This window comes from Acidisoma sibiricum (genome assembly GCF_057837225.1).
The window spans coordinates 286328-517013 of the sequence record NZ_JBYQFD010000002.1; the positions used below are offsets into that span (position 1 = coordinate 286328).

Sequence of the window (230686 nt, forward strand, 5' to 3'; positions counted from 1 at the left end):
CGGATGCCCGACAGACGATCGGTCATCAGCCCGCTTTCGGTGATCAAGACGGCGGTCGCGAATTGGTCACGGAGCGAGGAGCCGTAATCCCCATACCAGGGGTTGCGGCGCGGATCGCTCAGCACGGATGCGAAGATCGCCTTCGCCTGATCGGTCTGGCCGAGACGGGCGAGAGCGGCCGCGATTTGCGCGCGGGCCAGGGGCGTCGGTTCGGAATCAACCCCTGCGGCGGCGACGCGAATGGCGCCGGCCGGGGCGCGGCCGCCGAGCGACAGAACATAGAGGGCATAGGCCTGGGCGGCATAATCGTCCGGGCTGGAGGGGGGCGTGGCGACCTCTGTCGTCAGCCAGCCCATGGCCTGATCGACCATCGGCTGCGGCACGGCGGCCCCGGCCTTAGCTGCGCGCAGCAGCATGTCGGTCGCGTAAGCCGTCAGCCAGGGTTCGGCCTCGCCGCTGGAGGACCACAGGCCGAAGGCGCCGTCATAGCGCTGCCGGTCCGCCAGCGCCGAGATGACCTGCTGCAAGACCGCGGCCCGGTCTGGCCCCGCGGCTGTGCCCGTCAGCATGGCGAGCGGCAGGCCGCGGCTGGTCAGCTGCTCCAGACAGTCGAGCGGATAGTCTTCCAGCGCGCGCACCATGGCCGCCGGATCGTAGCGGACGCCGAGGCCGAAGGCCGCACTCGCGCGCCAGGTGCCGGGAATGAAGGCCGAGGCGTCGGGCGTCACGGTCTGGCTTGGGCCGCCCGGCGGCAGGTTCAGCGGCGTGACCTGCGCCACGGGGGCGCGGGCGGAATGGACGCTGATGCTGCTGTCGTGGGTGACATGGAAACCCTTCGGCCCATCCGCCGTGACGGTCAGATCGCCCATGCCGGCACCTTTGGCGGTGAGGCTGATCGGCACCAGCAGCCGCTGCTGGGCGGCAAGGGTGACGGGTGCGGGGTCCTTGCCTGCCAGCGCCAGCGCACCGGAGGCGCTGATATGCAGAGTAAATTGACCGGGGGGCAGTTCCAGATTTTGCAGCATGATGGCGATCTGGGCCTGATCACCGGGGGCGAGGAAGCGGGGCAGCAGCGGCTCCACAATAGCCGGGTCGCGCATGACGATATCGCGGCCCAGGCTGCCGCTTTGATTGCCGTTCCAGCCCACCGCCATCAGGCGCAGCGTGCCGTCGAAATCCGGCAGGTTGAGCGGGAAGGTCGCGATACCGTCAGGCCCTGCCTGCACCGGCCCGGCAAACAGCGAGACGATCTTTTGCGGAATGGGCGTGGTGGAGACGTCGATATCGCCGCCCGCCCCTTGCCGCAGGATGGTATTCGCCTCCCCCGCCGGCGCCAGGAGGCGGGCGAAATCATCATGAATGCCGACGCCCAGCATGCGCTTGCCGAAGAAATGGTCGAGCGGATCGGGCGTCTGGAAATCAGTGAGCGAGAGGATGCCCTCATCGACCGCAGCCAAAGTTACCCAGGCACCCGGTGTCGTCTTCACGGCGAAGCTGGCGGTGGTGCGGGGACGGTAGATCGACGCCGTCTCGATGCTGAGTGGCAGCGTGCGGGGTTTCGGATCGAGTGCCAGCCAGGTCAGGCCGATCGCACGCGCGGGGGCGACCTGCTTATCCGCATCCGCAGCGGTGCCGCCGGGGCGGAAGACATGCACGCCGATATAGGCGCCCGGCCCCCAGTCGGCCGTGACGGGAATATGCACGTCGAAGCTGGTGCCGGATGGGGAGAGATCGATCAGCCGCTTGACGCGGTCGGTCATCACCAGAACGGTGGCCGCGCCGGCATAAGGCGCCTCGACATGAATGTCGGCGGTGTCGCCCGGTTCATAGCTTTGCTTGTCGGCGCGGACGGAGACGCGGGCCGGAATGTCTGGATTATCGCCGACGGCCCAGCCTGAATAGAAAACGACGGAGCTGGCCGCCATGCCGCCGCTCGCTTGCAGCACCTGCAGGCGGTAGCGCCCGAAGGGCAGGGCGCGGCCGTAGGCGATAGGGGCGCCGCTGGCCGGGATGGTGATGTCCTGGCTGTCGACCGGCTCCTCGGTCCAAACAGTCTCGTACCGCGCCTGACCATTGGTCACGGAGAGGCGCCAATCCGGTGTCTGCCGTACGAGGCGGACTTGGACCGGCATGGCGACGCGGCGGCCGTCGGGGGCGACCGCGACGATGCGGAAGTCGGCCTTGGCATCGGCATTGACGGAACCGCCGGAAAAATCCTCGGCGATGCCGATCATCGGGCCCGCGGGACGGATGGGAATGGTTGTATTGGCGCCGACGCTGCGGCCCGCCGGGTCATTGACCGTCACTGCGATCTGGGCCTGCAGGGCGAGACTGGTATCGGGCAGTTTGGAGAGATCGATCGGCACGCTCGTTGTGCCATCATCCCCGGTGGTGGCGACATCCGGCTGCGACTGGTTGCCCTGAAACGCGTCGTCCGCGAGGCCGAAGCTGTAATCGCTGAAATCGGCGAAGGGGGTCGGGTTGGGGACGATATTCAGGGTCGCCGAGCCCGACAGATCATTGCCCGGCGCGCCATAGAGGAAGCGAACGCTCACCGGCAGGTCGGTCTCGCGTCCCGGTTCCAGGATGGTTGGTGCGGCTTTGCCGAATTCGACCGCGAGGCGCGGGGGCACGAAGGCGTCGACCGTGAAGCTCTGGTTGGCGATGGCGGGGCCGTTCGGATCGGTCTTGAGCGCAATCGTCCAGCTGCCGAACTGCGCCCCGCGTGAGAGCGTGACGGCCTGATGGATGGAACTGCCGGCGGCGCGGGCGGGCACCGTGTCCTGGAAAACGCGGCCATCGGGTCGGGTTATGATCACATGCAGCGGCAGGTCGGCCGGGGCGCCGCTGTCATCGCGCAGCAGCGCCATGACCTGCACCGTCTCACCTGGGCGGTAGATGCCGCGATCGGTCCAGATGAAGGGATCGACCGGACCGGGTTGCGGCAGGCCGGAGGCGCCGCGGTCAGAGAGATCGAAATCGGGTGCCGTCAGGTCCAGCCGGGTGAAGTCGCCATCGGCGCCGCGAATATGCAGGGCAGCGGGGGCCTGGCCGTTCTGGCCGGCGAGCAGCGGCTGACCGAAATGGACGATGCCGTCATGGTCGCTGGATGCTGTTGCCAGAATGTCATTGTCGGTCGCGATGAGATCGACCGTGGCATCCGGCACCGGCAGGCCGGAGGCATAGCTGCGGATCTGCACCGTGTCACCGTCGCTGCCATGCCAGACGGTGGGCGCGAGATCCGTGCGCAGGATCAGCTGCACGGCGGTGGGCGCGTTGCCATCGGCGAAGGGCGTGCCGTCACCCGGTGTCGCGATCAGCGCGTACAGGCCGGAAGACGACAGCGCGGCCGGCAAAGGCAGCACAGTATGGGTTAGCGCATTGCGCGTGAAATGGGCGATATCGGCCTGACCGGACCAGACGACGCGGCCCTGATTCTGCGACAGATCCTGCGCGCCATAGCTGTCGATGCCGCCGTTTCCCGGCGCATAGGTCTGCATCACATGGATGAGGTTGCGCTCGCTGATCTTCACCAGCGACAGCTTCACGGCGGAGAGATTGACGGCGTCGAGGGCGACGGTTGCCAGCGCGTCCTTCGGCTGTAGGAACCGCGCGCCGTCAAAGACCAAGCGCGGTGTGCGGTCCGGCATCGCGACGGGGATCGCGATGGTCTGACGGAGCGACAGGCCGCCGTCGCCCGGCATGCCCTGGCGGAAACTGACCTGGGTGGTGGCACCGGCCGGTAGGCCGGTGATGCAGATGTGATGGGATTCCAGCGTGACGGCGGCGTCTGGCACCGCAGGTTGCAGCGTCACCCAGTCGCCGGGGTGGAAATCGGGCGAGGTCGAGGGGTCACCCAGAAAGGTAAGGCAGGCGCGGGCAGGGAAGGCTTCGGCATCGGTCGTGAGGCCATTGAACAGCAGGCCGAGTTCCTGCCGGCGCTGTGCCACCTCCGCCTGGATTGCGGCGTCATGCGGCAGGCGGCGGGCAATGGCGCCCAGCACCTGGACTTCCGGGACCGGTTCCTTCAGCGCCGCAAGCGCCGCGCGCATCATGTAGAGCGCGCTCACCTGATCGGCCACCGCCGTATAGCTTTGCTGATCGACGCTGGTAAAAGAGAGCCAGGCGGCGTCGAGCGCATGCTGCGGTTGCGGGGGTGAGACCGCGAGTTCCGCCTGCGCCAGCACCAGCCAGATGGCGTTATCCGGCGTGCTATTCTGGCCAAGGCCACCGATCAGCATTTGCAGCGCCGGGAGGGCTTTGGTGTAGTCCTTGGCGGCGAGTGCCGCCTTGGCGGTGGCGGCCGCGGCTTTGAGTTTTGCGTCCGGTAGTCCGGCCGGATAGGGCGCGCGTAGCTTGGCAACGAAGCTTTCCGCGTCACTCTGCAGACCGGGGAGCGCCAGTTCATCAGCCGCGTCCTGCGCCCGTGCCATGGGCATGAAGGCAAGGCTGACACCCAGGCCCGCAGCCAGGGTGACCATCGCCAAGCGACGCAAAAGCGACATCATTCTCTCCCAGATCGTCCAGTCTTTACCCGGCTGTTTAGCCGGTCGGAAGACTCTTGGGTATCCTGTTTCGGGCGCGCTACAACGCGCGCTGCCACAGGTCGCGCGCTTTGTCCTTGAGCTGCAGAGCCTCTGTCCAGCGGTCCGTCAGGTCCTGTCCGTCCGATCCGGTAATGGCATAAGGGGCCGGGCCAAGTTCGCAGGTGAAGGCGAGCGTTGCCTTATCCTCTGCGCGCCGCTGCCAATTGGCGAAGCCCGCCTGCCACCACTGCTCAAATTGTGTGACCCACGGCTGGGCTTGCGGGAAACTAAGCGGCAGCTGCACTTGATGCGAGCCCGCAACACGACCGTGAAAGGCCCACGCGTGGTCAAGAATGCGGGCGATGGCGGCGTCTGTCTCCGCGGCCAAGGGCAGCTCCATCTCGCGCGCGGTGACGTAATGCGACAGATCGGCGGTGAAGCGCAGGTTGGGAAAGGCATCAAGCAACTGCAGCGTGAACAGCAGATCATTGGTCATGCGGCCGCGATGCGTTTCGATATAGACGGCGACGCCGGCCTTCTCGGCGAGGCGCTGCCAGCCGTCCAAAATCGGCAGGCACTCTGCCACGGTCGGCAGGCAGGCCCTGGGCTGGATGGTGATGTGATGGCAGCCGAATTCGGCTGCCATGGCAAGGGCCGGTTCAAGACCGGCGACGTCGCGCGGAAAGACCTGACCTTCGATCACAAGTCCGTGTTCGCGTAGCAAGGGCATAAGCGGCGCAAGATGGGCGCGGTCATAGAAATGATCGGTCACCCCGTCGAAGCCCGCGGCGGCGATGCGGGCGATGGTCTCGGCGAGCGGCGGTTCCGCGGATTGGCCGCGCAGACGCTGCATGCCCCAGAGGGATTGGAAGACGAGGAGTTTTTGCACCGTCAGGCGGCCGATGCGCGGGGTTGGAGCAACGCCTTGAGCTTCACGGCGGGGTCCGAGAGTGTTGCCGGGTCTGGATGGGCGCGGGCTTCGATCAGCATTTCCGCCAGCCTGATATCGCGGGCGACTTTGGCCAGAGGGCCGAAGGCACTGGCCCCCACCAGACGCCCGGCTTTAAGGTGGAACAGGAAGGGCATGCCGCCGATATCGCGCGTGATTGTCTGATCGCCCTCATCGGGCAGGCCGGCGATTTGCAACGTATCCCCATGCTGGTCCGACCAGAACCACGGGACAGTCGCGAATTCTGCCGTATCCCCAAGCATGGAGCCCGCAACGTGCCGGCCCTGATCCTGCGCATTGCGCCAGGCTTCCAGCCGCAGGCGGCGTCCGCCGAAGACTGGATGCGGAAAGGCGCAGCAGTCGCCGGCGGCGAAGATGGCAGGGTCGTCGGTGGCGAGCCGGCCATCGACCCTTATGCCGTTGTCAATGGCAAGTCCGGCTGCCTCCGCCAAGCTGGTTTCGGGGATGGCGCCGATGCCGGCGATGATGGCGTCCGCTGACAGCACCCGTCCATCGGCCAGCATGACGGCGCGGCCATCTGGCCCAGTCTCGATGGCCGTGAGGCCGACCCCTTCGATGATGGTGATGCCGGCCGCCCGATGGTGTGCTGCGACCCTGGCTGCGATCTCGGCCGGCACCGCGCGGCCCAGAATGCGGGGCGCCATCTCAACCACCGTGACGGCGCAACCGCGCTCCAAGGCGCTGGCCGCGACTTCCAGGCCGATGAACCCGCCGCCGATGATCACAAGCCGAATACCATGCGCCAGGTGGCGGCGGAGCGCCAGGGCATCCGCGAAGGTGCGCAGATAGAGCACCGTGTCCGCCGTGGCGCCGGGCAGGGCGAGGGTCCGTGGCCGTGCGCCTGTCGCGAGCAGCAGCTGCGCATAGGGCAGGTCCGAACCGTCCGCCAGCATGACCTTATGGGCCGCGCGATCGATCCCGGTCACGGCAATGCCTGAGCGGAAGTCGATATTCTGCCCGGCGAGCGTGTCCGCCCCGCCGATCACGGCAGGGGTTGGGTGGCCCAGTGCGGTCTGTGCGGATTTGGAGAGCGGCGGTCGTTCATACGGGAGATGCGTTTCCGCGCCGATCAGCGTGATGGGACCGGCATAGTGCCGTTCCCGCAATGTCAGCGCCGCGCGCGTGCCGGCCTCTCCCGCGCCGATGATGACGATACCGGGACCGGGTCGAGGCTGCATGGCGTGGCGTCCTCAGCCGAGATCGATGAAGACGCGGCCGTCCTCGACTTTGACGGGAAAGGTTTTGAGGTCGATGCAGGCGGGCGCCCCCTTGGCCTTGCCGGTCGGGATATCGAAGCGGCCGTTATGCTTCGGGCATTCGATGATACGGCCCATGACAAGCCCGTCTGCCAGATGAACATTCTCATGCGTGCAGAAGCCGCTGGTGGCGCAAAATTTGTCATCCTCCAGGCGATAGACGGCAAAGCTCTGCCCCGCATGGTCGAAACGAATGACATCTTCCTCGTCGATCGCGTCTTCCGCGCAGGCATCAACCCAAACGACCATGATCTTTCCTCCGGTCTTTTCTTATTGTCGTGTCGGATCAGGCGGGTTGGGCGACGGCTTCGGCCTGCGTCATCTCGGCCCGTTCCGGCAGTTCCCGCCGGACATAGAAATTCGGATCGCGGCGTTGCTTCAGCAAGGCCGGAATGATTTCGGCGTAAGCGGCGATGATGCTGGGATAGGGCTTGGGGCAATCCGCCTTGATCGCCTCATGCAGCGCCGGCAGCGCGTGATAGGGCACCATCGGAAACATGTGGTGTTCGACGTGATAGTTCATGTTCCAATACAGGAAGCGCGAGATCGGGTTCATATAGACGGTGCGGCTGTTGAGCCGGTGGTCGAGCACGTCTTCCGACAGTCCGGCATGCTGGGTGACCCCGTAGATGATCGTGAGAAAGCCGCCATAGAGCGTCGGCAGGCCGATCAGCATGGCCGGAATCCAGCTGTGCAGGGCAATCGACAGGATGGCGACGCCCGCCAGAATGCCGAGATAGAGGCGCGCGATGGCGGTGACCTTGCTCTGTTCCATCTCGGGGATGAAGGTCTTTTCCTCATCCGTCAGCCGGCCGGTGGCATGAAGAGCGAGTTTCTTCATCGCGAAAAAGGTCGATTTCAGCGCAAACAGATTGAGCAGAATGCCGGCGATATCGGGCGGCCGCTTCACCCCGATTTCCGGGTCGCGCCCGACGATGATGGTATCGGTGTGATGCCGGGTATGGCTCCAGCGCCAGACCGTCGGCTCACGCATGATCATGAAACAGGCGATGTGATAAACGGCATCGTTCATCCAGGCCGTCTTGAAGGCGGTGCCATGGCCGCATTCATGCCAGCGCGAGTCCGAGGCGGAGCCATAGAGCACGCCGTAGACGATGAAGAACGGCACCGCGAGCCAGCTGCCCCAGAAATAGATGCCGAAACCCGCACAGACCACCATCAGCCCAAGCCAGATGATGGTATCGCGGATCGCCGGCCCATTCTTGCGGCGCATCAGCTCTTTCATCTGTTTGCGGGGGATCGGATGGGCGTACCAATCGGCGGAGGCAAGGCCGCGCTCCGCGGCGCGGCGCGTCTCTGGTCCGGTCAGGCTGTAATCTCGGCGATCCATCGTCGTCGTCGGCATCAGCGTCCCCCGCCGTTTTTAGGCATTCCTTGGCTATAGCGCAGGCAGCGGAGCGTCACGGCAGCCGCTTTTGATGGTTTTCCATCAATCAGATACTATCGCGCAAAAGCACCTCAAAGGGGCCGTGATGGACCGACGCCGGAACCGCTATGGTCTGGAGGATGTGGCGCGGCGCGCCGGGGTAGGCATCGCCACAGTCGACCGCGTGCTGAACGAGCGTGGCAGCGTCTCCCCTGGTACCGAGCGGCGCGTTTTGGACGCGGCCCGTGAACTTGGGTTGCGGCGCATCCTGCCCGCGCCACATGCGCGGGCGCTGCGCATAGAAGTGATGCTGGCGCGATCCGCCACGCCCTTCATGCACCGCCTTTCCGCCGCCATGGGCCAGGTGGCTGCGACGCTTGACCGTTCCGTTACGGTCATTCGCAGCAGTATCGACATGAGCGATCCGGCCCGGGTCGCGCAGCGCATCACGCATTGCCGGGCCGACGGCATCATCGTCTATTGCGAGGAACATCCCGCCAATGTTGCGGCCATTGCGGCGGCAGAGGCGGCTGGCAGGCCGGTGATCTGCGTGGTGACGGATGTGCCGGATTCGCCGCGGGCCGCCTATGTCGGCATCGACCATACCAAGGCAGGGGGCACCGCGGCCTTCTTTGTGGCCGGCATGGCAAGCGGCCGGGGGACGGCGGCGATCCTGTCCACCAGCATTGGCTTTCGCGCCCATAAGCAGCGGATTGAGGGGTTTAGCCGCGGGCTGGCACGCCATGCGCCCGGCATCGCCCTGGCGCCGGTGATGACGACAGCTGACGACCCGGAACGCGCCTATCATCATGTCATGCAGGCGCTGCGGGAAAGGTCGGATCTGGTGGCGATCTACAATACCGGCGGCGGCAGTGCCGGTGTCGGCCAGGCTCTGCGCGACTGGGGACAGCGCGAGCCGGTGATTTTCGTGGGCCACGAGCTGACCGAGGAAAGTGCGGTGCTGCTGCGGGACGGGCTGATGACCGTGACCATCGATCAGGCCCCGGAATTGCAGGCGCGACGGTCGATCGATCTGATGCTGAGCCGTCTTGGCAGTGGCGCGGATCAGCCGATCGGCGGAGAAATCGCGTTCACGCTGCATACGGTGGAAAATTGCTAATTCGATCCCGGCGCGCCCACGCGCCTAGAGAATTGCGTTCAGAAGACCCGGGAAGAGCGTATCGAGTTCGGCGCGGCGCAGCTCGTTCAGATGCACGGTGCCATCCATTCGCGTTCTGATGACGCCAGCATCCCGCAAAACGCGAAAGTGATGGGACATGCTGGATTTGGGGCGGCCACCATCCAGCTCGCCGCAACTGGCGACGCCTGCCTTATGCAACTGGCGGGCGATGGCGAGGCGCAGCGGATCGCTGAGGGCATAGAGCACCCGCTCCAGCTCGATATCCGATGTCTGAGGATGCCTAAGTCCGCGCATTCGCTCTTGTAGGCCATGCGCCTCAGCTTGCCAATGTTCGATTAAAATGGAACAATAGAAATAATACGGTGGGCGTTCGGTCGCCCGCCTGCCCTATAGATGGAGTAGTTGATGGCCTCGCTGTTCGACCCCCTTACGATCAAGTCGGTGACCCTCAGGAACCGCATCGCGGTTTCTCCGATGTGTCAGTATTCGGCCGATGACGGTGTCATCACCGACTGGCATCACGTGCATCTCACGGGCCTCGCGCGCGGCGGATCGGGCCTTGTCATCGTCGAGGCGACCGCCGTTTCGCCGGAAGGGCGCATCACGCCCGGCTGCGCTGGCATCTGGAGCGACGCCCATGCCGCGGCCTTTGCGCCCACCGTGCGAGCGATGAAGGCAGCTGGCGCCGTGCCCGGCATCCAGATCGCGCATGCCGGCCGCAAGGCCAGCGCCAATCGCCCGTGGGAAGGCGACGACCATATTCTGGCCGGTCAGCCCGGCGCATGGGAGACGATCGCGCCGTCAGCGATCCCGTTCGGCGCCAACCTGCCCAAAGTCCCGCATGCCATGACGCGGGATGACATCGCCCGCGTGCAGGGCGATTTCGTGGCGGCAGCGGAGCGCGCCCGCGATGTCGGGTTCGAGTGGCTCGAACTGCATATGGCCCATGGCTATCTCGGCCAAAGCTTCTGGTCGGCCTATTCCAACCAGCGCGACGACGAATACGGCGGCAACGTCGAAAACCGCGGCCGTTTCATTCTTGAGACGCTGGAGGCGGTGCGCAAGGTCTGGCCGGAGAACCTGCCCTTGACCGCGCGGTTCGGGGTCACTGAGTTTGATGGCAATGACCAGACGCTGGAAGACAGTATCGCGCTGATCCGCCAGATGAAGACCCGCGGTCTGGATCTGATTGATGTCAGCATGGGCTTCTCGACGCCCACGGCCACGATCCCCTGGGGCCCGGCCTTCATGGCGCCGACGGCCGCGCGCATCAAGCATGAGCTGGGTATCGCGACATCGACCAGCTGGTTCATCTCCGATCCGGCCCAGGCGGATGGTCTGGTGCGGGATGACAAGCTGGACCTGGTGATGCTGGGCCGGCCGTTGCTGGAGGACCCGCATTGGCCCTATCGTGCTGCCCGTGCCCTGAATGTGGAGAAGGCGGCCTGGACGCTGCCCGCGCCCTATGCGCATTGGCTTGAGCGCTACCGGCCGGCCTGACAGCGCAGCCCTCGCGCGTGATGCGATCTCCGAGCGATCAGCAAGGTAAATATGGACAGCGACATTTCTAGCCTCTCCAAAACCGCATCGTTGCGCGCGCGCTACGGCGACGACGCGATACCGGCGGCGGGTCCCTGGAACGCCACCCTGGATCTGCTGCTGGCTCATCGGTCCGTGCGGTCCTATCTGGTAAATCCTTTGCCGGAGGGCACGCTGGAGACATTGGTGGCGGCCGCGCAATCGGCTGCGACCTCCTCCAATCTGCAGACGTGGTCAGTGGTGGCCGTGACGGACGTAGAGGCGAAAAGGCAGCTTGCCGCGGTCGCTGGGAACCAGCGCCACATTATGGAATGTCCGCTGTTTCTGGTCTGGCTCGCGGACCTTTCCCGCAACCAGCGCTTGGGAGACGCGGCCGGTGTCACGCTGGAGGCGATACCCTATCTGGAGACATTCTTCGTCGCCGGCGTCGATGCGGCGCTCGCCGCGCAGAATGCCGTGATCGCCGCCGAGTCACTCGGGCTTTCAACGGTCTATATCGGTGCCTTGCGCAATGACCCGGCGCGTGTCGCGGAGATTCTTGGCCTGCCGTCCGGTTCGGCCGGCGTCTTCGGCCTCTGTGTGGGCTATGCCAAACCCGAAAGCGGGGCCGCCGTCAAACCGCGCCTGCCGCAAGCGGTGGTTTTGCACAGGGAGCGGTATAACGCACGCGACGAGGCGCGCCTGATTGCGGATTACGATGCAACAATGACGGTGTTCAGCGCCCGGAACGAAACCGCCCGCACGACCTGGAGCGAGCGCGTGTTCGGACGGATGGCGAAGGTCGCCTCGATGGCCGGCAGAGATCGGCTGCGGACAGTCTTGAACAATCTCGGTTTTGAACTTCGGTAGCCGGCCCAGGTCACGTTGATTGCGCATAACACGTGCGCAATCCAAGTCCTTCACGCCACTTTTGAAAGAAAAGACATGTCAAAAATCGTTCGCTTCCACCGGACGGGTGGTCCTGAGGTTCTGCAGATCGACGACATCGACATCGGTGCGCCCGGACCTGGCGAGGTCCGGCTGCGCGTGCACGCCATCGGACTCAATCGTGCCGAAGCGATGTTCCGCCAGGGCGCCTATCTGGAGGCGCCGGAGCTTCCCTCCAAGCTCGGCTATGAGGCGGCCGGCGAGGTGGAGGCCATCGGCGAGGGTGTGACCGGCTTCGCCGTGGGTGACGTCGTCAGCACCATTCCGGCCTTCTCCATGACGCAATATGGCGTCTATGGCGATGCGGCCATCGTGCCGGTGCACGCGGTGGTAAAGCATCCGACGAACCTCAACTGGTCCGAAGCGGCGTCCATCTGGATGCAGTATCTGACGGCCTGGGGCGCATTGGTGCATAATGGGGCTCTGACCGCGGGAGACGCTGTCATCATCACGGCAGCCTCCAGCAGCGTCGGCATTGCCGCCATCCAGATTGCCAATAGTCTCGGCGCCACGCCGATCGCCACCACCCGGACGAGTGCGAAGCGCGATGCGCTGCTGCAGGCAGGGGCCGCGCATGTCATCGCGACCGAAGAGCAGGATGTGGCGGAAGAAGTGAAGCGCATCACCGGTGGCCGTGGTGCGCGCATTGCCTTTGACCCGGTGTGCGGGCCAGGCGTGGAGGCCTTGGCGGCCGCTCTGGCGGACCAGGGTACCCTGTTCCTGTACGGCGCGCTGGCAAGTGAGCCGACGCCCTTTCCGCTGTTTTCGGCTTTGTCGAAAAATCTCACGCTGCGTGGCTACACACTTTTTTCCGTGACGCGTGATCCCCACCTGCTTGACCTGGGCAAGCGCTTCGTCATCGACGGGATTGCGGCCGGTCACTTCAAGCCGATCATCGCCCGCAGCTTCCCCTTGGCTGAGATCCAGGACGCCCATCGCTATCTGGAATCAAACCAGCAGATTGGCAAAGTCGTCGTCACTATCTGACCCGTGCTGAGGGGCAGGCAGCTGCTCCTCAGTTCCTCGGCGCTCCGTAGAGCAGAGGTTGTCCGGCGACGCGATTTCTGCCCCCTAGTTTCGCCGTATAGAGAGCGCGGTCGGCCCGAACCATCAGCGTGGTAGCAGTGTCGCTGTCCGTGAGCGTCGCCACGCCGATGCTGATGGTGAAGGCTATCCGCTGCCCTTCAGGGGTTTCGACGATGCTGGCGGCCACAGCCTGCCGCAGCTGATCGCAATCCAGAAGCGCATCCTGCTGCCCGACGCCGGGCATCACCAGCCCGAATTCCTCACCCCCAAGGCGCGCGACCAGGTAGTGGGACGGGCAGAACTGCGCGCAAGTTTTGGCAAGGCGCCGCAGCACCTCGTCACCCATGGCGTGACCGTAGGTGTCGTTGACGCGCTTGAAATGGTCAGTATCGAAGATGGCGAAGCTTAGCCTTTGCCGCATCTTCTGAGACTGGGTGATCGCCATCTCAAATTCGGTCATGAAGCGCCGCCTGTTCGCCAAGCCGGTCAATTCGTCAAAATGAGCCAGCCGGAACAATTGGCGTTCAATAGATCGCATCTTGAGAAAATTGCGGACACGCGCAATGAGTTCGACCCTATCTGGCGGCTTGATCAGAAAATCCGTTGCCCCTGCTTCCAACGCTTCATAAAGCGTGTCACGCGCCTCAGTGGCTGTCACCATGATGATGGGGACGGAGGCGCAGTGCGGCAGACTCCGAAACTGCCGGATGAAGGCCGTGCCGTTCATTTCCGGCAATATATAATCCACCAGGACCAGGTCAGGCGGCCGATCAGCGATCAGGGGCAGAGCCCGTGCAGCCGAACTGCACCGCCGCACATCGACGCCTTCGATCTCTCTGACCATGGAGGACAACAGCACGAGCGTGGTGGGGCTGTCGTCTATGATCATAACATCGAAACGCTCCAAAGCGGCCGCCCCTTCAAACATGCGGCTCTTCTAGCGGCATCGCCAAGTCTGAGAAACCAAGATTTTGCCTCAGGTTCGCGGGGCTGGTGGTCTTTTTATGGGCACGGTGCTCGCGGCCGGTTGCACCCCAATACCGCTGCAAGTGCGTCGTAGAGGCAAACCGTTTCGATGATCCAAGTGGCATGGAATTTGACAAAGCAACAATCGCTTAGCTTTGGCTTGGCCTGATCCATTGTTGCTCCTGGACTATGCCTCGCCCCACCGCTATGAATTTCTCGACGGAATGTGGACCAGTTGCGCGCGGTCGGCATGGGTCGCGCCGGTATGCCGTCTCATGTCGCGGTTCGTGACGAAAGTGTCATTTGTAGTCAGCAGACGAAGCTCGCACATCTCGATCATGGTGAATGCTTATATCAATCGGATCGCGACCGCTGTGCCCCCGCATGACGTGCATGGGGCTTTTGTCCGCTTTACCCAGAACGGCTGGCCTGAGGGGAAAGCCAAGGCTGTTTTCAGCCGTCTGGCGCAAAGATCGGGGATCGACCACCGCTATTCGGTGCTCGCACCGGAGGGGTTGGTGGAAGCCGATGACACGGCGCCGGGCGTCTACCGCCGCGGCGCCTTCCCCAGCACGGCGGCCCGCATGCGGCTGTATGAGCAGCATGCGCCGGACCTGGCGCTGCAGGCCCTGGCAGACCTGGATATGGACGGCGAGGCCGACCGGGTGACGCATCTGGTCGTCGCCTCCTGCACCGGGTTCATGGCGCCTGGATTGGATCAGCTCATCGCCAAGCGTCTGGGATTGCCCGCCCATGTGCAACGCACGCTGGTGGGCTTCATGGGATGCTCGGCGGCGGTACCCGCCTTGCGTATCGCTCAGGCGGCGGTGCTGGCTGACCCGGCCGCCCGTGTCCTGGTGGTTAATCTCGAACTCTGCACGCTGCATATGCAGGAGACCCAGGATATCGAGGTCGCGCTGTCCTTCCTGATCTTTGGCGATGGCTGCGCCGCCTGCCTGGTGAGCGCCGACCCGCATGGCATTCAGCTCGGCGATTTCCGCACCACCGTGCTGCCGGACAGCGAAGATCTGATCACCTGGCATATCGGCGACCAGGGTTTCGTGATGCATCTGTCCGGCCAGGTGCCGGCGCGCATCACCCGCGCCTTACGGGAGAATACCGGCGATCTGCTGCGCGGCGAGGGGACACAGGCGATTGACCTTTGGGCTGTGCATGGCGGCGGACGGACCATTCTGGACGCTGTCCAGACCGGGCTGAACCTGCCGCCCGAAGCCTTGGAAACCTCTCGCGGTGTGCTGGCGGCACATGGCAATATGTCCTCTGCCACCATCATGTTCGTGATGAAGCAGATGCTAAGCACAGCGGCAGAGGGTCAGCGCGGCCTTGCCATGGCCTTCGGCCCCGGCATGGCGGTGGAGACGATCCGCTTTCAGAAGGCGGCCTGATGAGCCTGCGGCTGCGTTCGGATGCGGACGAAGTGATGGACGCGCCGGACCTGGATGCTGCGGTCTATGCCCGCTGCCTGACGGATCTGGCATCCGTCAACCGGGTAACCTCGGCGCATAAGGCAGCGCTCACCTGGCTGCGGCAACAGACTGCGCAGCTTCCGCCGGGATCTGTCTTCTCCGTGCTGGATGTGGCCTATGGGCAAGGCGATTTGCTGCGCGCCATTGCGCGCATGGCGGCGCAATCCGGCCTGAAAGCGGACCTGACGGGAATAGACCTCAATCCGCGCAGCGCCGAGGTGGCGCGCGCGACGCCCTCGCCGGGCGCCGACATCACCTATCTGACCGGCGATGTCTTTCTGTTTGACCCCCCAGCACCATTCGATTTCGTCGTCACCTCGCAATTCACCCATCACCTCTCGGATGACGTGGTTGTGCGGCTGATGACCTGGATGGAGGCGCATGCCCGCCGGGGCTGGTATATCGCCGACCTCCATCGCCATTGGTTCCCCTATTACGGGTTTCGCTGGCTGGCGCGGCTGGCCGGCTGGCATGAGATTGTGCGGCGTGACGGCACGGTCTCGATTGCACGCGGTTTCACGGGCGCGGAATGGCGGACATTGGCGGCGAGGGCGGATGTGCCGGCTGCGGTGCGCTGGCACTGGCTGTTCCGCCACGGCATCAGCCGGAGCAAGGGATGACCGAGCCGCCTATCCTGATCGCCGGCGGCGGCCTGGCGGGTGCGGCGGCGGCCGCTCTCCTCGCCCGCGCCGGGCGGGCCGTAACCCTGGTGGAGCGTAGCACCGGCCCCGCGGATAAGATCTGCGGCGAATTCCTCAGCAGCGAAGCCGTGTCCTTCCTGGCGGATCTGGGTCTCGATGTTCGCGCCCTGGGGGGACACCCGATCGACCATGTCCGGCTGGTGCGCGGATCGCAGGCGGTGACCGCGGCCTTGCCCTTTACCGGCATTGGCCTCTCTCGCCTGGTGCTGGACGAGGCGCTGCTGCGCCATGCCGAAGCCTGCGGCGCCCGGGTGCGGCGGGGGTCTAGCGTCCAGAGCGTGGAGGTGGGGGCAGATCATGTCCGCCTGACACTGGACGGCAGTGAGGCGCTGCAGGGGCGTGTTCTTCTTCTCGCGACCGGCAAGCATGAATTGCGCGGCATGCCGCGTGAGGAAGCGCCCGTGAACGGCCTGATCGGCCTCAAGATGTATTTTCAACTTCAGCCCGGACCCCGCGCCTCTTTGGCGGGGCATGTCGAACTGCTCCTGTTTCCCGGCGGCTATGCCGGGCTGCAGATGGTGGAAGGCGATCGGGCCAATCTATGCCTACTGGTGGAAAAGGCGCATTTTCGGCAGCTCGGCGGCTGGGATGGTGTGCTCGGCTTTCTGTGTGAGACCTCGCCGTATCTGGCGGCGCGGCTGGCGGGGGCGACGCCCCTGCTGGGCGCGCCGCTTGCCATTGCCCGCATCCCGTACGGCTTCGTGCATCGGGCAGCGGGGCCAGATCATGTCTACCGGATCGGCGATCAGGCCGGTGTCATTGCCTCCTTTACCGGAGACGGTATGGCGATCGCACTGCATAGTGCCGGCCGCGCGGCCGCGGCGGTGCTGCGGGGCGAGGGGGCCGGCGCCTATCACCAGGCCCTGGCGCGTGATCTGACCCGGCAGATCCGGCGCGCCGACCGGCTGTACCGGCTGGCTGCACGGCCGGCGACGCAGAGGGTTCTGCTGGCAGGCGCCCGGCTCTGGCCTGGGGGCTTGGCCCTGGCGGCGCGGGCGACCCGTGTGGCTGAGACGACCGCACCGCGTTAGTCGGCCCGCCGCCTAACGCGGTGGATCAGGTGGCGACCATGATTTTGAGATGCTCGCCGGATGGGTTGAGCAGCGCCTCAAACCCGTCGCGCACCACATCGGCGGCGTCGATGGTCGCGGTCACGACACGCTCCACGGGGAAGATGCCGGCGGCGATCATGCTGGCGATGCGCGGCCAGATTTGAACCGGATAGCACCAGGTCGCCTCGATGCTGATGTCCTTCAAAGCCCAGAGCATAGGCTCCACGGACGCTGACCGGACATGCAGCCCGGCCTGGACCACCACGCCTTGCCGGCGCACGGCTTTAACGCAGGCATTCAGCGATCCCTCATGGCCGACGCATTCGAGCGCCGTATCCACGCCGACGCCGCTTTCGGTGTGAGCCCGCACGATAGCGACGAGATCGTCGCTGCGCGGATCGATGGGAATGACGCCGGGCACAATCTCCTGCGCTTTGCGTAGGCGGTTTGGATTGGGCTCGGACACGAAGAGCGTGCTGGCACCCGCTGCTCTGGCCGCCAGAAGGGTGAGGGCGCCGATCGGTCCGGCGCCGGAGACGAGTACGGAGGAACCAGCCTGCACGCGGCCACGGTCCACCGCATAGACAGCGACGGCTGCCGGCTCGATCAAAGCGGCCTGGACGTCGGTCAGCGAGGCGGGCACGGGGACGACATTGGCCGCGTCCAGCACCGCCTTCTCGCCCATGCCGCCCCAGGGATGGGAGAGGCCGATGACGCCAAGCTTTTCGCTGAGATGCAGCAGGCCGCGACGGACATAGTAATCATCCGCGGGGGCAAGCAGCGGCTGGATGGATACGAGGTCACCTATCTTCACATGGGTGACCGCGGAGCCGGTTGCGAGAACACGGCCTGAGAATTCGTGGCCGAGGATTTGCGGCAGCGTGGCGCCCGTCAATGCGTTCCGCTCCACCGGTGTCACGATGGGGCCCGCGATAAACTCATGCAGATCCGTGCCGCAGATTCCACACAAAGCGGGTGCGACAAGAACCTGGCTATCGCCGAGCGCGTCTGAGGGTTCGGGGACATCTTCGACGCGAATATCGCGTTTGGTGTAGAAGCGGACGGCACGCATGGTTGGGTCTCCTGATTGGTGCGGCATCAACAGCGTTACTGAGCCGTGTAGCCGCCATCGCAGGCCAGGCTGGCGCCGGTCACGAACCGCGCTTCATCCGAGGCCAGAAACAGCACGCAATTGGCGACATCCACCGGCTCGCCCAGGGTGAGAGGATGCTTCGCCTTCATCATGTCCAGATAATGCTCAAGCCCGCCCGGATAGGTCTCCCCCGCCTTCATGAAAAGCGGCGTCTTGGTCGAACCGGGATGGACGCAATTCACCCGAATGCCATAGCGCGCATAGCAGATGGCATCGGTTTTGGTCATCAGCAGCACCGCGCCCTTGGTCGCGTGATAGGGCGGCAGATCATCATTGCCGATGAGGCCGTAGATTGAAGAGAAGTTGACGATGGCGCCGCTTTTGGCCGCCACCATATGCTTCAGCACATGTTTGGAGCAGAGGAAGACGCCGCGGACATTGACGGCAAAGACTGCCTCGAATTCATCGACGCTCAGCTCATGGGTGAATTTATTGGCCCCCGGAATGGCGGCGTTATTGACGAGCACATCGATGCGGCCCCACCGGTCGATGACCTTTTGCACGGCAGCCGACACGCTCTGCTCGTCCCGCACGTCGACGTGAAAAGCCTCCGCTTCCGCGCCCCGGGCGCGCAGGGCTTCGGCGGTTGTTTGGCCGTTCTGCTCACTGATTTCAAAGACGGCGACGCGCGCGCCCTCCTCAGCAAAGCGACGGCAGGTCGCTTCGCCAATGCCCGTTCCGCCGCCTGTGATGATGGCGATTTTGTCCTGCAAGCGGCCCATTCTATCCTCCCTCGTCTTTTTGCTTAGCTGCGGTTATCCATCCGCTTGAGGAAGGGGTGAATGGACACCCTTTCCCAGATTCCGGCCTTTTTGAAGGGGTCGGCGTCGTGGAAGGCCTGCACGTCCTGCTGCGTCTCGGCATCGACCAGGAATAGGCTGCCGATCATCGTCTCATGATCCGGCGCCAGCAAGGGGCCGGAGACGAGGATGCGGACCGGGGCGGCCCCGAGATAGGCCTTATGGGCCTCGTAATTCGCCAGGCGGTCCTGCACGGCGCCCGCCTTGTCCAGGCAATGGATGATGAAATGCATGTTTGGCTCCAGCCAATCAGGTGATGGAATAACCGGCATCGACCATCAGCAGATGGCCATTGATGCCGGACGCGGCATCCGAACTCAAAAACGCCACGGCGCTGGCAATCTCTTGCTTCCGCAACAGACGGCCACCGGGCATGTCTTCCAGCCATATTTTCATGACCTCTGGCCGCGTGCGCCCGACCTCGGCCAGCATATCGGTATCGGTATAGCCAGGGCCCACGGCATTCACGCGCACACCGTGTTTGCCCCATTCGATGCCGAGCACGCGGGCCATATGGGCGACGCCGGCCTTGGCCACGTCGTAGCCGACATGGTGTTCAGGCCGCACCACTTTGACGCCAGCGATGGAAGAGGTGAGGACGATCGATCCGCGACCCCGCGCCAGCATCGGCCGGGCGAAGGCGCGGGCGCTGTAGAAACTGCCGTCGAGATTGACCGACAGCGCCTGCCGCCACTGCGCGTCACTATGATCGATGGCGGCGCATTCGTAGCTCATACCGGCATTGGCGGCGAGGATATCGATCCAGCCATGGCGGCTGACAACGGTGTTTGCGGCGGCTTCGAGAGAGGCGGAATCCGTGACATCAAGGGTCAGCCAGGAACTGCGCTTGCCGCCGGGGTCGAGCTGCGCCGCCGTCTCAGCCACGGCGTCCGTCCGGTCGGCCAGCACCACCGTGGCGCCGAGGGCCAGAAAATATTCCGCAATGGTCGCGCCGATACCGCGCTGCGCGCCGGTGACGACCGCCACGCGGCCTTCCAGGCTATAGAGGCTTAGATCGCTCATCATCGTGACCCCGGTCTGGATTAGCGTCGCACATAGCAGGCGGCGGCAAGGACGATGACGACGCCTTTGAGGATGATCTGAAACTGGATCGGCAGGCCGATCAGCAAGACGACATTGGAGGCAAGCATCAGCACGGCGGCACCCGCCAGGGTGCCGGGAATGGTGCCGCGACCGCCCGACAGGGCGGCGCCCCCGATGACGGCGGCCACGATACTGTCAAGCTCGAAGCCGCGGCCGACCTGATTGTCGACGATTTCGGCATAGCCGCCGAGCACGATGCCGGCGATGGCGGCCAGAATGCCGGAGGCGACATAGGCCCCGATGACGATCGTATCAACGCGGTAGCCCAGCAGCTGCGCGGTGACGCGATTGCCCCCGACGATCATGAAGCGCCGGCCGAGCAGGGTGCGATGAACAATCAGGCCGACAATAATTGCCAGAACGACCAGAACGGCGAGATTGACGGGGATGCCATGCCAGGTCCCGGAGCCCACGATGCGGATGAGATGCGGCATGCCGCCGGAGGGCGCGCCCTTTGTCCAGGCGAAGCGCAGGCCTTGCAGCACGATCATGCTGGCGAGGGTGGCCAGAAAGGGCGAGACCTGCCGTTTCGTCACCAGCAAACCGTTCACCAGCCCGGTGGCGGCGCCAATGAGGATAGCGACGAGGACGATGGCCAGCACGTCGATAGGGCGGCCGCCGAAACTGGTGCCGACAACGGCGGCGGTCGCCATGACGGACGCGACCGAAAGGTCTAGCCCACCGGTCATGATGACCAGCGCCTGGCCGATGGTCACGATCGCGAGCGGCACGGCTTGAAGAACCAGATTCGAGAGGTTTTCGCCGCTCAGGAAGGACGGCGCGATGGCGCCGGAAATGAGGAGGAGCACCAGGAGAAAGACGAAGATACCGTATTGGCTGATAAACCGCATGGCGCGCCCTAGGCTGCGGCCGGATTTTGGCGTCACATCCATGCTGCCCGGAATGATCTCCGCTTTCATACGATCCTCCGGCGCTCGCGGTAGACCGAGACGGCGAGCATGATGATCAATCCCTGCACGACAAGCTGAACTTCCGACGAGACATGCAGGAAATTGAGAAAGTTGTTGAGCAGCGCGATGAGATAGGCGCCGAGCAGGGTGCCGATGACCCCACCGCGTCCGCCGCTCAGCATGGTGCCGCCGACAACGACCGGGGTGACCGAGGCGAGCGTGTATCCGGCGCCAGCATAGGGCTGGCCGGTGCCGAAACGGGCGACGAGGTAGATCGCCGTCACGGCACAGAACAGGCCTGAGAGGGCGTAGACCAGAATGACCGTGCGCCGCACGGGCAGGCCGAGCAGGATGGCCGCCGGCCGGTCATCGCCGATCGCGTAGATGTAGCGACCGGTCGTCGTGCGTCGCAGCAGCAGGCTGGCCAGCAGATATACAGCGACGACGATCGTGGCGCCGACGGAAATATCGTAGACGCGGCCATAGGCGAGGTAATCAAAGCCATCCGGCACGCCGCCCGCGGGCGCCAAAGTATAAAGCAGCGCCGCGCCTTGCAGGATGGCCCCCATGCCGAGGGTCACGATCAGCGGATGCACCCGCAGCACGACGATGCCGAGCCCGTTGATGACGCCGATGACAAGCCCGAGCAGAATGACCCCGGCACAGACGGGGATCACCATATCGCCATTGCTATTGATCAATCCTGAGGTCAGCACCGACAGCAGGCTGATCATGGACCCGACCGAGAGGTCGATGCCGCCTGTGAGGATGGCGAGGGTTTGGCCCAGTGATACCAGAGCCAGATCGGTCGACTGCTCATAGATGTTGAAAAAGTTGTTCGCCCGGCCGAAGCGGTTGGTGATGGCGCAGCCCAGCACGATGATCGCAAAAATGAGCACCACGACGATGCCGAGGCGGATGACCTCTTCCGGCACGCGGAAGCGGCGCTTGGGTGGGGCAGAGGGAAGGGTGGTTGCACTCATGCCGATCTTCCTCAGGCCGCCTGGCGGTCGTGTGTTGCAAGATCCATCACGGCTTCTTCCGAAATAGCCTCGCTTTCGATCACCCCGGTGATGGCACCTTCGCGCATGACATAGACACGGTCGGACATGCCGACAATTTCCGGGAGTTCCGAACTGATCATCAGGATTGCGATGCCCTGTGCCGTCAGGCTGCGCATGATGCGATAGATTTCCGTGCGGGCGCCGACATCGACGCCGCGCGTCGGCTCATCCAGGATGAGCACGCGGCGGCAGGCGCGCGCCCATCGCGCCAGCAATACCTTCTGCTGATTGCCGCCGGACATGGTGGCGACCGGTGTGCCCGGGCCGCGGCAGGCGATCTGATAGGAGGCGATATCCTCAAGTGCGAGATCCCGCTCGCGCTCCGTATCCAGGAAGCCGCCTTTGTTGAGGCTGCCGAGGCTGGCTGCGGTGATATTGGCACCGACAGTCTGCAGCATCGCAAGACCCTGGCCTTTGCGGTCTTCGGTCACGAAACCAATGCCGAGGTCGATCGACCGCGCGGGCGTCATGCTGCGGAAGGTCTGGCCGGCAATGGTGACGCTGCCCGAGTCCATCGGCAAACCACCGAAGATCGCCATAGCGAGTTCGGACCGGCCGGACCCCACCATGCCCGCGAGGCCGGTGATGAGTCCTGCCCGCAGTTCGAGGCTGCAGCCGCGCACACGGTTGCCCAGGCGAATGTCGCTTGCCGTCAGCACCACTTCGGGCGCAGCCGTCACCGCCGTCGCGTCCCGGGCTGGAAAAAGATGGCTGAGATCGCGCCCGACCATCAGCGTGATCAAGGCATCGCGGGTGACCTCGCCGATGGTGCGGGTGGCGATCCATCGCCCGTCCTTGATGACCGTCAGGCGATCACAGAGCTGGAAGATCTCCTCAAGACGATGCGAAATATAGATGATGGCAACGCCTTCGTCGCGCAAGGTGCGGAGCCGGTCGAACAGCAGTTCGACTTCGCGGCCTGCAATAACCGCGGTCGGCTCATCCAGGATAAGGACTTTGGGCCTGTCGATCATGGCCTTGGCGATTTCGACCATCTGCTGATCGGCGACCGTGAGGCCACTGACCGGCTGGCGCACATCCATGGTGACGCCAAGCCGGGCCAGAATTTCTGCCGCGCGCCGTTCCGCCCCGCGATGATCGATCAGGCCAAGCCGGGTGCGCGGCATGCGCCCGAGAAAAACGTTCTCCGCCACTGACATATGCGGAAAGAGAACGAATTCCTGGTAGATGACATGGATGCCCGCGGCCTTGGCCTGCGCCGGGCCCTGCCAGTGTACGGTTTGGCCGTTGAGCTGGATTTCGCCACTATCCGCCGCCTGCACCCCCGCGATGATCTTCGTGAGAGTCGATTTGCCGGCGCCGTTTTCACCCACGAGCGCGTGGATTTCACCCGCGCGCACGTCCAGATCAACCCCGGCGAGCGCTTGCACGCCGGGGAAGGCCTTATGGATGCCCGTAACCGAGAGCATGATCGGTCTCAGTGCGGATATTGGATATGCGCCGTCGTCGGGTCGTAATCCGCTCCCAGATCATTCGAGATGAGGTAGTTGGACGGCTTGTTGGGCAGCGCCAGGGAGGCGAAGGGCACATCGCCTTTGATGGATGCCGTTTCATCGCCTTCGGTCACGGCGATCTGCGAGTTCACTGTGTAGGTGGCAGGAACCGCGGCGCCGTTGAGGATATTCACGGCAACGCCGATGGCCGTCCGGTATTGTGCCGGCGGATCGCTGATCTCGAGCATCGGGATCTTGTATTTCAGTGCCAGCACAAGCGGACCGTTCACGTCGGCTGTCGTATGCATCGGGATTTCTCCCGCCTTGAAGCCGGCTTCGACAAACGCTTCGATGGAACCCGGGACCTGCAGGCCGTGGGCCGACCAGACCGCATCGATCTTGCGGCCATATTTGGCAATAACGGCCTGCATCACCTGCTTGCCCTTCACGGGGCTCCAATCCGAATAGACCGTGTCGAGAATATTGATGTCAGGATGTTGGGCGAAGATTTCTTTCGCCGGACCCATGCGGTTCTCGCTGGGGCTGGAACCCGCCTGACCACCGAGAAGCACGATATTGCCCTTGCCGTTCAGCTTCTCCACGATCCACTGCGCCCAAAGGCGACCCATCATCGGATCGGAGGCATTCACGAAGGTGACGAAATGATCGGAGGTAATACGGCGATCCAGCATCATGACGGGAATGCCCTGCCGCATGACGCGGGTAACCACCGGATCGAGCGCCTTTTCGGTATTGGCGCTGACGATCAGCAGATCGACGCCCTGGGAGGCGAGATCCTGAACGTCCGACACCTGCTTTGCGTCATCATGTCCGGCATCAGTGATGATCAGCTTGCTGATGACATTCTTGTGGTCTTCCGCGCCCTGCTTCAGCTCGTCCAGGGCAACGACGCGCCAGCTGTCACCCAGGCCGGCATTGGAGAAGCCGATGACATAGGGGGGCGCTTTTTTATATTTGCTCGTATCATTGATTTTCGTGACGAGCGCGGGATTGAAAAGCTCCGTGCGCGGCGCGCCCTGATAGCCCGCGGGACTGGGGGCTGCTGCTGCGCGCGCCGGCTTCGCTTCGCCAGTGATGAGGGCAGCACCGCCCGCGGCCACGGCGCCTGCGATGGCCATGCGACGGCCGAGCTTAACCTTGGTCAGCTTGTTATCCATTGTCGCTCCCTTTTCACGGCCTTTGTTGGCCGATGTATTCTTTTTGATCCAGAAAGGCTCTGAAAAAAGGCTCCGTCGAACCTTACTGATCTTAACCTACGGGCCAGGATCGATTTGGCTAGCCAGAATTTGTTCAAAATGGACATTTTTGGCCTCGCCTCGGTCTCAGCAACGGACCTATCCTCGGTTCAAGAAAAAGCCGCATCGCCGAAGTATTGTGCAATGCAAAACCAGCGGTGCAGGGTGGAGGAGGCTCAGTGCTCGAGAATTTTACTTTCGACGGTCTGCCCATGCGGGTCGTGTTTGGCGATGGCACGCTTGACCGCCTTCCGTCTGAAATCGATCTGCTCGGGGCCAAACGGGTTCTCGTTCTCTGCACGCCGGAGCAGGTGGGACAGGCGGCGGATGTCGCGGCCCGCCTGGGGGCACGCGCGGTCGGCATTTTTGATCAGGCGACGATGCATACGCCGGTCTCAGTAACGGAAACCGCGCTTGCCGTGGTACACGAAAAATCTGTCGATGGCGTGGTCTCCGTCGGTGGCGGATCGACCATCGGTCTGGGCAAGGCCATAGCGCTGCGCACCGATCTGCCGCAACTCGCCATTCCTACGACCTATGCCGGCTCTGAAATGACGCCGATCCTGGGTGAAACGCAGAACGGCGAGAAGACCACGCAACGGACCCGGCGCGTTTTGCCGGAAACGACGATCTATGATGTGTCGCTGACGCTGACTTTGCCCCCCCAGGTGAGTGCCACCAGCGGAATGAATGCCATCGCCCATGCGGTGGAGGCGCTGTATGCGGAGGAGCGCAACCCGATCATTTCGCTGATGGCGGAAGAAGCGATCGGCGCCTTGGCGCGCGCATTGCCGGCCATCATAAGCGATCCGCAGGATCGCGCCGCGCGGGGCCAAGCGCTGTACGGCGCCTGGCTGTGCGGGGTGGCCCTGGGCTCGGTCGGCATGGCGCTGCATCACAAGCTTTGCCATGTCCTGGGTGGCACGTTTGATTTGCCCCATGCACCCACCCATACGGTGATTCTGCCGCATGCCGTCGCCTATAACGCGTCCGGCGCGCCGGACGCGATGGCCCGCATCGCCCGTGCGCTCGGCACAGAGGATGCCGCGACCGGCCTTTATGACCTTGCCCGCAGGCTAGGCGCCCCCCTGGCGCTCAGCGCCATCGGCATGAAAGAGGCCGATCTCGATCGGGCTGTGACACTGGCAGCCGCCCGGCCCTATCCTAATCCAAGGCCGCTGGAAGCTGAACCGCTGCGCCGCTTGCTGACGGACGCCTTCCACGGCCGCCCGCCCTACAGGGAGGCTGCGTAATGGTCGCTGTGACCCGCAATTTTACCGAAGCCAATGCAACGGACGCAGTTTTGCAGCGGAACGATGGGTGTTCCGACGCCCGGCTGCGCGAAATCATGGCGGTGCTGGTGCCGCATCTGCATTCAGTGGTGCGCGAGCTGCGGCTGACACCCGATGAATGGCTGGCGGCTATCCAATTCCTCACCAGAACGGGCCAGATTTGCAGCGACCGGCGCCAGGAATTCATCCTCCTGTCCGATACGCTCGGCATCTCGATGCTGGTCGATGCGATCAATCATCGCAAAATCGATGACGTGACGCCGTCGACCGTGCTCGGGCCTTTCTATGTCGGCGGGGCGCCGAAGCTGGCAATGGGCGAGACCATCGCCCATCATGGCCGTGGCGCGCCGCTTTTCGTCAGTGGCCAGGTTTGTGACGAGGCGGGCAAGCCGCTGGAGGGGGCCGAGCTGGATGTCTGGCAGACCTCGGAAGACGGATTCTACGATACGCAGGATGCAACGCAGCCCGATATGAATTTGCGGGGTGTGTTTCGCACAGGCGCGGATGGCCGGTTCTGGTTCCGCAGCATCGTGCCTGCCTCCTATCCCATTCCGGGCGACGGACCGGTCGGCGATATGCTGAAGGCCCTGGGGCGTCATCCCATGCGGCCCGCGCACATCCACTTCATCCTCCGCGCCATCGGCTATGACACATTGACGACGCATATTTTTATTGAAGGCGATCCCTATCTCGATAGCGATGCGGTCTTTGGTGTGAAGGATGCGCTTATTGCGCCGATGACGGAGACCACGCCCGAGCAGCGTGCCCAGCACGGACTGCCCGAAGGCTGCCAGGCCCTGTCGCTTGATTTCCGCCTACAATCTGAAGCTTTGACCAGTCTTTCCGGCGCGCCTCAGGCGGCCCATGTCGCAGGAGCGTCCGTATGAAGAATGTCATGACCGTGGGCTGGATCGGTCTCGGCAAGATGGGTTCGCCGATGAGCCGGCATATCGCCGCGGCCGGCCATAACCTGCATGTCTATGACCCGGTGTCGGACGCGCGGTCGGCGCTGGCGGACGCGGGCGCGATCATCGAGGCGGATGCCGCCGCCGTTGCCGTCGCCGCGCCGATCGTATTCCTCTCCATCCCCAATGACGCGGTGCTGACGAAACTCGTCCTGGGCTCCTCCGGCTTGGCGGCGAGCATGAAACCCGGCACCATTCTGGTGGAGACCAGCACGGTTTCGCCACGCGCCAGCGCCGAAGTCGCCGAAGCCCTGGCAGCTGCCGGCGTGCTCTATCTGCGGGCGCCGCTGTCAGGCAGCACGGCGACGGCAGAGGCCGGGAAACTGACGGTTCTGGCATCAGGGGATGAGGGCGCGTACCATCGCGTCGAGCCACTGCTGAGCACATTTTCGACGCGGCAATTCTATCTCGGCGGGGGCGAGGAGGCGCGCTATCTGAAGCTCGCCATCAATATGCTGGTCGGCGCCACCTCGGCCTTGCTGGCCGAAGCGCTCACCTTTGGCGAGAAAGGCAATCTCTCGATCGATCAGATGATGGAGGTGATCTGTGAAAGCGCCGTCGCCTCTCCCCTGATCGGCTACAAGCGGGACATGCTGTCAAAGCGCGACTTTGCCCCGGCCTTTACGGTGGAACAGATGATCAAGGATTTTGATCTGGTCATCGATGCCGCCCGCGACAGCCACGTTCCTGTCTTTCTGATCAGCCTCATTCGCCAGCAATATGAGGCGGCGCGCGCCCAAGGGCGGGGTGGGCAGGACTTCTTTGTCCTGCTGGAGCAGTATGAAGAGATGGCCGGGAAGGAGCATGCCCGCGCGGCGGGATAGAATGGCGGCACAAGCCAGATGAAAGACCTGGAGTTTCTTCGGATTCTGGATTTTCTGCAGCAGCTTCGGCTGCCCTGGGCGCAGACCTTTCCCAAGGCTGACAACGACCTCGTCTGGCATTTGCTGCATCATCTGGTCGGCAGTGTCACCAAGGGCGAGGTCGTCACGACCTCAAGCCTGGCGCAGGCGGGTTATGCACCCTACACGACGTCGCTCAGGAAGATCGAGGAATTGGTGGCCGAAGGTCTGATTCTGCGCGTGCCACGCAGCAAGACCGGCAAATCCTTCGCCCTGCAGCCGAGCCCGCAGCTCAAAAAAGATTTTGAGGACTATTTGCTTCAGGTGAAGCGGATCGTGGCGCAGACCATCGGCGGCCGCGAGCCGGGGGAAGCGAGCGACGACTACTATTTCGGGGCCTCGGCCGTTGGCAGTCTGGCTTTGCCGCCGTCAATGCGCCGGCCGCAGCAGGCCAAGCGCTTCGATCTGCGTTTTCTCCTCGCCGATGACAATTACTTCGTTGCCATGCAGAATATGTGGGCAGATTTGCGCACCAGCTTCGGCTCGCGACGGGATTTTACCCTGGCGCGTCTGCCGCAACTGTATCAACTGGCGATGGAGAATGCGACGCGGCCGGTGTCGCAATATGACATCGTCGCACTCAATATTCCTTGGATGGGAGAATTTGCCGCCAAGGGCTATATCCGCCCGGTGGGGGACGTGGTGCGCGCCGCGGGGCTGGACTCCACCCAATTTCAGGCGGATTTCTGGGCAACCGGCCAATGGCGGGGTGCGCAATATGGTGTGCCGATCTATTGCACGATTGAGACATTGGCGGTTCGCCGGGACCTGTTTCAGGAGGCTGGGCTCAGCTTTCCCACGAGTTTCGACCAAGTGTTGTCCGTCGGCCGCGCGCTGCATGCCCCCGCCCATGGTCGCTATGGCATCACCTGGAACGGCGCACGCGGCATGCCGATTGCCGCCATGTTTCTGTTTCTTCTCGGCGATTGCGGCAGTTTTCTGCTGGAGCGGTCGGCCGCCTGCGGCAAGGGCCTGACCCGTCCAGTGATCGACATGACCACGGGTCTGCGTGTGCTCGACTATATGCACCAGCTGATTGAAATATCACCGCCGGGTGTGACGGAATTCGATTGGGAAACCAGCCTCGATACCTTCCTCACCGGCCATGCGGCGATGACCTATTGCTGGAGCATGCGGGCGGCGCGGTTTGAATATGACACGCGGTCCAAAGTCAGCCGCAAGGTCGAATATCTGCCGCATCCGGCGGGCCCGCATGGCCGCGTCACCGCCCCGATCGGGGGTTTCGTTCTCTGCGTGCCGGCCAATCTGCCCGAGGCACGGATGCGCCTGGCGGTGGATGCCATTGCCTGGATCACCTCTCCTGATACGGTGCGCGATCATCTGAAGAGCGGATTGCCGGTGCGGCCGCGGTTCAGCGTGGTGTCTGACCCCGAGGTGATGCTGAGTTCGCCGATCGTCAATTTTGTCGAACGCGTCGCACGGCGCGATCTTCTCGATGGGTGGCAGAGGCCTCCTATCCCCGAATATGTCGCGATCGAGGCCATTCTGGGTGATGAGATCCATGATGCTTTGACCGGCCGCACGACGGATCGCGCGGCTCTGGTCGGGGCGCAGCGACGGATTGATGCCTTGTTCAAAAGCAAGTCGGAAACGCGCGTGGCCTGAGGCAGAAATGCCGATCTGCCGGGTGCGACAAAGGAGAGGAAATCAATGAAGCCGGTAAAAGTGGCTCTGGTAGGTCTGGGCTGGTGGGGCCGCAAGATTGCGACCACGCTGGATGGCAATACGGTGATCCAGATTGCCCGCGCGGTTGAGGTCAATCCCGAGGCAGCGGCGAGTTTCAAGACTGCGCATGACATTCCTGTCAGTGGTTCATTTGCGGACGCCCTGGGCGATCCGGCTATTGACGCAGTTCTGCTGGTGACCCCGCATTCCTTGCACGAAGAGCAGATTGCGGCTGCGGTTCGGGCCGGCAAGCATGTCTTCTGTGAGAAGCCGCTGGCGCTAACCCGCGCCGGAGCGGAGCGCGCTGTCACGCTGTGCCGCGAGGCGGGTCTGGTTTTGGGCATGGGGCATGAGCGGCGGTTCGAGCCGCCGATTGCGGAGATGCTGGCCGCTGCCGCCGAAGGGCGGCTTGGGCGCCTGCTGCAGATCGAGGCGAATTTCAGTCACGATAAATTCCTCACGCTCGATCGCAGCAATTGGCGGTTGAAGCCCGAGCAGGCGCCCGCCGGTGGCATGACGGCGACAGGCATTCATCTGACCGATCTCGCTGTGAAATTGATGGGTCCGGCGCAGGACGTCACGGTGAGTTGTGAACGTCTTGCATCCGATCTGCCGTCGGGCGACACGATGAGCGCCTATATCCGCTTCGCCTCGGGTGGAACCGCTTATGTGTCTGCGACCTTGGCAACGCCCTTCTTTTCGCGCTTTGCCCTATTCGGCACTGAGGGCTGGATCGATATCCGTGACCGCGCCCATGTCGAGGCGCCGGATGGCTGGGTCGTCACCAAGGGCATGAAAGGCCAGGCCATCACGGTTGAGGAAATCGGCAAGGCTGAGCCGGTCATGGCCAATTTCGAGGCGTTTGCCCGCGCCGTGCGCGGTGAGGCGCCATATCCCGTGACGGGCGAGGAGATGATCAACAATATCGCGCTGCTGGAAGCGATCGTGCGCGGTGCGGCCTCAGGCAATGCCGAGCAGGTGCAGCCAGCGGACAGGAGAGCGGCATGAAAGCGCTCATCTTTGAAAAACCGGATCAGCCGGTGATGCGCGATGTCGATGTCCCGCGCATCACTGACAATGAAATTCTGGTGCGCCTGCGGGCGGTGGGCATTTGCCATTCGGATTACGAACTCCTCGGCGGCCGCTACATCATTCCGATCAGCTATCCGGTGACGCCGGGCCATGAATGGTGCGGCGAGATTGTCGAGGTCGGGCGCAATGTGCGCAATTTCGCCCCCGGCGAGCGTGTGGTGGGCGAATGCGTTGTGCGCCTGCCGGATCGGCTGCATCATTTCGGCTTCTCGCTGGATGGTGCGGATCGCGAGTATTTCGTTGTACGGCCGGAATGGCTGCATAAGCTGCCGGATTCGATCGATGACGGCACAGCCTCGTTGATAGAGCCGTTCACCTGCGGCTTCTATGCGGTGCGGCGTTCGGGCGGTACGGATGCAAGCGAAACCGTCGTCGTCTCCGGCGGTGGCACCATCGGCCTTGTCTCCGCGGCGTCCGCCATCGGCATGGGCGCACGGGTGATCGTGATCGACCCGATCGCCCATCGGCGGGATGCCGCGCTGAAGCTCGGCGCCGCCGAGGTCATCGATCCCCAGGCCAGTGATGCGGTCGAGACCGTTTTGCAGATGACCGGGGGCAGAGGGGCAGACCTCGTCATCGAAGCCTCCGGCCATGATGCGTCCCTCGGCATCGTCTTCGATCTGGTGCGCGAGGAGGGCCGGATTTCGATGGTCGGCATCAATATCGGGCGTCAAGTCTCCTCGCATCTCGGCAATATCCAGATGCGCAATCTCACCGTGCGTGGCTGCATCGGATCGCCTGGCGTCTGGCCGGATGCGATCACGTTTCTGGAACGCACCAAGCTCGATCTGTCACCGATCCGCACGCATGAATTCCCCTTGGCGGACAGTGTGGAAGCCTTTGCGCTCGGCGCACAGGCGGACAAATGCATCAAGGTTACGCTGCGCAATAGCTAGCGCGATCAAGGAGAGGAAAAGTGCGATGACAGGACGGTTAGCGGGCCGCGTCATCATCGTCACCGGGGGGGCCTCCGGTCTCGGTGAAGGGATTGTGCGCCGGGCGGCCGCGGAAGGCGGCAAGCTGGTGGTGGCGGATCGAGATGGAGCGAAGGCTGAGGCTTTAGCAGCGGCCTTGCGGGATGAGGGTCTGGAAGCGATGGGTGTCGGCGTGGATGTGGCCGAACGCGCTCAGGTGCGCGCCATGGTGGAGGCCGTGACTGCGCATTTCGGTGGCATCGATGTGCTGTTCAACAATGCCGGCTTCAACAAGCCTTTGCCGTTCCTGGAAGTTGATGGGGACAATTTCAACAGTATCATGCGGGTCAATGCGTTTGGCGTCATGATCGGGATGCAGGAAGTCGGGCGTCACATGATTGCGCGCGGGCAGGGCGGTAAGATCATCAATACCGCCTCCATCGCCGGGCGTCAGGGCTATCCCGAATTCGCGCCCTATTGCGCCAGCAAGGCCGCGGTCATTTCGCTGACCCAGGCGGCAGCAAGGGAATTCGCCCCACATAAGATCACGGTCAACGGCATCGCCCCTGGTGTTGTCGTGACGCCGCTTTGGGACGGACTGGAGCGCGACATGATCGAGAAAGGGGTGATCAAGGAGAGGGGCGAATTCATCAATTCCTTCTCGGCCGGCATTCTGGCCGGCCGTCCCGCGACCCCGGAAGATCTCACGGGGCTCACGACATTTCTGGCCTCCGGCGAGTCCGACTATATGACCGGCCAAATCATCATGTGCGACGGCGGCATGGTGCTCGTTTGAGAAGGAGACCCGCCGTATGATCGATAAGATCGTGGATAGCGTCGCGGCTGCGCTGGAGGGCGTGCAGGACGGATCGACCGTCATGGTCGGCGGCTTCGGCGCTGTCGGGCAGCCCGATGCATTGATCGAGGGATTGATCGAGCAGGGGGCCACGGACCTCACCATCGTCGCCAATAATGCCGGTGCGGGTCGCGTCGGGCTGGCGAAGCTGATGGAAGCGGGCCGTGTGCGGAAGATCATCTGCTCCTTCCCGCGCTCCGCCGGCTCAGTCGTTTTCGAGGAATTGTTCAAGGCGGGGAAGCTGGAGCTGGAGATCGTCCCGCAGGGGACCTTGGCGGAGCGCATTCGCGCCGCCGGTGCCGGTATCGGCGCCTTTTTTACGCCCACCGCTTTCGGCACCAAGCTTGCGGAAAACAAGGAGACGCGCGAGATCGGCGGCCGCTCCTTTGTGCTGGAACATGCACTGCCGGCGGATGTCGCTCTGGTGGAAGCCTGGCGAGCGGACCGGTGGGGCAATTGCACCTATCGGGGCAGCGGCCGCAACTTCAATCCCGTCATGGCGATGGCGGCGAAGCGCAGCATCGTGCAGACGCAGCATGTCGTGGCGCTCGGCGCGCTTGATCCTGAAGCGATCGTAACGCCCGGCATCTTCGTCGATCGCGTTCTGCATCTTCCCTATCTCGATCAGCGTAGCTGACAGGAGAGGCTCATGGCGGATTTCACACCGCTCTCTCGCCAGGACATGGCGCGTCGCGTGGCGCAGGACATTCCAGAAGGATGGTATGTCAATCTCGGCATCGGCATTCCGACCCTGGTCGCGGATTACATCCCCGCGGGGCGGGAAGTGGTGCTGCATTCCGAGAACGGCATCCTCGGCATGGGGCCTGCGCCTGCGCCTGACCAGATCGATCCTTGGCTCATCAATGCCGGCAAGCAGCATGTGACCTTGCTGGAGGGTGGATCATTCTTCCATCATGCCGATAGTTTTGCGATGATTCGCGGCGGCCACATCGATCTTTGCGTTTTGGGTGCCTTTGAGGTAGCGCAGAACGGCGATCTCGCCAATTGGGCGACCTCGGCCGCCGATGCGGCGCCGGCGGTCGGTGGCGCGATGGATCTGGCGGTCGGGGCCAAGCGCATCTGGGTGGTGACGGAACATACGACCAAGGAGGGCGCACCGAAGCTGGTGGAACGCTGCGCCTATCCGCTCACGGCCCTGGGCGCGGTCAGCCGCATCTATACCAATCTGGCGGTGATCGATGTGACGGAAGCCGGATTTGTGGTGCGGGAGATGGCGCCGGGCCTGACCCTGGAGGCGCTGCAGGCGCGCACGGGCGCGCCCCTGCGGATAGCGGAGACGATCGATGGCTGAGGCTTACATCTGCGATTTCACCCGCACGCCGATCGGCCGCTATGGCGGCGCCCTGAAAGACATGCGGGCGGATGATCTCGCGGCCCATCCTTTGCGCGTGCTGCGGGAGCGGAACCCCAGTGTCGATTGGGATGCGGTGGACGACTGCTATCTTGGCTGCGCCAATCAGGCGGGAGAAGACAACCGCGACGTGGCCCGCATGGCCGTGCTGCTTGCGGGCTACCCCGTGGGCACGCCGGGCGGCACGATCAACCGGCTTTGCGGATCGGGGCTCGATGCTGTCGGCACAGCAGCGCGGATGATCCGCTTGGGTGAGGCGGATCTGGTGCTGGCCGGGGGCGTGGAAAGCATGACGCGCGCGCCCTTCGTCATGGGCAAGGCGACGGAGGCCTTTTCGCGTCAGGCGGAGCTTCAGGACACCACCATCGGCTGGCGTTTCGTCAACCCGGCGCTGAAGGCGATCTATGGCGTCGATACCATGCCCGAGACTGGCGAGAATGTGGCCGCGCGTTTCGGCATCTCGCGCGCCGATCAGGATGCCTTTGCCGTCCGCTCGCAGCAAAGGGTGAAGGCCGCGCAGGAGGCCCATTTTTTCGACCGCGAGATTACGCCAGTCACAATCAAGGGCCGCAAGGGCGATGTCATTTTCGACCAGGATGAGCATCCCCGGCCCGAGACGACGCTGGAGGGATTGGCAAAGCTGAAAACGCCCTTCCGGCGGGAGGGTGGCACCGTCACCGCCGGCAATGCTTCCGGCGTCAATGATGGGGCGGCGGCCCTTATCCTGGCAAGTGAGGCTGGCGTGCGGAGGCATGGCTTGACGCCGCGCGCCCGCGTCCTTGGCATGGCGACGGCTGGCGTCGAGCCTGCCATCATGGGCATCGGGCCGGCGCCGGCTACGGAGAAGCTGCTGGCGCGCCTGGGCCTTGCGATCGGTGCCATCGATCTCATCGAGCTGAACGAGGCTTTCGCGAGCCAGGCGCTGGCGGTTTTGCGTCGTCTTGGACTTCCAGACGATGCGGCGCATGTCAATCCGCAGGGCGGCGCCATCGCGCTCGGCCATCCGCTCGGCATGTCCGGTGCGCGACTGGCCATGACGGCGGTCAATGCGCTGGAGAGGATGGCGCTCAGGACGGCCATTGCGACCATGTGCATCGGCGTGGGCCAGGGCATCGCCGTTCTGATCGAGCGGGTGTGAGTCTCTCGTCATCCATGGGCGGTTCCGGGCCGTAAGGTAACCGTAGCCGGTCTGTCCGCGTAACCAGGGCAGACCTTGCTCGGGAGTCGCAGCCCATGATGAAACGACGTGCCACCATCGGTGGCGGAATTCTGGCCGCGCTGACGCTGGCCGTCTGGTGGCCAAGGCCCAAGGCCGCCCAAAGTGCTGCCTTCGCGGTGACGCTGACGGATACCGAATGGCGGGCGAAGCTTAGCCCTGCGGCCTATCAGGTCTTGCGCCAGCAAGGAACGGAAGCGCCCTTCTCCAGCCCGCTCGACGTCGAGACGCGGCGCGGCACTTATTTCTGTGCCGGCTGCGCCTTGCCCGTTTATGCCTCGGCCACGAAATTTGACAGCCATACCGGCTGGCCCAGCTTCTGGCAGCCGCTGCCCAATGCCGTGGTGGAAACAGCGGACGGCAGTTTCGGCATGCAGCGGACAGAAGTGCATTGCAGCCGCTGCGGCGGTCATCTGGGTCATGTCTTCCCGGACGGGCCACCGCCGACCGGGCTGCGCTATTGCATGAACGGCGTCGCGCTCACCTTCACCGCAACCGCATAAGGACAAGAAGCGATGGTAACCAAATCCCGCCGCCCCTGGACGGCCATCCTCTCGGGCACGGCCCTGCTCGCGGCCCTGGCGGCGGGCGGCCTGTCCTTTCATTTCACGCGCAGCCAGGCAGCAGAACTGGATCGCGCGGTGCCGCCGCCGGCGCTGGATGAGCGGGCGGGCGCGGGCGGGCACGCAACTCTTATTCTGGCCGGTGGCTGTTTCTGGGGCGTTCAGGGTGTCTTCCAGCATGTGCGCGGCGTCGAACAGGCCGTCTCCGGCTATGACGGTGGTGCGGCGAGCACCGCGCAATATGAAACGGTGAGCACGGGCAGCACCGGCCATGCCGAATCCGTGCGCATCACGTACGACCCGCATGTCATTACCTATGGGCAACTGCTGCAGATCTACTTTTCGGTGGCGACCGACCCGACCCAGCTCAACCAGCAATATCCTGACAGCGGCACGCAGTATCGCGGTGAAATCTTCGCCACGACGCCGGATCAGTCGAAGATCGCGCGCGCCTATATTGCGCAGCTCGACCAGGCAAAGGTCTGGAACCAGCCCATTGCGACCATCGTCGGCCGTGATACGGGCTTCTATCAGGCGGAGGATTATCACCAGAACTACCTGACGCTGCACCCGGACAGCGACTATATCGCGACCTTCGATCTGCCCAAGGTTTCCGCCCTGCAAAAGACCTTCCCGGCTGAGTTCTCGGCGCAGCCAGTACTTGTGCCCGGCATGAAGGGGTCGTGAGGCAATCATCAATGATGCCTCTGAGACGGTATCCTGGGTTTGCGACATTGATTTCGCTAGGCAAACTTAAACGTTTCGGCTAGGTGTTCGCCCGAACAGAAAGGGGCAACACCATGGCGGCCATCGTCAGCAGTGGCTCACCCCTATCCAAGAGTAGTTTTAGCGCCAGACAGTCGGTGATCGTCGATTGGGGCGCCGAAACGATCAGCGCTATCGACAGCGGCCGCACTGTCAGCGACAACGGCTTTCAATTCGTTGATCTGGGTGGAACGCCACTTGAGGCTGTCATCAGCGGCGCGGCACAAATGACGCAGGCGGCCGGCTATGCCAGCTTGGCGGCCACCATCGCCCGCCATCATCACGCTTGACCTCGGACGCCGGAAGATCACGCCATGACGACCATTACCATCAGTGGCGGAACGACCGTCCTGTCCGCGACCGCCCAGGCCGGGGACCAGGTGGTGGTCCTTTCTGGGGGCACAGCGGTGGCCGCGCTTATCAGCGGCGGAGCCGAACGGGTCGTGGGCGTGGACAGTGGCAGCACCGTTCTGGGTGGCGGCTTCCAGCTCATCACCTCGGGCGGAACGGCGATCGGCACGCTTGTGGAACATGGCGCGGTGCAGAGCATCACGGCGGCCGGCAGCACGCTCTCCGCCCAGATCGCGGACGGGGGCACTGCCATCGTCACCAGCGGCGCGGCCCTTGGGGCAAGAATTCTGGCTGGCGGCACGGAAATTGTCTCCGCCACGGGCATCGCCAGCAGCGGAGAGATCGCCTCGGGAGCCTTGCTGCTGGTCGGTAGCGGCGGCACGGTAGCGGCGATAACGCTGCACGCGGGCGCGGAAGCCACGCTGAGCAGCGGCGGTCTGCTGGAGGATGTAACGGTCGACAGCGGCGGCCTTTTGCTTCTGCAGAGCGGCGGCCGGGTGGACAATCTGACAGTCGATAGCGGCGGCCATGTGATTGTCACACCTGGCGTGGTCGGCACTATCGGCAGCGGCGACGGTATCATCGACCAAGGCATCGCACTTGTGGCGGCTGATAGCAGCCTCACCACCTATGCCAGCAGCGCGGCTGATCTGAACATTGCCAGTGGCACTCGTGCCTTCGTGCTGTCCGGCGGCGTGATCAGCGGCGGCACGCTGCTGTCGGGCAGTGCCGAGACCATCTACGCCGGCGGTACGAGCCTTGACCAGCATCTGTCGGCCAGCACCGAGGTCGTGCAGTCCGGCGGACAGGCGACGGGCACGATCGTCAAGGCGGGCGGGGTGCAATATGTCTTCGCGGGTGCCGAAGTCAGCGCGACGCAGCTCGACAGCGGCTATGCCTTCGTCAATTCCGGCGGCACCGCGAGCGATCTGCGCATCTCGGCGGGCGGCATCGCAGCGGTGGACGGAACGGTCAGCGGCACGCAGGTGGAAAGCGGCGGTGGCCTCTACGTGGTCGAAACCGGCACCGCGATCGACACCCATATCGACAGCGGCGGTTTTGCTTATCTCGACGACCACGCCATATCCACCACGATCAGCGCCGGCGGCTATGCTGTTGTATCGGGCCCGATGTCCCTGACCTCGGGGACGAGCGGCATAAGTGCAACACGTGGCACAAGCGGCACCACCGCGACGACCACGACGGTACTGAGCGGCGGCAGCCTGATCCAGTCCGGTATTGTCATGCTGAGCGGTCTGCATGTCGCGAGCGGCGGCCTTGTTCTGCTCGGCAGCGGCGGCACGGGAAGCGATGTCACCGTCGATGCGGGTGGCACGCTCATCCTGCTGCCCGGCAGCGATCCGGGCATTGTGGTGTCCGGGTCGGGCGCAACCGTCTTCTCGGGCGGCGATGTCACGATCAGCGGCGGTACGGCCGTCTCGGCGAGTATCGATCTGGTGTCGGGTCTGACCCTGGGCAGCGGCGCCAGCGGCACCGTCTATGCGGGTGGCGCGGAAAGCGGCACCACGATCGGGCTCAATGCCACCGACACGGTGGGTTCGGGCGGCACCGCGACCGATGAGACAATCGGCGCGGGCGGGACGCTGGTGGTGGATGCCGGGGGTGTCACCGCCGGCACAATCACCTTCGGGGGCGCGGACGGCAGTCTTATCATCACCTCAGGGGCGGCGCTTGGCGACACCGTGGTCAGCGGCCTGAACACGACCGACAGCATCAATTTCGCCGGTTTCAACCCGAACGGCACGCTCTCCGTGTCCCTCGGCGGGAGCAACCTGCTGACCGCGAGCGACGGTACCACCAGTGCCACGGTGCATCTCGATCCAACACAAAAGTTCGCGGGTGAGAGTTTCGCGATATCAGTCTCAAGCTCCGGCGGCGCCAACGTGACCTTGGTGCATGACAGCACAAGCGCGTCCGCCGCCGGCAGTACCGGCGCCTCCGTCACACCGATTGATGTTCCGATCTACGCGCTGCCGTTCAACGGGTCCTACAAGCTCGGCATCGAGGTCAGTCTCGACGGCGGCCATACCTATAAGATGGTGGAACTGGATACGGGCGCCTCGGGATTTTTCGCGGCCTATACGCCCGATTGGTGGGGCGGCAGCTACACGCCTGTGAGCCAAGCGCCCGACGTGATGACCTATGTCAGCGGCAACGACTATGCCGCGCAAGTTGTGAATACGGCGGTCACCCTGCAGACGTCATCAGGCACCGGCCTGACGGTCGGCAATGTGAATGTCGGGCTCATCACCACCGCGTCGAACAGCACCGCCTTTACGACTGAGGGCTGGAACACAGGCCTGACGAGCGATCCGACATCCGCGCCGCTGGAGGATTATTTCTATGGCGATTTCGGCCTCGGGCTGAATGACAATAGCGGTATCGAGGCGGTGCTGGGCCAGCTAACGGGGGGCCTGTCCGATGGTTTCATCATCAATATCGGCACCTATCCCGAAGGTGCGGGCGGTCAGGTCGGGACATTGCAGATCGGGCTAACCGAGGAAAATATCGCCTCCTATCACACCATCATCGCGCTTGATGGACAGAGCACGACGGATACGTTCGCCAATTCGGGTCTGCCAACTTATGCGAAGGCTCAGGCGGATGGCGCCATCTCCATCGACGGCACCGTGACCGACACGCATTTCGTCTTCGATACCGGCGCCACCCAGACTGACATCTTTTCGGGCACCACGCTCAGCGCCGATGGGCATACGGATGAAAGCGGCAATGCGCTGACCAGCGGCTCCTCCGTCGTGCTCTCAGCCCCTGGGGCGACCGATGGTGACATGGGCTGGGCTTTGTCCATTGCCAGTACCGGCACGGTGGCGGGCGTGGACTCCGTGCATGTGTCGCCCAGTGCGGGCACCGTCAATCCAGGGGCCGTCAATACCGGCATCGGCGCCTATTGGAACAATAGCGTGATGTTCGACATTGCCGACGGCATCATGGGTTTCAGCAGCGTCGCCTGTTTTGCCGCCGGCACCCGCATCGCGACCGTGAGCGGCGAGAGGGTTGTGGAAAGCCTGGCCATCGGCGACGAAATCCGTGTGCTGACGGGTGAGACGCTGCCCATCGTCTGGGTCGGGCATCGCACCGTCGATTGCCTCCGCCATCCCGATCCGGCCTCGGTCCAGCCGGTTCGCATCGCGGCGCAGGCTTTCGGTCCCGGAGAGCCGTTACGCGATCTTATCCTTTCTCCCGACCACGCGCTGTACCGGAGCGGCGTGCTCATCCCTGTGAAGCATCTCATCAACGGCACCAGCATCCGCCAGGAAAGCTGGCCGCGCGTGACCTATTACCATGTCGAATTGCCGCATCACGACATCCTGCTGGCCGAGGGACTGGCTGCAGAAAGCTATCTCGACACGGGATTGCGCGCTGTCTTCAGCGGTGGGCCAGTAGAGCAGGCGCATCCTCGCTTCGCACTCCCATCTTGCGAGGCTCAGCTGATTTGGTCGGTGCTGGGCTATGCGCCGCTGGTCGTGTCGGGCCCCGTTGTCGCCGCTGAGCGCGCGCGGCTTGCGGCCGGCCTGGTGCCGGTTGCCTGCGCCGCGGCCACGAATGAGCCCATGCGCGAGGTGGGTTGAGAGGAACGATAGCGTCTGCCCCTATGGCTTGGCCGGCATGTCCATCTTCATCCCGCCGCCCATGTTCATTCCCCCATCCATCGCCATCGGCGCTTGCGGGCCATAGGTCGGCAGTGCCGCCGGATGAACCACCACGACAGCACCGTAAAGGATCAGAAGGGCGCCGGCAGCGATGGCGCCGCGCTTTCCCCAAGGCAGCACCTTCTCGGCAAGGATCAGCAGCGTGATGGCGGCCATAGCGATGATATTCATCATGCCGAGCGGGAACAGGATCACGAACAAAAGCCAGCAGCAGCCGAAACAATAGAGGCCATGCAACCATCCCATCCGAAAGGCACCGACGAGACCGGGGCGCCAGGAGGTCATGATGAAGTTGACGGGTGTGCGGCAGGTTGACAGGCACACGTCTTTCAGCGGCGTCATTTGGTAAATGCCGGCGCAGATGAGAAGAACACCGCCCAGACGCGCGGCGATGCTGGGCGCGATCATCCAATAGGTTTCAGCGGCCTCAGCGCTGCGCGCCACAGCATAGCCCGCGATGCCGCTCAACGCCCACAGCAGCAGATATCCCGCGACGAACAGCCAGGTGGCGAGGAACGCGCCGCGCCCGGTGCGGCGGGATTGCAGGCTTTGAAAGGTGAGCACCATGGGTGCCGCTGTAGGCGCCATCATGGCGACCATCATCACGACCCAGATCGTCAGAAAGGGAAGAATGGAGAGGCCCATGGTCGCGGTCATATCCATCCGCGCCCCGCCAGGGTACCATATGAGCCAGGCCCATGACAGGGCTGCCGCTGCGATCAGAAGAACGAGGGTTATCACGGCGCCGGCCGAGGCGGCGGTCAGTCGTGCAGGGGGCATCGCCACGTCCTTGGCAACCGGGCGCGCGTTCGACGCTACTTATCGCTTGCCGTCACGCACGAAACCGCTTTCGGAAATCCGAAACCGGTTGAACTGACCATAGCTATCCGTCAGATCCAGCGTCATGACGGTCGATGCCTTGCTCGACGCGCTGCCGATTTCGGCCTGATCGAATTCCATGCCGTCCGGCAGGTCGATCCGCACCCGGTGCGGCGCGCCATCAACGGGGCTCAGAATCGGCCGGCCCGACGCTTCCAGGATGCCGGGAATGCTCGCCCGCGCGTGCCGCGCCGCGATATCGATCTCGAAGGTGATCGGCTCAAACAGCGGCTCATGCACGGTGTCTGACATGGCATGGAAGACCCACCAATGGGTCGCCGCTTCCTTCGTTTCCCGGCCATGCAGGATGGTGGTGAGCGCCGCGCGCTGCGCGGGCGTGGCGCGCGCGTCAATGATCGCCTGCATCTCACCCTTGCCCTCATAGACGGGGCCTGGCCACTGATACTGGACGACCGTGCAAAGACCATCCAAACTCACATCACCGAAATGACCCTTCTCGATGCGGATCACCTCGATGCCGTGGCAATTGCCATGCGTGGGCAGAGACTCAAACTGGCATGGGCAGGCATAGTCGCAATTGCAGTTCCCGAACTTGATGCCTTCGACATACCAGCTGATCATCGTCCTGCGCTCCCTCAACCGGCCGCCATCTTCCGGGCATGCCATTCATTCGGTGGATCATGTGGCCTCATGACCCACCGCAAAGCAAGGCGATATGGCTAGAGCCAGGGGTGGCGGGCCGGTTTGATGCCGTTCAGATGATAGTTGCCGATGACGAAATACTTCCAGCGCACCGGGTCGTGCAGCGTATGGGTGCGCGCATTGCGCCAGTGGCGGTCAAGGTTGTAGACGCCCAAGGTAGAGCGTGTGCCGGCCAGCTCGAACAGCTTGTTAGTGGCGAGAATAGCGGCTTCCGTCGTCAGGACCTTCGATTCCGCCACTGCGAGCGCGGCGGTCGCGACGGTCTCCTCATTGGGGTCAGCCGCCGCGGCATCCACGGCCCGTCCCGCGCGCTCCAAAATCGCCTCGGCAGCATGGAGGCGGATTTCCAGATCGCCAATGGCCGCGATGGTGAAGGGGTCCTCAGCTGCCTGATCCTTGCCGCTGTCGATCCAGGGCCGGGACTTTGTGCGCACGAACTCGATCGTCGCCTCGACGGCACCCTTGGCGATGCCGGCATCGACGGCAGCCTGAATGATTTGCGAGATCGGCCCTGCCGGTGTTGCGCGTTCAAACGCCTTGTAGGCGGGAATGATGCGATCGGCCGGAACGCGCACATTGGTCACGATGACCGTTCCAGACGCGGTCGTCCGCTGGCCAAAGCTGGACCAGTCGTTGATAATCTCAAGTCCTGGCGACGCGCGATCCGCGAAAGCGAGATGCGGCCGCCCTTCCTCATCCACCCCGACGATGGGTACGATATGCGCGAGCAAGGCGCCGGTTGAATAGAATTTCCGGCCATTGACGATATAGTCGTCGCCATCGCGCGTTATTTTGGTTTCGAAGGCAGCGACATTCTTACTGCCGCTTTCCGAAAACGCATTGCCGAAGCGCACGCCTTTGAGAACTTCGCCGAACAGAAATTGCTTCTGCTCTTCGGTGCCGTCGGCCGCGATATGGTCGATGATGGCAATATGGTTCTGCGGGATCTGCCCGAGTGCGGGGTCCGCGGCCGCGATGATCTTGATGACCTCGGTCAGCGTCACCCAGGAGACGCCGGCCCCACCATAGGCTTTCGGCACCGTAATGCCCCAAAGCCCGCTTTGGGAAAACCGGTCAAGCTCGGCGATGGGAAGCAGACCTTCCCTATCACGCAGGGCTGCCTGTTCCGCGAAGTCGGCCGCCAGTCGATGCGCGACTGCAATCGCTTCCGCATCGCTCGTGATGACATGCGCGGGCTCTGTGGGATAGGGGCGGGGGGCGAAGGGCTCCCGCGCATTGACGCGCGGGCCTGCCAGAGTGTCGGCGATATTGGTGTCCATGGCCACAGAAACTCCCCATCGGTTATAATTGACTGCTGTCCGGCCCTTGGCGGGGGAGAGCCGGCATCTGCATTCACAGGCGCGATCAGCGAAGCCAACCGAACCATTCAGGCTGCCGATAATGCATGATTTAGCGACCAATGCCAGTCTGTTATTTTTATTAACGGTATAGAAAAGTGATATAAGGTGCTGCCTATGGGACATCCCTCTTCGCCCAGGACACGCATTAGCCCTTCAGGGTCAGGTCAGCGCTCTCCAGAAAATCAGCACTCGGCAGAGAGGAACCGGCGAATGATCTTGCCGGAGCGCGTGCGCGGCAGGTGGTCTACGAAGATCACCTGACGAAACCCTGCGAGGCCGCCGATCTGGGCGCGCACCGCGGCGATGAGTTCCGTGCGGATGTCGCTGTCGGGACGAAGGCCGGGACGTCGGACGACGAAGCCGACCGGTACTTGGCCGCGCGTGGCATCCGCCTTGCCCGCGACCGCACATTCCGCGACTTCCGGGTGCTCGGACAAGACCTCTTCAATCCGACCGCCGGCGATGCGGCGGCCGGCGACCTTCAACACGTCATCGGTGCGGGCGAGCACCCGCACCTCGCCCCTCGGATCGATCACGCCCTGATCGAAGCTGCGGTAATAGCCCGGAAAGCGAGCGAGATAGGTCTCATGCATCCGCGCCTCCGCCTGCCAGAGCGTCGTGAGGCAGCCGGGCGGCAGCGGTAGCTTGAGCACGAGTTCGCCTTCAGCCCCTCTCGGCGCTTCACGGCCAGATTCATCCAGGACGCGGAGGTCGAACCCCACGGCCGCACGGCCGATGCCGCTTTCGGCGGTTACCTCCAGTCCGAGCAGGGAGCCGGCAATGGCAGAGCCCGTTTCCGTTTGCCACCAATGATCGCAGACGCGCGTGTCCGTGGCCGACCTGGCCCAGCTGAGTGTCGCGGCATCGGCCCTTTCTCCCGCCACGAAGATGGCCCGCAGGCAGCCGAGATCGGTGCTGCGCGCGTGGCGACCGTCCGGGTCTTCGCTCCGCATGGCGCGCAGCGCGCTCGGCGAGGTGAACAGGACGCTGACCTGATGGCGGGTACAGAGCCGCCAGATTGCGCCGGCATCGGGCGTGCCCGTGGCCCCGCCTTCGTAGAGCACCGTCGTGCAGCCCGCGAGGAGCGGCGCATAGACGGTGTAGGAATGGCCAACGACCCAGCCGAGATCCGCGGTACAGCAGAAGACCTCACCCGGCATGACGCCATAGACCTGCTGCATGGACTGGCGGAGTGCCACGGCGTGGCCGCCATTGTCGCGCAGGATGCCCTTGGGCCGGCCGGTGGTGCCGGAGGTATGCAGGATATAGAGCGGGTCGGTGGCGGCGACCGGCACCGGCGGCACCGGGGCGGCAGCTGTCTCGACGGTTGCAAAGTCATGTGTGTCGCCGGGCAGCGCGCTCAGCCGCCCGCCGGGGCGATGCAGCAGGATATTCGCCGCAGGCTTGTGTGCGGCGGTCACCAGGGCTTCCGCCATGGCGGGGAGAAGCGAGACCGCCCGATTGCCGACATAGCCGCAGCTGGCGGTCACCACCACGCGCGGCGTCGTATCATCGATGCGGGCGGCCAGTTCCGGCCCCGCAAAACCCGCAAAAACGAAGACATGCACGGCGCCCAGGCGCGCGGTCGCCAGCATGGCGATCATCGCTTCCGGCACGGGCGGCATGCAGATCAGCACACGGTCCCCTGCCAGGACGCCGCGTGCGCGCAGGGCGCCGGCGAAACGCGCCACGCGGTCCGTCAGCGCGGCATAGGTGAAGCGCTCAGTCTGGCCGGTGACGGGGCTATCCCAGATCAACGCCATGTGCTCGCCATGGCCGGCCGCGACGTGACGGTCCAGCGCATTGGCGGCTGTGTTCAGCGTGCCATCCGGGAACCAGTCGGCGAGGCCGTCCGGCCGCAGGCGGAAGGCGGTGCCTGGTGCGGTCCCCCAATCGATCGCGCGGGACGCGCGGAGCCAATAGGCGGCCGGGTCCGCCTGCCAGGCATTGCGCTCGACCTGATAAGCGTCACGCATCGACGGACAGATGCTCCCTGACGCGCTCGGCGAGATAGCCGGCATCGCGGGACACGCCGGAAAAGCGGCCGGAGCCCCAGCTGTGCTGCCAGGGCAGGCCCAGAAAATAGAGGCCGGGCACGGCGGTCACGCCGCGGTAATGGCTGGGCATGCCGCGGCCCGTGAAGACCGGCACCTCGATCCAGCGGAAATTGCTGCGGAAGCCGATACACCAGACGATGCCGGTAATGCCGGCCGCCTGCAGATCCAGGCTGCGATGCTCCTGCTGCGGATGCCATGGCGGCTGGTAGGCGGGCTCTTCCGGTGCGGCGATGCCGCTTTTGGCGATGAACCCGTCGATGCTGCGCTTGATGCTTTCGGAGACGGCATCGGCGGAATCGAGATGCCGGGCCAGACCCTCGCGGATCAGCAAGCGGCCGTTTTCAAAACCGTCGGCCCGGCCATAGAGCTGCATGCCTTCCAGCGCACGCAGGCGCAGATCGATATCGCGGCCGCCGTCACGGCCCGTCACATAGTGGTTGGTATTGTCGCGCACGCCCTCTTTCAGCGGGTGCTTTTCGACCGGCATATCGTAATAGCCCATCAGGTCGAGCCAGGCGACGACATCGCGCCCCCGGTAGCGCCGCGCGACACGGGGTGCATCGCCGACGCAGAGATGGACCTTACGACCCGCGATATGCAGATCCTCGGCGATCTGGCAGCCCGACTGGCCGGTGCCGACGACGAGCACGGCACCCTCCGGCATCTGCGCAGGCCGCAGATAATCCGCCGAGTGGATTTGCGCTATCGCAGGGTCTATCGCATAGGACCAGTCCGGGCGGATCGGGTCATGATAGCCACCGGTTGCCACGACAACCTGCTCGGCCCGAATTGTGCCCTTGTTCGTCTCCACAAGGAACCCGCCAGACTCCGCTTGCGTGACGCGGTCGACCGCGACGCCGCATTGCACCGGCGGATCGAATGAGGCGACGAAGCCTTCGATATAGCGGACGATATCATCCCGCCCCATGAAACCGTCGGGATCATCACCCGCATAGGGAAAACCGGGCAGCTGGCATTGCCAGTTCGGCGTGACCAAGCAGAACGTATCCCACCGCTGCGCGCGCCAGGCATGGCCGACAGCGGCACGCTCCAGCACGACATGGTCAATGCCGGTTTGGCGGAGATGCCAGCTCATGGAAAGTCCGGCCTGGCCGCCGCCGATGATGGCGACGGAAATTTCCTGCGGCAGCTTGGATGAAACCGCGCTCATGATTGCTGTACTCCATCCAACCGGCGAAAGCCGGTGACCGTGATTGTCGTCTGCGGATCGAAGACCTTGGCCTGCCGCTCGATGGCGGCGAGCGTTCCCTGCGCGCGGCTGCAAGGAAAACCATATTTGGCCTGAACCCGGTCGCTGGCGATGGTCATGGCCAGGCGGGCGCGCACAACAAGATCCGGCAGCGTGTAGTCCTCCCCGACCGTCAGATGATCTTCGACGACCAGGGACGGCGAATAGAAACTGCTCTCGGTGCCGTCCGGCCAGCGCAGGCGGAATTCCATTTCAGGCATGGGCGAAACTTTCCATTGCGGCATAGGCCGGGCGATGGGCTGCCGCGACGTCGCGCCACGAGAAGCGGGCGGCCGTCTGCGGGCCCGAGATGCGCAGCGCGCGCGCGCGATCAGGTTGCAGCCCCTCCGCCAAGGCAGCGGCGATGGAGCCCACGTCCTGCGGGTCCGCCCAGAGGCACTCGGCTTCGCGGAAATGCTCGGTGAAGGGCGCGATGGCGGAGACGATGACGGGGCAGCCGCAGGCCATGGCTTCCAACGCGACCAGCCCGAAACCCTCGGCGAGGGAGGGCGAGACCAGCGCATCGGCGCGGCGATAGAGCGCCGGCATATCGGCATCCGCAATGACGCCCAGCACCTGGATATTGTCCCGGCCCGCGCTTTCCGCTGCGAAGGCGGCCTGGATGGCGTGATGCTCCAGCAGGCTGGCGCCCCCGGCAATGAGAAGCTGCGCGTGCGGCTCGGTCACCTTCAGCTGAACAAAGGCGCGCAGAATGGCGAGCGTGTTCTTGCGTGCCTCGATCCCGCCCATGGCGAGAAAGACAGGTCCGGGCGGCAGGGCCAAACGCGCCGCGAGCGCGGCATCGGTATCGTCGGGCTGCGGTGTGAAGCGCGCGGTATCGACGCCATTGCCGACCATGATCGGGCGCCGGCCGATCAGCTCCGTAATGCGATCCTGCCAGACATGGCTGACGCAAAAGAGCTGTTGAGCCGCATGCATGCCGCGATCCTGCCAGGCGGCGAGACGGGGATCTGAAAACGCATCCAGGTGATGCACCGTGCGCAGGAAGCCCGGTATGGCGCGGCGATCCTTCAACTGGGCGAGCGCATTGGCGCTGATCGGGTCCTGTGCATGAAAGACGTCGAAGGCAGCACCATCGAGGAAAGCCGCAATCTCACCGATTCGCTGCGCGACCATGGCGGCGGTGTCGCGCTCGGCCCGTGCAGGTATCAGGCGGTAAGCGCAGCGTGGCGGGCGGAAGAAATCTGTACCCGGCAAAGCGGGAGCGATAAGCGTTGCATCCTCGCCTATGTCGCACAGTGCCTCGGCGAGCTGCATGGCATGCACCACGCCGCCGCGCGGATTGGTGGAATGGGTGAGAATGGCGATGCGCCGGGTCATGCGGCACCTCCGCCCGTCAGCGGCGCTTCTGCCAGATCCCAGAAGGTCTCGGTGCTCGTGCCGTCCCACAGATCAACGCGTGTGCCGGCATCGCACCGGCCGATGACGGCGCAGGCGATATTCCGCGCTGCGAAGCGGTCAATGATCGCGGGTGCTTCATCCGGCGTGGCGGTTAGCAGAAAGCCGTAGCTCGGAAAACTGGTCAGCCAGCGCTGCAGCTCAACGCCCTCCGGCCGCGGCACGGCATGAACATCGATGGTCAGGCCGATATGGGAGCATTCGGCGAGCATCAGCGCCGTGCCGACCAGCCCGGCCATGGAAATGTCCTTAGCCGCGCGGCTCAGCCCGGCCTCGGCAATCGCGGGCAGGATATCAAGATCCGCGCGCAGCCGGCCGGTCTCGGCATGGGCTGAGGCAGCATCCCAATAGGGGTATGGCTCATGGTAGCGCCCGCGCAGATCGATGGCTGCCAGCAAGACCTCGCCCGGCCGGGCATCGAAGCTGGTCAGCAGGCGGGAAGCCCGGCCGAGGATCGCGACCGAAAGCTGCTCACCGGCGCTCCGCGTATTGGTATGGCCGCCGACGACCGGAATGCCATAGGCCTTGGCTGCCGCGACCAGCCCTTCAAGGACTGGGGTTGCATGCTCATGATCACGGCTCCATATGGCATCGACCACGGCCATCGGCCTGCCGCCCATGCTGGCAATGTCGCTGGCATTGACCATGATGCCGCACCAGCCTGAGAACCAGGGCTCGGCTGCGACAAAATCGGCGACGAAGCCTTCAATCGCGAAGAGCAGCCAGCCATCGCCGTCTGGGATGGCGGCGCAGTCATCCCCCAGCCGGATGCCGAGCGGCGAGAGGCCGAGGCGACCCAGCACCGGCGCGATATCCGTCTTATGGGCGAGGCCGCGCTGGCTGCGCAGCGCCTGGGCAAGGGATTGCGTGAGCATCATGCCGCGCGCGCCAAGGCCTGGCGCCCGATCAGCTGCGTCGTGTCCCGCCCATGCGGCTGATAGTGGTCAAGGTCGGCGCGCATGACGTGATGTGGGCGCCCGTGCAGGTCGACCTCGCGCAGAATCTCCCAATGCAGCCGGCGGAACAGCGGCACGTTCTGGCTCTGCACATGGGCCAGGAAGCGGCGGCAGCCGCGCCCATGGGCGGTACAGACCGCCATGCGGATGAGTTCCGCGCCCAGTGGCCCGACCCGCCGATGCGCCGCGTCCACGCCGAGGCGCGATCCCCACCAGAGGCCGGGCTCCGCCTCATGAATGCGCACGACACCGACCACTTCCTGCGGTGCGCCGGCAATGCAGGTGACGGCGACGATGGGTGTGGCAATCGCATCCGTCGTATCATGATCATCACCCGCGAAAATCTGCTGCTCGGTGCAAAAAATCTGGCGGCGCAACCGGAAATGGCCCGCACGCTCCCAAGGCTCGGAGGCCAGGCGGATGCGATATTCGCCGGGAATGAAGGGGCGGATCGGCGCGTCATACAGCATGGCGCTCAGCCTCCATAGGCGGAGAGGGAGGAGCAGGCGCCGCATTTCGCGCAGCCCGCCTTGCTATCCGCCGCGCGTAGCCCGGCATCCGTCAGCATGCGGCCAAGCGGGGTGAGGACGCTGCGCATGAAATCCGGCGTCGGCGGTGCATGGTGTTCCAGCGGCGTGCCGGTGATCGGCACGAAGGGCACGACGAAGGGATAGACGCCGAGTGCCACAAGCTTTCCGCAGAGCGCGAGAATCTCGGCCGCCGTGTCACCCAGACCGGCCAGGAGATAGGTGCTGACCTGTCCGCGTCCGAACACGGGCACCGCCTCGGCAAAGGCCTGCAAGTAGCGATCGACCGAGACGGTCGCCTTGCCAGGCATGATGCGCGCACGCACGGCCTGGGTCGCGGCTTCCAGATGCATGCCGAGCGTATCGATGCCGGCCGCGCGCATATGCCCGAACCAGGCAGAGTCGCGCGGCGGCTCGCATTGGCCCTGAATGGCGAGGTTTACGGCCCCTTTGACGGCGGCAGCGCTGTCGCACAGCAAGGCCGCGCCGCGGTCGATGACATTCGGCGTGCCGGTGGTCATCACCATATGCTTGACGCCGTCGAGCAGCACGGCTGCGCGTGCGACCTCGGCGAGTTGCGCGGGCGTCTTATGGGCGATGGTGCGGCCGGCTGCCAGCGACTGTCCGATGGCGCAAAACTGGCACGCGGTGCGCCGATCGGTATAGCGGATGCAGGTCTGCATCACGGTCGTTGCCAGGACATCCGCGCCGTGCAGAACCGCGATCTTCCAGTAAGGCACGCCGTCCAGCGTCTGCAGACCGTAGAAGCGCGGCTGCTTGGGAAAGGTGATACGGCCGACATTGGCGCCGTCCCGCAGCAGGATGCTGCTGCCGGAAAGGTCCGGCAGGCTGGCCTCGAAGGGGGAGGTGCGCGCGGTGCCGGTGTAGATCGGCACCATGACCGTCTGCCCGGCGATGGTGATGGCCTTGTGGTCGGACGGGCCGGCGCCGCCCCGGCGCCCCGCGGCGCCGGTATCGGGGTCAGCCAGCCGCAGCCCGAGGGATTGGAGATCCGTGATCAGGCTGCGGCTCGTCGGCGGGACGTATCTCACGTCTGTCAGGGTCTGCATGCGCATCGCTCCGGCTTTGGGTGGGGGCGGTGGATCGGGTCATCGGGGTTGCCGCATCATCACGCAGGACGAGGCTGAGCAGTTCGGGCCGCGCGTAATGGCCGACGCTATCCATCATCCGCTTGCGCTTGGTGATCAGGCTCATGTCGAGATCAGCGACGACAAGGCCTTCGCCTTCGCGCAGCGGGGTTGCGAGATGGACGCCTTCCGGGGAGATGATGGCGGTATTGCTGCCGCCGCGCAGCGCGCGCTGCAAGCCTGGATCGGGGGTGATCGCCTGCACCTGCGCATCTGTCAGCCAGCCGGTGGCATTGACCACGAAACAGCCGCTTTCCAACGCGTGATGGCGGATCGTCACTTCGATCTGATCCGCGAAGATCGGCCCGACCATGGAGCCCGGAAACTGCGCCGCGTGGATTTCCTCGTGCTGCGCCATCAGGGCGTAGCGGGCGAGCGGGTTGTAATGCTCCCAGCAGGCCAGCGCGCCGATGCGTCCCACGTGGCTATCGACGACGGTCAGCCCACTGCCGTCGCCCTGGCCCCAGACCATCCGCTCATGGAAGGTCGGCGTGATCTTGCGGCGCTTGAGCAGGATCGTGCCATCGGCATCGAAGATTACCTGGGTATTGTAGAGAGAGCCGTGGTCCCGCTCATTCACGCCGAGCACCACGACCATGCCGGCCTGCCGGGCGGCGCTGGCAACGGCCTCCGTCGCGGGACCGGGCACGGTCGGCGCATTGTCATAGAGGCGCATATGCTCCCGCCCCATCATCACGGCGGGCTGCACGAAGGAGAAATAGGGGTAGTAGGGCACGAAAGTTTCGGGAAAGACGAGGAAGCGCACGCCATCGCGCGCCGCTTCCTCGATCGTACGAACGACCTTTTCAATGGTACCGTCGGCATTCTCCAGAACGGGAGAGAGCTGGGCCGCGGCGGCGCGGATCGTTCGCGGCACCGTCAGACCGTCCAGGAATCGATGACGAAGGCGTTGTCGCGCTTGTGCAGTAGCATGCAGTCAAGCACGTCTAGCGGGTTGATCGGGCGGATGCCCGGCATCAGCGAGGCTTCGCCATGGCCGTACAAGGCCTGGAGCGAGAAGCGGCAGGCATAGACCTTGCCGCCTTCCTCGATGAACTTCTTAATTTGGTTGTTGAAATTCTGATGGCCCGGAAAGGCGTCGTCGCCGAGGCGCGGGAAGCCGCGCAGCACGCCGAGGGTCACGCCGGGACCATAGAGAAGAACGGTGGTTTCAAAGCCTTTGCGCTGCAGCCGCGTCGCCTGCAGCAGGTTGACGAGGCCGATGGAGCCTTCAAAGGCGACGGTATGGAAGCTGACGAGCGCCTTTTGGCCCGGTTCCGCCTTGACATCTTCAAAAACCTTCTCCTCGTAGTCAACGAGGAAGTCTCCAACTTCGTGTTTCGGCTTATCGACTTTTGGCATCGTGCTGTTCCTTCTTGCCGCGCTGCGGGTGCGGGCAGAAGAGAGCAGAGGTCCTGATGACCCGGCAACGGTGACAATAGGCGGCGATTGATGCGGAGAAAAAGCCGACAATGCCGTACAATGTGGTGGGTGTACCTACAATTGTGCGGCGATGGCTCGGCGGCGAACGCGACCTGCGCAGTTCATGGTCACAGGATGCACGAAAAGAGGGCGGATTGGGTAAGAATTCAGCTTCGACCTGCCCGCATATTCGTCATGATGGGGTTCAAGTTTTTGTGATCAGCAAAAATTGGCGCAAAATGAGTCGGGTCAGACGATATCTGCATAGCCTTGAGGCACCGGACGTTTGATGGCGGCGGCCACCGCATCCAGGGCCGTGGCCAAGGCAGCACGGTCCTCGGCGGCGCCGAGGGCGATGCGGACATGGCCAGTGGTGGCGCGCGCGCCCTCCACGCTGAAGGCGGTTTCAGGCACCAGCGCCAGACCCTGCCGGCGCGCATAGGCAGCGAATTCCGCTGATTGCCAGTGCGGCGGCAGGGACAGCCAGAGATGCAGCCCGTTGGGGTGAGTCTGGGCCTGTTCTTCGGTCAGAATGCTCGCCGCCAGCTGCTGCCGTGCGCTGGCCTCGCGGCGAATGGCGTCGAACAGAGCCTGCGCTTCGCCATTGCGCACCCAGCCGGTGACGATGGCGGTGACGAGGGCTGAGCCTGTCTGCACGGTGCCCCGCAACGCCGCGGTGAGCCGCTCCACCTGGGCCGCGGCCGGGGCGACGAGATAGGCGATACGCAGACCGGGCGTCAGTGTCTTGGCCAGTGTCGCGACATGGAAGACCAGGTCCGGCGCGAAAACGGCCAGGGCCGGCAGGCGCTCGGCGGGGAACAAACCATAGGCATCATCCTCGAGGATGGGCACGCCATGGGCGCGGGCGATGTCCGTCACCGCCTGGCGACGCTGCACTGACATGGTGGCAGTTGTGGGGTTTTGGATCGTCGGAGTACAGACAATCAGCCGGGGCCGGCTTTCATGGCAGACCCGGTCGAGATCCTCGGGCAGCATGCCCTCCGCATCCATCGCCACGCCGACCAGGGTTATGCCGAGCTGAGCGGCGATCGCGCGCAGCCCCGGATAGGCGAAATGCTCGGTCGCGACGATATCGCCGGCACGGGCGAGCGAGGTCAGCACGACCAGAATGGCGCTTTGCGCGCCGGGGCAGATCAGCACGCGCTGCGGATCGATGCGCGCCAGGGTGGGGCTTAGCCATAAGGCGCCCGCTTCGCGGTCCTCGGCGCTGCCGGTGTCCCAGTGATAGGTCATCAGCGCCGCCAGATCATGCCGGCGCAGCATGCGCGCCAGCCCCTCCTGCAGCATGGTGCGGAGCGAGGGGTCAGCCGGCAGCGGCGGCAGGTTCATCGTCATGTCGACAAGCGGATGGGTGCGGTTGCGCTGCCGGAGCAGTGGTGCGTCCGGCCGGATGAAGGTGCCACGGCCGACGGTGGCGGCGACCAAGCCCTGGCGATGCGCTTCCGCATAGCCGCGCGTTACGGTTGCCAGATCGACATCCAGATGCTGGGCGACGAAACGGTGGGTCGGCAACCGGTCGCCCGGCAGCAGGCGGCCGTCGCCCACCGCCGCCGCAATGGCATTGGCGATCTCGCGGTAGATCGGGCCTGTCCGCGCGCGCAAATCCGGCAGCCAGCGGGGTGCGGGGCTTGCCCGGTCGGCTTTCAATGCGGCCACGCGCCTGCCGCCCAGGGGTGGCAGGACGTCATCTCTGGCTTGCTGCCCATAGGCCCCGACAATCCTTGCGTTACAGGCAAGCATAAGCAGAAACCGTACCAGCAAGCGCAGGCCCGCCCGCTTTACGCGATCCTACTGCTGCGCTCGTCCCGCAGCCTGGTGCATCCGCGGCGCGGTCGCTCCCGCTATCTCGGCGGGCGGTCATGACGGCGGCAATGCGGTGCTGCGGACGGGCCGGGGCGGCGTAGCACGACAGCGCTCGGAGCAATATTTCACGCTCTCCCACTCTCGCGCCCATTTCCGGCGCCAGGCGAAGGGCCGGCCGCACGCAATGCAGGTTTTGGTCGGCAGGTCGGCTTTGCGGCGCATCCGGGCCATAGAACTACCCGCGCCCCGCTCCGCCGCCAACCGCCCTGCGCTTGAGACGGCGTCCAAAAAGGCGGGAGATGACCGGCCGCACCGGTAGGAACAGCCGGTAGCCGAGTTCCAGCGCGGGCAGCGCCCCGGGCAGCGAGGCCGCGCGAGCAGCCCATCGCCATCTCGGTAACCGCTTCCAGACCTCGACGAAGGCCGCCGCACCCGAAAGCACACGGCCGTCGCTGGCACGGACATGGAACCGCGCCATGGCGCGCTGCCGGCTGATCCCCTCAGGCGTGACAGCGCCGGTTTTCGAGACATCGACGAAGCACAGCGCACCGGCGTGGTCTTTGCTGCGATAGTACCCGATCTCTGCCTGGCAGAGCGGGCAGGACCCATCAAAATAGATGGTGGATTGGGAGGGGTCTGGCGCCACGCGAAGCTCCTGAATATGCAATCGTCCCTTGACCTGAACGGGCGCTTGACGACCCTATCACACCCATCTCGCGGCGGGGCCTGGGTCCTCCGGGCATTCACACCCGACAGCATGCACTATACGGTCGGGCTCGCTGTCTGGATGAGCCGCGGCGAGCCGGCGGATTGAGGGGCACAGGAATGCTGGTGACGCCCGCTATCATCGATGATCTGAGCCATGAGACGGCCATAGCTGCGGCCGGAAGCGAATGGCATCTCTTCACCGACCAGGTGATGGGTGGTGTGTCCACAGGGACGATGGTCCGCGAGGTCATCGCCGGCCGGCCCGCCATCCGCATGCGGGGTGACGTCAGCCTGGAAAACAATGGCGGTTTTGTGCAGATTGCCCGCGATCTATCGCCCGATGGCGGGGTCGTCGATGCCAGTCTCTGGAGCGGGATCGAACTCGACGTTTTCGGCAATGGTGAAACCTATGGCGTCCATCTGCGGACGCAGGCAACGACCAGACCCTGGCAATCCTACCGCCAGATCTTCACGGCCACTCCAGAGTGGCGGACGGTTCAGCTGTGGTTCGACGGCTTCGTGCCCCATCGGCTGGATGCGGCGCTCGATATCCGTCACTTGCGGCGTATCGGCCTGGTGGCCATCGGCCGTGCCTTTGCGGCCGATCTTGCTGTGGCTGGGATCAGGTTCACGTCATCGCCGCTTTTGGCCGAGGAGCCGTCTTGATGACCGTTACCCCCGATCCTACCGGTCCCGGCCAGGAAAGCGTCTGGTCCTATCCTCGGCCGGCGGTGGCGGAACCCAGCCATCGTCATTTGCAGATCGTGCATCGCAATACCATCATCGCCGAGACCCGCCACAGCATCCGTACGCTGGAGACAAGTCATCCACCCAGCTATTACTTTCCTCCGGGCGATATCGCCCCCTTCGTTCTCAAACAGTCGCAGCGGCGCAGTATCTGCGAATGGAAAGGCGAAGCGATCTACTTCGATGTTCTGGTGAACGGCGAGACGCTGCGGGATATGGCCTGGAGCTATCCCGATCCGACCCCGCCCTTCAGAATTCTGCGTGACCATGTGGCTTTTTACGCCTGGCCTTTCGACGGGTGCTTTGCGGATGGCGCGCGGGTAACGCCGCAGCCAGGGCATTTCTATGGCGGCTGGATTACCTCTGATGTTGCGGGACCGTTCAAGGGCGCACCGGGCACCCAGCTCTGGTGACGGGCCGTGACCCATCCGCACGTCGCGCAAAGCAAAGGTCAGTCATGATACAGGACTGACCGTCCGCCGTCGATCGCGATGCTGGTAGCGTTAATGAAGGGTGCCTCATCGGACGCCAGGAACACGGCCGTCATGGCGACCTCCTCCGGGCGGCCAATGCGTTTCGGCGGGTGCAGGTCATAGGCCTTCTGCCGCTCGGCCTTCGGATCGGGAAAGGTGTTCCAGTAATCCTGCGCAATATCGGTCTCGACATAGCCCGGCGCGATGGCGTTCACCCGCACGCCTCGCGCCGCATATTGAATGCCAAGCGCGCGCGTCAGACCCAGAAGCCCATGCTTCGCCACCGGATACGGAAAGGTATTCGGGATGATGGTCGTGGAATGGCTGGAGGCGATATTGATGATACTACCCGCCTGTTGCGCCAGCATGACGGGCAGGACCGCCTTGCACATATGCCAGACACCATCGAGATCGACAGCGAAACAGCGCTTCCATTCCGCCTCTGTTGTTTCCAGCGGCTCATGGAAGACGTTGATTCCGGCATTGTTCACCAGCACGTCGATGCGTCCGAATGCCGCGAGCGTCGCCTGGGCTGCGCTTTCCGCCGCCCCGATATCGGCCACGTCGGTTTCGACGAAAAGACTGGTGGCGCCCAAGGCTTTCAGCGCGGCGGCCATGGCAGGGCCCGTCACCGGATCGCGTTCCGCGATGACGACCGTCGCCCCCGCTTCGGCAAAAGCGCGTGCGGTGGCAGCACCGATGCCGCGGCCCGCACCCGTGACGATCGCGATCTTGCCCTGAAGTCTATGAGCCATGGTCTTCACCAATCAACCACTGTGCCGTCCGGCAGAACCGCCTCGGTCGCGGCCATGATTTCCTGCTTGAAGGGATGCTTCGCCGCCACCGCCTCGTCGATTTCGACACCAAGGCCGGGCGCGTCCGGGATTTGCCAGTATCCGTCCACCATGCGGATCGGCCCGTGTAATACGTCACCATACCAGGGGACGGCACCGACCATCTCCTCCTGAATGACGAAGTTCGGGGTCGCGATGTCGAAATGCAGGGCAGCGACACCCGCCAAAGGCCCAAGGGGATTATGTGGCGCGATGCCGGCGCCGGCGAGTTCGGCCATGGCCGCGATCTTGCGCGCTTCCGTGAAGCCGCCGACATGGCAGAGATCAGGCTGTGCGATGTCGATGACGCGGGCCTGAAAGAAGGGCTCGAACTCCCATCGGTCAACCAGCCGCTCACCGGCCGCAAGCGGGACATGGCTGCGCGCCGCGATCGATTTGAGGCCAGCGATATCTTGCGGCGGCAATGGCTCTTCCACGAAAAGCGGGCGGCCGGCAGCCAGGGCGTCGATATATTGCAGGGCCGAGCCGGCCGAGGCGCAGCGGCCGTGAAAATCGACCATGAGTTCGACATCCTCGCCCACCGCACTGCGCAGATCCTGCATCATGCGCGCCACCTGGTCGATTGCGCGGACCGGGGCGGTGTAATGGGTATAGGGGATGAAGACGACCTTCATGGCGCTATAGCCAAGCGCCAGCACTTCATGGGCGCGATCGATCAGTGGCCCTGCTTCCATCGTATTATAGACAGCGTTGATCTCGCCGAGTCCGAGATGGGTATAGACCCGCACCCGATCGCGCGTCTTGCCGCCCAGCAAGCGCCAGACCGGCAGGCCGACGCTTTTACCCAGAATATCCCAAAGCGCCACTTCGATGCCGGCTATAGCGCTGCTGCCAATGACGCCAATGCGCCAAAAGCCATGCTTGTGCATGATGCGCACAAGATTTTCGATGTCGCGCGGATCACGACCGATGATGAGCGGTGCCAGATCCTCCACAGCGCCGGTGACGGCGCGGGTCTTCCATTCAAGGGTCGCTTCGCCCCAGCCGTAGAGGCCCGGCTGGTCGGTATCGACGCGCACAAAAATCCAGTTGCGCATCTCGGCATTGACGACGAGCGTGCGAATACCGGTGATTTTCATGCGATCAACCTCTTGGGCATAAAGGAGACGCGGCCATTCATAGCCGCGCCGGGTGCAAGCAGCCTGAGGCCGCCGAGATCAGGCGCGTGGTGGGCATCAGCCTGATGGGTCATCGCTTCAAAGCAGAAGTGATCACCGGCAAAATTCGGCTCGAAGATCTTATGGGGCATGAATACGAAATAATCCTGAAAGCCAGCATCCGCTTCGATATGCAAGCCGAGGGCATGCTCCGGCCAGATGATCTCTGCCGTGCCGTTCCAGCCCTTGAAACCGTTGTTGATCCAGCGCCGTGGCAGGGGACTGGCTGCGGAGAAATTCAGATCGGCCGGGATGGCGGTCATCGCCCCTGGCAGGAACTCCGCCTCTTCGGGAAAGAAGCCGGTTGCGTCTGCACGCAACGTGGTCTGCGGCGTCAGCGGAAAATAGGGGTGCAGGCCTAGTCCAAACGGCATGCTTTCTGCCGAGCGATTGCGGACCGACAATGTGACGGTCAGCCTTGGCTGAGGATGTGTCGTTAACTCATAGGCGATCTCCGCCTCATAATCATAGGGGCTTTGTGCGTCCGCTGTCCGCCGCAGCCCGAAGCGGATGCTGGCCTCGCATTGTGCCAGAACCTGCCAAACGCTGAGCCACCCGTCGCCATGGAGGGAATGACGGTCCCAGGGCTGATTGGGCAAAAGCCGGTAGCCGCGCTCCGCGACCTGAAAGTGGTTGCCCCGCACGCGATTGCAGTAAGGCACAAGCGGAAAGCAGCTTGCGGTGAGCGGATCGCCATCATGCCCGCTGCCGTCTCGCATCAGGAGGTGGGGAACGCCACCGGCGTCACACCAGCGAAAGCCACAGATCACCGCCCCGCGACGGTCAAGATCGACCGTCAACGGACCGTATGACAGCACAAACCGATTACCGCCCATTCGTCTTCAAACCGGATGATGACCTTGCTGGCTCGCCCAGGGGGCACACATTTTTTCTCCCGTTTCCCTGTCTTTCGCTTCCCTTACAGGTGGGAAACAGTATGATTGATGACGACAATAGTAGGATGAATAAGATATGCAAGTCGGAAATAACGCACGGCCGCGGGTTCACCAGAATGTTGTGATGGACCTCGCCCGGCGCATTCTTTCCGGGGAGATTGCGGCCGGCGCGCTGATGCCGAGCATGCAGGACTTGAGTGACGAGCTGGGCGTCAGCCGATCTGCAATGCGCGAAGCCATCAAAGTTCTGAGTGCCAAGGGCATGGTGGAGGTGCGACCGCGGACAGGCACGCGCATCCGCCCGCGCGCGAGCTGGAACCTGATGGACCCGGAATTGCTGTCCTGGTGCGGGCCGGAACTCGACCAGCGATTTCTTGCCAGCCTGTTGCAATGCCGTTTGCTGATCGAGCCTGGCGCGGCGGCGCTGGCGGCGTCCAACGCCACGGCCGCGCAGCTTGCGGTGATGGAGGATGCCTTCCATCGCATGCGGGACGCCGCCACGCTCGGCGAGCGCGTTGAAGCCGATCTCGATTTTCATGTCGCCGTGCTGAGTGCGAGCGGGAACATTTTTCTGGAGCAATGGGGCAGCACGATCTCGTCGGTCTTGCTGGCGGCTTTTCGCATATCGACAGAAACGGCGATGTCTGACGATGAAGCTTTCGATGTTCATGCCGAGGTGCTGGAGGCGATCAGGCTGCGCAGCGAGCAGAGGGCGGACCGGGCCATGCGCCGGCTTTTGACGGTGGCGGCCAAGGATCTGCATCTCGGTGCCAAGGCGGTGAAAAAGGTCTCGTGATATAAGTGCGACGGGCATAAGACGGACTTGACTATTTTAATCATCCGACATTTGATGACCCGAGACTTCAGCCGTCGTGGAAAATTCCAGGAAGGGCAAGGATAGGCGCCTGCCGTGTTTGAAAAGAGAATATCGGTGGTATTCTTCGATCGGTTCTTAGTAAGAACAAATAAAAAAGTAATAGTGGGGGATGAGTTCATGAATCGGATCAAGTCGGCTGCGACAATTGCTGCCATGTCTGCCATTGGATTAGGTGTCATCGGCCCTCTGTCGGCGGCTTATGCCGCGGATACGTCTTTGACGATCGCCTATATCCAGAAACAGGGCGATCAGCAGTATTTCGTCGATGAGGCGCAAGGCGCGCGGGATGAGGCTAAGGCGCTCGGCAATGTCCACGTCAATGTCATCAACGTGCAGATGGATTCCAATGCGGCGATCAGTGCGATGAACGTGATGATCGGTCAGCAGGTGGGTGGGATTGCGATCGTCGTGCCGGACCAGCAGATCGGCCCGCAGGTGATCGATATGGCCGGTCAGGCCAAGATCCCGCTTGTCTCCTCCGATGATCCGATCAAGAGCGGCACGGGGACGGTTGCCCCCTTCGTCGGTTTCGATGGCTATCAGATGGGCTTCAAAGTGGGTGAAGCCGCCGGTCAGCTCTACAAGAAGGCAGGCTGGGATACGAAGGGGACGAAGATTGCCGCCGCTTTCGAGCAACAGCTTTCCGTCTGCCAGGATCGTGAGCATGGCGAGGAGGATGGCTTCAAATCGGCGGCCGGCGCCGATCTTCCGGCTGTCATCAAGATTGGCACGGATAATTCCGTGGTCGATGCCCAGAACCGCACCGGCGCGGTGCTCACGGCCAATCCGCAGATCAAGCACTGGATTGTCTGGGGCTGCAATGATGAGAACGAAACCGGCGCCGTTACGGCGCTGGCCAATGCCGGCATGACGCCGGACAATATCATCGGCGTCGGCCTTGGTGCCTACTTGACCTGTAAAGACTGGCAGGCTGGGCAGGCGTCCGGCAACAAGGCCGCGCTGTTCATCAGCGGTCATGACGTCGGCAGCGCCGCAGTGCAGGTATTGGTTGATAGCATCCGCAATCACACGCCGCTGCCGCCCAAGACGATTGCAAAGACAACAATTGTGACGCCCGAGACCTGGAAGGGTGTCATGGGCAGCTGCAGCTAGAGGCGCGATCCGATACGGGATCGGCTGACACGCGTGCGAGGCAAGAGACCATGACCGGTACGGTTCTGCTGCATATGGACAATGTCGCGAAGCGCTTTGGCGTGGTCCAGGCGCTGCGCGGCGTGTCGCTGAATGCCCGTGCCGGGGAAGTGCTGGCCCTGTTGGGAGAGAACGGGGCCGGCAAATCCACCCTCTTGCGGCTGATGAGCGGTGTTCATCAGCCGGACAGCGGCAGCATTGCCGTGGATGGCAAAAGCATGGTCTTCGCCACGCCGCATGCCGCCCGTGGTGCCGGCGTGCGCGTGGTGGTGCAGGAACCCGAGATCATCCCCGATGTTTCGGTTGCTGAGAATGTCTATGCCGGTGACCTGCCGCGCCGGGGCCGCATCTTCGATCGCGGCGCGCTGCACCGACAGTTGGAGCAGGATTTGGCGCGCTACGGTTTCACGGGTGTTTTGCGCGCTGAGCAAATGGGCCGGACGCTGTCACCGGCGCAGCGTCAGGTGGTGGAGATCTTGCGCGCGCTGACTGGCGGTGCGCGCGTCATCGCCTTCGACGAACCGACGTCTTCACTTTCGGATCATGAGGTGGAAAGCCTGTTCCGCCTGATTGCGCAACTCAAGACCGAAGGCATCGCCATCATCTATGTCTCTCATCGCATGAAGGAGATCTTCCGTATCGCCGACCGCATCCTTGTCTTGCGCGACGGCACGTCCGTGGGCGAACGCGCCGCCGCCGAGACCAGCGAGCCGGAGCTGGTACGTATGATGGTGGGGCGTGATCTGTCGGCACTCTTCGCGCGTAGCCCGCGCAGCATCGGCCGCAGCGTGCTGCGCGTGCATGAAGTCACCACGACAGACGTGCGTGACATCAGCTTTGAGGTGAGGGCCGGGGAGGTGGTGGCGTTGGCCGGCTTGGTGGGCGCCGGCCGCACCGAGCTTGCCCATGCCATCATCGGCGATACGCCGATCCTGTCCGGCCATGTGGAGGTTGAGGGCAAGCGCTTGGTCTTGCGCTCGCCCCGCGATGCAGTGCGCGCGGGGCTTGCCTTGGCACCGGAGGAGCGGAAGCAGCAGGCGCTGCTGATGAAGCGGTCGGTACGGGATAATATCTGTCTCGCCGTGCTGGGGAGGCTGCAGAAATGGCACTTCGTCAGCCGGCGCGAAGAAAGCCGTATCGCGCAGCGCTATGTTCAGGAATTGCGCGTGCGCACACCCACCATCAATCAGGACGTATCGACGCTCTCGGGTGGCAATCAACAGAAGACCGTGCTCGCCCGCTGGCTGGCGCGCGATGCAAAACTATTGATCCTGGATGAGCCGACCCGCGGCGTTGATGTCGGTGCCAAAGCGGATATCTACGCCATCATCGACAAGCTCGCGGCGCAGGGCAGCGCCATCCTCGTCATTTCCTCCGAATTGCCGGAGGTATTGGGCCTCGCGGACCGCATCATCGTCATGCAGGGCGGGCGGGTGCGGGGTGAGTTGAACCGGGCGGAGGCAACGGAAGAAAAGATTCTCAGCCTCGCCATTCTGGAGGATGCGGCATGACGACCTCTGCCCAAGAGCCGGTCAAGATGGCAACCGCCGCGCACAGCGCATTGCCGCGCCGGGTGCTGGCGGCTGTCGGCGTGCAGAATGTGAGCCTGCTGTTGGCGCTTGTCGTGCTGGTCATTTTCATCGGCGCCCAGAACAGTAATTTTTTCTATACCAGCAATATCGCGACGATCGGCACGACCATCGCGATTGTGGGCGTCCTGGCTGTCGTGCAGACCGTCGTCATGCTGCTCGGCGGGCTTGATATTTCGGTCGGAAGCCAGGCGGGGCTGACCTCCGTGCTCTCGGCCATGGTCTTCACGGCGACAGGCAGTGCGCTCGCGGGTATTGCGGCGGCGCTGGCGCTCGGGCTTTGCCTCGGCCTGCTCAATGGCATCATCATCATCTACGGCCGTGTCAATGCGGTCATCGCGACGCTGGCAACTTTCGCGGCCTTTCGTGGCATGGCCAATCTTATTTCAGATGGCCGTGCGCAGGGTTATACGGGGATGGATCACCTTTTCGTCTTCCTGGCGCGCGGGGACATTATCGGCATACCGGTGCTGATCTGGATACTCGTCGTGGTTGCAGCCCTCATTCAGGTGATGCTGCATTTCACTGATATCGGGCGCAACATCTACGCCGTGGGCGGCAATGCCACGGCCGCGCGCCTGGCCGGCATTCCGCTCAACCGCTATATCGTCGGCTGCTATATGCTGGTGGGACTGGTCGCGGGTCTGGCAGGTATCCTTCTGACCGCGCGCACGGGGTCCGGCCAGCCGACATCCGGCAGCCAGGGGCTGGAATTGCAGTCGATCACCGCCGCCGCACTGGGCGGCGTCGCCCTGCAAGGCGGCCGCGGCACCATCGTCGGCACGATCCTGGCTGTTATTCTGCTGGGCGTGCTGGAGAACGGGCTGATTATCCTGAACGTGAACAGCTTTTGGCAGGACATCGCGCAAGGTGCCTTGCTTATCATTGCCGTCGTCATCCAGCAGCGACGCGCCAATACCCGGGGCGTCGGCCTGCCCTGACCATGACGCCTTGTCCGCGAGCGGCGGCGCGCGAGGATTATAGAATGGGCTCGCTGGTTTTTGTGGGAACTCTCACGCGCCCCGTTCCACATTTCGAGGCAAAGGGTGGCGCGGGCATTCATGTTCTGCGGCTGGATGAGACAAACGGCCACCTCAGCACGCTCTCTGTCACAGCAGATGCTGTCAATCCGCACTACCTCGCCTTTGACGAAACCAGTTCAACCCTCTACGCGGCAAGCGAGGTGATGGACTGGCCGCAAGGCCGTCTCACGGCCTATCGGTTTGAGCCCGCTACGGCCAGGCTGGCCATGACGAATACGCAGCCAACCCTCGGCCATTTGACCTGTTTCGTATCCCTTGATCAGGCACGCCAGCATGTCGTCGTGGCAAACTACAGCATGCGCCCAGAAGGTGCAGGGCCGGACAGCGCCTTCGCCGTGTTTCCGGTCGCAGGCGGGACGATCAAGCCTGCGAGCAGCGCGGTCAGCCGGCGCGGCGGCGGCCCCGATGCCGTCCGGCAGGAGCGCAGCCATGCGCATTGCATTCAGCAATTGCCCGATGGCCGCCTCGCTGCCACCGATCTCGGCAGCGACGCGGTTCTGATCTATGCCTTCGATGCTGCTTCGGGACGGATAGGACAGGAGCCGGATTGCATCATCGCCATGCCACCGGGCGCCGGGCCGCGGCATTTCGTTTATGATCGCGGAGGCACGCGCCTTTTTGTCGTCAATGAAATGGCATCGACCGTCTCGGTTCTGGTGAAGGACGGCGACGGGTTCACCTTGGGTCAAACGGTGTCGGTCCTGCCGCCGGACGTAGAGGCGCCTGATCGCTATGCCGCTGGCATTGTCATGGGCCGTGCCGGGGACCACGTCTATGTCAGCAACCGTCGGCCGGATACGATCAGCCTGCTGCGCGTCAATGCATCAAGCGGTGAATTGCAGCTGGCCGGCTGCTGGCCGTCTGAAGGCCGGACACCACGCAGCATGGCGATGAGCGCCGATGGCCGCTACCTGCTGGTCGGCAACCAGGACAGCGGTGCGATTGCGGTCTTTGCGATCGACGCCACAACCGGTGCTCTATCCTTCGCCAGCAGTTTCCCGATCAAGGCGCCCATGTGCGTCGTGACCGTGGCCAACCCATAGCTGCTGCTACTGCTACTGCTACTGCTGCTGCTGCAATTCCCTGATATGTCGCGACGCCAAACCCGCACTAGCCGCGCGGGAAGGGCATCAGCGTTGTCAAAAATATACGCCTGAATTGCGATTTTATATTAGACGCACCCAACACAATAGTACAATTATAGGGTTATGTTTGAAAGACCGATACTTATTCGTATTATCGACCTTGCGTCATGCTGACCCTCCACTGCCGCCAGGGTGGCCTGCCCTCCTCGGCCATCACGCGTAGCATCCGGCATGCCGGCATAGTGCGCTGCCGCCACGACGCCCTGTACCAGGCTATGACGTCGATCGATCATCGGCGCATCGCCCCCCGACCGCGTCATCACAATGTCCTGAGGCACAGAGAATGACACGTCGCCTCCATCTCGGGCTGAACGTGCTGTCGGACGGTATGCATCCCGCCGCCTGGCGTGCACCCTTTGCTGATCCCTTGGGCTTCATCAAGCTGGAGCAATGGACGCATCTGGCCCGCGTCGCCGAGCGCGGCACGCTGGATGCAATCTTTCTGGCCGATATCCCGTCTCTTACCGCAAAGGGTGACGGTCCTCTCGCGGGGCCGCCGCTGGCGCTCGACCCGATCGTCTTGCTGTCTGCGCTCGCCTCGGTGACCTCCCATATCGGGCTGATCGGCACCGTCTCGACCTCGTTTGAGGAGCCTTACAACGTTGCGCGCCGTTTCTCTTCGCTCGACCATCTGAGCCACGGCCGCGCCGCCTGGAATATTGTCACCACGGCGGATGCCGCAGCAGCTCAGAATTTTGGCGCACAACCTCATCTTCCTCGTGCCGAGCGCTATGCGCGGGCAGAGGAGTTCGTTGATGTTGTCAAAGCGCTGTGGGATAGCTGGGATGATGACGCATTGATTGTCGAGCAGGATACCGGGCGATTTACGGCGCCCGGTTCGGTGCGCCGGATCGATCATCGCGGCACGCATTATCATGTGGCGGGGCCGCTCAATGTACCGCGCTCGCCGCAGGGGCGGCCGGTTTTGGTGCAGGCCGGCGGATCGCCCGCCGGTCTACTGCTGGCTGCGCGTCACGCCGACATGGTCTTTGCGGCCCAGGCCTCGCTGCAGGACGCAGGCGCCTATGCGCGCGAGTTGCGGCGGCTGACCGCGGCGCAGGGCCGCCCCGCCGACGCCGTGCGCATTCTGCCTGGACTGTCCTTCATTCTGGGTGGTACCGAGGCGGAAGCGCGGGCGCGGTCCGATGCCCTGAATGAATTGGCGGGTGACCGCAGGCTGCACAATTTCGCCTGGCAACTGGGGGTTGATGCCGACGCCCTGTCCTGGGACAAGCCGCTGCCCGATTGGCTGCTGCAGACCACGGAACTGTCCCGCGTGTCACAGGGTGCGCGTGATGTCGTGCTCAATTTGGCGCGGCGCGAGCGGCTGACCGTGCGGCAGCTTCTGGATCGTGTGATCACCTGGCATCGCCTGGTGATCGGCACGCCGGAACAGCTGGCCGATGCGATCAGCGAGTGGTTCCTGGCCGGCGCTGTCGATGGCTTCAATCTCATGCCCGATGTGCAGCCGTCCGGGCTTGAGGCCTTCGTCGATCATGTCGTCCCGATCCTGCGCCGCAGGGGTTTGTTCCGTCAGAGCTATGAAGGCAATACGCTGCGCGATCATCTCGGCCTTGCCCGGCACTCGAACCGTTTCCTTCCTCGCCAGCTGGCCGGATGACGGCGCATCGCCTTGGCTGCCATCCTCTCCATCCCCCCAGGATAATGCCGTGACAAAACGCCTGATCTTCAACGGCTTCTCGATGAATGCCGTGTCCCATGTCTATCACGGCCTATGGCGCCGCCCGGAAAGCCTGCAGACACTATTCAACGATCTGGAAACCTGGGTCTCTCTCGTCAAATTGCTCGAAAAAGGCAAGTTCGATGCCTTTTTTGTCGCCGATATTCTGGGCGTCGACGCGATCTTCAAGGAGTCCTGGGACACCTATATTCGTGAGGCGGTGCAGATCCCGATCAATGATTCCGGGGCGCTCGTCGGGGCGCTGATCCAGTCGACCGAGCGATTGGGGCTGGTTCTGACCAGTTCCATTCTTCAGGAACATCCCTTCAACTTTGCGCGCAAACTCTCCACCCTCGACCATCTGAGCAAGGGGCGCGTCGGCTGGAATATCGTCACCAGCGTCAGCCACAATGCCGCTCAGAATTTCGGCTTCGACCGTATCGTCCCGCATGACGAGCGGTATCGTTGGGCTGAGGAATATGTCGATGTCGTCTACAAGCTCTGGGAGGGCTCCTGGGACGAAGACGCGGTTCGCGATGACAAGGCCGGGAATGTCTATGCGGACCCGGCGCGGGTTCACCGCATCCATCACCATGGCCAGCGCTATAAGGTGCTCGGGCCGCATCTCAGCCAGCCGTCGCGGCAAAGGACGCCTGTTCTGTTCCAGGCCGGATCGTCGCGGGCCGGACGCGCCTTTGCGGCGCGTCATGCCGAGGGTACCTTCATCGCCGCGGTCAATCCGCAAGGCGCGCGGCGGCAGATAGAGGAGACGCGGGCCCTTGTGCGGGCATCGGGACGCAATGCCGATGACCTGCTTTTCGTGCAGGGGCTCTCCTTCGTCGTGGGCGGCACGGAGGCGGAGGCACAGCGCAAGGCGCGTGACCTGGCCGAGGATATCAGCGTCGATGGATTGCTCGCCCATATCAGCCGTGATCTTGGGGTCGATCTTGGTCTGCTTGATCCGGGGCGTCCCGTGGATGATCTCGAGATCGAGGGCGTGCAGGGTCTTATCCGCGCCTTTGAGGAAGGCAATCCCGGGCAGCGCGCAACCGTCGCGGATCTGGGCCGGGCCTATGCGCTGAGCACCCAGATTATCGGCACACCCGAGACGATCGCCGATCAGCTTAGCGAGTGGCAGGCAGCCGGGATCGATGGCGTGAATATGATCTATCACACCACCCCGGGTTCCTTTGCCGAGTTTATCGAGGGCGTCATTCCAGTTTTGCAGCATCGCGGGCTGGCGCAGAAGGACTATGCCGAGGGCAGTTTCCGCGAGCGTCTTTTCCCTGGCCGCTCGGCACGGCTCGTCGATCGCCATCCCGCGGCCGCCTATCGCGGGGCCTTTTCACAGCCGGACGCCGAGATCCCGCGCGCCGCCGGATAAACGGCCACGCCGTTGAAAGGACATCATGATCACGCTCGATTCGCTTACCAAAACATATGTGACCCGTTCGCGCACGGCTAACGTGCTCGAGCACATCGATCTTCAGGTTGAAAGTAACGAGATTCTGGCGGTCGTCGGGCCTAGTGGCGCCGGGAAAAGCACGCTGGCCCGCTGCATCAATCTGCTGGAGCGTCCGACTTCGGGTTCGATCATCGTCGATGGCGTCAATCTTACCACGCTGCCTGAGGCTTTGCTGCCCGCGGCGCGGCGATCCATCGGTACCGTTTTCCAGGCCTCCAACATGCTCAGCCGGCGCACTGCGGCTGAGAATGTCGCGCTGCCGATGGAATATATGGGGGTCGTCGAGACCCAGCAGAAGGAACGCGTCAGCGAATTGCTAGACCGCGTCGGCATGCTCGCGCATGCGCATCACTACCCGCACCAGCTTTCGGGTGGACAGCGCCAGCGCGTCGGCATTGCCCGCGCTCTGGCACTGCGGCCGTCCGTTCTTCTGGCGGATGAGGCAACCTCGGGCCTGGACCCGGAGAATACAGCCTCCATCATCGCGCTCATCAAGGAAGTCCGCGCCGATCTCGGCCTCACGGTGATCATGATCACGCATGACATGCAGGTTGTGCGGAAAATCGCAGACCGCGTCGCCCGCCTGTCCCATGGCCGCGTCGTTGAAACCGGCAGCCTGCTTGATCTGCTCGGCAACCCGGCCTCCTCCCTTGGCCAATCCCTGCTGCCTGCCGTGGAGGTGCCGCCGCATGCGGCGGATACCGAGATCTGGCGGGTGAGCTATCCCCTGGCACCCAAGCTGCAGGATTGGCTTGGGCCGCTGACTACCGAGATCGGCATCACGCCGGAGGTCTTCTTTGCGGCCAATGAGACGATCGGCGATGTCAGGGTCGGGCAGGCCGTTCTGGGCCTTCCTGCCGGCGCCGGTGAGCGCCTGGGTGCGGCGCTGCGCCGCCGGGGTGCGGCCGTCGCCCGCCTGGACGGCGGTGAGGCTGGGGAGGGGCGCGGTGCTGACCTAGTCTCCGCCGCGGGCGCGCAGCTGGAGCGGGTGGCATGAGCGCGGGCGCCGTGGCGACCGTCGTCACCCTGCGGCCGGCCCTGCCGGATACGCCGCTCTCGGCCTTGCCGGGCCTGCTGATCCCTGCCTACGGGCAGACGCTGCTGATGGTCGGCATTGTCATGGTCATCGTCGTGGCACTCGGCCTACCGCTTGGCGTCCTCGCCTATAATGCCGGGCCGCGCGGCCTGTTTCCGAACCGGCGGCTGAGCAGCGCGCTCAGCCTGGTGATCAGCCTTGGCCGCTCATTGCCATTCCTCGTTCTGATGGCGGCCATCATCCCGTTCACCTTGCTCATCACCGGCACGACGATCGGGACGCCGGCGGCCATCGTGCCGATGGTGGTGGCGGGGACGCCCTTCTTCGCGCGGCTTGTTGAAAATGCATTGCGCGACCTGCCGGAAGGCCTCGCCGATCTCGGCCTCGCCTCAGGCGGCTCGACCTTGCAGGTCATCCGCAGCGTGCAGCTGTCCGAAGCCTGGCCGACGATCATCGGCAGCATCACTATCAATACGATCGCGATGATCGAGTATTCGGCGATTGCCGGCACAATCGGGGCAGGCGGCATCGGCTATCTGGCCGTGACCTACGGCTACCAGCGCTTCGATCATACGGTGATGGTGGCGACCGTCATCGTTCTGATCCTGACAGTCGCGTTGGTGCAGCTGGTGGGCGATTTCCTGGCGCGGCGCGCACAGCCTTATTGAGTCTTCCTCTTCCTCCCAATCCCAAATCCCTCTTCAGGAATGCATCGAACATGGCCATTTCTCCCCCGGATAAAGACGGCAGCCGCGGCTTCGCGGTGCAGCGCCGCCGCCGCTGGCCCTGGCTTGTGGGCGGCGTTGCGGCTGTCGCCATCATCGCCGGTGGCGTGGTCGCGCTGCGCACCGCCGGCACGACCTCGACCATCGAGACGCCAGGAAGCGTTTTGAAAGTGGCCTATCTGGACAGCGATTCGGCTGAGCAGGCGCTGATCGGCTATGTGTCGCAGACGCTGGCGCCAGCGCATGGCATCAAGGTTGAAGGCGTATCGCTTGGCGACAGCACGCAGATCAATCGTGCGGTCAGCCAGGGGCAGATCGCTGGCACGGTGTTTCAGCACCGCTTCTGGCTGGGGCAGGTGCTTGCCGCCAATCCCAGCTTCAAGGAAGAGCCCGGCACGGGTCCGATCTTTCATTGGGTCTTTGGCGTTTGGTCGCAGAAATACGCCCATCTCGGCGATATCCCGGATGGGGCTTCGATTTCGCTCCCAGCCGACCCGGCGAATGAGGCGCAGGCGCTATGGCTGCTGGAGAATGCCGGGCTGATCAAGATCAAGGATGGTGTCCAGCGCTGGACCGCGGGCCTGCCGGATATTCAGTCCAATCCGCATAACTTCCGTTGGGTTCTGCTCGATCTGGGTGCGCAGCCACGCGGCTTGCAGTCATTGGATGCGGCGGTCGGCTATGCGGAGTCTTTTCTCTCGGCGAAGCTGCCCGCGGAAGATCTGATTTATAGCCCCCGCTCGCCGGATCAGTTCGCATCCGTCCTTACGATCGGCTCTCAGTTTAAAGGCAGCGACAATATCAGAAAGCTCATCGCAACCTTCGAGGACCCGCGCCTGCAGGCCTTCATTGCGACCGATCCGCGGACCAAGCCGATGATTCAGCCGGCGAGCGCGCCAGGCACGGTCGCATCATCGCAATAGGGGCGGGGGGCGCGACCCGGATGCCGCCCAGGATGATGGGCAGGCCGGCGCGCAGACGCGCGCGGTGACGGGACCGCCGCCATAGGCACGCACCACATCCAGCAGGCGTGGGTCGAGCGAATTCTCGACGGCCACAATTTTCCTTCTGGCTGCTTCGGGCGGGGTGGGTCTGGCGCGCTCAGATGGGCAGGCCGAGTTCGGCATGCTGTCTGCGCGACAGGCCCAGTACCACGAGCCGGTGGGATTCTACGATATAGGCGCGCAGATCAGGGTCCGATAGGCCTGGCTTGCCATGATGCTGAATCCATTTCAGCCCGCGCGAAGCAAGATAGGGCGCGGGCCGCAGGCCAGGCTGGTCCTTCAGCAGGTCATAGGACATCGGGCTGGTCTTGAAGGTAATGAGCATCGTCCGGCCTTGAGGAACGCCAATGGCGAAGACCCGGGCGCCGACCTTCCAAACATCCGACCCACCCCATTGCACGACATGGGTGGTGGCCTTCAGGCCGCCGCAGAAGGTATTGAAACCATCGCGCGTCATGGCCCGCCGTCAGGCCAAAGATGGCGGGGCGAGGCCGCGCTGCGCGAATTCCGCCGCCTTGCGCACATGGCGCATGCCCTCGCACAGGGCAAAAGCGCCATGCGCCGGAAGGAACGTGTCAAAGGAGAGCGCGGCGAGGCGCCGGATGCTCGCGAGCGTCGCGGAGACGCTGCAATCGGGAATATCCTGCAAAATGACCGTGCCGCCGGCAAAGACGGCATCGCCGGCAACGAGCATGGTCTTTTCCCCGAGGGTCACGAGAAAGGAACAGTGATCCGCGCTATGGCCCGGCGTTTCCACCATGCGGATGCTGGCCGCGCCGATGCGTGTGACACTGTCATCGGCCAGCACATCATCGATCGTGGCGCCCTGCCACTGATAGCTGTCGGGATAGACGCCGAACCGCCGGGCGGTATCGAGGTTGATGCGCGTCTCGTCATGGGATTGCATGCGGACAGCGGCTTCTCGCCCGGCATGGAGCGTGACGGTTTGAGGGAGCTGCGAGAGGATCGGCGCCACACCGCCTGAATGATCGGCATGCGCATGTGTCAGGAAGATGTGTTTGAGATCGGCGGGATCGAGGCCATTGTCCATCAATTCGCCAAGCAATGGCGCGATGTCACGTCCTGCGCCGCTATCGAACAGGACAAGCCCGTCACCAGTTTCAATCAGCCAGGCGTTGCAGTCATAAGCGTCCGTCAGCGAAAACCCCATAAAGCCGCTGGCCACAAGATGAATCTGTGGTGAAACGCGCATCCTGCATCCTTTCAATCCGCAGATTATTCCGAGAAAGTTTTTAGGGTAGACAGGGTGGCATGACAATGCGGAACCCTTCTCGACTAACCTGGAACGCGGTAGCGTGACATGTCGTGGCATGCAGAGGGACGGCGCGCTTGAAACTCAGCGGCAAGGTTGTGGTGGTGACGGGCGGTGCCTCTGGCCAGGGGGAGGCAAGCTGCCGCCTTTTCGCCGCAGAAGGTGCGAAGGTTGTGGTGGCCGACTGGAACAGCGCGGGCGCGGCACGCGTCGCGGATGACCTCGGCGCCGCGGCCTTCACGGTCGATGTGTCGCAGGAAGACCAGGTCGCGGCCATGATCGACTTCGCCTGCCAGCGCTTCGGCAAGCTTGATGTGCTGTTCAATAATGCCGGCGTCGGCTACAGCTCCAGCGCGCGTTTCAAGATGGCGAGCATTGTCGAGACACCAGGCGATGCCTGGGATGCGATCCTTGGCATCAATCTCAAAGGCCAAGCCATGGGCTGCAAATACGCCATTCCGCGGATGCTGGAAGCAGGCGGCGGCGCCATCATCAACAATGCCTCCATCATGGCGATTGCCGGCGTGCCGGGGGCCGACGCTTACACGGCGGCCAAGGGCGGTGTCATCGCCCTGACGCGCACACTCGCCGTGGAATGGGCAAGCCAGGGCATCCGCGTGAACTGCATCTGCCCGGGCACGATCGAGACGCCGATGGTGGGCGCCATTACCAGCGATGCCGAACGCACGCGGCTGGGTGACAGCACGCCGATGAAGCGGGTGGGGCAAGCGGATGAGATTGCGCGCGCCGCGCTGTTTCTGGCCTCATCCGATAGTTCCTATGTTACTGGCGTCATGCTGCCGGTGGACGGAGGATGGTCGGCCCTGTGAGCGGGCATCTTCTCGGCATCGATATCGGTACATCCGTGGTGAAAGCCGCGGCTTTCGATCGTGCCGGGCATGAAATTGCATCCGCGACGCGGCCTACCACGATCTCGACGCCGCATCCCGATTGGGCCGAGGCCGATCCTGCTGAGGTGTGGGACGCGGTCTGTATGGTGATTGGCCAGGTGCTGATGGCGGTGCCGGCCGCGACTATTGCAGCGATTGGTGTATCCGGCGCCATGGTCGGCGCCTGGCTTGTGGATGGGCAGGGCCGCCCGCTGCGCCCGGGCATTTTCTGGAACGATGGGCGGGCGCAGCCCCTGATCGACGATATGATCGCGCAAGACCCTGCCTTCATGTCCAAGATTTTCGCCGAATCCGGTTCCGCCATGCAGCAGGGCTGCACGCTGCCGGTGCTCGCCTATCTGGCGCGGTATGAGCGCAATCTTCTGGCCTGTGCGGCCGCGGTGATTGGCGCCAAGGATTTCATCCGCGTCACACTGACCGGTGTCATTGCCACCGATATCGTGGAAGCCGCCGTCGCTCCGGGAAGTGCCAGGGCGCGCGGGCGTTCGCCCCATCTGCTCACGCTGTTCGGCCTTCAGGATTGGGCCCATCTTCTGCCTGAGCCGCAGCTTTGCGAAAGCATCGCGGGCTTTGTCACGGATGCTGCGGCGATGGCGACGGGACTGCGCGCCGGCACGCCGGTCGCGATCGGCGCGGGGGACGTTGCGGCCAGCGTGATCGGCGCCGGCGGCTTGGCGCCGGGCGCGGCGGTCAGCATTCTCGGCACCACCTGCCTCAATGGAATTGCGGTTTCGGCGCCCGTTTTCACGCCGCCTGATCTTGGTATTCTGTTCACGCTGCCGGGCGATCTTTGGCTGCGCGCCATGGTCAATGTTGCAGGCACGACGAATCTCGATTGGGCGCTGGCGACCCTGTGCCCGGATATCGCGGCGCTCGCGGATGCCTATGACAGACTGGCTGGCCTCGCCGGACAGTCGCCGGCGGGTGCGCAGGGTGCTGTCTATGTGCCCTATCTCAGCGAGGTCGGCATCATCGCGCCTGTGCTGGCGCCCGGTGCGCGCGGCGGTTTCGCAGGTCTCACGCCGCGGCACCGTCGGCCCGATATGCTGCGCGCCGTATACGAAGGTGTGGCCTATGCCATTCGCGACTGTTTCGCGGCAACGGAACTCGATTTTGAGAGCGTACGGCTGGTCGGTGGCGGCGCGCGCAGCGCCTTCTGGCGGCAGATGATTTCCGATGTCTTGAACCGGCCGGTTGAGGTGCCGGAGGGGCGTGAATTCGGCGCCAAGGGTGCGGCGCTGCTCGCGGGCACGGCGATCGGCTGGTATCGCTCGATCATCGACGCCTCCTCGGTCACCTGCCGCATTTTGCATCGGCATGAGCCGGCGGGTGATGGGCGCTATGACACTGGTTTCGCGCTATACCGAACCTATGCCGGGGCGCTGGCGCGCGCCGCACCTGATCAGGGATCAAAATCATGACGGAGTCTGCTTTCGCCTATCTGGCACTGGCCGCGGATGCCCTGGCGAAGCTGCATATCGGTCAGGAAGCGGCCTTCGATGCAGCGGCTGACGCCATCACCACGGCCTTGTCTGCAGACCGGTTGATCTATCTCTTCGGCACCGGCCATTCCCATATGCTGGCGGAAGAAGGGCATTATCGCGCCGGCGGCCTCGCGGCGGTGGTGCCGATCCTGACGCCGGCGCTGATGCTGCATGAGGGTGCGGTGGAAAGCACCAGGCGCGAGCGGGAGAGCGGGCTGGCGGCCGAAATTCTGGCGCGCTACCCGATCGAAGCGAACGACGTACTCATCATCTTTTCCAATAGCGGTGTGAATGCCGTACCGGTGGAGGCCGCGGAATATGGTCGCTGCGCGGGCGCGCGCGTGATCGCCGTGACCTCGGACGCCTATTCGCGCGCGGCAGCGGCCGGCCGGACAAGGCTTTTCGACATCGCCGATATTGCCATCGATAATCGCACGGTGCCGGGTGACGCCGGATTTCAGGCCGCCGAGGGCCAGCCGGCAGTGGGTCCGCTATCGACCGTCATCGGCGCGGCGATCCTGAATGCCTTGTTGGCCGAGGCCGTTGCGCGCATGGCGCGGGCGGGCTCGGACGCGCCGATCTATGTCAGCGCCAATATGCCGGGCGCGAAAGACCGCAATGCAACGCTGGTCGCGCGCTATCAGGGGCGCAACCAGCATTTGTAGTCAGGCGCAGCAGCTTTTTTTGTTAACGGCTGGCGGCAGGTCGATAACCGGGTTCTGATCGAAAAAGCCCGAGGGCATCAGTTTAAAGCCGCAGACCACACAGGGCTGCACGGGATGGTCTTCCGGCCGCGTGATATGGTGCAGGCCGAAACTATGCCAGAGCACGACATCAGCATTCTCGATCGGGCGGTCTGCCTTGGTCCATTTCGGCAGGCCCTCGGACTCCCCGTCCTTGGTGCTGGACTGATTGACGAATTCGCCGGCAGGATAACGCTCCTCCGGGTCATAGGCCGTCACCCAAAGCTGATGCTGGATGAAGCGTCCGCGCCGGCCGGAGGGGCTATCGGGATGCGTATAGGCCTGCACCGCCGACATCGGCTCCAGCTTGAAGGCGGTGGGTTTGCCGACCCAGTTGGTAACTTCAGGATTGGTGATACGCCAATAGCGGCTCTTGCCGAAGTCCACATCGCGCTGCGCGTTCAATTCGCTGACGAGGGGATTCTCTTCCATCAGGAAAGCATTGCCGTAAGGGTTCTCTGGCCCGAGCGGCAGGGCGCGGGTGTCGCATTCCGTCACCGTGTTGTTCGGTCCGTCCACTTCCATATCCAGCCGCGCGCAGAAGATATGCTGATGGATATGGCCGACGATACCGGGTGCGACTTCCGTGCCGAATTTCCCAGGCTGGCCAGGGTGGCAGGCGGCAGTGTTGATGATGCCGGTCGCTTTCATCTCATATTCGATGCGCCCGTCCTGATGCAGGTACCAGTAGGAGGCATATTCGTAATTGCCGATGGTGGAGATGGAGGAAATCACCAGCTTGCGGGCACGGCGCACATCGGTGCGCTCGGTCCGCACATCGAAATGCTTCCAGGACAGGCCGGCATCTTCCTCATGCAGGCAGATGGCATTGGTAATGGTGCGCGGCGTGCCATAAACAGTCGGCACCACGGCATCGAAGTAATGGATGGTGCCCAGGCAATCGCAGCCGAGCGTCAGCGAATTGGCCATGCGGCCGAAGCCGAGTTCGCCGCTGTCAAACACATTCTTGCGGTAATGGCTGCGTTCTGGCGTGCCGTAAGGCACGACCATTTCCGCGATCGAGGCGCGATAGACGATCGGCCGCCGCTCGCCGCCATGCGTGTAGCCGATGCGATACAGCACCAGACCCTCGCGCCCGTTGAAGCCGACGCGGAAATCCCAATTTTCCCAGGTCACCTTGTGGCCATCGACCGTGAAGCCCGCGCCGTCCGGCTGCACCACATCAAGCGCCGAGGAGGGCGGACGGAACTCCGTCAGCAGAGCCCCATCATAATTGCGCGGCGTGCGCGGCACGGGGATGTAATCGCCCGATTCCGCGAAGTGATCAACGACCTCCAATACTTCCAGGGTACTGACATCGATCAGTGCATGCAGGCCCTCCACCGGATGGGCATAATAATTGTCGAGCGGAAAGGTGCGCATCCAGATGAAGCAGTTGAGCACACGGCGCCCTTGCTCGATCGCATGGCCGAAATCGCCGACCGTCCAGGGATCGACGCACATGAAGTCCAGATCGTCGATCAGCCCGCGCTTGCGCAGCGCGTCCTGAAAGCGCGGATCGGCTTTGACGGTCTTCTCGATTTCCAGCACTTCTTCAATTGCGACCATGGCGCGAGCGTCTTCGCGGAAAATCTGCGACAGCAATTCGCCGCTGCCGAGATCGATCCGGCCGGTAACGACCCCCATGACACCACGGCGATAGATGTTGAAGCGGGCGACGCGCGGGAAGGAGGTGCCGTCGATATAGTCGCGCACCAGCTCCTTCGCCGGTTCGTCCAGATCGACCGTCTCCACCCGCAGATCCGCGCCCCAGTCGAAGTGTCTCGCGATCAGCTCGGCCGCACGGGCCAGTTCCGCGCCCGAAAGCGGGTCCAGCGGATGGGTTGCTGTCCGCGTCTCGGTGACGATGCTGTCCATCGATCTTTCTCCTGCTCTGTCTGCGGCGATCTTACACGAAAGGTTTCGGGTCCATGAAGCGCTGAAGTGCATTCAGGGTGATCCGCGAGATGTTGTTCTCGTAATTGTTCCAGGGCAGCGACCCGCACCAGGCGATTGAACCCGTCGCAAAGACCGCGCCGCCCGCCGGCGTCTCATAAAAACTGAGGTCAGCCCGCACGCGCTCATTCTGGTCGCCACCGAGATTGGGCAGGGTCGCGGTGAATTCCTCATTCACCAGCAGCATCAAAGGACTGTGATCTTCCGAGGAGGCGAGGCGGAGGATATTGGGCGGTGAGCCCAGCAGGCGATTGATGCAGTCCAGCTCAATCCCCGCAGCACCGCCGCCGATGAGGCCGAAATCGCCGATCACCTCATCCTCGACGCCTTCAAAGACGAAGGCGGCGCGGGGATTGGCTGCATCCGGCGCCCGCCGATAAGGGCTTGAAACGTCAAAGCCCTGAGCGACGAAGCCGATGCCCGCCATCATATTCGGCGGCCGCCCGCAGCGACGCCACAGGCCGCCATATTCGCCGGTGAAAGAGTGGTAGTATTCGCCGGGCTCCGCCTCCCAGGAGCGGATACCGTCTTCCGCGCGCCGTACCTCAATCACGCCCGGCAGCTCGTCATGGAAGGCGATGCGCCAATACCAGCCATTGCCGCCTATATACATCAGCCGGCCACCGCGATCGATCCAGGCCTTCATCGCATCCCACATGGCGGTTGAGTGATATTCGGGGTGCGATCCCGTCAGGATGACGCTGTAATCCTCGATGAGCGGAAACCCGTCGCGATGCAGATCCTCGTCGGTGATGATGTCGTAGTCGATGTCATGATGCGCCAGCCAGCCGAAGAGATGGGTATCGGCGTTGTATTGATAGAGGCTTGAGCCATCACCGCCGAGCCAGGAGTGGTAGCGCGGCGCACAGTTGATATTGGGCCGCAGGCGGCTGGAATAGCAGACGCCCGAACCATCGGCATGCTTGTCATACAGGGAATGGCACAGCTCAGGATGATCATAGAGATAAACATCCTGATGGCCGAAATGCAGCAGCCGGCCCATCAGCCGCTCCACGCCGCGTACGGTGATATGCTCACCGTGATTGGCATAGGCCATGTAGGAACAGGTGGGGGCCAGGAAGGCGACTTTCGGCCGCACAACGCCAGGCTTCTTCACGCGCGGCGGGCGAATGAAGAAGGGGATATAGCATTCCCGCATGGCCTCGGGCTCGGTCTCGCCACAGGTAACATGCAGCGCATAGGCGCCGCTTTTGGCGTCCTCCGGTAAGTGCCAGACGATATCCGCCGGCCAGCCGGCATCATAAAGATCATCCTCATGAAAATGCACGGCGCCGTATTCAGCCGGTGCCGCCTGCCAGCTGTGATGGAGGCCACTCCAGCCGCTGCCTTTCATGCCGCGGGCAGGCAGGTTGACCAGACGGCCATGGTGGCGAAAGGCGCCCTTGTCGGTCGCGACCGTGCTGCGGATGCCGTCGGAAAAGTCCCAGGCCGCGATGAGTTTCGGCGAGAGGGTGGGGGGTAGGGAACTGACCCCCAGCACGGCGTGGCTCTCTGCGTCGGCAAGCAGTGCCGGGGCTTCGATCTTGCCATTGAAATGGGCAGCGATCGTGCCATCCGGCTGCGGTGCGCCGGCAAGCATAAACGGCGCGGTCACGGGCGCGATCGGGGCGATGTGACCCAGGATCTCCCCTTCATCGTCGGTGCCGAAATCCGCTTTCAGCGGCGTGAGCGACAGCCGGAAGGTGCCGCTCGCGACCGCCAGGCTGAAGCTGACGGCATACCATTTGCGTTCCAGCAGCACATGCGGCAGGGTTTTGCGCGCCACGGTGCCGGACCCGTCACCAATGACGAGCGAGAGCCTGCTTTCGTCCAGCTCAAGCATGAAGCCGGATTGGCCGGCGGCATCCCATTGCGATGCGATGACCTGGCCGCGGCGCGCGAGCAGTGTCGGCCAGATGAGGGCGCGGAAGGAAAAATCGGCCAGCGCGGGCACGCTTTCCGCAATGAGGTAGGACCCGGCATCGGCGCGGCGTGGCTGGCCGGGATAGGTACCGTCAATACTGCTTGGATGATGCCGCAAATCAAGCCCCGGTCCGGCCGGATTGCAGTCGCCATTCACCACGCGGACGATGCGCGCCGCGAAACGGTCGCCTTCCTCCAGCGAAATCTGGAAGGAAATCGCCTCACCGGGTGCCACGCTATAGCGGTCAGGATAGCCGAGAATTTTCAACATCTATCTTCGTCCCCGCTCGCGATCAGGCTTCGTCGGCATTGCGGAAAGGCTGGTTCAGATGCTGACCTGTCGCCTTGAACCAACGCCTGCGGAAAATCTCCCACTCCGCCTCATCCCGATTAGTAAAAATGGGACTGTCCTCAAACACCAGCGGCTCCAGCCGGTTGGCCGGCATTTCCGCAATCTGCCATTCTGCAAAGGGTTTGCGGCAGAAGAGCACGATCTGCTTGCCGCTCGGGTCGTAACGCAGGGCGTTGAGCACACGCATGAGGCCGGGGCTGTGCCGCCCGACCGGCTGGCGCCGGAACTCCTCCACGAAGGGCTGATCGGTCTCAGGATTGATGCGGTACATGATCGCCCTCTATGCGGGGGAGAGGTGGGTCGTGATACGGCGCCCGTCTGCGCCGAAAAAGAAGCACGCGGCGACCGCGGGCATGATACCCAGTCTGTCGCCAATGCGGGCATGAAATCCGGGGTCCACCAGCGCGCGCAGCTTGTTGCCCAGACCGTCATCGCCGATGACGACGGATTCCCGGCCCAGATGTTCCAGTGCATAGACGGTGACGGGGATCGCACCGGGCGTATCGGCTGCAGTGACGGTCACGTGCTGCGGCCGCACGCCGAGGCTCGCTGGCCCGTTGGGGATTGTCCTTCCGGCCAGGTCGATCGCCACGGGACCGGCATGGAAGATGCCGTCTGCCACCTCGCCCGCCACGATATTCATCGGCGGGGAGCCCAGGAAGGTCGCGACGAACAGACTGGCCGGCTGATTGTAGATATCATCCGGCGTGCCGATCTGCTCCAGATTGCCTTTTGACATGACAGCGATCCGGTCGCCCATCGTCATTGCTTCAACCTGGTCATGGGTCACGAAAACAGTCGTAGTGCCCAGGCGCTTCTGCAGATTGACCAGTTCCGAGCGGAGCGACAACCGCAAGGCGGCGTCGAGTGCCGAGAGCGGTTCATCCAGCAGAAAGCAGGCGGGCTCCCGCACGATGGCCTTGGCGGTCGCGGCGCGCTGGCGCTGGCCGCCCGACATTTGGCTGGGCAGCTTGTCCAGCATCGGCTCCAATTCCAGCATGCGTGCGGCGTCCGTAATGCGCTCCGCGCGCTCGACCTTCGAGAGTTTGCTGTGCCGCAGGCTCGCCTCGATATTCTTGCGCACGGTCAGATGCGGGTAGAGCAGCGATGACTGAAAGACCATCGCCACGTTGCGCCCATGCGGCGGCTCGCCCGTGACCTCGCGTCCGTCAAACAGGATCTGCCCCTGGGTTGGGTAATCCAATCCCGCGATCATGTTCAGCGTTGTTGTCTTCCCGCAGCCGGAGGGACCGAGCATGACGAGGAATTCGCCATCGATGATGTCCAGATCCAGGTTCTCGACAGCGACGTAGCGGTCATAGGTTTTGCGGATGTTCCGCAATGCAATCTTTGCCATTCAGACAAGGGCTCCAAACGGGGCGCTGTGCGTCATCGTCAACGAACCGGGTCGGCGATGTTCATTTCCGCCAGATGCCGCTGCAGGAAGAAGGCGACCAGGGCAGGCGGGATGATGGTGATGAGGATGCAGGCGGCGAGCTGAGCCGGATTAGGGTCCTGGCCAAGGAAACCGGAAATGGCCGAGGGCAGCGTGGTCGCCGGCGTGCCGTTGACGAGGACAAGGGCGAAGGTGAATTCATTCCAAGCGAACAGGAAAGCGATGATGGCCGAGACCGCGACGCCGCTGCGCGCGAGCGGCAGGATAAGAAACAGCAGTGTATGCAGCCGGCTGAAACCATCGATGCGGGCCAGGCGCTCGATCGGCGGTAGGTTGCGGAAATAGCCGATCAGCATCCAGGTGACGAAGGGCACGGTCGTCGTCAGGTCGATGATGATCAGCCCCGGCAGCGTGCCGACCAGCCCCAGCTGCACATACATGGTGTAGAAGGGAATGAGGGTTGAGACCGGCGGAATAGCGACGGCCAGCAGGACCGCATTGAGCAGGACGTTTTTGAAGCGGAAGTCGAGCCGCGCAAAGACATAGGCAAGCGGCACGACGATGACGATGGTGATCAGGGTTACCACGACCGAGACGATGACGCTGTTCTGCAGCCCGAGTTCGATCTGCCCGGCCTGACCGGAGGCCGGCGATATCGAACCATCGGCAAGCCTGTAGTCAAAGCCAAAGATATTGAAAAACGACGAGAGATTGAAGCTGGCCGGGATGATATGCGGCGGGAATTGCGTAATCTCAGCATGGCTCATGAAGGCCATGCGAATGAACCACAGGATCGGCAGCAGGGACCAGATGATGAGCACGGCCATGGCGATGACGAAATTGGTGCGGCGCTGTGTCACAACGGCTTCTCCCGCCGGCCCCAGAGCAGAAACAGGCTCATCGTCGAGCCGATGATGAGGAAGAGCAGAAGGAAAGACATGGCAGCGCCATAGCCGAGGTTGAGGTTTTTGAAGCTCACCTTGTAAAGCTGATAGGTGAGGGTGGAGGAGGCATCGCCCGGACCGCCATCGGAAATCACGAAGATAAAGTCAAACAGCTTCATCGAGAGCACCGTCACGATGGAGGTGAAGACGAAAAGCGTGAAGCGGAGCGGCGGCAGCGTGACGTTCCAGAAAGTCTCGAGCGACGTCATCTGGTCGATCGCCGCGAGATCGTAAAGACGCTTCGGAATGGTCTTGAGATTGGCGAGCACAAAGAAGCCGACCAGCGGCGCCATCGTCCAGGAACTGCCGATGGCCAATACCTCGACAATCGATCGTGTCGTCATGAAATCCGGCACCTGCTGCATGCCGAGATGCGCCAGGATAGCGGTCGGCAGTCCGGTCTGGCCGCGGGCGAGGTAGGCAAACATCAGCCCGGCGCCATAAAGCGAGACGCACCAGGGCAGAAACACCAGCGTGCGCAGCAACCCGCCGAAGCGGGACGGCCGGTTGAGCAGAAGACCGATGGCCAGGCCCAGCAGCATCGTCAGGATGACGCTTTCCAGTGTGAAGCGGATCGTGACCCAGGTACACCACCAGAATTCCGGATCGCTCAGCACCGTCTCGAAATTCTTGAAGCCGACGAATTTCGTGCGGTAGCCGCCGAAAAACATGATGCGGTGAAAGGCCATCCAGGCCGAGTAGACCAGCGGATAGGCGACGATCACGGCGAGCAGAAGAATGACCGGCAGGCCGATCATCAGCGCAAACTGCCCATCGGTCAGTTCCCGCCGCCTCTTATTCGGGATCGTCGCCATGCCGGATCAGATCCCGTATTTGTCGTTCAGGCTGCTGATCTGATCGTTCATGCTGGTGATGGTCTTGGCGATGTCACCATCGTTGAGCAGGAACTTGGACAAAGTGTCCTTGAGGAAGGAATTGAATTCCTCGGACCAGACCACACGCCAGATGCCGGTGGGGAAGGGCGTCTGCTTATAGACGTCAAGCAGAACGGCGTAATCGTCGGGCCGGGCGACGGCCTTCTTGATGCGGGCTTCCGTCGCCGGTGAATCCATGACCGATTTGTAGGCGGAAAACAGCATATGGGTGTTCATCCAGCGGTCCGCTACGAAGGTCTTGCCGTCACCGTCCTTGAAGCCGTACCAGGACGCGAATTTCTTGACGTCATCCGTCTGCGCATCCGCGCGCTTGCGGTTCGTCATGAGATAGAGCGCGGAATCGATCAGGCCCCAGGGCTGCTTCACCACGGGCAGGATGGTGGCGTGGCCGGCAATCTGCGAGCGGCCCGGCGTATTCATCGTCTGCACATCATAGATCTGCTGCGGACTGAAGACGTAGCGGCCGGAAGCGAAGGCATCGATATAGGCGGCTTCATTATAGGTCAAAACTTCCTGCGGAACGAGTTTGGAGTTCCACAGCTTCTTCCATTGCGCGAGCGTCTTATAGGCGGCGCCGTTCGGGTCGGTCGTCGGCGTCGGCTTATGGGTTGTCGGATCAGCGAGAGGATTGCCACGGTTGAGCACTTCCATGACGAAGCCCCAGGAAATGCCGTACCATTCGCCAAACCAATGTGGTAGGATGGGGGCTTTGACGCCCTTGTCATGCAGCGCATAGACCTGATCGTAGAGTGCATCCCAATCGGCCGGAAAATCCTTATCCGTCAGGCCGGCTTTGTTATAGGCGAGAAGATTGGTGTGAATACAGCCGCGTGTGCTGGCGAAATAGGAGAGGCCCAGAAGCTTGCCGTCATAGGACCAGGCATCCAGAAATTGCGGCAGCATATCGGCCTTGATATCGGCGGCTGCCGGCAAAGTCTCGGCCGGCAAAACCCAACCACCCTCATAATAGCGCACGGCGGTCGAGGGATTGGCATAGAGCACATCGAGATCGGCCTTGGCGATCAGGCTTTGCTCCATGATGGCGGGATAGTCGCCCGTCACGGTCGCATAGTCGATCTTGCCGTGCTCCTGATCATTGTATCTTTTCACATTAGACTGGACAACTTCCGGTGCAAATTGCCAGCCACGGAAGTAGACAGGCTTGCCGCTGGACGGCTCAAAATCAGCGACGGCAGCAAAGGCGCGTGCCATAGGCGTGGCGGCAAGTCCCATCGCCGCTGCCAAAGTCCCGAATTCACGACGTTTCATTGATGACCTTCGACTTTCTGAATGGATAGGCTATGGAGGCGTGTGGCATCCCGGCCGGTCATCCGTATAGACAAGGCAATGGTCTAGAGAAGCAACCTATCGAGAAATTAAAGCAAATCTCGTACCAAATTCAAAGAAAAACCGTGCCGGATATCAACAATCAATCGCTAGAATCAGCTGGTATCGGAATGCGCTGTCAGGATAAGCCATCGAGGCCCGCCCCGCAGACAAGCGCACAGATGCGCGTGCCAGGGGCGACGGAAATCTGCCCGGAGAGAAGGGCAGCCACGGCGGCCGCACCGCTGGCGTCAGCGGCGAGACCGAATTCAAACCACAGCCAGCGCGCGGCATCGAACATCGCGGCATCGTCGAGGAGAATGATCTCATCAACATGCGTCCGAACAATGTCGAAAATGCCAGGATCGGTGCGCGCGCAGGCCATGGTGGGCACTGTCGTCGTCACGCGATCGAGCGTCACCACGGACCCCTGCTGAAGGCTCGCATAAAGCGTGGGCGATCCGGTGGGCTCAATGCCTATGATGCGGGCATTGGGACGGAGCGCGCGCAACACTGTCGCCATGCCGGCAATCAAGCCGCCGCCACCGATGGCGATGAGAAACAGATCGATCTCAGGCGCCTGTTCCAGAATTTCGAGTGCCACAGTGCCTTGGCCGGCGACAATCGCGGGGCTCGCGAAGGGATGGAAATAGGGCAGGTCTTCATCACGCGCGAAAGCGGTGGCGGCTGCATGCGCCTCATCCCAATAGCGTCCGACGAGATGAAGGCTCGCACCCCAGGATCTGAGCTTCTGCTGCTTTGCCTGTGCCGCAGTGTCAGGCAGAAAAACGGTCGCGGGCACGCCGGCCGTATAAGCGGCACGCGCGACGGCGATGCCGTGATTGCCGCCTGACGCGGTGACGATGCCGCGCGCGACGCTTTCCTTCGGCAGCGATAGCAATTGGTTCATGGCGCCGCGCGCCTTGAAGGACCCGGTGACCTGCAGGCATTCGAGTTTGAGAAACAGCGAGGCACCATCCGGCAGCAGTGGGCGCTGCGCGAGCGTCGCGTCCAGCAGCGGCGTCTGCCGCACCGATCCACGAATGCGATCAGCTGCCGCGCGGACATCCTCCAGCGTGATCATGCGCGGCGGTCGCTTGCCAGAAAGGCATCGGCCATTTTCTCGCCGATCATGATCGTCGTGAGATTGGTATTGGCCTTGCAGTCGCGCGGCATGACGGAGGCGTCAATCACGCGCAGACCCTGCATCCCATGCACGCGGCAATCTGTATCCACGACGCTGCAATTCTCCCCTTCCACACCCATGACGCAGCCGCCCGCGCCATGCTGGGCATCATTGCAGTCAGTCATCAGCCAGGTATCGATATCGTCGTCCGACGCGGTCAGCAGTTCGGCCAGCGGCAATCCCGTATTGCCCATCTGAATATCCCGGCACAGGCTGCGGGTCGCTTCGTGATTGCAGATGAGCGCGAGATGGCGGGCGCCGGCGCGCATGCGCCCCAGATCGAAGGGATCGCTCATCATATTCTCGTCGATCTCGGGATGATGGCGCGGATCGGCGGAGAGCGTGCGCACGGTGCCGCGGCTGCGGCATTCATAGAGCATGACATGAATGCCCGCCTCGCCGAATTGCGACATGTCCTGGTCGACACCGATGCCGCCATGATTGAAGGAGGCGAGCAGCATGTCGTGTTTCGCAGCACCCGGAAGGCCCGAGCTGAATTTCACGCAGCAATTGGTGTGCCGCGTATCCCGTCCCTGGGAACGGAATTCCGGTTTCAACTTGAGTTCGACGCGGACGAAGGGATGGTCGAAGAAGCCTTGGCCCACCGGCAGATCATGCAGCTGGGCAATGCCGGCCTGGGTCAGCCATTCACCCGGCCCGATGCCGGAGCGATGCAGAATGGCGGGGGAATGGATGGCGCCGGCGGAGAGGATGACGTCCGTCGCTGAAAAATCCTGCAGCCCTGCGGGGAGTGCCACGCGCACGCCGGTCGCGCGCAGCCCGTCGAGCAGCACCTTATCGACCAACGCATCGCCAATGATGGTAAGGTTCGGGCGATCGCGCGCCGGCTCCAGATAGGCGTCATTGGTGGAGACGCGCTTGTGGTCCCGGCTGTTGATGGCGAAACAGCACACGCCTTCAGCTTCCGGCGCGTTCAGATCGTCGCACCAGGGATGGCCGAGGCCCATCGCGGCATCGCGGAGTGCGCGATCGACCGGCCCCCAGCTCTCCACCGGCGCGCGATAGACCGGAATGGGTCCGCTGGTGCCGTGATAGGGATGATTGCCGAGCGTCAGGTCATCTTCCAGCTTGATGAAATAGGGCAGCACGTCATCGGCCGCCCAGCCGGGGCAGCCGTAGTCCGCCCATTCATCGAAGGCATCCAGCACGCCGCGGATCGCGATCTGTCCATTGACCGCGGTACTGCCCCCCACACCCTTGCCGCGCCAATAGAGACGCGGCTCCTGGGCGCGCGTGCGGCGCGCCATCAGATTATCGAACATGAACTGCTTCTGGAAATGCTCAGGCAGCAGCAGATTGAAGGGATTGGGGCTCACCATCTCAGCCGGCTGCTCGGCGCTGCGATAATTGGGGCCGGCATCGAGCAGCAGAACGCGGCGGCGTCGGTCGGCCGACAGCCGGTTGGCCAGCACCGCACCGGCCGCACCCGCACCCACGATGATGACGTCGAACTGATGTCCAGTCGCGGGCGCGTTCATGCTCTGTGTCCTCAACAGCTTTGGAAGTGCCGGGCGATGTCTTCGATCATGCGGGCGGCGCGCGTCACATCGGCAACAGTGACGAATTCATCGACCGCATGCGCCTGCGCGATGCTGCCGGGACCGAACACGATGGTCGGCACGCCGACATCCGTCATCTTGGTCGCGTCCGAACCATAGGCAACGCCGATGGGCGTGTCGTCGATGCCGTACTGGCCGCAGACGGTGCGGGCGGCCTGGATGATCGGGTCATCCGCATTGTCGATCGCCATGGACAGACTGTCGATGAAGGGCGGGTGGACGATGATCTGCACGCCCTTCGGCAATTGCGCAGTAAAGGCCTCGGCCACCCGCTTGGCCTGCAGCCAGCCGTCCAAGCCGCTCTCGCCGGGCAAGGTGCGGCGGTCAAAGGTGAGAAGGCATCGCTCGGCGATGGTATTGGGTCCTTGCCCGCCTTCGATCATGGAACAGACCAGTGTCGGCGAGCCGACGAGGGGATGGTGGCGCGCGGCCAGACGCGGCTCCAGCTCAGTGCGTAGATGGGCGAGAAGATCGGTCGCGGCGGCAATGGCATCGGCGCCGCGCCAGGGCTCGGAACTATGGGCGGCGCGGCCGACAACCTCGATCCGCCAGCGCACGCAGCCTTTGCAGGCGGTGACGACGCGTAAGCTGGTCGGTTCCCCGGCGATGCCGCCATCGGCCCGGTTTCCGGCGGCGAGATAGGCCGCGACCCCGCGATACTGGAATTCCTCGTCGATCGCGGCGAGCAGAATGACATCGCAATCAGCCGGGTTTGCCGCCAGCGCCTGCATCGCCAGCATCATGGCAGCGACACAGCCGCCATCATCCACGGACCCGCGGCCGTGCAACTGCCCGTCGCGCAGAATGGGCGTGAAGGGCGCCTCCATCCCCGTCACCTGTACGGTGTCGAGATGACATTCGAGCAGCAGGCTGTGCCGTCCCGTGCGGCCCGGCACACGGGCGACGACGTTGGGGCGGCCGGGCAGCACCTCCTGCAGCTCGACGGCGATGCCGGCATCCCGCAGCCAGCCGGCGACGAACATGGCCTTGACCTGTTCACCGAACCAGGCCGCAGGATCGCCTTCCATGCGAAAAGCCGGATTGATGCTGGGGATTTCGACAAGGCGGGAGAGAAGACGGGCGGTTTTGCCGTCAGGCGTATTCGTCTCGGACGCGGTGGTAAGAACAACCATCAGCGCGAGATATCGATCGTGATGGTCTTGAGGTCGGACATTTCCAGCAGCGTATGCCGTCCGCCCGTGCGGCCGATGCCACTGGCGGTGCCGGCGGCCCCACCGGCCGGAATATGCGTCTCCCAGAAGGGGCTCATTTCATTGATATTGACGATACCGACGCGGAGCGATTCCGCCCAACGGAAGGCATCCTTGATCGTACTGGTGAAGACCGCGGCCGAGAGGCCGAAGCGGCTGCGGCCGATGATATCCCAGGCCTCGTCATCGTCGCGAAAGCGGATGAGCGGTGCCACCGGGCCGAAGGTCTCATGGATATTGAGCTTCGCATCCGCCGTCAGATGGGTGACGACGGTCGGCTCGTAATGCAGTGCCGTCGGCATGCCCTCCATCCGCTTGCCGCCGAAGGCGATGCGGGCCTGGCGCTCGCGGGCGTCCGCCAGATGCTCGTCCATCTTGGCGGCGGTGGGCTCGTTATTGAGCGGTCCCATGGTGGTCGCGGGGTCGAAAGGGTCACCCATCCGCACCTGGGCGGCCTCCGCCACCATGGCCTCGGCAAAGCGGTCATAGACGCTGTCATGGACCAGCACGCGCTCGGTCGCCGTGCAGATCTGTCCGGCATTGGCGAAACAGCCGGTGGCGATGCGGCTTGCCGCCATCGCCACATCGGCGTCGCGCAGCACCAGCGTCGGGCCATTCCCGCCCAGTTCCAGCATCAGCGGCTTGCCGGCGCCCCGCGCGGCGATGATGGCGCCGGTTTCGGAACTGCCGGTAAAGGCGATCGCATCGACGCCGGGATGGGTCACGACCGCGTCGCCCACGACCGAGCCTTCGCCGGTGACAAGGTTGATCACGCCGTCCGGCACGCCGGCTTCGGCGAAGCATTCCATGAGCTTGGAGGCGATCAGCGAGGTCGTGGGCGCCGTCACCCAGACCATGGCATTGCCGGTGGCAAGGCCCGGCGCGAGATAATAGATGCAGGGCTGTGCGGCCGGGAAATTCCACGGCGTGATGATGCCGAAAACGCCCTTCGGCTGCAGAAAGCTATAGGCGCGCTTATGGCCGTCCGCGAGCGGGAAGGCCGCCGTCTCTAGCCATTTGATCTGTTCGGCGGCATCGCGAAAGGCAGTGACCGCGCCGGCAATTTCGCCCTTCGCTTCGGCATGGAAGGGTTTGCCCTGTTCCAGCGTCAGGAGGCGGGCAAGTTCTTCGGCGCGCGCCTCAATTCGGTCAGCCACGGCCTGGCACAGCTTGGCCCTGTCCCAGACCGATAGTTGGGAGATGAAAGGTTTCGAGGCGACGGCAGCCTCCACTGCACGGGCGGCATCCTCCCGCGTCCCAAGCGGCACCGCGCCGATGCGCGCGCCGGTCGCAGGGCTCACGATTTCAAGAAAGCGGTCAGAGGACCCGTTGGACCAGGTCTGGCCGATGCGCATCCGTCCGACGGTGAGGCCATCGGGGCTTTCCAGCACGCGCAGTCCCTTGAGCAGGTGCAAGCGGCCTCCTGAAGCGGATAAGCATCTATGACAAAACGCTAGTAGTGTTTCGTCTGTGGTGTCAATACCACTAATGAAACGTCGTTCTTGCTTCGGAGTTCAGGAATGAAAGCAAGCTATTCCGCACCCGCTCTGGAAAAGGGTCTCGATATTCTGGAGGCGCTGTCGGTGCAGCCGGAGCCGCTATCGCTCACCCGTCTGGCCGCCCAACTTGGCCGGTCCAAAAGCGAAATCTTCCGCATGGTCATGGTTCTGCTGGAGCGCGGCTATGTGGCGCGCGATGCGGACAGCGACACGCTGCAGCTGACGGACCGGCTGTTCACCCTCGGTCTGCGGACGCCGCGGGCGCGGGATCTGGTCTCCGCCGCCATGCCGCTGATGACGGATCTCGCCGATCGCACGGAGTTTTCCCTCCATCTCGTCGTCGTGCATCAGGGCAAGACCGTCGTTCTGGGGGCCGCCCCCGGCGGGCGCGATCTGGTCTTCAGCCTGCGCCTGGGCTTTCATCGTCCGGCGCTGGACGCGACGTCAGGCAAGGTCGTCATCGCCTTTCAAAGGCCGGTTATGCAGGCCGCCATGATCAAGGAAGCGCGGCCGCTGCTGCCGGCCGGCTTTGATGAGGCGGCGGTGACGGCGGATCTGGCCCGCATCCGTGAGGACGGCTTCGATTATCATGAAAGCCGGCATTTTGTCGGCCTTGTCGATCTCTGCTGTCCCGTGCTCGACCGGAACAGGGAAGCGGTTGCCAGCGTTCTGATGACCTGCTTGCGCCGCCCGGGCGAGGCGGTGGCTTTGAAAGATCATCTGGCCGCCCTGGCCGAAGTGTGCGCCGGTGCGGCGCGCGCCGCCGGGCTTTCATGACAGGTCCGCTCCAGCCGGCACATGAAAGGCGAGGATATCGGGACCGGTAAAGTTGGTGTAGACCAATGCGATAAGACAACCATATCTCACCTCGCTGTCGCTCATCGGTGTCAATGCCTATTCTCGCGCATAAAGTAGTTGCGTCATGACAGCCGAACCGACACAGGCGGCGGTCCAGCGGGCATCCCTCGCGACGGCCGTCATGACCAAGGTCATCGTACGGGCGGGCTGCGAGGCGCAGTTTGCCGCCTGGCAATCCCGCTTTACCCATGCGGCGACAACAGAACCGGGCTTTGTCAGCCTGGAAATCATTCCGGCCTTCGTGGGCGCCGCAGAATGGCGTATAATTCAGCGATTCCAAACGGTTGATTTTCTGGATCGATGGCAGACGGGGACGTCGCGCCATCGGCTTCTGGCAGAACTCAGTTCTTTGTGCGCCAGTAGCGACGGCAGCCTGCTGGATGAGGTGGCGCCGGACTTCCACTCCCTGACCTGTGTGACGGAGGTCATCACGACCGAGATCGAGCGGGGACGGGAGGAAACATTCCAGTCCTGGGCTCAAAGCATGCAGGCGGCCCAGGCCGTGTTCCCCGGCTATATGGGCACGCTCGTGCAGGCACCGATTTCGGCAAATATCACCTACTGGACAACGCTGGTCCGCTACAGCACGCCGGAACAGCTCGACGCTTGGCTCAGATCGACGGAGCGCCGGGCCCTGCTGGAGAGGGCCGATCCGCTCGTCTCCCATTGGAAGAGCCAGCGGCTCGCCAATCCTTTTGCGGGATGGTTTCCGACAGAGCCCGACCAGCCGCCGCCCGCGGCCTGGAAGCAGACCTGCCTGGTGCTGCTGGTGCTGTTTCCGGTGGTGATGCTGGAAATCCGGTTTCTCAGCCCGCTGCTGACCCATGTGCCTATGGCGATCGCGACCTTCATCGGAAACGCGATCAGCGTCTCGCTCGTCTCGTGGCCTTTAATGAAATTGGCGATCGTTCTGCTTGGCTGGTGGCTGACCCCGGACCCGAAGCAACGGGCGCGTGCCGAAATATTGGGGGCCGGCGCCATAGCCGCCCTCTATGCGGCCGAGATTGTGTTCTTCATGCTGGTCTACTAGGTGGGGGATTACTCCCTGCGGTCTTATCAAGCCCCCTAACTGCATTGACCCGAAAGAGAGACATATGGCCGACGAAGACGACAAAAAATTCATGGCTCGGGCGATCGAGCTGTCCCGCATCACCTCGATGGTCGAGAGCGCCGGCGGCGTCTTCGGCTGCGTCATCGTGAAAGACGGCAAGATCATCGGCGAAGGCGCCAACCGCGTCGTCGCGGAAAATGATCCGACCTGGCATGGCGAGATCGAAGCGATCCGTAATGCCTGCAAGGCCGAGGGCAGCTTCAAGCTTGACGGGGCGACGCTTTATACCAGTGCGGAACCCTGCCCCATGTGCATGGGGGCAACCTATTGGGCCGGGATCGAGAAAGTGTTTTACGCGGCCTCGGTCGAGGACGCCCTGGAATACGGCAATTTCGACGACAGCAAGATCTATGCGGAAATCCGCAAGCCGGTCGACCAGCGTGACATGCCCATCAAGCAGATCATGCGCGCCGAGGCCGTCGAGATCTGGAAGATGTACCAGGCGAAAACTGACCGCGTTCAATACTGACGGATGCGCCTCTGACCGTGGGCGGCGTCACTCCGCCCGCGGGCTGAGGGCCCGGTAGACCGTATTGCGCGAGACGCCCAGGCGGCGGGCAGTCGCACTCAGATTGCCGCCCAGTTCGCGATGGACGGCGGCGATGCGCGCGACTGTCTGGGCGCGCAGGTTGACGGCGCCACTGCTGGCAGGTCCGACGGCTCCCACGATCGCGGCGTAATCGATCCGGTCAGGATGGTCGATCAGCGTCAGCCGCGTCAGCAGATTGCGCAGCTCCCGAATATTGCCGGGCCAGGCGTGACGCGCGAGATGGGCCAGGGCCGCCTCCTCGATTTGCGTGCTTTGATGGAGGGACGCCAGAATATGCCGCGCAATCTCAGCAAAATCAGTTCGCGCCCGCAGCGGCGGCAGTATCGCTTCGATTGTATCCAGACGGTAATAGAGATCCGCGCGGAACGCGCCCTGCGCCACGCGTTCGGCCAGGTCGACATGGGTCGCGGCGACCAGAAGGACATCGACCTTGCGGCTGGTGCCGCCGCCCACCGGCCGTATTGTCCAGTCATCAAGCAGCCGCAGCAGCACGGATTGCAGCGTGATTGGCATGTCGCCGATTTCATCCAGAAACAGCGTGCCGCCATGCGCCTGCATGACCAAGCCAGGGGCGCCACCGCGCCGGGCGCCGGTGAAGGCACCCTCCGCATGACCGAACAACTCCGCCTCCACCAGCGTATCCGGCAAGGCCGCACAATTGACCGGCACGAAGGCACCACGCCTGCCGCTCGCCGTATGGGCATGGCGGGCCAGCTGTTCCTTGCCGGTGCCGGTCTCGCCCCGGATCAGGATCGGCAGTCCACGCAGTGCGGCCGCCTCCACCCTACGCATGGCCGTCACCACTGCCGGGTCGGCAGCCACGAAATTGGCCGCCTTGGCGGCCGGTGGGGTGGAAGAGACCCGGGGGGTTGGATTGAGATGCTCGATATGGGCCACGAAGACGCTGCCCACGCGGTCCTGCAACCGGGCGCGTGGGGCATGCCGCCCGGAATCGACGAAGGCACCGAAGGGCAGGCGGAAGACCTCCTCGAACTGGCGGCCAGCGACCGCCGGCAGGCCTTGCAAGAACAGCCGGGCGCGGGGCGTGGCACCCAGAATGACGCCGGCCGCATTGAAGGCCATCAGCCCCGCGCTCAGCGTATGCAGAAACTCCGCGCGATTATGGAAAGCGATGACGATTGCGTCGCGATGCAATTCCCGGAATAATCCGTTCTCGATCTGCGTGGCCGCCATGCCGACCAGCGCACGGGTATGCTGCTGCCGCGACCGGCAGTCGGATGAGGCGTCCAACACCCCCGCGAGCGTGCCATCGGGTGCGAAGACAGGCGCGGCCGTACAGGTCAATTGTGCATAGCGGTTGAAGAAGTGCTCGCCACCATGGATTGTCAAAGCCCGCTGCGTGGTCGCGACACTGCCAAGGGCGTTGGTCCCGCAACTTGGCTCGGACCACAGGCAGCCGGGACGGATGCGCGTTGTGTCGGCGGTCGTGTTGAAGCTGTTATCGGCGATCGTATCCAGCAGCAGCCCGTCGCTCAGCGCGAAGGCGATCATGAAATTGCTGCCGGCAATCTGATGATATAGCGTCTCCATCTCAGCGAGTACGAGGGGGCGCATGGCACCCGCGGCGTTGCGCGCGTGATGCAGGGCGCCCGCTTCGACATGCTTCAGGGCAGGGGGCTTGTCAGGATCAAGCCCATAGCTCAGGCAGCGCGACCAGCTCGCGGAGATATCCGGTGCCAGCAGATCGGCGGGTATGGCATGACGACGTTCCAGCACCGCACGTGCGCGAACCAGACGATCCTCTGCTGAAATCAGCATGGTTTCCCTAACAGCCCGCTTTCGGGGCATTGCAGAGACACTACCAAAGCCTTGGTGCCATGGGCAACTGTTCCGAAACGGAACACTGTCTTTCCCTCACCCTGTTCCGAACGGAACAGGCTTTGACATCATGCAGAAAACCAAGTCGCTGTTATGTCAGTGTAAACCGACTTGGCACGGTCTATGCAGCGATACCTCCTCAAGACCCGCCGACACGAAGCGGGCGAGAGGAGAAAAAGCCATGAAGGCAGCGGTCCTGCATCACTATGATGAAACGCTCTCATCAGAAACCTTTGTGCATTACGAAGACGTTCCTGATCCAAAGATCGAGCGCCCGACAGATGTGATTGTGCGCATCGGCGGCGCCGGGGTCTGCCGCACGGATCTGCATATCGTGGAAGGCATCTGGCGCAGCAAGGTCGATGTCCAGCTTCCTTATATCATGGGGCACGAGAATGCCGGCTGGATTGAGGAAATGGGGCCGGCGGTTGAGGGTTTTACGGTCGGCGACGCCGTGATCTGCCATCCGCTGGTCACCAGCGGCCATTGCCTGGCCTGCCGCCGCGGCGATGACATGCATGCAACTGACAGTCAGTTTCCCGGCGTCAACGCCAATGGCGGCTATGCCGACTATCTTCGCACCGGACACCGCTCCCTCATCAAACTTCCCAAGGGCTTGGCACCGAAGGATGTGGCACCCTATACGGATGCAGGATTGACCGCCTATCGCGCCGCCAAAAAAGCCTCGCGTCATCTTCTGCCGGGCCAGTTCGTGGTCGTCATCGGTGCCGGCGGCCTCGGCCATATCGGCATCCAGGTCCTGGCGGCTCTCTGTGCGGCCGAGATTATCGCGGTTGACAGGTCCGACACCGGCCTCGCGCTCGCGAAAGAGTGCGGCGCCCATCACCAGGTCCGGGCGGACGGTGATGAGGTCGAGAATATCCTGGCGCTGACCGGCGGCCGCGGGGCCGAAGCGGTGATCGACTTCGTGGGCGAAGGCGATGCGGTCGCCAAGGGCCTGGCGATGACCGCGAATGGCGGCTTCTACTACATTGTCGGATACGGCGGCCGCATCGAGATGCCGACGCTCGACATGATCACGTCTGAAAAGACCATCGTCGGCAATCTGGTCGGGACCTACCCCGAACTCGTCGAGCTGATGGCGCTCGCCGATCGCGGCCTCGTGCATCTTTCGACGCGCGAATACCGGCTGAAGGACGCCAATCAGGCGCTGCACGACCTGCATCACGGGCGAATCCGCGGCCGCGCGGTCCTGATACCGTGATGGCAGCGGGGGAAGTGGCGATGACGGAGGAGGAGCGGTCGAAGGATGAATTTTTCAAGCGCGTCGGCTTGCTGGCGCAGGAGATGATCGACGCCCATGGCAAGGATTTCACCATGGGGACATTGATCCTGGCGGCACGTTTCATTGCGGATGGAAAACAGATGGGCCGGCCGGGGAGCACGGAGCCGGCGACCTGACTGTCTCAATTTGACACAATACAGACCGTCGATGTCCCATAATAATACATGGTGCGTTGCAGTAAAAATAAGAACTAATGAAATACTTGCGTAAATACTCGTTCAAGGTGATAGTTCGGCCCTGGCACGGCACTTGCTATCTATTATAGGGCGGCACGGCCTGCAGCGGAGTCACCAAGAACCGCAGTGTTGCATCGGCCGCTTCGCCGCAAAACGGATCGAATGATCACACAAGATCTAAGGAGATGTTCAGATGCCTGAAGGCCTGTCGTTAACCAAGATCACAGCACAGAAGGGGATCAGCATCGGCGAAGCCGCCAAACGCGTCGCCGATCTGGGCTGGACGCCAAGCTATGTCCAGGAAGCGATGACCTTCCCGACCGACTACAAGATCAAGAAGGCACCGCGCGATCCGATGAAGCAGGTGCTGCGCTCCTATTTCCCGATGCAGGAGGAAAAGGACAACCGCGTCTATGGCGCGCTGGATGCGGCGCTGCGCGGCGATATGTTCCGCAATGTGGAGCCGCGCTGGGTCGAATGGATGAAGCTGTTCCTGGCGATTATTCCGTTCCCGGAAATTTCGGCCGCGCGGTCCATGGCCATGGTGGCACGTCTGGCGCCGGGTGAGGAGCTGCGCACGGGCTTCACCATGCAGATGGTGGATGAGTTCCGGCACTCGACCATTCAGATGAATCTCAAGAAGTGGTATATGGAGAATTATATCGACCCGGCCGGGTTCGATATTACCGAAGCCGCTTTCGGACGCTGCTATGCGACCACAATCGGCCGCCAGTTCGCCGAAGGTTTCGTCACGGGTGACGCCATCACCTCCGCCAATATCTATCTGACGGTCGTGGCCGAAACCGCTTTCACCAATACGCTCTTCGTCGCCATGCCGTCGGAAGCCGCGCGCAACGGCGACTATGCACTGCCAACCGTCTTCCTGTCGGTGCAGTCGGATGAGAGCCGGCATATCGGCAATGGCCATTCCATGCTGATGTCCATCATCAACGATCCCGACAACCATCAGCTGATCGAGCGTGATCTGCGCTATGCCTTCTGGCAGAACCACGCAATCGTTGATGCCGCCATCGGCACGCTGATCGAATATGCGACCACCGACCGCGACAAGAACAAGGAAAGCTATGCCGAGCTGTGGCATCGCTGGATCTACGAGGATTACTACCGCACCTATATGCTGCCGCTCGAGAAATACGGCATCAAGATCCATCATGATGACGTGCATGCCGCCTGGGAGCGGATGGTCAAGAAGCACTATGTGCATAAGACCGCCCAGTTCTTCTCGGTCGGCTGGCCGCTCAACTTCTGGCGGATCGAAGCGCAGACCGAAAAAGATTTCGAGTGGTTTGAGCATAAGTATCCGGGCTGGTATGCCGAATTCGGCGATTACTGGAAGTGGTACGCCAAGCTGAGCAAGCCCGGTGAGACGGTCATGACCTTCAACACCGAGACGGGCTATGTCTATCCGCATCGCTGCTGGAGCTGCATGGTGCCTTGCCTGATCCGCGAGGACATCGTCTGTGACGAGGTTGACGGCAAGATCCAGACCTATTGTTCGGAGCTGTGCCGCTGGACCCACAAAACCGCCTTTGCGGCCACCTATGAAGGCCGGCCGACGCCCGCGATGGGCCGTTTCAGCGGCCGGCGCGAGTGGGAGGAGTGCTACCATGGCTGGGATCTGGCCGATGCCATCCAGGACCTGGGCTTCGTCCGTGGCGACGGCAAAACCCTGGTGCCGCAGCCGCATCTGCGCTTCGACGACAAGCAGATGTGGACGCTGGACCATGTGCGCGGCCACACGCTCGGCAGCCCGCTGCTGACGATCCGCGGCATGACGCCCGAGGCGCGGGAAGCGCATCTCGCCGAATACCGCAAGGGCTTCAAGATCAATCCGATCAACTGATTGGGTGATGACGAAACGGGGCGCGGCCTAATGGCCGCGCCCCGCCACGCCGCATCCCGAAAAGGGCCATCATGAACGATATTCTTCACAAAGCCGAAACCGAGGTCGTGACCCATACTGTGCGTTTCGAGCCGATGGGCATCGAAATGACGGTAGATGAGGGAGAGACTGTGCTGGATGCCGCCTTCCGCCAGGGCATCTCCGTCATGCATGGCTGCAAGGAAGGCCAATGTTCGAGCTGTAAATCCAAGCTTCTCGATGGTGACATCGAAATGCTGAAATATTCGACCTTCGCGCTACCCGAATCGGAGCGCGACACCGACCATATTCTCCTCTGCCGCACGCTGGCCTATAGCGACATCACGGTGGAGCTGCTCAATTACGATGAGGATCTGCTCAGCCGCTCCATCGCGGTGAAGGAAATTGCCGCGAGCGTCGTCTCCGTCCAGGCATTGACGCGCGACATCCGGCTGCTGACGGTGGAATTGCGCGCGCCCTTGCGCTTCTGGGCCGGGCAATATGTCGATATCACCATTCCCGGCAGCGGCATTACGCGGTCCTTCTCGATGGCTAATCCGCCATCTGCCGAAGGCGTGCGGACCCTGCAATTCATCATCAAGATCTACCCCCAGGGTGCCTTCTCATCGCGCCTCGAAGGCGGCCTCGCTGCCGGTGACGCGCTCACCGTCAAAGGCCCCTACGGCACCTGCTTTCATCGCGAGGGCCGGTCAGGCCCGCTGGTGCTGGTCGGCGGCGGCTCCGGCATGTCGCCGCTCTGGTCGATCCTGCAGGATCATATCGCTCAGGGTGACACGCGGCCGGTGCGCTTCTTCTATGGCGCCCGCACTAAGGCCGATCTGTTTCACCTGGCGGAATTCGCGGCGATCGCGCAGACGCTGCCCGATTTCAAATTCATCCCCGCGCTGTCGCATGCCGAAGCAGGCGACGACTGGCAGGGCGAGACCGGTTTCGTGCATGACGTGGTCGCGCGTGTGCTGCGGGCGGAGGGACTGGAGGGCGAGATCGACGCCTATTCCTGCGGTCCGCCACCCATGATCGATGCCGTGCTGCCGGTTCTGCAAATGGCCGGGGTTGAGCCCGAACGCATCTATTTCGACAAGTTCACGACGGCGACGCGCTGACCGCGCGCACCCCAAAAGAAAAATAGGGAGAGACACCATGAGTGCAGCAGTGCAACCGCCGGCAGAACCGGTGAAGTCGGGCGCCGCCGGGGCCGCGACCTTCGCGGGGTCCGACAGCCGCAAATACAATTACTTCGACCCCAAGGGGCGGCGGGCGACGCATTACGAGGATATGACCGTCGATGTGCAACCCGATCCGAAGCGCTATTTGCTGCAGGATTGGATCATCTCCTTCGCCGATGGCACGCCGACCTATTCGGAAAGCTGGACCGCGGCCAAATCAAGCGACTGGCATGCCTATCGCAGCATCGATCAGGAATGGGAGCGCACGCATTACCAGCGTCAGTCCACCATCTGCGGCATGATCCAGAATGTCGTGGAGAATGGCCGCCGCTCCGGCGCGCCGAAGCGCTTCGATCCGGCCTGGGTCAAGATCCTGCAGGATCATGTCGGGGCCTATAAGCATGCCGAATTCGGCCTGGGCACCGCGACGATGCAGGCGCAGCGCTACGGCTATACCCAGATGATCAATAACGCGATCCTGACCAACTCCTCCTACAAAATCCGCTTCGCGCAGGATCTGACGCTTTACCTGTCGGAGATCGGTCTCGATATCGAGAATTTCGACGGCGATGCGGGCAAGCGGCACTGGGTCGATGATCCGATCTGGCAGGGCACGCGCCGTGCGGTGGAAACGATTGGCGGCGCGACCGACTTTCTGGAGCAGTATTTCGCCGTCAACCTGATCTTCGAGCCCCTGGTCGGTGAGCTGTTCCGCAGTGGCTTCGTCATGCAGGCCGCCGCCTCCCAGAACGATTTCATAACCCCGGCCGTGGTCTCCGCCGCCGAGGGTGATTACGAACGCAATCTGGCGAATGCGGTCGAGCTGTTCCGCATGCTCATGCTGGATGAGGCGCATGCCGATCACAACCGGCTGCTCTTCGGCACCTGGCTGCACAAGCATGGCACTCTGGGGATCGCCGCGGCCCGGGAGCTGCAGCCGATCTGGTCGCTGCCGCGGGTGAAGGTGGCACAGTTCACGGAAGCCTTCGACCTTGCGAAGAACCGGCTCCGGGCGATCGGCGCTGAGACCAATATCGATGTGCGATCCATCGTCGACGTGTGACGCGCGGCCATAAAAACCAAGGAAAAACCGATGTCCCATAGCGACAATATCTTCAAGTCCATGAAGGATATGCAGTTCGAGACCACGATTTCGGTCCAGTGCGGTGTCACCATGAATGACAGCGTCGAGGCGCGTGTCATTGCCGAGGTCATGAGTGAGAAGCCCGGGGTGACGGTCACCTATATGCCAGCGATGATCAGAATCGACGGCGAGGGTCGCATGGAGTTCAAGATGGATGAAATCACCGAACGGCTGGGACGTGAGATGACGCCCTATCTGTTCGAGATTTCAACCTCCACCCATTACGGAAGAATGGTGATGGTGGATGACAATACCGTCGTGCTGTTCGGCAATATGGACGATGTCAAAGAATTCATCTGACGGCTGACAAGCCGGGAAGGGGAGAGACCGATGTATAAAACAAAAGACGGCGAAGAAATCTTCATCATCGACGGGCATGTTCATCTGTGGGATGCGAGCCCCGCCAACCAGCGCAATGTTCACGGCGCGGAATTCATCAACTGCTTTTACGGCTATCATACCGCGCTTAGCCCCAAGGAAGAGGTCTGGCCGCGGGAGAAGTTCGAGAAATATGGCGCCGAGACCATGTATGAGGACCTGTTCGTCAAAGGCTATGACGACATGGCGATCTTCCAGCCGACCTATCTGAAGGAGTTCTACAAGAACGGCTTCAACACGCTGGAGCAGAATGCCAGCCTCGGCACCCGCTACCCCGATCGTTTCATCGTCAATGGCGCTTTCGATCCGCGTCACGGCGAAGCCGGGCTTGATCAGCTTCAGGCGGATGTCGAGCAATACGGCATCAAGGGCGTCAAGCTCTATACGGCGGAATGGATCGGCGACAGCAAGGGCTACAAACTGTCGGATGATCATGCCAAGCGCTATCTGGAGCGGGCGGAAAAGCTTGGCATCAAGAACATCCATGTCCATAAGGGACCGACCATCCTGCCGCTGAACCGCGATGCCTTCGATGTCGCGGATATCGACGATGCTGCAACCTGTTTTCCCAATCTCAACTTCATCGTCGAGCATTGCGGCCTGCCGCGGCTGGATGATTTCTGCTGGATCGCGGTGCAGGAGCCGAACGTCTATGGCGGGCTCGCGGTGGCACTGCCCTTCATCCACAGCCGTCCGGCCTATTTCGCCCACATCATTTCCGAGCTGCTCTTCTGGCTCGGCGAAGATCGCATCCTGTTCGGCAGCGATTACGGCATCTGGACGCCGAAATGGCTGGTCGATCAGTTCATGGAATTTGAACTGCCGGATGATGTGCGGAAGGAGACCAAGGTCGATCTGTCGCTCACGGCCAAGAAGAAGATCCTCGGCCTCAATGCCGCGCGGATCTACAATATCGACATCGAAGCCAAGAAGGCCGCTTTGGGCTATCGCCAAAGCGTCGCTGCCGAATGAGCCGCGAAAGCGAGGTCTGGCGCCAGCTCGGGACTGTCAACGATCCCGAGCTGGACGAATCCGTGACGGAGCTTCGCTTCGTCACGGCGGTCGCGGTGGATGACGCCGGCGCGGTGGATGTCAGCTTCCGGCTGCCGACCTATTGGTGTGCCGCAAACTTCGCCTTTCTGATGGCGGAGGATATGCGGCTGGCGGTCGCAAGCCTGCCCTGGGTCACCGATGTCTCGGTGACTTTGGGTGAGCATATGTATGCCGAGACCATCAATACCGGCATCGCGGCGAAACGCTCCTTTCAGACATCCTTCGGCGATGCCGCCGACGGCGATCTGGAAGCGGTGCGCCGCACCTTTCTCGTCAAGGCCTTCCAGCGCCGCCAGGTGGCCTTGGTCGAGCATCTGCTGGCGGCGGGACTGTCGGCGGAAACGCTGGCGGCCATGTCCATAGCGGATCTACATGCGCTGGATGCCGATGCCGGGCGGCAAGCGCTGGTCGCGCGCTACCTCGATCGTCGCGGGGTGGTGGGGCCGGCTGGGCCCGCTGCGCCGGCCTTCGTCGATGAGGGAGGGCAGGCAGTGCCCGCCGATGCGTTCCGCACCCATATCCGTGCGCTGCGCCGGGTCGCAGTGACTGTGGAGTTCAACGGCGCACTCTGCCGCGGGCTTCTCGCGGCGCGCTTCGACGAGCCGGAGGAGACGGAGGAGGGACCGGGCCTGCGTCATTTTATCCATGCCTTGCCGGCGGAGAAACGCAGCAGCGTGTGACGAGGCGATAGGCGCACCCGCCGGGCACTCAACCGGCACAATCGGGGCGTGGCCAGGGACAGGAAACGGAGAGACGCAATGGCCAAGATGATGCTGCATGATGATGAGGCACGCCAGGCGCTCGGCCGTGGCGTCGCCAAGCTGGCGCGGGCAGTGCGCGGCACACTCGGCCCCCGCGGGATGAATGCGATCATTGACCGGCCGATTGGTACGCCGCTGATCTCGCGCGATGGGGTCAGCATCGCGCAGGAAATCGAGCTGCCCTGTGCCTTCGAGAATATGGGCGCGCAGGTTCTGCGGGAGGTCTCCAAACAGACCAATGACATTGCGGGGGACGGCACCACGACCGCGACGGTGCTGGCGGATGCCATGGTGCAGCAGGGCCTGGCCTTCCTGGCGGAGGGGGCCAATCCGGTCGATCTCGTCGCCGGTCTCGATCTGGCGGTCGCCGAAGCGCTGGTGGCCCTGCAGCGCAGCGCGCGGCCCTTGCAGGGGGCGGCCGAAACCCTGGCAGTCGCCACCATTGCCGCCAATGATGCGGCGACGGGGGCGATGGTGGCCGAGGCGATCGAGCGGGTCGGGCCGGACGGCATCGTCACGGTGGAGTTCGGCAGCACCGTCGAGACGGTGCTGGAGGTGGTGGACGGCATGTCCTTCGACCGTGGCTACCTCTCCCATCACATGGTCACCGATATCGAGCGCATGCAGGTGGTGCTGGATGATCCGCTGATCCTGATGACCGATCTTAAGCTGTCCGGCCCGGAGGATGTGAGTGCCATCGAGGCGCTGCTGGAAGGCAGCCGCCGGCCACTTCTGATCCTGGCCGAGGAGGTCGCCCCTGGCTGTCTCATGCAGCTTCTCAGCCGGCGGGATCGCGGGTTGCCGCCGGTCGCGGCCATCCACCCGCCAGAATACGGCCATTGGCGTCGCTCCATGCTGGAAGACATTGCCATCGTCACGGGCGGCCGCGTGATTGCGCGCGACCTCGGCGGCACGCTGGCCGGCATGACGCGCCGGGATCTGGGACAGGCAAGGCAGGTGCGGATCTCGGCCGACCAGACGCTCATCAGCGCCGGCGGCGGAGACCTGTCGGCCATCGCGGCGCGGCGGGGGCAGGTGATGCGGCAGCTGGATGCGGCCCCGCAGAATATCGAGCGCGACAAGCTGCAGGAACGGCTCGCCAAACTGTCCGGCGGATCGGCCATTATCCTGGTGGGGGGTGCCACGCCTGTCGCACAGAAGCGCCAGGCGCAGATGATCGAGGATGCGGTCAATGCCACCCGCGCCGCGGTGCAGGATGGGGTAGTCGCCGGTGGCGGCACGGCCTTGGCACAGATCGCCCCCGATCTCACGCCCATGATGGAGCGGTTGAGTCCCGGCAAACGCCTGGGCGCCAGCCTGCTGCAAGGGGCTCTGGCACAGCCGCTGTTTTCCATCGCGACCAATTGCGGGTTGAATGCGGCGGAGATTGTGCCGCGCGTGACACAGGCACCGCGGGGCTATGGGCTGGATGCGCGCAGCGGCGAGATTGTCGCGCTGATGCCGGCCGGTGTGCTGGACCCGGTGAAGGTCAGCATTACCGCGCTGCGCAACGCGGCCTCGGTCGCCGGGTTGATCCTGACCACTCAGACCCTGGTCGCGAGCATTCCCGATGGGGATGATCCGACCGCCGGACCGGCTTTAGGGGGTGGTGCCGAGCGTCTGGGCCGGGCCTAACGGTTCACCCTGGCAGTTTCTGACCAATCGGCGCTATTCTGCCCGGCAAAAGAAGGCGCACCAGAGGCGCCGAACCGTCCGCGCAGCCGGCGGGCGAGAGGGAAGGAACAGCCATGCCAGGCCCCAAGCCTGATCCGCAGGGCTTGCGACCGTTCACCATCCAGCACGCGAGCGAGGCCAGCGGCACCATGCGTGCCTGGGAACGGTTTCTGACCGACGATCCGCATGGCATCGATCCGCTGCGCAATGTCGTCGTGTCTTCCTGGCGGCGCAGCCGGGAGCTGGGTATCAATCCCTGCGGGCGGGCGGCGCCGCTTGCGGCCCATGGTGATGCGATGGCGCATCTGCGGGCGCGCCATGCAGGGCTCCTCGCGGCCGCTGCGGATGTTTTCACGACCTCGGCCCAGCTGCTGGGCGGCTCCCGCTCTCTCATGCTGCTCACCAACCCGGATGGTATCGTGCTGGATGCCGTTGGTGACCCGCAAACGCTGGATGACGGCCAGACCATTCATCTCATGCAGGGCGGTGACTGGCGGGAAGATACCGTCGGCACCAATGGCATCGGCACCGCCCTTGCCACGCGCCGGCCCGCCCAGGTCCATGCCGCGGAACATTTCTGTGAGGGTATCAAAGCCTGGACCTGTGCGGCCGCACCGATCTTTGAACTGGGCACCGGGCAGGTGCTCGGCATCGTCGATATTTCCGGGCCGCCCAACACCTATCAGCGCAACAATCTCAGCCTGGCCGTGTCGATCGCGCGGCAGATAGAGATGGTGATGCATGAGCGTGCGAGCCGGGAGCGCATGCGGCTGCTGGAAGTATGCCTGGAGCGGATGTCGGCGAGCGACGTTGCGGGTCTGGTCGCGATCGACCGGGAGGGGCGTCTCGTTCATAACAGCGGCCGGCTGCCGCATCTGGGGTCGGTCGGCCAGCGTCTGCCGGGGCTGGATCGCCATGCCGCGGTCGATGATTGGGTTCTGACCCTGCCGCCCTCGCTCAGCGCCGACTGGTTCGACGTGGTGCGGGTGGATGGGCGCGCCATCGGCGCCGTGCTGGTCATTCCCGAATCCGCCCGGCCGCGCGCGATGGCGGCCCCAGGGAGCGACCTAGGCTTTGACGCGATTGTGGGCGACAGCCCGGCTTTGGCGCAGGTCCTGACGCGAACCCGCCAGCTGCGCGGCAAGCGCGTGCCCGTCCTGATCGAGGGGGAGACAGGCGTCGGCAAGGAGCTTTTCGCCCGCGCGCTACATGGCGAGATGCGGGACGGCCATCCCTTTGTCGTCTTCAACTGCGGTGCCGTGGTCAAGGAACTGCTGGCGAGCGAGTTGTTCGGCTATGTCCGCGGCGCGTTCACGGGCGCCACCACGGCCGGGGCCGTCGGGCGCTTCGAGCAGGCGCATGGCGGTACGCTATGTCTGGATGAAATCGGTGAGATGCCGCTCGATCTGCAATCCTTCCTGCTGCGCGTGCTGGAGGATGGCGTCATCTACCGGCTGGGCAGCGGCCAGCCGCATGCGGTGGATGTCCGTCTCGTCGCCATGACCAACCGCAATCTGCTGGACGAGGTGGCTGCCGGGCGCTTCCGCCGCGATCTCTATCATCGCTTGAGCGTGACCCGCCTGCAGCCGCCGCCCTTGCGCGACAGGGCGGATGACATCGACCTTCTGGTCGCGCATTTCAATCGGCAATTGGCCGCGCGCCACGGCGTGCCGGAACGTCGCTTCGGCGGGCCCGCTTTGGCGCTGCTGCGGGACTATGATTGGCCTGGCAATGTGCGGGAGCTGCGCAATCTGGTCGAAAGCCTGCTGCTGATGGCCGAGGGTGAATGGGTGAGCGAGGCGGAAATCGCCTGTTTGATCGAGCATCGGCCTTGTCCAGGCATCATGGCAGAGCCGAACAGCGCGAGCCTTGAGGATGCGGAACGCGTCGCGATCCTGCAGGCGACGCGGCACTGCCATGGCAACCTGGCGGAGGCCGCGCGATCCTTGCGCATTTCCCGCAGCACGCTCTATCGCAAGATGGAGCGCTACGGCCTGTCACCGCGCCAGGACACGGGCGGATAAGCGATACGAGCGGAAGGACATCATGAACGCCACAATCGACCATGGACGACGCCTGGCCGGGAAAGTCGCCATTATCACGGGTGCGGCCAAGGGCATCGGGCTCGCCACCGCCAGGCTCTTTCTCGCGCAAGGTGCGAATGTGGTGCTGTCAGACCTTGATCTGGACGAAATCCGTAGCCGCGCATCTGACCTTTCGGCCGAGGGTGCCGGCGCGGCGATCGGCGTCGCTTGCGATGTGCGGCGGGAGGAGGATATTCGCGCCCTGGTCGCGACGGCGATAGACCACTTCGGCCGCCTGGACATTCTGGTCGCGAATGCCGGCATCATCCCGGAAGCCTTCCTGGAACAGGCAACCGCCGAACTTTGGGATGAGACCATGGCGGTGGACGGCCGCGGCATGTTTCTCTCCGCCAAATATGCGGCCGCCGAGATGGTCCGTGCCGGGTCGGGTGCCATCGTCTTCCTGTCCTCGGTCTCGGCCCATGTCGGCCAGCTCGGTCAGGTCGTCTATGGCCCGGCCAAGTTCGTGGCCTCAGGCCTGACCAAGCATCTGGCGGTTGAACTGGCGCCCAAAGGCGTGCGGGTGAACGCAGTCGCACCAGGCACGATTGCCACACCCGCCGTCGCCGCCATGGCGCCCGAAGGCATCGCCCGAGGTGTCGCGAAACATCCCATCGGGCGGATTGGTGAGGCGGAGGAGGTCGCCTGGGCCATTCTGTTTCTGGCTTCCGACGAGGCCTCCTTCATCACCGGCGCCATCCTGCCGGTCGATGGCGGCTTCCTGTCGCAATAGGTCGAGGGCGGCGGCGCGCTCAGCTGGTCGGGCTGCCGGCCAGATACCAGGCTATCAGCTGCAACCGCAGTTCCAACCGCGACATCGGTTCCAGATCCAGCGCCAGAATTTCCTCGATGCGTTCGATCCGGTTGAGCAGCGTATGGCGATGGATGCCCAGGATTCGTGCGGAGGTCGAGACGTTCCAATCATTGTCGAGTAGACAGGCGAGGGACTGGACCAGCGCCCCTTCCTGAGAGCGCTCATTCTGCAGCAGGCGCAGAATGGAGGGAAACAGCCGCTCCGCTGCGGGTTTCTGGTCGGCGACCTGCAAAAACCGGCCGAGGGCGGTCAACTCTTCCGAGCGCACGATACGCCGGGTGGGTTGCAGGAAGCGGGCGAGGCGCAAGGCCTCCCGCGCGCGGGCATAGCCTGCGGGGGCCTCTGTCACCTCATCAAGCGCAGGGCTGACCGCGATCCGCGGGCGGAGCTTCGCGGTCTCCAGCATCTCGACCAGGGCCGTCAGCGTCTCCCGCGCCACCGGTCCCTTGCTCCGTTGCAGCACGCCCAGCAGCAGGCTGCCGCGGCGCCCGACTTGGCCGCTCAAATTCTGCCGCCGCATGAAGGTGCGGATCAGGCCGAGCGCGCTGGCGCCGTTCGGCCCCTCCACATCAGCCGCAAAGGCGATGAAAGGGTTGCCGGGGCGCAAACCCAGCTCAGCGCCCGCATCCGCCGTGGCGCCCGTGCCATGCAGGACATCGACCACCCGATCCTCGACCTGCCGCTCGGCCAGGCGCGCGATCTCGGCTGCCTGGGACAGCAGCAGGGCGGCTGCCATCGCGCCCGCCTCGGCAGCCAACGTGTCAAAGCGGCTGATCTCGTCACGGTCGCTTTCGATCACCAGCCAGCCGCTCGATTGCGGCAGTGTGGGTATGGCGGCGACGAAGCCCAGGCTGCGTTCGGCGGAGCCGAGCCGCTGCGCGCTGCCGCCGATGGGCTTGAGTGCGGCCAGCGCCGCCGTCGCCTCGGATGTCAGGCTGGTCGCGCCGAAGATGCCCGCGCCGTCATCCGCCACGCGATGCCGCGCCAGAAGCTGCGCACCGGTATCGACGATGCCGATATTGCGGCCGAACAGACGCCCCAGCCGCGTGCAGAGAGCGGGCAGGCCGCCGCCGCGCATCACGATCTGCAGCAGATCCCGGTTCAGCCGCTCGGCACTTTCCAGCGCCACATATTGCGACTGCACGAGATGGGTGAGCAGGCTGTGCGTCACATCCCGGAAGTTGATCGCCCAAGGCAGCACGATGATGGGAATGCCGAGCGCCTCGCTCCGCTCCAGCATCACCGCCGGCACCCGGTCCATATAGGTGCCGAGCGCGATGACGAGGCCCGCGATCTGCAGCTTGTCCATCACCGTGAAAATGTCGCGCTGCAATCGCTCATTGCCGCCCAGCACGACCCCGGCCGTCATGATCAGCTCGTTGCCGGTCAGCGAGTCTTCGATATCCTCGTGATCGACGACATGCACCCAGCGCAGCCGCCGACCAAGCCCCCCATGGCCCGAGACCACGGTCGCCTGGTCAAGCGGGGCGATGGCGAGGCATTCGGCGACCGTGAGACCGAAATCCGATGCGGTGACGGGTGGCAATGCCGTGTCTTATGCGGCGGCAGTGTGGGTATTGCGATAGGCCGCCGCAGGGTGGCTGTCGGCGACGCGCTGATGGCCAGCGCCGAACAGATTCTCACGCAGCGTGGTGCCCTCATATGCGGTGCGGTAGCGGCCGCGCCGCTGCAGCTCCGGCACCACGAAATCCGCGAAGTCCCCCGCCGTGCTGGGGGCCAGGAAGCCGCGCATGAGGAAACCGTCAAGGTCGAAAGTGTCCGACCAGCGCTCGATCTCGTCGGCGCAGCGCCCCGGGCCGCCGCAGACGAACAGGCGCTTGCGATCCAGCCTGGCCGCATCCTCGATGATGTCGCCCACCGTCCAGCCGGACGGGAAGGGGTAGCGCGATATATGGTCGGCCCCGGGACCGCCGGCTGCGATAATGTCCTCGATCTTTTCGTGCCGGCCATAGCGCGACAGATCCATGCCCGAACCAAAGCGGTGGGCCAGATAGCCATCCGCGCTCGCGAGCTTCATGAAATCCTCCAGCTTCGCCTCGGCTTCCGCATCGGTCGCGGCGCAGATGATATTGCATTCCGCAAAGAGCCGCACCTCGTCATGGCCGCGCCCGGCCTCGGCGGCGGTGCGCCGGATGTCCTGCACATGGCTCAGCAGGATGTCCTCGGTATAGCCACCGATGAAGATGCCCTCGGCATGTTTCGCCGCGAATTCGCGGCCGCGGTCGGAGCTTCCGGCCTGGAACAGCACCGGCGTGCGCTGCGGCGTGGGGGACATCAGATGCGGTCCGGCGACTTTGAAATGCACGCCGTCATGGTCGATCGCATGCACTTTCGTGGGGTCGCTGACCATGGAGGTTTCGGTATCCAGACGCAGCGCATCCTCCTCCCAGCTTTGCTCCCACAGCTTGAACGCGACATGGGCGTATTCTTCGGCGCGGTCATAGCGCGTGCCGTGGGGCATCGGCTCGATGCCGAAATTGGCGGCGGCGCCCGGCAGGTAGGAGGTCACGATGTTCCAGCCGACGCGGCCGTGGCTCAGCAGGTCAAGCGAACTCATCCGACGTGCGAAAGAAAAGGGATGTTCGTAGGTGGTCGAGCTGGTGGCGGCGAAGCCCAGATGCGTCGTCGCTGCGGCCATGGCCGGGATCAGAACCAAGGGATCATGGATCGGCACATGCATGCCTTCCCGCAGCGCCACATCCGGCGTGCCGCCGAAGCCGGCCGAGATGGCCAAGGTGTCGGCAAAGAACAGGGCATCGAACAAGCCGCGTTCCAGAGTTTTCGCCTGCTCGATCCAGAAGTCGAAATCACCGAAATTGCGGCGCTTGTTATCGGGGTGTCGCCACAGGCCGTAATTGTTATGGCTGATGGCGCCCATCTCCAGCAGCATGAAGTGGATCTGGCGGCCGTCTCTGCGTGCAGTCATGGCGTGGTCTCCGGGCGTTCTGGGCGGATCGGCATGGCCCTCATCCAGCCGCTCGCCGGCTGAGGCGGGCGACGGTGAGAAGGGCGGTCGCTGTCAGCACGATCGCGATGATGATGGTGGCCAGCGCATTGACCTCGGGGCTGACGCCGAGATGCACGCGCGAGAAGATGACGAGGGGCAGCGTGGTCGAGCCCGGCCCCGAGGTGAATTCGCTGATGATCACGTCGTCGATGCTCAGCGAAAAGGCGAGCAGCCAGGCGGCGACGATGCCGGGCAGGATGAGCGGCAGGGTGACGAGGGCGAAGACCGTCGCCGGCATCGCCCCCAGATCGAGCGCTGCCTCTTCGACCGAGCTGTCGAACCCGGCGAGGCGGCTCTGAATGACGATCGCGACATAGGCGCTGCAGAAGGTGATATGCGCCGCGCAGATGGTGACGATGCCGCGCCCATGCGGCCAGCCGAGGATTTGCTCCGAGCCCACAAACATCAGCAGCAGCGCGATGCCGGAGACGATTTCCGGCATGACGAGCGGCGCCATGACCAGGCCCATGAAGAAGGAGCGGCCGCGAAAGCGGCGGAAGCGGCTCAGCGCATAGCCTGCCAGCGTGCCGATGACGGTGGCGCCTGTCGCCGAGATCAGTGCGATCTCGATGGAGACCCGCGCTGCACGGAGGATTTCGTGGTCCTGCGCCAGCACGCCGTACCATTTCGCCGATAGCCCGGTCCAGATTGTGACCATAGGCGAGGCGTTGAAGGAATAGACGACCAGGATGACGATCGGCGCATAGAGGAAGACGAGCCCGGCAACGAGTGTTGCGGTCAGCAGCCGCCAGGACAGGGTCGCCTTCATGACGCGCCCAGCAGCTTGGCGTCGTTCCTCTGCCGAAGCCAGACCAGCAGCATGATCGGCACGAGCAGGAAGAGGACGACCGCGGTGGCGACGGCTGAGGCGGTGGGCCAGTCGCGGTTGCTGAAGAATTCGTCGAAGACGACGGAGGCGATCATCTGATGGCCTGGGCTGCCGACCAGGGTCGGGATCAGGAATTCGCCGACGGCGGGGATGAAAACAAGAAGAGAGCCCGCGACGATGCCGGGCAGCGACAAGGGCAGGGTGACCGTCACAAAGGTCGTGAACGGCCGGCCGCCGAGATCCTGCGCCGCTTCCACCAGGCTGAGGTCGAGCTTCTCAAGCGTGGTGTAGAGCGGCAGCAGCATGAAAGGCAGATAAGCATAAGCCATCACGAGGAAGACCGCGAATTGCGTGTTCATCATCTGCAGCGGGTGATGAATAACGCCCGTCCACATCATAACATTATTGATAAGGCCGTTATCCTTCAGAATTCCGATCCAGGCGTAGACGCGGATCAGAAAGGACGTCCAGAAGGGCATGATGACGAGCATGAGCAGCAGCGGCCGCGCCCGTGGGGAGGCGCGCGCGATGCGATAAGCCATGGGATAGCCGATGACGAGGCAGAGGATTGTCGTGATGGCGGCCGTGAGCAGCGAGCGGCCATAGGCGAGGGCATAGCTCGGGTCCTGGAACAAATAGCTCCAGTTCTCGATATGCAGCGTGATCTGCAGCGCACCATCCTCGGTCATCTTGAGGATGGGCCCAATCGGCGGAATGCCGATGATGCTGGTCGAAAACGCGATCTTCAGCGTGACCAGGAATGGGGCCAGGAAAAAGAGGGCGAGCCAGAGAAAGGGCAGGCCGATGACGATCCGCCGGCCCCAGACGCCCGAGACGAGGGAGAGCAGCGGTTTCATGCTCAGGGCTCGATCAGGGTCGTCGCCTGGGGTGACCAGGAGAGCGTCACGGGGGCACCGATGATCAGCGCGTTGCCTGCCTCGTCCAACAGATTAGGTCGCGTCACCTGCAGAAGCGTGCCATTGGGCAATGCCACGCGAAAGACGGAAGCACCTCCGTGATAGGCGAGCGCATCGATCCGCCCGGAAATACGATTGATGCCGGGGGCTGCCTCTCCGATCGCGATACGCTCGGGCCGCAGGGCGATGGCTACCGTTTCACCCAGTGGAATGGCGCGCGTGGTGGCGAAGACAATCCGCAGGCCAAGCGCCGGGCAGTTCATCGCCGCCTCGGCGCCGTGGCCTTCCACGACGGTACCTTCGAGAAGATTCACGGAGCCGATGAAATCGGCCACGAAGCGGCTGCGCGGCGCCTCATAGATATCCCGCGGCGAGCCCACCTGCATGATGCGACCGCCATCCATGACCGCGATACGGGTTGCCATGGCCATCGCCTCTTCCTGGTCATGGGTGACCATGACGAAGGTGATGCCAAGCTGACGCTGGATTGCCATCAGCTCAAATTGCGTGTGCTCGCGCAGCTTCTTGTCGAGCGCGGACATGGGTTCGTCCAGCAGCAGAACCTCGGGCCGTTTCACGACCGCGCGGGCGAGTGCCACACGCTGGCGTTGCCCGCCGGACAGCTGGGCGGGCTTGCGGCCACCGAAACCCTCCAGCCTGACCAGCGCCAGCGCCTCGTCCACGCGTTTTGCGATCTCTGCCTTCGGCAGTCCTTCGCGCTTGAGGCCGAAGGCGATATTGCCGGCCACCGTCATATGCGGAAACAGTGCATAGGACTGGAACATCATGTTCACCGGCCGCGCATAGGGCGGCAGATGGGTCACATCCCGCTCGCCGATATGGATGTGGCCCGTGGAAGGATCGGCGAAGCCCGCCAGCATGCGCAGGAGCGTGGTCTTGCCGCAGCCCGATCCGCCGAGGAGGGCGAAAAGCTCGCCCCGCCCGATGGTGAGGTCAATATCGCGCACGGCGGTGAAATCACCGAACCGCTTGCTGACACCCTCGATGCGGATATGGGGCGGATGGAGCGCGTGCGCCCCATCCAAAGGCTTCTGCTGCAAGCTGCCGTCTGCGCTCATGCTGGTAAGGTCAGCTTCCGTTCTTGAAGTTTTCCCAGGTCCGCGTGCGCAGGCGCTCGTAATGCGGCTGCACCGGCGACTGCAGGAAGAGACGCTGAACATCGGCCTTGGATGGGAAGACGCGGGGATCATCGACCAGATCCTTGCGCATCAGCGCGTCACTGGACGGCACGCCATTCGCGTAGTTCGTGTAGTTGCTGTTGTCGGCCGCTGCCGCGGGGCTCAGCATATAGTTGATGAAGGCGTATCCCTCATCCTGGTTCGGCGCATTCTTGGGCATGGCATAGGTATCGAACCAGATGATCGAGCCTTCCTTCGGCAGCACATAATCGACCTCGACGCCGGCCTTGGCCGCCGTCGCGCGCTTCGACGCCTGCAGCACGTCCCCGTTCCAGCCCACGGACAGGCACAGATTGCCGGTCGCGAGATCGGCGAGCCAGGTCGTCTGGCTGATCGTCTTCATATAGGGGCGGATGCTCTTCAGCAGGGCCGCCACCTTCTTGAGATCGTCCGGGTTCTGGCTGTCGGGATCAAGGCCCAGATACTTCAGAGCGATCGGCGTCATGATGGCGGCGCTGTCAATGATGTTGATGCCGCATTTCTGCAGCGCCGCGGCATTTTTCGGATCGAACAGCAGGGCCCAGGAATCCTTCGGTGCATTCGGCAGATATTGCGCGACCATCTTGGGATTGTAGCCGAGGCCGATCGTGCCCCAGTCATAGATGGCGGCGTATTGATTGCCGGGATCGGCCTTGGCCAGAATTGCCATCAGGTCGGGGTCCAGGTTCTTCCAGTTCGCAATCTTGGAGCGGTCAAGCGCCTGGAAGGCGCCAGCCTGCACTTCGGTCGCGAGATAGGGTTCGGCATTGGCGACGACGACGTCGTAGCCGGTATTGCCGGCCATGATCTTGGCGTCCATCATCTCTTCACTGTCATAGACGGAGAGATTGGCCGTGATGCCGGTTGCCTTCTGGAAATTGGCAAAGGCATCGGGCGCGAAGTAATCGGCCCAGTTGAAGACTGTGACTGATTTTCCTGCGGCCTGGGCGGGGAACGGCAAGGCCGAACCGACACTGGCAAACAGAGCGAAGCCGGCAGAGACGATAGCGATACGTCGCAGCATCGAAGGCCCTCTCCTCATATGAGATGTGACAGAAACGCTAGGCCAGGATGCTGCCGCTTTCCTATCGACAGCTTAGCAGGGTCAAGCCGTAAATTCTTGGACAATCTGTCCAGTCGCCTGGCCGCCGGTCGGCGCATAAGCGCCGCCAAGGGCCAGATCTTCCACCACCGCAAAATGGCGGCGACGCAGCTCGGCAAAGAAGGGCGCGGTTTCAAAGCACTCCTCCGGTGCCCAGACACCCGGCCGGATGCCGCCGCGCAGGATGAGCTGTACGCCGATCGCGAGGCCGATGGAGGTCGCCGGATCATTGAAACCGGCATAATCGGGATGAGGCTTGCCGATAACCGCGCAGTTGATGCGATGCGCCCGGCCGCCCAGGCGCCCTTCGCCCACGGCCAGATGCAATTCATGGATTTCCGTGGGCGGAATCAAATGGCCGCGCCGCTCGATATTGCGGCGGATGAGCGCGTCCAGCAGGTCCAGCGGCTTCAGCATCTGGCCGCGGACTGCGATAGGCTCGTCGTAATCGTCGAAGCCGGCCGAGCAAAGCGCGAGCCAGGCGTGATGCTCATGCTCCGGCAAATGCAGCTTCCAGGTAAATTCGCGAATGCCCTTGTCCCGGATGCCTTCCGAAAACGGCACCGTCAGCGGTTCGGAATGCTGGGTATACATGAACTCCGTTGGTCCCCAGGGCTCGGGCAGGATCAGCACTTCCTGGCCTGAGCGCGGGCCGACCTGTTGCAACCGTCCATCCAAAAACTGCTGTGAGGGATTGGCATATTCGGCCAGCAGCGTGGCCAGCGAATAGGGTGGCACCAGCACCGGGCTGGGCGCGCCGAAATTTTTCGCCACCCAAAAAAGATTGATGCGGTCGATCGCGTCGAGCCGCTCGGCGACCGCGCGGCAGACCATGTTGGAAATGCCTGGATCGGCGCCGAGGCCGAGCACGGCCGTCACCCCGGCCTTGGCCCAAACGGCATGGTGCTTTTTCTGCTCGACCGTCAGCACGCCCATGCCACCGTAATCGACATAGGGTTTCCCGGCCTGACGGCAGGCGTCGAAAATCACCATCTGCTGGCCGGCGAAGGTCGGCACCGCATTGATGCAGAGATCGCACGCGCTCAGCAGCCCGGCCAGCGCCGCGCTGTCCGAGACGTCGACTTCCACCGCAGACAAACGTGGATCGCCCAGGCTCTCCACCAGCGCCTGGGCCTGGCCCAGCAGCCGGTCGGCCACGACCACACGGGTGATCTGCTCCTGATGCGCAGAGATGAGATCGCGGACGGTGCCGCTCGCCATGGCGCCGGCGCCGCCGAGCACGAGAATGCGCATATCTATGGGTCCGTTCAGAAAAGGACGATCTGCCGCACGGCGGTACCCGCCCGCATGCGGTCGAAGCCCGTGTTGATCTCGGACAGCGTCAGCCGGTCCGAGATCATGTGATCCAGATGCAGCCGCCCCTGAAGGTAGAAATCGACGAGTTGCGGGATATCGAGACGAAACCGGTTGGAGCCCATGCGGCTGCCCTGGATGCGCCGGTCGGCGAGCATGGCGATGGCATCCAGTTCCAGCTTGGTGCCCCAGGGCGGAATGCCGACGATGGTCGCCATGCCGCGCGGCGCGAGCATGGCGAAGGCGGCCTCTGCCGTGCGTTTCAGGCCGATGCATTCGATGGCGTGGTCGACCCCGCCCTGCGTCAGGTCGAGCACGGCTTCGGCGACATCGCCGGCTGCGGCATCCACCACATCGGTCGCACCAAGCTTGCGCGCGAGGTCGCGTTTTGACGGCTGCGTGTCGATGGCGATGATCCGCCCGGCACCGGCCAGCGCCGCGCCGTTGACGGCGGCGAGGCCAACGCCGCCGCAGCCGATAATGGCGACGGTTTCACCCAGCCGCACGCCGGCGCGGTGAAAGATGGCGCCGGTGCCGGTCAGCACGGCGCAGCCGAGAAGGGCGGCGCGGTCCAGCGGCATATCGGGCCGCACCTTCACCAGCGCATGCTCATGCACCAGCACCTGCTCGGCGAAGGTGGAGGTATTGTAGAACTGGTGCAGGGTCTCGCCCTGCCAGGACAGCCTGCGGGAGACGCCGGGCGGCAGGTTCACCTCCGGCGTGTCGCACATGGCGGGATGGCCGGTCAGGCAATGGCGGCAGTGGCCGCAGAAGACCGAGAGACACAGCACGACCGGATCACCCGCGCGCACATAGGTGACGTCGCTGCCGACGTCTTCCACGATACCGGCGGCCTCATGACCCAGGACCAGCGGCAGCGGGTGGGGAAAGACGCCGTCGATGAAATGCAGGTCGCTGTGGCAGAGACCGGTGACTGCCGTGCGCACCAGCACCTCCCGCGGGCCGGGGCGCGCGATCTGCACGTCTTCGATGGTCAGCGTCTGTCCCGGCTGATGAAGAACGGCGGCTTTCACTCTCGGGCTCCGGCGGTGTGGCGAGGCCCGAGTCTAGGGGAGGGGACAGGCGCCGCCCATCGACAAACTGGCGGTTAGTAAGCATCGGATGATCGACGCTCTGTCCAGTATGAAGGCGCGCTGCCGCCAAATTCGCGTCAGCGGGACTTATGGCGTCTATCGCACTGATCTTCCTTGTGTCAGTGGGCCGGGTCATCAACCAGCGGCCGCCGCGCTGGATCTCACCCCTTCACGGCGCCGCCCATCAGGAAGCCGCCGGAGAAGCTGCGGGCCAGCAGCAGATAGAGAATGACCACGGGCAGGGAATAGACAATGGAAAAGGCGGCGATATCGCCATAGCGGACATTGGCGGCGGCGATCAGGCCATAGATTGTCAGAGGCCCAGTCTGCTGCGCGGGGTCGCTCACGAGCACGAGCGGCACGATGAACGACCCCCAGGCATTGATGAAACTGAAGATGGCGGCAGAGGCAATGCCGGGCAGCGAGGCCGGCACGACGACATGCAGAATGGTCTGCAGCAGGCTGGCGCGCTCCATGAGGGCCGCCTCCTCCATTTCACGCGGAACGCCGTCCATGGACGTTTTGATCAGCCAAAGGGCAAAGGGCAGGCTATTGGCGCCCAGGAACACGCCTGTCGGCACCAGGCTGAGCCAGCCGAGATCGGCGAAGATCTCAAACACCGGGATGATCATGATGCCCACCGGAATGCCGGTGAGGAAGAGGACCGTGACCATCAGCCCATCCCTGAGGGGGATGCGCCGACGGGACAGCGCATAAGCGCCGAAGATGCCCGGGATGACCGCGACGACGGTTGCAACCAGGGCCAGCAGCGCCGTGTTCCAGAGCGAGCGCAGATAATCCGCCCCCGTCACTTCCCGAAAATGCGCGAGGGTCAGGCGCGGCCATTGCAGCGCCCAGCCTGCATGCGCGTCCAAAGCTGCGACCACAAGCCAGAGCATGGGTGCGAGGAAGAGAAGCGTGAGAATGGCGAGCAGGACTGTCGCCAGAGGTTTAGAGCGCATGACCTGTCACCCTTGCCTGACGGCGCGGACATAGAGATAGGCGAAGGCGGTCGCGATCAGCACCAGGACGTCACCGATCAAGGCACCATAGCCGAGGTTGTTGAAGGTAAAGCCCTGCTGGTAAGCATAGATCGGCAGGATATTGGTAGCATCATTGGGGCCCCCTGCCGTCATGATGTATGTCAGAGCATAGTTGGCAAGAATGATGAGTGTCACCAGCAGGAGATTCGTTACCAGCGCTCGCCGCATGAGCGGCAAAGTAATGAAGACAAAGGTCTGCACCCGTGACGCGTTCTCCATGCGCGCGGCCTCCAGAACCTCGCGGGAGATGCCGCGCAATGCCCCGCCTAGAACCATCATGGAAAAGCCGGCCGTCGCCCAGATATTGGCGAGGATGATGATTAGCATGGGATGATCGTCAAGCGGGTCGGCGCGGCCGCCTGCGAGGAGGCTCAGTGTGCCGCCCGTGGTGCTGAACGCGTACCAGATCAGTGCAGCCGTGACGGGAGGCAGCATCCAGGCCAGGATGGCGACCGCCCCGGCCAGACGCTGCCAGAAGACCTGGGCATGCTGCATCAGCACCGCCAGTCCCAGTCCCACAAGCGTGACACCGACAACAGAGGCACCGAAGAGAAAGACCGCGGTCAGCCAGAGCGACTGCCAGAAGCTCGTATCATGCCACAGCCGCCGCAGATTGGCCGCACCTGTGAACCAGTAGCGTTCGGCGTGGATACCGGCGAGAGTCACGTTGGTGAGGCCGAGGTAGAAGGCATAGGCGACCGGCGCCAGGAAAAGCAGAAGAAGCAGGAGTGCTGCCGGGGTGAGCAGCAGCAACCCAATTCCGTCCACATGCTTGCGCGACGCCATCATCTCTGCGCCCCCGGCCTCACCCCAGTCAGCGGGTCGCCACCTGGTCCGCCCCGAGCTGATCGGAGACATAGGACTTCATGGCGGCGATCGCCTGATCGACCGTCATATCGGCATGCTGGGCGAGATTACCGGTTGCCTGTTGCAAGGCATGGGACCAGACCTCGTATTCCGCCTTGGCAGGCGTCAGCTTGCCATAGGGCAGCACTGCCGCCGAGACAGCGTTGTAGGGTGGCGCGAAATCGACGAAGGCGGCAGCCTTGGTGTAGCTTTGCGCCGCTGGCACAAAGCCTGCCCAGTTGGCGGCATCGATCTGGTTCTGCTCTCCCTCCATGACATCGAGGAGTTTCCAGGCGTAATCCTTGTGCTGTGTTGTCGAACTCACCGCGAGATCCCAGCCGCCGAGTGTTGTGGCGGCGCCTGGCGCTGCGCCCGTCACGGTCGGTATGGCAACGACGCCTATCGTTTGCGGTGCTTCAGCCCAGCAGGGCGAGCAGATCGTCTTCGTCCAATTGCCGCCGTAATAGTTGGAGCCGACGGCGATAGCGAGCTTTCCCGACTGAAACAGTGTCAATGGTACGGTGACCGCGGAGGGCGAGAACAGATCGCTGAGAGTGTCACCCAGACCTTCATTATACATGGTCTTAACGAAGGTCAGCACCTCGCGCAGGCCTTTGCTGTCCACAACCCATTTCCCACTCGCATCCTGGATCGTGGCGTCGCTTGACCCATTGAGAAGATTGCCGGTGCCCTGCAGCAGCCCATTATCGCCCGAGCTTGTGCCGACATTCAGCCAAAGCGGCACCACACCCGGTATTTTCGCTTTGATGGCGCGGGCGGCACTCAGGATGTCATCCCAGGTCTTGGGTTGCCAATCCTCCGGCAGCCCCGCTTTCTTGAACATCGCCTTGTTATAGTAAAGCTGGCTGTCATTCTCGCCAGTGCTGACGGCGTAAATCTTGCCATCGAATTGTCCCTCCGCCTTGATGGCATCGGGGAATTCCTTCCACCAGCTGGCAGTGGCCAGCTCATCATCAATCGGCAGCAACCAGCCCGCCGACTGAAACTGACCGAGCGCGGGTGTGGGCAATTGAGCGACATCGGGCGCGGTGCTGTGGGACCGATACAACAGGCTGAGCTTGTTGATGATATCGCTGTAGCCGCCCGGGATCGGCACAAGCTTGACCTCTGCCTCGGGGTATTTCTTTTCAAATTCTGCTTTGACGTCGTCGTACCATTTCTTGGCGAAATCGTTGGTGTCAAAGACATATTCTGACCCATAGGCGAGGGTCACGACCGTCTTGCTTTGCGCTTGTGCGTGGGCCGCGGTCCCGATGAGCGCGGAAGAGGCGAGCATGGCGAGAGTCAGTCGGCGCAGTCCGGTTTTGGGCATGTCACGGCGACTCCGTTGTGTGAAAGGATGCTTGGGTCTTCGTCTGGTCTCTTCAGTTCAGGCAGGGAGGCGGCGCGCAACAGGCTCAGCGCACCCAAAAGTCGACCGATCAATCAGCGCTCTGCCGTCGTCGGCATCGAAGGCATAGAAGAAGCGGCGATCGGGATAGAGCGTCACCGCTTCGCCAAGCGTCAGGGGCGTGCGGCCTGGTGCGCGGGCCGTGATGACCTGGGTGCCGCAGCGCAGCGTCGCAAAAGTCTCGCTCCCCATGGGTTCCAGAAATTCCACCGTGCCGATGAAGCCCGCGGCGCCGGGATAAGGGGCGGTAAAGGCGATGTCGCTCGGCCGAATGCCGATCTTCACCGACTTTTTGCTCGACACGCTACAACGCAGACCCTCCGCAAGCGGAAAGAGATTGCCAAGGCAAGCGACAGATGTCCCGCCATCGGTCACGAAGATTTGGCCTTCGACGATATTCATGCGTGGCGCACCGATGAATGTGGCAACGCGCAGATTGACCGGATCGTCAAAGATCGCTGCCGGAGTTCCAGCCTGATGCAGCTGACCTTCAAACATGATCGCGATGCGGGTCGCCATCGTCATGGCCTCGACCTGATCATGCGTGACATAGACGGTGGTGATGCCGAGGCGTCTGTGCAGGGAGACGATTTCTGTCCGCATCTGGCCACGCAGAGCGGCATCAAGATTGGACAGGGGCTCATCCATCAGGAACAGCTTGGGCTCCCGAAGCAGGGCCCGGCCGAGCGCGACGCGCTGCCTTTGGCCGCCTGAAAGTTCGGCCGGGCGACGGCCGAGCAGTGGCGTCAAGCCAAGGGTTTCAGATACTTCGGCAAGTTTGGCCCGCGTTGCTGCCTTGTTTTCCCGCCGCATGCGTGGACCGAAGGCAAGATTGCCTTCGACCGTCATGTGCGGAAACAGCGCGTAGGACTGGAAGACCATCGCGACGTCGCGCTCGCCGGGCGGCACATTGTTGACCACGCGCCCGTCAATCCGAATCTGGCCTTCGGACGGCTCCTCGAGTCCGGCCAGCATGCGCAGCGATGTTGTCTTGCCGCAGCCCGAGGCACCGAGCAGGACAAGAAAATCGCCATCGGCGATATCAAGGGAGAGGTCCCGCACGGCGACATGCGGGCCGAAGCGGCGCCAGACATGCTCGAAGGACACACGGGCCACGTTCAGAACCCGCGCGCACGGAGAAAGGCAAGGTTGGCGCGCTGATCTGCCGCGGGCGCCGCAATGCCGGCCGGATCGGGCAGGATATCCTGCTCGACCACAAGCCATCCGCTGAAGCTCTGCGCGACAAGGGCCAGTACAGCATCAAGCGGCACATCACCCAGGCCGAGGGCGCAGAACGCCCCTCGTTCCCAAATGGCTTCGGCGGGAGCGGCATCGCGCACGATGCCGGCGATCGCCTCGCGTCGCGCATCTTTCAGATGAAGATGGTTGATCCTGGTACCCCAGTCACGCAGCGCAGTGACAGGATCGCCGCCACCGATGATGAGATGGCCCGTGTCGAGGCAAAGACTGACACTGGTATGGTCGAGCATACGTTCGATCTCCCACGGTGCCTCGATGAAGGTGCCGGTCTCATTATGAAACGTTGGTTCATAGCCGCGCTGGCGGCAGTAATCCGCTGTGCGCTCGACGCCTGCAACGAAGCGGGCGAATCCGGCATCATCCAGGCCCAGGCTGCGGTCCGTGACAGCCTGGCCAGGACGGGCGCGGCGCGCCAGCGTGCTGAAATCACCGAGCGTCGGCCGCGGGGGCAAGATTCCAACGCCTTTAACGGCATCAAGTGAGTCAAGAAGTGCGTCAAGCGCGGGCTGCATCTCCCGTAGTGCGACGGGGTCGCTATAGGGCAGTTCCAGATAGGCCCCGGATAGGCCCAGACCACGCGCCGCAAGGCGTTCTGCCAGCACCGCCCCTTCCCCGAAATAGCCGACGGGGCCAAGATCGATACCGCGGTAGCCGGCATCGGCGACCGTGTCGAGAACCGCTAGCGGGTCTGGCGTATTGGCGTCGATGCCGACGGTCACTTCAAAAGCACCGAAGCTCACGGGGGCATTGGCGATGACGATGCGCGGGGCCGCGACGGTCATGCGATATCTCCCATGCTATCGCGGAGGATAACGGGGCGACCGCTGCGATGGCTTTCCAGAATGGCCGTGCAGAGACGGATATCGGCCAGTCCGTCGGTGACCGGCGTGTGCGGCGCTGTGCCGCGCGTGATGCAATCGTGGAAATGCAGCAGTTCTGTCTTGAAGCTTGCTTCATGCGAGAGCACGCGCCGACTCGCTTGCGAGTCCGTGGTGCCGGGAATTCCGCTTTCCTCCACCAGCTCGGCCGCCGCATTGCGCAGATAGGGCGAAGGGAAGGACAGGGTGAGCCGGCGGTCCGGCGCGAAGAGGGCGAATTCCATGCCGTAGCGGGCCATACCGGGCAGGTCGATCCAGGTCAGCACGGCACGCCGCTCGCCGAACCGGAGAAGCACGGTTGCTCCGTGGCGACCCAGATCGGCATGATCGACCCGATCCGGCTCACCCAGGAGGGCGCGGAGCCCGTTCAGCTCATGCACCATGCTGTCGAGCAGGATGGTGTGATAGAGGCGGCGGCCCTCGGCATCACCACCCACGGCATCCTCCAGACGCGCGGCCGTATCTTCGCGCAGGGCTGCCAGCACCGCGGGCGCGGGCGGCGTTCCGCGCAGCATCGGAAGATGGGCGATGTAAGGCTCAAAAGGTGATTCAAAGGTGGTGACACGGGCAAGTCGCAGATCCGGCATCTGTGCCAGCCCCGCTTGGAGCGCCTGGAAGGCCGGGTCGTAGCGCTTGTTATAGCCAAGCATCATCGTAACACCGCTGCGCCTTCCGGCAGCGACCACGGCTTTCGCTTCGGCCACAGAAAAGGCGAGCGGCTTTTCGATAAAGACATGCTTGCCGGCATCCGCCGCCGCGACGGCGATCGGCGCGTGGCTGCCGGGGGTTAGTATCATAATGGCGTCGAGCGGCAGATCGAGCAGCGTCTGCCAGGTGGTGACATGAACCGGCACATGGTAGCGAGCGGCGCAGGCCGCTGCGAGATCAGCCGAGACGTCGCAAACAGCCGCAACCTCGAACAGGTCGGGCAGTTCAGCGAGAAAGGGAAGATGCATCACTTGCGCAATGACGCCGCAGCCGATGAGCCCGATCTTCAGGCGCGGTGATCCGGTTCCAGCCACGAAATCCCCCCCGACGAATAAATGGAACGTTCCATATATCGAATTTGACGTCAATATGGAGATCGGGACCTGGGAAATGTTTTGTTGCCGAAGGCAGTATCAGCCATGCCGCTGTCAGCCGCTGGAGCCAGGTCCCGTTGTGCGGCGCTGAAGCAGCGTGAAATCCAGACTATGACGCTGATGCGGACCCTTCACCGTGCCTTTGATACGGCCAGTGATGAGATCCACGGCCAGCCGGGCGAGCGCCTCCTTCGGCTGGGCAATCGTCGTGAGGCTAATGCGGGCGATACGGCTGATCGCGACATCATCGAAGCCAATGACGGAAAGATCCTTTGGCACATTGAGGCCGAATTGATCGGCGGCATCCAGAATATCGACCGCATGCAGATCGTTCGCGGCAAAAATCGCAGTGGGCCGGTCAGGGCCGGTCAGGATCGCCTGCATGCTGCGGATGCCGTCGACGGTGTCCACAAGCCACGGCCTGTCATGCCAGCGCAGGACCGTGGGGGCCAACCCCATCGTCTGAAGGGCAAGCGCATAACCGCCCTGGCGCGCAGTTTCAGCCCTGGCCTCATGCACGGTATCGGCAAAATAGGCGATGCGGCGGTGTCCGAGGTCGATCAGGTGCTGCGTCGCCGCGCCCGCGGCGGCGAAATCATCCACCGCCACGACATCGCCCCAGTCAGCGTCGCAGGTGACAAACACGACCGGCAGTTGCGCGCCCACGGCCTGGCGGGCACTTTCGGCGTCGCCCGCATAGGCCAGGAAGACAAGCCCCGCCACCCGATGCTCGATCAGGCTGCGGATGCCGGCCAGCTCGGTATTCTCATCAACCTGAGTGTTGCAGAACATGAGCTGGAAGCCATGCGCAGTCGCAAAGCTTTCGATGAGTTTTGCCATCTCTGCATAGAACGGGTTGCCGAGATCACCGATGACAATGCCGAGCAGGCTGGTGCGTTGCTGCACGAGCTGGCGGGCAACGACATTCGGCCGGTAGCCAAGCACACGGATTGCCTCCTGCACGCGCTCCCGCGTCTCGGGATTCACCCCCGATACGTCCCGGATAACGTTGGAGACGGTTGACTTCGATACCTCCGCCAGCCGTGCCACGTCATGGATCGTGGCGGCTTTCTGCTCCTTGGCGTTATCTCCTGCCATCAGTCAGCGACCGCAACGCCATTGGGTGCAAATACGACTTTCATGGCCTCTCCCGCCTGCGCAATCGCCATGGCTTCATCTGCGCGCTCCAGCGGCATACGATGCGTGACAATGCGGTCGAAGGGAAGGCGGTCCAGGTTCGCTGCCATCAGGCGCATGGAGGCGAGATAGGACGTGGCGGTTTCACCACCGATGCCGATGATGCTGACGTTCTTTGTGCAGATGTCGGAATTGGGGTTGATCTGTACGGGCCCGAGGTCGACGAAAGCGCCGGCTTCCACCACCACGCCGCCGACGCGGACCATGCGCAGCGCCTCCACGAAGCTCTCCGGCACGCCTGAACAGTCGAGCACGATATCCGGGCCGAAGCCCTGCGTCGCCTCTCGCGCCTTCGCCACGCGCTCGTCCATCGTGGTCGCGCCGACCTGGAGCGTGCAGGTCGCGCCGAATTCCTCCGCCATGGCAAGGCGGGCGGCATGGCGGTCGGTCGCGATGATCTGCGCGGCGCCCAGCAGCCGAGCCTTAATGAGGTGGCAAAGACCAAGCGGCCCGACGCCGAGCACGGCAATCGAGCCGCCAAAGGGCGTGCCGCCGAACTGGCTGAGCAGGGAGAGCGCTTTCTCCACGCCATGGGTGACAGCCATGATCTCCGTCAGCACCGCGACATGATCCGGCAAGTTATCGGGCACGCGGAAGAGCATGGAGCGCGGCAGCAGGTAGAGGTATTCGGACCATCCTCCCAGAAGATGCGGCGGCCGGCCGCAATGGAGGCTGTTGCCATAATCTTCCAAATGCTCGCACAGGTAATAGGGATAGCCGTTCAGGCAGAAACGGCATTGGCCGCAGGCGACATTGGCGCCCGGCACCACGCGGTCTCCCGGCCGCAGAACGGCGCCTTCGCTGTCCCGCACCATACCGCCGGTCGCGACGACCTCGCCGACATTCTCATGGCCGCAGATCAGCGGATAGGTGATGTCCCTCTCATGGGGCGTGCCGGCATATTGCTTGCTCTCGCCGAGAAAGGTGTGCTTGTCCGTGCCGCAGATGCCAGAATAGCGCATCTTCAGGATGACGGCGCCAGGCTCGGGCTCGGGCACCGCAAAGCTGCGAAGGGCGATCACACCCGGTCGTTGAACGACGGCGGCCCGCGCCATAACCATGGCAATCTCCTGGACGTCCCAAATCAAATTGGATCGTTCCAATAGCCCCGGTCGCTCCCGCGATGCAAGCGCCCTGGCGCAATATCTTGGCCCGTCCGCCTTATGCTGCGTGTTGCGGCCGCTCAGGTTCCACCAATCCATGCAGCCCATCATCGTGCTGCGGGCTGGCTACTCGGCTATGCCAAGCGCCGCGCGTGTCTGACCCATCGTCAGACCGAGACGCCGGGTGCTAACGGCGCCGCGAGAATTATCATTGAGAAGGCAGCCGCCCATGTAATGCATGTCGTCTGCAAAACGGTCGTCGGAGGCGCAGGTCGTCACCACCGCCGTCAGCGCGGCCGGCGCGCGTGCAAGAGTGTCCGGCGCCGGCCCCGTGCTTTCCGGTAGCCAGAGCCGGGCGGCGAGGCGGGTGCCATCGGACAGCGTGAGCTAGATCGTCTCCAATTCACGCATCAGCTGGCATTCAAACCGTGTGCGGCGCGATAGGTCGCCAGAAAGCCTGGAACCGACGATGCCGGCATAGGTTTCCCTACCAACCAGCCCTGCACCATCTCGCAGCCCGAGGCCAGGATGACGTCCCATTCCGCCTCAGTCTCGCAACCTTCGGCAATCGTGTTCAGGTCCAGGGTATGGGCGAGATCGACGATTGCGCGAAACAGGCTCTCGTCTTTGGCGTTGGTGCCGAGCCCGTGCACGAAGTTGCGGTCAATCTTCACCATATTGACCGGCAAAGCGCGCAAGTAGGCGAGAGAGGAATAACCGGTACCGAAATCGTCCACAGCGACCGAAAAGTTCAGCGCTCTCAACTTATGCAGTTCCTGTACGGCGCGGTCATCCATCAGAGCGCTTTCCGTGACCTCGATGCAGATTGACCGGGGGGCGACATCCTCGCGCTCCAGCGTCTGGGCAAGCAGCGTGCTGAGCAGACCGTCCAGCAATTGGCGCGCAGAAACATTGATGGAGAGAGTCAGTGCGGGTGATTCGGCTGCCCAAGCTTTGGCTTGCTGGATGGCGCCGACCAGAACCCAGGCGCCGATACGGGTGATGAGGCCAGTTTCCTCGGCCACCGGAATGAAGTCGGCCGGTGGAATCCAGCCACGCGTCGGATGACGCCAACGCAGCAGCGCCTCGAACCCGGCGATCCGCCGATCGGGCATCGTCACCACAGGCTGATAATGGATCTCGAACTCATCATTTTCCAAGGCTCTGAAGAGATCCTGCTCGATCCGCATCGTGCTGACGGCGGCATCATGCAGGGCAGCCTCGAAAACGACAGCCTTGCCGCCGCCCTGGCGCTTCGCCGCATACATCGCAATATCGGCTTCGCGCGCGAGATCATGCGGACCCTCCGCCCTAGCGCAGGATATGCCAATGCTGATCGCCGCGTAATGCTGCTGCCCCTGCAGTAGAAACGGCTGATTGAACTCCTGCACGAGGGCCTGCGCCAAAGCCTCCGCTGCGGTCGCGCTGCCGCCCGGCCAGAAAATGACGAATTCATCGCCGCCGAGACGCCCGGGAATGCTGCCCGTCGGTGCCAAGGCCTGCAGACGTTCAGCGAGTTGCCGAAGCAGGTGGTCCCCCGCCTCATGGCCGAGAGAGTCGTTGATCGCTTTGAAACGATCAAGGTCTAACAGGAGGAGAGCCGCCGACCCCGTGCCGTCGCTATTGCTCCATCGGGCAATTTCGGCATCAATCATGCGACGGTTCACGAGGCCTGTCAGTGGATCGAAAGACGACAGCTTTGCCAGCCGTGCCTCGGCCTGCCGCAGCAGCGCATCGGTAATGACCCGGTTCAGCTCCTGCGCGGCATGGAGGTTGGACGCGGTCCAGGGGAGAGACTGGCCCTGCTGCAACTCGGCCCAGGCCTGGAAGGATTTGCGAGGGGAGATACGCTCGCTCTGCCCGATGATTTCCACAGGCTTGTTTGGATCGCCGGCCCAGGTCACGGTGCGCACCACTTCGGACCGGAACCAGACGAGTTGGTCCCCCGGCTTGTTGCTGATGGGCATCACCATGATGCCGCTCGCCACGGTCGCCCAGGCGGCCGCGGCTTCGCCTGGCATGCCAGCCTCGGCGGTGCAGAAGATGCCACCGGTCGGCGGGTGGCCGAGGGTCGCGAGAATGGCCGCGACCTCCGCGACCGGCGGCGTCTCCCCGACCAGGCTGATCTTGCCATCGCAGCGCAAATACAGGCCCACCGCGCCCATAAGGCCCAAAAGAGCGTCGGGCTGCTGCAAGAGCCCATGGGATACGTCGCCCGCCGAATAGACATTCTCGCTGATCCGCGCGATGACGAGCCGGTCGTTCATCTGCACCGTCAGTTCTTCGGCCGTCGAGACCTTGCGCAGCAGCGCCGACATCAGCTGGCTCACGACATCGCAAAAGGCCCGAAACTCGGCCGACATCTTTTTCGGGGTGGCATGATGGCAGACGAGCATCCCCCATAGCGTGTCATCCAGTATGAGCGACATCGTGAGGGTCCCGCGTACGCTCATATTGCGCAGGTATTCGAGATGGACGGGCGAGACGGCACGGCAGCCGCAATAGGTCATGTCGAGGGCGCCGATGGCGGACTGGGCTGCGTCCGAGAGCAGTGGAACCGCCGGCGCTGCGACATCCTCTATGTAGCGCACGCGCTGGAGCAGGTAGAGGCGCCGCGCCTGCTCCGGGATATCGGATGCCGGATAGCGCAGGTCTAGAAACGGGTCGAGATCCGACCGCTTTGCCTCTGTGATGACCTGGCCATGGCAGTCGGCGTCAAACCGGTACACCATTACGCGGTCATATCCGGTCAGCAGCCGCAGCTGCCGGGCCGCCTCCTCGCAAAGCTGCATGACGGTCTCGCAGAGCCGGAGGCTCGCGATGATTGTCTGCATGCGGGACAAAGCAAGGGTGTAGCCACCTTCTGCGAGCGCGGGCTCCAGCTCGACGATCGTTCTCCCACCATAGCGATGCACAACGGCCGTCCGGTGCGGCTGATGAGGGATGGGCAGCTGCAGTCTGAGGAGATTGGCAACAGCCTGATGCTCTCCGGTGAGTGTTGCTTCGATCGCCGCATAGCTTTCTGGGCCGAGCAAAACATCAAGCCCATGACCGAGCGCGACTGTCGCCGCCAGCCCCAGGGCGTGTTCAAAATTTGCGCTGACATGGCTGATTGTTTTGCTGCCCGGGGCAGTAGCGATCAATACCCCGTGTGCCTGGATGGCGCCGGGCACATGAATAGGCTCACGCGCACAAGCCGATAGGTCAGGCTGGCCTCGATCCGCATCCCGTTTGAGTGACACGCTGGAGACCTCTCTATAATGACTTACACTAGCAAGACGCCACGGATGACAAAAGTATTTCCTCGTAGATTTTTCATAGATGTGACACGGTCATACGTCTCCTCCCTCGTCAAGACGAGACTGCCTTAAGGGCCCACCGCCAGACCGGCAGCTGGAGCACCGGGCTGCCTGATTGATTGAGACGGTTCCATTCTGTTCCTCCACCGCGCAGAAAGAAAAAATCGATCGCCGATTATATAAACAATAGATACGTAGACCAGACAACTAGAAGTGGGTGGATAAAGTGATCACCTTTTTCTAGCTATGATGCGTGGCCTGCATCTCCGCATATTCGTCCAGGTCGATGCCATTCTTGGCGCAGCCGCAGACGTCATCCAAAGCCCTACCCAGACCTACCCGCCCCCGCAGATCCTGCTTGAACGTCTTGGAAAGCCGTAGCACACAAGCGTGCGATGACTGTCTCATGGAATCCCATCATGATCAAAGCTGATCCTTATACCTGGCCCTATGACGGTGTGATGTCGGTCGCAGACACGGCCCTGATCATCATCGACATGCAGACCGATTTCTGCGGCAAGGGCGGCTATGTCGATGCCATGGGCTATGACATCGCCCAGACGCAGGCGCCGATTGGCCCGATTGGCCGCGTGCTTGCCGCCATGCGTGCGCAGCACTACCCGATCTTCCATACGCGCGAAGGCCACCGGCCGGATCTTGCCGATTTGCCCGCCAACAAGCGGTGGCGGTCGCGCCAGATCGGCGCCGGCATCGGTGACCCGGGACCCTGTGGGCGCATCCTGATCCGTGGAGAGCCGGGTTGGGAGATCATCCCCGAGCTGGCCCCGCAGGAGGGGGAGGCCATTATCGACAAGCCCGGCAAGGGCAGCTTCTATGCGACCGACCTTGAGCTGCTGCTGCGCATGCGCGGCGTGCGCAATCTGATACTGACCGGTATCACGACCGATGTCTGCGTCCATACCACGATGAGGGACGCGAATGATCGCGGTTTTGAATGTCTTCTGCTGGAGGATTGCTGCGCGGCGACCGATCGTGCCAACCATGACCATGCGATCAAGATGATCAAAATGCAGGGTGGCGTTTTCGGCGCCGTGTCCAATTCCGTCGATTTTCTCGCGGGTCTGGCAAGGGGGCCGGAATAAGGCCGCACGGGGATGCGGCCTCTTCGTTTCCGGGTCAGCTTTTGCTGACGTCCTCAGCATAGAGTTTGGCGACACTTGTCATATTGAGGTCGCCCAGGCCCTGGTCGATGCCGGTCTGAAAGACGGTGTGGACCGCCGCGATCAGCGGCGTCCGCTCAGCGCCTCCCGAAACCTCCAGCGCGTAGCGGAAATCCTTGTCGATGAGGGTGACGGGGAATTGCGGGGCGAAATTCTCGGACAGCATCGAGCCTGTCAGGTAATTCGCGACCGGCGCCCAGACCGGGGTGCTGGCCACGGCCTTGAGACTGCGGGCAGGGTCTGCGCCCGCGGCGCGCAGCATGCCGATGATCTCGGCATAGGCCGCGACCTGGATGCCGAGCATTGCGTTGGTGGCGAGTTTCGTTAATGCGCCACAGCCCACCGGGCCCGTCAGGTTGATGGTGCTTCCCATTGCTTCCAGAAGCGGCGCGGCGCGGGTCGCCGTTGCCTCATCACCACCGAGCAGATAGACAAGCTGGCCGGCTTCCGCCTGCGGTCGGGAGCCTGAGACGGGGGCTTCCAGAAACGCCAGATCGCGGCTGCGCACGGCCTTATCCAGCGCACGCACCCAGTCCGGCGTCAGGGTGGAGCTTTCGATAGCGACGGTGCCGTGTGCCATGCCGGCGAGCGCCCCCGTCTCTTCATGCAGCCAGACATCGCGCGATGCTTCATCGTCCCGGACCATGGCAATGACGTATTCGGCGCCCTGGGCGGCCTCCTTCGGCGTAGCGGCCTGTTTCGCGCCCTTCCGCACGAGCGCCTCAGCGGCTGAGGCTGTACGGTTCCAGACCGTGAGCTGATGGCCCGCCTGCAAAAGATTGGCGGCCATGCGGGTGCCCATGGCGCCCAGGCCGAGAAATGCGACATTCATCTTAATGTTCTCCGTTCTTCGCTTGCTGAGCCTGCGCCGGCGTAAGGGCCAGGACCGGTAACCCGAAACTCACGGCCGTAAGCATGCAGGGCGCGGCCGTATCCGTCACAGCTGGTCACGAAACACGGCGTCTTCAATCCGGGAGCCCTTGTATCGCCTGTCATGGATGGGACGAGGGGAATGCGACGGCGGCTTCCGCTTACGCATCATATCCCTTGACGAGGGCGACCTCACTCCGGCACGATGCATGAAAATACGATACTGAATAAATATTCTGTTGACGGCAAGAAGACGATGGGACGGAAATGACGGATCTTTCGGAACAGGAGCGGGGTGCCGCTCTGCGCGCGACAATCATCGCGGCCGATGCGGCGGAGCGGCAGGTTCTGCTTGCCCGCATGGCGGCAGACATTCGGATCTCGATCCTCCACACCATCAATGGCCCCAGAATGGGTCATATCGGCGGGGATTTCTCGGTCGCCGACATCCTGACGACGCTCTTCTTCGGTGTCCTCAAGCTTGATCCGGCCGACCCCAACTGGGCCGGCCGGGATCGGTTTATTCTCAGCAAAGGCCATTGCTCGGCGGCGCTCTATTCCGTTCTCGCCCGGCGCGGCTTTTTCCCGGCAGAGGCGCTGAAAACATTCATGGCGCCGCTCTCAGCACTCAACGGCCATCCCAATCGGCGCAAGGTGGCGGGCGTCGAGGCCAATACCGGGCCGCTCGGCCATGGTTTGCCGATCGGCGTCGGCTGCGCCGTCGCCTCCCGCCTCGCCGGCGCCTCCTGGCGGACCTTCGTGGTCCTCGGCGATGGCGAGCTGCAGGAAGGCAGCAATTGGGAAGCGGCCATGGCTGCCGGCCATCGTGGCCTCTCCAACCTTACCGCGATTATTGACCGTAACCGCCTGCAGCAGGGTGCGCGCACGGAAGATACCAACCGGCTGGAGCCACTGGCTGACAAATGGCGTGCCTTTGGCTGGGAGGTCATTGAGGTCGATGGCCATGATCACGGCCAGCTCTATGATACGCTCGCGGCCAGTGGCACGGACAGGCCGCGTTGCCTCATCGCCCATACGATCAAGGGCAAGGGCGTTTCCTTCATCGAGGACCGGGTGGAATGGCATCATAAGGTGCCGTCGCTGGATCAGGTCGAACTCGCCCTCAAGGAGCTTGCGGCGTGATGGATGCCATGACTGAATCGCCGAGCACGCCCACCTTTGACTGCCGCGCCAGCTTTGCCGAAACGCTGATCGAATTGGCGCGCACCGATCCGCGCATCGTCGCCGTCTGCAATGATTCCGTAGGATCAAGTAATCTCAATTCTTTCCAAAAGGAATTTCCCGATCGTCTGATCAATGTCGGCATTGCCGAGCAGAATATGGTGGGTGTGGCAGCCGGTTTGGCCAATGGCGGCTTCGTGCCCTATGTGAGCTGTGCCTCGCCCTTCCTGACCGGTCGGGCCCTGGAACAGATCAAGGCCGACATCGCCTATAACAACTACCATGTCGTGCTCTGCGGCCAAAGTCCCGGCATGTCCTATGGCGAATTGGGACCGACGCATCATTCCATCGAAGATTTCGCCTGGATGCGTGCTTTGACCGAGATGACGATCATCGTGCCGGCTGACCCGAAGCAGACGCGGGATGTTGTGCGTTGGGCGGCGACGGCCAATCGTCCGGTCTTCATGCGGGTGGGCCGCTACAAAGTCCCGGCTGTCACCGCTGACGATCAAGGTTTTGAACTCGGCAAGGCGATCCGCCTGCGCGAGGGTGGTGATGTGACAATCATTGCCTGCGGCACCATGGTGTCCCGGGCGCTGGACGCCGCGGATCTGCTGCAGGCGCGTGGCGTGGCAGCGCGCGTGCTCAATATGACGACGATCCAGCCTCTGGACGAAGCGGCGGTGATTGCGGCGGCGGCGGAAACGGGGCGCATCGTGACGGCCGAGGAAGCCATCATCCATGGCGGCCTCGGTTCGGCCGTCGCTGAATGCGTGGTGCAGAACAGGCCAGTGCCGATGCGCATTCTGGGCGTGCCGCATCTGGCGCCCACCGGCAGCACCAGCTTCCTCCTCGACCATTTCGGCCTCAATGCGGCGGGTCTCGCGCGCGCCGCCCTGGAACTGGTGGGTTAAGTCATGACCCGGCCGATGCTCCTCGCCATTGATCAAGGCACGAGCGGCACCAAGGCCATTCTGGTGGACGGCACCGGTGCGATCCGCGCCCGCGGCCATGCGCCGGTCAGCGAGACGCATCCCAGACCCGGCTGGGTGGAACAGGACCCGACCGCCATCTGGCACAGTCTGCAACAGGCCGTGGCGGCTTGTCTGGAGGGTCAGGACGCCGATGCGGTCGTGGCAGTGGGGCTCAGCACGCAGCGGGAATCCGTGGTCTGCTGGGATCGTCTGACCGGGGAGCCGATCACGCCTGTATTGAGCTGGCAGGATCAGCGCACGGCAGCGCTATGTAACGCGCTCCGCAGTCCAGAGGTCGAGCGGCTGGTGCGGGCGCGCAGCGGCTTGCCGCTGGACCCCATGTTCTCTGCGGTGAAAGCCGCCTGGCTGCTGCAGAACCATAGCGGCGCGGCCAGCGCCGCGCGGGATGGAAGGCTTGCCATCGGCACGATCGATGCCTGGCTGCTCAGCCGCTTCGGCGGCGAGCCGATGACGGAAATCGGCAATGCCGCCCGTACGCAGCTTGTACATGTCGCGGAAGCGGGCTGGGACGACGATCTGCTGGCGCTGTTCGGCGTGCCGCGGGCGGCCCTGCCAAGGCTGACCCCGTCCACCGGGCCTTTCCCCGCCGTGCGCGGCCTGGCGCCGCTGCGGGACGGCACGCCCGTGCTGGCGGTGATGGGGGATTCCCATTCGGCGCTTTTCGCGCAGGGTGCTTTCGCCCCCGGCCAGATCAAGGCGACCTATGGCACGGGGTCTTCCGTCATGGGGCTGATCGGACATCCCGATGCAATGGGCGCCGGCGCCTGCCTGACCATCGGTTGGCAGATCGGCGGTGAGCGGCCGGCCTTCGCGGCCGAGGGCAATATCCGTGCGACGGGCGCCGCCTTGCGCTGGATGGCCAATCTCCTCGGCATGAGCGTGGCGGCGATGACGGAGCTTGGCGCCCGCTCCGACAGCCGCGGCGCTGTTCTGGTGCCCGGCTTTACCGGCCTGGGCGCCCCTTGGTGGGACCGCGATGCCGTCGGGCTGATCAGCAATCTCGTCCTTGATACCGGGCCGCCCCAGCTCGCGCGTGCTGCGATGGAGGCGGTGGTCCATCAGGTCGCCGATATGGTCGCGGTGATCGGCGAGACCGTCGGCCAGGTGACGGACCTGTTCACCGATGGCGGCCCGAGTGCGAACGGGGCCTTGATGCAGATGCAGGCGGATGTGCTGGGTTGCGTTATCCACCGCGCGCAAACGGCTGAGCTATCTGCGCTCGGCGTCGCGCATCTGGCGGGTCTGACGGCGGGCGTGTGGGACTGGCCGGCGCTCCGCGCGCTGCGCCGGCCGCGCGATAGCCTGCTACCAAACATGACGGAAGCCGATCGCGCGAGCCAACGCGCGCAATGGAAAGCGGCTGTCGACCGCGCGCGGTCGGCCAAGACCGCGTAAAGGGAAGAACGATGTCAAGCTCGACCACCGCGCGGACAAGCGCATCACCGACCGTCAAGCGTATGCTTCTGGCGCGGCTGCTGACTGGTAACCAAGGACCGCTCCTTGGCCTCATTCTGCTCGGCATCGTGTTCTCGGTCACGAGCGACGTCTTTCTCTCGCCACGTAATTTTCTTAACATCATCGATCAGGTAACGGTTCTCGGCATTCTGGCACTCGGCATGACCGGCGTAATCATCATCGGTGGGATCGACCTTTCCGTTGGATCGATTCTGGCCGTCTCCTGCATGGTCTTCGGCTGGCTGCCGCAAGATTACGCCATTTCCTATCCACTTGCGGCGGTCATCGCGCTTTTGGCCGGCGGTGCCTGTGGACTGGTCAATGGCCTGCTCATCACGCGGGCGAAGCTGCCGCCCTTCATCGCGACGCTGACGGTGATGTCGGTCGGGCGAGGCCTGGCCAATCTGACCACGGGCGGCGAACAGGTTGTCGGCTACCCCGACTGGTTCACGCAGCTGGCGACGATCCGGCATCTCGGCTTCCTCTCGGCGACCGTTGCCATGTTTGTTCTGCTTGCGCTCGCCGGCTGGATTTTCCTCCGCTATCGCGCGACCGGCCGCAGCCTTTATGCGATCGGCGGCAATGGTGAGGTCGCGCGTCTCGCGGGCATTAAGGTGCAGCCGCTGACAGTCTGGGTCTATGTCGCCTCGGGTGTTCTGGCGGGGCTTGCCGGATTGGTGCTGTCGGCGCGGCTTGACTCGTCTCAGCCGAGCGCCGGCCTCGGCTACGAGCTAGACGCCATCGCGGCCGTGGTCATCGGTGGCGCCAGCCTCTCAGGCGGCATCGGTGGCATCGGTGGCACCGTCGTCGGCGTTCTCATCATCGGCGTGCTGCATAACGGCCTCAACCTGGTCGGCGTCTCACCCTTTATCCAGCAGGTCATCATCGGCTGCGTCATCGCCGCGGCCGTTACCATCGACAAATTCCGTCGCAAGGAGACCTGACGGACCAAGCCTGCCGGCGCCGCGCCGGCAGATGACGTGCCTGCATAAAAACAAGAACGAGGGAAACATGTTCAAGACCAAGCTGCTCGCCACCGCTTTCACAGCCGTGGCCCTGATGGGGCTGACCGGCCTGCCGCTTCTGGGTGCGGCATCCGCCCGCGCGGACGAGCCGACCGTGGGCCTGGCCGTCGCCAATCTCCAGGCCAATTTCTTCAACCAGATCAAGCAATCGGTGGAAGCCGAGGCGAAGCTCAAGGGCGTCAAGGTTATCGTCGTCGATGCGCATGGCGATAGTGCCACGCAGGTCAATCAGATTCAGGATCTGATCACGCGCGGCGTGAAGGCGCTGATCTATATTCCGGCGGGCGCGACCGCCGCCGGTGTGCCGGTGCGCGCCGCCCAGGCCGCCCATATCCCGGTCGTCGCCGTCGACCGCAATGCGCCCGACGCCCCGGCCGATACCTTCATCGCCACCAATAGCGTCGCGGCCGCCCATACGCTTGGCGACTATGTCTGCAAGATCTCGGGCGGCAAGGGCCAGCTCGCGATCATCCAGGGGCAGATCGGCACCACGCCGGAGAATGATCGCAATACCGGCTTCAATGCGGCGATGGCGGCTTGCCCCGGCATCCATCAGGTGGCGAAGCAGGCAAGCCAGGAATGGTCGCAGGCCGAGGGCTTCAACATCGCGCAGGACATGTTGCAGCGTCATCCTGACATCTCGATCTTCTTCGGCCGTGCCGATGGCCTCGCCTTGGGTGCAGCGCAGGCCGTCAAGGTCGCCAATCTTGATCATCCGGTGATCGTCGTCGGCTTCGACGGCGATACCGCCGGACTGGTTGCGGTGAAGAACGGCGTGCTTGCCGCGACCATGACGCAGAAAACCCAGGCGATGGGCCGGTTGGCGCTCGATTCCGCGCTCGACCTCGCCGCCGGCAAGACCTTGCCGAAGGAGCAGCTGCAGTCTGCGGTGCTGACGACGAAGGACAATGTTGCGCCCTTCATCGCGCAGCATCCGTAAGGGGCTCAGACCATGGGCGCAACAGCGGTGGATCTGCCGGTGACATCGCCCTCTGGCGCGGAGGGGCGCGCGGTGCGCCTCTCCGTGCGTGGAGCCAGCAAAAGCTTCGCGGGCACGACGGTCCTCAAGGACGTCGATCTGACGGTGCGGGCAGGGGAGGTTGTGGCGCTTCTGGGGGAGAATGGTGCGGGGAAATCGACGCTTTCCGCCATCATCGCGGGACTCATCAAGCCCGATGCGGGCACGATGCTGTGGGAAGGCGCGCCTTATGCCCCGACGTCGCCCGGCGATGCCATGGCGCATGGCGTCGGGCTCATCCATCAGGAGATGCGTCTGCTGCCGGACTTGACCATTGCCGAAAATGTCTTTGTCGGCCGCCTGCCGATGACGGCCGGGCGCATCGATCGGGAGCTGATGCGCGCGCGAGCCTCGGAGCAGTTGCAGCGTCTGGGGCTCGATATCTCGCCCGATACGCTCGTGCGCCAGCTGCGCGTGGCGGCGCAGCAGCAAGTCGAGATCGCTAAAGCGCTGACGCTGAAGGCGCGGCTGCTGATTTTGGACGAGCCGACGGCAGCACTGGGCGGTGACGAGACCGATCGGTTGTTCGCGCAAATAGAGGCGCTGCGACGCCAAGGCTATTCCTTCATCTATATCAGCCATCGGCTGGATGAGATTGCGCGCATCGCCGATCGCATCGTCGTTCTTCGCGACGGTAGGCGGGTCGCCGAGCATGAAACGGCGCAGGTACCGGTGCAGACGCTGCTGCGGGATATGGTGGGGCGTTCCATCGATCGTCTCTTTCCCCATGTCGCCGCGCCGCGTCCGCGCGAGGTCTTGAAGGTCGAGGGCCTGTGTTCTGCGGCCGGTGCCTTTGCCGATATCGGCTTTACGGTGCGGGAAGGCGAGATTTTCGGCATAGCCGGCATTGTCGGCGCCGGCCGCACCGAGCTGGTGCGGGCCATTGCCGGGGCCGATCCCGTGTCCGCGGGAACGATCTCCCTGGATGAGACGGTATTGCGTCTGTCCGGCCCGGCGGATGCGATCCATGCCGGCATCGTACTGGTGCCCGAGGACCGCAAAGGCCAGGGCGTGCTGCTGGACCATACGGTGGGGGACAATCTGGCCCTCGGCAATATGGACCGGCTGGGCCGGCACGGCTGGATCGATCCGGCGAAGATCCGGGATTTTGGCACGCGCATGATCGAGCGTCTGGGCGTAAAAGGCCGCGTCGATCAGCAGGCGCGCTATCTCTCGGGGGGCAATCAGCAGAAGGTGGTGATCGCACGGTGGGTCGCGCGAACGCCCAAAGTGTTCATTCTCGACGAACCGACACGCGGCATCGATGTCGGCGCCCGTGCCGCAATCTATGAAGTGATCGCTGAACTGGCTGAAAGCGGCATGGCCGTTGTGGTCGTGAGTTCCGATCTTGAGGAAGTGCTCGGCCTTGCCCATCGCGTCATGGTGCTGGCACGGGGCCGGCAGATGGGCGTCCTTGACCGGGCGGAGGCCAATAATGTCGCCGTCATGGCCCTGGCGACAGCATAAGAACAAAAAGGAAGCGGCTGTGACGGATCTGTTTACCCTCCAAGGCGAGGTGGCTTTGGTCACCGGCGCCGGCAGTGGCATCGGTCAGCGTTTGGCGGTGGGCCTGGCCGAAGCCGGCGCCGATGTCGCCTGTTTCGATCTGGCCTCCAGCACCGGGCTTGACGACACCGTCGCGCGGATTGCGGCGCTTGGGCGCCGTGCGGTGGCCGTGCGCGGGGATGTGACGGCGCCTGAGGATCTGGCGCGGGCCGTGGACGCCGCAGAGGCGCTCGGGCCCCTCTCCATCGGCTTGAATTGCGCCGGCATTGCCAATGCCGCGCCCGCGGAGGAGATGGGACAGGCGCAGTGGCAGCGCATGTATGATGTGAACGTCACCGGCATCTTTCTGTCCTGCCAGGCGGAAGCCCGCGCCATGCTGAAGAGGCGCCGCGGTGCGATCGTCAATATCGCGTCGATGTCCGGCGTCATCGTCAATCGCGGCTTGCTCCAGGCCCATTACAACAGCGCCAAGGCGGCGGTCATTCACCTCTCGAAAAGCCTCGCGATGGAATGGAGCGACCGCGGCATAAGGGTAAACTCGATCAGCCCCGGCTATACGGCGACACCGATGAATATCCGCCCGGAAGTGGCCGAGCAGGTGAAGCAGTTCGAGGCCGATACGCCCTTGGGCCGCATGGCGACAGTGGACGAATTGGTCGGACCCGCCGTATTCCTTGCCAGTCGCGCCGCATCCTTCTGCACAGGGGTCGATCTTCTGGTCGATGGCGGCTTCGTATGCTGGTGAAGGACCGCTCTTGCCCCGGAATGACGAACTCCGCCTGATCGCCCGCGTCGCGCGCATGTATTATCTGGAAGAGGTGAAGCAGTCGGATATCGCCGAGCGGCTGACCATATCCCAGGCCACCATCTCTCGCCTGCTGCGCCGGGCGCGGGAGGAGAATGTGGTGCGGATCAGCGTGCATACGCCGTCCGGCACCTTTCCCGAGCTGGAAGAGAGCCTGTGCCGGAAATTCGGCATGACCGAGGTCATTGTCGCTGAATGCGCCGAAGAGCGTGATGGGCAGATCCTGCGCCGGATGGGCGAGGCGGCGGCGCTCTATCTGGAGACCACGCTCCAGGCCGGGGAGATTGTGGGCATTTCCTCCTGGAGCGAGTCCCTGCTCCACACGGTCGAGAATATCCATCCGCAGCGGCGGCTGGCGGCAAGCCGCGTGGTGCAGATTTTGGGCGGCATGGGCGATCCCAGCGTGCAGACGCATGCGACCAATCTGACACGGCGTCTGGCGCAGCTGATCGGCGCCCAGCCGCAGCCCTTGCCGACCCAAGGGGTGACAAGTTCCATCGCGGCACAGAAGGCCCTGACGGGCGATCCCTTCGTGCGTGAGACCCTGGCCTATTTTCCACAGATTACCCTCGCACTGGTCGGCATTGGCGCGGTGGAGCCCTCCAAGCTTCTGGCCGACAGCGGCAATGTCTTTACGTCCAACGAACTGGCGGAACTCGCCCGCATGGGTGCGGTGGGCGATATCTGCCTCAACTTCTTCGACCGCAATGGCCAGCCGGTGCCATCCGCTTTTCAGGAGCGGGTGATCGGCATCGGCCTCGATCAGCTGCGCGGCGCCAGGCGCGTCGTGGCGGTGGCGGGCGGGCAGCGCAAGGTCGCGGCCATTCTGGGCGCGATGCGCGGCAAGCTCATCGATGTTCTGGTCACGGATCAATATACAGCCGCGCGGCTTGATGCCGCGGAGGACTGAAAAAACAGGGAGAGACAGCGATGGGATCGTTGGATGGGAAGGTCGCTATTGTGACCGGTGGCAGCCGGGGGATCGGCGCTTCCATCGCCCGGCGCTTCGCTCGTGACGGCGCGGCGGTGGTTGTGGCGGCGAATGAGGCGTCCGTCGCGGCGGTGGCGGAGAGCATCCGCGCCGAGGGCGGGCGGGCGACGTCGATCGTGGCGGATGTGACATCGGCTGCCGATGTCGCGCGGATCTACGATCTGGCGGAAGCGGATTTCGGCCGCGTCGATATCTCGGTGCAGAATGCGGGCGTCATCACCATCGCGCGGATCGAGGCAATGACCGAGGCCGAATGGGACCGGGTGATGGCGGTCAATACCAAGGGGGTATTTCTGTGCTGCCAGGCGGCGATCGCGCGCATGCGCAAGCATGGCGGCGGCGGGAGATTGATCAACACAGCCTCCGGCCAGGCGCGGCAGGGCTTTATTTTCACGCCGCATTATGCGGCCAGCAAGTTCGGCGTGATCGGCATCACGCAAAGCCTTGCCAAAGAAGTCGCGAAGGAAGGCATAACGGTCAATGCCTTTTGCCCAGGCATTATTGAGACCGATATGTGGGCCTATAATGACGAGGCCTGGGGCAAGCTGATGGGCAATTATGCCCCCGGTGCGCTGATGGCGGAATGGGTGGAGAATATCCCCATGGGCCGCGCGGGTACTGGCGAGGATGTCGCGGGCCTGGTCGCCTTTCTGGCCGGCGCGGACGCCGCCTATATCACCGGCCAGACCATCAATGTCGATGGCGGCCTGATCATGTCCTGACGAGAGGCGCGGTATTCTCAATACGGTAGACCGATTTTGCCGTGTCTACCAAAACCGCTTCGCGTTCGTTTTCGGTCAGCGGTGCCACGGCCGCCGCGATAGCGCCCCGTATCGTTAACCCAGTCGCAAACAGACGATCGACAGGAAGATTGGTGCCGACCATGCACCGGGCCGGCCCGAATGTCTGCAGCACGCGATCCAGAAGCGGCAGCAGATCCGTCACAGTCCAATGAGGCGCCCCAAGACCAAAACCGGACAACTTCACATAAACATTGGGCGCCTGTGCCAGTGTATGGAGGGCGCTTTGCCACGATCGGACACCGTCGGCGCTGCGATCAATGGGCATGCCCATATGATCGAGTATGATCGTCGTGTCTGGAAAATCGGCAGCGAGGCGTGCCGCCATCGCCATTTGCGGCCAGTAGATCTGAAGATCGAAGCTCAGGCCGCGGGGCTGCAACAGCGCAAAGCCGCTTCGCCAGGCAGCATCGTCCATAAGACCTGGCGTGGCACAGAAGCGGAGCGACGGGGTTACGTGCCAGTTCAGGCTTTGCCGGATGCCGCGCAGGAGAGGGCTGGCGGCCTCGTGCGCGTCCAGCACGACGTCCACATCCGGCGCGGCCAGATCGGCATAGGCGACGATCGCGGCCAGATGGGGCGCCGAAGGCCGCAGGCTTTGCAGCCACCGCGTCTCCCCCACCGGATCACGGCGATCCCAGCCATTCTCGACATGCACGCTTTGGATAAGCGTCGCACCGGCAAGGTCCTGCTCATGATCCGGCGGCAGGTAGCTGCGGCGTATGGGTTCCAGATCGCCTTCCAGCGGCGGTCGCCGGGTGCGATCCATCAGCCAAGGATAATTGAACCGGGTGACATCCTGGAAATGGTGATGCGTGTCGATGAAGGCGAGACCCGGCATGGCTTGCCGCCGATCATGCGCGGTCATCGTTTTGGGCGCGCGAGACGGTCGATATAGACGGCGAGGATGACGACCGTGCCGGAGGCGACATACTGCCAAAAGGACGGCACGTTCATCAGGGTCAATCCGTTCTGCAGGCCGCCCAGTGTGAGCGCACCGATGAGCGAGCCAAGCGGATTGCCGACACCGCCAAAGAGGCTGGCACCCCCGATGACGGAGGCACCGATCGCCTGCAGTTCAAAACCGGTGCCGCCGATGGGCTCGGCTGCCCCGATGCGGGCGACCAGGACGAGGCCGGCAAGGGCTGAGAGCACGCCCGACAAGGCGTAGACAAAGATCTTCACTCGGTCGATGCTGATGCCGGAAAGCCGGGCCGCTTCGTCATTGCCGCCGACGGCGATCACCTGCTCGCCCAAGGATGTGAACCGGATGAGCAGGAAAGCGAGTACCGCGATGATGATCGCGTAAAAGACCGGCATGGGGATGCCCGCGAGATCACCCGCGAAGACGGCCCGAAAGGCCGTCGGCAGGCCATAGATCGGCTGTCCATTGGTATAGATCAAGGCGGCGCCGCGATAGACGCTCAGCGTGCCGAGCGTGACGATAAAATCCGGCAGCTTGAGCTTAGCGATCAGGATGCCGTTCACCAGCCCGCAGGCAAGGCCGACCAGCAGTCCCGCCACAACCGCAAGCGCGAGGCTTTGCCCGGCCAAGCTGCATGCGACCATGCTGGAGAGGCCGACCGTCGATCCCACGGACAGATCGATTCCGCGCGTAATGATGACAAGCGTCATGCCGGTCGCGATAATGGCATTGATGGAAGACTGCAGCATCACGTCCAGCAGATTGCCGACCTGATAGAAGCTGCTGGTGAGCACTGAGAAGGCAATGAACAGGGTGAGGCAAGCGATCACGGTGCTGGCCTGGCGAAGCGCGCTTCGACTGCTGCCCTGGCCGCTGCCGGGCGAGAGGAAAGGCATGGTGTTCATGATGGTCTTGATCATGCGGATAAGCTCTGACTCGCAAAATGCATGAGATCGTGCTCGATCAGCGTATCGTCGTTGACCAGCATGCGGGTGATCCGTCCTTTGTTGACGACGGCAATTCTGTGCGACAGCCGCAGCAGTTCGGGCAGCTCCGACGAGACGACGATGATGGCCGCACCTTGCGCGGCCAGGTCCTGCAGCAGATCGTAAATTTCGGCCTTCGCGCCGACATCGATGCCGCGGGTCGGCTCGTCGAAGAGGAGGATGCGCGCGCCGGTTGCCAGCCAGCGCGCGATGACGACTTTCTGCTGGTTGCCGCCCGAGAGATTGAGCATCGTCGCCGAAATCGTGGCCGGGCGGATGTGCAGGTTGTGCACGTAGCGATGCGCCTCGGCCTGACGGGTCTTCAGCCTGAGGATACCACACCGAGAGAAGCGGCGGTGATTGGCCAGGCCGAAATTCTGCTCCATCGACATCATCGGCACAATGGCGTGTCCGCGACGGTCTTCTGGAATGAGCGCGACGCCGAGGGCCATGGCGGCCGCAGGCGAGCCTATGGCCACGGCTGCGTCCTGCACCCGGATCTCCCCGGTCAGCTGCGCATCCAGCCCGAAGATGGTGCGCAGGATGGCTGACCGGCCGGAGCCGACGAGGCCGGCCAGGCCGAGAATCTCACCGGGCCGCAGGGCCAGGTCGATATTCTTGACGCGGGCGGTGGTGAGGCCGCGCAGTTCCAGGATCGGCGTGGTTTCGGCGGCCGGGGGCCGCGGGCGCTCGCTCATGGCGATCGCCAGCTGGCGACCGGCGATCATGTCGTTGAGGGCACTATCCGTAAAATCTGCGACCGCGCCACTCTTCACGACCTTGCCATCCCGCAAGACGGTGAAGCGATCGGCGACGGCCCGGATTTCCTCCATCTTGTGCGATATGTAGATGATGGCGTTGCCGCGGGCGCGCAGGTCCGCGATAACCTGAAAGAGGCGGTCCCGCTCGGAGGGCGTCAGGCTCGATGTCGGCTCGTCGAAGGCGATCACGCGGCCGCCGCGCGCCAGGGTGCGCGCGATTTCGACCAGCTGCCGATCTGCCATACCAAGCGCGCCGACACGCATGTCCGGGTGGAGATGCGGGGCCAGGCTGCGCAGAATGGCGCCAGCCGCCGCGCGGTCTCTCTGGCGGGGGATAAGGCGCAAGGCGGAGGCGTGGCCGAGGAAGATGTTGCGGGCGATATCGAGCTGGGGAACCAGACTCAGCTCCTGGCTCACGAGTCCGATCCCGAGGGCGAGGGCATGGCGCGGATTTTCGATCGTGACCGCGCCGACACCGTCGAGGTGGATCTGTCCCTCATCCAGAGACACGATTCCGAAAAGGACCTTCATGAGGGTCGACTTGCCGGCGCCGTTTTCACCCAGCAGCGCATGGACCTGATGCGCGCCGAGGGTCAGGTCCACCCTCTGCAGCACACGCACCTGCGCATAGGATTTGCTAATCCCCTGCATGGCCAGAACGGGCGCGCCGTGATCCTTCTCTGTGGCGCGCCCGGAGTGGAATATCCTTTGCGTCACGGCGTTGTGGTCACCTGATACTGGGCAACATTCGCCTTGGTCATCACCACGTTGGGAGAGACGACCCAGGGCGGAATGGACTGGCAGGCGAGCAGGCGGAGTGCGACATCGACACCGAGCTTGCCTTCCTCGAGCGGAAACTCTGCGACCGTCGCCCGCATATCGCCATTGGCGATCGAGGCTTTCGCTTCGGGAATGCCGTCCGTGCCGACGACCGCGACCTTGGCGGCGGCGCCGGCATCCTTCACCGCTTCATAGACCCCGAGTGCCATGCCATCATTATTCGCGTAGATGCCGACCAGCGCCGGATGCTGGCGCAAGATATTGGTGGTGGCGTTCATGGCCGTCAGCCGGTCCCAATTGCCCGGCTGGCTCGCTACAAGATGCAGGTTCGGATATGCCGCCAGCTGGTCGCGGAAGCCCTTCATGCGGGCGCGTGCATTGGGTGAGCCGGCCATCCCCTCGATCTGCGCGACATCGCCGCCATTGGGATTAGCCTCATGGAGAAATATCGCTGCCTTGGCACCGATGGCATGCTGATCGGTGCCGATATAGCTGCTGGCCCCGGCGGAACGCGCATCGTCGATGACGACGGTCGGGATATTGGCAGCGCGGGCGGCCGCAATCACCGGCTCAAGGTTGGTATCGGATTCGGGGGAAAGCAGCAGGGCATCCGGCTTCTGTGACAGCATGGTCTGTGCCAGATTAAGCTGCTGCATCATTGATGCCTCATCTTGCGCCGCCTGGACGCTCAGCGTGATCCCGTTCTTCTGAGCCTCTGCCTTTGCCGCGGCCGCCGCATCCTGCCAGAACTGGTTGATGAGCGTTTTCGTGATATAGGCGAAATGCAGAGGATGAGAGGGTTTGGGCGTCGGGCCGAAGGTGCTGCTCAAAGCGGTACTTTCGATTTGTGCTGCGGTACCCGTCGGATAGGTGGAACAGGCTGCCTGCGCCGCCTGTGAACCCAGTGCAGCGGCGAGCGCACTCAATAGACAGAAACGCGCCGTGCCGTGTATTTTTATCATTGGTGTTGTCCTCCCTCATTTGTTCTTGACTGCGAAGACGACGAAAGTGCTCAACGCAACAAGCTCGCATTTTTCTGCGTTATGGCGGGAGGGTAATGTCAGTCATCTGTTAAGAACAAGTTAGAAGGATTGCATGGACGTGAAGGAAAGCTTAAGTGTTAGGCCGTCGTCACGGACAAGAGCCAGAATGGCCGGTGAGGTGTCCTTTGCAGCTTCCCCTTCGCGCAATCTATGCATTTCATACGGCGGCCAAGGCGCGCAGCATCTCGAAGGCCGCCGCGGAACTGAGCGTCACGCCCTCAGCAATCAGCCAGCAGATTCAGCTGCTTGAAGTCCAGCTCGGGACGTCCCTGATGGTCAAGGCCGGACGCCATATTGCATTGACCGAAACCGGCGAGCGCTACTTCGCGTCCATCAGCGAGCAACTTGATCAGGTCGTCGCGGCGACGAACGAATTACGCGGTTTCCGTTCGGTGGTAACGCTGAATGTGCGCGCAACGCCGACCCTGTCGCATAAATGGCTGCTGCCGCGGTTGCCGTCGCTGATCGATGCCCATCCTGATCTCGAAGTCAGGCTCGACGGCACTAACGAGCCTACCGATTTCGACAAGGAATCGGTCGATATTGAAATCCGCCACGGCGACGGCGCATGGCCCGGTCTTTACGTGGAGGGCTTCGCCGAGGAAAGCTTCCAGCCCGTCTGCGCCCCTTCCTACGCTGCCGCGGGCAGTCTGCTTCCGTCCGATCTTCTCGACTACCGTCTCATCCATTCCGTGAAGGCACAGGCACAATGGGCGCGCTGGTTCCAGCTCGCCGGACTCGATCGCGCGTGTCATTGGAAGAAGGTCTCGTTCGATCGCAGTCACATGGCGATCGACACTGCCGTGCGCGGTCTCGGCATTGCGCTCGAGAGCACGCTCATGACGGAGCGCGAACTGGCGGAGGGTTTGCTCGTGTCACCGGTGAGAGAGGGGCCGCCGATCCGGCTCACGACGCAGTGGATCGTATGCCCGCGCGCGCATCTCGCGAAGCGGAAAGTGCGCATCTTTCTGGAATGGCTGCAGCGGGAAAGACAGGGTCCGCAAAGTGGCACGGTGGGACGGGCATCCGCGCGGCCGCGTATGCCCGCAGGCGAAAGACCTACTGCGCCGCGACCCCGCCCGGGCCCGTGAAGCGACGCTCCATCTCCTGACGGAGCGCCACGACATCGGCATTCTCGGTCAGGTCGACATCGTCATAGCTGACGGGCTGATCCTTGGCGACCGGTCGCTTCAGCTTGACGTAATGGGCCAGGCCGATGGGCAGGCCGCGCAACGCCCGGCTGCGCTCGGCGGGAATGGCATTGGCCCATACGGCATAGCCGCCTTCGCCGTCCAAAACATCTCCCGGCCGCATGTCTTTCTTGGCGGTTGCCACCGCATCACCGCGGAAGGCGGTGCAGGAACCGGTCGCCTCGCCCCGCAGTACGGCGGACAGCACGCTGATGGACGCCTCCAGGCCGATGAGATGGAATGGCCGCCAGAGCGAGGCGTACCATCCGCTCGGGTCCGTGAGGAGGCCATACTGCTTGAAACAGGCACGTGCGTATTCGCTATGGGCCTTGAAGGTTACAAAGACCCCGTAGCGGATATTGTTGAGCACCTCGCGCCCGTCTGGTTCCTGGCTGGCCGCGATATCGACAAGACCCTCTTTTGCCAGTCGGCCGCCATCGCTCACTGGCCGGAACACCCGCGCGAGATCGTGCACGCCGGCCGGCGGAAATGCGAGCCCATCCTCTGGGCAGCTGAGGCCGGTTGCATTTGCGACGGCCGCCATCTCAATCGCGGCCTTGGTGCCATCCGTGAAGGAATTGTATAGGCGAGGATTGAGCTTGTCCTTGGCCACCATCTCCTCGCTCCATCCGAACAGGCCCCAGACCGTGTCCGGCGTGGAATAGCGGTAGCGCGGTTCAAAATTCATGCCCTTGCCCGCCGCGACCAGATCAAAACCGCAGGCGCGGACCCAATCCACCATTTCGCAGATCAGAGCGGGCTGATCGCCATAGGCCATCGAGTAGATCAGACCTTTGGACCGTGCCTTCTCAGCCAGGATCGGACCGACCATCACATCGGCTTCGACATTGACCATGACGACATGCTTGCCGTGTTCGATGCAGGCGAGCGCATGGCGCGTGCCGGCAATCGGATGGCCGGTCGCCTCGATCACGCATTCGATCTCCGGGCAGTTGAGCATGGATGACACGTCATCGGTGATGAAGGTGGTGCCCGTGCGGACAGCCTCTCCCACGCTGGCAGCCTGATAGCTTTCTGCCGGCCAGCCCACGCGCTTGCAGGCGTTGCGTGCATCCTGAACAGACAGATCGACAATGGCGACGATATGCAGACCCTTGATGCGAATGGCTTGGGACAGAATCATCGAGCCGAATTTGCCGGCGCCGATCAGCGCCGCGCGCACCGGCCGGCCGCCTTCTGCGCGCGCACCGAGGAGAGAGTAAAGATTCATTCTGCTGTTCCTGAGAAAGACATAGGCGAAACTGCCACCCCAGCAAGCGCTTATCAGGGGACCGCTTAACATGCGTGAGTCTAGGTGCGCCGAATGACCTTCGGACGACAATTTAGAAAAACCGCTCATCCATTTAGTTTTGTTTGCCTTCGCGGCCTCAGACTTTGCCGTGGGGGTCGGCATGTGGCGGCTGAGCGCCCTTGCGTCCCGCTCAGATTGCCGCTTATGATCGGACAGGTTCATACAGGTTCGGACAAGTGGCCACCAAATATCAAAAGGTCGCAGAGCGTCTGACGCGCGGCATCCAGACAGGTGCCTTCCAGCCGGGCGAGCGCCTGCCGGGCGAAATCGACCTCGCCCGCAGTTTCGAGGTCAGCCGCAGCACCATCCGACAGGCGCTCTCCAGCCTGCAGAATGCCGGGCTGATCGAGACATGGACCGGCGCTGGCTCCTTCGTCTGCTACAATGGCGCGCGGATTGACGATGGGCTCGGCTGGTCGCGCGCCCTGGCAAACCATGGCGTGGCCGCCGCGGCCCGCATCCTCCGTTTCGAGCGGCTGCAGGATGCGGCGCTCGCCGAGGTGCTCGACCTCGACCAGCCGGATTTTCTGGCGCTCGATCGTGTCCGCAGCACCAATGAAGGCAAGCCGGTTTCCTTCGAGCGCAGCCGTCTTCCCTGGCGGGAGGTCTTCAGCACCGTGATCGCGCATGGATTGGTTGATAACTCCCTCAACCGGACGCTTGAACGGCTTGGCCTCACCCCCGCCGGCGGCAGCGAGGCGGTTGCCCTGCTGCGCCTGAGCGAGGCCGAAGCCAGTGCCCTGGCCCAGCCGGTGGGGGAGCCGTTTCTCAGCACCACCCGCATCGTGCGTGATCGTGACGGCGCTATCCTCGAACATGTGAAAAGCCTTCTGCATCCGGGGCATTTCACGCTCAGCCTGAGTTTTGGAGATGCCGCCCGATGAGCATGGCTGATCGCGCCTACGGTGCCCTGCTGGGGCTGGCCATCGGCGATGCACTCGGCATGCCGACGCAATATACCGCGCGCGAGACGATTGCCGAGCGCTACGGAATTCTGGATTGGTTCCAGCCCGGCCCGCCGGACAATTTCATCAGCCGCGGCATGGAAGCAGGCCGCGTCACCGATGATACCGATCAGGCGGTGATCCTGGCCGGGATGCTGGTAGCGGGCAGGGGGCATGTCGACCCCGAGAGCTTCGCCCAGGCCCTGCTTGCCTGGGAAACCCGGATGATCGCGGCCGGCTCGCAGGATTTGCTCGGCCCCTCGACCCGTCATGCCTTGACGCTGGTGGCGCAGGGCATGTCCACCGAACTGACCGGCCGCACGGGTTCCACCAATGGCGCTGCCATGCGGGTCGCCCCCGTGGGCATCGCCTTTCCGGCGGACCCCTTGGCAGGACTGGTCGATGCGGTCTTTCAATCAGGCCATGTCACGCATAACACCACGGTCGCGATTGCCGGCGCATCGGCCGTTGCTGCGGCCGTCAGCGCGGGTATTGCAGGGGCAAGCCTTCCACAAGCGCTGGAAACGGCGATACGGGCGGCGGAACTGGGCGCCAAGCGCGGCTTCTATTTTGCGGGTGGCGATGTCGCGGCGCGCAGCCTTTGGGCAATCGATTTGGTACGCGGGCGCGCGGAGGCCGAGGCGCTCGATCTGATCTATCGTCTTGTCGGCACCGGCGTCGCCACGAACGAGGCGGTGCCGGCAGCTCTCGCGATTTGCACGGTGGCGCCCGCAGACCCCTGGCGCGCCTGCTGCCTGGCCGCCAGCCTGGGCGGGGATTGCGATACGGTGGGCGCCATTGCCGGCGCCATCATGGGGGCCTGTCACGGCGCCGCGTCCTTCCCCGAAAACGCTGTCGCGGCGCTGAAGACAGCCAATCCCGATCTCGCCCTAGAGAACCTGGCCCAAGGGCTGCTCGCGCTGCGGCGCCGGGCGCCCGGCTGATGGAGCAAGCGCCGCGCCTTTTCACCGTCGGCAGCATCCTTGCCGATATCCGCCTGGAGGTGCCGCATCTGCCGGCCCGCGGCGGGGATGTGATCGGCACGGGCGCGGCATTTTCGGCCGGGGGCGGCTTCAACATCCTGGCCGCCGCAGCGCGCCAGGGCATGGCCTGTGTCTTCGCCGGGCGGCACGGCCGCGGCCCCTATGGCACGCGCATCCGGGCGGATCTCGCGGCCGAAAACATCCTCGCACTGCTGCCGCCGGTGGCGGACAGCGACAGTGGCTTTTGTCTTGTCATGGTGGAACCGGATGGCGAGCGGACTTTTGTCTCGTCGCCGGGAGTGGAGGCGGCGCTCGGCGGACGGCGCTTTGCGGATCTTGATCTCAGGCCCGGCGATACCGTCTTTGCCTCGGGCTATGATCTCGCCTATCCCGAACTCGGCCCCTCTATCGCCGCATGGATGGAAAGCCTGCCGCGCAGCATCCGCTTCGTGGTCGATCCCGGGCCGCTGGTGGCAGACATACCCGCACCTGTGATGGCCCGCATCATGCCGCGCGCCACGGTCTGGAGCATGAACCGGCGGGAGGCCGCGCTGCTGACGGGCACGGCTGCGTTCCCGGCCGTGCGGGCCCGACTGACGCCGGGCCTGGCACCGGATGCGCTTCTTATTCTACGCGATGGCGAGGCCGGCGCCTGGGCTTCCGAAAGCGCCGGTAGCCTGCCCGTGCTGGTGCCGTCCCCCGTCGTGCGCATGGTCGATTCGACCGGCGCCGGCGATAGCCATGCCGGTGTCCTGATCGCGGCCCTGGCGGCCGGACTGTCGCCGCTTGCGGCGGTCGCCCGCGCCAATGCGGCGGCGGCCTTTTCCGTGACACGTCCTGGGCCCGCGACGGCGCCGGATAAGCGCGAACTTGACCAATTCCTCGCCGGCGCGACGCCGCCGACCGAGCGGAGTGCTGCCGAGGCTGACTGACGACCGATCCTTTCACCCATGACACGAGGAAGCTTGAGGATGCCGATCACCCGCCGTTCCGTGCTTGCTGCCAGCGCCCTGATGGCGCTGCCCTCCATTGCCCGTGCCGCGACGCCAGCCTTCAAGGGGCAGGCGCTCACCGTGGCCTCATGGCAGAATTACGGGTCTGATGATGCCGCAACCCTCAAGATGTTCGAGGATATGACGGGTGCGACCGTCAAGAACGTCTATTTCACATCCGAGGACGATTTGCTGCAGATGCTGCGCCAGGGCGGCGTTGGCAAGATTGATGTCGTGCTGCCCAATCTCGAATACGTCTTGCCCGGCGCGCAGCAATCCCTGTTCCAGCCGATCGACACGGCGAAGGTCGCCAGCTGGTTGGCGCTTGAACCCCGCTTCGCGAATGATCCCTCGATCCGGCTGGGCGGTCATGTCTATGCCGTGCCCTGGGTGCAGGGCGCCACCTCGCTCGCGGTCAACCCGGATGCGGTGAAGACGACGCCCACGAGCTGGTCCGTGCTGTGGGACCCGGCGAACAAGGGCAAGGTCGGCTTCTTCGATGACCCGACGACCGCGGTGATGACGGCGGCGCTCTATATCGGGGAGGACCCGCAGAACCCCGACCTGGCTAAAATCCGCACAGCTCTTCTGGATCTCAAGAAAAACGTCAAACTGTTCTGGTCATCCGGGGATGACTGGAACAAGGCCTATCTCTCCGGCGAGATCACCATGGGCAATCTCTGGTCCGGTCTTGCCGGCACGCTCAAGACCAACGGCCATGCGCTGGATTTTATCCTGCCGGCTGACGGTACCGTGGTCTGGGGCGACACATGGGCGATCGTGCAGAACACGCCGCATCTGGACCTCGCCTATGCCTGGGTTAACTTCCTGACGAGCCCCGCCTATTTCACGCAATGGATCACCAAGCCGGGTCCTAATCAGGAACTTGCCGTGCCGGTGAATGCCGATGCCGTGAAGGCGCTGCCGCAGGCGGCGGCCGATAAGCTGATGGCCGGGCCGCTGCTCAGCTACAAGGGCAAGGTTGCCCTGCAGACCGGCATCGCGCCCGCGGCGCTCAAGAAATGGACCCAGCTCTGGGAAGATGTGAAGGCATCCTGAGCCGATGCCGCGGCGCCTTCTTGCTTGGGTGACGACACCTCTGCTTCTGCTGCCGGCGGCCCTCGTGCTGGCGCTGATGGTGGTGATCCCGCTCGCCGTCCTCGTCTGGTTCAGCTTCGCGCCAGACGGGGCCGGGGCGCCGCTTTCCCTCGACAGCTATTGGCGCATGGTGCAGAGCCCGCTCTATGCGCGGCTGGCGATCAAGACGCTGTGGACCGCAGGGCTCGCGGCTTCGCTCACCGCCGCCCTCGCCTGGTGCCCGGCCTGGGCATTGTCACGGCTGCAACCGCGCCTGCGCAACCTGATCCTGCTGGCCATTGTCATCCCCTACCTCACCTCCTACCTCCTGCTGATCTACAGCGTCTTCGTGGTGCTGGGTTCGGGCAGCCCGATCATGATGCTGGCGCGCATGCTGGGGCTCGCATCCCCCGGCGTGTCTCTGCTCTATACGCAGGCCGCAACCATCGTGATGCTGGTGTATGAGAATCTGCCGCTCATGATCTTTGTCCTCTTCTCCGGCATGCAGCGGGTCGATGGATCATTGCTGGCGGCTGCCGGCTCGCTCGGCGCGGGCGCTGCGCGGCGCATGGCCTATGTCGTCTTTCCGATGGCAGCGCCGGCACTCCTCTCCGGCCTCGTCATGGTCTTCGTTCCGATGGGCGGCGCCTTCGTGGAAAGCCAGATCCTGGGCGGTCCGAACGGGCTACTGCTCGGCAATGTCATCGCCGATCAGATGACGCGGGCGGATGATCCGTCCTTCGGCTCGGCGCTGTCGCTTTTCCTCCTTCTCGGCATGCTGGTCGTCACGGGGCTGCTTGCGGCCATCCGCCCCGTTGCCACCTGGATCGGGAGACGCGCTGATGTCTGAACGCCGTATCCGGGACGCGGAGGCGCTCTCGCCCTTCATGAGCGGGATGCTGGCGATCGTGCTCGCCATTCTTTTTATCCCGCTCGCCATCATCATCCTGCTCTCCTTCAATACCTCGCCCTATGGCACCTTTCCTTTCGTCGCGACGCTCACATGGTATCGGGCGCTGTTCACGGATTCGGGTCTGCTCGGCCCCACCTGGCTGTCTGTCGAACTGTCCGTGGCCGTCGCGGTAAGTTCCGCGCTGCTTGGCACCATGGCCGCGGTCTGGCTGGATCGCCGCGCCCCGGCTATCGGTGGCGCGGTCTTTCGTCTGGCACTCCTCTCTGCCATCACCGTGCCCTGGCTGATCCTGGGTCTGGCGATGCTGTTGGTGGTCAATGCCATCGGCCTCGGCCGCAGCCTCTTCTCGATCTATCTCGGCCTTGTCGCGACGACGCTGCCCTATGTCGTCTTTATCGTCGCCGCGCGGCTGCAGGCGCTGGACCGTGATCTGGACCATGCGGCGCGGTCCCTCGGCGCCAGCCCGTTGATGAGCTTCGTGCGTATCAGCGCGCCGCTCATCCTCCCGTCCATCCTCAGCGGAACCCTGCTGTCCTTCATGATTTCCTTCAACAATTTCCTCATCCAGTATTTCCTCGCGCCTTTCGGCGTGCAGACCCTGCCGCTGAAGATCTATACCCTGATCCGCACCGGCTACCTGCCCGATCTTAATGCGCTGGCAACGCTCATCGTGGCGGTCACTTGCGTCCTCATCGCTATTCTGCACAGGCTGGGGATGCGCAATGCCGGCCTGCCCGGAGGGAGCGCGCTATGAGCGGGGGTCTGAGCGTTACGGACATCGGCAAAGCCTATGGCGCGATTGCAGTTCTGAAGGCGGTGAGCCTGGATGTGCCGCGCGGCGAATTCCATACCCTGCTCGGCCCCTCGGGCTCAGGCAAGACGACCCTGCTGAAGGTCATCGCGGGGTTTACCCCGGCCGATGCCGGGCGGGTGACGCTGGCGGGGCAGGACATCACGGATACACAGCCCGAACATCGCAACATTGGCGTCGTTTTTCAGAACTACGCCCTGTTTCCGCACATGACCGTGGCGCAGAACGTCGCCTTCGGACTGAAGATGCGCGGCGTGGCCCGGACTGAACGCGCAGCCCGGGTAGAGGCGGTGCTCGGCCTGGTTCGCATGGCGGGCTTCGGGGATCGCAAGCCGGCAGCACTTTCGGGCGGGCAGCAGCAGCGCGTAGCGCTGGCCCGCGCGCTCGTCATCCGCCCGGCCCTGCTGCTTCTGGACGAACCGCTGTCGGCGCTGGACCGGAAGGTCCGCCAGGAGGTGCGGGAGGAGTTGAAGCGCATCCAGGCCGAGACCCGGGTGACGACCGTGATGGTGACGCATGACCAGGAGGAGGCGCTGTTTCTCGCGGATCGCGTGGTGGTGCTGGAAGGCGGCGTCATTCGCCAGCAGGGTGCGCCGGCCGCCATCTATCGCAACCCGGCCGATGAATTTGTCGCCGGATTCCTGGGCATCATCAACCTGCTACCTGTTACGCTGGAGCAGGGGCGCCTGCGTCTGGGGGACAGGCTCATGATGCCACCGCCGGGCCTCGTTCCGCCGGTGGCAGGTGGCGTCTTCAACCTCGCCGTGCGGCCGGAGGAATTTTCTGTCCTTCCAGAAACCACCCTGCCCACGACTGATATGTTGGAGGGAAAACTCCTCGCCGCCGAATTTGGCGGCCCGGTGGTCACCTTGAAGGTCTCTCTGGCAGGACAGGTCATCTCGGTCCTCGCCCTGTCGCCCGATATCCTTGACAGCGGCCTGACTGAGCCGGGCATGCCGGTGCGGCTTCGCATCCGCGCCGGGCAATTGCTGCCGGTGGGTGAGCGCGGGGCATGACCGTCTCCGTCGCCCGGCAGTGGAACACCTGGGATGCACGGGACCCGCTTTGCCTCGTTCATCTGCCGACCGGCCTGTCGCTCCGCTTCTCCCTCTTCAGCAGTGCGGACGGCCGCTACCGGCTGGCAGGGCAGGGCTCGGGCATCACACTGCTTGAGCACACATCGGATGGCCGTTTCATCCGCGCCCGCATCGCCCATGCCGGTAGCGAGATGGAACTGACCTACACGAAGCCCGCCCCCCATCGCGTCGCGGTCTCCCTCCGCTTCCTGAAGCTCGGCGAATGGGGGCTGCGCTATTGGGCGGCGTTGGAGGTGGGGTTCCAGCCGCTGGAAGGCGGACCCGCGCCCTGGCGCGCGGACGAGCCCTGGGTGCGGGCGGAGAATGCCGAGCCGATGCCGCCCGCCCTGGTGCCGAAGCTGCTTGCCCGCCATCGCTCGCTTTTCGCCTCCATTCAGTCAGCTGAGCCTGCGATCTATGGCGGCGCCTATGAGGCGATCGAGCTGTTTGCCGCGGATCTGAGCAGCCGGGGTTATTACGCGCCGCCGCGCATGGAACCCCAGGCGCGTTGGGGCGTGCTGCGCTTCAATGCCCAGATGCATCCAGAAATCCGTGTGGCCGTGTCGCTCGGCACCGACCGCGCCATGGCGGAAGCGGGCAGTGCGGCGCTGCTCGCGGACTGGCCAGCATCAGCAATCCTTGAGGCTGAGCCCGCGCGGAACGCCGTCAGAGACATCATCGCCTGGAACACGCTCTGGGATACGGCGAACCATCGCGTCACCACCGTCCTCACGCGCAATTGGCTGACGGGCAAATTCTCCGGCTGGGGCGTATGGCTGAACGATATGTTCTTCCATGCCCTGCTGGCTGGCTTGGTGGGAGATTTTGCAACCGCTCGGGCCAACCTGGATGCAGCCCTCGGCTATCAGGCGCCGGAGGGCAATCTCGCTTGTCTGCGCACCACGAATGAGGAATGGATCGACCGCTCGCAATCGCCCATCGGTGCCTATGTGCTGTGGCGGCTTTATGAGATGACCGGCGACCGGTCGCTGCTCATGGAGCATTTCCCCACGCTGCTCCGCGCCCATCGCTGGTGGATGGAGAAGCGGGACGGGAATGGCGATGGGCTCATCGAATACGGCAGCAGCCCTACGGGCACGGGTGCTTTCGTCCATACCAAGCAGGCCGCGATGGACGAATCCTTCATGGATAATGCACCGATGTTCGACGGCGCCGGTTTTGATTCTGCGACGCATACGCTGACCATGGCCGAGCCCGGGCTCAATTGTCTCGTATCCCTCGATGCACAATGCCTGGCCCGCATCGCCGCGGTTCTTGGTGACGACGAACAGGCGGCGGCATTGAGGCAGACCGCGCGTGATCTCAATGCCCGAATCTCCGGTAGTCTGTGGGACCCGTCGCGCAGTGTCTTTTCTGCACGGCATTGGTCTGGCGATTTCGAGCCGTCGCTCTCCGTCACCGGCTTCTATCCGCTGCTCTGCGGCGCGGCCTCGGCCGATCAGGCGAAAGCCCTGCTCGACGGATATCTGCTTCATGTCCAAAAGTTCTGGGGCGCGCGGGTGCTGCCGTCCTCAGCGCAGGATGATCCGGCAAGCGTGGACAACGTCTATTGGCGGGGGCGCATCTGGCCGCCGCATCTCTTCCTGGTCTGGGAAGGGCTACGCCGATACGGGCGGGATGATCTTGCATCGGAGGTTGCGGCCCGCGCCTGGGCCATGTTCGCGCCAGGCTGGGCCGAAAGCCGTATCTGCCGGGAGAATTTCCATCGCACGGACCCCTTGGGGGATGACAGCGTCGATGCCGACCGTTTCTACAGCTGGGGCGCCCTGATCCCCGCCATGCAGATGCTGGAGGCCGCCCCCGCTGCGGCCTATCCACGACTTATGGACCTGCCACAGGGCTGACGGCGACGCCGGTTATCGCAGCGTCAGGCCCCCATCGATTGTCAGGATTTCGCCGGTGGTGAAACTGGCAGAGTCGGAGGCCAGACAGACCACCGCACCGATCAGTTCGTCCGGCTCACCGATGCGGTTCTGCACCGCGCCCTTTTCCCAATAGTCATGGGTCGCCCGCCAATCCGCCAGCGACAGATCCTCGGACGGACCCGGGCGGATGATGCCGGCATTGTTGACGAGACTGTCGATCGCTCCAAACGCGTCGACGGTCTCAGCCGCCAGACGCTCCGCATCGGCTTTCTGCGACACATCGGCCTGCACGGCATCCGCGCCTAGACTGCAGCGGCGCGCAGGGCAAGCACTTCGACTTACAGTAGTGGTGCGCGGTGATGGCGCGCCAATACTTCGTGGTTGGAGCAAATCGCGGTTCCGGCGACCATCCCGCTTCTGTTTGACAGGTTTCAGTTTGGTTATCTGTCCTGAAGACCACAGAGGTTACCGCAGGGGCCGACAAGGTCGGTGGGTCGGCACGGGATTGGCGAATGATGCGACGGGACTGGCTCGCGCCCAAGACAGGCCAGAGACGGCACGCCGCCCGCGAGCGCGGGTGCTGAGCTTGACCAACCGCCGTTACGACGTTTGACAGAAGCATTTGACATATGTCGGAAGTCGCGTTTAGTCTTCGCTCAAGCAAGACAGGCAAAGTCCGGCGCCGCATAAAGGCGCAGACGGAGGAGACGGGACAAAATCCTGACGGAAGAAGGATCGACGCGCGCAGACTGTAGCGGCGATGTATAAGCTGGTTTCTAAGCAAAAATAAAAAAAGGAAAACCAATGATCCGTTCAATCAATACTCTGAATAGACGTGGCCTTCTGAAGAGCGTCGGCGCCATAGGTGCTACCAGCGCGCTCAGCATGCCGTATATCGCGCGCGCGGAGGACAGCCCGCTCCGCGGCAAATCCATCCATATGTCCATTCTTGGCATCGCCGGCTGGCTGCCGAGCCGCCTCGGTGTCGATCTGGCGGGTGATTTCGCCAAGATGGCGAAGGACCGCTACGGCTACGATGTTACCTTCTCCTATGCGGAGGCGCCATTCAGCCAGTTGTTCCAGAAGGCCGCGACCTCGCTTGCCACGCGCAGCCAGGAATACAACATCATCATTTCCGACAGCCAATGGCTGGGCGCGCTCGCGCAGCCGAAATGGATTCTGCCGCTCGACCCGGTGATCAAGGCGAATCCTGAGCTGGATGTCGAGTGGTACGCACCCGTTGTCGAAGCGGCCTATCAGATCTATCCCGACGGCACCAAGAAGCGCTGGGGTTTCCCGCAGGAGGGGGACACGATGGGCCTCTTCGTCCGCCGCGATCTGCTCGAGGCACCCGGGGAGGCGGAAGCCTTCCAGGCGAAATACGGACGCAAGCTGCCCACGACCTGGGAGGATTTCGAGCAGCTGTCCTTCGATGACTTTGTGAAGCTCATTGCCTTCTTCAACCGGCCGGAGAAGGGCTATAATGGTTTCGGCGGCCAGTATTCGCGCGAATATGACTTCATCAGTTGTCCCGCCATGTCCGTCATGCGTAGCACGGGTGGCGACGTCTGGGACCCGGCGACCGGCCAGATCGAGGGTATCTTCAACAGCCCGGGTAATGCCAAGGCGCTGGCCTCCTATGTCGATCTTCTGAAATACCAGCCGTCGAGTGCGATCAACTATGGTATTGCCGAGGTGATCGACGCCTTCGCCCAGGGCAAGGTTTTCTCCGCGCTGCAATGGTGCGCGGTGGGGCCCGCGATGATCCCGGACAGCATGAAGGACAAGGTACTCGTGGTGCCGCCGCCCGCCTTCCCGGACAAAAGCGGCAAGCTGGTGCGGAACTACATCATCGGCGGCCAGCCTTGGGTGATCAACGCTTTCAATGATACGGAGCACATGCAGGTCGCGATCGACTTCATGAAGTGGTGGTATACCCCCGAAACCTCCCTAAGCTACGCCCAGCACGGCGGCAATCCCTGTGACAAGGCAACGCTGACGCGCCCTGACTTCGATGCCATGCATCCCTGGTATCGCACCTACAAATACATGCTCAACTACAGCAGCGATTTCTGGCACGACCCGGCCTATGCGGCCATGCTGTCCGTGCAGCAGGAGGCGATGACGGCCTATGCCACCGGCCAGGTAAAGAGCGCGCAGCATGCGCTCGACTACGCGGCCTGCCGGCAGCAGAAGATCCTGTTCGATGAAGGTGTGGCCGATAAGCAGGCGGGCGGCGCCTGCGCCGGTATGCGGCTCTGAGCGCGGGGACCGGCATGAACCTGTCGTCGACCGCCGCCTCTGCCCGCAGGCGGCAGAGCTTTGCGGAGTTCCTCGGCAGGAAGGAGGTGATGCCCTTCCTCTTGCTCGTGCCGGTCCTCGTTTTCTTCATTATCTGGAATACGATTCCCACATTGTGGCTGCTCGGCCTCAGCTTCTATCGTTTTTCGCTCACCAGTGGCCGCCCGCCGCATTTCGCGGGCCTCTATAATTTTGCCTCCATCCTCAATGACAGCGAAGTGTGGCTTGGCCTGAGCCGGACCTTCCTCTTCGTCATCCTGGCCGTCGGCATCGAGACGGTGCTCGGCCTTCTGCTCGGCCTGCTCTTCTGGGGCAGCCAGAAGCTGCCGGGGCGGCGCCTGGCGCTGACGCTGCTCTTCACGCCCATGGTGCTGACGCCGGTCGCCTCCGGCACCTTCTGGCGGCTGATCTACAACCCGACTTTCGGCATCCTCGCGAGCATCTTCCGCGGCCTTGGCCTGTCGGCGCCCAACTTCCTCGGCGACGCGCATCTGGCCTACGGCGCTGTGCTGCTGGTGGATGTCTGGATGTGGACGCCCTTCATGGTGCTGATGACGCTGGCGGCCCTCGCCAGCGTACCGAAAGCGGAACTGGAAGCCGCCGAAATTGATCAGCTCTCGTGGTGGCAGCGCCTGCGCCTCGTCATCCTCTACCACGGCAAGTTCATCCTGCTGCTCGGCATTTTGCTGCGCACCATTGATGCCTTCAAAACCATGGATCTGATCTACGACATGACCTTCGGTGGCCCCGGATCAACGACAGAGTTGATTGCCATCTCGCTGTACCGTCGCGCTTTCGAGGACTTCAACATGGGCTGGTCTTCCGCGCTTGCGGTGATCCTGCTGCTGATCTCCATCGCCTTCACCGCGACCTTCATCTTCGTCCTGCATTCGCGAGACCGTAAGCAGGATCTGCGCGCGGCGGAGGGCAGCTGACATGCGGTGGCGGACCCATCTCTATCACGCGCTGCTCTGGGCGATTGCGCTGATTTTCTTCGCGCCTGTGGCCTGGATCATTCTGTCGAGCTTCAAGACGGCGGACCAAATTCTCGCAGTCCCACCAGTTTGGCTGTTCCGACCGACTCTCGCGAATTACAGTCGCGTGCTGTCCGATCCCAACATGATCCACAGCTTTCTGAACAGCATCCTGCTATCCGTCTGCTCCGTTCTCATCGCGGTCGTCGTCGCCTTCCTCGCGGCTTTCTCCTTTTCGCGCTTCAAGCCGCCGGGCACCAATTTCCTGATGTTCCTGCTGCTCTCCATCCGCATGCTGCCAGGCTCGGCCGCCATTTTGCCGGTCTATCTCATGTATGTCGGCTTCGGCTGGAAGGACAGCTATTGGGGTATGATCCTGTTCTACGCCATGTTCTCCATTCCCTTCTCGGTCTGGATTCTCAAGGGATTCATCGATGGCGTTTCACCCCGCTTTGACGAGACGGGACGGGTGAACGGCGCGAGCTGGCTCAGCATCATCGTCAAGCTCATCTTTCCGCAGGTCCTGCCAGGGGTGATCGCGGCCGTGATATTCAACTTCATCTTTGTCTGGAACGAGTTCCTGTTCAATTACATCATCGGCGGGCCACGTACGACGAATGTGCCGACCGCACTCTCGACCGGTCTCTATTCCGGCGGCGGCGTAGACTGGACCTTCGTCTCCTGCGTCACCACGCTCTACATCCTGCCGCCTATCCTCATCGTCTATGTCTTCCAGCGCTATCTTCTGGTCGGCATGACCTTCGGTACCGTACGGGGAGAGGTCTGATGGCGCGCCGTCCCTCCATCGTGCCGAAGGCCGAGGCCGCACTGCTCTGCCTGCTGGGCCTCGGCTTCCTCATGGTGCTACAAACCTGGTTCTTCCCCGTCTACCATGACGGGCTGCTCTTGGTGATCGCCGCGACCCTTCTCAATATCGCGGTGGGCAATCTGCCGCGGCATGCGGGCCCGATCAGGGCCGTGCTGATGACGCTGATGCTGCTCGCCATTGTCGCTGCTGTCGTCATCATCGGCATTCTTCTGGTGCCGGTCCTGGCCGGAATGGGGCAGGGATCATGAGCACCATCGTCTTCCGCGATCTCGGCAAATCCTATCGCGGCCGCCATGCGCTGCGGGACATCAACCTGACCGTGCGCGCGCAAAGTCTCACGGTTTTCTGCGGACCGCCGCAAAGCGGCAAATCCGTGCTGTTCCGCCTGCTCGTGGGGCTGGAGGCGCCTGACAGGGGCGCCATTCTGATCGACGGGCAGGATGTGGGGCAAATTCCGGCGGCCGCGCGGCGCATCGGCTATGTGCCGCAATCCTTCGCTTTGTTTCCGCATATGAGCGTGTATGACAATATCGCCTATCCGCTGCGCCAGCAGGGTGTGACGGCGGCTGAGATCGCGACGCGCCTCGGCCGGGCGGCTGAAATTCTGCGCATCGGTCCTCTGCTCCAGAAACGGCCGAGCCAGCTATCGGGCGGGGAGAAGCAGCGCGCCGCCATTGCGCGCGGCATGCTGAAGGATGCGACCATCTTCATTCTCGATGATCCGCTCGTCGGGCTCGATTTCAAACTGCGCGAAAGCCTGATGGAAGATCTGAAAGACATGCGCGGCGTGCTGGGTGCGACTTTTCTGTATGCGACCTCGGATTCGCTGGAAGCGCTGACCATGGCGGAAGATCTGGTCGTGCTCGATGCCGGGCAGGTGGTGGAATCCGGGCCGGTCGCAGACCTCTATCACAGCCCGGCCCATTTGCGGTCGGCGGAGCTGATCGGCTTCCCGCGCTGCAATATCCTGCCGGCTGAGCGCGCCGGTGCAATCGGCCTGCCGCACGGTGATGCGCCGGCCACAGTCGCGATCCGGCCGGAGGATGTCGTGTTCGCGCCCGAGATTGCGCAGGCGCAGCAGGGCCGGGTGCGGCTGATGGAAAATCTTGGCGCGGAATGCGTGGTCTATTTCGATATCGGGGGCACCACGCTGGTCAGCATTCCATCCTCCGACCGTGTCGCGGGTCTTGATGTCGGCAGCGCCTATCCATTCGTGATCGATCCACAGCGGGTGGCGGCTTTTGATGCGACTTCCGGCCTGCGGATCGGAGGTGCAGCGCATGGTTGACATTACATTGCGGGGACTCTCCCGCATCTTTAACGGTGTCGCCGCCGTCAATGACATCAGCGCGACCTTCCCCTCCGGCAGTGTCACCTGCCTGCTCGGCCCCTCGGGCTGCGGCAAGACGACCTTGATGCGCATGATCGCGGGGCTGGAAACGCCCAGCCGCGGACAGATTCTGTTCGGACCGCGGGACGTGACGAAGCTGACCCCGCGGGCGCGCAATATCGCCATGGTCTTCCAGTATCCGGTCATGTACCGCACGCTGACGGTGGAGGAGAATATCGCCCTGCCGCTCGGCCGGGACCGTGGTCTATCAGTGGCTGAGCGCCGCCACCGCGTCGATGAGGTGCTGGAGGTGCTGCAACTCACCGCGTTACGCCGCGGGCGGATGGAGGAGCTTGATATCGGCACGCGTCAGCGCGTGGCCGTCGGGCGGTCCATCGCGCGCCGCTGCGACGTGATCCTGTTCGATGAGCCGACCACCAATGTCGAGGTGCATGCCAAGCTTGAGCTGATCCGCGCCTTCAAGCTCTTTCGTGAGAAGCTGCGCCAGACTGTCATCTATGTGACGCATGACCAGACGGAGGCGATGACGCTCGCGGATCAGATCGCACTCATGCAAGCCGGCGTGATTTCGCAATGTTCCGCGCCGCGCATATTGTATGAGCGGCCGGAAAGCGAGTTCGGCGGCTGGTTCCTGGGTAATCCGGGCATGAATTTCATTGCGCCCCGGGTGCGCGTTGACGGTGCGCTTGATGTCGATCTGCTGGCCCATCCCCTGGCAATGCCCGACGGCGGGGCGGAGACGCTGCGCCTGGGGTTCCGGCCCGAGCGGGTGGAGGTGACCGCACCCGGTGCGGCCGGCAGTCTGGCTGCCCGGGTAGAACGTCGCTTCATCACCATCGGCGGTCAATATCTTATCACGCTCTTGATCGGTGAGACGCGGTTGCGGGCGCGAGCCAGCGCCGAAGTCGCCCGCCATCTGGGCGATACGGCGGGGCTGCGCTGCCACGTGGCGGATATGGCCTTCTTCCGGGACGGCCAGCGCCTGGGCGAGGCACCACGGGCGCTGGCACCTGCTCGTCCAGACTTGCAGTCAGCATTGCCGCAGTAATTGCGGCGCTTGCACAGCGGCAACGGCTTTCTAGCCTTTGTTTTCTGAGGCCCAGCTTTCCGCGAGGGTGAGCCCCTCCTGCTGCCAGAATTCCTGGTCAGCCATGAGCACGCGGGCCGCCGCGTTCTTGACATGCCGATGGGCCGCTGCCTGGGCGGCATCAGGATCTCGCGCGGCGATCGCGCGATAAATGCTGAGATGTTCCGCTGCCACTTCCGCGGCGAAATCCTGGCGCCTTGCCTCATTGGCGCGGGTCAGGCGAATGGCGGAGCGCATGGGCTCGGCGAAAAGCCGCACGAACTGGCTCCAATAGGCGTTGGATGTCGCACGGCCGATGGCCATGTGAAAGGCCAGATCCTCGTCAACGCCGGTGCGGGATAACGCCTGCGCGCGCCCGATTGCCTGCAATGCCGCCGCGACTTCAGCGCATTGTTCCTCCGTCCGCCGTTCCGCGGCCAGCGCTGCCATTTCGGCTTCGATCGGCCCGCGCACTTCCAAAAAGCCGAGCAGACCGTCGATCGAGCGGGGAATGATAAATCCGGCGTCAGACGACGGCACGGGGGCGCATACCCGCGCCACAGTGCCTTTGCGCGTCTCGACCAGGCCATCCGCCTTCAGCCGCATCACGGCTTCGCGCACCACGGTGCGGCTGACCTGAAATTTGAGCGCGATGGCTTGCTCCGATGGGAGCTTGGACCCGACGGGAAAGATGCCCCGCCTGATCCGTGCGCGGAGCGCCTCAGCCAGCTGATCGGTACGGCTGCCAGGCTGCATGCTAGGGTCGATCCTCATCCTGCACTCGTCAACTCTTATCCACCGCTCCAGGTGGCGCCACATATATTTCGCGACGCCTGACAATCTGCGACTGTCAGGCCCTCAAAAAAATGACTTGCGTGTTATAATGAAGCGCGCAAACTTGTCATACAGCTTTTACCCGGCATAGATCGGGAGCGAGAGAAACGAAGATGGAGATTGCCGTGACTGGTCATGCAAATGCTGCGGGACCGGGGGCGTTTGGCGACTATGTGCGGCTACCTTTGGGACCGCTTGAGCGCACACGCTATCCCGATCCACGCATTGAGGCGCTCGACCCACGCTTCACGGCGCGCCAGGGCAATGCCGGTATCGAGCGGCTGGCCACAGGCTTTCGGTGGGCGGAGGGGCCTGCCTATTTTCCGGCGGGCGGCTATCTCATATGGAGCGACATTCCGAACAATCGCATGATGCGCTGGCTGGAGGAGGATGGGCATGTCAGCGTCTTCCGTAATCCGAGCAATTTCGCCAATGGCAATACAAGCGACCGCCAGGGCAGGCTGCTGACCTGCGAACATGATTCACGCCGTGTCACGCGAACGGAGATCGACGGCAGCATCACCGTCGTCATGGACTCCTATCAGGGCAAGCGGCTCAATGCGCCGAACGACATCATCGTCGCATCCGATGGGGCAATCTGGTTCACCGATCCAGGCTATGGGATCGACGGCCCCTATGAAGGACACAGCGCCGCCGCCGAGTTGCCGCGCAGCGTCTATCGCTTTGATCCGAAGCGGGGTGAAGCGCAGGTTGTGGCGGACGATTTTGTGCGTCCGAATGGGCTGGCCTTCTCGCCCGACGAATCGAAGCTCTACATTGTTGACAGCGGCATAACCCACGGCGGCGCTGCCCATATCCGTGTTTTTGATGTCAACGACGGACGGCTCAGCAATAGCCGGGTATTCGCCGACGATTTCGGGCCCGGCTTTACGGACGGGATGCGTGTCGACGCCGACGGAAACATCTGGTGCAGCATGGGCTGGGCCGATCCCGGAGAGGACGGCGTCCGCTGTTATGCGCCGGACGGGGATCTCATCGGCAAGATCCATTTGCCGGAAACCTGCGCCAATCTCTGTTTCGGCGGCAAGAAAGGGCATCGGCTTTTCATGGCGGCCAGCACGTCGATTTACGCGCTGTATCTGAACACGACCGGAGCTGCCTGGGCGTAAGGCAAGACTGACTACCACGGGTCCGGGCAAAGCCCGGCAGGCGCCCGCAACAAAAACAACAACGGGGAAGCATCGTGCGGAAAATGAATAAGCTGGCCGTCGCGGCAATGGCAGTGTCCTGCTTGGCAATCGCCGCAGGACAAGCCAAAGCGGCCGATTACGTGGTCGGGTTAAGCGTGGCGACACTCGCCAATCCCTTCTTTCAGGGCATGACCAAGGGCGTCAAACTGGGCATCGCCGCTCATCCCGATCTCACGCTCATCAATACAAGTGCCGATGGTGACGCGAATACGCAGACAAACCAGGTCACTGACCTCATCAACCAGCATGTCTCAGCGTTGATCCTCAACCCCATCAATGCGAATTCTATCGTTCCCATCGTGAAGGAAGCGAACAAGAAGGGCATTCCGGTTTTTACCCTCGATCGTGGTGCCGCCTGCGGCAGCTGCCAGGTGAACTTCCTGGAGACGAACAACGTGGAGCTGGGCAAGGAAGGGGCTGATTTCATCGCGGATCAGCTCAAGAAGCGCTACGGTTCGATCAAGGGCAATGTCATCGATCTGGAGGGCCTGCTGGGCACAACCGCGGGCGACGAGCGCGAAAAGGGCTTTTCCGACGAATTCGCGGCACTGCAGAAAGACAACCCGGATCTGAAGCTGATTGCACGCCAGGCCGCGGATTTCGACGCCAACAAGGGCTTCAACATCACCACACAGCTTCTGGCCGCCCATCAAGACGTCGATGCCATCTTCAACGGCAATGATGACAATGCGGTGGGCGCGATGCGGGCGATCCGCCAGGCCAATCGCTTCTATCCGATCGGGAATCCGAAGCATATCGTCATCATCAGCATCGACGGCACCGAGCAGGCCCTGAGCGCGATCCGTAAGAGCCAGATGGATGGGACACTGTCACAGAATCCGCTGACCATGGCGAAGCAATCCGTCGCCTATGTCGAAGATTATCTGCATGGCAAGAAGGACTCGGTGCCGGCCCATCAATACTGGCCGCATATGCTGCTGACGCCCGCGAATATCGATGGCCCTGAAGCCAAAGCCTATGGCCTATGGGGCGATGAGGTGAACCAGTAACGAACACGGGGGAGCGGCTCGCCATGGCGCATCTGTTGGAGATGCAGGGCATCTCCAAGGGATTTCCGGGCGTCAAAGCGCTTGCCGATGTCAGCATCTCCCTCGGCCAGGGGGAGGTGCTTGGCATTGTCGGAGAGAATGGCGCCGGCAAATCGACGCTGATGAAGATCCTGGCGGGCGTCTTTCCGGCCGATAGTGGCGTGCTGTGGATGGCGGGTGAGAGTTTTGCGCCGCGCAGTCCGCGTGATTCGCTCGATGCCGGCATCATCGTGATCCATCAGGAACTCAGCCTGGTGCCGGACCGGTCGATCGCTGAGAATATCTTCCTGGGCAATCTTCCGCGTGGTCTGTTCGGTCGCGTCAAGCGCGGGCAGTTGAACCGTGACGCGCAAAGGCTGCTGGCAAAGGTCGGGCTGACCGTGCCGCCGCAGCGGCGCGTGCGCGATCTGGGGATTGCTCAGCAGCAATTGGTGGAGATTGCACGCGCTCTATCGCGCGAGGCGCGGGTGATTGTACTGGATGAGCCAACCGCAACGCTGACGACGACTGAGCAGCGAATCCTGTTTGCCACCATGGGGCGCTTGCGCGATGCGGGCGTCGGTATCGTTTTCATCAGCCATCACCTCGAAGAAGTCTTCGAGATTTGCGATCGGGTAACCGTATTGCGGGACGGCACGGTCGTCGAAACGCGGCCCGTGGGCGATTGGACCGAGGAGGGGCTGATCCAGGCGATGGTCAACCGCCCGATCGATGCGCTGTTTCCCGAACGCCACGCCGCTTTGGGTGAGGTTCTGCTGGAGGTGGAGGGGCTCGGCTCCGGGGACAGCTTTGCGGACGTATCCTTTGCCGTGCGGGCCGGCGAGGTGGTGGGGCTTGGCGGGCTGATGGGCGCGGGGCGCACGGAAGTTCTCAAGACGATCTACGGCGCGCTCACCCGGTCCGCCGGACGGGTGCAGATCGGTGCGAAGGATGCACATATCCATAATCCACGTGACGCCATCCGCGCGGGCCTCGCCTTTGTGCCGGAAGACCGCAAGGCAGAAGGGCTGATCCTGCCTTTTCCGGTGCGCAGCAATATCGCGCTATCGACGCTCGGGCGTCTGTCGTGGTTCGGTAGCATCCTGGCGCCGCGGCGGATGGATAGGCTGGCCGAACAGACCGTCAAAGAGCTGCGCATCCGCACGCCCAGCATCCGGCAGCGCGTGCAATCGCTCTCAGGCGGCAATCAACAAAAGGTCGTGCTCGGACGGGCATTGACCACGAAGCCGCGCATTTTTCTGCTCGACGAGCCGACCCGCGGCATCGATGTCGGCGCCAAGGTAGAAGTCTATCGTCTTATCAACGAGCTCGCCGAGCAGGGTAGCGCTATACTCGTGGTCTCCTCCGACATGATCGAGCTGCTGGGCATTTGCGATCGTATCCTGGTGATGCGGGGTGGTCGGCTTGCGGGGGCTGTCCCGCGCCATGAGTTCAGCCAGGAACGCATCATGCAGCTGGCCGCACTTGGCTGACCGGAACATTCCAGATTAGAAGGCTTGCGATGTCATCCGCCAACTCCTCCACGCCTCAGCGCCGCGGCTTCGGCATCGGATCAATCACCCGCGCGGTGAACGAATTGACGATCATTGTCGGCTTTGTGCTGATCTCACTCTACCTCGGTATCACGACTCCCGCCTTTCTGACCTCCGCCAATCTACTTTCGATTCTGCTCGCAAGTTCGCTGATCGGCATCGTCGCGGTAGGAGAAACCTTCGTGATCGTGACAGGGGGAATTGATCTTTCGGTGGGATCTGTCGTGGCCTTCACCGGCGTCATGGCAGGGCTGGCACTGAATGCACATGTCCCTGTGCCGATTGCGGTACTGATCGGGATCGGCATCGGCGCGCTATCCGGCGGCTTCATCGCCTTTGCCGTCACCTTCCTCAATATGAGTCCCTTTATCGTCAGCCTGGCGGTTCTCGCCATGGCACGCGGCCTCGCCTTCATCGTCACCAACGGCAACACGATTTTCTCCTTCCCTGATGCCTTTGACAATATCGGCGGCGGCAATCTCGGTCCCTTTCCGGTCGCGGCACTGATCACGCTTCTGGTTTTTCTCGTCGCGGGTCTCATCCTCTCCCGCACCGTGTTCGGGGCGGAGGTCTATGCCGTCGGCGGCAACAAGGACGCGGCGCGGCTGGCCGGCATTCCGGTCAACCGGACGCTCGCCATCGTCTATATCATCTCCGGCGCAATGGCGGGGCTGGGTGGCGTGATCCTGGCCGGCCGGCTGGATAGCGCGCAGCCGATTGCGGCGGTGGGGCTTGAACTGAATGCAATTGCGGCCGTGGTCATTGGCGGCGCGTCGCTCTTCGGCGGCAAGGGCAGCATGCTGGGCACGCTGCTGGGTGTGCTCATCATTGGCCTCATCAATAATGGCCTGACCCTGAAGAACGTGCAGCCCTTCTGGGTGCAGTTCATTCAGGGCGCTGTGATCTTCGGGGCGGTCCTTATTGACAGCCTCAACCAGAAGCGCCGGAAGTCCTGACAACGCAGAATGGAACGGAACAGAAGATGAGCATCGACACGGTCCCCCAGGGTCTGGGACGCATGAAGGGCAAGGCGGTGCTGATCACCGGTGCGTCCAGCGGCATCGGGCGGGCGACCGCCCTGATTTTCGCCGGCGAGGGTGCCCGCCTCGTCATCAACGACGTCGACGCAGATGGACTGGACGCCGTACGCCAGGTCATCGCGGCGGCCGGAGGCGAGGTGAAGGCCGTCGTCGGCGACGTGTCAAAAACCGCCGATTCCGAGGCGATGGTGATGGCGGCAGTCGCAACCTATGGCCGCATCGATGTGGCGGTCGCCAATGCCGGCATCATTCCCGAACGCGATCTGGAGACGGCAACCGCCGAAGATTTCGACCATGTCATGGCGATCGACGGTCGCGGCATGTTTCTAACCTGCAAATACGCGGCGCGGGAAATGCTCAAGACCGGCGGCGGCGCCATCGTGTGTCTATCCTCGATCTCGGGGGAGGCGGGCCAGGCATCCCAGGCGGTTTATGGTCCGGCGAAATTCGTGGCGTCCGGCATCACGAAGCATCTGGGCGTTGAACTGGCAAGCAAGGGCGTGCGGGTGAATGCCGTGGCGCCCGGCACGATCGGCACGGCCGGCCTCTACAAAATGTCGGCCGAGTATATTGCGGGTGTGACCTCCCGCCATCCGATCGGCCGCGTCGGGCAGCCGGAAGAGGTGGCGCGCGCAATCCTGTTCCTGGCATCCGATGACGCCTCCTTCATCACCGGAGCGGTTTTGCCGGTGGATGGCGGCTATCTGGCACAATGACGCAAACGAGGAGACGCGTCCCATGACGATGCTGAGCGCCCTGCGGCTGGAGGGCAAGGTGGCGCTTGTCACAGGGGCAGCACAGGGCATCGGTCTTGCCACCTGCGCCGTACTGGCGGAGCTTGGCTGCTGCGTCGTGCTTGCTGATCTCGATGGTGACGCAGCGGCGCGGGAGGCGGCCAATCTGGGTGACACGCGCGCATGGGGACTGGCGCTTGACGTGTCCTCCGAAGCGAGCGTGCTGGACGGCTTCACCCGTGTGGAGAACAGGGAAGGGCGGCTCGACATTCTCGTCAACAACGCCGGACGCGCCATCCGCCGGCCATCACTTGAGCTGAGCCTCGGTGATTGGGACGCGGTCGTCGCCGTCAACATGACCGGCGCCTTCCTCTGCGCGCGCGCCGCCGCTGCGCTCATGATCCGCGGTGGGGCAGGGGGTGCGATCGTCAATACCGCATCGATCATGGGTCTGTCGGGCGGAGGGCTTTATCCCAACATCTCCTACCAGACGACAAAGGGTGCCATCGTCAATATGACCCGCGCTTTGGCGGTGGAATGGGCAGCGCACGGTATTCGCGTCAATGCCGTGGCGCCGACCTGGACCCGCACCGGCTTCATCGGCCAGCTAGAGGAGAGTCCTGATCTCATGCGGCGCATCCGCGACGTGACGCCGCTCGGCCGCCTGGCAGAAGCCGAGGAGGTCGCCCATGCAATCGCCTTTCTGGCGTCCCCCGCATCCTCCATGACCACGGGTCACACGCTGGCGGTGGATGGCGGCTTCCTCGCGCAATAGCCCGCCCTTCGCACAGTCACTCGAAGTGACGCCCCTTGAAGTCCGACATTGACCCGCTTCCCCCGCACGGCGCCCATCCCGGCCCAGAGCGCCGAAGATGGTCGCACACCTCCTGCACCGGGGACACGATCGCGGCGGCCTCCTCACCGAACATTCTCCAATATTCTTCAATAACCGAAACACGCTTTGCGGCATCAGACGGAGACCAAAATAAGGGAGACTATCAAAGTGGCTGATTGCAGCGAACTCGCAACGCTCTGGCCGGGTGGTGCGCCTTCGATTGAGGTGTTTTCTCCGGCGCCGCGCCCGTCTTCCGTTGCCGGGCTTCGCATAGCATTCGTCTGGGATTACCTGTTTAGAGGGGATGAGATCTTCGCGATACTGGAGAGTGCACTGCGCGAGAGATACCCCGATATAAATTTCGTGAGTTACGAGCTGTTTGGAAACACGCTTGGGTCAAATGATCATCAAGTCCTGGCCGAGTTGCCGGGCAAACTGGCTCACCATGGTGTTGATGTCGTCATTTCCGGAGTTGGGTGCTGTGGTGCCTGTACACCAGCTGTTGTCAGGGCCAGCTCAGCTATGGAAAAGGCTGGCTATCCGACAGCGTCACTTGTGTGCGAAGGTTTCGCCGGTCAGGCCTGTGCGGTCTCACCTGGCCTCGGATGCTCCTGGTTGCCCATTGTCGAGATGCCTGGCTATGTCGAAAGTCTCAGCGACGATGAACTGCGTGAGATGATCATTTCACACACCGTGGATGCAGTCGTGAAATGCCTCACGTCGATCCCAGTGGCACAAGATCACACTGTGGAAGAGTTTGATCCCCGACAAGTTGTGGCTCGCGGAAATTTTAACGAAATCAATGAAATTTATCGACAAAGGGGCTGGTCGGATGGCCTACCTGTCGTGCCGCCGACGATCGAAGCGGTTGAGGAATTTCTGGCATTCACGAAAGACCCTCCAGACCGTGTGATCGGATCGGTGCAGCCATCCGGGTCAAAGGTGACGGTTTGGAACGTTGCCGTAAACGGCGTGATGGCTGGCTGCGCGCCAGACTACATGCCCGTCCTTGTGGCGATCGCGGAGGTGCTGGCGGATCCTGCGTATGGTGTCGAACATAGCGGCGACACTACGGGTAGCGACGCTCTCATCCTGCTGAGCGGCCCGGTAATCGAAGCATTAGGCTTCAACCGCCAAAACGGTGCTTTACGAGAGGGTACCAGAGCAAACACCACCGTCGGCCGCTTTCTCCGCCTGTTCTTGCGAAATGTCGTCGGTTTGCGTCCGGGGGCGGGTGACAAGTCGACATTTGGCCATGCTGCGCGGATCGTGCTCGCGGAGCACGAGCCCGAGATTGCAAAACTGAACTGGACGACCTTTGGAGAGAGGCAGGGCTTCTCGCGGGAGAAAAGCATTGTGACCATTGCCCGGTTTACGGGCGATACGGTTGTCGGCTCGATCTATGGCCGAAATCCCGAAGATCTCGCAGAGTATGTTGCCGATGGTCTGGTTCGGCAATGCTCATGGGAGCTATGCTTCACAGCCGGTCTGGCGCCAGGCACCCTTCGCCCATTGATTGTTATAAGCCCGATGGTTGCCAAAACCCTGGCGAAGTCCGGCGATACGATCGAACGATTCCGAGAACGTCTTTTTCAACATGCTCGAATTCCAGCTTGGAAGTTTGCAACCTATATTGGAAAGTGGTCGAACAACGTCCCTGGCAGAAAAACACTTGGGCAGATCCGTAACGATGGGAAGGCCCATGCATTATTTGCGGAAAGCAAGGATGAAGACAGACTGGTTCCGATCGTCGAACGTGCCGAACACATTCTGATTGCCGTTTCAGGTGATCCCTATCGTTCAAATGCAATCGCGTTTGGCAGCAACGGACTTCACGGCTTTCCAACGAGCAAGGAGATTCGCTTAGCTTAACGGAGTTTCTCGAGCCAAAAACACTGGCGCACTGTGTAGCGCGGATACCATAGGTATGATTGCATCGCATTGACTACTAACTTACTTCTATCGGCAGGCACGGGACCACCTTAGGTTTCGTGCCTCACACACCACCGCGAATTGCTCATCTCTAAATGGAATCAGCAAGTTCACGACCATCTTTAGAGGTCACTTAGAAGCAGCTTGGCGCCTAAATGCGCTTCTGATCGTTCCGTTTCAAAGTGAATGTGATCCTTCCGAAATTTGCCGGGAGGGATACCGGTGACGCGTTTGAAAGCGCGCGTTAAGTGTGCCTGATCTGCAAAACCCGTCGCCTGCGCAACATCTGCGACTGGGTGCCCCCTCGATAGCATTTCCAGGCACCTCGACAACCGTCGTTGCGAGTGCCACGCATGCGGAGGCATTCCTACAATATGAGTGAAGCTTCTCACCAGAAGGTAGCGATCGATACGCGCAAAGCGCGACAGCTCCAAGAGACTGACATTTCTATCGAGGTAAGCCGCCAGATACTCCTTGCAAGTCTCGACTGCCCGTACTTCTGTTGGCTTGTAATTCTCCCGTTGAGGCATCCTTGTATGGCCTACATAGAACTGTGTGAGCAGGTCGAGCAGAGCCTGCTCGCGCATGATCGTTGCCGAGCCTTGCAAGCTTCGAAAGAAAGACTTGAGAGCACTCAATAACGAACGATCGACTATGGTTGTCTCGCAGTAAAATCGAGAACTGTTACACTGCCATTTCTCAAGCACGGAGCATGGAATTGTGACCGTATGATAAAACCAACCAGATTGGTCTCCGGGATGTGCTGCGTGGACCTCGTTTGGTGCGACTGCGACAATTGCACCTGCGGAGGCGGCATTGGAGCCGCCGCGGCTTCGCACAATCTGCACGCCATCGCTGATCAACGAAAGCATCAGACCATCGTGGCTGTGCCGAGGTAGCGCCTGCCGAAAGCGGCCAACGGTGACTTCAAGTCCACCGAAGTTATGAAGCTTAAGCGCGCGGGGGTCGCAATCCAGCGGTATCATGTGACTGAATTAGTGTCATTTAACAGTCCATGCAAGTTTTTTAATCATGACCAAAAGTTGTTTTCTTAATTCTGCCTAAAGAGTGAGCCACTTCCTCCAATATCGTTCAAGCTTTTTGTCGTTATCCCGGTCCAACAACAACGAGCGGTATGCCCATGCGTGCAAGTTAGACCTGGGAGATTGAAAGATGATTACGAGACGTTCCGCGGCAAGCCTTATCGCCGGTACTGCGTTGGGGGCTGGGTTCGGCCTGCCGAAAATTGCGGAAGCCGAGGACAAGACCATCATTATCGGCATCGACCTGCCGATCACCGGAGCCGACGCTGCCGGGGCTAAGCGCATGATGAACGGTGCGCTGCTGGGCATTCAGCAGGCGAACGACGCCAACAAAATTCCCGGCTATAGGCTGAAGCCACTGGTGCTGAACGACGCTACGGCAACGGCCGGGCAGTATGACCCCGCCCAGGCCGCGACGAACGCCCGTAAATTCGTGTCCAACCCTAAGGTTCTCGCCGCGATCGGCCCGGACATGAGCGGCGCCGCCAAGGCGATGACGCCCATTCTAAGCGAGGGCAATCTCACCATCATTACGCCCGCAGCGACCAACCCGGATCTTACCAATCCTGAGTTCGCCGCGCAGTATATGCCGGGAGGCAAGCCCATCTTCTTCCGCACAGTGACGACGGACGCCTTCCAGGGTCCGAACATGGCGAATTTCTACGCTGAGGTCCTCAAGGTGCCGGATGTTTACGTGCTCGATGACAGCGGCGCATATGGCGTGGGCTTGGCCGATGCCTTCCAGAAGCAGGCCGCCGCGAAGGGCGTGAAGGTGCTCGGCCGGGACCGCCTCGATCCTACGGCTTCCGACTACAGCGCCGTAATGACCAAGATCAAGTCACTGAACGCGAGCTCGCTGTATTTCGGCGGCGTCGGTCAGGCGGGTGTCAAGCTTGTGAAGCAGGCCTATGAGATCGTGCCCAACATCAAGAAGGGTGCTGGGGACGGTCTCTACACGCCGGACATCGCGACCGGCGCGGGTTTCCTGGCGGCGGAAGGCTGGTACGTCACCACCGCCTCCCCGCATAGCCTGGCCGATCCCAAGGTCACCTCCTGGGTCAGCGCTTATTCGTCAGCCTTCAGCGAGCAGCCGGATGACTATGCCATCACCGCCTATGACGGCGTTCTGGTCATCGTCGCCGCCCTGAAGAAGGTGATCGCCGCCGGCAAGACGCCCAACCGGGAGAACGTGCGCGCCGCCGTTGCCGACTCCACCGTTGCAACGCTGCAAGGCCTAGTGTCATTCGACAAGTATGGCGACATTGCCCAACGCATCGTCAGCGTCTTCAAGATCACGCATGATCCGAAGTTTCCGATCGACGACGCGAACCATCAGTTCGCCTACATCGGCGTCGCGCCGCAGAGCTGAGCTTTCGAACGAGCGGGACGACCGTCTTCGCGATGGCATCGATGAAGCCTTTCAGAAGCACCGTGTTGTGATGCAGGCAATAGGCATCGGATTGCTGCTCACCATTCATTCGGTCAGGGAGTATCATCCGATCCCCAGGCCACCTTGCGGCGGCCGATCCGCTGTCGCAGCAACTGCTGTTCTTCGATCTGGTGGCGGACGGATTCTGGATCGCGCGGCGCGGCATGCCCGCGCTGAGCCTGCCTATTACTGATGGGAATTGCGATGATTTCATCGTGGCGATTGACAAGTTTGTCATAAGCAGGATGATTTTCTGATCGGGACCGGAGGCTAATTCATCCGATTCTTGATCCGATGAATTGACGCTAGCCTGAATAATGTCATCATTCGATCCGAACCGGGTTGGGCGGTGACGTCTTGTAACCGAAAGCTCCGGCTATCCGCCGTCGAGGTAGCAACATGAAACCATTCGAAGTGACATGGAGCCGAGATGCGATCACCGCCCTGCGGGACAAGATCGGCCGTTATCGTTTCCCCATAGCGCCCGCCGATGCGGGTTGGCGCTATGGCTGCGATCCTGAATTCCTCAGGGAACTGTGCATATTCTGGCAACACGGCTTCGACTTCGAGGGAGCCGCTGCACGGCTCAACCGCTTTCCCCAGTGGATGGTCCAGATCGATGGGCTCGATCTTCACGCGCTGCATGTCGTGGGTGAGGCTAGGGGACGTCGCCCGCTTCTCCTGACCCATGGCTGGCCAGGATCCGTCTATGAGTTCTGGCAGGTCATCGAACCTCTCGCCTTTCCATCGCGGTTCGGTGGCCGAGTCGAGGATGCCTTCGACCTCGTTATTCCTTCTCTCCCTGGCTATGGCTTTTCCGGCAAGCCCGCCGCACCAACGAGTGCGCGGACGACGGCGCGGTTGTTCCACCAACTCATGCGGGCATTTGGCTATTCAAGTTATCACGCGCAGGGGGGCGATTGGGGGTCTGCAGTCAGCGCGTGGCTCGGGCTCCAGTATACAGAGGCGGTCAAGGGTATCCACCTCAACTACCTACTGGTGCAGCCGGATGCCGTGCCGGACACCGAGGAGGAAAAGGCCTGGAAAGTGGCTTTCGAGGCCAAGCAGGCGGACCTCGGCGCCTATGCGATGCTCCACAATACTCGGCCGCAATCGCTGTCCTATGCGATGGTCGATAATCCGGTCGCCCAGGCGGCCTGGATTGTCGAGCGTTTCCACGATTGGAGCGATCTGTCGGAACGTTCGCTTGAGGATGTATTCGACAAAACCCGACTTCTTACTAACGTTATGATCTATGTTTTGAACGATGCCTTCAACTCGTCCACTTGGTTCTATGCCGGTGCGATCGAAGAAGCAGCGCGTACTATGCCGGCGGGACGGCGTGTCGAAGTTCCAACCGCGTTTACGTGTTATCCAGACCCCAGGATGGCTCCGCCTCCGCGGTCCTGGGTCGAGCGCGGCTATCATGTGACCCGCTGGGCAACTCAGCCGCGCGGCGGCCACTTCGCCGCGATGGAGGTGCCAGAATTATTCATCAAGGATATCACAGCTTGGGCTGGAAGCTCGCCAACTGGCTAGAGCGACGTCATAGATGTGTGGGGCACTGTCACGTTAACGGCGCTCGATCGGGCATTTCTTTCGGCCCTGCTCGATCATGACGGCTGCATAGCGCGAATATGCAGGCGGAGCCGAGGCGACGCCCTGCTAGCGCTTGGGATTGCGTCTGGCTCGGTAGCAGTGAACTGGGCAGAGCATGAGCCTCTGGGTAGCCTGCCTCCCATCGAGGAGATGGGCTATTCGCGCGCCCAAAGCCACGGGCAGGTGCAGCTGGCCGTGCGGGCGATGCTGGCAGGCGTCCTCGCCGCATAGCCGTCACCAAGACGGTCGCCGGTCCCGTCAGTCGGCTGAGCCCGCAGTCCCAGCCCCATCACCACGCGCATTGCGGCTTTAAGAGGGCCGGGGTTGCTGCTAACGTCTTCGCAATGATCAAGAGTTCCGACCGTGTGGGCCCGCTGGGGGCGCCGCCAGAGTTTGACGCGGTGTCGATTGCCTCGTTCTCGACCGATTCCGTGCCCCCGGCGCATCGTATCGACTATTGGCATAGCGGCGTGCTGCGCCGGCTGGACAGCCTGCCCGGTTTGGATGAAAGCACGCCGTTTCGCGCCAAGCTGACACGGCTGGCAGGGTTGGGCGGGGAATTGCTGGACCATAGCGGCGGTCCGCAGCAGGTGCGGCGCGACACCGCGCGCTGCCGCGCCGACGGGCGCGATGATATCAGCCTCAATTTGATGCTCCTGTCGCCCAGCACCTACGTGGCGCATGGCGCTGCCAGGGTCGCCATGCGCACTGGCGATATGATGATAAACGATTGCACTCTGGCGACGGAGATCAAGCGTGATAAGCACCGGGCGATCAGCCTGTTCATTCCACGGGCGAAAGTGAAGGCGATCTGTCCAGACCCTAGCCGGCTGGCCGGTCGGCTGATGCGGTCCGACGGCATTGCCGATGTTTTGCGTTCGCATCTACAGGTGACCCTCGACAATGCTGCGCATATGCAGCCCCAACAGCAGATTCTAGCGTTGGACATTGCCATGCAGCTGGCGCTTGTCGCGCTGTCGGAGGAGGCCGGCACCCTTGTCGATGCCGTGGTACTGGACGAAGGGCTGTACCATGCGGCAAAAGCACATATCGTCCAAGACTGTACTAATTTCGCAACGAACCCATTGTCTGTCGTGCTGCACTTGAAGTGTTCCCGAAGCGTGCTTTACCGGGCATTTGCCAAGCATGGTGACAGTGTGTCGGCCTGCATCTGGCGGGCCCGTCTTGCTCATGCAAGGCAGATGCTCAATGCGAGCCGCTACCGTCATCTCCCGATCAACGACATCGCGTTCCGAAGTGGATTTGCCGACCATTCAACCTTCGACCGAATGTTCAAGCGCGCCTATGGCATGAAGCCCAAAGACATGCGCCAGATGAACCTTGAGCGCAGCTAGTGGAGCGAATTTGACGTTTGAACCATGCCTGCCGCAACCGCGCGATCAAACGTCAAATTCAAAAGCTCATCTAGAATCACATATTACCTAATGGTCCGCTGATTCCGACATTCGCTTCAGAGTGTCCCTACGCGCGATTTAAAATATCGAAGGTGGGCCGGTAGACCTTTTAGCGATCGGTCGTGAAACGATCGCGGTCCATCAGGCGCCCACCGTCACCTCCATACGCACTACCCTACGGCCGGCCTGCATTGCAGCATGTGGCTTCGCCGCCAAATCGCCGGGACCGGTAGTCAATTAAATCCGGGGTACGACGGGACTGCCAGCCTAACTGGCCTCAAGGCGTTACGATATAGACTCGTTCGGGCTGTGCGCGAATCCCAGCCGATTGGGAATGCAGGCGCGGCAACCGAGGGTTTGGACCCTCATAACCTCCCGGGAAGTAGATATGTTTCGCAAGCTCCTTGCCTCCCTCGCCATTCTAGGTCTTCCAGGCGGGGCCGAGGCCGGAACCTGCTCTAATCAGGGCAATATCCGGGTCTGCGTCGGCGACTTCAGCAACCCAGGCGGTGTGGCGCTCGACTTTGCTAGTATCGCCAACAACGGAAAAAGCGGCGGCGATGGCTTTGACCCGGGTAGCGGAGCTGCAGGGGATAGCAGCGGCAGTCCGAGCGAACAGTTTTCCGGCTCTGCCTCATCCGGTTCGATCGCCGTACGGGTTTTGAGCCAGGGCGGCGCGGGCGGCAACGGTGGTGGCGCGGTTTTTGGCGGTGGCGGCGAGGGCGGGCGGGGAGGGGAAACCGGTACCGTCGCCCTGACGCTACCCGGTGCGCGCATCGCCGTCAGTGGCAATCAGGCGATAGGTGTGCTCGCGCAGTCGACCGGGGGCGCCGGCGGGCGCGGCGGCAGTGGCACTTTGGGCGCCGGCGGCGCGGTTGGTGGGCTCGGCGCGGCAGGCCGCGCCGTCACTGTGTCGACGAACAACGCCAGCATCAATGCGAATGGAACCAATGCCGTTGGGCTGGCGGCGATCTCCAGCGGCGGCAATGGTGGCAAGGGTGGGACGGGGAACCTCTCAACCGGTGGCGGCCGGGGTGGCAATGGCGGCAATGGCGGCGCCGTCGCCGTCAACCTGATCAACGATACCCAGATCAGAGCGAACGGCGTGGGTGCGATCGGTGTCCTGGCTCAGAGCAATGGCGGACTTGGCGGGCCCGGGGGCAATGGCAATGTAGGCGGCGGCGGCGGCGGCGGCGGTACGGGCGGCAGCGGTGGCGCCGTCACCGTGGAACTGGCCAGCACGGTTGTCACGACCCAGAACCAGTCGATCGGGCTTTTGGCGCAGTCCATCGGTGGATTCGGCGGCAATGGTGGCAGCGCATCGGGCATCGCCGTCACGGGCGGTGCGGGTCAGTCATCCGGCAATGGCGGTTCCGTCGGCGTGAACTTCCATGGCCTCCTGATCACGGACGGGAGCGGCGCCGTGGGGATCGAGGCGCAGTCGATCGGCGGTGGTGGCGGCGCTGGCGGGTCTTCGTCGGGCATTGCCACGGTCGGCGGGTCCGGCGCGGGCGGTGGCAACGCGGGTGCCATTTCCCTCCGCTTTGGGAATATCAACAGCTACGACATCACGCAGACTTTCACGCGGGGGCCCTTCGCTCCCGCCCTCTTGGCCCAATCGGTCGGCGGCGGCGGCGGCAGTGGTGGTGGCGGCGCGGGTATTGTGAACGTCGGTGGGGATGCCGGCGGCGGCGGCAACGGCGGCAACATCTCCTTCCAGGCCCAGGGGCCCGGTTCGCTGTTCGATACCAAGGGCGCGGAATCGGATGGGGTGCAGTTGCAGTCCATCGGCGGCGGTGGCGGCACCGGCGGCTACTCTGTGTCTGTTGGCCCCGTCTTCTCGTTGGCGGTCGGCGGCAGTGGCGGCGGTGGCGGCAATGGTGGCAACATCTGGGTCAACCAATCCGGCTCGCAACAACCCATCACCATCTCGACCAGCGGCAATGGGTCGACAGGCCTGTCTCTGGAATCAACCGGCGGCGGCGGTGGCGCCGGCGGGTGGGCGGCAAGTGCCGCAGTGGGCAATATTGCCGTCTCGACCGCTGTGGGCGGCAGCGGCGGGAATGGCGGGAGTGCTGGCTCCATCCTCATGGCCGGGAGGGGCAGTATCGCCACTGGCGGTGATGATGCCGCCGGAATTCTGGCACAATCCGCGGGGGGCGGCGGCGGCCAGAGCGGGCTCGCCTTGAGCCTTGCCTTATCGACCAATGCTTCGGCAGCCGTGTCGGTGGGTGGGTCCGGCGGCAGCGGTGGCAATGGCGGTACCGCGGCTGTCGCTTGGCTCGGCGCCGATAGCAGCATTACGACCATGCGTAATTTCTCGCCCGGGCTGGAGGTGGAGTCAGAAGGCGGTGGCGGCGGCGATGCAGGTCTGACGATCGCAGGCGCGGGCTCCGTCGGGGGGGCGCTTGCTCTGGGTATCGGCGGCAGGGGTGGCAATGGTGGCACCTCCGGCATTGCCGTTGTGGATGCCCAAGGCAGGGTAACGACGAACGGCAATGACTCCGCCGGGATTTTGGCGGAATCGATTGCGGGTGGCGGCGGTAACGGCAGCGTCACAATCGCAGCGGCCTTAGGCGGCCAGGCCGCGCTCAGCGCGGCGGTGGGTGGCAGCGGCGGCAGCGGCCAAGCGGCCGGGGCCGCGGAGGCTTCGTTCAACGGCACGCTATCCACCGCGGGCCTAGATTCGCCTGGTGTGAGTGCCGCGTCCGTCGGCGGTGGCGGCGGCGCGGGCGGCTTCGCCGGGGCCGTATCGCTCAGCCGGGGACCCGCGACACTCGGCGTCGCGGTCGGCGGCGGCGGCGGTTCGGGCGGCAGCGGCGGCTCGGCCGATGCGACTTTGAGCGGCGGCACGATCTCGACCTTGGGCGCATCGTCAGCGGGCCTTAGCGCCACCTCCATCGGCGGCGGCGGCGGCTCGGGCGGGTTCGCGCTCGGCGTCACCGGCGGTAGCGGCTCGCTCAGCGGAAACGCGGCCATCGGCGGCTCGGGCGCCGGCGGGGCCGCCGGCGGCGCGGCGAGTGTGAATGCGACAGGCGCCATCACTACCGCGGGGCCATTATCCGACGGCATCGATGGTATGAGCGTGGGCGGTGGTGGCGGCTCCGGTGGCTTCGCCATCTCGGGCAATCTGGCCATGGGCCAGGCCGGGTTCGGTGTGGCTGTCGGCGGTTCGGGCGCCAATGGCGGGAATGGCGGGAAGTCCGGCGTCGTCAACGCAGCAACCATCAAGACCGGGGGCGCCCTTGCCAATGGCGTTGTCGCCTCAAGCATCGGTGGCGGTGGCGGTGAGGGCGGTTTCGCGATTGCGGGCAACATCACCGCGGGCAGTTCACCCAAAGGCATCACCATCGGGATCGGAGGCGGCGGTGGAACTGGCGGCAATGCAGGCGTCGTCACCGTCAGGAACACGGGGGCGGTGACGGTTGCCGGCACGGGGTCCTCAGGTATTATCGCCACAAGCGATGGCGGCGGCGGCGGCAATGCCGGCTTCTCTGGAACTCTCGCGCTTGGCGCGAGTTCGTCGCTGACGACAAGCGTCACGGTCGGTCGGTCGGGCGGCAGCGGCGGCAACGGCAATACCGTCACCGTCTCCAACAGCGGCAATATTACCTTGCCACAATCGACCGCCTCGACACCGGCAGCGGGTGGGTTCGGCCTACTCGCCTTGAGTGTGGGCGGAGGCGGCGGCGATGGCGGTAGTGCTGGGTCGCTTCAGATCAGCGGCAAATCTTCCTGGAGCGCCAACCTGACTGTGGGCGGCGCGGGCGGCAGCGGGGGCACGGGCGCTCCGGTCCAGGTGAGCCAATCCGGTGCCGTCCAGACCTTTGCCGACGAGGCCAGCGATATTGTGGCGCAGAGCGTGGGCGGTGGCGGCGGTGATGGCGGTTTCGCCTTTGCTCAGAGCTATTCGGGCGGCTACCTCTCCGCGAATCTGACTGTCGCGGTTGGCGGGAAAGGCGGCAAAGGGGGTGACGCGAGCACCGTGTTCGTCAGCAACTCGGGCGCTCTGAACACATCGGGAAATAGCGCCAGCGGCATCTTGGCGGAAAGTGTCGGCGGTGGCGGCGGCAACGGCGGCCTGGCATCCTCCACCTCGGGCCTCATCTCGGCGCAGAGCGGTGGCAGCGCGTCCTTCGCGGTCGGCGGGAATGGTGGCGTGGCCGGCCAGGGTTCCACCGTCACCGTCGCCAACTCTGCGCCGATCGCGACCAGGGGCGGCAGCGCCGACGGCATCTTGGCGCAATCTGTCGGTGGCGGCGGCGGCAATGGTGGCGATGCCAGAGGCGTCGCACAGACCCTCTCGCTCTTGTCGCCGGGGAATCCAGAAGCGGGGAAGGCATTCGCTGTTTCCGTGTCCGTCGGCGGAGAAGGGGGAGCCTCTGGAAACGGCGGCATAGTTTCGGTCTCGAACAATTCCGCGATCACGGTGTCCGGCGCCAATGCCCGCGGCATCGAGGCCCAGAGTGTGGGCGGCGGCGGCGGCACGGGCGGAGATCTCTCGGCAAACGGATCGGAGTTTCTTTCGCTTCTGTCCTTGGCGAACGTCGTGGCGAGAAAGGAGTCCGTCTATCCGATCTCGATCAATGTCGGTGGCAGCGGCGGCGCCTCCGGTTCCGGTGGGTCGGTCGGTGTCCGGAACACGGCCTCGATCACGACCTCCGGCACGGAAGATATCGCGATCGAGGCGCAATCTGTCGGCGGTGGCGGCGGCGATGGTGGGTTCGGGCTGCCAGGCCGGGTCAATGTCGGCGGTCAGGGCGGCAGCAGCGGCAATGGCGGTGTCGTTACCGTGGACAATAGCGCGACCCTGGTGACGACCGGCGATTCCGGGATTGGCATCATGGCGGAGAGCATCGGTGGTGGCGGCGGTAATGGTGGCGACACGAATTCGCCGCTCTCCGCTCCGACATCGGCCGTTGGCTTGTCGATCGGCGGGTTTGGCGGCGCGAGCGGGTCCGGCGGCACGGTGGGCGTCGTCAATACTGGCGCCATCACAACGGAGCGCGGCTATGCCCCGGCGATCTTCGCCCAGAGCGTGGGCGGCGGCGGAGGCACGGGCGGAGACGGTGTGCCGGTGCTGGCACCCAAGATCACGGTGCCCGGGCTTGGCAGCAACGGCGGCAATGGCGGCAGCGTCATTGTGAGCAATAGTGCCGCGATTGCGACCGCGGGCACGGCATCCTATGGCATCATGGCGGAGAGCGTGGGCGGTGGCGGCGGCGTTGCCGGCGACTATTCCGGTGGCCTAGCAGAAAACGACGTGCCGGGCGTCACCCTCCCCGACACCTCCTTTACCTCTTCCTCCGGCGACATCGCCACCTCGGCCGGCGGCAGCGGTGGCAATGTTTCCGTCAACAACAGCGGGACTATAACCGTGACGGGCTCCGGCACCGTTGGCATTCTGGCGCAAAGCGTGGGCGGCGCCGGCGGCTTGCTCGGCACGTCAGGTGGCGCAGGCTTTCTGGGCAGCCTGGGGCTTGGGGCCGGTACTGGCGGCAACGTCACGCTCACGCAATCGGGCATCGTGCAGGCGCTTGGCACTTATGACGTGGGCGTGCTGTTGCAGAGCGTGGGGCCGGGAGGCAATGGCACGATCGACGCCACGATTAACGGACAAATAGTCACCACCGCTCCGACCAGCTCGGCCATGGTGGTGAGTGGCGGCAATAACAACACGATCACAATCGGCAAGACCGGCGTGATTTCCGGACAGAAGGCGCTGTTCACCGGATCGGGCAACGATACGGTGAATAACTACGGCACCATCACCGGGCTGATCAATCTTGGCGCAGGCGCTAACAGCCTGAACAACCAGGGCGGCGGCATTCTCAATACCGCGGCGACCGTTAATCTTGGTTCCGGTGTGCTGATGAATGCGGGCACAATCCTGCCCGGCGGCGGCACTGCCGTTCAAACCACGACAATCACGGGGAAATTTGATAATACAAGCAGCGGCGTCCTGAGAATTAGCCTGGCCAACACGGGTACCGAGCCTGGCCAGCTGCAGTCATCTCAAATCGTAGTCAATGGACAGACCTCGCTAAGCGGTAAGATCGTCGTCGCGGCGATCCCCGGAGGCGAGCTGATGGTTCCTGGCACCTATGCGATCACACCGCTTATATCAACAAATAAGATTCTTGATACGTCTACCACATCGAGTGCCGATGCGATCATTGGGGTCCTGAACGAGGAGGACGTTGGCAGTAGCATTCAAACGCAGGTCAAAGTCGACTATACCGTGCATGGGACAAAATCGACCACCGCCGCCAATTCGATTGCCGATGCCATTACGGCCGTTGCCAATAATGAAACCTCGGTGCTTCCCATCGACGCGGCTCTGGCCGATATGGAGCAAGCCCCTACGGAGGCAGCGCTCGAGACGGATTATGAAAGCTTTAGTCCGCAAGCCTATGCCGCCAGCCGTGTTGCCACCACCTATGCAGCGCTTGGCTACAACGATCTGTTATTCGATGGCGGCGCGGGAGCGCGTTTCCGCACAGAATCCGATGACGGCCATGTCTTCTGGCTGGATACCTCCGGCGGCGTCTATCACTCGATCGCCGCACAGACGAATTTCTCTCAGAGTGGCGCCGGCCCCAGTGTGGGTGGCCTTGCAGACCTAGCTGACGGTTGGAGAGTCGGGTTCGGAGCCGGACTGCAATATCTGACGAATAATCTAAATGGATACGCGAATGGCCAGGGTTGGATTGGCACTGCCGGACTAACGGCCGCCCATAGCCTAGGGCCGATCGACGCCGCTGTTGCGCTAAGCGCTGGAGCCGAAGGATCGCAAATGAGCCGCACCGTTGCGGAAGGGCCGGTTGGCGCAACCGCGAGCGGTTCACAGACCATTGCCTTTGCGACGGCCACTGGGCGTCTCTCGCACGGCTTCCCCGTTGGAGGATGGGAAATCCGGCCGCTTGTAGAGGCGAGCGTGATCGGGATGGATACCCCGCCCATGACGGAAAGTGGTGCTGGCGCTCTGGATCTGTCCGTCGATGGAGCCACGACAGCTGCTTTACGGGGCACCGCTGCGGTCGCGCTGAGCGGCACCGTGCAAATTTTTGGCTTGCCCGTGCATCCCACCCTCCAGCTCGGTGCAAGTGGTTGGCTCGCTGGCGGTGGCGCGACGGTCACGGCCGCGTTCCAGCAAGTGCCGGCCGGCACGCCTTCAGTCATTGGCTATGCCCCCGACAACGGCGTGATGGGCGACGTTGGTCTGCGGTTCACAGTGGCAACACGGGGCGGGGTTGATTTAAGGCTAGCCTATGCGGGTCAGTTTAACGCCCAAACGAGCATTCAAGTTTTTGGACTCGAGGCGACTATGAAATTTTGACGGCGATCGGCACCTGAAGTGCGCCCAGTCGGTGGGTAGAGAGGGTGATTTGAAATGACCCTCTCGCGCAGCGCCCGGTTGATAAAAGCTATGTGTAGCGAACTGCAATCATCGCGGGCTTCCTCTCGATATATGGCACAATGGAATGCCTCGATAGGGTCGGCGTCGCCATTCGTGTCGAAAGCGATTTCATGTCCTTGCCCGTGCGGCAGAAGAGCTAGATCACAAGGTTCAAGACGGACAACCGCTCCGTCGTGCAACCGCAGATCGAGCGTGCCTGCGGTGACGAGATGCACATGGGAAGGTCCTGCGGGAAGCGCAGCCGCCACGGATCGTGAAGCTCGGCCCGATAGACTGTTTCACCCCTCAGCCATACCCAGGCCAGAAGATGCGACAGAGCATCGGGGCGGGTCGGAGGTGCGCTGGGCATGCCCTCGAGATCAGGACGATCGGTCAAGTGTTCCAGCTTTCCTATTGCCGAGGAAGAAGTGCCTTTCGAATCGCAGACCCCACCTTGCGCAACCGATGATGATGTTCTGGTCAAAGTGAAAATCATCATATAAGATAGAGACACTTGCGAAACTATCCATCATTGCAATTTAGGCCGAATGAAACCCGAACGATTGTCCGGCAGATAAATTACACCAGGATCAGACTTGCGACGCCGATTGGATTCGGGGTCCAATGCCAACTCATATGAGGAGACTCATTATGTCAGATAAACGTGACATTCAGGAGGTGCTGGCGCGCTATGTTCGGGCGGCCGACCGCCGGGACAGCGCGGCAATGACGGACCTGTTCCTGCCCAAGGGCAAGGTCGAAATCTTCTATAACAATGCCGGCGCACCCGTGCTGATAGGCGAGTTGATCGGATCGCAAGCCATCGGTGCGGCCGTGACCACGATGATGAAGCCACATCCGCCTCTGGGATGGAGCCATCACACAACCCATGACCCTATCATTGAAGTAGATGGTGATACCGCGATGCTTGATGCCCAGTTTGTGGTGTTCAACGTCATTGGCGCGGAAAAGCCCGACAGCGGATGGCCCCAAGGAGCCCAGGGGGCGCAAGGTGCCGTCATCCCAATCGAGAGTGGCTATTACCGTCCGATTTTGAAGAAGGTCGATGGGCGCTGGATGTTAGCGCAGCACCGCATCTATCTCGACCTTCCGATGGCCTTCTAGGGGGTGCGATATAAAAGGCGTTTCCTATAGCCGCTTTGGCGGATCGAAAGTTCTCTAATATGGCGAACTACCAGAGCCAAAGCTATCACAAAACGCTGTAATCGTTCACATGAAGGCGGCAGCCGTTAATCCGGCATAAACGGCACCTATGCCGAGCTTGTGAGCGGTCCCGTCGATCGCCTATGGCGAAAACCAAAGAATACCTCATGGGGCGAAGCCTCTGTACTTCCGCTTGCAGGCCCGACCGCCTATCGCGCGGTGATTGGTACACTGCGCGTCTCTAGCGTCGACATCCTTCTTGTGCTCGGTGCTTCGGGAGGCGTGGGTTCGCTGGCAGCTCAGTTGGCGGCGGGCGCAGGCGCGACTGCCATTGGAAGTGCCTCAGCCCGCCACAAAGCTTATGTGACGTCGCTTGGCGCGGAACCAGTCGCGTATGGCGACGACATCGCAGAGCAAGTCAGACAGCTAGCGCCTAATGGCGTGACGGCCATCCTGGATTGCGCTGGCCATGGGGAATTAGCGAAGGCTATGGCTGCAGCCGCCCAGGGGCGAGGCTCTGCTCTATAGCAGATGCCGGCCCAGGCATAACAAGCGTCTTCGCCCGACCAGACACCGCGATTCTCGCTCGTCTCGTTGATATGGTCGAGGCCGGAACGCTCCGAGTGACGGTTGCGGCTTCATGCGCCTTGGCAGACGCCGCGATCTCCCAAGGCGCGTTGAAGGCAAGGTCCCACGGACCGGGAAAGGTCATTCTAGTATCCGATATTGCCTAAAGCTTGGAGACCGAATGCCTTGATCGCGTGGCCGGACAAAAGAGCTCGAGCGGAATAAGGGAGCGTAAGCGAACGTATCTCGCTCTAGTGGAGAGAATTTGACGTTAGCGTTTCGGCTGCCGCGGGCTCTTCTTAAGAATCAAATTCAGTTGGAACAGTCGAGCGACTGCCCCCGGCATTGACCGCGGGGGCAGTAGACATCGAGTGATCTATGCGCGGATAAAGGAGAGGATGTCTTGATTGATGACCTCGGCATGCGTGGTGATCATGCCGTGTGGGTAACCGGGGTAGATTTTCAGCGTGCCGCTCTTCAACAGCTTCACCGTGAGCATGGCCGCGTCCTTGTAGGGCACGATCTGGTCATCGTCGCCCTGCATCACGAGCGTCGGCACTTCGATGCTCCTGAGGTCTTCGGTGAAATCGGTCTCCGAGAAAGCCTTGATGCCATCGTAATGGGGCTTCGCGCCGCCCATCATGCCCTGGCGCCACCAATTATCGATCACGCCTTCAATCGGCGTCGCGCCGGGACGGTTGAACCCATAAAACGGACCCGCCGGCAAAACGCGGTAGAATTGCGCCCGGTTGGCGGCCAGGCCGGCGCGCAGGCCATCGAAGGCCTGAACGGGGAGCCCGCCCGGATTGCCCGGCGTCTTTAGCATGAGCGGGGTGACCGCGGCGATCAGAACGGCTTTGGAAACCCGTCCCTTGCCATAACGCGCGACGTAGCGCGCCACCTCACCGCCGCCCGTCGAATGCCCGATATGCACTGCATGCCGAAGGTCCAGGTGATCCACGACGGCGGCTGCGTCGGCGGCGTAGTGATCCATGTCGTGCCCGTCCGAAACTTGGCTTGAGCGCCCATGCCCGCGACGGTCGAAGCCGATAACCCGATAGCCCTGCTGCAGGAAGAACAGCATCTGCGTATCCCAGTCATCGCAGCTCAGAGGCCAGCCATGATGAAAGACAATAGGCTGACCTTGGCCCCAATCCTTGTAATATATCTGGACGCCGTCTTTGGTCGTGATTGTGTTCATCCCATTCGTTCCTTTGCTGCGGGTTGAAGTCAGCGTTGCCGCGCTGGCCGTCCCTATGGAGATTACTGGGATAGCAGCGGCAACGGCCGCCGCCGCGCTGCCGACAATAATGTTGCGGCGAGATGCCGGCGGAGCGTGGCTTGGATCGGTTGTTGTCATGGTGACTTCCCTCTTTTTGTTTCGCAGCGCAGCGACATCGTTCGGTGTTTACAGGCCGATCGTTCGCACCAAATCAACCTCAGGACCAGTTATGCGGTGCAAAGCGCTGTTAATCGTCCTGCAGAATCCAGCCGATTGGTGGCTGAATTCCATCTGAGGCGCTCCACATCGAAGGCGCGAAGTTTCGACGAAGAATCTACCGAGGACATGCGTCAGGATGTGGTGAGCCCTCGTGGATCAGGCCGCCTTTCTCTCGTGCACCGCACATGTGGAACCGATGAAAAATCACCCCATTTTACGCGAGATAACAAGCATCCAGGGATTGAGTAAGCCAAGATTATCCGCCTGTGAGGAGTTAGAATCCGTTGGCAGACACCTCTGACCAGGGCGATCATGGCGCATCCGCTACGGGGGACGGCGATACGAATTATCTGCTCTCCCAACTCCCACCGGCCGTCGCCGCCTTTGTTCGCGCGACCAACCTTGGAGACCTTGATGCCCTGCTGGCAACCTTGGTCGATGATGCTCTCGTCAACGATCAACTCGTCGAGTACTGGGGCAAAGAGGTGATCACAGGGTGGGCCGTGCGCGACATCATTGGTGACCGGCTGACCCTGAAAATCGTCAGTATCGTGGAGCACTACGGTCACTCGATCGTCACCGCCCATGTTGACGGTCTGTTCGACAAGCGCGGGTTGCCGGATCCGCTTGTGCTTGCCTTCTATTTTTCGCCACATGAAGACAAAATTGTTCAACTGATCATTTTGCGCAATCAGCCAGGCACGTGACTGAGTAGATCGACGATCATGCTGGTCGACTTCGCACTCCATGCCGAGCGCGAGCGTGGACTATCCATCGAGAGCGCGATTCACGAAGTCTGCCTGCTCCGCTTCAGGCCCATCCTGATGGCGACGTTCTGTGCCATGTTTGGCGGCGTCCCGCTTATGCTGGGCACCGAACAGGCTCTGAACTCCGCTAGCCGTTGGGCTGTACCGTCGTTGGTGGTTTGCTGGCGTCGCAGCTGCTTACCTTGTTCACCATCCCGGTTGTCTATGTATACATGGGCCAACTGAGCGGGCTCCCGAGCCGCAATCGGCATAAACGGGAAAGCTCAGCGGATCGCGCGCAAGGGGTGTCATGTCATGGATGCTCGGGCAAAGCGGGTAACAGAGGATTGCACGGTCTTACGTGTTGTAACGCTCGATTCTATAGCGGCGGTGTCATCATCTTCCAAGCCAATCCCAACGGATGGCTTATTCCGAGCTCATGAAGAAGGAGATGGCGAAATCCACGCCCGCGACCATAAATGCGCAGAGCTGGAGACGGCTTGTTCCCATGGCGCCAAGCTCAGCGGCATTTGCGGCGCCTATCGTCGCCAGCGTCTGTTGCTTGATCGCAAAGTTCCCTGACAGCGTAGCGGTAGCGGCTTTAGACACTTGCACCTTTATCCAAGAGCTCAGCTCCTCCAAGTTCGACTGGCTGTTTGTCGGCCAAATTTCATGTTCCTGGACGCTTGGCTTAATGTGAACTGACTGACACGCGTTCATCATGCGGTTTGAAGCTGATTTCTCCCAAGGAAGGAAGAAAGTTCATGACGATAGATCGGCGTACGTTCTCTGCTACCGTCGTTGCTGGAGCTGCCATATCGCTGGCCGCGACTCGCGGCATCGCCGCCACGCCTGCTCCCATGAAGGCGCGTAACGTCGTCTTTGTGCACGGGTTGTTCGCTGATGGATCGTGCTGGTCCGCGGTGATCGCCCGACTGCAGGCGGCGGGGCTGAATGCTACTTCCGTACAAAACCCTCTGACGACGCTGCCTGACGCCGTCGACGCGGCCAATCGCGTGCTAGCCCGGCAGGATGGGCCGACCGTGTTTGTGGGGCATTCCTTTTCCGGCATGATCGTCACTCAGGCTGGGGTGCATCCGAATGTCTCCGCTCTTGTCTATGTGGCGGCGCGGGCGCCGGATGCGGGTGAGGATTATACTGCGCTGGCGAAGAAATATCCGACACCCCCGGCATCCGCCGGGATCGTTTTCGATGGCGATGAGGGCCGTCTGACCGAGGCCGCGTTCCTGCGCGACTTCGCCGGTGACGTGCCGAAAGCAAGAGCAAAGGTGCTCTATGCCGTTCAGGAGCCGTTCCACAAAGCCCTGCTCGCAGGCAAGACGACGGTGGCGGCCTGGCGCTCGAAGCCGACCTTCTACGCTGTCTCGACCGAAGACCGTACCATCAATCCCGACCTCGAGCGCTTCATGGCAAAGCGTATGGGCGCGAAGACGATCGAATTTAATTCTAGCCATCTGTCGATGATCTCGCATCCCGATGAGATCACACGACTGATCTTGGAGGCCGCGGGTCAGCACGCGTAGCGGCGACCGCTACAAAGTGATGGAGAAAAGGCCGTGAAACGTTATGGAACCGCAGCCTGGAGCGGCAACCTGCGCGATGGCAAAGGCTCGGTTTCGACCGAGAGTCACGCGCTGGATAGCTATCGCTATACCTACTTCAGCCGCTACGGCGAAATGCCCGTCACCAATCCTGAGGAACTACTCGGCGCTGCCCACGCTGCCTGCTTTGCAATGTCCGTTGTTCGACTGCTTGATATGTCGCACTTCCATGCCGAACAATTGGACAGCAAGTCCGAGGTTGTCATAGACAAGGATGGCAACGGGTTCTCTATCACGTCTGTACATCTTTCGGTCATAGCGGATATACCCGAGATCGACGATGCGACATTTCAATCTATTGCTATGAAAGCCAAGCTCGGGTGCCCGCTTTCCAAGCTTATGAATACAAATGTCACCTTCGAAGCAAGACTGGTTTCCTGATCTTTTTCATCGCTCGACTGACTTTGACCAGTCGGGAGCCTGCGCGCCCTATCCTCCATCTGGCTCATGCTCCAATATACCCATCCTGCAGCGACGTGACGACGCAGCTCACGCGGCGGCGATGAAATGACGGCGTTTAGCGCGAGATAACATGCGCTTCGATGCTAGGTGATCCAGGGTTCTTCTTGTTTAAGAAAGAAGACGCTGTTGGCTGTCACCCCTGCTCTGGACGTTCATGGTGACCTCACAGAGGTGAGCGCTGCCGATCATCTGATCTCGTAACGGCCGCCGACGGTAGCCGCCTTTGTTTACATGACCGACCTCGGAGACCTGTGCGCATGATAACATCGGTGAGCAGATAACTCTAAAGCTTGTTGGTATCGGAGGTACATTATGGCTCTTTATGTTGTCGCCTTGCTTATCGGCATCATCGCTGGACTGCGAGCGATGACCGCGCCTGCCGCCGTCAGTTGGGCGGCCTTTCTAGGCGCTCTAAAACTTTCTCATACGTCGCTCGCCTTCCTGGGTTCCGAGATCACGCCGATCATCTTCACCGTGCTCGCGATTGTCGAACTGGTGACTGACAAACTGCCGAAAACGCCGAGTCGGAAAGTCCCGATGCAGTTTGGCGCCCGTCTCGTGAGCGGCGGTTTTTGCGGGGCGGCAGTCGGGCTGGCTGGGGATGCTTGGGTTGGCGGGCTCGTGGCCGGCTTGATCGGCGCGGTCGTCGGCACATTGGGTGGGGCCGAGGCACGGTCTCGTCTGGCTGGGGCGATCGGCAAAGATTTGCCTGCCGCCTTAATCGAAGATGTCGTGGCAGTCGGAGGTGCCGCGCTTCTGATGGCACTATCGATGTGAGCGGGACCTACAACGCGATCGCCAAGTTTGCGGCCCGGCCAGACGGACTCTGGAGGGGTGCGGCTCCAGCAGCCGTCTCTGCAGACCTCTGGAGCCGCAGCAACCTTCTAGGTGATATGGCGGATTACGCGGCATTCTCAGCAAATACGGCGGCACGCTGCGTATTTCGGACAGCGAAAATTTGCTGGGCAACCTCGCGGGGGGTGTGAAGCAGGGCGCGACAACGCAGGGCGTGACGGCCGGGACCCTGGAGATCGATACCGGATAGGCGTTTGGTCTCCAAGGCGCAACCTTTCATGTAAGCGGTCTGCAAATCCACGCACAATCACTCGGCGGTCCCTACCTCGATAATCTCCAGGCCGCCAACGGGAATTAGGCCGAGGATACGACGCGGATCTGGGAACTCTAGTACGATCATGCTTTCCGAGAGGGGCAAGTTCGACATCAAGGTTGGACAGCAGAGTATCGATAACGAGTTCATCGTAAGCCAAAATTCCGGCCTCTTCATCAACTCCATGGCCGGGTGGCCCTTAGTCCCCTCCGTCGATCTCTATGGCGGCGGCCCGGCATATCCGCTGTCTTCTTTAGGCGTCAGGTTTCAGGCGAAGCCAACCGACAGTATCGCCATTCTTGCCGGCGTCTTCGATGACAACCCCGGCGGTGGCGCCTTCAGTGCCGACGCGCAGGAGTTGGCTAAGCACGGCGCCAGGTATGCCGTGGCCGACCAGTCGGTGTGGCAATCGACGGAGGAAAATTCATGAAGGTTGAGCATCTTCGGCCGCATTATGGGGCGCCGGTTAATCAAAATCTCGTCGACTTTTCTTCAATGGCGGCGTGCCCCTGACAGCACCATTCTCTGGCCGCGACAATGACCAGGCCGGCATTGATTTTGGCATCGGGAGCGTCAGCCCTCGCGTGACCGAGTTTGATCGCGATTCCGGCCTTCCGGCTCGGGGCACGGAGGAGTTAGTGGAGGTGACCTACCAAGCGCAGGTCACTGGATGGCTCGTGGTCCAACCCGATCTACAATACGTCGATAATCCCGGCAGTGGTGTGCTTAATCCCAATGATCCTACCCAAAAACTGCGGACTGAAATCATTGCGGGTGCTCGTGCCGTCGTCACCTTCTGATGCGGCTTGTACTGCGACAATCAGGGAGAGAGAGTAAAAGGTAGCGAGCCAGATTAGATTCCAGAGTTATTGCGAAGAATGATGAGTTGTACAATTCTACTTTCGTATAGCGAGAGGTAGAGGGCAAGAATAAGAGGGTCCGGGAGTCCGCGCTTATCGAACGACCCGCCTGCATGTGCGGTTATGATGTAATGCCCATAATGCCGGACAGCTTTGACGACCTTCAAAGTCAATCGCTCGCCGATGATGTCCCGAGCGGCCCAGGCAGCAATCGCCTCCTTGCCCCAATATTCCGTAAGCTGGTCGTTGACGAGCGCATCATCGACAAAGGTCGCCATCAGCGCGGTCAGATCGCAAAGGTTGATCGCATGGATATGGTTGGCCACGGCTGGCGGCAGTCCAGTGGTCATTTCACCATCAAGGACTTTCTCCGCGTTGGGATTATGCGGTTTCTCCAACTTAGACATTTCACGCGCTGCCTCGTTCCAATTAGGCACATCGTGCCGGAACGTGCGGGGGAGGGATGTGTTATCTGTTGTTAAACGCCGTCATCACCGTTCAGGGTCAGACCGGTCCGCCGGGCGCATCAAAGTGGGATGGGTCGCCCGAGCCTAGCTAAGAGCTGACGTGCGCGTTTCAGGTCAGCTGTTTGGAACCCTTCCGTAAACCGCCGGTAGATGACCTCCAATAAGTTAGCGGCGTCCACAGATTTGCCTTGACTGGACCAGAGGCACGCCAAGCTCATGCCCGACCGCAGTTCGAGACTGAGGGCCGATTGGACGTTTGCTTTCCGCAGCGAGAGATGAAACGATTGCTCCGCGGCTATCGGATCGGCGGGGGTCGTTTGGAGCAATATCTCTCCTCGGACTCTCAGCAGTTCTGGAATGTTCAGGGTTTCGCCGAGGGTTTCACTCAGGACCAAGCCCGCGTCGACCTCGATGGCGGCCTCATCGACATTCCCAGTTCTCATGAGGCCTTCGGCGAGCGCCACCTGCAGCGCTGGCGTCAGGGTGCGATAGTTTGTCGCTTGCAATGCTGCGAGAGCTTGCCGTAAGAGTTGGAGACCCTCTGTCAAATCGCCGCGCGCAACAGAAAGTACGCCCGTCAGGGCCAGGCCGGCATGACGATAGGGGCCAAGTGACTGCTGCGAGGCGCGCGCAACGAGACTCTGAATAAGCTGCTCTGCCTCATCAAGATCGCCGCGCCACAGAAACATCGTCGCCGTATAGATCAGGGCCACGCACAGATTAACTGGATCATCGCGCGCGTTCGCCACGTCAATCGCCCGCCGTGCTGTCATGGCGGCAAGATCGGGAAACCCGATCAACCAGTAGCAGCGCGCGAGGGACTTCAAAGCACGGATCCCATGATCGTAGCCAAAGAAGGCGACCTGTCCCGCGCCCGCGATCTCAGCTTTCGCCAAGCCGCGTTCGCAGTGGCGCCGAGCGGCCATCTGGTCTCCAATCATGTGGTAGGCGACACCTAACATCGTCTCTCCCGTCGCGATCGCGCCAGGCGTACCGATTGACTGCGTGACTGTTATGCCGCGTTGAGCGACCGAGAGCGCTCCCTGGAAATCGCCCATACGGGTCAGGAAAATACCCAGACCGACCAGGAGATGTGTCTGGTAGACGCGCTCGCCGAGCGAGTCAGCCAAGCTCAACGCGCTTTCGATTCCTGCCTGAACTTCCTTGCTGTTGCCTTGGGTAAACATGACTGCAGCGGCCCGAAATGCCCGCAGGGTGAGATGGGTCGTGCTGCCTTCGTCGCTTTTGGGCAATGCAGCAAGGCCCTGTTCACACCAGCGAATGCACTCGACGAACAAGAAATTCTGGAAGAATAATGGCGCCGCTGCCGCTGCCAGGCGCACGCCGGCCTCTGCCCCTTCCGTGTTGGAAAAGCTCCAGTCGAGGGCTGCGCGAATATTGCCGAGGTAGGGGCTGGCGGCCGCTACGTCTTCAATAGTGATCGCAACACCCTTACCAGCACGGCTTGAAAGGTAATGTGCGTAGAACTGGGCGTGTTGCTTAGCTATAGTTTTTTCCTCGGCGGTTTGTGCAAGCTTTTCGGCTGCATAGGCCTGGGTCGGATCGAGCAATCTGTGATGCGCTGCGCCGTCGATCAGTACGACCGCGATCAGTGATTTGCTATTCAAGCTAACGATTGCCGACGCGACATCCATGGCATCGATTTGATCATCGGCGGCGACGGACTGAGCCGCTTCAAGCGTAAACACGCCAATAAAGATCGAAAGGCGGCCAAGCACGCGCCGGTCCCGATCTGATAGAAGATTGAAGCTCCAATCCAACATCGCGCGCAGCGTTTGGTGACGGGGCGGGGCGCCGCGGCGCCCCTGCCACAGAAGCCTGAAGCGATTACTGAGCAGATTAGCGGTACCTTGGAGCCCATAGGTGCCAATCCGGCTGCCGGCCAGTTCAATGGCTAGGGCGATGCCGTCCAACTGGCCACAGATGGCGGCGACTGCTGGTGCGTCTGCATCGGTCAGGCCGGACGTGTACCCGCTGGCGAACGCGCGCTCCATGAGCAACTGCACGGCGGGGGTGGTGAGGGCCTCAGCCGCAGTCAGGTCTTCTCGGGCGACCGGATAATTCAGCGGCGCCAAAAGATGAACATACTCACCTTCCACACGCAACGATTCGCGGCTGGTGGCAAGGACATGCGTCTGCGGCGCCTCGTGATAAAGACGTTCGGTCAATGACGCCGCGGCGTCGATGACATGCTCGCAATTGTCCAGGACAAGGAGAAGGCGGCGATCGGCGAGAATAGCGAGGAGATTGGATAGAGGATCCTGCGCTTGAAGTGAGACTCCCAGCACTGTGGCCACAGCGCTCGGCACGAGGGTCGGGTCGGTTACGGCACCGAGATCTATGAAATATACCGCGTCGCCGAAGTCGACCAGAAGAGCGTGAGCAACGGAAATGGCCACGGTTGTTTTGCCCATCCCGCCCGGGCCTATCACGCTGACGAAACGCCGGGCGGCGAGAAGTATGGACAACGCCTCGACGGTGTCCTCGCGGCCGACCATGCGGGCCAATCGCGCGGGAAGCCTGTTTTTCGGGGCAGGAGGAGGTTCTGGCGCAAGGAAAGATGCCCTCGATGCCTGTGACTGTGCGGTCGACCGTTGTACCGTCGCAACAAAACAATAGCCTCGCCCCGTTACGTTCATAATGTAACGCGAGCCATCCTGGCGATCGCCCAGCACTTTACGCAGGTCTGCGATTGTTACCCTCAGGCTGCCTTCGCCAACCGCGACGCTCGGCCAGGCGCGCGCCACCAATTCGCGCTGTCCCAGGACCTCGCCTGCCGCTTCGGTGAGAGCGACAAGGACATCCAGCGCCCGGCTACCGATGACCACAGCCTCTCCATCCCTGAGCAGAAGGCGCGCCGCAGGGATCAGCCGGTAGGGCCCAAACGAAATGACGCTTTCAAATTCCATTTAATAAAGCTACCAAACAAACGTTTAGACACCAAAGCCCTTTTCGGATCTCCTCCGAGTCCTGCCATTTGTGTTGGGAACAGTGACGACCGGCCCAGGCTCGTGTGACTTTACCTTGATGAAGTCATCATCGATCGGGGCGCCCGCCAAGGTATGCGAGGCCGCTACCCTCACTTCACTACTCGGTTTTTTGCCAGCGTGACGGGCCGAACAATAGTCTCCGCATCCGCCCTGGCAAACACGTCTACACCCGGCCGCCTTCTGCTAACGAGCAAATCCCTGGGTGATGGTCGTCGCCGCGCGTGGCGCTTTTACTTGGGCCCAAGGCTGAACCGGCGTCGGCCTGGGACTTTCGTCGTCTTGAGCGCCGATTGTGGCACCGCCCGAGTCCCCCATGCTTTCGGCAAGCACGATCTTCGTCGGCCGGTGGCCGGTCAGCTCAGAGTGCCTCGCCTCCCTGCAACGCGACACCGCCCGCGACCTGCGGACGTGTCGTCGATGCATGCTTTGCGCTGGCGGGAAGAACCCCTATCTCACCGGAAATCGGCAATTAGCCTTCTACGGGCCCGTAGGCTGCCCCTTTGACCAGGGATCCGTACTGAATGTGAGGCAGCACGCCTTTAAGAAATATCGACAGGTCTTCGAGTAAGCGCCGTGTTTGGGCGCCCCAAGAGCGGTCGGACTGAGGGGCCTAGCCGGGCGCATCTTTCCAATCGGTGGACATATTCGCCAAAGCACGCGCCGCCGCCCACGCCGCGGGAAAGCCGGCATAGGGGGTGGTTTGCGCCGCTCCATCCGCCCCTCGCAGTTCGGCGTAGACGCGGGCGGCATCGGTGCGTTCCTCCCTTAGGCTGAGACCGCACCCAGGAGGGCCTTCGGCTCGAGGTAGGCCTGAAGCCCGAACACCCCATATTCTCTGCCGATGCCCGATTGCTTGAACCCGCCAAATGGCACTGCAGGATCATGCGGGGCGCCGTTGATGATGACACGCCCGGCCTCGATCTGGCTCGCCACCGCCGTTGCCCGAGCCAGGTCGGAGGAGATGACATAGGCCTGCAACCCATAAGGGGTGTCGTTGGCGATCGAAATGGCCTCTGCCTCGTCTTTATAGGTCAACAGGCACAGAACCGGGCCGAAGATCTCCTCTCTGGCGATCGTCATATCGTTGGTGACATCGGCGAAAACGGTTGGCTTCACGAAATAGCCGCCGAGGCCGTCCGGGTGGCCTTCGCCACCAGCGACGACGGTGGCGCCCGTCTCGACGCCGAGCCGAATGTAGCGCTGAACCCTCTCGTACTGGGTTTGGCTTACCATCGGCCCGATGGTCGTCCCCGGGTCACGCGGCGCGCCCGCCTTGACCTTCCCGATAGCGGTCTTGGCCTCGGCAATCGCCTCGTCCAACCGTGAGGCAGGGACGAGGATGCGGGTGCCGGCAATACAAGCCTGGCCGCTGTTCGCAAAACCGGCTTCCAGGGCCATGGGAATCGCTTTGGCGAAGTCGGCATCGTCGAGGATCACCGTGGGCGACTTGCCGCCGAGTTCCAGGGTCACGCGCTTCAGTGTGTCGGCGGCGTCGCGAAGGATCGTTTTGCCCACCGCAGTGGATCCGGTGAAGGAGATCTTCGATATGTCTGGGTTTGCGGTGATTTCCGCACCCACAACGTCGCCCCGCCCATTGACGATGTTGAACAGGCCGGCAGGCGCGCCTGCCTCATGCAGCGCTTCGAGCACGACCTGCGTCTGAGCCGCGCTCATTTCGCTGGGTTTGATGACCGCTGTGCATCCGGCTGCAAGCGCATAGGCGAGTTTGCTGCAGATGAAGCCTGCGTTGCTGTTCCATGGCGTGATCAGCCCGACAACACCGACGGGTTCCATGATGACCTCCGCAGTGCCGATCCATTGCTTCAGATCGAACGCTTCTAAAGTCCGCGTCGCTTCCAAAAAGCTGCTCGATGCGTGCGCGGCCATCCAGATCGATCGGGAAACTGGTGCGCCATATTCCAGGATGATCGCGTCCAGCAGCGCCTCCTTTCTGGCTTCCATCGCTTCGTGAAGACGATGCAGAAGGGAAATACGATCCGCCTTCGTACTGCGCGACCACGCCGAAAAGGCGCGTTTCGCCGCGGTAATACCGGCTTTCGCATCCTCCGCATCACCCAGCCTGACGCGCCCGAAGATTTCTCCCGTCACCGGGTTATGCAGATCGAATAGCTCGGTTCCGTGTGGCTCGACGAAGCGGCCGTCGATGTAGACATGGGTGATTTCTTGCATGTGCGGATGCCCTGGCGGTCTCGATGGCAGCAACTGTAAGACCTATGAATGTCCGTGATAACCTGAACCCTATGCGATCAACTAATGCGGGAGCTCGACGTTCCCCGACGGCTCTCAGCCAGACGATCGCAAGGCTCGAAGCCAGGTTGGGTGTTCGGCCATTCAACGAACGACACGCAGCGTCTCTCCGACGAAGGCAGGAGAGCATTTTCTCGCGGACGCCGAACCGGCCGTGGGCGAAGGCCCGAGGCTGTTAGAGGCCCAGGTCCGAGAGATTGGGATGCTCATCCGGCCGGCGTCCCTGGGGCCAATGGAACTTCCGATCAGCCTCCTGGATTTGGAGGTCATTGATGCAAGCAAACCGACGCTGCATCAGGCCGGATGCGTCGAACTCCCAATTCTCGTTTCCGTAGGAGCGGAACCATTGGTTGCTGTCATCATGCCATTCATATGCAAAACGGACAGCGATCCTATTTTCGGTAAAGGCCCACAGCTCCTTTATCAGCCGATAATCCAGTTCCTTGTTCCATTTGCGCGTGAGAAACGAGACGATCTCGCTCCGGCCATTTATGAATTCTGACCGATTCCGCCAGTAACTGTTCTCCGTGTAGGCGAGGGAAACCCGGTGCGGCTCTCGGCTATTCCAGCCGTCCTCTGCACCCCTGACTTTTGCAGTGGCCGTTTCGTGGGTGAATGCTGGAACGAGTGCGGTCATATTGGCCTGCCTACCATGCTGCGTGGGGCGCTCGGCACCATGAGAGCGCGCCGGCCCAATCAACTAGCGCGCATCTTGTCCTGGGGATTGTTACCGGACGTAAGCGCTGGTCATATCTTGTTATAGTCGGGGGGGGCTGCGCGAAGGATTTGTCGCCGTGGACACGCGCAGTGACCTCGACCATCTTGAGTGACATTACCAAGACGAGGGTCGGGACGGCGCCAAGAAACGCCACCGCATCCTCAATGAAGGCGGCTGGTCGGTCCTTGCCCAAGGCGGCCGCCAGCCGGGCCCGCACCGCTGTCGAAATTCCGTAAAAGGCTCTCCCTCGCCAAGCTTTGCAACTATGCGCGGCCTTGCGATGCGCTTCCGTGGCATCTTGCGTGGCAAAGATCTGGACCGCCTCGATGACTGGATGAATGATGCTCATAGCTGCGGCCTTTATGGCATACGGCGCTTCGTTTTGACTTTGCGCAATGATATGGCCGCCGTTCGCAATGCCATCAGTGAGCCATTGAGCGATGGCCAAGTTGAAGGCCAAATCAACCGGCTGAAGACAGTGAAGCGATCCATGTATGGACGCGCGGACACAGATCTCCGGCCAGCTCGTCTATTGCCGCTGCATCCGCCCACCCTTTGAGGGAGACCCCTATAAGGAAAACCGACACCCGCAGACACTGATCGTTCCGAACGGCGTCTGCCAAGCCACGCGACGGGCGCGCGGCTTGGCAGCAATCGCGTCCGACATGGCCCGGGGAAGTCGCAGTGCTATGGTTTCGATTTACTGCTCGCTTCCAGTCGGTCCATAGCAGCCAGCAGGACACCGGAGACGACAAAGCCAAGATGAATCGCGAGCTGCCATGCGACATCCTGTTTGGAATAGTTACTGATACTCATGAATGTCTGAAGAAGATGAATCGCCGAAATGGCGACAATCGATCCGATCAATTTGATCTTCAGGCCGCTGAAATCGACATGAGCCATCCAGGTCGGTCGATCCTCATTATCGCCTGTATGGAGTTTGGATACGAAGTTTTCGTAGCCCACGAAGATGATCATGACCACCAGATTGGCCAGAAGCGCCAAATCGACGAGGCTCAAGACGAAGATCACCCAATCGCGTTCCTCCATATGGAGAATGCGAGGAAATTCCATCACCAGTTCCTCGATAAATTTGACCGAGATAGCGCCGAGGACGATCACTAGCCCGAGGTAAATGGGAACCATCAGCCATCGCCCGCCAAACAGGATGGCTTCGATGATCAGCTCAAGGCGTTTCAAAAACATTGCTCCATGTTCATGACATGGCTAGCGGCTGGGGCATCTCGAAACTCTGGAGCCTCCATGTAGAATTCTTTAGCCGGACCTTGGGCATGGTGCCTTATCTCCCGGTCTCGCGTGCGGCAGGGCTTGGATGATCTGTGCTAGACTGATGCCCTCTCCATTCACCGCCTCCAATCAGGAAAAAGCAGATTGCCTCCCATGCCGTGGCTAAAGGCCGCACGGATCAGTTCCCTGACGCTTCTTCTGCCCTATCTGCGCCCCTATCTTGGGCGCGTCCTGGGAGCGTCTGGCGCGCTGCTGGTGGCGGCCGGACTGGTATTGACCCTCGGACAGGGCCTTCGCCGGTTGATCGATCGGGGTTTCACCCATGGCAGCATGGCCCATCTGGACGGTGCAGCCCTCGCGATGTTCCTGGTTGTGGCCGCCCTGGCTTGCGCCACTTTTATTCGCTTCTCCCTGGTGTCCTGGCTCGGCGAGCGGGTGGCAGCCGACCTGCGGCGGGATATGTTCAACCGGGTGCTGACACTGTCTCCGACGTTTTTCGAGACGGCGCGCACCGGTGACATCCTGACCAGGCTGACGGCCGATATTTCCGTGCTCCAGGCCTTGATAGGCTCGGCGATTTCGCAGTGGATCCGCAATGGGCTTTTGCTGGTTGGTGCCTTCGCCATGCTGCTGGTGACCAGCCCGAAATTGGCCGGCATCGTGATCCTCGTCGTGCCTTTCGTGGTGGTGCCGCTGGTCCTGTTCGGTCGCCGGGAGAAGCGACTGTCACGCGCGTCGCAAGACCGTATTGCCGATCTGGGCGCCTATGCGGAAGAAACCATCAATGCCCTTCGCACCGTCCAGGCCTTCACCCATGAAGAGGCCGATAGGGCCCGATTTTCGGCCAAGGTGGAACGTTCGGTAGATGCGGCGGTCCTCCGCATCCGCACGCGCGCGACGCTGATTCTGGTGGTGATCCTGCTCGGTTTCGGTGCAATCGTCTTCAGCCTGTGGGTCGGCGGTCGCGACGTCATTGCGGGGCGCATGAGCGGCGGGGATCTCTCCGCTTTCGTCTTCTACGCGGTCCTGGTGGCCACGTCCGGCATGCAGATGAGCGAATTGTGGGGCGAGCTGCAGCGCGCGGGGGGTGCGGCAGAGCGGCTGAGCGAGCTGCTGGAGGAGCGGCCGTCCATTGTGGCCCCGGCACAGCCAGTCTTACTGCCGGTGCGGTCCCAAGGGCGCGTGTCCTTCGCGGACGTACGTTTCACCTATCCCGCACGCCCCGAACGACCGGCGCTGTCTGCGTTTTCTCTGATCGTGGAGCCGGGCGAGACGGTGGCGCTCGTCGGTCCGTCCGGCGCCGGCAAAACCACGGTGTTCCAGCTTCTGCTGCGCTTCTATGACCCCGATAGCGGCGTCATCCGGCTTGATGGCGTAGACATCGCCCAGGTCGAGCCCTCCGAACTGCGCGCCCGCCTAGGGCTTGTGCCGCAGGACCCGGTGATCTTCAGCACCACGGCCTGGGAAAATATCCGCTATGGGCGTCCCGACGCGACGGATGACGAAGTCTGCGCCGCGGGCCATGCGGCGCACGCGGATTTTCTGGACGATCTGCCGCAGGGCTATGATACCTTTCTCGGCGAAAAAGGCGTCCGCCTTTCTGGCGGGCAGAGGCAACGTATTGCCATCGCCCGCGCCATTCTGCGGGATCCGCTGGTACTCCTGCTCGATGAAGCAACGAGCGCCTTGGACGCGGAATCGGAACAGGCCGTACAAACTGCTCTCGCTTCCCTGTCGCGGGGTCGCACCACGCTGGTCATTGCGCATCGTCTGGCGACGGTTCGGCGTGCCGACCGCATCGTGGTGGTAGAGGCCGGCCGCATCGTCGCCACGGGCACGCATGAGGCTTTGATGGCGGAAGGCGCGCTTTATGCGCGTCTGGCCCGGCTGCAGTTCACAGCTGAGCTGTAGCCGCCCGCCATATCAAGGCGTGGTCTGCTGCGGCTGCCTCTGATCACTGTGCGCCTGAGCGATCAGTCTGAGCACGAGAGGGAGAAGCCGTTTGACCTCGATATCGACGCCTGCCGCATTGGGATGCAGTCCATCTGCCTGCGCGTAGTCGGGGTGGCCTGGCAGGCCCGCCAGAAAAAACGGATCGTAGATAATACCGGGCCGCTTGCCGAGATCGGTGAACACGGCCTTGAAACGGTCGCCATAATCTGTGCCGAGGTTGGACGGCGCCAGCATGCCGCTCAGCAGCACCGGAATATGCCTGGCCTGCAGTTTGTCGAGGATATAGGTGAGGTTGCGCTTCATCAGGGCTGGATCGAGCGCGCGCAGCGCGTCATTGCCGCCCAACACCACCATGGCGGCATCCACCGTGCCCCCGCCAAGCGCCCAATCCAGCCGGGCCGCGGCATCCGCCGTCGTATCGCCGGAAACCGCGGCATCGACCAGCATCACGTCCGCGCCCTTGGCCTTCAGCGCCGCCACCAGTTTCGCCTGAAACCCATCCTGCACCGGCAGGCCATAGCCCGCTGTCAGTGAATCGCCCAGGATCATCACATGCACCTGCGCCGCCTCCGATCGGCCCATGGTGATCAGGCTTCCGGCAATGACGACAAAAATGGCGAAAAATCTTCGCTGTCTTCGGGCGATGCCGCCCCTATATGAGGGTCGCATGACCGATTCATCCTTTTCGGGCGTCCAGCACCCGCTGCCGCCGATCATCAGCCTGCGCGCCCTGCGGCTCAGCATCCCCACAGCTTCTGGCAAGGTCGATATTCTGCGGGGCATCGACCTGGATGTCGGGGCAGGGGAGACGATCGGCATTCTCGGTCCTTCCGGTTCGGGCAAGACAAGCCTGCTCATGCTCGTGGCAGGGCTGGAGCGGGCGACCGGCGGCACGATCACCGTGGCCAATACCGATTTGGGGCGACTGGATGAAGATGCGAGGGCGAGGTTCCGGCTTGCGCACTTAGGCATCGTCTTTCAGTCCTTCCATCTTATTCCCACCATGACCGCCGTGGAGAATGTCGCCGTGCCGATGGAACTCGCAGGCAGGACGGATGCCGCGGCGGTTGCTGCCGACGCGCTGCGTCGCGTCGGGCTCGGCCACCGGCTGACACATCGGCCGGCGCAACTCTCGGGCGGTGAGCAGCAGCGCGTGGCCCTTGCCCGGGCCTTCGCGCCCGGCCCGGCTTTGCTGCTGGCGGATGAACCGACCGGCAACCTGGATAGTGAGACGGGCAGGCAGGTGATGGATCTGCTCTTCGGTCTGTGCGGGCAGGCAGGGGCCACCCTTCTGCTGATCACCCATGACCCGGCGCTGGCCGCGCGCTGTAGCCGGCGCGTGACGATGACCAATGGTCTCCTCGCGTGATGCGGCTCGCCTGGCGGATCGCGCTGCGCGACCTGCGCGGGGGCACCCGTGGCCTCATCATCGTGCTGCTATGCCTCGGTGTGGGCGTTGCCTCCATCGCCGGTATCGGCTCGCTCCGCGCGGCTTTGGGCCAAGGCCTGGCCGAGAATGGCCGCGCTATTCTAGGTGGTGACTTTGCACTCTCGACCAGCCTCGCGCCCTTTCCCGCGGCCGTTTCCAGCTGGCTGCGCGCACGCGGCGCGCTTGTGTCGGAGACCGTGGAGACACGCTCGATTCTCGTCGCGTCCTCCGACCGCAGGCTTCTGGTCGCGGCCAAGGCCGTCGGTCCAGACTGGCCCTTGATCGGATCGGTCACCAGCCTGCCGCCCGGCCAATTCAGCGCTCTGAAGCACGGAGCGGATGGCCGCCCGGGCCTGATACTGGACCCGACCGCCGCGCAGACGCTGAAGCTTCATCCCGGCGACGCGGTGACATTGGGTGGCGTGAAGCTTATCTTTCGCGGCACGATCGCGGGTTCCCCGGACAGTATCACCGACAGCCGGCTATTCGGCGTGAAGGCGTTCGTCTCTTTGCCGGCATTGCTCGGCACACCGCTCGTGGCACCTGGCGGACTGGTCAATTTCAATCTTCAGGTTGCCTTGCCACCGAAGGCCTCGGTTCAGGTGACGCTGGCCGCTCTCAAGGCGCAGTTTCCGCATTCCGTCTGGCGTATCCGCACGACAGACGATGCAGCGCCCGATCTGTCCCGTTTTGTCGATCAGGCCGCACTCTTCATGACGCTGCTTGGGCTGTCCGCCTTGCTGGTCGGCGGTATCGGCGTCGCCAATGGTGTGGAGGCTTGGCTCACGGCGCGGGCCAGGAGCATCGCGACGCTGCGCTGCCTTGGCGCATCGGCGCGGATGGTCAACCTCATCCACGGATTTCAACTCGCCATACTGGGCGTGCCAGGCATCCTGGCCGGTCTGACGGTGGGGGCTGTGCTACCGGCGCTGGTTTTACCGGTTCTGCGCAACACATTGCCCGTCCCGCATCATGTCGGGCTCTACCCCGAGCCGCTCGCTTTGGCGGCTGCATTCGGTCTGCTCGTGGGGGTCATTTTTGCTTTGCGGCCGTTGCGTCGGGCGGCGGCCATTCCTGGTGCCGCCCTGTTTCGGGCGGCAGCCCTGCCCGCACGCGTGCCATGGCGGCCGGTGCAGATGCTCGTTGAGCTGGCGCTGATTCTTCTGCTCGTGGCACTTGCCGCCTTGTCCGTGCCGAGCCCCATCCTGGCTTTGGGCTTTTGTGTCGGGGCCGTGGCCACGCTTGTCATTCTGAGAGGGGTTGCCAGACTACTCCGCTGGATCTTGCCGCGCCTGCCGGTGCCGCGCAATGTGGCGGTGCGATTTGCCTTTCGCCGGCTACAGGGCCCGGGCTCCCCTTTACCGCTCATGCTGATGTCGGCCGGGGCCGGTCTGACGGTCCTGGTCGCGGTGGCCGAAATCCGGGCGAACCTCTTGGCTGAGTTCGCGGGCGAATTGCCCCATGCCGCACCCAGTTTTTATTTTATCGATATTCAGCCGAACAATCTGCCGATTTTCGAAGCAGCCGTGCGGAACACCCATGCAGCCCATGACCTGCAGGAGTTGCCGAGTCTACGTGCCCGTATCCTGGCAATAAAAGGCGTGCCGGTCGCACAATTTCATCCCAAGGGCGGAACCGACTGGCCGCTTCGCAGCGATATCGGTTTCACCTATGCGGCGAAGCCCCCACCCGGCACGCATCTGCACGCCGGACAATGGTGGCCAGACGGATATCTCGGCCCGCCCCAGGTCTCCTTCGATGCGCGGATCGCGCAGGCCTGGGGGGTTGGTGTCGGCGACAACCTGACTGTCAGCGTGCTGGGGCGGCCGTTTGACCTGAGGATCGCAAACCTTCGCGATATCCACTGGCAGTCACTGGGCTTGAACTTTCTGCTCATCGGCACGCCTGATCCTTTCGCAGGCGCCCCTCACACGTTTATCGCCACCGTGAAGGCTGATCCAGGGCAGGAGGGCAATGTGCTGGCGGCCGTGACGGACGCGCTGCCGGGTGTCACCGGCATCGACGTGGGCCAGGTACTGGCGTCGCTCAAATCCCTGCTTGGGCAGATCGGCACCGCCGTCAGCCTTGTGGGAATGGTGGCGCTTTTGGCGGGAGGTCTCGTCCTTGTCAGTGCCATCGCGGCGGAACGCGAGCGGCGCATTGCCGAAGCCGTCGTGCTAAAAACGCTCGGCGCGACGCGGGGGCAAATTCGTCTCGCCTGGCTCACCGAGTTTGCCGTGGCCGGTGGAATGGCCGGCATTGCGGCGGCCATCCTGGGCGATCTGGCCGCCGCGGTGACGATCCGTCAGGTCTTCCATACCGATTGGCATTTCCTGCCCGGGATCATGCTATCGACGATTATCCTGAGCATCCTGGCCATGATCGCGCTTGGCTTTGTTTCAACTGAGCACGCTTTGCGCCAGCCGGCTGGGCCGCGGCTCAGGTTGGAAAATGGCGGTTGAGAAGAGCCAACACCTGCGGATGGGGCAGCATGGCGTCTGACCATTGATCGGGTCACGTCGGATCGGGGGACGACCCCGCGCATATCTGAGCCCGGCGGCTGCTCAAATCGCGGCCGCGCCTCGACTATGCCAAGCTGCGTCTGGCCACCTCTCCCGGCCGGTGTGAAAGGCTACCCGACATGACCCCTCTGCTCCGCCTGATCGCGGCGACGGCGCTCTGGATGGCTCCCCAACTGCCCGCGATGGCGCAAGGCGGGGTGGATGAGGCGTCCCTGCGCCGCGCCATCGCCGCGCCGGCACGCAGCCCGGCCTTTGTGGCGCGCGACGCCCACCGGCATCCTTTGCAGGAACTCACCTTCTTCGGCGTGACGCCACGGCAGTCCGTGGTCGAGATATGGCCGAGCGGCGGCTATTGGACTGAGCTGCTGCTGCCGTATCTCAGCCCGCACGGCCATTATATCGCTGCCTTGCCGGCGTCAGGCTCGGCAGCCGCCGCCTTTCGCGCGCGCTTCCCGAAGGCCCAGACGGTGGTGCTGGACGACGGGCGGCAGCCGATGGTGGCGCCGGCTTCGGTCGATGTCGTGCTGACCTTCCGCAACCTGCATGATTGGATGGAGAAGGGTGACGCGCCGCAGGTGCTCGCGGCCTTCTTCGCCGCCCTCAAACCGGGCGGCACGCTGGGGATTGAGGATCACCGGGCGCGCACGGACCTGCCGCAGGATACGCATGCCGCGAGTGGATATGTGCGCCAGGACTATGCCATCGCGCTTGCCCGGCAGGCCGGCTTCGTTTTCGTGGCCGCATCCGAGATCGATGCTAATCCGCGCGACACCACGGTTTGGCCGAAGGGCGTCTGGACCCTGCCGCCGAACTTCGCCCTCGGCGCGACCGACCATGCCCGCTATGCCGCGATCGGTGAGGCCGATAACTTCGTGCTGAAATTCCGCAAGCCCTGACTGGGAACGACCAGGCGGATTGACCCCTCACGGGGCCGCTGGTGCCCAAATTTGCAATGGAATTCCAGGTGTCGAAATTCCGTAAAGAGGCTCTGATTCGAATTTGGTGCTCACGGTGTTGGTGAGCGGCTCAATCGTCCGACCTGAAGTTGATGACAAAGAGCGAGATCCGCCTATCGAAGAATGGGCTCAAGATCGAGGCCTGTATGGCCACCGAACGTACGATCGAGGTGACAGCGGAACCGCATTCCGTATAGACTGAGCATCTCACTATCCGGCACGACCGTTCTGCGGCAGGTGATGCGCGCTACTTTAGGAGCGTCGGCCTGGCATGCTTTGGGTGTTCTCGGCCTGGACGACTGGGCCTGGAGCAAGGGCCAGAGGTATGGAACGATCCTGGTCGATCTGGAGACCAGGAGGATTGTGGGTCTGCTCCCGGACCGGTCAGCATCGGGCACTGCAGCGTGGTTGAAAACTGCCGTAGGCACCAGCACTTCCCGCGCGCCGGGACGGGCGATCTGCACGTCTTCGATGGTGAGCGTCTGCCCCGCTTTGGAGAACGGCGGCTTTCACCCTTGGGCTCCGGTGTTATGGCAGACCCGGAGTCTAGGGGAGGGGACAGGCGCCGCCCATCGACAAACTGGCGGTCGGTCGCCATTGGATGATCGACGCTCTGGGCTGCTCAGGCTAGTGGCGCGGCGGACGCACGTGCAGGCGATTCTTCGGGAAAACCTGCCCGGCTAGGAGGGTTTCCGAAAAAAGAGCGTCAGGTTGTTGGCCGGCATCGCCACACGCTCGGCAAGGTCAAGCCGGAATCGGCGGGCCAAGGCTGTCACCTCCTGCAGATCGCGCAGCCCCCAGGCCGGATTGCGGGATTTCAGATCGTGATCGAAAGCGAGATTGCTGGGTGCGGTCTCAACACCGGCTTCGATGAAGGGGCCGTATAAAACCAGCAGCCCGCCGGCCGGCAGAATGCGGCCGGCGCCCGCAAGCAGTCCCTCTGTCGTCGCCCAGGGAGAGATGTGGATCATATTGATGGCGAGGATCACGTCAGCCTGGGTCACCGGCCACGTGTCAGGCCGGGAGGCATCGAGCAGCATCGGCGCCCGTAGATTGAGCAGGCCCGCGTGATCGCGCCAGGCGGAGATGCTGGGAAACGCGTCCGGGTCCGTCTCGGTCGGCTGCCAGTGCAGATGCGGCAGCGCCCGCGCATTCCAGACAGCATGCTCGCCCGTGCCGGAGGCAATTTCCAGCACCAGACCGCTGGCCGGTAAGCGCGGCCGCAGCACCAGCGCGATCGGGTCGCGATTGCGGGCAACCGAGGGGGAGATGCGCGCGCCAGGGGGAATGAGGTCAGACATCCCTCGACCATAGCCGCCGCGACGCCGCCTGCCCACTCGCCCACTTCTGGCAGCGGCGTGAGCCCGCGTCTAGCGGCCGCTGAGGCAGCCAGGACCTTGCCGGGAGCCGTCGCGGCCGAAGCTGCGTGCGAGGTCGGTCCAGTCTCCGATATCAGGAAGCACGATATCCTGCGCGGGATCGTCAGCTGACAGTGGCAACTCCGCCATACCAGAGGGGGAAGGCGGCGGGGATTGCTCCCCGCCCAAGCCAAAGACCGTCCTCATCTTTTGAAAGATCGGCATGGCGGCTGTCCTTCGCGCCTCTTCCTGCGCCTAGCCGGCCTTGCGGGTCCGCCGTGCCGCTGCGGCGCCGGCAAGGCCCGTGCCGATCGCGCCGAGCAGCATCACGGCGAAGACCAGGATGGAGGTGCGCGCCGCGATATGGGCGCTGGTCGCCGTCGCGGTCTGCACCGCCGCCACAGCCTCATTCTTGGTCGTGACCAGATCCTGGCGGGTCTGATCGACCCTCTTGACGGCCTCGTCGTGGCTGATATGGGCCTGAGCCGCAACGATATCGGCGATCCGGTTCTCGGCCGCCTTGCCGGCATCGCCACCCTTCAACACATCCGGGATGGCGGCCACGACCGCCTTGCTGGCGGCTTCCGGCGTCATCTGCGCGGGGTCCGCCGGCGTCGGCGCCAGCAAAGCCTGCGCGCGGCTCCGCACCGCGTCCTGATCGATGCCCACCGATTGCGCGATGGTCGGCGCCACGGCGCTGACGCTGGAACCTGCCGCACTGGCGACGCCGCCGAGAGTGCGGAAGGCACCGCCCAGAATGCCGCCGACCGCCGAGGTCAGCAGATAGAGCGTCAGCAGCAGCGTCACCGCCCAGATGCTCAGTCCGTGAACCGCACCATCCACGGGGCGTGACAGGCCGGCGGCGCGGACCGACGCATAGCTCCCGGCGGCGAGGGCGATGATGGTACCGATGGCCCACCAGGCGACCGCGCCGATGCCCACGCCGCCGGCGGTCGGCCCGCCCGCGTCACCGGGATTCACCAGGCTTAGGCCGATGCCGGCGCCCAGCAGGGCGACCATGATTTGGATGGCGAAGGCGATAGCGACGCCGGCCAGGATGGCGCCCCAGCTCATGCGGGTCACGGCCAGTCCCGGCCGCGCCACGGGCGCAGTCTCTACATAGGTCGGCATGATGCCTCCTCTGTCCTTTCTGATCCGATCGAATTTTGGGGAAAGACATCCGGGCGGCGCTGGCCGCCCGGATGGATGGTAGTCTAGGACTTTTACTTATCGGCGCTCAGTATTCGCGACCCTAAGCGCGGGTTCAGCGGCGCGTCGCGTCCTTCAGCTTGTCGGCGGCCTTATTCACCGTGTCGCGCACGCCGTCGGCGGCTTTGCCGGCCGCAGCCTGGGCCTCTCCGGCCGCCTTCTCGACCTTGCCCTCGGCCTCGACCTTGCGGTCACCGGTGATCTTGCCGATGGCTTCCTTGATGGAACCCTTGATTTTGTGGGCTTCACCCTTGATGCGGTTCTCGTCCATGTCAGTCTCCTGTTCAGGTTGGACGCGGCGCCGGGGAAACAAAATGCCGTGCCGCGATGACACAGAAATAGGCGCGGATGAGCCGCGCCACATGAGCCGTCCATACTAAATCGTATAGTGCTGGGGGACTAAAAACGGCCCTCAGCGGATCGGCAGCGTCAGCGGAAAGCCGCGCTCGCGGGCCCAGAGAATGGCCTGCGCGCGCCGGTTGACGCCGATTTTGGCGTAGATCCGCGCGATATGATTGCGCAGCGTATTGCGGGAGACGCCCATGCCCTTGGCAATGGTCGAATCATCGGCGCCGTCGCACATCAGGCTGAGCACTTCCTTCTCGCGCCGCGTCAATTCGCTCACTTCGAGCGGCGCCGTATTGCCATGCGGAATGCGCAGATTGGCCAGTTTCTCGACCACCGTGCGGCTGAACCAGTTGGTGTCCTTCATCACTGATTCGATCGCGGTGACGAGTTCAAGTTCGCCATGCCGCCGCTCGTGAATATCCTGGATGACCCAGAGGATGCAGATGTCGCGGCGCAGCGTGATGACCTCCGCCGAAATCAGGCAATCGACGAAGCCGCCATCCTTGGCGCGCACCCGCCCATCCTTGCCGCGAAAGCCACTGCGCCCGTCGAGCAAGGCTTCGGCCTCCTTCGCGAAAGCGCCGTTTTCCCAAAGCTTCAGCTCCGCCATGGATTTTCCCATGGCCTCGTCGGACGACCAGCCGGTCAGCTGATGAAAGGCATCATTGGTATCGCACAGGCGATAGCCGTCGCGCGTGGTAATGGCCATGCCCACGGGGGCGAGGCGGAAGGTGGTGACGAAGCGTTCCTCGCTATGGCGCAGCTCATTCTCGGCCTGTCGCCGCGGCTCCAGATCGGCAAAGGAGAAGAGCATGCAGGGCTCCTCCTTCAGATCGATCGGCTGGCCGGCCACGATCACCAGCTTACGGCCGCCATCGGGCAGGCTGATATCGGCCTGCATCTGCAGAATGGTGCGGCCCTCGCGCAGCCTTTCCTTCGCGGTTTCGAGATTGGCAGCGTCCTGCAGGATATCGATGTCGTACAGGCTGCGGCCCAGCACCTCATCGCGGGTAAAGCCGGTGAGATCGAGAAAGCCCTGATTGACCTTGACGTAGCGATGGTCTGAGAGACGCAGAATGACGGCGGGCGCCGGATTGACGTTGAAAGTCTGTTCAAACCGCTCCTCGGCTTCAAACCGGGCCGAGGCATCGGCCATAATCAGCGCCAGAAGATCGGGCTGGCCGTCTGGGTCGGACAGGATAAGGCTGCGGATCTGATGCACCCAGCGCGGCTCCTCTTCGCCCTCCGGGATCACCTCCACCACCACTTCGTTGAAGACCTCGCCGCCGATGACGCGATCCATCGGATAGTCGCCCTTTTCCAGCCGGTGGTTATTGCGATAGCGCAGCTGGAAGCGGCTGCGATACTCATCGACGTTCTCGCCGAGCTCGGCCACCGTCTCCATACCGTGCATGCGCAGTGCCGCATCATTGGCCCAGAGCAGTCTTTGATCGGGATGCACCAGTATGACGCCTTCCGACAGGCCGGCGATGATCTGACGAAGCCTGTGGATATCGGCCGATGGGCGGGACGTCACGGTAGCTGCCTCTGATGGTGATGCCGCTTCCTATGTCATCCGGCGGCCCTCGCAAAGGCATTGTCACATTAAATTGGTCTGGAGGGTGGACCAATCCTGGGCAAGGATACAGGCTTGAAGAAGCCGTCAAAACCACATTATCGCCATCGTTTTCCGGCCGAGCTGATTAGCCACACGGTCTGGCCCTAGCACGTATTCAGCTTGAGCTTTCGAGATGTCGAGCTGCTCCTGTGGGAGCGCTGCATCTTTGTCTCCTACGAGAGTATCCGGCGGTGGTGTCTGAAGTTCCGCGGAAGTTTCGTGAACAATCTTCGTCGGCGCCGACCCAGGCCCGGCGACAAATGGTACGTGGACGAGGTCTTCATTCGGATCAACGGTGAACAGCATTATCTCTGGCGCGCCGTCGATCAAGACGGCATCGTGCTTAACGTTCTGGTGCAGACCCGCCGTAACGCCAGGGCAGCGAAACGCTTCTTCAAGCGTCTCTTGAAGGGGCTGCTGCATGTGCCGCGCGTTCTCATCACCGATGAACGGAAGAGCTATAGCGTCGCTCAACGCGAGCTTCTGCCTGATGTCTAGCACCGTCAGAGCCGCTACCTGAATAATCGCGCTGAGAATTCTCATCGTCCGACCCGACGCCGAGAGCGGCAGATGCAGCGCTTCAAGTCACCGCTGCAGGCACAGCGCTTCTTGTCGGCTCACTCCTTCATCTACGGCCATTTTCGACCGTGACGCCCTCTTCTGGTGGCAATCAGCTATCGGATGATGCGCGCCTTGGCGTTCAAGGTTTGGCAGGAGGAGACGTGTGCGCGAAACGCGGCGTGATCGCCTTTCAGTCCGCGCTCTTCGCTCAGACGCTACCACTTTAGATTAATGTGACAATGCCTGCCGATGAAGTCGTGTTAGTTATAGCTCCGGCAAGGCCAGCGGTATCTGAGGAAAGCCACCCAGATAGGTGCAGGTCTCGGCGGCCTTGTCGCGGCCGGCCTCCAGGCATTGCTGCAAAGAGCCGCCGCTAAGTCGGCGGGCCATGAATGCGGCAATGAAGGTATCGCCAGCGCCTGTTGTATCGACGACCGTGACAGGGGTCACTCCAGTCTGCGCGATGATGCGGCCATCGGTCGCAAGGCTTCCTCCTGCGCCCATGGTAATGACGGCTATATCCGCACCTTCGGTCAGTAGCGACTGCGCCAGGGCAAGGGCCCGATCTACACCGCCCTGGTCGGAAGCGAACGCAACTGACAGGCCCACGGCACCTGGGTTGACACTTGTATCCTTCGACACGCTCACGCCAGCAGTACGTAGCCGGGTGATCAACGCGTCCGACTCGCTGATCCAGCCAAAATGAACATGCCGCATGCTGCAGAGTAATGTCATTTCCGCCTCGGTCGGCTGGTAAAGCCGACAGACACCGAATTCCTCAAACCCGATGATCCGGTCTCCGAAGGCGTCCACGGTAATATTCGTATAGGCCGTCACGCCTGTAAGATGTCGGACGTGTCCGATTGGAACTCCTTGTTTCTGCAATGCGGCGACTGTTCGCCTGCCATCCTCATCTGGGGCAACAGCTCCGAAATAGGCACAAGGGTTGCCTAGCCGGCAGAGTTGAACAGCGACATTGACCGCATTTCCGCCGACGACTGAGAGACCGACCGGAGGCTGAAAGCGATCGATGCAGTTATCGCCCACGGTCGCGAACTCGAAGTTATTCACAGCAGCGTGCAAGCCTAGTAGGAGACGCGTTTGTAATAGCGCCGTGTTACCAGCGGATGATTGCGTATAACTTCAAGATGCGCACTGGCTCGCTCCAGCATGGTCGCAAGCACGATGGGAGAAACCAATGCCCGCGCTTCAGGCGAAAGCCCGAGCAGGGCAAAGTCTCGGGTGTCGAGTATGGTGAGCTTGTCCGTATATTGCGGGCAGAAACGCTCTACCCGATCCGCAAGCGGGCGATAGGCGTCCTCGCCTTTGAACAGCATGACGCTGACACCCTTCTCAACCAGTTCGAGCGTACCATGAAAGAAGTCGGCAGCATGCACCGGCCGTGTCCGGATCCATTGCATCTCCTCGAGAATGCAAGTGCTGTAATAGAGCGCAGACGGCCAGACATTCCCGGCGCCGGTAAAGATGTGGTAGTCGTTGGCAGCAATCCGACCGGCAAATGTCTCCGCCTCAGGCTCGAATTCCTTTTTCACGCCCAGCAGCAGTTCGGGAAGACGCTGTATCTCTTCCACGAGCTGGGCGTAATTTCGGATTTCGCCAAGCTTTCTCATGATTGAGAGTGCGATGAAGAGGGACTGAACATAGAAAGATTCGCAGGATGTATCATCTTCTGCGAAATTCACGAATGCATAATCGCCCCCTTTACCAAGTGGCGTATCCGCATGGCCGATCAGGGTGATGACACGAGCCCCGATCGTCTTCAGCGCAGACAGCATCTCCACGCTTTCTTTCGTTGTGCCGGAAAGGGAGGGCATGACGACGAGAGATTTCGCAGTCAGATTCGCCGAGCCGCTAAGGACAAGCTCAGCCGTATAATCAAGAAAAACAGGAAATCGCGAGCAGCGCTGCATCAGCTGAAACGCCGGCAGCATGAGGTAGGCGACACCACCCGTGCCAAGGAAAAAGAGATTCTCCGGCGGATCAGTGAAGATCTCCTCTATGGCCCGATCGATCGGCCGGGCCAGCGCAGTGGCTCCCGACTGGATTTTTACAAAGCGCGCCTCGTCGAAGTTCAGCATAGTGTGCTCCGTCAGCCCCGCGCCTCCTATTTTCGTAGGCGCCAGGGACAAAGTCTGCCCGACCGCAGTAGCAGGAGGCGACCGCGTGGAAGTCAAAAGACGTCTGACAACTTACAACGCAATATTTTGCCCCCGTCAAGACGATTTGCGCGTCCTGTCGTCCTCAGCGACGCGCAAAGCTGAAGGAAAAGAACTTGCCGTGATGGTAATCCTTGGAAAACAGAATCGGTAGGCCATCGACGGTGAAGCATGTTTCGGTGACAAGGAGAGCCGCTCCGAAATCGGGAATATTCCACGCCGTGCTGGCTTTTTCGGGCAGTGTCGTGGCTGAGACCCGCGCGGTGGAGGCGATTGGTCCGAAGCCGCGACGGCGGAGCGTCTGCACGACAGATCCTGTCCAGTCGATCTGTGACGCTGGCTGGCCGGCGATCTCGTCCGGAACATAGTCCAGGGAATACAGAATTGGCCGCCCTCCCTTGCTGCGCAGCCGCTCGATCTGCACGACGGGGCTTCCCACATCGCAATGCAGCCCCTCCGCAAGCTCGTCAGTTGCGGCAAGAGCTTTGACACCGAGGAGACGAGTCGTGGTCTTGTAACCGTAGCCTTCCAGCATGTCCGTCACGCTCTCAAAAGTCGTGATCGGACGCTCCACCTGCAAAGCAGCACCAGCCATGACGAAGCGGCCGCGCCCATGCTCCGTACGGAGGATGCCGTCCTGCTCCAGGCCACGCAGGGCCTCCCGCAATGCGGGTCGTGACACCCCGAACTGCTCTGTCAGCCTTTCTTCACTCGGCAATTTTTCACCCATGCCAAGCTTTTCAGTTCGGATCATCTGCAGCACGGCATCGCGCACCCGTTGCACGATCGTACGTTCGCGGCCGATCATAGCTACTCCTGGTCTGACGTCCGTTATCTTATCTCTTCTATTCAAGCGAGCGGGCCACGACTAGTCATGGGCGGCGCGTGCCAGGTGACAATGCGTCGAAACAGGGCGATGTTCAGGCATAATCAGGTTGGTGCGAGGTGAGCGCGTGGTGGATAAGGCTGACGCGACTTTGGAGGCGGTCGCCGCCGAGGCACGGGTGTCGCGCGCAACCGCCGCGCGGGCTTTGAACGGTTACGGCTATGTTGGGGCAGAGACCAAGGCCCGTGTCCGCACAGTCGCTGAGCGGCTTGGGTATCGGGCCAATCGCGTGGCGCAGGCTCTCCGCAGCGGACAGCTGCCAATTATCGGCTTCATTCCCGGCGACATTCAGAACCCATTTTTTGCCCGTATCGCGCATGATATCGACGTGGCCCTCAGGCGCCGCAACTACAACGTGCTGATTGCCAGCAGCGAAGAGAGTTCCAGCCAAGAGCGCAAAGTCCTGGCGGGTCTGCTGGCCTTGAACCCCCAGGGACTTATCCTTGCCCCGGCTTCGACGAAGGATACCCGTCATATTGCCGACCTCGTGCGCGACGGCATGTCGATTGTCCTGATCGACCGTTTGGTGCGCAATGTCGCTTGCGACAGTGTCACTGTGGATAACGAAGCCGGCGCTTGGGACGCGGTGCAGCATTTGGTCGATATGGGTCACCGCCGTATCGCCTTCCTCGGCGACAAGACCCCAATATTTACCACCGAAGAACGCCTGTCTGGGTATCGTAAAGCGCTGTCCGCTCAAGGTATTTCTTCCGAGCGCGGTCTTGTTGTGACGGCCCGCTCCACTGTTCAGGATGCGATCGAGGCAACGATGCGGCTGTTTCGCCGTTCTATTCGGCCGACGGCGCTCCTGACGGTCGACAGCATCATGACGCAAGGGGCCATGCTCGGTCTGCGCTCCCTCGGACTGGCCATTCCCCAGGATGTGTCTCTCATTGGATTCGACGATTTCGATCTTGCCACTTTCACGGAGCCGCCGATTACGGTCGTTGCACAGCCGACCGCTGAAATCGGTCGCCTTGCCGCACAGCTGTTGCTCGAGCGGCTTGAACGGCGTGACCTGAAGCCCCGGTCCGTTCGCTTTCCGACCAAGCTTCTGCAGCGCGGGTCGGTGCGTCAGCTAACCAGCTGACAGGCAGCCAGCTCTGCCAGTATTTTATGCAAAAGCCTGTTTTTGTGCGGCATGTTCGGTAAATAGCTTAGTTCAGAAGCTTTTTTTGCGACGAGGTCGAGAAAGCAATTGCCGTGACAAAATTTCGTGCTAAGGATTGTGTGTGAGAACGATCTCAGATGTCCTGCGGCGCATCATTTTGGTTTCCCCAACTGCGCGTCAAGAAGACTAACAAAGGCAATGGGCCGCCTTCGCTTAGCTCCAAGCCCATTGCCGACCGACGAGTGTCTATTTGAGCGCAAAGATGATTGTTTCTGAGTGCTGATATCGTTGAAGGTGGTAGAGGCCCATCGGTTGATGAAAGGCCATCCACACCTAAGCCTGTAACCGAGACGTGTGGAGGATGGTTATGAAGCGGATTGTTCGGCTTGCTATTCTCATGGGTATGGCGGTGTCTGGGTCTGCTGTTACGGCGGTGCAGGCCTCTGCCGCAAACCATAAGCCCGTTGTGGCACAACCTGATGAAAAGGTAGTGTATAGCGGCACCCTCAGTCTTTTGACAAAGTTCGGCCAACAGCAGCTTTCGCCCTATTTCGTGAATGTAGCCAAGGCCTATGAGACGCTGCATCCGGGGGTGCATGTCGTGCTGGATCAGCAGACCGACGACAGCGTCAAGGACAAGACCAAGACCCTGGTCGCTTCCAACTCCCTTCCTGACATTTACTTTTCCTGGACAGGCGCCTGGGGTGGCAACTTTGTCCGCGGTAACCGCGCGGTCGATCTTTCCCAAGTCATCGGTTCTGACACTGCCTGGGGAAAGATCTTTACCCCGGCAGCCATCCAGGCATTCGTATGGCATGGCAAAAACTACGGCATGCCGCTCTACCTCGACGCCAAGTTTATGGGCTACAACAAGCAAATATTCAGCAAGTTGGGCATTGCCGTCCCCAAGACCTTTGATGATCTGCTCGCCGCCTGCGACACTATTCGCAAGTCAGGTCAGACGCCGATCTCAATCGGGAATAAGGAGGCCTGGCCGGCGCTGCATTATATCGGCCAGCTTCTGGCCTATGACGTGCGGCAGACGACACTTGAGCGCGATTTCGATCCGAAAGCAGCCAGCTTTACCGATCCCGGCTATGTGCAGGCGCTGAGACAGTTTAAGGCGCTGGAGACCCGCTGTACGACCGGCGGAGAGATGAATGGCGTGTCCTACGAGACGGCCATTCAGGCCTTCAGCAATACCCAGTCTGCCATGTACTACCAGGAGATTCTTGAGTTCGACGGTAGCGCGAATGACCAGACCCCCCTCAAAAAGGCTGACTTTGGCTTTTTTGTTCTGCCCCCCGCGGCCGATGCCCAAGGCAATGTCAAAGCGATCGAAGGCGCACCGGAGGGCTATATGGTCAATACACGGTCGAAGCATCTCGGCCTCGCACTCGACTTCCTGAAATTTATCACGTCAATGAAAAACGCGGAAGTTCTGTCCGCGCCGCCCTATGGCCAGCCAAGCGCCGTCATCGGTGCGGTGACGACGCAAAACTCAAGTCCGGCTGTCATCGCCGGGATGGCAGACCTGAATGCAACGCCCTTCCTCATGCCCTGGCTCGATACCGCCAATACGCCACGCGTGGCAGCTGCCTGGCTTGACGGCATGCAAGCGCTTGCCGGCGGTTCCGAAACGCCCGAGCAGGTCATGAAAGGCGTCGCCGCGGCGGCAAAAGCGGATGCCCAGTATTGAGGATAGGGGCTTCGGAGCTGGCTATGCCGCGCCCGGTCGGCGCCGCGCCTAGATCTGCCACCCCGACGATGAGGAAGCGCCTGGCACAGAGGCTGGGCCGCGGCCTTTCCTTTCGTTGGGTTTCAGTCGCCGTCATCATGCTGGTGTGGTTCGTCTATTACCCGATCGTCGATAACTTCATCGTCAGCACTACGCATAGCGACATATTCTCAGGCGACGTCGAATACGTGGGGCTCGGCAATTATGCGCGTCTGATCCACGATCCCATCGTCTGGTCCGCACTTTGGAATAATTGCGCCTACGCGGTCATTTCTGTTATATTTCAGGTATTCGGCGCCTTTGTGTTGGCAGGGATAATAGAGAATCTTCGCAGTGCGTTTTGGCAGCGGTTCTGGCGCGCGCTTTACTTCGTGCCGTCAGCGATTTCTCTCACCGTTACCGGTCTTCTTTTTTACTTCATCTACCAGCCGCAGATTGGTATTCTTGACGCAGTGCTCGGCAGCCTGGGCCTGCACGCCCTCGTGCAGCCTTGGCTGGGTAGCGAACAGACGGCTATTTACGCCATCATCGCAATGAGCCAATGGCAGGGCTTTGGTTATTCGACGCTTCTATTTGCGATCGCCATCCAGAAGATCCCTCGCGAGATCTTCGATGCGGCGACGGTCGATGGTATCGGACCCATGCGACGGCTTTTCAGCATAACACTGCCTCTCACCCGGGAAATGACCGGTCTCATGATCCTGGTTACAATTACCGGCGCCTTCCAGGTTTTCAATGAGGTCCTGGTGATGACCGGAGGCGGGCCCAATAATGCGAGCCAGGTGCTTGGTACCTGGCTCTATACCCAAGGCTTCACTCAGAATGACTTCGGCTATGGTGCCGCGATCGCGTCAGTCATCTTCATCGTGACCATGCTGACCGGCCTCGTGCATCTCTGGTACACGAAGCGGGGGAGGGTGCGGTGGTAGCCATATCAGCCGCGGGTCAGGCAGTGCGCGGCATGACGATCGCCGGCATTATTGGCCGCGTACTGCTACTTTCATTTCTGATTTGCCTCGGTATCGTCGTCGCCTATCCGCTGCTGTGGATGGCCTTGAGTGGGTTCAAGACCAATGCTCAGATCTTTGGCTCGCCTTTCTCGCTGCCCACGCATCTGTCTTGGCGCAACTATGTCAATGCCTGGAACCACGGTGTGCAGAGCTACGTCGTGACAAGTTTTCTTGTCACCGTTACCTCAGGGATTTGCACGGTGCTGGTCAGTGCCTGGACCGCTTTTGGCCTCACGCGCATCCGGCTGCCCGGGCAGCCGCTGGTTCTCGGCATTGTCTTGGGTGGGCTGATGCTCAGCCCGACCGTTGCACTGATCCCCCTTGTCCAGATGTTTCAGGAACTGGGGCTCTACAATTCCGACTGGGCGTTGATCGTGCTTTATACGGCCTTTCGTATTCCGTTCACGACATTCCTGATTCGTGCCTATATGATCGATCTTCCGGTCGAGCTTGATGAAGCCGCGACGATTGATGGAGCAAGCGAACGGCAGCGCTTCTGGCTTGTTCTTTTGCCCATGTGTCGGCCGATCATTATCTCCTGCATCATTCTGCACGTGCTCTTCGCCTGGAACGAATATATCTTTGCCATGGTTTTCACGAGCGGATCGCAGACCACGACTTTGCCTGTCGGTCTCGCCCTTCTCATGGCCAGAACGGGGTCCAATTACTCGGAAGTCTTCGCAGCCATGACAATCTCTGCCCTACCGATCGTGATCGTATTTTTTGCTACCCAACGCTACTTCATCCGCGGCCTCGCTGAGGGTATCGGCAAATAGCCGTCGCAGTAGCGCCAACCTTCGTTCAGGAAAATGGCAATGCAGGACATCCGTTTGCGGCAACCTGTGGTCGCGGCGCCCGCGGATCGGTCCTTCTGGCTGCAGGATATCGCGGCAGGCCCGGTCACCGAACCGCTTAGGGGCGAGGTCCAGGCCGATGTCGTGATCATCGGCGGCGGCTATACAGGATTGTGGACTGCGATCCGCCTGCTGGAGGCCGAACCCTCCATGCGGGTCGTCATTCTGGAAGCGGATTTTTGTGGCAGCGGCGCTTCTGGGCGCAATGGCGGCCAGGTGCATTCATGGTTCGCCGAGATTGATGCGCTCGCTCGTGTGGTGGGAGACGTGGAGGCGGCCGAGCTTTGCCAGGATACGGTCGATGTAATCTCGGAACTGCGCGGAATGCAGCGGGACGGTATCATCGATATGGATCTTCGGCTCGGCGGCTGGCTTTGGACCGCCAGTTCCATGGCCCAGGAAGGTGCGTGGGACCGGGCGGCCGCCATGACCGCGGCTGCTGGCCGGACGCGGTTTGAGCCTTTGTCGGCAGCGGCCATTCTTGCGCGCACCGGCTCTTCTGCATCTTATAAAGGCATCATGGAGGCAGAAGCGGGGACCGTGCATCCCGCGAAGCTTGCGATTGGCTTGCGAGGTCTGGCGCTGGCGCGTGGAGCCTTGGTGCATGAGCAAAGTCCGGTATTGCGCATCACGCCTGGTTCGCCTTGCCAAGTGCATACGGAGCGCGGGGCGGTATGCGCCCAGAAGGTTGTGATCGCTGCCAATGCCTGGGCCTCCGCCATACCAGAATTGCGGCGGCAGATGTTCGTTGTCGAAAGCCAGGTCATCGCGACGGATCCTATACCTGAGCTGTTGGACCAGATCGGCTGGCGGGGTGGGGCATCGATCTGCGATGCCCAGAAGAACGTGCTCTACTACCAGCGTACCGAAACGGGCCGGGTGATTTTTGGGCGGGGCGGCGGCAAGCTTGCCTATAGCGGACATTGCGGGGCCGATTTCAATCGTAGTCCTGAACATGGTTGGCACAATCTGCGCGAGCTTCATCGCGTCTATCCGGCACTGCGTGGGATTCGTGCAGCCTATGATTGGGCAGGCCCAATCGACTGTGTGCCGGAGCACGTGCCGGTATTTGGCCATCTCAGGAAAAATTCGAATATCCTGTTTGGGATCGGCTTTAACGGCACTGGCATTGCGCAGACACCTGTCGGTGGCCGCATCCTGGCCAGTCTTGTTCTGGAGCGGAAGGACCGCTGGAGCAAAAGCGGACTCGTCGGCCTCTCACGGCGTTCCGCGCTGCCGCCCGAGCCGTTCCGTAACCTCGGCGGCCGTGTCGTCCGGATTGCCGTCAGTCGCAAGAATGATGCGGAAATCCAGAACCGCCGTGCTGACCTGTTGAGCCGCATGATTGTAAGGCTGATGCCCGGCTCCGATGAACACTGAAGGGAGTGGCCTTTGATCCGATGACATTCGATAACTCAGGCGAATCTATCAGAAATACTTCGAGATAGTTGGGGGACGGGCGCGATGCTTTCAGGCCGTCGCCGGATCGTATTTTCTTCTGGAATAGACAGGTCTTTGGCTTCCTGGTACAACGTGTCCGACGACAGCGGCGCCTTGAGGGCAGGAGGCGATACAGCTCATCGGCACGCCCCTGTGGGCCATAGACAAAGCGATAGATCGTCTCGTGGCAGATCGTCGTACCGTGAGGTTCATCCAACCGCAGACGACCCGCAATTTGCTCTGGCGACCAAGCCAGGCTCAGTCTCTCGACCACGAGCGTCGCCAAGGTGCTGTTCTGCTGGAGCTTGCCCAAGCATACCGCCGCCTGGCGGCAGCACCGTGCGCCACTGTTGGATAATAGCCGTTCATTTCTTTAATTTCGGCATCGCGATGCCAGTTGCGCCGCAATTCCCGGTAGATCGTTGAACGATGGCGACCCAAACGTTCCGCGATCCGAGGAACACCGAGCCGAGCTTCCCGCAGCTGGTAGATCAAACGGCGCTCATCAAGGGTGAGGTGGTCGTAGCGTGCTCCCACGGAAGATCCAGCTCCTCAATGCTAAGTGCTTCAGAAACCACGTTTGTCGCGCTTCGAGATAGAATCCACCCCGCTAGCATGTCGACATCGCAGAAGTAAGATTATGTTAAATACTTAAGATGCAGAAGCGGCGTCAGGCCGGCGATTATTGCCACTGCACCGGGGCAAGTGCCACAGCCCGGTGCGGCGGCTGACAGCGAGCGCACGTCCGCTGCCCGCTTGGAGCCATGACCTTACCGGGCGCCTTGCACCCCGTGGCCGCCGGGAAACCCGGGGCTGGGCGCTTGCGCGAAATTGAAATGACGGACGGCTCCATAATACGGGAGGAATACGGCAAGTGTGTCCCCCGATGCAGGGCACTTTCGCGCCGGAATGGGGTCAATGTGTCGGGTCACTATCCAAGAGGATTACGCCATCAGACTCCTTGTCCCCGCGGTCGCTGGGATCGCCGTCGCGACGCTGCCATCCGCGGCCCAGGCGATCAACTGCGCTCGCGCCTCCAGCCCGATCGAACACATGATCTGTGCCAGTCAGGCACTCCTACGCGCTGATGCGGCCATGAACCGGGCCTATATCGCGATCCTGAGAGTTGCACCCGACCCGGAGATCCATGCCATGCTCGTCTCCAGCCAAAAACGATGGGTTGCTGCGCGGGACAAGGCATTTGGCGGCGTGGACAAAGCCGCTGATAGCCAAACCGGCGAAAGTCTCTCCAAGTCCGCGCAGCGCCGCCTTATATTGGACGCGATCGAATCCCGGACGAGTGTTTTGGCGCAGATGTCGAAAGAGTCTCCAAGACAACCCACTCTCATCGAGACGGCTTTGCAGCAGCGGCGGTTCGCCACGCATTTCACAGGGGGTCCCTTGGCCGGCTTTGACACCTCCTGCGCGTTTTTCCGCAGCGACGCTTCCGGCAGCAGCCGTGATTGCGAATGCTTTGCCAGCCACTATTTTCAGAACAACGGTCGCATCTGCAGCCAGACGCTGGATTGGGCCACGTACCGAACATACGCCTCCAGGAGGGTGGCCGGCGTCATCCAGGGGAAGCCGCGGCTCGTTGCAACTTGCAATGATGATACGTGCGGAGACGATGATCCGTCCTGGTTGAAGACTTGCCTGACGGATAAGCAGTTTCCTCAACCGGTATCCGCCAAGTGATAGCGCCAAGCCCAACCCGATCGCGGCCCGCAGGAACAAGCCGAGTGAAGAGATGCTATATCATAACGCTTGTGCTGATCATGCTATTCGCGTTCGCGCCCTTCGCGTCCAGCCTCCTCGGAAGCGTCATAGCCACCAGCGCCGGGTGCACGCTGAACGAAGCCGGTTCCCACAGCTGCATCATTCATGGCCATGACTATGGGGCGACGCTTTACACAATGAGGATGGGCCTCTGGATGATCATATTTACTTTTCCGATTGCAGAGATTGCTTTCATCCTATGGGTTACTGTCTTGACCATTCATCTTCTCGTCCGGCGATGGCGCAGACTCCGGGACAGGCGGGTCACTTGAAGATCCAGCAACGCATCTGCGCCGATCCGGTTCTGCCGCAGCTCGCCAGAACGATGGACGTCGTCTGCGATCACGCCGAAGACGAGACCTAAGGACATAGTGCGGCAACGCCTAGCTGGCCTGCCGCTATCGATCTGCTATCCGGTATGGCAGACAGGGTGGCAGATTGGTTCACGCATGGGGGCAGAATATTGACATCAGACCGTGTAAGGACAAATGGAAGGATAATGGAGCACAAGACATGAAACGTCCCTGTTTGATTCTGCTGGCGCTGCCGTTGGCGCTCGCCGCGTGCAATCGCAATGGCGCTCATGCGCAGGGAGATTTCAACTCCGCAGGCAACCAATTCGGCCAGAGCCACCTCGGCAGCGGTTTCAACGATGTCGGCAAGGGCTTCAGTGATGGGGCCAATGCCACGGGCGATGCCATTTCGACGACGGTGAACAAGATAGGCCAGAGTTTCAGCCAATAGGCGGGTAGCGATGTTGGGGCTGGATGGCGCGGGAATGAACTCTTTTGCCCATGGGCTGCCCGGGCTAAAGGTCGACTATGTCCATGACCTGCGAACGGCCGGCGCCGTGCTCGGCGGTCGCGGGCAGCTTGGCCTGGTCGGATATGGCGGTCCGCATGTCGCGCCCTCCCCGCGCATGATCCATGTCGCACTCGAACCGGCAGCCGGTAAGCCTATCTTTGAACTCTGGCATGTCGAGGGTCCGGCTGAGCCGCTTTGCATTGGCAATGCCGTTGGTACTGTCAGTGGCCAGTATGCCTTCGCGGCGATCGAGATCGAGGACGATAGCGGACAGAGCCTGGATGAGAATGTCGAGCAGGCGTATCGGGACCTCTTCCTGTTTCTGCAGCAGGCGCAGGGATTCCAGCCTATCCGCTTCTGGAACTACATCAGCAATATTACAGATCATCAGGACGGCATGGAGCGTTACTGGCGTTTCAACATCGGCCGGCAGCGTGCCTTCGCGGCGCTCCTGCAGCAGGATCGTCCGCCGGTCGCGACGGGCATCGGCTGCACGGGCTCCCGCAGCGTGATCTATGTGCTCGCCGCACGCAGACCGGCCGAACCTGTCGAAAACCCCCGCCAGATCAGCGCCTATGCCTATCCAGAGCGCTACGGCCCGGCGAGTCCGCGCTTCTCCCGCGCCAGCCGGCATGAGGGCGAGACCCTGTTCATCTCCGGCACCGCCAGCATCGTCGGGCACGAGACACGCCATGCCACCGATTTCGATGCCCAGATGCGGGAGACGCTCACGAATCTCGATCTGATGATCCGGCTGACGGAGGCAGGATGTGTCAGCGACGGCCGTTGGGCAATCAAGACCTATCTCCGTGACAGCGCCCACGCGGTAAAGCTGGAGACGGCACTGGCGGACTCCCTGCCAGCTGGAACCCGGTATTTGCATTTGGCCGCCGACATCTGCCGGAAAGATCTGCTCCTCGAGATCGAGGCCGTTCGCTGTGCCGTGGCCCCTGCAGCGCGCTCCGGCGCATAATCGCTAGGCCTCAAATCGCTTCGAGACCGGCAGGCCGATCCGTGCCATCGTGAACGTCAGAAGCGGTCCGGTCATGACCGTTGTCAATACAGCCATGATCACCAGCATGGTAAAAACCTTCTGCGGCAGAAAGCCCGTTTCCAGGCCGATCGTGAGCACGACCAACTCCATCAGGGCGCGCGTGTTCATCAGCACACCGGTGAGCAAACCTTCCCAGGCCGTATAGCGGCAGGCGATTGTCGCTGCCATCACCGGCAGGATTTTGCTTGCGATCGAGACCAGCACGAAGATCAGCGTCCAGATCCAGTCGGTCACGCCGGTCAAGCCCAGGACGTTGGTATGCAGGCCGGTGAAGGTGAAGAAGATCGGCAGAAAGAAGATCATCACAAAGCCGCCCACCTGACGCCGCCAGGCGGTTGCGAAGGCCTGATCGTGATGCACCAGCAGCCCAGCCACAAAACCGCCGAAAATACCGAAAATGCCAAGCTGGAAGGTGCAGATGCCGAGAGCGAAGACGCAGACCAGGGTGATGGTCATCAGCGTCGGGGGAATGTCGCCGTTTCGCAATGGCATGGCCCGTAGCAATGTCCCCGCTGCCGGTCGCAGAATGAAGAAGCAGACGAGGACGAAGATCGCAATGCCCGCCAGCTGCCAGGCGAAGTCCATCGGCACGAAGCTGGCCGTCGCGAGAGCGGAGACAACCCCGAGCAGAACCCAGCCAATGATGTCGTTGAGGGCGGCGGCGGAGATCGCAATGACCCCCATCTCGTTTTGCGCCAACCCATAGGCCACAAGGATGCGGCCGAGGATGGGCACCGCGGTAATCGCCATGGCGACCCCGCAGAAGAGCGCATAGACCGGCGTGGGGATGCTGGCCGCGAACAGGGCGTGTGAGGCGTAGCCGAGCGCGATCCCGGAGGCCAAGGGCACGGCGATGGAGACGGTCGCGACGGCCAGCACGGCTCTCCCCGCCCGCCCACGGCGCAACCGCCCGAACTCAAAACCCATGCCGATCTGAAACATCAGCAGGATAAGACCGATCTGCGATAGGATGACGATCGCCGCCGATGGTTTTGCGCCGAAGAGCTGGGCTGTCAGACCAGGACAGAAATGGCCGAGCAGCGATGGGCCGAGCAGCAAACCAGCGACGATCTCGCCCACGACGCCCGGCTGGCCGAGGCGCTGGAAGACGATATTCATCACCCTGGCTGCGCCGATCATTACGATCAGCTGGAGAAGGACGGAGACAAGCAGCAGTTCGGTGCGCCCGGCGGAGGTAACAAGCGGAGTAGCGACGCCATGCATGATATCAGAGGGGCTTTCGCGCGGAGAAGAAACGGAAGAGGTCAAGCTCGCTGGCGCAGCGTTCCTGTACGAAGCCGCATTGCTGCATCATATGCAGGACGGCCTCGACGGGCGCGTAAGCGGCGATCGTCTGCCAATGATAGGACATCAAGCGATGAGCCTGCCGGTCCCGCGCGAGCACGAGAGACACGACCGGCAGAATGCCGCCGACGAACAGACCGGTGAGGAATTTCCCCACCCGGTTGGTCGGCGGGCTGATTTCCAGCAGAACGAGCCGCCCGCCGGGACGCAGCACGCGCCACGCTTCAGCCAAGGTCTCGTCGAGGCTCGCGACATGGCGCAGCGCATACCCCATGGTGAGGACATCCGCCGACCCGCCGGCCAGGGGCAGCGCTTCAGCAGTGCCCTGCACGAGGGGAATGCCAAGGGTCTTCCGGGCTACCGCCAGCATCGATTCGCTGAGGTCGATCCCGATCAGCGTGCCACGCCCCCGCATCAGCCGTTTGGCCTCCCGCGCCAGCAGGCCGGTGCCGACGGCGACATCGACCACCGTCATACCCGGTGCAATCCCGGCCTTGCGCAGGCAGCTGCGCCGGTACCAGGCGCCGGAGCCGAGCGAGAAGATAAGATTGATGAGGTCATAATGACGGGCTGTGCGATTGAAGAAGGCACGTACCAGGCCGGATTGGCGGGCAGGACTGGTGTAATAGGCGCTGATGGCATCCCGTGACGATATCGCCTCCGGCCGATCTTGCGTGTTGGACACGGTGGCGCACCTATGGCCTAACTGAGGGACTATTGTTCGGCGCATGCGGTGGCAAGGTCAACACCTGGTCCAGCCGGCGGTTTTTGGGGAAACGAGACGTGGCTGAGGTTCAGGAACAGGGCATGGTGGCCGCCGGCGCCGATTGCGACGTCTTCGTGGTGGGCGGCGGTCCCGCCGGGTCGACCATCGCCGCCCTCCTGGCGGAACGCGGCCACCGCGTCGTCCTGGCCGAGAAGGATCGCCATCCCCGCTTCCATATCGGCGAATCCCTGCTGCCGCATAACCTGCCACTATTCGACCGGCTGGGCGTGCGGGACAAGATCGAAGCCACCGCCATGCATAAATACGGCATCGAATTCGTCTCGCCCTATCACGGCAAGAGCGTGAAATACGATTTCGGCCGTGCCTACGACAAACGGTTCCCTTATTCGTTTCAGGTCCGCCGCTCGAGCTTCGACCATATGCTGTTGCAGAACGCGCAAGCCAAGGGCGCGACCGTGATCGAGGAATGCCGCGTCACCGGCGTCGCCTTCCCCGAGGGCCCGACGGCGCTTGTCACCGCCCGCGGCCAGGATGGCACCGAGGTCCAGTGGCGCGCCCGCTTCGTGGTCGATGCTTCGGGCCGGGATACAGTGCTTGCCGGCCAGATGGGCACTAAGGCGCGCAATCCGCGCAACAACAGCGCCGCGATCTTCGGTCATTTCACCGGTGCGCGCCGTCTTTCGGGCAAGGACGAGGGCAATATCACCATCGTCTGGTTCGACAATGGCTGGTTCTGGTTCATTCCCCTCTCGGACGGCACGACGAGCGTCGGGGCCGTCTGCCCCGCCGATTTCTTCAAGAACCGTGGCACCGATCTGCCGAGCTTCTTTCGCCAGATCATCGCCTCCAGCCCCGAAATCGCCGACCGGCTGCGCGATGCCGAACTCGTCGGCGATGTCACCGCCACCGGCAACTATTCCTACCTCTCGAAGCGGACCAGCGGCGATCGTTTCCTCATGGTGGGCGACGCCTGCGCCTTCATCGACCCGGTTTTCTCGACCGGCGTCTATCTCGCCATGGTGAGCGCTTTTTCGGCCGCCGATGCCGTGGACGGCACCCTGCGCAGCCCACGCAAGGCCGCCCGCCTGCTGCGCCGCTATGATGCCCAGACGCAAAAAACGCTCGGCGCCTTCACCTGGTTTATCTACCGCATTCGCGAACCGGCCATGCGCAACCTTTTCATGTCGCCGCGCAACATGTTCCGCGTCGAGGAGGCCGTCCTTTCCATCCTGGCCGGTGCCATCTTCGACGGCTGGCCGGTGCGGGCACGGCTCTATCTGTTCCGCATGATCTACTATGTCACCAAGCTCTCTCACCTGCGCTTCCGGCTGACGAATGACCCGCGCCGGTTCGTCGGCGGCAAGCGCGTGGTGCAGGAGAGCTGAGCCTTGTCATGGATAAGGCTGGCACCCGGCTGGTTCTGATCCCGAGCTACAATAGCGGCGCGAAATTGCCCGAGACCGTCCGCGACGCCCTCGGCCAGTGGCGGCCGGCTTATCTGGTCATCGACGGCAGTACCGATCACTCCGCCGAACGTGTCGAGCCGCACCCTGCCCTACGGCTGATCCGGCGCCGGGCCAATGGCGGCAAGGGCGCGGCCGTGCTGGACGGGCTGCGTGCGGCAGCCGCCGAAGGCTTCACCCATGTGCTGGTCATGGATGCAGACGGCCAGCATCCGGCCGAGGCCATTCCGCAATTCATGGCGCTTTCCGTGGCGCATCCCGAGGCGATGATCCTCGGCGTGCCGATCTTCGATGCCACGGCGCCGCATGCGCGGGTGCTGGGGCGTCAAATTTCCAATTGTCTCGTACGCTGGCTGACCGGAGCCGATATCGGCGACGCGCTGTTCGGCTTTCGCGTCTACCCGCTGGCTTCCCTAAGCGCCATCATGGAGGCGAGCGCACATATGCGGCGCTATGATTTCGATGCCGAGGCCGTGGTGCGTCTGTCCTGGCAAGGCGTGCCCGCCATCAACCAGCCTGTTCCAGTGCGCTACTTCCGCGAAAATGAAGGTGGTGTCTCGCATTTTCGCTATGGACGGGACAATCTTCTGCTTGCCCGCATGTATGCGCGCCTGGCCGCTGCCCGCCTGCTGCGCTGCCTCAGGCCATCCCGCCATTGATGGAGATGAGTTGGCCGGAAATATAGCCGGCGCGATCGGACGCGAGGAAGCCGACGAGGTCGGCGACCTCCTCCGGCTGCCCCGCGCGCTGCATCGGTACCATCCGCATGATCGCCTCTTTCGGGAACAGCGTCTCGGTCGCGGGAGAGGCGATGATGCCGGGGGCGACGGTATTGACGGTGATGCCGCGGCTCGCGAGTTCCAGCGACAGCGCGCGGGCAGCGCCATGCAACCCAGCCTTGGCCGCCGCGTAATTGGCCTGTCCGCGATTACCCATGATCGCCGAGACTGAGGAAATGTTCACGATGCGCCCCCAACGTGTGCGAATCATCGGCATCAGCAGCGGCTGGGTGACGTTGAAGAAGCCATTGAGCGAGACGTCGATGACACGGGACCACTGATCGGGTCTCATGCCCGGCATCACCGCGTCATCATGGATGCCGGCATTGTTGACAAGGATCTGGATCGGACCAGCTGCCAGAATGCCATCAAGCGCTGCCGTGGTTTCCTCCGGCCTGGTAATGTCGAAACGCAAAGCCTCCGCACTGCCGCCATGGGCCTTGATCGCGTCCGCAAGGATTTCGGCGCGCGGCAACTGCCCATTGGCATGCAGATAAACGTGGTGCCCGGCCGCCGCGAGGGTGGCGGCGATAGCGGCGCCGATGCTGCCGCTCGCCCCGGTGACGAGGGCGCGCTTCATAACGGCGCCTCGAACAGAACCGTCGCCCGGCCGCTTAGCCATTCGTCTTCCCCGGCCGAAACCGTAAAACCGTAGCTCGCCCCGCGCGCATCGCCGAGAAGCTGGCGGGCGTTAATCGTCAGCGGTCCTCTATCCGACGGAAGAATGGACGCGCGCAGCCGCACGTCGCGCAAGCTGACGAGAAAGCCTGGGCGCGGTGGCCCTTCCGCAGGGGCGGTGAGACGGCCGTGCAGCGCCATGACCTGGGAGGCGATCTCGATTCCCGCTGCACTGCCCAGGGTGCCATCGGCCCGGCGCAGCGGATTGTCGTCAGCCGCATAGCGGGTGGAGCGGCAGGTAATGCCCGTCGCATCCCATTGCAGGACATCATCGAGAAGGCACATCGCACCCCCATGCGGAATGAGGCCGAGAATGGCATTCCGTTCCATCACGGTCATGGTCCGCGCCCCGGCGTGACCTGCACCGCCAGGGCCAGATCATCGAGATAGTCGAGCGTCACCAAGCGGCATGCGCCGGCGGCGAGGGCCGCCAACACGGGCAGGCAGCGCGCCGCAGGAACAGATTGCCGCAACCGCTCCAACGCTGCTGGGCTGGCAGGACTAGGCATAGCTCCGGCTGGGCTGAGGTCGATCTCGATGCGGCCGATCGTATGATCGGAGGGCTCGGCCGCCACGACCCAGGCGACCCCGAAGGCCTCGCCAATCTGCCGGACGGCTGCCAGCGGCCCCGGATAGGGCAGATCATAGGCGATCAGGACGACGGCCGCTGCACCCGCCACGACCTGCGCGCCGGCTTCGATCAGACCGGCGACAAAGCTGCCGTCATGGGCGCAAAGGCTGGTCGCGGGCGTGCGGGCGCCTGTCGCGATGCTCCAGTAGCCGGCAGCGACATTGTGGACGGAGTTGTGGAAACGGGTCGGCGAGAGCGCCCGTTCGGTTCCGGCCAGCGTCCCCAGAATGGCGTGGATGGTCTCCCCGTCCGCGCCCGAAGAGGCGAAAATGGCCGGCGTCGTGGCCGGCGACCGACCGGAAGCCGCAAAAGCTTCCGCGCCGGTGGCGAGAGCGAGGTTCACCATCTGTGGGGCGCGGCGGCGTTCATTGGCAGGGAGCAGTGTGGCCGCCGGCACCGCGATCGGCCGATGTTCGTAAGCGGCCGTGCCGGCGAAGATCGGCAGGCTCGCCTCCCAGCCGTCCAGGCCTGGGCCACGCAGCCCGATACCCTCGACGTAAAGCCGGATCATGACCACGCTCCCGCGCGCCCGAGAACGAAACTGCAATTGACGCCGCCGAAGCCGAAAGCGTTGCACAATACCCGGTCGACCCTCGCGGCGCGGCCTGCCAGAACATGGCCTTCCGCAAAGCCCGGATCGAGCGCGCGCGTGTGCGGACTGCCGGGCAGAAAGCCGTGGCGGATGGCAAGCCCCGCCACCGTCGCCCCAACGATCCCCGCGGCACCCAGGGTATGGCCTGTGAAGCCCTTGCTCGAACTGCGCGGTACCGCCGTGCCGAAGAGAGACGAGACGGCCTTGTCCTCGGCGGCGTCGCCTACCAGCGTCGCGGTGCCATGAAGGTTCACGTAATCGATCTCTGTGGGAGCCAGCCCGGCCTGAGCCAGGGCGGCGCGCATGGCGGCATAGGCGCCGCCGCCCTCAGGATCGGGGGAGGACATATGATAGGCGTCCGAACTCTCGCCCACACCGAGCAGCATCAGCGCATCGCGTGCCGGCGCCGGGCCTACGCGCTCCA

General features: G+C 62.8%; 203 protein-coding genes and 5 pseudogenes (2 of these 208 cut by a window edge). 112 read left to right on the top strand and 96 right to left on the bottom strand.

Going from position 1 to position 230686, the window contains the following annotated elements; all coding sequences use genetic code 11:
- The 5 genes from AC3G7M_RS19725 to AC3G7M_RS19745 form a co-directional block, all read right to left on the bottom strand.
- Nucleotides 1–4496, bottom strand: partial view of an alpha-2-macroglobulin family protein gene (locus AC3G7M_RS19725; protein ID WP_489217117.1) — the 5' portion only. The gene continues 697 nt to the left of window position 1, outside the view; only the first 4496 of its 5193 coding nucleotides appear in the window; it begins with the start codon at nt 4494–4496; its stop codon lies off the left edge, out of view.
- An 88-nt stretch (nt 4497–4584) separates the two neighbouring features.
- Nucleotides 4585–5415, bottom strand: a complete 831-nt coding sequence (locus AC3G7M_RS19730) for a sugar phosphate isomerase/epimerase family protein (RefSeq protein WP_489216199.1) — start codon at nt 5413–5415, stop codon at nt 4585–4587.
- A gap of 2 nt (nt 5416–5417) precedes the next feature.
- Nucleotides 5418–6674, bottom strand: coding sequence for an NAD(P)/FAD-dependent oxidoreductase (locus AC3G7M_RS19735; RefSeq protein WP_489216201.1), 1257 nt, complete (start codon nt 6672–6674; stop codon nt 5418–5420).
- Nucleotides 6675–6686: 12 nt separating this feature from the next.
- Nucleotides 6687–7001 carry a MocE family 2Fe-2S type ferredoxin gene (locus AC3G7M_RS19740; RefSeq protein ID WP_489216202.1) on the bottom strand — a complete coding sequence of 105 codons (315 nt, stop codon included), beginning with the start codon at nt 6999–7001 and terminating at the stop codon, nt 6687–6689.
- A 37-nt stretch (nt 7002–7038) separates the two neighbouring features.
- A complete protein-coding gene (locus AC3G7M_RS19745) occupies nt 7039–8118 on the bottom strand; it encodes a fatty acid desaturase family protein (protein WP_489216204.1) in 1080 nt (359 codons plus the stop codon).
- A gap of 127 nt (nt 8119–8245) precedes the next feature.
- Here AC3G7M_RS19745 and AC3G7M_RS19750 point away from each other — a divergent pair, with 127 nt between their 5' ends.
- On the top strand, nt 8246–9259 hold the full coding sequence (locus AC3G7M_RS19750) for a LacI family DNA-binding transcriptional regulator (protein WP_489216205.1): 1014 nt from the start codon (nt 8246–8248) through the stop codon (nt 9257–9259).
- 24 nt (nt 9260–9283) lie between these two features.
- Here the strand turns inward: AC3G7M_RS19750 and AC3G7M_RS19755 are convergent, their stop codons facing one another.
- A complete protein-coding gene (locus tag AC3G7M_RS19755) occupies nt 9284–9574 on the bottom strand; it encodes an ArsR/SmtB family transcription factor (RefSeq protein ID WP_489216207.1) in 291 nt (96 codons plus the stop codon).
- A 111-nt stretch (nt 9575–9685) separates the two neighbouring features.
- On the opposite strand from AC3G7M_RS19755, the gene AC3G7M_RS19760 reads away from it, so the two are divergent.
- The 3 genes from AC3G7M_RS19760 (at nt 9686) to AC3G7M_RS19770 (ending at nt 12733) form a co-directional block, all read left to right on the top strand.
- Nucleotides 9686–10780, top strand: coding sequence for an NADH:flavin oxidoreductase/NADH oxidase (locus tag AC3G7M_RS19760; RefSeq protein WP_489216209.1), 1095 nt, complete (start codon nt 9686–9688; stop codon nt 10778–10780).
- Nucleotides 10781–10831: 51 nt separating this feature from the next.
- Nucleotides 10832–11668, top strand: coding sequence for an NADPH-dependent oxidoreductase (locus tag AC3G7M_RS19765; protein WP_489216211.1), 837 nt, complete (start codon nt 10832–10834; stop codon nt 11666–11668).
- A 75-nt stretch (nt 11669–11743) separates the two neighbouring features.
- Entirely contained in the window at nt 11744–12733 is a 990-nt protein-coding gene (locus AC3G7M_RS19770) for a zinc-dependent alcohol dehydrogenase family protein (RefSeq protein ID WP_489216213.1), read from the top strand.
- A 28-nt stretch (nt 12734–12761) separates the two neighbouring features.
- On the opposite strand, the gene AC3G7M_RS19775 is transcribed toward AC3G7M_RS19770, so the two are convergent.
- Nucleotides 12762–13679 carry a diguanylate cyclase gene (locus AC3G7M_RS19775; protein WP_489216215.1) on the bottom strand — a complete coding sequence of 306 codons (918 nt, stop codon included), beginning with the start codon at nt 13677–13679 and terminating at the stop codon, nt 12762–12764.
- Nucleotides 13680–14076: 397 nt separating this feature from the next.
- On the opposite strand from AC3G7M_RS19775, the gene AC3G7M_RS19780 reads away from it, so the two are divergent.
- From AC3G7M_RS19780 to AC3G7M_RS19790, 3 genes are read left to right on the top strand one after another with little or no spacing between them, the layout of a single operon-like run.
- Entirely contained in the window at nt 14077–15144 is a 1068-nt protein-coding gene (locus tag AC3G7M_RS19780; protein ID WP_489216217.1) for a type III polyketide synthase, read from the top strand.
- Nucleotides 15144–15845, top strand: a complete 702-nt coding sequence (locus tag AC3G7M_RS19785; protein WP_489216219.1) for a methyltransferase domain-containing protein — start codon at nt 15144–15146, stop codon at nt 15843–15845. Before AC3G7M_RS19780 ends, AC3G7M_RS19785 begins: the two co-directional genes overlap by 1 nt.
- Entirely contained in the window at nt 15842–16957 is a 1116-nt protein-coding gene (locus AC3G7M_RS19790; RefSeq protein WP_489216221.1) for an NAD(P)/FAD-dependent oxidoreductase, read from the top strand. Before AC3G7M_RS19785 ends, AC3G7M_RS19790 begins: the two co-directional genes overlap by 4 nt.
- 25 nt (nt 16958–16982) lie before the next feature.
- Here the strand turns inward: AC3G7M_RS19790 and AC3G7M_RS19795 are convergent, their stop codons facing one another.
- The 8 genes from AC3G7M_RS19795 to AC3G7M_RS19830 are packed head-to-tail and all read right to left on the bottom strand — an operon-like array spanning nt 16983 to nt 24642.
- On the bottom strand, nt 16983–18050 hold the full coding sequence (locus AC3G7M_RS19795; RefSeq protein WP_489216223.1) for an alcohol dehydrogenase catalytic domain-containing protein: 1068 nt from the start codon (nt 18048–18050) through the stop codon (nt 16983–16985).
- 35 nt (nt 18051–18085) lie between these two features.
- The gene (locus AC3G7M_RS19800; RefSeq protein WP_489216225.1) at nt 18086–18853 is read right to left on the bottom strand and encodes an SDR family NAD(P)-dependent oxidoreductase; all 768 of its coding nucleotides are present in this window, start codon (nt 18851–18853) and stop codon (nt 18086–18088) included.
- Nucleotides 18854–18876: 23 nt separating this feature from the next.
- Nucleotides 18877–19164, bottom strand: a complete 288-nt coding sequence (locus AC3G7M_RS19805; protein WP_489216227.1) for a YciI family protein — start codon at nt 19162–19164, stop codon at nt 18877–18879.
- A gap of 16 nt (nt 19165–19180) precedes the next feature.
- Entirely contained in the window at nt 19181–19957 is a 777-nt protein-coding gene (locus AC3G7M_RS19810) for an SDR family NAD(P)-dependent oxidoreductase (protein ID WP_489216229.1), read from the bottom strand.
- Between the two features lie 17 nt (nt 19958–19974).
- Entirely contained in the window at nt 19975–20955 is a 981-nt protein-coding gene (locus AC3G7M_RS19815; protein ID WP_489216231.1) for an ABC transporter permease, read from the bottom strand.
- Nucleotides 20952–21929 (bottom strand): ABC transporter permease, encoded by a 978-nt coding sequence (locus AC3G7M_RS19820; protein WP_489216233.1) that lies wholly within the window; start codon nt 21927–21929, stop codon nt 20952–20954. Before AC3G7M_RS19820 ends, AC3G7M_RS19815 begins: the two co-directional genes overlap by 4 nt.
- A gap of 11 nt (nt 21930–21940) precedes the next feature.
- The gene (locus AC3G7M_RS19825) at nt 21941–23440 is read right to left on the bottom strand and encodes a sugar ABC transporter ATP-binding protein (RefSeq protein ID WP_489216235.1); all 1500 of its coding nucleotides are present in this window, start codon (nt 23438–23440) and stop codon (nt 21941–21943) included.
- A gap of 8 nt (nt 23441–23448) precedes the next feature.
- On the bottom strand, nt 23449–24642 hold the full coding sequence (locus AC3G7M_RS19830; RefSeq protein WP_489216237.1) for an ABC transporter substrate-binding protein: 1194 nt from the start codon (nt 24640–24642) through the stop codon (nt 23449–23451).
- A gap of 257 nt (nt 24643–24899) precedes the next feature.
- On the opposite strand from AC3G7M_RS19830, the gene AC3G7M_RS19835 reads away from it, so the two are divergent.
- The 14 genes from AC3G7M_RS19835 to AC3G7M_RS19900 all read left to right on the top strand — a co-directional run bounded on the left by AC3G7M_RS19835 (nt 24900) and on the right by AC3G7M_RS19900 (nt 40305).
- Entirely contained in the window at nt 24900–25973 is a 1074-nt protein-coding gene (locus AC3G7M_RS19835) for a maleylacetate reductase (RefSeq protein WP_489216239.1), read from the top strand.
- Nucleotides 25973–26899, top strand: a complete 927-nt coding sequence (locus tag AC3G7M_RS19840) for an intradiol ring-cleavage dioxygenase (RefSeq protein WP_489216241.1) — start codon at nt 25973–25975, stop codon at nt 26897–26899. The genes AC3G7M_RS19835 and AC3G7M_RS19840 overlap by 1 nt, the downstream gene beginning before the upstream one ends.
- Nucleotides 26896–27801 carry an NAD(P)-dependent oxidoreductase gene (locus AC3G7M_RS19845; RefSeq protein WP_489216243.1) on the top strand — a complete coding sequence of 302 codons (906 nt, stop codon included), beginning with the start codon at nt 26896–26898 and terminating at the stop codon, nt 27799–27801. Before AC3G7M_RS19840 ends, AC3G7M_RS19845 begins: the two co-directional genes overlap by 4 nt.
- A gap of 18 nt (nt 27802–27819) precedes the next feature.
- Nucleotides 27820–29505, top strand: a complete 1686-nt coding sequence (locus AC3G7M_RS19850; RefSeq protein WP_489216245.1) for an extracellular solute-binding protein — start codon at nt 27820–27822, stop codon at nt 29503–29505.
- 45 nt (nt 29506–29550) lie between these two features.
- Entirely contained in the window at nt 29551–30573 is a 1023-nt protein-coding gene (locus tag AC3G7M_RS19855) for a Gfo/Idh/MocA family protein (RefSeq protein ID WP_489216247.1), read from the top strand.
- On the top strand, nt 30570–31553 hold the full coding sequence (locus AC3G7M_RS19860; RefSeq protein WP_489216249.1) for a zinc-dependent alcohol dehydrogenase: 984 nt from the start codon (nt 30570–30572) through the stop codon (nt 31551–31553). Before AC3G7M_RS19855 ends, AC3G7M_RS19860 begins: the two co-directional genes overlap by 4 nt.
- A gap of 25 nt (nt 31554–31578) precedes the next feature.
- Nucleotides 31579–32367 carry an SDR family NAD(P)-dependent oxidoreductase gene (locus AC3G7M_RS19865; RefSeq protein WP_489216251.1) on the top strand — a complete coding sequence of 263 codons (789 nt, stop codon included), beginning with the start codon at nt 31579–31581 and terminating at the stop codon, nt 32365–32367.
- Between the two features lie 16 nt (nt 32368–32383).
- Nucleotides 32384–33064: a 3-oxoacid CoA-transferase subunit A gene (locus tag AC3G7M_RS19870; RefSeq protein WP_489216253.1), complete on the top strand. Its 681-nt coding sequence runs from the start codon at nt 32384–32386 to the stop codon at nt 33062–33064.
- Nucleotides 33065–33076: 12 nt separating this feature from the next.
- Nucleotides 33077–33739 (top strand): 3-oxoacid CoA-transferase subunit B, encoded by a 663-nt coding sequence (locus AC3G7M_RS19875; protein WP_489216255.1) that lies wholly within the window; start codon nt 33077–33079, stop codon nt 33737–33739.
- Nucleotides 33732–34937: a 3-oxoadipyl-CoA thiolase gene (gene pcaF / locus AC3G7M_RS19880; RefSeq protein WP_489216257.1), complete on the top strand. Its 1206-nt coding sequence runs from the start codon at nt 33732–33734 to the stop codon at nt 34935–34937. Before AC3G7M_RS19875 ends, pcaF begins: the two co-directional genes overlap by 8 nt.
- 95 nt (nt 34938–35032) lie before the next feature.
- Nucleotides 35033–35518, top strand: a complete 486-nt coding sequence (gene msrB, locus AC3G7M_RS19885) for a peptide-methionine (R)-S-oxide reductase MsrB (protein WP_489216259.1) — start codon at nt 35033–35035, stop codon at nt 35516–35518.
- A 12-nt stretch (nt 35519–35530) separates the two neighbouring features.
- Nucleotides 35531–36265: a peptide-methionine (S)-S-oxide reductase MsrA gene (msrA, locus tag AC3G7M_RS19890; protein WP_489216261.1), complete on the top strand. Its 735-nt coding sequence runs from the start codon at nt 35531–35533 to the stop codon at nt 36263–36265.
- 113 nt (nt 36266–36378) lie between these two features.
- Nucleotides 36379–36633, top strand: coding sequence for a hypothetical protein (locus tag AC3G7M_RS19895; RefSeq protein WP_489216263.1), 255 nt, complete (start codon nt 36379–36381; stop codon nt 36631–36633).
- Nucleotides 36634–36657: 24 nt separating this feature from the next.
- Nucleotides 36658–40305, top strand: a complete 3648-nt coding sequence (locus tag AC3G7M_RS19900) for a Hint domain-containing protein (protein ID WP_489216265.1) — start codon at nt 36658–36660, stop codon at nt 40303–40305.
- Between the two features lie 21 nt (nt 40306–40326).
- Here the strand turns inward: AC3G7M_RS19900 and AC3G7M_RS19905 are convergent, their stop codons facing one another.
- The 15 genes from AC3G7M_RS19905 to AC3G7M_RS19975 all read right to left on the bottom strand — a co-directional run bounded on the left by AC3G7M_RS19905 (nt 40327) and on the right by AC3G7M_RS19975 (nt 54537).
- Nucleotides 40327–41166 (bottom strand): DUF2182 domain-containing protein, encoded by an 840-nt coding sequence (locus AC3G7M_RS19905; RefSeq protein ID WP_489216267.1) that lies wholly within the window; start codon nt 41164–41166, stop codon nt 40327–40329.
- Nucleotides 41167–41205: 39 nt separating this feature from the next.
- A complete protein-coding gene (locus tag AC3G7M_RS19910; RefSeq protein ID WP_489216269.1) occupies nt 41206–41847 on the bottom strand; it encodes a DUF1326 domain-containing protein in 642 nt (213 codons plus the stop codon).
- Between the two features lie 98 nt (nt 41848–41945).
- On the bottom strand, nt 41946–43208 hold the full coding sequence (locus AC3G7M_RS19915) for an SfnB family sulfur acquisition oxidoreductase (RefSeq protein ID WP_489216271.1): 1263 nt from the start codon (nt 43206–43208) through the stop codon (nt 41946–41948).
- 263 nt (nt 43209–43471) lie between these two features.
- Complete coding sequence (locus tag AC3G7M_RS19920; RefSeq protein WP_489216273.1) at nt 43472–45265, bottom strand: AMP-binding protein; 1794 nt, start codon at nt 45263–45265, stop codon at nt 43472–43474.
- Nucleotides 45258–46517, bottom strand: a complete 1260-nt coding sequence (locus tag AC3G7M_RS19925; RefSeq protein ID WP_489216275.1) for an MSMEG_0569 family flavin-dependent oxidoreductase — start codon at nt 46515–46517, stop codon at nt 45258–45260. The genes AC3G7M_RS19920 and AC3G7M_RS19925 overlap by 8 nt, the downstream gene beginning before the upstream one ends.
- Nucleotides 46514–46816 (bottom strand): MSMEG_0570 family nitrogen starvation response protein, encoded by a 303-nt coding sequence (locus tag AC3G7M_RS19930; RefSeq protein ID WP_489216277.1) that lies wholly within the window; start codon nt 46814–46816, stop codon nt 46514–46516. Before AC3G7M_RS19930 ends, AC3G7M_RS19925 begins: the two co-directional genes overlap by 4 nt.
- Nucleotides 46809–47936, bottom strand: coding sequence for an MSMEG_0565 family glycosyltransferase (locus AC3G7M_RS19935; RefSeq protein ID WP_489216279.1), 1128 nt, complete (start codon nt 47934–47936; stop codon nt 46809–46811). The genes AC3G7M_RS19930 and AC3G7M_RS19935 overlap by 8 nt, the downstream gene beginning before the upstream one ends.
- Complete coding sequence (locus AC3G7M_RS19940; RefSeq protein WP_489216281.1) at nt 47933–48892, bottom strand: sll0787 family AIR synthase-like protein; 960 nt, start codon at nt 48890–48892, stop codon at nt 47933–47935. Before AC3G7M_RS19940 ends, AC3G7M_RS19935 begins: the two co-directional genes overlap by 4 nt.
- Nucleotides 48889–49449: an MSMEG_0567/Sll0786 family nitrogen starvation N-acetyltransferase gene (locus AC3G7M_RS19945; protein ID WP_489217122.1), complete on the bottom strand. Its 561-nt coding sequence runs from the start codon at nt 49447–49449 to the stop codon at nt 48889–48891. Before AC3G7M_RS19945 ends, AC3G7M_RS19940 begins: the two co-directional genes overlap by 4 nt.
- Entirely contained in the window at nt 49446–50567 is a 1122-nt protein-coding gene (locus AC3G7M_RS19950) for an MSMEG_0568 family radical SAM protein (RefSeq protein WP_489216283.1), read from the bottom strand. The genes AC3G7M_RS19945 and AC3G7M_RS19950 overlap by 4 nt, the downstream gene beginning before the upstream one ends.
- Nucleotides 50479–51528 (bottom strand): Nit6803 family nitrilase, encoded by a 1050-nt coding sequence (locus AC3G7M_RS19955; protein ID WP_489217124.1) that lies wholly within the window; start codon nt 51526–51528, stop codon nt 50479–50481. Before AC3G7M_RS19955 ends, AC3G7M_RS19950 begins: the two co-directional genes overlap by 89 nt.
- Complete coding sequence (locus AC3G7M_RS19960; protein WP_489216284.1) at nt 51525–52007, bottom strand: MSMEG_0572/Sll0783 family nitrogen starvation response protein; 483 nt, start codon at nt 52005–52007, stop codon at nt 51525–51527. Before AC3G7M_RS19960 ends, AC3G7M_RS19955 begins: the two co-directional genes overlap by 4 nt.
- A gap of 309 nt (nt 52008–52316) precedes the next feature.
- A complete protein-coding gene (locus AC3G7M_RS19965) occupies nt 52317–53744 on the bottom strand; it encodes an aminotransferase-like domain-containing protein (protein ID WP_489216286.1) in 1428 nt (475 codons plus the stop codon).
- A gap of 201 nt (nt 53745–53945) precedes the next feature.
- Nucleotides 53946–54122, bottom strand: a complete 177-nt coding sequence (locus tag AC3G7M_RS19970; protein ID WP_489216288.1) for a DUF2256 domain-containing protein — start codon at nt 54120–54122, stop codon at nt 53946–53948.
- Between the two features lie 4 nt (nt 54123–54126).
- Nucleotides 54127–54537 (bottom strand): thiol-disulfide oxidoreductase DCC family protein, encoded by a 411-nt coding sequence (locus tag AC3G7M_RS19975; RefSeq protein WP_489216290.1) that lies wholly within the window; start codon nt 54535–54537, stop codon nt 54127–54129.
- 179 nt (nt 54538–54716) lie between these two features.
- On the opposite strand from AC3G7M_RS19975, the gene AC3G7M_RS19980 reads away from it, so the two are divergent.
- Entirely contained in the window at nt 54717–55265 is a 549-nt protein-coding gene (locus tag AC3G7M_RS19980) for a CIA30 family protein (protein WP_489216292.1), read from the top strand.
- Complete coding sequence (locus AC3G7M_RS19985; protein WP_489216294.1) at nt 55265–55759, top strand: DUF427 domain-containing protein; 495 nt, start codon at nt 55265–55267, stop codon at nt 55757–55759. Before AC3G7M_RS19980 ends, AC3G7M_RS19985 begins: the two co-directional genes overlap by 1 nt.
- Nucleotides 55760–55797: 38 nt before the next feature.
- Here the strand turns inward: AC3G7M_RS19985 and AC3G7M_RS19990 are convergent, their stop codons facing one another.
- From AC3G7M_RS19990 to AC3G7M_RS20000, 3 genes are read right to left on the bottom strand one after another with little or no spacing between them, the layout of a single operon-like run.
- Nucleotides 55798–56574 (bottom strand): SDR family oxidoreductase, encoded by a 777-nt coding sequence (locus tag AC3G7M_RS19990; RefSeq protein ID WP_489216296.1) that lies wholly within the window; start codon nt 56572–56574, stop codon nt 55798–55800.
- 5 nt (nt 56575–56579) lie between these two features.
- Nucleotides 56580–57752, bottom strand: a complete 1173-nt coding sequence (gene dgoD, locus AC3G7M_RS19995; protein ID WP_489216297.1) for a galactonate dehydratase — start codon at nt 57750–57752, stop codon at nt 56580–56582.
- On the bottom strand, nt 57749–58666 hold the full coding sequence (locus tag AC3G7M_RS20000; RefSeq protein ID WP_489216299.1) for an aldose 1-epimerase: 918 nt from the start codon (nt 58664–58666) through the stop codon (nt 57749–57751). The genes dgoD and AC3G7M_RS20000 overlap by 4 nt, the downstream gene beginning before the upstream one ends.
- 184 nt (nt 58667–58850) lie before the next feature.
- Here AC3G7M_RS20000 and AC3G7M_RS20005 point away from each other — a divergent pair, with 184 nt between their 5' ends.
- The 10 genes from AC3G7M_RS20005 (at nt 58851) to AC3G7M_RS20050 (ending at nt 70362) form a co-directional block, all read left to right on the top strand.
- Nucleotides 58851–59522, top strand: a complete 672-nt coding sequence (locus AC3G7M_RS20005) for a FadR/GntR family transcriptional regulator (protein ID WP_489216301.1) — start codon at nt 58851–58853, stop codon at nt 59520–59522.
- A gap of 114 nt (nt 59523–59636) precedes the next feature.
- Nucleotides 59637–60716 (top strand): substrate-binding domain-containing protein, encoded by a 1080-nt coding sequence (locus tag AC3G7M_RS20010; RefSeq protein WP_489216303.1) that lies wholly within the window; start codon nt 59637–59639, stop codon nt 60714–60716.
- Between the two features lie 50 nt (nt 60717–60766).
- The gene (locus AC3G7M_RS20015) at nt 60767–62266 is read left to right on the top strand and encodes a sugar ABC transporter ATP-binding protein (protein ID WP_489216305.1); all 1500 of its coding nucleotides are present in this window, start codon (nt 60767–60769) and stop codon (nt 62264–62266) included.
- The gene (locus AC3G7M_RS20020; RefSeq protein ID WP_489216307.1) at nt 62263–63285 is read left to right on the top strand and encodes an ABC transporter permease; all 1023 of its coding nucleotides are present in this window, start codon (nt 62263–62265) and stop codon (nt 63283–63285) included. Before AC3G7M_RS20015 ends, AC3G7M_RS20020 begins: the two co-directional genes overlap by 4 nt.
- Nucleotides 63286–63329: 44 nt before the next feature.
- The gene (locus AC3G7M_RS20025) at nt 63330–64430 is read left to right on the top strand and encodes a lactonase family protein (protein ID WP_489216309.1); all 1101 of its coding nucleotides are present in this window, start codon (nt 63330–63332) and stop codon (nt 64428–64430) included.
- Between the two features lie 385 nt (nt 64431–64815).
- On the top strand, nt 64816–66153 hold the full coding sequence (locus tag AC3G7M_RS20030) for an LLM class flavin-dependent oxidoreductase (RefSeq protein ID WP_489216311.1): 1338 nt from the start codon (nt 64816–64818) through the stop codon (nt 66151–66153).
- Between the two features lie 82 nt (nt 66154–66235).
- Entirely contained in the window at nt 66236–67597 is a 1362-nt protein-coding gene (locus AC3G7M_RS20035) for an NtaA/DmoA family FMN-dependent monooxygenase (protein ID WP_489217126.1), read from the top strand.
- Between the two features lie 25 nt (nt 67598–67622).
- Nucleotides 67623–68675 (top strand): methionine ABC transporter ATP-binding protein, encoded by a 1053-nt coding sequence (locus tag AC3G7M_RS20040; RefSeq protein ID WP_489216313.1) that lies wholly within the window; start codon nt 67623–67625, stop codon nt 68673–68675.
- Complete coding sequence (locus AC3G7M_RS20045) at nt 68672–69382, top strand: methionine ABC transporter permease (RefSeq protein ID WP_489216315.1); 711 nt, start codon at nt 68672–68674, stop codon at nt 69380–69382. Before AC3G7M_RS20040 ends, AC3G7M_RS20045 begins: the two co-directional genes overlap by 4 nt.
- A 50-nt stretch (nt 69383–69432) precedes the next feature.
- Nucleotides 69433–70362 carry a MetQ/NlpA family ABC transporter substrate-binding protein gene (locus tag AC3G7M_RS20050; protein WP_489216317.1) on the top strand — a complete coding sequence of 310 codons (930 nt, stop codon included), beginning with the start codon at nt 69433–69435 and terminating at the stop codon, nt 70360–70362.
- Nucleotides 70363–70540: 178 nt separating this feature from the next.
- Here the strand turns inward: AC3G7M_RS20050 and AC3G7M_RS20055 are convergent, their stop codons facing one another.
- Entirely contained in the window at nt 70541–70900 is a 360-nt protein-coding gene (locus AC3G7M_RS20055) for an MmcQ/YjbR family DNA-binding protein (protein WP_489216319.1), read from the bottom strand.
- 9 nt (nt 70901–70909) lie between these two features.
- Nucleotides 70910–71656, bottom strand: coding sequence for an MBL fold metallo-hydrolase (locus AC3G7M_RS20060; protein WP_489216321.1), 747 nt, complete (start codon nt 71654–71656; stop codon nt 70910–70912).
- 137 nt (nt 71657–71793) lie between these two features.
- Between AC3G7M_RS20060 and AC3G7M_RS20065 the strand changes: the two genes are divergently transcribed.
- Genes AC3G7M_RS20065 through AC3G7M_RS20075 form a run of 3 tightly spaced genes read left to right on the top strand, consistent with a single transcriptional unit; the run spans nt 71794 to nt 74776 of the window.
- Nucleotides 71794–72546 carry an SDR family NAD(P)-dependent oxidoreductase gene (locus AC3G7M_RS20065; RefSeq protein ID WP_489216323.1) on the top strand — a complete coding sequence of 251 codons (753 nt, stop codon included), beginning with the start codon at nt 71794–71796 and terminating at the stop codon, nt 72544–72546.
- On the top strand, nt 72543–74048 hold the full coding sequence (locus tag AC3G7M_RS20070) for an FGGY-family carbohydrate kinase (protein ID WP_489216325.1): 1506 nt from the start codon (nt 72543–72545) through the stop codon (nt 74046–74048). Before AC3G7M_RS20065 ends, AC3G7M_RS20070 begins: the two co-directional genes overlap by 4 nt.
- Nucleotides 74045–74776 carry an SIS domain-containing protein gene (locus tag AC3G7M_RS20075; protein ID WP_489216327.1) on the top strand — a complete coding sequence of 244 codons (732 nt, stop codon included), beginning with the start codon at nt 74045–74047 and terminating at the stop codon, nt 74774–74776. The genes AC3G7M_RS20070 and AC3G7M_RS20075 overlap by 4 nt, the downstream gene beginning before the upstream one ends.
- Here AC3G7M_RS20075 and AC3G7M_RS20080 read toward each other — a convergent pair whose 3' ends face one another.
- The 11 genes from AC3G7M_RS20080 to AC3G7M_RS20130 all read right to left on the bottom strand — a co-directional run bounded on the left by AC3G7M_RS20080 (nt 74777) and on the right by AC3G7M_RS20130 (nt 89039).
- Nucleotides 74777–76732: a primary-amine oxidase gene (locus tag AC3G7M_RS20080; RefSeq protein ID WP_489216329.1), complete on the bottom strand. Its 1956-nt coding sequence runs from the start codon at nt 76730–76732 to the stop codon at nt 74777–74779.
- A 31-nt stretch (nt 76733–76763) separates the two neighbouring features.
- Complete coding sequence (locus AC3G7M_RS20085; protein WP_489216331.1) at nt 76764–79004, bottom strand: N,N-dimethylformamidase beta subunit family domain-containing protein; 2241 nt, start codon at nt 79002–79004, stop codon at nt 76764–76766.
- Nucleotides 79005–79026: 22 nt separating this feature from the next.
- On the bottom strand, nt 79027–79356 hold the full coding sequence (locus tag AC3G7M_RS20090) for a N,N-dimethylformamidase alpha subunit family protein (protein WP_489216333.1): 330 nt from the start codon (nt 79354–79356) through the stop codon (nt 79027–79029).
- Nucleotides 79357–79365: 9 nt separating this feature from the next.
- The gene (locus AC3G7M_RS20095; RefSeq protein WP_489216335.1) at nt 79366–80442 is read right to left on the bottom strand and encodes an ABC transporter ATP-binding protein; all 1077 of its coding nucleotides are present in this window, start codon (nt 80440–80442) and stop codon (nt 79366–79368) included.
- 38 nt (nt 80443–80480) lie between these two features.
- Nucleotides 80481–81341, bottom strand: a complete 861-nt coding sequence (locus AC3G7M_RS20100) for a carbohydrate ABC transporter permease (RefSeq protein ID WP_489216337.1) — start codon at nt 81339–81341, stop codon at nt 80481–80483.
- Nucleotides 81338–82240 carry a carbohydrate ABC transporter permease gene (locus AC3G7M_RS20105; RefSeq protein ID WP_489216339.1) on the bottom strand — a complete coding sequence of 301 codons (903 nt, stop codon included), beginning with the start codon at nt 82238–82240 and terminating at the stop codon, nt 81338–81340. Before AC3G7M_RS20105 ends, AC3G7M_RS20100 begins: the two co-directional genes overlap by 4 nt.
- A gap of 6 nt (nt 82241–82246) precedes the next feature.
- Complete coding sequence (locus tag AC3G7M_RS20110) at nt 82247–83590, bottom strand: ABC transporter substrate-binding protein (RefSeq protein WP_489216341.1); 1344 nt, start codon at nt 83588–83590, stop codon at nt 82247–82249.
- 196 nt (nt 83591–83786) lie between these two features.
- Entirely contained in the window at nt 83787–84731 is a 945-nt protein-coding gene (locus AC3G7M_RS20115; RefSeq protein ID WP_489216343.1) for a threonine ammonia-lyase, read from the bottom strand.
- Complete coding sequence (locus tag AC3G7M_RS20120) at nt 84728–86332, bottom strand: GMC family oxidoreductase (RefSeq protein ID WP_489216345.1); 1605 nt, start codon at nt 86330–86332, stop codon at nt 84728–84730. Before AC3G7M_RS20120 ends, AC3G7M_RS20115 begins: the two co-directional genes overlap by 4 nt.
- A gap of 11 nt (nt 86333–86343) precedes the next feature.
- The gene (locus AC3G7M_RS20125) at nt 86344–87546 is read right to left on the bottom strand and encodes a M20/M25/M40 family metallo-hydrolase (RefSeq protein ID WP_489216347.1); all 1203 of its coding nucleotides are present in this window, start codon (nt 87544–87546) and stop codon (nt 86344–86346) included.
- Nucleotides 87546–89039, bottom strand: coding sequence for an aldehyde dehydrogenase family protein (locus AC3G7M_RS20130; RefSeq protein WP_489216350.1), 1494 nt, complete (start codon nt 89037–89039; stop codon nt 87546–87548). The genes AC3G7M_RS20125 and AC3G7M_RS20130 overlap by 1 nt, the downstream gene beginning before the upstream one ends.
- Before the next feature lie 105 nt (nt 89040–89144).
- Between AC3G7M_RS20130 and AC3G7M_RS20135 the strand changes: the two genes are divergently transcribed.
- The 3 genes from AC3G7M_RS20135 (at nt 89145) to AC3G7M_RS20145 (ending at nt 91561) form a co-directional block, all read left to right on the top strand.
- Nucleotides 89145–89900: an IclR family transcriptional regulator gene (locus AC3G7M_RS20135; RefSeq protein WP_489216352.1), complete on the top strand. Its 756-nt coding sequence runs from the start codon at nt 89145–89147 to the stop codon at nt 89898–89900.
- Nucleotides 89901–90045: 145 nt separating this feature from the next.
- Nucleotides 90046–91011 (top strand): hypothetical protein, encoded by a 966-nt coding sequence (locus AC3G7M_RS20140; RefSeq protein ID WP_489216354.1) that lies wholly within the window; start codon nt 90046–90048, stop codon nt 91009–91011.
- 64 nt (nt 91012–91075) lie between these two features.
- The gene (locus AC3G7M_RS20145; RefSeq protein WP_489216356.1) at nt 91076–91561 is read left to right on the top strand and encodes a nucleoside deaminase; all 486 of its coding nucleotides are present in this window, start codon (nt 91076–91078) and stop codon (nt 91559–91561) included.
- 27 nt (nt 91562–91588) lie between these two features.
- Here the strand turns inward: AC3G7M_RS20145 and AC3G7M_RS20150 are convergent, their stop codons facing one another.
- Complete coding sequence (locus AC3G7M_RS20150; protein ID WP_489216358.1) at nt 91589–93421, bottom strand: sigma-54-dependent Fis family transcriptional regulator; 1833 nt, start codon at nt 93419–93421, stop codon at nt 91589–91591.
- 241 nt (nt 93422–93662) lie between these two features.
- Here AC3G7M_RS20150 and AC3G7M_RS20155 point away from each other — a divergent pair, with 241 nt between their 5' ends.
- The 11 genes from AC3G7M_RS20155 to AC3G7M_RS20205 all read left to right on the top strand — a co-directional run bounded on the left by AC3G7M_RS20155 (nt 93663) and on the right by AC3G7M_RS20205 (nt 105859).
- Nucleotides 93663–94706, top strand: coding sequence for an NAD(P)-dependent alcohol dehydrogenase (locus AC3G7M_RS20155; protein WP_489216360.1), 1044 nt, complete (start codon nt 93663–93665; stop codon nt 94704–94706).
- A complete protein-coding gene (locus AC3G7M_RS20160) occupies nt 94706–94903 on the top strand; it encodes a hypothetical protein (protein ID WP_489216362.1) in 198 nt (65 codons plus the stop codon). The genes AC3G7M_RS20155 and AC3G7M_RS20160 overlap by 1 nt, the downstream gene beginning before the upstream one ends.
- Before the next feature lie 253 nt (nt 94904–95156).
- Nucleotides 95157–96827: an aromatic/alkene/methane monooxygenase hydroxylase/oxygenase subunit alpha gene (locus AC3G7M_RS20165; protein ID WP_489216364.1), complete on the top strand. Its 1671-nt coding sequence runs from the start codon at nt 95157–95159 to the stop codon at nt 96825–96827.
- A 71-nt stretch (nt 96828–96898) separates the two neighbouring features.
- Nucleotides 96899–97969, top strand: coding sequence for an NADH:ubiquinone reductase (Na(+)-transporting) subunit F (locus AC3G7M_RS20170; RefSeq protein ID WP_489216366.1), 1071 nt, complete (start codon nt 96899–96901; stop codon nt 97967–97969).
- Nucleotides 97970–98006: 37 nt separating this feature from the next.
- Entirely contained in the window at nt 98007–99095 is a 1089-nt protein-coding gene (locus tag AC3G7M_RS20175) for an aromatic/alkene monooxygenase hydroxylase subunit beta (protein WP_489216368.1), read from the top strand.
- A gap of 30 nt (nt 99096–99125) precedes the next feature.
- Nucleotides 99126–99476, top strand: a complete 351-nt coding sequence (locus AC3G7M_RS20180) for an MmoB/DmpM family protein (protein ID WP_489216370.1) — start codon at nt 99126–99128, stop codon at nt 99474–99476.
- A 30-nt stretch (nt 99477–99506) separates the two neighbouring features.
- Nucleotides 99507–100526 (top strand): amidohydrolase family protein, encoded by a 1020-nt coding sequence (locus AC3G7M_RS20185; protein WP_489216372.1) that lies wholly within the window; start codon nt 99507–99509, stop codon nt 100524–100526.
- Complete coding sequence (locus tag AC3G7M_RS20190; protein ID WP_489216374.1) at nt 100523–101287, top strand: metal-sulfur cluster assembly factor; 765 nt, start codon at nt 100523–100525, stop codon at nt 101285–101287. The genes AC3G7M_RS20185 and AC3G7M_RS20190 overlap by 4 nt, the downstream gene beginning before the upstream one ends.
- A 78-nt stretch (nt 101288–101365) precedes the next feature.
- Nucleotides 101366–103003 (top strand): molecular chaperone GroEL, encoded by a 1638-nt coding sequence (locus tag AC3G7M_RS20195; RefSeq protein ID WP_489216376.1) that lies wholly within the window; start codon nt 101366–101368, stop codon nt 103001–103003.
- A gap of 113 nt (nt 103004–103116) precedes the next feature.
- Nucleotides 103117–105066, top strand: a complete 1950-nt coding sequence (locus AC3G7M_RS20200; RefSeq protein ID WP_489216378.1) for a sigma-54-dependent Fis family transcriptional regulator — start codon at nt 103117–103119, stop codon at nt 105064–105066.
- A 22-nt stretch (nt 105067–105088) separates the two neighbouring features.
- Entirely contained in the window at nt 105089–105859 is a 771-nt protein-coding gene (locus tag AC3G7M_RS20205) for an SDR family NAD(P)-dependent oxidoreductase (protein ID WP_489216380.1), read from the top strand.
- Between the two features lie 19 nt (nt 105860–105878).
- On the opposite strand, the gene AC3G7M_RS20210 is transcribed toward AC3G7M_RS20205, so the two are convergent.
- The 17 genes from AC3G7M_RS20210 to AC3G7M_RS20290 all read right to left on the bottom strand — a co-directional run bounded on the left by AC3G7M_RS20210 (nt 105879) and on the right by AC3G7M_RS20290 (nt 127464).
- Nucleotides 105879–107486 (bottom strand): PucR family transcriptional regulator, encoded by a 1608-nt coding sequence (locus tag AC3G7M_RS20210; RefSeq protein WP_489216382.1) that lies wholly within the window; start codon nt 107484–107486, stop codon nt 105879–105881.
- 9 nt (nt 107487–107495) lie between these two features.
- Nucleotides 107496–108887 carry an NtaA/DmoA family FMN-dependent monooxygenase gene (locus tag AC3G7M_RS20215; protein ID WP_489216384.1) on the bottom strand — a complete coding sequence of 464 codons (1392 nt, stop codon included), beginning with the start codon at nt 108885–108887 and terminating at the stop codon, nt 107496–107498.
- A 40-nt stretch (nt 108888–108927) separates the two neighbouring features.
- Nucleotides 108928–109737 (bottom strand): ABC transporter permease subunit, encoded by an 810-nt coding sequence (locus tag AC3G7M_RS20220; RefSeq protein WP_489216386.1) that lies wholly within the window; start codon nt 109735–109737, stop codon nt 108928–108930.
- A complete protein-coding gene (locus tag AC3G7M_RS20225; protein WP_489216387.1) occupies nt 109734–110654 on the bottom strand; it encodes an ABC transporter permease subunit in 921 nt (306 codons plus the stop codon). The genes AC3G7M_RS20220 and AC3G7M_RS20225 overlap by 4 nt, the downstream gene beginning before the upstream one ends.
- 2 nt (nt 110655–110656) lie before the next feature.
- Nucleotides 110657–111793, bottom strand: coding sequence for an ABC transporter ATP-binding protein (locus AC3G7M_RS20230; RefSeq protein WP_489216389.1), 1137 nt, complete (start codon nt 111791–111793; stop codon nt 110657–110659).
- A gap of 10 nt (nt 111794–111803) precedes the next feature.
- Nucleotides 111804–112916 (bottom strand): extracellular solute-binding protein, encoded by a 1113-nt coding sequence (locus AC3G7M_RS20235; RefSeq protein ID WP_489216391.1) that lies wholly within the window; start codon nt 112914–112916, stop codon nt 111804–111806.
- 81 nt (nt 112917–112997) lie between these two features.
- Nucleotides 112998–114248: a saccharopine dehydrogenase family protein gene (locus AC3G7M_RS20240; protein ID WP_489216393.1), complete on the bottom strand. Its 1251-nt coding sequence runs from the start codon at nt 114246–114248 to the stop codon at nt 112998–113000.
- Between the two features lie 14 nt (nt 114249–114262).
- Nucleotides 114263–115342: a Zn-dependent alcohol dehydrogenase gene (locus AC3G7M_RS20245; protein WP_489216395.1), complete on the bottom strand. Its 1080-nt coding sequence runs from the start codon at nt 115340–115342 to the stop codon at nt 114263–114265.
- A 221-nt stretch (nt 115343–115563) separates the two neighbouring features.
- Entirely contained in the window at nt 115564–116364 is an 801-nt protein-coding gene (locus tag AC3G7M_RS20250; protein ID WP_489216396.1) for a carbohydrate ABC transporter permease, read from the bottom strand.
- 6 nt (nt 116365–116370) lie between these two features.
- Complete coding sequence (locus AC3G7M_RS20255; RefSeq protein WP_489216398.1) at nt 116371–117234, bottom strand: carbohydrate ABC transporter permease; 864 nt, start codon at nt 117232–117234, stop codon at nt 116371–116373.
- A gap of 25 nt (nt 117235–117259) precedes the next feature.
- Complete coding sequence (locus AC3G7M_RS20260) at nt 117260–118624, bottom strand: extracellular solute-binding protein (protein WP_489216400.1); 1365 nt, start codon at nt 118622–118624, stop codon at nt 117260–117262.
- A gap of 57 nt (nt 118625–118681) precedes the next feature.
- Entirely contained in the window at nt 118682–119818 is a 1137-nt protein-coding gene (locus AC3G7M_RS20265; RefSeq protein WP_489216402.1) for an ABC transporter ATP-binding protein, read from the bottom strand.
- A 2-nt stretch (nt 119819–119820) separates the two neighbouring features.
- Entirely contained in the window at nt 119821–120744 is a 924-nt protein-coding gene (locus AC3G7M_RS20270) for a sugar phosphate isomerase/epimerase family protein (protein ID WP_489216404.1), read from the bottom strand.
- Entirely contained in the window at nt 120741–121862 is a 1122-nt protein-coding gene (locus AC3G7M_RS20275) for a Gfo/Idh/MocA family protein (protein WP_489216406.1), read from the bottom strand. The genes AC3G7M_RS20270 and AC3G7M_RS20275 overlap by 4 nt, the downstream gene beginning before the upstream one ends.
- Before the next feature lie 114 nt (nt 121863–121976).
- Complete coding sequence (locus AC3G7M_RS20280) at nt 121977–123020, bottom strand: LacI family DNA-binding transcriptional regulator (protein ID WP_489216408.1); 1044 nt, start codon at nt 123018–123020, stop codon at nt 121977–121979.
- Complete coding sequence (locus AC3G7M_RS20285) at nt 123020–124180, bottom strand: zinc-dependent alcohol dehydrogenase (protein ID WP_489216410.1); 1161 nt, start codon at nt 124178–124180, stop codon at nt 123020–123022. The genes AC3G7M_RS20280 and AC3G7M_RS20285 overlap by 1 nt, the downstream gene beginning before the upstream one ends.
- Nucleotides 124181–124632: 452 nt before the next feature.
- Nucleotides 124633–127464 (bottom strand): bifunctional diguanylate cyclase/phosphodiesterase, encoded by a 2832-nt coding sequence (locus tag AC3G7M_RS20290; RefSeq protein ID WP_489216412.1) that lies wholly within the window; start codon nt 127462–127464, stop codon nt 124633–124635.
- 476 nt (nt 127465–127940) lie between these two features.
- Here AC3G7M_RS20290 and biuH point away from each other — a divergent pair, with 476 nt between their 5' ends.
- A complete protein-coding gene (biuH, locus tag AC3G7M_RS20295; RefSeq protein ID WP_489216414.1) occupies nt 127941–128624 on the top strand; it encodes a biuret amidohydrolase in 684 nt (227 codons plus the stop codon).
- A 34-nt stretch (nt 128625–128658) separates the two neighbouring features.
- Here the strand turns inward: biuH and AC3G7M_RS20300 are convergent, their stop codons facing one another.
- Nucleotides 128659–129534: an NAD(P)-dependent oxidoreductase gene (locus AC3G7M_RS20300; protein WP_489216416.1), complete on the bottom strand. Its 876-nt coding sequence runs from the start codon at nt 129532–129534 to the stop codon at nt 128659–128661.
- A 305-nt stretch (nt 129535–129839) separates the two neighbouring features.
- Between AC3G7M_RS20300 and AC3G7M_RS20305 the strand changes: the two genes are divergently transcribed.
- The 9 genes from AC3G7M_RS20305 (at nt 129840) to AC3G7M_RS20345 (ending at nt 139271) form a co-directional block, all read left to right on the top strand.
- The gene (locus AC3G7M_RS20305; RefSeq protein ID WP_489216418.1) at nt 129840–130715 is read left to right on the top strand and encodes a transketolase; all 876 of its coding nucleotides are present in this window, start codon (nt 129840–129842) and stop codon (nt 130713–130715) included.
- A gap of 8 nt (nt 130716–130723) precedes the next feature.
- The gene (locus tag AC3G7M_RS20310) at nt 130724–131668 is read left to right on the top strand and encodes a transketolase family protein (protein WP_489217128.1); all 945 of its coding nucleotides are present in this window, start codon (nt 130724–130726) and stop codon (nt 131666–131668) included.
- 3 nt (nt 131669–131671) lie between these two features.
- Complete coding sequence (locus AC3G7M_RS20315) at nt 131672–133144, top strand: FGGY-family carbohydrate kinase (protein ID WP_489216420.1); 1473 nt, start codon at nt 131672–131674, stop codon at nt 133142–133144.
- Between the two features lie 11 nt (nt 133145–133155).
- Nucleotides 133156–134148, top strand: coding sequence for an ABC transporter permease (locus AC3G7M_RS20320; protein ID WP_489216422.1), 993 nt, complete (start codon nt 133156–133158; stop codon nt 134146–134148).
- A 67-nt stretch (nt 134149–134215) separates the two neighbouring features.
- Nucleotides 134216–135169 (top strand): sugar ABC transporter substrate-binding protein, encoded by a 954-nt coding sequence (locus AC3G7M_RS20325; RefSeq protein WP_489216424.1) that lies wholly within the window; start codon nt 134216–134218, stop codon nt 135167–135169.
- A gap of 12 nt (nt 135170–135181) precedes the next feature.
- Complete coding sequence (locus AC3G7M_RS20330) at nt 135182–136714, top strand: sugar ABC transporter ATP-binding protein (RefSeq protein WP_489216426.1); 1533 nt, start codon at nt 135182–135184, stop codon at nt 136712–136714.
- Nucleotides 136683–137498 (top strand): SDR family oxidoreductase, encoded by an 816-nt coding sequence (locus AC3G7M_RS20335; RefSeq protein WP_489216428.1) that lies wholly within the window; start codon nt 136683–136685, stop codon nt 137496–137498. The genes AC3G7M_RS20330 and AC3G7M_RS20335 overlap by 32 nt, the downstream gene beginning before the upstream one ends.
- 10 nt (nt 137499–137508) lie before the next feature.
- Nucleotides 137509–138468, top strand: coding sequence for a sugar-binding transcriptional regulator (locus AC3G7M_RS20340; protein WP_489216430.1), 960 nt, complete (start codon nt 137509–137511; stop codon nt 138466–138468).
- A 20-nt stretch (nt 138469–138488) separates the two neighbouring features.
- Nucleotides 138489–139271, top strand: a complete 783-nt coding sequence (locus AC3G7M_RS20345; protein ID WP_489216432.1) for an SDR family oxidoreductase — start codon at nt 138489–138491, stop codon at nt 139269–139271.
- Here AC3G7M_RS20345 and AC3G7M_RS20350 read toward each other — a convergent pair.
- From AC3G7M_RS20350 to AC3G7M_RS20365, 4 genes are read right to left on the bottom strand one after another with little or no spacing between them, the layout of a single operon-like run.
- Complete coding sequence (locus AC3G7M_RS20350) at nt 139261–140190, bottom strand: amidohydrolase family protein (RefSeq protein WP_489216433.1); 930 nt, start codon at nt 140188–140190, stop codon at nt 139261–139263. The two genes, AC3G7M_RS20345 and AC3G7M_RS20350, sit on opposite strands and share 11 nt — an antisense overlap.
- A gap of 23 nt (nt 140191–140213) precedes the next feature.
- The gene (locus AC3G7M_RS20355) at nt 140214–141194 is read right to left on the bottom strand and encodes an ABC transporter permease (protein WP_489216434.1); all 981 of its coding nucleotides are present in this window, start codon (nt 141192–141194) and stop codon (nt 140214–140216) included.
- Complete coding sequence (locus AC3G7M_RS20360) at nt 141191–142738, bottom strand: sugar ABC transporter ATP-binding protein (RefSeq protein ID WP_489216436.1); 1548 nt, start codon at nt 142736–142738, stop codon at nt 141191–141193. The genes AC3G7M_RS20355 and AC3G7M_RS20360 overlap by 4 nt, the downstream gene beginning before the upstream one ends.
- Entirely contained in the window at nt 142735–143763 is a 1029-nt protein-coding gene (locus AC3G7M_RS20365) for a substrate-binding domain-containing protein (RefSeq protein WP_489216437.1), read from the bottom strand. Before AC3G7M_RS20365 ends, AC3G7M_RS20360 begins: the two co-directional genes overlap by 4 nt.
- A 206-nt stretch (nt 143764–143969) precedes the next feature.
- Here AC3G7M_RS20365 and AC3G7M_RS20370 point away from each other — a divergent pair, with 206 nt between their 5' ends.
- Nucleotides 143970–144935: a LysR substrate-binding domain-containing protein gene (locus tag AC3G7M_RS20370; RefSeq protein WP_489216439.1), complete on the top strand. Its 966-nt coding sequence runs from the start codon at nt 143970–143972 to the stop codon at nt 144933–144935.
- On the opposite strand, the gene AC3G7M_RS20375 is transcribed toward AC3G7M_RS20370, so the two are convergent.
- The gene (locus AC3G7M_RS20375; protein WP_489216441.1) at nt 144904–146265 is read right to left on the bottom strand and encodes an NAD(P)H-dependent oxidoreductase; all 1362 of its coding nucleotides are present in this window, start codon (nt 146263–146265) and stop codon (nt 144904–144906) included. The genes AC3G7M_RS20370 and AC3G7M_RS20375 overlap by 32 nt on opposite strands.
- Before the next feature lie 257 nt (nt 146266–146522).
- Here AC3G7M_RS20375 and AC3G7M_RS20380 point away from each other — a divergent pair, with 257 nt between their 5' ends.
- The 8 genes from AC3G7M_RS20380 to AC3G7M_RS20415 are packed head-to-tail and all read left to right on the top strand — an operon-like array spanning nt 146523 to nt 155007.
- A complete protein-coding gene (locus AC3G7M_RS20380; RefSeq protein ID WP_489216443.1) occupies nt 146523–147230 on the top strand; it encodes a GntR family transcriptional regulator in 708 nt (235 codons plus the stop codon).
- Nucleotides 147227–148234 (top strand): ADP-ribosylglycohydrolase family protein, encoded by a 1008-nt coding sequence (locus AC3G7M_RS20385; RefSeq protein ID WP_489216445.1) that lies wholly within the window; start codon nt 147227–147229, stop codon nt 148232–148234. The genes AC3G7M_RS20380 and AC3G7M_RS20385 overlap by 4 nt, the downstream gene beginning before the upstream one ends.
- Nucleotides 148234–149205 carry a PfkB family carbohydrate kinase gene (locus AC3G7M_RS20390; RefSeq protein ID WP_489216447.1) on the top strand — a complete coding sequence of 324 codons (972 nt, stop codon included), beginning with the start codon at nt 148234–148236 and terminating at the stop codon, nt 149203–149205. The genes AC3G7M_RS20385 and AC3G7M_RS20390 overlap by 1 nt, the downstream gene beginning before the upstream one ends.
- Nucleotides 149206–149244: 39 nt before the next feature.
- Nucleotides 149245–150324, top strand: coding sequence for an ABC transporter substrate-binding protein (locus AC3G7M_RS20395; RefSeq protein ID WP_489216449.1), 1080 nt, complete (start codon nt 149245–149247; stop codon nt 150322–150324).
- A gap of 4 nt (nt 150325–150328) precedes the next feature.
- Nucleotides 150329–151192, top strand: a complete 864-nt coding sequence (locus AC3G7M_RS20400; RefSeq protein WP_489216451.1) for an ABC transporter permease — start codon at nt 150329–150331, stop codon at nt 151190–151192.
- Nucleotides 151185–152009, top strand: a complete 825-nt coding sequence (locus tag AC3G7M_RS20405; RefSeq protein ID WP_489216453.1) for an ABC transporter permease — start codon at nt 151185–151187, stop codon at nt 152007–152009. Before AC3G7M_RS20400 ends, AC3G7M_RS20405 begins: the two co-directional genes overlap by 8 nt.
- Nucleotides 152006–153082, top strand: coding sequence for an ABC transporter ATP-binding protein (locus tag AC3G7M_RS20410; RefSeq protein WP_489216455.1), 1077 nt, complete (start codon nt 152006–152008; stop codon nt 153080–153082). The genes AC3G7M_RS20405 and AC3G7M_RS20410 overlap by 4 nt, the downstream gene beginning before the upstream one ends.
- Complete coding sequence (locus AC3G7M_RS20415; protein ID WP_489216458.1) at nt 153079–155007, top strand: MGH1-like glycoside hydrolase domain-containing protein; 1929 nt, start codon at nt 153079–153081, stop codon at nt 155005–155007. The genes AC3G7M_RS20410 and AC3G7M_RS20415 overlap by 4 nt, the downstream gene beginning before the upstream one ends.
- 12 nt (nt 155008–155019) lie before the next feature.
- Here the strand turns inward: AC3G7M_RS20415 and AC3G7M_RS20420 are convergent, their stop codons facing one another.
- Nucleotides 155020–155418, bottom strand: a complete 399-nt coding sequence (locus AC3G7M_RS20420) for an SDR family oxidoreductase (protein WP_489216459.1) — start codon at nt 155416–155418, stop codon at nt 155020–155022.
- A 495-nt stretch (nt 155419–155913) separates the two neighbouring features.
- Here AC3G7M_RS20420 and AC3G7M_RS20425 point away from each other — a divergent pair, with 495 nt between their 5' ends.
- From AC3G7M_RS20425 to AC3G7M_RS20450, 6 genes are all read left to right on the top strand, one after another.
- Nucleotides 155914–157290, top strand: a complete 1377-nt coding sequence (locus AC3G7M_RS20425; RefSeq protein WP_489216461.1) for an extracellular solute-binding protein — start codon at nt 155914–155916, stop codon at nt 157288–157290.
- An 89-nt stretch (nt 157291–157379) separates the two neighbouring features.
- Nucleotides 157380–158264, top strand: coding sequence for a carbohydrate ABC transporter permease (locus AC3G7M_RS20430; protein ID WP_489216463.1), 885 nt, complete (start codon nt 157380–157382; stop codon nt 158262–158264).
- A 1-nt stretch (nt 158265) separates the two neighbouring features.
- Nucleotides 158266–159090, top strand: a complete 825-nt coding sequence (locus AC3G7M_RS20435) for a carbohydrate ABC transporter permease (protein WP_489216464.1) — start codon at nt 158266–158268, stop codon at nt 159088–159090.
- Complete coding sequence (locus AC3G7M_RS20440) at nt 159090–159380, top strand: hypothetical protein (RefSeq protein WP_489216466.1); 291 nt, start codon at nt 159090–159092, stop codon at nt 159378–159380. The genes AC3G7M_RS20435 and AC3G7M_RS20440 overlap by 1 nt, the downstream gene beginning before the upstream one ends.
- Nucleotides 159377–160420, top strand: a complete 1044-nt coding sequence (locus AC3G7M_RS20445; RefSeq protein ID WP_489216468.1) for an ABC transporter ATP-binding protein — start codon at nt 159377–159379, stop codon at nt 160418–160420. The genes AC3G7M_RS20440 and AC3G7M_RS20445 overlap by 4 nt, the downstream gene beginning before the upstream one ends.
- Nucleotides 160413–161531 carry an ABC transporter ATP-binding protein gene (locus AC3G7M_RS20450; protein WP_489216470.1) on the top strand — a complete coding sequence of 373 codons (1119 nt, stop codon included), beginning with the start codon at nt 160413–160415 and terminating at the stop codon, nt 161529–161531. Before AC3G7M_RS20445 ends, AC3G7M_RS20450 begins: the two co-directional genes overlap by 8 nt.
- Before the next feature lie 30 nt (nt 161532–161561).
- On the opposite strand, the gene AC3G7M_RS20455 is transcribed toward AC3G7M_RS20450, so the two are convergent.
- Nucleotides 161562–162323, bottom strand: coding sequence for a FadR/GntR family transcriptional regulator (locus AC3G7M_RS20455; RefSeq protein WP_489216472.1), 762 nt, complete (start codon nt 162321–162323; stop codon nt 161562–161564).
- Between the two features lie 233 nt (nt 162324–162556).
- Between AC3G7M_RS20455 and AC3G7M_RS20460 the strand changes: the two genes are divergently transcribed.
- The 7 genes from AC3G7M_RS20460 (at nt 162557) to AC3G7M_RS20490 (ending at nt 170656) form a co-directional block, all read left to right on the top strand.
- On the top strand, nt 162557–163513 hold the full coding sequence (locus AC3G7M_RS20460; RefSeq protein ID WP_489217130.1) for an SMP-30/gluconolactonase/LRE family protein: 957 nt from the start codon (nt 162557–162559) through the stop codon (nt 163511–163513).
- 83 nt (nt 163514–163596) lie between these two features.
- Nucleotides 163597–164604: a sugar ABC transporter substrate-binding protein gene (locus tag AC3G7M_RS20465; protein ID WP_489216474.1), complete on the top strand. Its 1008-nt coding sequence runs from the start codon at nt 163597–163599 to the stop codon at nt 164602–164604.
- Nucleotides 164605–164627: 23 nt separating this feature from the next.
- Nucleotides 164628–166115 (top strand): sugar ABC transporter ATP-binding protein, encoded by a 1488-nt coding sequence (locus tag AC3G7M_RS20470; protein ID WP_489216476.1) that lies wholly within the window; start codon nt 164628–164630, stop codon nt 166113–166115.
- A gap of 29 nt (nt 166116–166144) precedes the next feature.
- Nucleotides 166145–167131: an ABC transporter permease gene (locus AC3G7M_RS20475; protein WP_489216478.1), complete on the top strand. Its 987-nt coding sequence runs from the start codon at nt 166145–166147 to the stop codon at nt 167129–167131.
- Nucleotides 167132–167157: 26 nt separating this feature from the next.
- Nucleotides 167158–167931: an SDR family NAD(P)-dependent oxidoreductase gene (locus AC3G7M_RS20480; RefSeq protein WP_489216480.1), complete on the top strand. Its 774-nt coding sequence runs from the start codon at nt 167158–167160 to the stop codon at nt 167929–167931.
- A gap of 22 nt (nt 167932–167953) precedes the next feature.
- Nucleotides 167954–168724, top strand: a complete 771-nt coding sequence (locus tag AC3G7M_RS20485) for an SDR family NAD(P)-dependent oxidoreductase (protein ID WP_489216483.1) — start codon at nt 167954–167956, stop codon at nt 168722–168724.
- 228 nt (nt 168725–168952) lie between these two features.
- Nucleotides 168953–170656, top strand: a complete 1704-nt coding sequence (locus tag AC3G7M_RS20490) for a UGSC family (seleno)protein (RefSeq protein WP_489216485.1) — start codon at nt 168953–168955, stop codon at nt 170654–170656.
- A 182-nt stretch (nt 170657–170838) separates the two neighbouring features.
- Here the strand turns inward: AC3G7M_RS20490 and AC3G7M_RS20495 are convergent, their stop codons facing one another.
- Nucleotides 170839–171702, bottom strand: coding sequence for an AraC family transcriptional regulator (locus AC3G7M_RS20495; RefSeq protein WP_489216487.1), 864 nt, complete (start codon nt 171700–171702; stop codon nt 170839–170841).
- Nucleotides 171703–171889: 187 nt separating this feature from the next.
- On the opposite strand from AC3G7M_RS20495, the gene AC3G7M_RS20500 reads away from it, so the two are divergent.
- From AC3G7M_RS20500 to AC3G7M_RS20520, 5 genes are all read left to right on the top strand, one after another.
- On the top strand, nt 171890–173128 hold the full coding sequence (locus tag AC3G7M_RS20500; RefSeq protein ID WP_489216489.1) for a branched-chain amino acid ABC transporter substrate-binding protein: 1239 nt from the start codon (nt 171890–171892) through the stop codon (nt 173126–173128).
- 459 nt (nt 173129–173587) lie between these two features.
- Nucleotides 173588–174727, top strand: a complete 1140-nt coding sequence (locus tag AC3G7M_RS20505) for an epoxide hydrolase family protein (RefSeq protein ID WP_489216491.1) — start codon at nt 173588–173590, stop codon at nt 174725–174727.
- 159 nt (nt 174728–174886) lie between these two features.
- Nucleotides 174887–175018, top strand: a complete 132-nt coding sequence (locus AC3G7M_RS20510) for a hypothetical protein (protein ID WP_489216493.1) — start codon at nt 174887–174889, stop codon at nt 175016–175018.
- 113 nt (nt 175019–175131) lie between these two features.
- A complete protein-coding gene (locus tag AC3G7M_RS20515; protein WP_489216495.1) occupies nt 175132–176142 on the top strand; it encodes a helix-turn-helix domain-containing protein in 1011 nt (336 codons plus the stop codon).
- A 448-nt stretch (nt 176143–176590) separates the two neighbouring features.
- Nucleotides 176591–183541 (top strand): hypothetical protein, encoded by a 6951-nt coding sequence (locus AC3G7M_RS20520; RefSeq protein WP_489216497.1) that lies wholly within the window; start codon nt 176591–176593, stop codon nt 183539–183541.
- Here the strand turns inward: AC3G7M_RS20520 and AC3G7M_RS20525 are convergent.
- Nucleotides 183505–183876: pseudogene (locus AC3G7M_RS20525) on the bottom strand (cupin domain-containing protein); the annotation flags it as partial. The gene AC3G7M_RS20520 and the pseudogene AC3G7M_RS20525 sit on opposite strands and share 37 nt — an antisense overlap.
- Before the next feature lie 376 nt (nt 183877–184252).
- Between AC3G7M_RS20525 and AC3G7M_RS20530 the strand changes: the two are divergent.
- A complete protein-coding gene (locus tag AC3G7M_RS20530; RefSeq protein ID WP_489216499.1) occupies nt 184253–184726 on the top strand; it encodes a nuclear transport factor 2 family protein in 474 nt (157 codons plus the stop codon).
- Between the two features lie 321 nt (nt 184727–185047).
- Nucleotides 185048–185293, top strand: a complete 246-nt coding sequence (locus AC3G7M_RS20535) for a zinc-binding dehydrogenase (RefSeq protein ID WP_489217132.1) — start codon at nt 185048–185050, stop codon at nt 185291–185293.
- 415 nt (nt 185294–185708) lie between these two features.
- Here AC3G7M_RS20535 and AC3G7M_RS20540 read toward each other — a convergent pair whose 3' ends face one another.
- Nucleotides 185709–186692 carry an alpha/beta fold hydrolase gene (locus AC3G7M_RS20540; protein ID WP_489216501.1) on the bottom strand — a complete coding sequence of 328 codons (984 nt, stop codon included), beginning with the start codon at nt 186690–186692 and terminating at the stop codon, nt 185709–185711.
- 365 nt (nt 186693–187057) lie between these two features.
- Here AC3G7M_RS20540 and AC3G7M_RS20545 point away from each other — a divergent pair, with 365 nt between their 5' ends.
- The 7 genes and pseudogenes from AC3G7M_RS20545 to AC3G7M_RS20575 all read left to right on the top strand — a co-directional run.
- Nucleotides 187058–187480, top strand: coding sequence for a hypothetical protein (locus tag AC3G7M_RS20545; RefSeq protein WP_489216503.1), 423 nt, complete (start codon nt 187058–187060; stop codon nt 187478–187480).
- Between the two features lie 15 nt (nt 187481–187495).
- A pseudogene (locus AC3G7M_RS20550) lies at nt 187496–187767 on the top strand (efflux RND transporter permease subunit); the annotation flags it as partial.
- Between the two features lie 516 nt (nt 187768–188283).
- Nucleotides 188284–189063, top strand: coding sequence for an alpha/beta fold hydrolase (locus AC3G7M_RS20555; protein WP_489216505.1), 780 nt, complete (start codon nt 188284–188286; stop codon nt 189061–189063).
- 33 nt (nt 189064–189096) lie between these two features.
- Complete coding sequence (locus tag AC3G7M_RS20560; RefSeq protein ID WP_489216507.1) at nt 189097–189522, top strand: OsmC family peroxiredoxin; 426 nt, start codon at nt 189097–189099, stop codon at nt 189520–189522.
- A 393-nt stretch (nt 189523–189915) separates the two neighbouring features.
- Nucleotides 189916–190380 carry a DUF4126 family protein gene (locus AC3G7M_RS20565; protein WP_489216509.1) on the top strand — a complete coding sequence of 155 codons (465 nt, stop codon included), beginning with the start codon at nt 189916–189918 and terminating at the stop codon, nt 190378–190380.
- Between the two features lie 416 nt (nt 190381–190796).
- A complete protein-coding gene (locus tag AC3G7M_RS20570; RefSeq protein ID WP_489216511.1) occupies nt 190797–191141 on the top strand; it encodes a carbohydrate porin in 345 nt (114 codons plus the stop codon).
- Nucleotides 191142–191211: 70 nt separating this feature from the next.
- A pseudogene (locus tag AC3G7M_RS20575) lies at nt 191212–191511 on the top strand (carbohydrate porin); the annotation flags it as partial.
- Nucleotides 191512–191564: 53 nt separating this feature from the next.
- Here the strand turns inward: AC3G7M_RS20575 and AC3G7M_RS20580 are convergent.
- From AC3G7M_RS20580 to AC3G7M_RS20600, 5 genes and pseudogenes are all read right to left on the bottom strand, one after another.
- Complete coding sequence (locus AC3G7M_RS20580; protein ID WP_489216513.1) at nt 191565–191978, bottom strand: nuclear transport factor 2 family protein; 414 nt, start codon at nt 191976–191978, stop codon at nt 191565–191567.
- 119 nt (nt 191979–192097) lie between these two features.
- A complete protein-coding gene (locus tag AC3G7M_RS20585) occupies nt 192098–194968 on the bottom strand; it encodes an ATP-binding protein (RefSeq protein WP_489216515.1) in 2871 nt (956 codons plus the stop codon).
- A gap of 846 nt (nt 194969–195814) precedes the next feature.
- Nucleotides 195815–197239 carry an aldehyde dehydrogenase family protein gene (locus tag AC3G7M_RS20590; RefSeq protein ID WP_489216517.1) on the bottom strand — a complete coding sequence of 475 codons (1425 nt, stop codon included), beginning with the start codon at nt 197237–197239 and terminating at the stop codon, nt 195815–195817.
- Nucleotides 197240–197492: 253 nt separating this feature from the next.
- Complete coding sequence (locus AC3G7M_RS20595) at nt 197493–197954, bottom strand: nuclear transport factor 2 family protein (RefSeq protein ID WP_489216519.1); 462 nt, start codon at nt 197952–197954, stop codon at nt 197493–197495.
- 214 nt (nt 197955–198168) lie between these two features.
- A pseudogene (locus AC3G7M_RS20600) lies at nt 198169–198252 on the bottom strand (DUF4126 domain-containing protein); the annotation flags it as partial.
- Between the two features lie 63 nt (nt 198253–198315).
- Between AC3G7M_RS20600 and AC3G7M_RS20605 the strand changes: the two are divergent.
- Nucleotides 198316–198594 carry a transposase gene (locus AC3G7M_RS20605; protein WP_489217134.1) on the top strand — a complete coding sequence of 93 codons (279 nt, stop codon included), beginning with the start codon at nt 198316–198318 and terminating at the stop codon, nt 198592–198594.
- A 128-nt stretch (nt 198595–198722) separates the two neighbouring features.
- On the opposite strand, the gene AC3G7M_RS20610 is transcribed toward AC3G7M_RS20605, so the two are convergent.
- Nucleotides 198723–199235: a TIGR00645 family protein gene (locus tag AC3G7M_RS20610; RefSeq protein ID WP_489216520.1), complete on the bottom strand. Its 513-nt coding sequence runs from the start codon at nt 199233–199235 to the stop codon at nt 198723–198725.
- Nucleotides 199236–199436: 201 nt separating this feature from the next.
- On the opposite strand from AC3G7M_RS20610, the gene AC3G7M_RS20615 reads away from it, so the two are divergent.
- Entirely contained in the window at nt 199437–201194 is a 1758-nt protein-coding gene (locus tag AC3G7M_RS20615; protein WP_489216522.1) for an ABC transporter transmembrane domain-containing protein, read from the top strand.
- Between the two features lie 12 nt (nt 201195–201206).
- Here the strand turns inward: AC3G7M_RS20615 and AC3G7M_RS20620 are convergent, their stop codons facing one another.
- Nucleotides 201207–201818 carry an arylesterase gene (locus AC3G7M_RS20620; protein ID WP_489216524.1) on the bottom strand — a complete coding sequence of 204 codons (612 nt, stop codon included), beginning with the start codon at nt 201816–201818 and terminating at the stop codon, nt 201207–201209.
- An 85-nt stretch (nt 201819–201903) separates the two neighbouring features.
- Here AC3G7M_RS20620 and AC3G7M_RS20625 point away from each other — a divergent pair, with 85 nt between their 5' ends.
- The 3 genes from AC3G7M_RS20625 to AC3G7M_RS20635 all read left to right on the top strand — a co-directional run bounded on the left by AC3G7M_RS20625 (nt 201904) and on the right by AC3G7M_RS20635 (nt 206083).
- Entirely contained in the window at nt 201904–202605 is a 702-nt protein-coding gene (locus AC3G7M_RS20625) for an ABC transporter ATP-binding protein (protein WP_489216526.1), read from the top strand.
- Nucleotides 202605–205127 carry an ABC transporter permease gene (locus tag AC3G7M_RS20630; RefSeq protein WP_489217136.1) on the top strand — a complete coding sequence of 841 codons (2523 nt, stop codon included), beginning with the start codon at nt 202605–202607 and terminating at the stop codon, nt 205125–205127. Before AC3G7M_RS20625 ends, AC3G7M_RS20630 begins: the two co-directional genes overlap by 1 nt.
- Before the next feature lie 242 nt (nt 205128–205369).
- Complete coding sequence (locus tag AC3G7M_RS20635; protein WP_489217138.1) at nt 205370–206083, top strand: class I SAM-dependent methyltransferase; 714 nt, start codon at nt 205370–205372, stop codon at nt 206081–206083.
- 740 nt (nt 206084–206823) lie between these two features.
- On the opposite strand, the gene AC3G7M_RS20640 is transcribed toward AC3G7M_RS20635, so the two are convergent.
- The 4 genes from AC3G7M_RS20640 to AC3G7M_RS20655 all read right to left on the bottom strand — a co-directional run bounded on the left by AC3G7M_RS20640 (nt 206824) and on the right by AC3G7M_RS20655 (nt 210595).
- On the bottom strand, nt 206824–207444 hold the full coding sequence (locus AC3G7M_RS20640) for a DUF938 domain-containing protein (protein ID WP_489216528.1): 621 nt from the start codon (nt 207442–207444) through the stop codon (nt 206824–206826).
- Nucleotides 207445–207756: 312 nt separating this feature from the next.
- Nucleotides 207757–208632, bottom strand: a complete 876-nt coding sequence (locus AC3G7M_RS20645) for a hypothetical protein (protein ID WP_489216530.1) — start codon at nt 208630–208632, stop codon at nt 207757–207759.
- A 133-nt stretch (nt 208633–208765) separates the two neighbouring features.
- Nucleotides 208766–208981 (bottom strand): CsbD family protein, encoded by a 216-nt coding sequence (locus AC3G7M_RS20650; RefSeq protein WP_489216532.1) that lies wholly within the window; start codon nt 208979–208981, stop codon nt 208766–208768.
- Nucleotides 208982–209122: 141 nt separating this feature from the next.
- Complete coding sequence (locus tag AC3G7M_RS20655) at nt 209123–210595, bottom strand: PAS domain S-box protein (RefSeq protein WP_489216534.1); 1473 nt, start codon at nt 210593–210595, stop codon at nt 209123–209125.
- Nucleotides 210596–210709: 114 nt separating this feature from the next.
- On the opposite strand from AC3G7M_RS20655, the pseudogene AC3G7M_RS20660 reads away from it, so the two are divergent.
- A pseudogene (locus AC3G7M_RS20660) lies at nt 210710–211420 on the top strand (IS6 family transposase).
- Between the two features lie 81 nt (nt 211421–211501).
- Here the strand turns inward: AC3G7M_RS20660 and AC3G7M_RS20665 are convergent.
- From AC3G7M_RS20665 to AC3G7M_RS20675, 3 genes are all read right to left on the bottom strand, one after another.
- On the bottom strand, nt 211502–212308 hold the full coding sequence (locus AC3G7M_RS20665) for a PfkB family carbohydrate kinase (protein WP_489216536.1): 807 nt from the start codon (nt 212306–212308) through the stop codon (nt 211502–211504).
- 14 nt (nt 212309–212322) lie between these two features.
- A complete protein-coding gene (locus AC3G7M_RS20670) occupies nt 212323–213336 on the bottom strand; it encodes an SIS domain-containing protein (protein WP_489216538.1) in 1014 nt (337 codons plus the stop codon).
- Nucleotides 213337–213499: 163 nt separating this feature from the next.
- The gene (locus AC3G7M_RS20675) at nt 213500–214222 is read right to left on the bottom strand and encodes a GntR family transcriptional regulator (RefSeq protein ID WP_489216540.1); all 723 of its coding nucleotides are present in this window, start codon (nt 214220–214222) and stop codon (nt 213500–213502) included.
- Nucleotides 214223–214391: 169 nt separating this feature from the next.
- On the opposite strand from AC3G7M_RS20675, the gene AC3G7M_RS20680 reads away from it, so the two are divergent.
- The 5 genes from AC3G7M_RS20680 to AC3G7M_RS20700 all read left to right on the top strand — a co-directional run bounded on the left by AC3G7M_RS20680 (nt 214392) and on the right by AC3G7M_RS20700 (nt 220393).
- Nucleotides 214392–215390, top strand: a complete 999-nt coding sequence (locus tag AC3G7M_RS20680) for a LacI family DNA-binding transcriptional regulator (RefSeq protein WP_489216542.1) — start codon at nt 214392–214394, stop codon at nt 215388–215390.
- A 388-nt stretch (nt 215391–215778) separates the two neighbouring features.
- Nucleotides 215779–217110 (top strand): ABC transporter substrate-binding protein, encoded by a 1332-nt coding sequence (locus AC3G7M_RS20685; protein WP_489216544.1) that lies wholly within the window; start codon nt 215779–215781, stop codon nt 217108–217110.
- Between the two features lie 23 nt (nt 217111–217133).
- A complete protein-coding gene (locus AC3G7M_RS20690; protein WP_489216545.1) occupies nt 217134–218078 on the top strand; it encodes a carbohydrate ABC transporter permease in 945 nt (314 codons plus the stop codon).
- Between the two features lie 32 nt (nt 218079–218110).
- Nucleotides 218111–218935 (top strand): carbohydrate ABC transporter permease, encoded by an 825-nt coding sequence (locus AC3G7M_RS20695; protein ID WP_489216547.1) that lies wholly within the window; start codon nt 218111–218113, stop codon nt 218933–218935.
- 39 nt (nt 218936–218974) lie between these two features.
- Nucleotides 218975–220393 (top strand): NAD(P)/FAD-dependent oxidoreductase, encoded by a 1419-nt coding sequence (locus AC3G7M_RS20700; protein ID WP_489216550.1) that lies wholly within the window; start codon nt 218975–218977, stop codon nt 220391–220393.
- A 318-nt stretch (nt 220394–220711) separates the two neighbouring features.
- Here the strand turns inward: AC3G7M_RS20700 and AC3G7M_RS20705 are convergent, their stop codons facing one another.
- Nucleotides 220712–220990 (bottom strand): helix-turn-helix domain-containing protein, encoded by a 279-nt coding sequence (locus AC3G7M_RS20705; protein ID WP_489216552.1) that lies wholly within the window; start codon nt 220988–220990, stop codon nt 220712–220714.
- 381 nt (nt 220991–221371) lie between these two features.
- On the opposite strand from AC3G7M_RS20705, the gene AC3G7M_RS20710 reads away from it, so the two are divergent.
- The 3 genes from AC3G7M_RS20710 (at nt 221372) to AC3G7M_RS20720 (ending at nt 224006) form a co-directional block, all read left to right on the top strand.
- Entirely contained in the window at nt 221372–222148 is a 777-nt protein-coding gene (locus tag AC3G7M_RS20710; protein ID WP_489217140.1) for a lysozyme inhibitor LprI family protein, read from the top strand.
- Between the two features lie 594 nt (nt 222149–222742).
- Nucleotides 222743–222973: a hypothetical protein gene (locus tag AC3G7M_RS20715; protein ID WP_489216553.1), complete on the top strand. Its 231-nt coding sequence runs from the start codon at nt 222743–222745 to the stop codon at nt 222971–222973.
- Between the two features lie 34 nt (nt 222974–223007).
- On the top strand, nt 223008–224006 hold the full coding sequence (locus AC3G7M_RS20720; protein ID WP_489216555.1) for a chorismate transformation FkbO/Hyg5 family protein: 999 nt from the start codon (nt 223008–223010) through the stop codon (nt 224004–224006).
- A 3-nt stretch (nt 224007–224009) separates the two neighbouring features.
- Here the strand turns inward: AC3G7M_RS20720 and AC3G7M_RS20725 are convergent, their stop codons facing one another.
- Nucleotides 224010–225311, bottom strand: a complete 1302-nt coding sequence (locus AC3G7M_RS20725; RefSeq protein WP_489216557.1) for a cation:proton antiporter — start codon at nt 225309–225311, stop codon at nt 224010–224012.
- Nucleotides 225312–225315: 4 nt separating this feature from the next.
- The gene (locus tag AC3G7M_RS20730) at nt 225316–226077 is read right to left on the bottom strand and encodes a class I SAM-dependent methyltransferase (protein WP_489216559.1); all 762 of its coding nucleotides are present in this window, start codon (nt 226075–226077) and stop codon (nt 225316–225318) included.
- A gap of 98 nt (nt 226078–226175) precedes the next feature.
- On the opposite strand from AC3G7M_RS20730, the gene AC3G7M_RS20735 reads away from it, so the two are divergent.
- Together AC3G7M_RS20735 and AC3G7M_RS20740 are read left to right on the top strand one after the other, a co-directional pair.
- Entirely contained in the window at nt 226176–227504 is a 1329-nt protein-coding gene (locus AC3G7M_RS20735; protein WP_489216561.1) for an NAD(P)/FAD-dependent oxidoreductase, read from the top strand.
- Between the two features lie 8 nt (nt 227505–227512).
- Nucleotides 227513–228241: a glycosyltransferase family 2 protein gene (locus AC3G7M_RS20740; protein ID WP_489216563.1), complete on the top strand. Its 729-nt coding sequence runs from the start codon at nt 227513–227515 to the stop codon at nt 228239–228241.
- Here AC3G7M_RS20740 and fabG read toward each other — a convergent pair.
- The 4 genes in view from fabG to AC3G7M_RS20760 are tightly spaced (each overlapping or abutting the next) and all read right to left on the bottom strand, a layout consistent with a single transcriptional unit that may run on beyond the window.
- The gene (gene fabG, locus AC3G7M_RS20745) at nt 228222–228941 is read right to left on the bottom strand and encodes a 3-oxoacyl-ACP reductase FabG (protein WP_489216565.1); all 720 of its coding nucleotides are present in this window, start codon (nt 228939–228941) and stop codon (nt 228222–228224) included. The genes AC3G7M_RS20740 and fabG overlap by 20 nt on opposite strands.
- Entirely contained in the window at nt 228938–229378 is a 441-nt protein-coding gene (locus AC3G7M_RS20750) for a hotdog family protein (protein WP_489216567.1), read from the bottom strand. The genes fabG and AC3G7M_RS20750 overlap by 4 nt, the downstream gene beginning before the upstream one ends.
- Nucleotides 229375–230181, bottom strand: a complete 807-nt coding sequence (locus AC3G7M_RS20755) for a beta-ketoacyl synthase chain length factor (RefSeq protein WP_489216569.1) — start codon at nt 230179–230181, stop codon at nt 229375–229377. Before AC3G7M_RS20755 ends, AC3G7M_RS20750 begins: the two co-directional genes overlap by 4 nt.
- Nucleotides 230178–230686, bottom strand: partial view of a beta-ketoacyl-ACP synthase gene (locus AC3G7M_RS20760; protein ID WP_489216571.1) — the final stretch only. The gene runs 694 nt beyond the window's last position; only the last 509 of its 1203 coding nucleotides appear in the window; its start codon lies beyond the right edge, outside the window — the gene reads right to left on this strand; its stop codon occupies nt 230178–230180. The genes AC3G7M_RS20755 and AC3G7M_RS20760 overlap by 4 nt, the downstream gene beginning before the upstream one ends.

Excerpts from the sequence above, each read along its gene's own strand:
- AC3G7M_RS19735 (WP_489216201.1), bottom strand. The coding sequence starts at position 6,674 with ATGCAGCCTCGACCCGGTCCCGGTATCGTCATCATCGGCGCGGGAGAG.
- AC3G7M_RS19740 (WP_489216202.1), bottom strand. The coding sequence starts at position 7,001 with ATGGTCGTTTGGGTTGATGCCTGCGCGGAAGACGCGATCGACGAGGAA.
- AC3G7M_RS19745 (WP_489216204.1), bottom strand. The coding sequence starts at position 8,118 with ATGCCGACGACGACGATGGATCGCCGAGATTACAGCCTGACCGGACCA.
- AC3G7M_RS19750 (WP_489216205.1), top strand. The coding sequence starts at position 8,246 with ATGGACCGACGCCGGAACCGCTATGGTCTGGAGGATGTGGCGCGGCGC.
- AC3G7M_RS19755 (WP_489216207.1), bottom strand. The coding sequence starts at position 9,574 with ATGCGCGGACTTAGGCATCCTCAGACATCGGATATCGAGCTGGAGCGG.
- AC3G7M_RS19760 (WP_489216209.1), top strand. The coding sequence starts at position 9,686 with ATGGCCTCGCTGTTCGACCCCCTTACGATCAAGTCGGTGACCCTCAGG.
- AC3G7M_RS19765 (WP_489216211.1), top strand. The coding sequence starts at position 10,832 with ATGGACAGCGACATTTCTAGCCTCTCCAAAACCGCATCGTTGCGCGCG.
- AC3G7M_RS19770 (WP_489216213.1), top strand. The coding sequence starts at position 11,744 with ATGTCAAAAATCGTTCGCTTCCACCGGACGGGTGGTCCTGAGGTTCTG.
- AC3G7M_RS19780 (WP_489216217.1), top strand. The coding sequence starts at position 14,077 with ATGGTGAATGCTTATATCAATCGGATCGCGACCGCTGTGCCCCCGCAT.
- AC3G7M_RS19785 (WP_489216219.1), top strand. The coding sequence starts at position 15,144 with ATGAGCCTGCGGCTGCGTTCGGATGCGGACGAAGTGATGGACGCGCCG.
- AC3G7M_RS19790 (WP_489216221.1), top strand. The coding sequence starts at position 15,842 with ATGACCGAGCCGCCTATCCTGATCGCCGGCGGCGGCCTGGCGGGTGCG.
- AC3G7M_RS19795 (WP_489216223.1), bottom strand. The coding sequence starts at position 18,050 with ATGCGTGCCGTCCGCTTCTACACCAAACGCGATATTCGCGTCGAAGAT.
- AC3G7M_RS19800 (WP_489216225.1), bottom strand. The coding sequence starts at position 18,853 with ATGGGCCGCTTGCAGGACAAAATCGCCATCATCACAGGCGGCGGAACG.
- AC3G7M_RS19805 (WP_489216227.1), bottom strand. The coding sequence starts at position 19,164 with ATGCATTTCATCATCCATTGCCTGGACAAGGCGGGCGCCGTGCAGGAC.
- AC3G7M_RS19810 (WP_489216229.1), bottom strand. The coding sequence starts at position 19,957 with ATGATGAGCGATCTAAGCCTCTATAGCCTGGAAGGCCGCGTGGCGGTC.
- AC3G7M_RS19815 (WP_489216231.1), bottom strand. The coding sequence starts at position 20,955 with ATGAAAGCGGAGATCATTCCGGGCAGCATGGATGTGACGCCAAAATCC.
- AC3G7M_RS19820 (WP_489216233.1), bottom strand. The coding sequence starts at position 21,929 with ATGAGTGCAACCACCCTTCCCTCTGCCCCACCCAAGCGCCGCTTCCGC.
- AC3G7M_RS19825 (WP_489216235.1), bottom strand. The coding sequence starts at position 23,440 with ATGCTCTCGGTTACGGGCATCCATAAGGCCTTCCCCGGCGTGCAAGCG.
- AC3G7M_RS19830 (WP_489216237.1), bottom strand. The coding sequence starts at position 24,642 with ATGGATAACAAGCTGACCAAGGTTAAGCTCGGCCGTCGCATGGCCATC.
- AC3G7M_RS19840 (WP_489216241.1), top strand. The coding sequence starts at position 25,973 with ATGGTCGCTGTGACCCGCAATTTTACCGAAGCCAATGCAACGGACGCA.
- AC3G7M_RS19845 (WP_489216243.1), top strand. The coding sequence starts at position 26,896 with ATGAAGAATGTCATGACCGTGGGCTGGATCGGTCTCGGCAAGATGGGT.
- AC3G7M_RS19850 (WP_489216245.1), top strand. The coding sequence starts at position 27,820 with ATGAAAGACCTGGAGTTTCTTCGGATTCTGGATTTTCTGCAGCAGCTT.
- AC3G7M_RS19855 (WP_489216247.1), top strand. The coding sequence starts at position 29,551 with ATGAAGCCGGTAAAAGTGGCTCTGGTAGGTCTGGGCTGGTGGGGCCGC.
- AC3G7M_RS19860 (WP_489216249.1), top strand. The coding sequence starts at position 30,570 with ATGAAAGCGCTCATCTTTGAAAAACCGGATCAGCCGGTGATGCGCGAT.
- AC3G7M_RS19865 (WP_489216251.1), top strand. The coding sequence starts at position 31,579 with ATGACAGGACGGTTAGCGGGCCGCGTCATCATCGTCACCGGGGGGGCC.
- AC3G7M_RS19870 (WP_489216253.1), top strand. The coding sequence starts at position 32,384 with ATGATCGATAAGATCGTGGATAGCGTCGCGGCTGCGCTGGAGGGCGTG.
- AC3G7M_RS19875 (WP_489216255.1), top strand. The coding sequence starts at position 33,077 with ATGGCGGATTTCACACCGCTCTCTCGCCAGGACATGGCGCGTCGCGTG.
- pcaF (WP_489216257.1), top strand. The coding sequence starts at position 33,732 with ATGGCTGAGGCTTACATCTGCGATTTCACCCGCACGCCGATCGGCCGC.
- msrB (WP_489216259.1), top strand. The coding sequence starts at position 35,033 with ATGATGAAACGACGTGCCACCATCGGTGGCGGAATTCTGGCCGCGCTG.
- msrA (WP_489216261.1), top strand. The coding sequence starts at position 35,531 with ATGGTAACCAAATCCCGCCGCCCCTGGACGGCCATCCTCTCGGGCACG.
- AC3G7M_RS19895 (WP_489216263.1), top strand. The coding sequence starts at position 36,379 with ATGGCGGCCATCGTCAGCAGTGGCTCACCCCTATCCAAGAGTAGTTTT.
- AC3G7M_RS19900 (WP_489216265.1), top strand. The coding sequence starts at position 36,658 with ATGACGACCATTACCATCAGTGGCGGAACGACCGTCCTGTCCGCGACC.
- AC3G7M_RS19905 (WP_489216267.1), bottom strand. The coding sequence starts at position 41,166 with ATGCCCCCTGCACGACTGACCGCCGCCTCGGCCGGCGCCGTGATAACC.
- AC3G7M_RS19910 (WP_489216269.1), bottom strand. The coding sequence starts at position 41,847 with ATGATCAGCTGGTATGTCGAAGGCATCAAGTTCGGGAACTGCAATTGC.
- AC3G7M_RS19915 (WP_489216271.1), bottom strand. The coding sequence starts at position 43,208 with ATGGACACCAATATCGCCGACACTCTGGCAGGCCCGCGCGTCAATGCG.
- AC3G7M_RS19920 (WP_489216273.1), bottom strand. The coding sequence starts at position 45,265 with ATGCGTGACGCTTATCAGGTCGAGCGCAATGCCTGGCAGGCGGACCCG.
- AC3G7M_RS19925 (WP_489216275.1), bottom strand. The coding sequence starts at position 46,517 with ATGAGCGCGGTTTCATCCAAGCTGCCGCAGGAAATTTCCGTCGCCATC.
- AC3G7M_RS19930 (WP_489216277.1), bottom strand. The coding sequence starts at position 46,816 with ATGCCTGAAATGGAATTCCGCCTGCGCTGGCCGGACGGCACCGAGAGC.
- AC3G7M_RS19935 (WP_489216279.1), bottom strand. The coding sequence starts at position 47,936 with ATGACCCGGCGCATCGCCATTCTCACCCATTCCACCAATCCGCGCGGC.
- AC3G7M_RS19940 (WP_489216281.1), bottom strand. The coding sequence starts at position 48,892 with ATGATGCTCACGCAATCCCTTGCCCAGGCGCTGCGCAGCCAGCGCGGC.
- AC3G7M_RS19950 (WP_489216283.1), bottom strand. The coding sequence starts at position 50,567 with ATGCAGACCCTGACAGACGTGAGATACGTCCCGCCGACGAGCCGCAGC.
- AC3G7M_RS19960 (WP_489216284.1), bottom strand. The coding sequence starts at position 52,007 with ATGCCAAAAGTCGATAAGCCGAAACACGAAGTTGGAGACTTCCTCGTT.
- AC3G7M_RS19970 (WP_489216288.1), bottom strand. The coding sequence starts at position 54,122 with ATGGCCCGGATGCGCCGCAAAGCCGACCTGCCGACCAAAACCTGCATT.
- AC3G7M_RS19980 (WP_489216292.1), top strand. The coding sequence starts at position 54,717 with ATGCTGGTGACGCCCGCTATCATCGATGATCTGAGCCATGAGACGGCC.
- AC3G7M_RS19985 (WP_489216294.1), top strand. The coding sequence starts at position 55,265 with ATGACCGTTACCCCCGATCCTACCGGTCCCGGCCAGGAAAGCGTCTGG.
- AC3G7M_RS19990 (WP_489216296.1), bottom strand. The coding sequence starts at position 56,574 with ATGGCTCATAGACTTCAGGGCAAGATCGCGATCGTCACGGGTGCGGGC.
- dgoD (WP_489216297.1), bottom strand. The coding sequence starts at position 57,752 with ATGAAAATCACCGGTATTCGCACGCTCGTCGTCAATGCCGAGATGCGC.
- AC3G7M_RS20000 (WP_489216299.1), bottom strand. The coding sequence starts at position 58,666 with ATGGGCGGTAATCGGTTTGTGCTGTCATACGGTCCGTTGACGGTCGAT.
- AC3G7M_RS20005 (WP_489216301.1), top strand. The coding sequence starts at position 58,851 with ATGGACCTCGCCCGGCGCATTCTTTCCGGGGAGATTGCGGCCGGCGCG.
- AC3G7M_RS20015 (WP_489216305.1), top strand. The coding sequence starts at position 60,767 with ATGACCGGTACGGTTCTGCTGCATATGGACAATGTCGCGAAGCGCTTT.
- AC3G7M_RS20020 (WP_489216307.1), top strand. The coding sequence starts at position 62,263 with ATGACGACCTCTGCCCAAGAGCCGGTCAAGATGGCAACCGCCGCGCAC.
- AC3G7M_RS20025 (WP_489216309.1), top strand. The coding sequence starts at position 63,330 with ATGGGCTCGCTGGTTTTTGTGGGAACTCTCACGCGCCCCGTTCCACAT.
- AC3G7M_RS20030 (WP_489216311.1), top strand. The coding sequence starts at position 64,816 with ATGACACGTCGCCTCCATCTCGGGCTGAACGTGCTGTCGGACGGTATG.
- AC3G7M_RS20035 (WP_489217126.1), top strand. The coding sequence starts at position 66,236 with ATGAATGCCGTGTCCCATGTCTATCACGGCCTATGGCGCCGCCCGGAA.
- AC3G7M_RS20040 (WP_489216313.1), top strand. The coding sequence starts at position 67,623 with ATGATCACGCTCGATTCGCTTACCAAAACATATGTGACCCGTTCGCGC.
- AC3G7M_RS20045 (WP_489216315.1), top strand. The coding sequence starts at position 68,672 with ATGAGCGCGGGCGCCGTGGCGACCGTCGTCACCCTGCGGCCGGCCCTG.
- AC3G7M_RS20050 (WP_489216317.1), top strand. The coding sequence starts at position 69,433 with ATGGCCATTTCTCCCCCGGATAAAGACGGCAGCCGCGGCTTCGCGGTG.
- AC3G7M_RS20055 (WP_489216319.1), bottom strand. The coding sequence starts at position 70,900 with ATGACGCGCGATGGTTTCAATACCTTCTGCGGCGGCCTGAAGGCCACC.
- AC3G7M_RS20060 (WP_489216321.1), bottom strand. The coding sequence starts at position 71,656 with ATGCGCGTTTCACCACAGATTCATCTTGTGGCCAGCGGCTTTATGGGG.
- AC3G7M_RS20075 (WP_489216327.1), top strand. The coding sequence starts at position 74,045 with ATGACGGAGTCTGCTTTCGCCTATCTGGCACTGGCCGCGGATGCCCTG.
- AC3G7M_RS20080 (WP_489216329.1), bottom strand. The coding sequence starts at position 76,732 with ATGGACAGCATCGTCACCGAGACGCGGACAGCAACCCATCCGCTGGAC.
- AC3G7M_RS20085 (WP_489216331.1), bottom strand. The coding sequence starts at position 79,004 with ATGTTGAAAATTCTCGGCTATCCTGACCGCTATAGCGTGGCACCCGGT.
- AC3G7M_RS20090 (WP_489216333.1), bottom strand. The coding sequence starts at position 79,356 with ATGTACCGCATCAATCCTGAGACCGATCAGCCCTTCGTGGAGGAGTTC.
- AC3G7M_RS20095 (WP_489216335.1), bottom strand. The coding sequence starts at position 80,442 with ATGGCAAAGATTGCATTGCGGAACATCCGCAAAACCTATGACCGCTAC.
- AC3G7M_RS20105 (WP_489216339.1), bottom strand. The coding sequence starts at position 82,240 with ATGGCGACGATCCCGAATAAGAGGCGGCGGGAACTGACCGATGGGCAG.
- AC3G7M_RS20110 (WP_489216341.1), bottom strand. The coding sequence starts at position 83,590 with ATGAAACGTCGTGAATTCGGGACTTTGGCAGCGGCGATGGGACTTGCC.
- AC3G7M_RS20115 (WP_489216343.1), bottom strand. The coding sequence starts at position 84,731 with ATGATCACGCTGGAGGATGTCCGCGCGGCAGCTGATCGCATTCGTGGA.
- AC3G7M_RS20120 (WP_489216345.1), bottom strand. The coding sequence starts at position 86,332 with ATGAACGCGCCCGCGACTGGACATCAGTTCGACGTCATCATCGTGGGT.
- AC3G7M_RS20125 (WP_489216347.1), bottom strand. The coding sequence starts at position 87,546 with ATGGTTGTTCTTACCACCGCGTCCGAGACGAATACGCCTGACGGCAAA.
- AC3G7M_RS20135 (WP_489216352.1), top strand. The coding sequence starts at position 89,145 with ATGAAAGCAAGCTATTCCGCACCCGCTCTGGAAAAGGGTCTCGATATT.
- AC3G7M_RS20140 (WP_489216354.1), top strand. The coding sequence starts at position 90,046 with ATGACAGCCGAACCGACACAGGCGGCGGTCCAGCGGGCATCCCTCGCG.
- AC3G7M_RS20145 (WP_489216356.1), top strand. The coding sequence starts at position 91,076 with ATGGCCGACGAAGACGACAAAAAATTCATGGCTCGGGCGATCGAGCTG.
- AC3G7M_RS20150 (WP_489216358.1), bottom strand. The coding sequence starts at position 93,421 with ATGCTGATTTCAGCAGAGGATCGTCTGGTTCGCGCACGTGCGGTGCTG.
- AC3G7M_RS20155 (WP_489216360.1), top strand. The coding sequence starts at position 93,663 with ATGAAGGCAGCGGTCCTGCATCACTATGATGAAACGCTCTCATCAGAA.
- AC3G7M_RS20160 (WP_489216362.1), top strand. The coding sequence starts at position 94,706 with ATGGCAGCGGGGGAAGTGGCGATGACGGAGGAGGAGCGGTCGAAGGAT.
- AC3G7M_RS20165 (WP_489216364.1), top strand. The coding sequence starts at position 95,157 with ATGCCTGAAGGCCTGTCGTTAACCAAGATCACAGCACAGAAGGGGATC.
- AC3G7M_RS20170 (WP_489216366.1), top strand. The coding sequence starts at position 96,899 with ATGAACGATATTCTTCACAAAGCCGAAACCGAGGTCGTGACCCATACT.
- AC3G7M_RS20175 (WP_489216368.1), top strand. The coding sequence starts at position 98,007 with ATGAGTGCAGCAGTGCAACCGCCGGCAGAACCGGTGAAGTCGGGCGCC.
- AC3G7M_RS20180 (WP_489216370.1), top strand. The coding sequence starts at position 99,126 with ATGTCCCATAGCGACAATATCTTCAAGTCCATGAAGGATATGCAGTTC.
- AC3G7M_RS20185 (WP_489216372.1), top strand. The coding sequence starts at position 99,507 with ATGTATAAAACAAAAGACGGCGAAGAAATCTTCATCATCGACGGGCAT.
- AC3G7M_RS20190 (WP_489216374.1), top strand. The coding sequence starts at position 100,523 with ATGAGCCGCGAAAGCGAGGTCTGGCGCCAGCTCGGGACTGTCAACGAT.
- AC3G7M_RS20195 (WP_489216376.1), top strand. The coding sequence starts at position 101,366 with ATGGCCAAGATGATGCTGCATGATGATGAGGCACGCCAGGCGCTCGGC.
- AC3G7M_RS20200 (WP_489216378.1), top strand. The coding sequence starts at position 103,117 with ATGCCAGGCCCCAAGCCTGATCCGCAGGGCTTGCGACCGTTCACCATC.
- AC3G7M_RS20205 (WP_489216380.1), top strand. The coding sequence starts at position 105,089 with ATGAACGCCACAATCGACCATGGACGACGCCTGGCCGGGAAAGTCGCC.
- AC3G7M_RS20215 (WP_489216384.1), bottom strand. The coding sequence starts at position 108,887 with ATGACTGCACGCAGAGACGGCCGCCAGATCCACTTCATGCTGCTGGAG.
- AC3G7M_RS20220 (WP_489216386.1), bottom strand. The coding sequence starts at position 109,737 with ATGAAGGCGACCCTGTCCTGGCGGCTGCTGACCGCAACACTCGTTGCC.
- AC3G7M_RS20225 (WP_489216387.1), bottom strand. The coding sequence starts at position 110,654 with ATGAAACCGCTGCTCTCCCTCGTCTCGGGCGTCTGGGGCCGGCGGATC.
- AC3G7M_RS20230 (WP_489216389.1), bottom strand. The coding sequence starts at position 111,793 with ATGAGCGCAGACGGCAGCTTGCAGCAGAAGCCTTTGGATGGGGCGCAC.
- AC3G7M_RS20235 (WP_489216391.1), bottom strand. The coding sequence starts at position 112,916 with ATGCTGCGACGTATCGCTATCGTCTCTGCCGGCTTCGCTCTGTTTGCC.
- AC3G7M_RS20240 (WP_489216393.1), bottom strand. The coding sequence starts at position 114,248 with ATGCGCATTCTCGTGCTCGGCGGCGCCGGCGCCATGGCGAGCGGCACC.
- AC3G7M_RS20250 (WP_489216396.1), bottom strand. The coding sequence starts at position 116,364 with ATGCGCTCTAAACCTCTGGCGACAGTCCTGCTCGCCATTCTCACGCTT.
- AC3G7M_RS20255 (WP_489216398.1), bottom strand. The coding sequence starts at position 117,234 with ATGATGGCGTCGCGCAAGCATGTGGACGGAATTGGGTTGCTGCTGCTC.
- AC3G7M_RS20260 (WP_489216400.1), bottom strand. The coding sequence starts at position 118,624 with ATGCCCAAAACCGGACTGCGCCGACTGACTCTCGCCATGCTCGCCTCT.
- AC3G7M_RS20270 (WP_489216404.1), bottom strand. The coding sequence starts at position 120,744 with ATGACCGTCGCGGCCCCGCGCATCGTCATCGCCAATGCCCCCGTGAGC.
- AC3G7M_RS20280 (WP_489216408.1), bottom strand. The coding sequence starts at position 123,020 with ATGGCAGGAGATAACGCCAAGGAGCAGAAAGCCGCCACGATCCATGAC.
- AC3G7M_RS20285 (WP_489216410.1), bottom strand. The coding sequence starts at position 124,180 with ATGGTTATGGCGCGGGCCGCCGTCGTTCAACGACCGGGTGTGATCGCC.
- biuH (WP_489216414.1), top strand. The coding sequence starts at position 127,941 with ATGATCAAAGCTGATCCTTATACCTGGCCCTATGACGGTGTGATGTCG.
- AC3G7M_RS20300 (WP_489216416.1), bottom strand. The coding sequence starts at position 129,534 with ATGAATGTCGCATTTCTCGGCCTGGGCGCCATGGGCACCCGCATGGCC.
- AC3G7M_RS20305 (WP_489216418.1), top strand. The coding sequence starts at position 129,840 with ATGACGGATCTTTCGGAACAGGAGCGGGGTGCCGCTCTGCGCGCGACA.
- AC3G7M_RS20310 (WP_489217128.1), top strand. The coding sequence starts at position 130,724 with ATGACTGAATCGCCGAGCACGCCCACCTTTGACTGCCGCGCCAGCTTT.
- AC3G7M_RS20315 (WP_489216420.1), top strand. The coding sequence starts at position 131,672 with ATGACCCGGCCGATGCTCCTCGCCATTGATCAAGGCACGAGCGGCACC.
- AC3G7M_RS20320 (WP_489216422.1), top strand. The coding sequence starts at position 133,156 with ATGTCAAGCTCGACCACCGCGCGGACAAGCGCATCACCGACCGTCAAG.
- AC3G7M_RS20325 (WP_489216424.1), top strand. The coding sequence starts at position 134,216 with ATGTTCAAGACCAAGCTGCTCGCCACCGCTTTCACAGCCGTGGCCCTG.
- AC3G7M_RS20330 (WP_489216426.1), top strand. The coding sequence starts at position 135,182 with ATGGGCGCAACAGCGGTGGATCTGCCGGTGACATCGCCCTCTGGCGCG.
- AC3G7M_RS20335 (WP_489216428.1), top strand. The coding sequence starts at position 136,683 with ATGTCGCCGTCATGGCCCTGGCGACAGCATAAGAACAAAAAGGAAGCG.
- AC3G7M_RS20345 (WP_489216432.1), top strand. The coding sequence starts at position 138,489 with ATGGGATCGTTGGATGGGAAGGTCGCTATTGTGACCGGTGGCAGCCGG.
- AC3G7M_RS20350 (WP_489216433.1), bottom strand. The coding sequence starts at position 140,190 with ATGCCGGGTCTCGCCTTCATCGACACGCATCACCATTTCCAGGATGTC.
- AC3G7M_RS20355 (WP_489216434.1), bottom strand. The coding sequence starts at position 141,194 with ATGATCAAGACCATCATGAACACCATGCCTTTCCTCTCGCCCGGCAGC.
- AC3G7M_RS20365 (WP_489216437.1), bottom strand. The coding sequence starts at position 143,763 with ATGATAAAAATACACGGCACGGCGCGTTTCTGTCTATTGAGTGCGCTC.
- AC3G7M_RS20375 (WP_489216441.1), bottom strand. The coding sequence starts at position 146,265 with ATGAATCTTTACTCTCTCCTCGGTGCGCGCGCAGAAGGCGGCCGGCCG.
- AC3G7M_RS20385 (WP_489216445.1), top strand. The coding sequence starts at position 147,227 with ATGAGCATGGCTGATCGCGCCTACGGTGCCCTGCTGGGGCTGGCCATC.
- AC3G7M_RS20390 (WP_489216447.1), top strand. The coding sequence starts at position 148,234 with ATGGAGCAAGCGCCGCGCCTTTTCACCGTCGGCAGCATCCTTGCCGAT.
- AC3G7M_RS20395 (WP_489216449.1), top strand. The coding sequence starts at position 149,245 with ATGCCGATCACCCGCCGTTCCGTGCTTGCTGCCAGCGCCCTGATGGCG.
- AC3G7M_RS20400 (WP_489216451.1), top strand. The coding sequence starts at position 150,329 with ATGCCGCGGCGCCTTCTTGCTTGGGTGACGACACCTCTGCTTCTGCTG.
- AC3G7M_RS20405 (WP_489216453.1), top strand. The coding sequence starts at position 151,185 with ATGTCTGAACGCCGTATCCGGGACGCGGAGGCGCTCTCGCCCTTCATG.
- AC3G7M_RS20410 (WP_489216455.1), top strand. The coding sequence starts at position 152,006 with ATGAGCGGGGGTCTGAGCGTTACGGACATCGGCAAAGCCTATGGCGCG.
- AC3G7M_RS20415 (WP_489216458.1), top strand. The coding sequence starts at position 153,079 with ATGACCGTCTCCGTCGCCCGGCAGTGGAACACCTGGGATGCACGGGAC.
- AC3G7M_RS20425 (WP_489216461.1), top strand. The coding sequence starts at position 155,914 with ATGCCGTATATCGCGCGCGCGGAGGACAGCCCGCTCCGCGGCAAATCC.
- AC3G7M_RS20430 (WP_489216463.1), top strand. The coding sequence starts at position 157,380 with ATGCCCTTCCTCTTGCTCGTGCCGGTCCTCGTTTTCTTCATTATCTGG.
- AC3G7M_RS20435 (WP_489216464.1), top strand. The coding sequence starts at position 158,266 with ATGCGGTGGCGGACCCATCTCTATCACGCGCTGCTCTGGGCGATTGCG.
- AC3G7M_RS20440 (WP_489216466.1), top strand. The coding sequence starts at position 159,090 with ATGGCGCGCCGTCCCTCCATCGTGCCGAAGGCCGAGGCCGCACTGCTC.
- AC3G7M_RS20445 (WP_489216468.1), top strand. The coding sequence starts at position 159,377 with ATGAGCACCATCGTCTTCCGCGATCTCGGCAAATCCTATCGCGGCCGC.
- AC3G7M_RS20450 (WP_489216470.1), top strand. The coding sequence starts at position 160,413 with ATGGTTGACATTACATTGCGGGGACTCTCCCGCATCTTTAACGGTGTC.
- AC3G7M_RS20455 (WP_489216472.1), bottom strand. The coding sequence starts at position 162,323 with ATGAGGATCGACCCTAGCATGCAGCCTGGCAGCCGTACCGATCAGCTG.
- AC3G7M_RS20465 (WP_489216474.1), top strand. The coding sequence starts at position 163,597 with ATGAATAAGCTGGCCGTCGCGGCAATGGCAGTGTCCTGCTTGGCAATC.
- AC3G7M_RS20470 (WP_489216476.1), top strand. The coding sequence starts at position 164,628 with ATGGCGCATCTGTTGGAGATGCAGGGCATCTCCAAGGGATTTCCGGGC.
- AC3G7M_RS20475 (WP_489216478.1), top strand. The coding sequence starts at position 166,145 with ATGTCATCCGCCAACTCCTCCACGCCTCAGCGCCGCGGCTTCGGCATC.
- AC3G7M_RS20480 (WP_489216480.1), top strand. The coding sequence starts at position 167,158 with ATGAGCATCGACACGGTCCCCCAGGGTCTGGGACGCATGAAGGGCAAG.
- AC3G7M_RS20485 (WP_489216483.1), top strand. The coding sequence starts at position 167,954 with ATGACGATGCTGAGCGCCCTGCGGCTGGAGGGCAAGGTGGCGCTTGTC.
- AC3G7M_RS20495 (WP_489216487.1), bottom strand. The coding sequence starts at position 171,702 with ATGATACCGCTGGATTGCGACCCCCGCGCGCTTAAGCTTCATAACTTC.
- AC3G7M_RS20500 (WP_489216489.1), top strand. The coding sequence starts at position 171,890 with ATGATTACGAGACGTTCCGCGGCAAGCCTTATCGCCGGTACTGCGTTG.
- AC3G7M_RS20505 (WP_489216491.1), top strand. The coding sequence starts at position 173,588 with ATGAAACCATTCGAAGTGACATGGAGCCGAGATGCGATCACCGCCCTG.
- AC3G7M_RS20515 (WP_489216495.1), top strand. The coding sequence starts at position 175,132 with ATGATCAAGAGTTCCGACCGTGTGGGCCCGCTGGGGGCGCCGCCAGAG.
- AC3G7M_RS20520 (WP_489216497.1), top strand. The coding sequence starts at position 176,591 with ATGTTTCGCAAGCTCCTTGCCTCCCTCGCCATTCTAGGTCTTCCAGGC.
- AC3G7M_RS20530 (WP_489216499.1), top strand. The coding sequence starts at position 184,253 with ATGTCAGATAAACGTGACATTCAGGAGGTGCTGGCGCGCTATGTTCGG.
- AC3G7M_RS20540 (WP_489216501.1), bottom strand. The coding sequence starts at position 186,692 with ATGACAACAACCGATCCAAGCCACGCTCCGCCGGCATCTCGCCGCAAC.
- AC3G7M_RS20555 (WP_489216505.1), top strand. The coding sequence starts at position 188,284 with ATGACGATAGATCGGCGTACGTTCTCTGCTACCGTCGTTGCTGGAGCT.
- AC3G7M_RS20565 (WP_489216509.1), top strand. The coding sequence starts at position 189,916 with ATGGCTCTTTATGTTGTCGCCTTGCTTATCGGCATCATCGCTGGACTG.
- AC3G7M_RS20570 (WP_489216511.1), top strand. The coding sequence starts at position 190,797 with ATGCTTTCCGAGAGGGGCAAGTTCGACATCAAGGTTGGACAGCAGAGT.
- AC3G7M_RS20580 (WP_489216513.1), bottom strand. The coding sequence starts at position 191,978 with ATGTCTAAGTTGGAGAAACCGCATAATCCCAACGCGGAGAAAGTCCTT.
- AC3G7M_RS20585 (WP_489216515.1), bottom strand. The coding sequence starts at position 194,968 with ATGGAATTTGAAAGCGTCATTTCGTTTGGGCCCTACCGGCTGATCCCT.
- AC3G7M_RS20590 (WP_489216517.1), bottom strand. The coding sequence starts at position 197,239 with ATGCAAGAAATCACCCATGTCTACATCGACGGCCGCTTCGTCGAGCCA.
- AC3G7M_RS20595 (WP_489216519.1), bottom strand. The coding sequence starts at position 197,954 with ATGACCGCACTCGTTCCAGCATTCACCCACGAAACGGCCACTGCAAAA.
- AC3G7M_RS20605 (WP_489217134.1), top strand. The coding sequence starts at position 198,316 with ATGCGCTTCCGTGGCATCTTGCGTGGCAAAGATCTGGACCGCCTCGAT.
- AC3G7M_RS20615 (WP_489216522.1), top strand. The coding sequence starts at position 199,437 with ATGCCGTGGCTAAAGGCCGCACGGATCAGTTCCCTGACGCTTCTTCTG.
- AC3G7M_RS20620 (WP_489216524.1), bottom strand. The coding sequence starts at position 201,818 with ATGGGCCGATCGGAGGCGGCGCAGGTGCATGTGATGATCCTGGGCGAT.
- AC3G7M_RS20625 (WP_489216526.1), top strand. The coding sequence starts at position 201,904 with ATGACCGATTCATCCTTTTCGGGCGTCCAGCACCCGCTGCCGCCGATC.
- AC3G7M_RS20630 (WP_489217136.1), top strand. The coding sequence starts at position 202,605 with ATGCGGCTCGCCTGGCGGATCGCGCTGCGCGACCTGCGCGGGGGCACC.
- AC3G7M_RS20635 (WP_489217138.1), top strand. The coding sequence starts at position 205,370 with ATGGCGCAAGGCGGGGTGGATGAGGCGTCCCTGCGCCGCGCCATCGCC.
- AC3G7M_RS20640 (WP_489216528.1), bottom strand. The coding sequence starts at position 207,444 with ATGTCTGACCTCATTCCCCCTGGCGCGCGCATCTCCCCCTCGGTTGCC.
- AC3G7M_RS20645 (WP_489216530.1), bottom strand. The coding sequence starts at position 208,632 with ATGCCGACCTATGTAGAGACTGCGCCCGTGGCGCGGCCGGGACTGGCC.
- AC3G7M_RS20650 (WP_489216532.1), bottom strand. The coding sequence starts at position 208,981 with ATGGACGAGAACCGCATCAAGGGTGAAGCCCACAAAATCAAGGGTTCC.
- AC3G7M_RS20670 (WP_489216538.1), bottom strand. The coding sequence starts at position 213,336 with ATGCTGAACTTCGACGAGGCGCGCTTTGTAAAAATCCAGTCGGGAGCC.
- AC3G7M_RS20675 (WP_489216540.1), bottom strand. The coding sequence starts at position 214,222 with ATGATCGGCCGCGAACGTACGATCGTGCAACGGGTGCGCGATGCCGTG.
- AC3G7M_RS20685 (WP_489216544.1), top strand. The coding sequence starts at position 215,779 with ATGAAGCGGATTGTTCGGCTTGCTATTCTCATGGGTATGGCGGTGTCT.
- AC3G7M_RS20690 (WP_489216545.1), top strand. The coding sequence starts at position 217,134 with ATGCCGCGCCCGGTCGGCGCCGCGCCTAGATCTGCCACCCCGACGATG.
- AC3G7M_RS20695 (WP_489216547.1), top strand. The coding sequence starts at position 218,111 with ATGACGATCGCCGGCATTATTGGCCGCGTACTGCTACTTTCATTTCTG.
- AC3G7M_RS20700 (WP_489216550.1), top strand. The coding sequence starts at position 218,975 with ATGCAGGACATCCGTTTGCGGCAACCTGTGGTCGCGGCGCCCGCGGAT.
- AC3G7M_RS20710 (WP_489217140.1), top strand. The coding sequence starts at position 221,372 with ATGTGTCGGGTCACTATCCAAGAGGATTACGCCATCAGACTCCTTGTC.
- AC3G7M_RS20715 (WP_489216553.1), top strand. The coding sequence starts at position 222,743 with ATGAAACGTCCCTGTTTGATTCTGCTGGCGCTGCCGTTGGCGCTCGCC.
- AC3G7M_RS20720 (WP_489216555.1), top strand. The coding sequence starts at position 223,008 with ATGAACTCTTTTGCCCATGGGCTGCCCGGGCTAAAGGTCGACTATGTC.
- AC3G7M_RS20725 (WP_489216557.1), bottom strand. The coding sequence starts at position 225,311 with ATGCATGGCGTCGCTACTCCGCTTGTTACCTCCGCCGGGCGCACCGAA.
- AC3G7M_RS20740 (WP_489216563.1), top strand. The coding sequence starts at position 227,513 with ATGGATAAGGCTGGCACCCGGCTGGTTCTGATCCCGAGCTACAATAGC.
- fabG (WP_489216565.1), bottom strand. The coding sequence starts at position 228,941 with ATGAAGCGCGCCCTCGTCACCGGGGCGAGCGGCAGCATCGGCGCCGCT.
- AC3G7M_RS20750 (WP_489216567.1), bottom strand. The coding sequence starts at position 229,378 with ATGACCGTGATGGAACGGAATGCCATTCTCGGCCTCATTCCGCATGGG.
- AC3G7M_RS20755 (WP_489216569.1), bottom strand. The coding sequence starts at position 230,181 with ATGATCCGGCTTTACGTCGAGGGTATCGGGCTGCGTGGCCCAGGCCTG.